This window comes from Paenibacillus dauci, assembly GCF_000971985.1.
GTDB lineage: Bacteria > Bacillota > Bacilli > Paenibacillales > Paenibacillaceae > Saccharibacillus > Saccharibacillus dauci.
Genome location: NZ_LAQQ01000001.1, coordinates 980,412 through 1,211,097, shown reverse-complemented (window position 1 = coordinate 1,211,097; position 230,686 = coordinate 980,412). Strand labels below are relative to the sequence as shown.

Below are 230,686 nucleotides of genomic sequence, written 5' to 3'. Positions count from 1 at the left end.
TGTGAGAAGCTGCGTGAGCTGATTCCACGCCAGATGTTCGAAATTCCGATTCAGGCTTCTGTTGGTACCAAAGTCGTTGCCCGTGAGACCGTCAAAGCGATGCGTAAAAACGTTCTCGCCAAGTGTTACGGCGGTGACATCTCCCGTAAGCGTAAATTGCTGGAGAAGCAAAAAGAAGGTAAAAAACGTATGAAACAGGTCGGTAACGTAGAAGTTCCTCAGGAAGCCTTTATGGCGGTACTGCGTATCGACGACTAGTCTGTCCTATAATCAATTTGTAGCGGTGAGACAAGGGAGGGCCTGGCAACAGGCTTTCCCTTTTGTCCATTGCACTGTTAAATTTGCAAAAGCTTCATCTAACCATGACCATATCCTGGCACTTACAGCCAGGTTCAAAATAGAATGACGGGGAGGAGAAGAGTCATGAATAAACCATTGAATAACGACGCGCCCCGTGCGATATACATGCACATTCCGTTCTGCACGAATAAGTGCTTTTACTGTGACTTTAATTCTTATGTTCTCAAAGACCAGCCGGTAATGGATTACCTGCGTGCTTTGGAACGTGAGATGGAATATACGGTGCAGCAGCATCCGCCGGGCACCATTGATACGATCTTTGTTGGAGGAGGTACGCCTACTGTCCTCAAAAATGACGAGATGGAATATTTCCTTAAGTCGATTCGCACGTATTTCCCGAATTGGTCGGATAATATTGAATTTACGATGGAAGCCAATCCGGGAACAACGGATGCAGACAAGCTGGCAATCATGAAAGAAGGCGGCGTCAACCGTGTCAGCTTCGGCGTACAGGCTTTTCAGAATGAACTTCTGACCGGGATTGGACGTATTCATAACACAGATGATGTGTACCGCAGTCTGGAGAATGCCCGCAAGGTGGGACTAAACAATCTGTCGATCGACCTGATGTTCGGATTGCCTAATCAGACGCTGGATATGCTGTCCTACAGCGTAGATCGTGCACTGGAGCTGGATCTGCCGCATTACTCTATTTACAGTCTCAAAGTAGAAGAGAATACGCTGTTCCATACCATGTTCCAGAAAAATCAGCTGCCGCTGCCGGATGAAGAGAGCGAGCTGAATATGTATCTACTGCTGATGGACAAAATGAAAAAAGCTGGTTATGAGCAGTATGAGATCAGCAATTTTGCCAAACCGGGTTATGGTAGCCGTCACAATATGACGTATTGGCGCAATGAAGACTATTATGGTCTGGGTGCAGGAGCACATGGCTATGTTGCCGGAGAGCGTCATATGAATATCAAAGGTGTCAATCCGTATAATGAAGCTGCCCAGCAGGGTCTGCCGCGTCTGGATCATGCCGAGATTGATCGCAACGAGGCCATGGAAGACTTTATGATGGTAGGACTGCGAATGCTGGAAGGCGTATCCAAGGAACGCTTTGCCCGTCAATTTGATGGTCAGCAGCTGGATGATGTATTCCAGGCACAGATTCGCAAGCTACTGAATGGTCAACTTCTGGAGCCTACTGATACCGGCTATCGCTTAAGTGAGAAAGGCCTGCTTTTTGGTAATGATGTGTTCGGCGAGTTTGTCGGCAGTCTCGTAGAAGAGACCGTATAATTTAAATATAGTTATTTATCGCCAAGCGCTGATTCCTTCTGGAGTCAGCGCTTTTTTGTATATTTTATAGTTACTTAGAATTGATTTTTTGATATGATCATATAGGAAGAAATTGTAAAAATAAAAGAGGTGAATTGTATGAGTTGGACTGATCCGCGTATTATTCCAAATGAGTACAATGATGAAGCCAAAGAAATTGATCATCAATTGATTGGACTTATTAAACAGCGGCGCAAATTGTCTGTAGGTAAACGCTTTTTTCCACCGGAGGAATATTTGGAACAATGGTCTGAAGAATTTTCCATGGATATTGATAAGGTACGTTTTATTCTGCAAAATCTTGAAGAGAATCGTTATTATTATTTGCCGGATGGCCCCGGCGCCTTGAAAAGTGTCATTCCAATGATGAAGAAAACGGTATCTGGTGAGTGCGAGTACACATTGACCCATATTATGCAGTATGAGCTTGGGAGCGTTATTAAAATAGATATTAAGTACCTTGGTGAAAATCCAGATGGGGTCATGTTAAAAATGAATCTAATGCTTGAGGTTATCAGTGAGCAAATCTATCAAGTAAATCACAATGGAAGCCATGGAGGGGGAGGTTATGGTTATATTGAATTTATGGTCGTTCCTGCGCTGCCGGATCAATTGGAAGGTATCGAGTTTTCACTGGTGCGTTCACTTGATCTTTTTGCCTATGAGCCCAGAGAAGTGATATTAAATCAGCAGGTTGATTTCTAGGCTATAAATGACAATCGAACGGAAAATACTTATTAGGCGATAAAAGAAGCTGCACATAGCTCTATTCATATACAGTTTCTTTATATATATTGCTTTAGTTGATTGAATAAAAATCTGAAGTTTAAATATGATGTATAAAATGCAGCGATTTGATTTAGAAAATGTATTTTACAAAATACAAGAAAACACGTCCGCAAAGTAATGAAACATCTGCTTACTTCATATAAATAAAGGATCAACGCTAATTATAGAATAGGATCTCCTGAAAAATAATTATTCTTTTTTGAATAAATCTATTGAATTTAAATTTGTATCATTGTATATTTATACGTATTCATTTGACATTTTATCCGTTGTATTCACATATATGAATCGCTTTTTCAAATCAACCCAGGCAGATTGCTGATCGCATTCTGACCGATCCGCATCGCGACACGAGGAGGAACGTATTATGCAGGCTGTAGTTACGTGCAGAGCAGCTGTACCCGAAGATGTAGAATCTCTCTATCAATTAATTTCAGGTTATGCTGAGCGGGGTATTATGCTTCCGCGTTCCCGTGAAGCGCTGCATCGGCAACTGCAGCATTTTGTAGTGGCAGAGATCAATAATGAACTGGTAGGCTGTGGCTCCCTGTGTCAGCTTGGGCAAGAACTGGTAGAGATTCGCTCGCTGGGCATTTCAGAGGGTCATAAAGGCCAGGGAATAGGCTCCCATCTGGTCGATAAGCTGATGGAACATGCAGCCGCACGTGGATTACGCAAAGTAATGGCGCTGACCTATGAAGTCTCCTTCTTTGTAAAGAATGGCTTTGAAGTAGTGGACACCAGTATTTTCCCGGAAAAAGTATGGGCAGACTGCAGACATTGTCCCAAACAGGATCGTTGTGACGAGATCGCTGTACTCAAAGTTCTGGATATCTGATAACGACATAAATATTCACCCGCTGCAGTCATTCTGTATGCGGGTATTACGATTTTACAAAACAACAACAGTAAAATAGCCAAACTGACTTGACAATAAATGAGGCAGTTTGGTATTTTTGTATTAGTCGTTAGCACTCAACATTAGTGAGTGCTAACGAGGTGGATATCTTTCTCTACAAGGAACCGGTATATCCCTTATGTTGTTTCTGTTCGGGGAATCCGATTTGTAGTTGGAACGGACCCTGAATCAGAAAAACAGCATCGGCGCATATGGCCCTGATCCTCGCGGAATGGATATCATACAAAAAGGAGGGAGCCTCATGTTAACCGAGCGTCAAAAAATGATTCTGAATGCAATTGTGGATGATTACATTCGTTCGGCGGAACCTGTCGGGTCCCGTAGCATATCCAAAAGAGGCGATGTGAATTACAGCCCCGCGACCATTCGCAATGAAATGGCCGATCTGGAGGAACTGGGATTCCTGGAACAGCCGCATACCTCAGCCGGACGTATTCCTTCCCAAAAGGGATATCGTTATTATGTGGATCATCTGTCCCCGGTTGAAGCGGTCAACACCGCCGAAGTCAAAGAACTGAAGCGTTTCTTTGCTGAAAAGCTGTCCGCAGCGGAACAGCTCATGCAGCATGCTGCAATGGTGCTGTCCAATGTGACCAACTATACTTCCATTTTACTGGGGCCTGAGGTATTCCATACCTCACTGCGTCATTTCCAGCTGCTGCCACTGGATCATGAGACAGCAATTGCTATTATGGTTACCAGTACAGGACAGGTCGAGAATCGCAAAATCCGGATTCCCGAGAACGTGTCCGCTTCCGAACTGGAACAGATGGTGAATCTGCTCAACAGCAGACTGGTAGGCGTGCCTTTATATAAATTAAAAACCCGCATTTTCACGGAAATCAGCGAAGAGATGCAGCGCCATCTGGAGCATTATGAAGAAATGATGTCCACGCTGAACTCGGCATTTGATCACGAACAGGAACAGAAGATTTTCCTGAGCGGTGCGACCAATATGCTGATTCAACCGGAATTCAGGGACATGGACAAAGTCAAAAGTATTCTGGATTTGCTGGAAGAGACGCCGACGCTTACCCGCCTGATGGCAGAAGCTTCTGCTCCCCATGGCATACAGGTACGTATTGGTGCAGAGAATGCGCACCAGGCTTTTGAAAATTGCAGTCTGATTACAGCCACCTATGAGCTGGATGGCGAATCATTGGGTACTATTGGTATACTGGGACCTACACGCATGGAATATGCAAGAGTGATGGGCATTCTGAATATGCTCTCACACGATGTGACCCGAATACTCAAACAATGGTATCGTTAATTGTTCTCTCTGATGACTAACATATATCGTTTGAATGTATCAGGAGCTGTAGTATGAATCATAATGAATGACGAGCTATTATAAGGAGGTGAACAATCTTGAATAAAGAGCAATCCTTTCAAGAAAACAACAACCCGGAAGATCAGGACATGATGAATGATATCCAGGCTGAAGACAACAATGTGGCTGAAGAAACTGTAGAAAATGCAGACTCCACTACAACGTTTACAGCTGAGGAGTTAGTATCCCGTGCTGAGCTGGAGCGTGTGCAGGCACATGCAGATGACCAGACACAGCGCCTTTTGCGCGCGCAGGCAGACTTTGATAACTTCCGTCGCCGTACACAAAAGGAAAAGGAAGAACTGGCGAAGTACGCTTCTGCCCAGCTCATTACTGAACTGATCCCGGTTATTGATAACTTTGAACGTGCGATGGCAACCAAGCCGGAAAATCCGGAACTGGAATCTTTCTCCAAAGGCGTAGACATGATCTTCCGCCAGCTGTCCGACGTACTCAAAAATACAGGTCTGACTCCAATGGAAGCGGTAGGACAACCGTTCAATCCAGAATTCCATCAGGCAGTCATGCAGGTAGAGTCCGACGAATACGAAGAAGGAATCGTCGTGGAAGAACTGCAAAAAGGCTATGTACTGAAGGATAAAGTTATCCGTCCAGCGATGGTCAAAGTCAGTGGCTAAACGCTTGGCATTCGTAAGTGTAAGCAAGCAGCTGGTATGCTAAACGCAAACAAGCGCTTGGTGCTATAAACGTATACAAGTGCCTGGCGTTATACACCGAAGCTTCTATACTTCGATAAAAGTAATTTTGCTTGAGTAAAATATCTAACATTCTTTCAAAAAACATAGACGTTACAAGGAGGAAATTAAGCATGAGCAGAGTAATTGGTATCGACCTTGGTACAACGAATTCATGTGTGGCAGTAATGGAAGGCGGCGAGGCAGTCGTTATTCCTAACCCGGAAGGCGCACGTACAACCCCTTCCGTAGTTGGTTTCAAAAAAGACGGCGAGCGTATCGTTGGTGAAACAGCAAAACGTCAATCCATCACGAACCCTGATCGTACAATCAGCTCCATCAAGCGTCATATGGGTACAGATCACAAAGAAACTATCGATGACAAAAACTACAGCTCCCAGGAAATCTCCGCGATGATCCTGCAAAAGCTGAAATCCGATGCAGAAGCTTACCTGGGTCAAACAGTAACTCAAGCAGTTATCACGGTTCCAGCTTACTTCAACGACAGTCAGCGCCAGGCAACCAAAGATGCTGGTAAAATCGCTGGTCTGGAAGTTCTGCGTATCGTCAACGAGCCGACAGCTGCAGCACTGGCATACGGTCTGGAGAAATCCGAAGACCAAACGATCCTGGTCTATGACCTGGGCGGCGGTACATTCGACGTTTCCATCCTGGAACTGGGCGATGGATTCTTCGAAGTTAAAGCAACCAGCGGTGACAACCACCTTGGTGGTGACGATTTTGACCAAGTCATCATCGACTATCTGGTAAGTGAATTCAAAAAAGATCAGGGCATTGACCTGAGCAAAGATAAAGCAGCTGTACAACGTCTCAAAGACGCAGCTGAAAAAGCGAAAAAAGAACTGTCCGGCGTACTGACAACTACAATCTCTCTGCCATTCATCACGGTTGCAGACGGCGTACCTCAGCACTTGGAAGTTAACCTGACTCGCGCGAAGTTCGAAGAGCTGTCCGCTACTCTGGTAGAGCGTACACTCGGTCCTACTCGTCAAGCGATCAAAGACTCCGGTCTGAGCGCTAGCGAAATTGACAAAATCGTACTGGTGGGTGGTTCCACACGTATTCCTGCTGTACAGGAAGCAATCAAAAAACTGACTGGTAAAGAGCCTCACAAAGGCGTTAACCCGGATGAAGTTGTTGCACTGGGCGCAGCTGTTCAAGCAGGCGTACTGACTGGTGACGTGAAAGACGTAGTCCTGCTGGACGTAACTCCACTGTCCCTCGGTATCGAGACTGCTGGTGGCGTATTTACCAAAATGATCGAGCGCAACACAACGATCCCAACAAGTAAATCCCAAGTGTTCTCCACGTATGCGGATAACCAGCCTAGCGTTGAAATTCACGTTCTGCAAGGTGAGCGCGAAATGGCAGCCGGCAACAAAACACTGGGACGCTTCATGCTGGGTGATATCCCTGCTGCACCACGCGGCGTACCACAAATCGAAGTTAGCTTCGATATCGATGCCAACGGTATCGTTAACGTATCTGCAACAGATAAAGGTACAGGCAAGAGCCAAAAAATCACAATCACTTCTTCCAGCGGTCTGAGCGATGAAGAAGTAGAGAAAATGATGAAAGATGCTGAGCTGCACGCTGAAGAAGACCGTAAACGCAAAGAACTCGTTGAAGTTAAAAACAGCGGCGACCAGCTGATCTACCAAGTAGAGAAAACCATCAAAGATCTTGGCGAAAAAGCGGATGCTGGTGAAGTCGAAAAAGCAAATGCTGCCAAAGACAAACTGAAATCCACGCTTGAAGGCGAAGATGTAGAAGCGATCAAAGCAGCTACAGAAGAGCTGAGCACTGTTGCACAGGCTCTGGCAGTTAAACTGTACGAGCAGGCTGCACAGGAAGAACAAACAGCTGGCGGCGCAGAAGGCGCTCCGAAAAACGACAATGTCGTTGATGCAGAGTATGAAGTTGTAGACGAAGACAAAAAAGACTAAGCGTCGTCTGAATAAATCAGTACGCTTTTGTCAATAAAATCGATGTTTGCATCACAAAATATCGTATACAAAGCGCTGCGTATTACAGGCGCGATCAGCTAGTGCTTAAAATGGGAAGGTCAAAGCCGGGGCATCCCGTGCTTTGACTTTCATTTTTTATGTGAACATGGTATAACACACAGAGTGCTATATTACGGATAAATAAGACCGGTGTCCCCGGCATACCAATAGCAAACCGATAAAGGAGTGGAGGTGGACCGATGGCGGATAAGCGCGATTATTATGAGGTACTGGGTATAGGCAAAGATGCTTCCGAGGATGAAATTAAAAAATCCTACCGGAAGCTGGCACGCCAGTATCACCCGGACGTCAACAAAGAGCCGGATGCGGAAAGCAAGTTTAAGGAAGTCAAGGAAGCCTATGATGTACTGAGCGATTCATCCAAACGTGCACAGTATGATCAATATGGACACATCGATCCCAATCAGGGTGGATTTGGCGGAGGAGGATTCTCTTCCGGCGGATTTGGCGATATCTTTGATATGTTCTTTGGTGGCAATGGTGGCAGACAGCGTAACCCGAATGCACCGCAGCGTGGTAATGATCTGCAGTACACGATGAACCTGGAGTTCAAGGAAGCCATCTTTGGCAAAGAGACTGATATTACCATCAACCGTACCGAGAATTGTGATGTATGTGATGGTTCCGGCGCCAAGCCGGGTACCGAGCCGAAGACCTGTTCCGTATGTCATGGTTCCGGTCAGGAAGAAGTGGTACAAAATACGCCGTTTGGCCGTATGGTAAACCGCCGCAGCTGTTCCAACTGTGGAGGTACAGGTACCATTATCGAAGAGAAATGTAATAATTGCAGCGGTAGCGGCCGTGTAAGAAAGCAGCGTAAAATCCATATCCGTATCCCGGCAGGGGTGGATGATGGTTCACAGATGAGAGTGAATGGCGAAGGAGAAGGCGGTGTACGTGGAGGTCCTCCGGGAGATCTGTATATCGTATTCCGCGTGAAATCGCATGATTTCTTCGAACGTGAAGATGATGATATCTACTGTGAGATTCCGCTTACCTTTACCCAGGCAGCGCTTGGAGACGAAGTGGAAGTACCGACGCTGACCGAGAAAGTCAAAATCAAAGTACCTGCAGGTACCCAGACCGGCACTTATTTCCGCCTCAAAGGCAAAGGTGTGCCACGTCTGCGCGGTACTGGACAGGGTGATCAGCATATCAAGGTGGTCGTGGTCACTCCAAGTAACCTGACCGACGATCAAAAAGATCTGCTGCGTCAGTTTGGTTCACTGAGCGGCGAGAACACGCATGAGAACGAGCAATCTTTCTTTGACCGTGTAAAAAGAGCATTCCGCGGCGATTAAGCCAGCGTCTGATCAATATAATCGATGAATGAAACAGGATAAAGCGTCCCGGTTCTATCAAGAACCGGGCTTTATTTTGCCCAAACGTAACCCTTTTGAATTATAATGTTAATCTGTAGTACAATGAAGCGTAATGTACGCTCGAAAACAGGAGGAACTTAAACTATGTTATGGCATGAACTGACTATACATACAACTGAACAAGCAGTGGAGATGATCTCCAACTTTCTGCATGAAGCAGGCGCAGGCGGTGTAACGATCGAGGAATCGGGTACACTGAACAAGCCGCGCGACACATCTTATGGACAGTGGTACGAAATGCCGCTTAATGATATTCCCGAAGGACTGGCTGTCGTCCAGGGATATTTTGCCGAAGCGACCGATATGGATGCTATTGCTGCCGAGATCGGTGAACGCACCAGTCAGCTCAAAGAGTTCGGCATTGATGCAGGCGTGGCGACCATTTCAGTGAAGACCGTGGATGAGGATGACTGGGCCAATGCCTGGAAGCAGTATTTTAAGCCGATTCGTGTATCGGAACGTCTGACCATCAAGCCTACCTGGGAAGACTACACCCCCGAGAGTCCGAAGGAACAGATTATCGAACTTGATCCGGGTATGGCATTTGGTACGGGCACACATCCGACGACTTCCCTCTGTCTGCGCACACTGGAGACCGTTATTCATGGCGGCGAAGAAGTGATTGATGTAGGTACAGGTTCCGGTATTCTGGCGATTGGTGCGATGAAGCTGGGAGCAAAAAGTGTGCTGGCACTGGATCTCGATCCTGTGGCTGTATCCAGTGCCGGAGAGAATACGCGCCTGAACGGGCTGGAGCAGGACATTACGGTCTATGAGAGTGATCTATTGTCCGTACTCAAAGCAGACCCGGACAGCCTGAATGTGAAGCTTAACGTCACGCTGCCGGTACAGGTAGTTGTAGCCAATATTCTGGCAGAGATTATTCTGCTCTTTATCGATGATGTCTATGAAGCACTCAAGCCGGGCGGTGTCTATATCGCTTCCGGTATTTATAAAAACAAAGAAGACGATGTACGTCAGGGACTGGAAGCTGCCGGTTTTGTAGTGGAAGGTGCGCATCGTGATGAAGACTGGATCGCATTTGTAGCGAGAAAGAGGTAAGGAATGGATTTTCTGAATAACGTCTTATTTGTACCCTTGAATATTTTGCCGTTTTACGTGCTGGCACTCGTAATCGGCTTTACGGTACATGAATTTTCACATGCCTATGTTGCCAACAAGTTTGGTGATCCTACAGCGCGGCTGTTGGGACGGGTAACACTGAATCCGGCTGCCCATATCGATCTGCTCGGTATGATTCTGCTGCTGATTGCAGGGTTTGGCTGGGCACGTCCAGTGCCGGTGAACCGGGAGAACTTCAGTCGTCCGCGTCTGATGGGGATTCTGGTATCTGCAGCAGGGCCGGTCAGCAATCTGCTGGTTGCGCTGCTGACGGCGATTATCTACTATGCACTGAATTACTTTGGGCTGATCGGTTCGTTTGCCAATAACCGGATTGATATTGCCATTTATACTTTTGTGGAATATATGATTCTGATGAACTGCTTCTTGTTTATCTTCAATCTGATCCCGCTGCCGCCACTGGATGGTTATCGCATCCTGTCCGATTGGCTGCCTCCGCGCATCAGTGTACGTCTGCAGCGCGTCGAGCAGTGGGCCATGCTGCTGTTCCTGCTGCTTGTCTTTATCCAGCCGCTGCGGGCCGTAACAATTCAACCTCTGTATCAGCTTGCCAATACGCTGGGTGGAAGCTTCTATACCCTGGGTAATCTATTATTTGGTGGTTGATACCAAATAACCAAACAATCTTGATTGTATGATAAATATGTACTTTATACCGCTGACTGGAGTTTATTCCGGTTAGCGGTATTTTTGCTTTTCATGAAATTCATGAAGATCAATATTCTTCTTATTGGGTACTAACAGGAAGAAGCGTGAAAATGCTTTGCAATCAAAAAGGATAAATATGAACAATTATTGAACTTTCACAAGGTGCCATGAACACTTCAAATGGGCAAGAAAACTAATAATCTCCTATAAAAAGGAAGAGAATTCCTTTCCAAAATGAAGATTAAGTGAAGTCACCCACATCGCTTGACATGACCCTGTGTATAGTATGATAATGATTCTCAGATTATACTTATTCTAATTACATTTTAGGATAACCAAAAAATATTGGAATCAGGAGGAATTTTATTATGTCTCTTATCGGTAAAAAAGTAGATGGTTTCAACGCAAAGGCTTTCCACAATGGTGAGTTCATCGATGTATCCGAACAAAACTTCCAGGGTAAATGGAGCGTTGTATGCTTCTATCCTGCTGACTTCACTTTCGTATGCCCAACTGAACTGGGTGATCTGCAAGATCAATACGCTACACTGAAAAACCTGGGCGTAGAAGTATACTCCGTATCTACAGATACTCATTTCACACATAAAGCATGGCATGATCATTCCGATGTAATTGGCAAAATCGAATACATTATGATCGGTGATCCTTCCCAGCGCATTTCCCGCATCTTCGACGTTCTGGACGAAGAAGAAGGTCTGGCACAACGCGGTACATTCATTATCGACCCAGAAGGCATTGTTCAAACCGTTGAAATCAATGCTGACGGTATCGGCCGCGATGCAAGCACACTGGTAGACAAAATCAAAGCAGCTCAATACGTTCGCAACAATCCGGGTGAAGTTTGCCCTGCAAAATGGAAAGAGGGCGCTGAAACCCTGAAACCAAGTCTGGATCTGGTTGGTAAAATCTAAGTTTAAACTGAAACGTTTAACAGTAAGGAGCATGAGCAAATGGTATTAGATGCAGAAATGAAAGTCCAATTGTCGCAGTATCTTCAGATGCTGGAAAGCGACATCGTGCTGAAAGTCAGCGCTGGCGATGATAAAACATCCCAGGAAACGCTGGCACTCCTTGACGAACTGGCTGCCATTTCGCCGCGCATCCAAGTGGAAACAGCTGTACTGGAACGTACGCCAAGCTTCAGTGTAAACCGTGTAGGCGAAGACACCGGTGTTATATTTGCCGGTGTTCCGCTTGGTCACGAGTTCACTTCACTGGTCATGGCTCTGCTTCAGGTAAGCGGCCGTGCGCCGAAAGTAGATGACAGTCTGATCGCTCAGGCGAAAGCAGTCAAAGGCCCATACACATTTGAATCGTATGTCAGCCTGACTTGCCATAATTGTCCGGATGTCGTTCAGGCACTGAACATTCTGAGTGTACTGAATCCGAACATCAAGCATACGATGATCGAAGGCGGCGCATTCAAGCATGAAGTAGACAGCAAGAATATCATGGCAGTGCCTACCGTATTCCTGAATGGCGAGCCGTTCGGCAGTGGACGCATGTCCCTGCAGGATATTCTGTCCAAACTGGGCGCAGGCCCGGATGCAGATGAACTGTCCGAGAAAGCTCCGTATGATGTGCTTGTAGTTGGTGGCGGTCCTTCCGGCTCCAGCGCAGCGATCTATGCAGCACGTAAAGGTATCCGTACCGGTCTTGTAGCCGACCGCTTTGGCGGTCAGGTGATGGATACAGTCGGTATCGAGAACTTTATCAGTGTGAAATACACTGAAGGTCCAAAACTCGCAGCCAGCCTGGAAGAACATGTGAAGGAATACGGCGTAGATATTATGCCTTCCCTGCGTGCCAAGCGTCTCGAGAAAAAAGACCTGGTTGAAGTAGAACTGGAAAACGGTGCGGTACTGAGAAGTAAAACCGTTATTCTGTCCACCGGCGCACGCTGGCGCAATATCGGCGTACCAGGTGAAGAAGAATTCAAAAACAAAGGCGTAGCGTACTGCCCTCACTGTGACGGTCCGCTGTTCGAAGGCAAGCATGTAGCTGTCATCGGCGGTGGTAACTCAGGTATCGAAGCAGCGATCGACCTCGCTGGTATCGTTAAGCACGTTACTGTTCTTGAATTTGCTTCGGAACTAAAAGCCGATTCGGTTCTGCAGGATCGTCTGTATAGCCTGCCGAATGTAACGGTTATCAAAAACGCGCAAACCAAAGAAATCACTGGTGACGATACGGTTAACGGTATTACCTATATCGATCGTGACACGATGGAAGAGCAGCATGTGAAACTGCAGGGCGTATTCGTTCAAATCGGTCTGGTGCCTAACACCGACTGGCTGAAAGATACACTCGAACTGACTCGCATGGGCGAAATCGTCGTAGACAAACACGGTGCAACCAGCCTGCCTGGCGTATTCGCTGCCGGCGACTGCACAGACAGTGCCTATAAGCAGATCATCATCTCCATGGGCTCCGGTGCTACCGCAGCACTGGGCGCATTTGATTACATGATCCGCAACTAATTGATGCAGACAACCGCTAATTTGGCAAAAGATAACCCGCTGTTATGCTCCTTGCTTTTATTAGTGGTTGGAAGTACAAATGCAATTTCAAAAACTCCCTTTTCCGTACCCGGATCATCCGGTGCAGGAAAGGGAGTTTTTTCGTGATTCGAATCTGCGCTACTTTGATCCCGGTGCCAAAGTGGCATGGCAAAAGGATTCCGGTATACAATTTGAACTGAAACCCTAGCCCTCACTGTCCAAAAGTTGTATGATAGGGATTCAGGTATTTCACTCCAATAGGGTGCTGTATGGCCTTGAGAAGTCCGGCTTGTCTATACAGACCGGGCTATTTGAATGTCATTCGGAGAACGTATATTGTATCTATTGAAGTGATGAAGCAGGCTGTATAAGAGAGCACAAATGTTATAGTGGATACCAATCGATGGTACACCAATCAGCTACACCATTATAGTACGAAAATGTCATACAGAAAGTGGATGAGCGATGCAGCGATATTTTGTACCGGCACAGCAGTTCAGTGAGCATGAAGTGACGATCACGGGTGATGATGCGCGGCATATTATAAGAGTAATGCGTTCACAAGAAGGCGATAAGCTGATTGCTTGTGATGGCAACCAATTGGATGTATTGGCCGAGATCAGTAGTATGGATGAAGGTGTCGTTACGGCACGCATTATGGAACGGTTGGAGCAGCTGTCCGAAGCAACCGTACAGGTTACGATTGCCCAGAGTCTGCCCAAAGGCGACAAAATGGAGACCGTGATCCAGAAATGCACGGAGCTTGGAGCTGCAGTGTTTGTTCCTTTTTTGTCAGAGCGTACAGTCGTACAATACGATTCACGCAAAGAAGAGAAGCGTATCCAGCGCTGGAGCAAAATTGCCAAGGAAGCTGCAGAGCAGAGCCATCGCAGCCGTATTCCGCAGATTGGTCAGCCACTTAGCTGGAAGCAGCTGCTGGCGACGTTTGCGCAGTATGACCTGATCTGCTTTTGTTATGAAAAGGAAAATGGCAGCCAGCTGCGCGATGTGGTTCAGCCATTTGCTGCCGGATTGCAGCAGAAGCCGGATACCGCAGCGCAAGTGCTGATTGTAGTGGGACCGGAAGGCGGATTTGCCGAACAGGAAGTGGAGGCTGCTGAGCAGCATGGTGCTGTACCTACTGGACTTGGCAGACGCATTCTTCGCACAGAGACAGCGGCGATGACAGCGCTGGCTTGCATTATGTATGAAACCGGAGAAATGGGAGGAATTTAACTTATGCCATCTGTAGCGTTTTACACGTTGGGCTGTAAAGTCAACTTTTATGATACTGAAGCCATATGGCAGCTGTTCAAAAATGAAGGCTATGACCAGGTCGATTTTGAAGAACAGACTGCGGATGTATATGTGATTAATACCTGTACCGTAACCAATACCGGAGACAAAAAAAGCCGTCAGATTATCCGTCGTGCAGTACGCCGCAACCCGGATGCCGTTATCGCAGTCACCGGCTGCTATGCACAGACGTCCCCGGCTGAGATTCTGGATATTGAAGGGGTCGATCTGGTGGTAGGTACCCAGGATCGCGACAAGCTGATGGATCATATTCGTACCCTGCAGAGCGAGCGTCAGCCGATCAATGCTGTGCGCAATATTATGAAGACACGCGAATTCGAAGAACTGGATGTGCCAGACTTTGCCAATCATACCCGTGCTTTCCTCAAAATCCAGGAAGGCTGCAACAACTTCTGCACATTCTGTATTATTCCATGGTCTCGCGGGTTATCCCGTAGCCGCGCAGCGAGCAGTGTAATTGCCCAGGCGCATCAACTGGTAGCAGCAGGTTATAAAGAAATTGTGCTGACCGGGATTCATACCGGCGGTTACGGAGATGATCTGGAAGATTATGATCTGGCTGATCTGCTCTGGGATCTGGACCGTGTCGAAGGACTGGAGCGTATCCGAATCAGTTCGATCGAAGCCAGCCAGATTGACGAGAAAGTGCTGGATGTACTGAATCGCTCCTCGAAAATGTGCCGTCATTTCCATATCCCGCTGCAAGCAGGCGATGATAACGTTCTGAAACGGATGCGTCGCAAATACACTGTAGCGGAATATGCGGAGAAAATCCGCCGCATTCGCCAGTCGATGCCGGATGTAGCCATTACAACCGATGTGATTGTAGGCTTCCCGGGTGAGACCGAAGAAATGTTCCAAAATGGCTATGAGATGATGAAGTCGATCGGATTCTCCGAGATGCACGTGTTCCCTTATTCCAAACGTACCGGCACACCGGCTGCACGAATGGAAGATCAGGTGGATGAAGAAATAAAGAATGACCGTGTACATCAGCTGATCGATCTTTCCGAGCAGATGCAGCTGTCCTATGCCGAGAAATTTGTAGGTCATGTACTCGATGTAATTCCTGAGAACAACGACAAAGGATTATACGGTGAAGGCATGATTGCCGGTTATAGCGACAACTATTTACAGATTGCTTTTGAAGGATCGGAAGATCTGGTAGGCAAGCTGTGCCGCGTAAAACTCACCGAGCCCGGTGTCAACACAAGCAAAGGCCAACTGGTTCGTGTATTGGAACAGACTCCAACTCCACTGGCCCAGTAGGAACTTTTATATCGTTTTATAACAGACAGGATACGACGAAAGGATTTCACTTTACCGTTCGGTTAAGGTGAAATCCTTTGTTTTGATCAAGCATGCATCTGTGTGCATACACACAACCGGCAGCCAATTAGCAAGTTGACGGGCTGTACGGACTTTATGAGGGAGTGACCACCATTGGCAAGCATTATTTTGCATCAGAAACGTAAAAAAAGACTCGAACAGGGACATCCATGGGTATTTGAAGGCGAGATTGCCGAGGTGGAAGGTCAGCCGGAACCCGGTCAGATCGTCAGCATTTTGAATCACCAGCGCAAATTTTTGGCTTCCGGTTATTACAACCCGGCATCCCGTATTACTGTACGCGTAGTATCCCATCAACCACTGGAAGGTCTGGATACTGCCTTTTTTGCAGAACGATTTGAATGGTGCCTCAAGCATCGGACACGCTTTTTGGGTGAAGAAAATGCATATCGACTCGTCTACGGAGAAGCGGATTTTCTGCCAGGATTGATTGTAGACCGATTCGGCGAGATTCTGGTTGTGCAGCTGTTGACACTTGGTATGGATCGTCGTCGTCAGCAGATTATCGATGCGCTGGTACAGGTGATGCAGCCTGCCGGTATCTACGAACGCAGTGATGTATCGGTACGCAAACTGGAAGGACTGGAAGAAGTAAAAGGTGTAATGTACGGAGAGTGCCCGCGTCATGTGACGGTATCCGAGAACGGACTGCTGATCAAGGTCGATATTGAAGAAGGTCAGAAAACCGGCTATTTCTTCGACCAGCGGGAGAACCGCGCTTCGATTGCACCACTGATGCTGGGCTGGGGCGAACGCAGCGGTATTCAGCTGACCGAGGTGGAACAGGATGGGGAGCAGGCAATGCTGCCTGTTAACCGCAAAGGTAAAGTCGTCGATTTCCCTTATTGGGACGGCGCTACGGTGCTGGAATGCTTTTCCCACACCGGCAGCTTCACACTGAATGCATGTAAATACGGAGCCAAAAAAGTAACCTGTCTCGATATTTCGGCTCATGCGATCGAGAGTGCACGTGAGAATGTACGCCTGAACGGATTCGAAGAACGGGTAGAATTTGTAGTTGATGATGCGTTTGACTATCTGCGTAGCAATGCCAAGGGACTGGAAGAACGCAATCAGCGTGCAGCTGCCGATTCGGGACAGGATACGTCCAAGCCGATGACAGCTGGTGGCGGACGGAGCTGGGATGTGGTCATTTTGGACCCGCCTGCTTTTGCCAAAACCAAAAGTGCGGTACCCGGCGCCGTTCGTGGGTATAAAGATATTAACCTGCATGGCATGAAGCTTGTTAACGAGGGTGGTTATCTGGTAACGGCGAGCTGTTCTTACCATATGCGTCCTGATCTGTTCCTGGAGACGATCCAGGATGCAGCCAAAGATGCCGGCAAGGTACTACGTCTGGTAGAATGGCGAGCAGCCGGCAAGGATCATCCACAGATTCTTGGCGTCAACGAAGGTCATTATCTGAAATTTGCGATCTTTGAAGTACGCAGCAAAAACTTTTAAATTATAATTGGATCAAGATCGGCAGTCTTCAACCAAGATGAATGATTGATCTCATAATCCCCTCTTCCGAGACACACTATATCGTGTATTGCAGGCAGAGGGGATTTACATATGAAGACTGCATATTGGTGAACAGGATTGAATTTCCCACCGAATTGTATTACTCTTAATAAGATAGATATAGGAACAAGTGTTCTTTTTTGTTGAGGTTTTCAACGAGTATACGTACAGGTTTGAATATAGATTTTATTTTGCAGGAATGAAGGTGATTTGATGCCACTCAAGTTTATGCTCGGTCGTTCCGGTAGCGGCAAGACGACCACAGTTATTCAGCGAATTATCGACCAGATTAAGGAGCAGCCGGATGGTCCACCTATTCTGCTACTGGTACCGGAGCAGGCGTCATTCCAGGCGCAGTATGCACTGATTCGTACACCGGAGCTGCGGGGAAATGTGCGGGCACATACGTATGGTTTCCGCCATTTTGCCGAGTGGATCCTTCGGGAGACCGGCGGATCGGCACGCACGCCTATTGGAGACGAAGGCAAAAAAATGCTCTTATACAAGCTGATTCATGCTTATCAGCCGGAACTCCGGTTATTTGGCGCATCCAGTGATCAGTTTGGATTTATCGGTAAACTAAGTGGATTATATACCGAGTTCAAGCATCATGCGCTGACTTCGGAAGAACTGGCACGCTATGTACAGCAGCCGGGAGCACAGCGCTCGCCGCTACTAAGTGACAAGCTTCATGATCTCCAGCGCATTTACCAGGAGTACGAGCAGGGATTGGCAGGACTATATGTGGATCGTGACGATACACTGACTGATCTGGCCGCGGCTATTCCGCAATCGGAAACTCTCAATAATGTAGAAGTATGGATCGATGGGTTCCATAGCTTCAGTCCACAGGAATATGCAGTAATCGCAGCCCTGCTGGAAAAAGCGGTATCGGTAACAATCACCCTTACACTGGATCGTACCTATGATCAGGAGCCACCCCAGGAGATGGAGCTATTCCATCCGACAGCGCTAACGTATCGCAAACTGTCCCAGCTGGCAGAAGCGCTGGACGGAGCTGCTCTGCCATCAATCGAGAATCTATCGGCATCTCCCGATAGTGTACCGGTTCGTTTTCGCGGCAGTTCCCAACTGGCCCATCTGGAATATGGATATCGTCACCGGAGAGTGTGGCGTCCTTCTGCTGCTGATGAGAGCACTCGGGAACAGGATATTGCGATTCACAGCGCACTGGATCGCCGTTCGGAAATAGAAGCGGCTCTGCGCGAGATGGTACGACTCGCCCGCGAAAAAGGTGCACGCTGGCGTGATATGGCATTATTCGTTCGTACACTGGACGATTATGAATCGATGATCGAGCCATTGATGCAGGATTATGATATTCCCTATTTTATTGATAAAAGACGTGGGATTCTGCATCATCCGTTGGCAGAATTCCTGCGTTCGGCGCTGGATATTGTGATGTATCACTGGCGATATGAAGATGTATTCCGCTGCATCAAAACAGGCATGCTGGTTCCGGATGACGGCCGCGTCAGTACGGAAGATCTCGACCGACTCGAAAATGCAGTACTGGCGACAGGTATTCATGGGTCACGCTGGACGGATGGACGCCCATGGCGGAATATTCCGGGCATTCATATGGAGAATGAAGAAGATCGAAGCGAAAGTCAGCGTGCGGCTGCCCAGCGTATCGAGCAGGCCCGGGAACTGGTCACCAGTCCGCTGATTACTTTTGAGAAGAAAATCAAAAAAGCACGTCATGCTACTGAAATGTGCATCGCCCTTTATCAATTGATCGAAGACTGCAATATTGCCGGACAATTGGAACAGATGAGCGGCAGTGCTGCCCTGGCAGGCGATCCGCTCCGGGCACGCGAACACGTGCAGATCTACGGCAGCATTATGGATCTACTGGAGCAGATGGTAGATATTATGGGTGAGGGTGAACTGGATCTGACCACATTTGCCGGTCTGCTGGAGACGGGATTGTCCGGTCTGCGTATGGGTATTATTCCGCCTGCGATGGATCAGGTGCTGATCGGTTCGATGGATCGTACCCGTCCAATGGATATACGATATGCATTTGTACTGGGTGTAAATGATGGGATTGTTCCTTCTGTATTTGTAGACGATGGCATTTTGAATGAGATGGAGCGGACAAGTATGTCCGATGATGGACTGGCTCTGGCGCCTGGGATTACGCGGCGTCAGCTGGACGAGCGTTTTCTGATTTATAATACGCTGACGATGGCCAGCGACAAACTGTGGATCAGTTACTCGCAGACCGATCACGAAGGCAGAGGACTGCTGCCATCGGAGGTCATTACCCAGGTACGCAGTCTGTTCCCTTTTCTGCAGCATCAACATAACCATCCGTCAGCAGAACAAGAGAGCGACCGGATTAGTCATCCGACAACCACGCTGCCGCTGTTGATCGGACAGCTGCGTGATTGGAGCAGGGGAAGCCATATGCAGCCGGCATGGTGGCATGCCTATAACTGGTATACAGCACAGGCACAATGGCAGCCCCAGCTGCATATGCTGCTTGATTCACTCTTTTATGAAAATAGTGGTCGTCAGCTGAATGAGGATACGAGCCGTCATCTATATGGAAGTGTACTGAGAACGAGCGTTTCGGGTATGGAGCAGTTCGTCTCCTGTCCGTTTGCCCATTTTGCTGCTCGTGGACTTAAGCTGCGTGAACGGCAGGAATACAGGCTCAAGGCACCGGATATCAGCAAGCTGTTCTATGCTTCTCTGACCGATTTGGCCAAAGATCTCAAAAGTCAGGGCCGTAAATGGGGAGATCTCAGCCCCGAAGAATGTATGCAGGCTGCTGAAGCTGCTGTGGACAAGCATGTGCCGCGGCTGCAGGGCGAAATCCTGTTCAGTTCCAAGCGATATGGCTATATTACACGCAAACTGCGTGAGATTGTCAGCAGGGCTTCCGTGATTATTGGAGAGCAGTCGCGTCGTGGAGACTTTGAACCATGGTATCTGGAACTGGTATTTGGTCCGAATGGGGATTGGCCGCCGCTGCGGTTCACGCTGGATAATGGCTGCACAATGGAAATTGTCGGCAAGATTGACCGTGTGGATATGGCAGAGAGCGATCAAGGACTGCTCGTGCGCATTATCGATTATAAGTCCAGTCAGACCGATCTGAAGCTGCATGAAGTTTATTATGGATTGGCACTGCAGATGCTGACCTATCTGGATGTACTGTTGACTCATGCAGAAGATATGCTGGGACAAAAAGCTTCGCCAGCCGGTGCGCTCTATTTCCATGTGCATAATCCGCTGCTGCAATCCGGCAATCGTCTGACGCTGCAGCAGTCCCAGCAGGAGCTGCTCAAGAAATTCAAAATGAAAGGTCTGCTGCTCGCTGACCGTGATGTCATTGGCCGAATGGATATGGAGCTGGACAAAGGATACTCGGCTATTTTACCGGTAGCTGTGAAGACCGATGGAGGATTCTATAGCAGCTCTGCTGTCGCTTCTCCGGATCAGTGGGATGAACTGCTGCGTAATGTCAGACAGACGGCCCGTGATATTGGAACAGGTATTACCGATGGACAGACCGATATTACACCGTACCGGATGGAACAGGAAAAAGCTTGCACATTTTGCGCTTACAAATCGGTCTGCCAGTTCGATGAATCGATCAAAGGCAATGCCTATAATATACTGAAAAAGCCAAACAAAAATGAAACGTGGGAGCTGCTGCAAAATCAGCAAAGCACGCAGAAAGGAGATCATTCCATTGACTAGTAGACCAACCGATTATCCCGAAATGCCAAGACCATTAGATAGTACATGGACCGAAGACCAGTGGAAAGCCATCTCCCTGCGTGGCGGTAATATGCTCGTCGCTGCTGCAGCCGGCTCCGGCAAAACAGCAGTGCTGGTCGAGCGGATTATCCGTCAGGTGACGGATACAGCACACCCACTCGATGTAGATCGGATGCTTGTAGCTACCTTTACCAAAGCGGCAGCGACAGAGATGCGTCAGCGGATTCGGGCTGCACTGGACAAAGAAGTGCTGCAGCGACCGGAAGATGAACGATTGCGTCGTCAATTGGCTCTGCTCGGTCAGGCTTCGATTACAACCCTGCATTCATTTTGTCTGGAAGTGATTCGTCGTTATTATTCACTGATTCCACTGGACCCGGGTTTTCGGATTGCCAGTGAGAATGAAAGCAGACTGCTGCGGCAGGAGATTCTGGAAGAGCTATTTGAAGAAAAGTACGGCGAAGAAGAAGAACGGGACTCCAAGCAGTTTCATCGTCTGATGAACTGGTTCGGCGGGGAACGAAGTGATGATGCAGCGATTGTACTGGTTGAACGGCTGTATCATTTTGCCCGCAGTCATCCATGGCCGGAACACTGGCTGCGTCAGACGGCTGCTCATTTTGAAGCTGCCGATGGAGCAGCGCTGCAGAATACTCCATGGGTGAGTTATATCATGCAGGATATCAGGGTCTCGCTGGAAGGTATGGAAGCACTACTGCAGCAAGGAATTGATACAGCGCGTCTGCCGGGTGGCCCGGCTGCCTATGCAGACAGTCTGAATGAAGATCTGGAATTGATTCATCAGCTGCAGGACGCTGTGATGCAGCAGCCATGGACAGAGCTGTATCTTACTTTCCAGAATGCCGGATTCGGCAAGCTCAAAGCAGTACGCAAGGAAGGTATTGATCCCAACCTGCAGGAGACCGTCAAGCAGCTACGGGAGAATGCCAAAAAGTCGCTGGCAGATCTGAAAACGTCCTTTTTTGGTCGTACACCGGATGAGTTCGCCCAGGAGCTGCGTGAAGCGGCTCCGCTAATGAGCGAGCTGGCTGAGTTGGTTATTCGCTTCAGTAATAAATACCAGCAGGAGAAACAACGCCGCGGTTGGGTCGACTTTTCCGATCTGGAGCATTATGCTCTGCAGATTTTGCGTGATCCGGCATCGGTGCCTGATCATGTACAGCCTTCTGCAGCCGCCCTGGAGTATCAGGAGCGATTCGATGAAGTCATGCTGGATGAATATCAGGATACCAACTCGGTTCAGGAACAGCTGATTCGTTTGATTTCCCGGCAGGAACAGGGCAACCGGTTTATGGTAGGCGATGTGAAGCAGAGTATTTACCGCTTTCGTTTGGCTGAGCCGGGATTGTTTATGGAAAAGTATCACACGTACACAGAAGACTGGCAGAGTGAGGGACGACGAATTGATTTGTCCCGCAACTTCCGCAGCCGTCAGCAGGTCGTAGATGCCGTTAATATGATTTTCCGTCAGGTGATGAATGAGAAAGTATCGGAGATTCGTTATGACGAGCGAGCTGAACTGGTGGCAGGTGCCAAGTATCCCCCTGGAGAAGAACAGGCATATGCACCGGAGTTCTGGCTGATCGATCGGACGGGTGCTGAACGAACAGCAGATGCTGAAGACACAGCAGAATTGTCTGTGGGATCTGCTGCCGACGAAGCGGAACTGGAGGCAGCGCGACTGGAAGCTCAGGCTATCGCAGCACGTGTGCGCGAGATGGTATCGCCAGATGGGCGTCCACTGATGATTTATGATAAAAGTGTAGACGGACTGCGTCCGGCTGAATATCGGGATATGGTTATATTACTGCGTTCAGTATCCATATGGGCACCTATGATCGTGGAAGAACTGCAGCTGCTTGGTATTCCTGCCTACAGTGATCTGGAGCAGGGTTATTTTGAAGCAGTGGAAGTGGATATTATGCTGTCCCTGCTGGAAATTATCGATAATCCGCAGCAGGATATTCCACTTGCTTCGGTACTGCGTTCTCCAATTGTTGGTTTGAATGAAGATGAACTGGCTGCGATCCGTCTATTTGGCAAAGACCTGTCTTATTACGAAGCGATGCTGCTGGCAGCCGAGCAGACAGCTGAACACCCAGGAAGCTGGAACAGCAAGCTTCTGCGCTTTATAGAGCAATTGTCCAATTGGCGTGCCCGGGCACGTGAAGAGGAACTGGGCGAATTGATTTGGCGGATTTACCGGGAGACCGGATATGTGGATTGGCTGGGCGGACTGCCAGGAGGCATCCAGCGGCAGAACAACCTGCGAATTCTATATGATCGTGCCCGGCAGTTTGAACGTTCCACCTCATCTCGAGGATTGTTCCGTTTCCTGCGCTTTATCCGCAGACTCAAAGATAATGGTGGCGATCTGGGATCGGCTGTATCAGGAACGCAGGAGAATGCGATTCGGGTTATGACAATTCACAAAAGTAAAGGGCTGGAATTCCCGGTCGTTTTCCTTGCTGGCATGTCCAAAATGTTCAACATGCAGGATCTGAATGCTTCTTTCCTGATGCATAAAGAACTTGGGTTTGGTCCCAAATTTGTAGATGAGGATACTCGGGTCAGTTATCCGATGCTGCCTAATCTGGCAATCCGCCGACAGGCGCTCAACGAACTGCTGGCAGAAGAGATGCGCGTACTCTATGTCGCATTGACACGTCCAAGGGACAAGCTGATCATGATCGGCACGGTACGTGGACTGGATAAGAAAATCTCAGCCTGGAGCCAGATCCAGAATTCGGATCAGCTGGAACTGCCGGATCACCTGCTGGCACGTGGACGCAGTTATCTGGATTGGCTGGGTCCAGCCATGATGCGTCACCGTTCGGCAGCCATATTCCGTGAACGAAATGAAGCAGCAGCAGGTCCTTATTCCGATTGTCTGGTAGCCGATCCATCTGATTGGCAGATTCGTATTATAGATAGCCGCGAGCTGCGTATCACGGATGAGAATGATGAACTGAGTTATGCAGGTCCACGCGAGAATGATCCCAAATGGCAGGCACTCCGGGAAAAAACCGAAGTAACACTATCACAAATCCATGACCATTTGGATACAGATACAGATACAGACACAGACACAGACACAGACACAGACACAGACACAGACACAGACACGGAGGATTGGCAAAGGGTCGTTTATGATCGTCTGTCATGGCAGTATCCTTATGAGAATGCTGTGCATACTCCGGCCAAAACTACGGTTAGTGAGCTAAAAAGACAGCTGGCAACCGAGGATGCTCCAGATGCCGATCTATGGGAAGGCATCTGGAATCTGCAGCCACTGCTGAATTCCTTTACCAAGCATAATGCAGAATCTGACCATACAGCTTTATCTACATCTTCATCTCAGCCGATGGAAGCGGCCAATAATGATACAGTAGAAGACATGACGGCCTACAAGCAGACATCGCCATCCATTCTTTATCATGACGGTACACTCAAGCTGCAGCGTCCCAAGTTTATGGAAAAACGCGGCTTGAGTGGAGCGGAACGGGGAACAGCTTATCATACGATGATGCAGCGTATTCCTCTGCATGCAGGTCCGGTTGATGCAGCGCTGGTAGATCAGGTTAGAGAGCAACTGGTGGAACTGCAGATTTTGACGCAGCCGGAAGCCAAGGCTGTAAAAACGGTGGATATTACTGCTTTCTTCGCAAGCGAACTTGGGCAGCGCCTTATCCGTTCGGAATGGGTCAGACGCGAGATGCCTTTTAGCTACGGTATTCCTGTAAATGAACAGAACGATATTATGCTTACCCAGGGGATCGTTGATTGTTTGTTCCGTGAAAATGGACGAACTATTCTCATCGATTACAAAACTGATCGCATCGCAGCTCATGAAGGTGGTCTGGCATCCCTGAAACAACGGTATCGTCTTCAGCTGGAATTATATGCACAGGCTGTTCAGGAATCGCTTGGACAGCAGGTGGATGAGTTGTGGCTTTACTTCTTTGACGGTGCAACAGCAGTTAGACTCCACGGGGACAAATAATAAGTCTACTATATATGCTTATTTTCCGTGTGCCGATCACTATTGTCTTGATCAGAATCAGTTATGAAAAGATAGGGACAGCAATATAAAGTCACTAGTATAAAATCAGTAAAAATAGAAAAGTATAATTAACTATGATCAAACGCCATTAAGCATCACTATTTGCAAAAAGCGGTGTATGCACAACTACATGCATAACCAAGTACGTAACTGTCAGGGCCGCCTGTTCAAGGGCAGCCCTGCAGTTATGATGATAGATATAGAGGAGGAGTCCCATGCGTATTTTACATACGGCGGACTGGCATTTTGGCAAAACCCTGGAAGGCCGCAGTCGGCTGGAAGAGCAGATTGCCTTTGTGGAAGAACTAACCCGGATTGCTGATGACCAGCAGGCAGATCTTATTCTGATGGCTGGTGATGTGTATGATTCGGTCAATCCACCGGCAGCTGCAGAGCAACTATTTTATGAAGCGGCAGCCAAATTAACTGCCAATGGCCGTCCAATGGTCATTATTGCAGGCAATCATGATCAGCCGGAACGAATCTCATCGGCGACGCCGCTCGTTCGTGGCCGGGGGATTCACTTATTAGGTGTCCCGGCATCAGAAGGAATACAGATTCACATTCCGCGTACATCCGAGACCGCTGTTATTGCGCCGCTCTCTTATCCATCCGAAGCCCGGTTGAATGAACTGCTCACAGACGACAATGAAGAGAATCTCATCCGGCGTGCTTACAGTGAACGAGTAGGTTTGCTGATGAAACAGCTGTCGGCAGGATTCCGCCCGGATACCGTTAATCTGGCGATGAGCCATGTGTATGTACTGGGTGGGGTAGAGACCGATTCGGAGCGTCCAATTCAGGTGGGTGGTGCCTATACGGTAGATCCGTCAGCACTGTATACTGGAGCACAATACACGGCCCTGGGTCATTTACATCGTGCTCAGGCAGTGAAAGGAGAAGGCATGATTCGCTATAGCGGTTCTCCGCTCGCTTACAGTTTCTCCGAGTCCGGACAGGCCAAATCTATTACCATGCTGGATATACAGCCTGGTGGGATTCCGCAAATGGAAGAGATTTTTCTGACGAGCGGCCGCCCGTTGGTACGCTGGAAAGCCAAAGGCGGTTTGACCGAAGTCTATCAGTGGCTCGAAGAAGGCAGAGATCCTAATGCTTTTATCGATCTGGAGATCTCCTTACAGGAAGCACTTGCGATGAGCGATATTCAGAATTTGCGCAAAGCCTGCGGAGGAATCGTGAATATTCGTCCGGTGTACCCGGAGACCGAGATGCAGGAGCAGTTCAGTGAACGCTCGCAGCTGCCCGTACATGAATTGTTCCGTAAATTTTATGAACGCCAGACCGGTGGAGCTGTTCCGGAAGATCGACTGGTTGAGCTGTTCCTGGAGCTGATTGATGCCGAAGATACGCTGGAACAATTGAATCAAGATCAGAATGAATAATATGAAGTGTATACAACAAATATACAAACGAAATACAAAAACGAATTCCTTATCACTTTTGTAGATGGATAAAACAGCCGAGATTCGGGCTGGATCGATCCATATCACCATTGAAATACAAGAAAGCAGATTATATGTACAGATAGAGGGGATGCAGTATGAAGCCGATTACCCTGAAATTATCAGGCCTGCAAAGCTATCGTGAACAACAGGAGATCGATTTTACCGTTCTGTGCGAGACCGGTCTGTTTGGTATATTCGGACCTACAGGCAGCGGTAAATCCACTGTGCTTGATGCGATTACACTGGCTCTGTATGGCAAAGTGGAACGTGCACAAAATGGAACGCAGGGTATTCTGAATCACTCCGAAGATGCCGTTTTTGTCTCCTTTTCATTCGAACTGCTGTCCGATCTGGGACCCCATACTTACCGGGTCGAACGCCGATTCAAGCGTACAGGTGACCATACGGTCAGCAATACAATGAGCCGGTTTATTGAATGCCTTCCTGATGGAGATCGTGTTATGGCGGACAAGCTAGGTGACGTAACCCGGTGCGTCGAAGAATATATTGGTCTCAAAATGGATGATTTCACCCGGGCTGTTGTACTGCCGCAGGGCAAGTTTGCCGAATTTCTTTCTTTAAAAGGCAGCGACCGGCGGCAGATGCTGCAGCGTTTGTTCCATCTTGAACGTTATGGCGACCGTCTGATGCAGAAGCTCAGTCAGCGGGTCAAGGAAACTGACAACCAGCTGGGCCGTCTGGCGGCTGAACAGGCTGGTCTTGGCGATGCCTCCGCCGAAGCGGTGAAGCTATCCAAAGAACGACTGCAGGCAGCTGTACAAGAGGCAGAGCAGGTACGCCTCCAATTACAGGAAATCACGGTACAGGCTGAACGACTGAGCCGCATACGTGAATTGATGAAGGAACAATCGATACTTCAGGTCAAATTAAATGATCTGGATCAACACGAAGCAGATATACAAGCACTGGAGCAGCAGATTCATGGAGCGGCTGCCGCGAATATACTATTGCCACTGCTGGATGCCTGGAAAACAGCACTTGCTCGCTTGCAACAGGAAGAAAGCCGTTCAGCGATGTTGCAAGACCAGCTGCAGCAAGCTGCTCAAGCTGCGGCACATGCTGCCGAACGTGAAAATGAAGCCAGACAGGCACTGTCCCAAAATGAGCCGCGTCTGGTGCTGCGAATCGAGCAGCTTCAGCAGGCACTAAAGCTTCAGCAAGAGTGCAGCAGACTGGAGAAGTCGCAGACGCTGCTGAATGCTCAATTGGAGCAGACACAGCAGCAGCTGGCTGAATTACGGCGTCAGTCAGAGCATGAACAGACTATGCTGGACAAAGCAGAAAAACGGCGCGAAGAGCTGTCGATTCAGCTCAAAGCCTGTGAGGTGCGCAACCAGGACCGTAAAGAGTTGCAGGACGCCCAGCAGCGGCTGTCTGCACTGGATGCAGCGCGTGTTCGTCTGCAGGACATCCAGCAGGAGCATGAGGGTTATCGTCAGGCAGATCAGCGTGCTGGTGAAGCATGGCGTGCACTGGAAAAGCAACAATTGCAGCGTAGCCACGAAGAAAATAGATTTTACCAGGCTGCTTCTCGGTTACTGCAGCAGCATCAGCAGAATGAACAGCAAATATCCAAATTTCAAAATGTTCTCCGGGATCACGAGCAGCAGTATCATCAGGCATCCCGTGCTGCTGAATCTCATCGTCTGGCGGCAGTATTGGCAGCGAGCCTGCAGGAAGGTGAACCTTGTGCAGTTTGTGGTTCGGTACATCATCCCGATCCAGCTGCATTGCTTGCAGAAGCCAGCGGTTCGGCCGATAGTCATGCAGAGCAGCTGAACCAGTTGGAGAAGCTTCAGCAGGAAGCACGTCAGCTAAATGACCATATTCGTTCCCGGCGCTTTGAACTGGACAATATATTGGGCGAATGGGAAGAAAATGTACCGTATTCACAGTCTGTGAACGTTCCTGAGCAAGCAGACAGTGAACTGGGAAGTATAACACATACCCCTTCGGAAGATCCGGAGACAATAACCGATTCTGCGGCGATGAATACATGGCTCGCTACTGCTCGTCAACAAAACGACATAATGGAGCGTGAGCTGAATACACTCAAACAGGAGATCAAATCCTGGCGTCAGCAGCAGCGCGAATGGTCCCAGCGAACAACAGCCCTGCAGACTGAGCAGCAAAGTGCAGCCCGGCTGCTGGAGCAGTCCGTTATTCGTCTAAATGCTGCGCAGCAGACGGTAAATAACCTTCTACAGGATTGGCAGTCCAATCTGGCTCATCTGACCGAAGAATCCGCTCGTGAAGGATTTGCCCGTATTGCAGCGCTGGACGAGCAGGCAGAGAAGATTCGGGAAGGTCTGGAAAAGAGTACCCCTTATATCGAGGAACGCCAAAAAGCGCTGCGCCACTATGAACAGCAGCAGAACCAGCTGGACAGACAGCATATTCAGGACAGCACCCGGTATGAAGGCGAACAAAAATTGCTGCAGGAGAAAAAGAATCGTCTGCAGGAATGGATTGGCAGTGATTCAGCCGATCAGCTAATCGGGCAGGTGGAATCAGAGCTGGCCCGTTACCGTCAGGAATCCGAGAACTGTGTCCGTCAGCTGCGTGAAGCAGAGCAGCGTCAGCAGCAGTCTGCGCAGGCATTGGCATTATCCGAACAATCTGCTGCTTCTGCGAGAGAGCAGGCTGATCAGACCGGACAACAGTGGCAGCAGGCACTGGATGCTTCTCCTTTTGCCAGTGCGGACGATGTGAATGCTGCACGGATGGAAGAACAGCAGCTGCAGCTCAGCCGTCAGCGGATAGATCTTCATCGTGAACAGCAGCGCGAGCTAACCCTTCATCTGCGTGAAGTAGAGACCAAGCTGGATGGACAGAGCATTACCGAGCAGCAGTGGGAAGAAATCCAGCAGCGCTGGACAGAGGCCCGTCAGGCGGATGAGACCGCTCTGGAGAACAGAGCCAAGGCTTCAAGAGACTTTGAAGATCTGGAGCATCGCCATGTGCGCTGGCTGGAGCTGGAGAATGAACGTACTACGCTTGCCGTGGAAGCCGGACATTTGTCCAAACTGCAGGCCAGTATGCGTGGCAATGCTTTTGTAGAATATATTGCCGAAGAGCAGCTAATGCAGGTTAGTCTCGCTGCTTCGGAACGTCTTCGTTTCCTGACCAAGCAGCGCTATTCGCTGGAAGTGGATTCCGGCGGTGGATTTGTTATTTGCGATAATGGCAATGGTGGAATACGGCGTCCGGTATCGACATTGTCCGGTGGAGAGACTTTCCTGACTTCATTGTCGCTTGCTCTGGCACTATCTGCCCAGATCCAGCTGCGGGGACGTTATCCATTACAATTCTTTTTCCTGGATGAAGGATTTGGTACACTGGACCCCGAACTTCTGGATACAGTGGTAACTTCTCTCGAGAAGCTGCATACGGACCGACTGTCTGTTGGTATTATCAGCCACGTGCCGGAACTGCGGATGAGGCTGCCGCGCAAGCTGATCATTGTGCCTGCAGAACAGGCAGGCAGTGGCTCCAAAGTCATGCTCGAGAAAATGTAAATTGCAAAGCAGCATGTATTCTAATTCATCAAAAATTCAAAGGAGCTATTTCTTATGACACAATCTGACTGCTTATTTTGCAAAATTGTAGAAGGTAGTATTCCGAGTAACAAAGTATATGAAGACGAACAACTGCTGGCGTTCCATGATATTGCTCCGGCAGCACCTGTTCATGTACTGATTATTCCCAAAAAGCATATCGATTCCATGAATGAAGTAACCGAAGAAGATCTTCCACTGATCGCGGATATCCATCGCACAGCGATTAAGCTGGCTTCCGAACTGGGAGTTGCCGAGAGTGGATACCGTCTGATCAACAATTGCGGTCCGGATAGTGGACAGGCCGTTCAGCATATTCATTATCATCTGCTTGCCGGTACCAAGCTGGGTGCATTGACAGGAATCTCTGATTCTCATGCTTAATGATCGATTTTGATAGAGGCAGAGTAAGAATGATTTCTATTCTGTATCCTGTGTGATTACAAGATTCACGAGTGTAATTTTCAATAATTATTCATAAAAGTGATTAATTTCCTATTTTTAGCTAAAATTGGGCTTAAAATAGTGTTTCCAATCCCCTAAAAACCGGGTATATAATATAACGTTAAAAAAATGACTGGAAAAAGCCCTGTTCAGGTTGACACTTCGTTCAACTTTCACCTATAATGAAAGTTGATAAGCCGTGTTATTTTTCCGGACGGTCTGGTCGGAGGGAGGGAAAACTGGTGTCTGAAACGAAAGTTCGCAAAAACGAAACAATTGATGCAGCACTTCGTCGCTTCAAACGCTCCATCGCTAAAGATGGCGTTCTGGCTGAGGTGAAAAAACGCAAACATTATGAGAAGCCGAGCGTAAAGCGTAAGAAAAAATCCGAGGCTGCGCGCAAAAGAAAGTTTTAGGAGGATTTATCCGTTATGAGTCTTAGCGAACGATTGAACGAGAATATGAAGCAGGCCATGAGGGACAAGGACAAGTTTAAATTGTCTACGATCCGCATGGTGCGTTCCACGATAAAAAATCTAGAAATAGATTTGAAACGTGATGTGAACGATGAAGAAGTGCTTGATATTCTTAGCCGTGAGATCAAACAGCGCAAAGATGCCCTCCAAGAATTTGAAAAAGCAGGTCGTGACGACCTGACAAGCAACCTTAGAGCTGAAATTGAGATCATTTCAGAGTATCTTCCCGCCCAGCTTTCTGAAGAAGAAATTAAAGTCATTGTACAGCAGACCATCCTGGAGACCGGTGCTTCTTCAAAAGCCGATATGGGAAAACTGATGAGCGCCTTGATGCCTAAGGTCAAAGGTCGCGCAGACGGAAAAGTTGTGAACCAAACAGTTCAACAACTTCTGCAATAAACAAATTCAAAAGCACCTTCTTTCTATAGAAAGAAGGTGCTTTTTTCTATCTTTTTCTTTAAACGGCTAGGGTTTATCTAGTTTTACCAGAAAATGTGACATTTTGATGAAACGTATTCATTGGTTTCACGTATAATAAAAAGAGTAGTTTTACCATTTCTAACTATATTTTCGTATCGTGAGTCTGAGACCGTAGTATCCGTAGCAAGGCAACCTTCCGTATAACGAATAAGGTCTACTTGAACAGAAAGGGGCTACAATGCATGACGAACAAAACAGACGGTCGGACATATCAGCGTCGTGTTCTGATATGGATATCCATGCTACTGTTAATAGTTACGATGGGTATTACGTCGGTGCATTCGGTATTTGCCGCAGCACCATCAGCAGCTTCAACCGGTGCGGTCTATGTTATACCCGTTGATCGCGAGATTGAAGGAGGGCTGCAGAAGTTTCTGGCACGTGGTTTCCAGGAAGCACAAGATAATAAAGCCTCCTGGATCGTGCTGCAGATGAGTACACCCGGAGGAGAGATTCAAGCTGCAGAAGGCATTGGGGAAATGATTCGCAATAGTCCGATTCCTACAGCCGTCGTCGTTCAGGACAGAGCAGCCTCGGCAGGAAGTTATATTGCTCTCAATGCAGACAAAATCTATATGCAGCCAGGCAGTACTATTGGTGCTGCAGCTGTAGTCGATAGCAGCGGTCAGCCTGTAAATGATGCCAAGCTGGTTGCATACTGGAAAGGTGAAATGCGTGCTGCAGCCCAGCTCCACTCCCGTAATCCTGATATTGCAGCCGGAATGACCGATGTCAATATATCCGTAGCTATGCCGGAAATTGGTCAAACCAAGGAAAAAGGGCAAATCATTTCTCTGACAGCACAGGAGGCTCAGAAGGTCGGGTATGCAGACGGAATCGTCTCTTCGGTAAACGAGGCTGTAGCGACACTTGGACATTCGCCAGCTGATATGGTTCTTGTAGAACCGTCAATTGGTGAGAATATCGCTCGTTTCCTTACACTGCCCCTTGTAGCAACTATTCTGTTGTTTGTCGGAATCGCAGGTATCGCGATGGAGATTCTGATTCCCGGCTTTGGAGTTCCTGGTATCATTGGAGTAATCGCTTTTGGTCTTTATTTCTTTGGCGGTTATGCCGCAGGCTTCTCGGGTTCAGAGACATGGCTTCTGTTTGGAGTGGGTCTGGTGCTGCTTGTCTTGGAGCTGTTTATACCAAGCTTTGGTATTCTGGGTATTCTGGGAGCAGGTAGTTTGGTGACTGGTGTCGTCAAAGCAGCCTATGATACGAGCAATGCATTATTATCGCTTGGAATCGCTTTTGCGGCTGCTGTCGTATTTGTATCCATTATGGCTTTTGTATTCAAGAAACGTGGTATCTGGAACCGATTTATTTTAAGTGAACAGCTTTCTTCGGATCAGAATTATATGTCTAATCTGCAAAGAGAATTGCTGCTTGGCATGGAAGGCGTCAGCCTTACTCCTCTCCGTCCATCCGGTACAGTGATTGTAGATGGACAGCATCTGGATGTGGTAACCCAGGGTGTCTATATTGATAAGGATTGTCCAGTACGCATTATTCGTATTGATGGCAGTCGGATCATTGTAGATGAGAAAGTCGCAGATACAGAAGGGCACGAGGGGATAGATCCACATCATGTTACCTGATCGTTTATGGCAAAGAAGAACGTAAGTTTTGCGTGCCAGCTGGCAGGCATCTTGAATGACAGTAGACTCTCTCCACCTTTTGCTGCTGGTCTGCTGCCGTTCTTACATATTTACCTGCTTGTTATAGAGCTGGATAGTTAGGGATACTGCATCTGTATAGGGATGGATATATTGCATTTTGATTAATATTTTGAATGGATGCCGTCCAGCTATTGGGATCGTTCATCCAACGATCTGTTTTAACCAAATTTTAAATGGAGTGTGATACAGCCAATGAGCCCAAGTATTTTGAGTTTTCTGTTAATCGCCGTTGTTGTCATTGTTGTACTCAGTGTATTTTTCAGTTTCTTCCCGGTAGCTCTGTGGATCTCCGCTGTTGCTTCCGGTGTACGCGTCAGTATTATTACGCTTGTAGCCATGCGTTTGCGCCGCGTTGTACCTTCACGTATCGTTAATCCGCAGATCAAGGCGCACAAAGCTGGTCTGGGACTGAATTTGAATCAACTGGAAAGTCATTATCTGGCTGGTGGTAATGTAGACCGCGTCGTGAACTCGCTTATCGCCGCTCAGCGTGCCAATATTCCGTTGGAATTTGAGCGTGCAGCAGCGATTGATCTGGCAGGCCGCGATGTGCTGCAGGCCGTACAGATGAGCGTTAATCCAAAAGTAATTGAGACACCTGTTGTAGCCGCTGTAGCCAAAGACGGTATCGAAGTTCGTGTTAAAGCCCGCGTAACGGTACGTGCGAATATCGATCGTCTGGTCGGTGGTGCCGGTGAAGAAACAATCATTGCACGTGTTGGTGAAGGTATCGTTACAACTGTAGGTTCGAGTACTTCCCACAAACAGGTGCTTGAGAATCCGGATTTGATCTCGCGTACCGTACTTCAAAAAGGACTGGATGCCGGTACGGCTTTTGAAATCCTGTCCATTGATATCGCGGATGTGGATGTAGGTAAGAATATCGGTGCTATGCTGCAAACCGAACAGGCGGAAGCTGACAAACGTATCGCTCAGGCCAAAGCAGAGGAACGACGTGCGATGGCAGTTGCACAGGAACAGGAAATGAAGGCTCGCGTGGTCGAGATGAGAGCACGTGTGGTCGAATCCGAATCCGATGTACCACTGGCTATGGCAGAAGCACTGCGTAAAGGCCAGATGGGTGTGATGGATTATATGAATCTGAAAAATATCGAAGCAGATACGCAGATGAGAGGCTCCCTTGGCAAGGTGAACGATCCGAATCAGGGTGGCAATGATCAGCACCCGAATAAATAAGGATGTGTTGAATCAATGATGGACTGGATTTTTAGCAACATCTATATCGTGGTGATTATCGGCTTTGCTATTTTTACAGCAATCAGCAGTCGTTCAGGCAAAGGCAAAGCATCAAGGCGTCCATCTTCCATGCCGACTTTTGGTGGCAGCCCCCTGACTGGAGATCGTTCGAATCGTGAAAGCGTGCCACCTCTGCTGAATGACAATGGCAATAGCGCAGAAGAAGCTCAGCGCCGTTATCACGAAGCGCAGCAGCGCTATAACACCTCTAATGACAGTTCGTATGAGCAAGATGAGAACTGGGGCGAAGAGGATCGTCGATATTCGAACGAATCGGAGCGGAGTCTTAGCAGGGAAGGTATGGGTACCGAAGGATTATCCAGTCGTCAGGCAGCATTGAATGAACGTCTGAACAGCCTGGAATCCAATCTGAATCAGCGCACGCATGGTATGACAGCCGGAGGAGCATCTTTGAGAGGCACTGATGTACAGACTGAAACGGCACAAGCTGGCGCCCAACAGGTTCAGGCCGAGCAGCTACGGCAGGGGGTAATCTGGGCAGAGATTTTGGGACCCCCACGTTCACGTCAATCCCAGGTCCGAGGCAGCCCAGCTAATCGCAATTCCTGAGAGATTCCGCTTTATGGCGAGAGTGTCTACAATGATGTTACTTTTTATGAACCGGTCTCCCAGAGGCCGGTTTGTTCTTTAACCCTGCTTCAAATAGAAAGATACGGGTGAATAATAAAACCATATGTCTCCAAAAAATTTTGCATGAGCACGCATACAATGGTAAAGTTTATGAGGAAGGCAGCATATACACCAATTCTATATATTGAGGAGATTGAGGCTATTTGTCAGAGCAAACGCAAAGCGTCAGAATACCCTTGCAAAATGCAGAAGAAGGCTTGTCATTGTTCGGTGCACAGGATAGTTTCCTGAAAATTATCGAACGCGAAATGGAAGCTAATATTGGCAGCAGAGAAGCCGATATTGTGATTCAAGGTCCTGTTCCGATTGTAGACAAGGTGCAGCAGTTATTTGAAGTACTGCTGGAACTGATCCGCAAAGGATATGTTCTTACCGAACGGGATATTTTATATGCTATTGAGCTTGCAAAGGATATGCGGGCAGATCAGCTGCTCGACTTATATAAAGGGGAAATTACCCAAACGTTCCGTGGCAAACCGATCCGTGTCAAAACAATCGGTCAAAAACATTATGTATCGACGATTCAGAAACGGGACATTGTGTTTGGAATTGGCCCTGCGGGAACCGGTAAAACCTACCTGGCGGTGGTACTTGCTGTAGCCGCCCTCAAGGAAGGCAAAGTGAAACGTATTGTGCTCACCCGTCCAGCTGTTGAAGCAGGCGAGAGTCTTGGTTTCCTGCCAGGTGATCTTCAGGAAAAAGTGGATCCTTACCTGCGTCCATTATATGATGCGCTTTATGATGTTATGGGACAGGAACAGACTGCCAAGGCACTGGAACGTGGCTTGATCGAAATTGCGCCGCTCGCTTATATGCGTGGACGTACGCTGGATGATTCATTTATTATTCTGGATGAAGCGCAGAACACGACGCCGGAACAGATGAAAATGTTCCTGACGCGTCTTGGTTTTGGTTCCAAAATGGTAATTACGGGAGACGTTACCCAGATTGACTTGCCTCGAGGCAAAAAGTCAGGTCTGGTAGAAGCCCGTCTTGTGCTGGACGGCATTAAAGAGATCGGATTTGTTACATTTGGCGAGCAGGATGTGGTGCGCCATTCACTGGTACAGAAAATTATCGTCGCCTATGACAGAGCATCGGAAAATCTGGAATAGCAGGCAGGCGGTCAGTGGGTACGCAGCAGCCGCACATTTTGAATATTCAGAAGTGAGAGGACTGTATGTATGATTTCCAAGGAACCGTCCCAACGCAATTCGTTCTACTCCAGACTGGCAGGATGGAAAAGCAGCAGGGGAACCCGCTATATTTTATTTGTAGTACTGCTTGTTCTTTTTTATGGAAGTCTGGCGCCCAATCTGGTACCGCAGCGTTTTGATATTCAGGTCGGTGCGGTCAGCGAAAAAGATATCGTGGCACCTATGCAGATTCCCAATAACAAAGCGACACTGCAGGCTCAGGAAACGGCAGCGGAAAAGGTCGAAGCGGTATACACCATTGTATCTATGCATAGAGATACCGTCATGTCACAAATGCTGGAACGTATTGAGTCGCTGAATCAGGACGATCAGATTTCCAGTTCGGACAAGGCACAAATATATAGCCAGGAGATTCCACAGCGTATTCGTAATTCGGTATCCAATTTTATCCGGAATCACCGCGAATCCGGTAACTATTCGGCGCAGCTAATGGATGAAATGCAGAAGACCATTTCCAATCAGACATACAGCATTCCCGAAGAGACCTTTCTGAAGATTCCGCGTCTGTCTACGGAAGAAGTTCAGCAGTTGAGTCAGGTAGCTACATCGATTGTCTCACGGCTCATGAGTGATCAGATTACAGATGCACAGGCTGCCAGAGCACGTGTAGCAGAGTTGGTCAGTACCAGCTCCCTTAATAGCCGTACGGCACGCGAAGTAGCGCAGGAACTAATTCGTGCTACGCTGACGGCTAACAAATTCTACGATGAAGAAGCGACCAAAGCTGCCAAAGTAGAAGCAAGGGAAAATACACCTGTTGTATATGTGAAGCAGGGAGATATCATTGTGCCTGCGGGGCAGGTTATTACCCAGGAAATGTACACGTTGCTGGATGAGAATAATCTGCTCAAAAACGAAGTGAATTACTGGCCTCAGCTGGGCCTGCTGCTATTTGCTTTTCTTCTGGTGCTGGGGATTTATGTATTCTTCCGTCAGAATGCCCAGAGAGGGATGCCCTACAATAACTCGCAGCTACTGATGCTGATCCTGATTTTTGCGATCAGTATTGTAAGTTTCCATCTGGTACGTATTTTGCAGACCGGTAACTTCCCGTACTTTGGCTATCTGGTTCCGGCAGCGCTTGGAGCCATGCTAATTACGGTGCTGCTGGATATTCATCTGGCTTATGTATGTTCGGTAATACTGAGTATACTGGTCAGCGTAATTTTGAATATGCGGCAAAATGAAATATTTGATTACCAATTTGGAATGTTTACATTGGTCGTCTCGCTCACAGCGATTCATTGTATACATCGTGCAAGCCAGCGTTCAACTATTCTCAAGGCAGGGATTATGACCTGTCTGTTTGGAGCATTGACGGTACTTGCACTTGTATTATTAAATGATGAGAGCTGGACACGTATGACCGTAATGTATGCACTCGGTTTTGCTTTTATCGGTGGGTTGCTGACGACAGTGCTGGTACTTGGCTTAATGCCATTTTTCGAGACCACATTTGGTATTCTGTCAGCACTCAAGCTGGTGGAACTATCCAATCCGAATCATCCACTACTGCGCAAGCTGTTGATTGAGACACCAGGCACCTATCATCATAGTGTAATGGTAGGTAATCTGTCTGAAGCAGCTGCCGAAGCCATTGGGGCGAATGGGCTGCTATGCCGTGTCGGTTCGTATTATCATGACATTGGTAAAACCAAGCGTCCTGGTTACTTTATCGAGAATCAGAACCATATGGAGAACCCTCATGACAGTATAGATCCGAAGCTCAGCAAGTCGATTATTATCGCACATGCCCGTGATGGCGTAGAGATGCAAAAGGAATACAAGCTGCCCAAGCCGATTCGAGATATCGCCGAGCAGCATCATGGCACCACCTTTTTGCATTTCTTTTATCACAAAGCTCTCAAGCTGGCGGAAGAGCATGGAGTGGAACCTGATTTTACAGAAGATGATTTCCGGTATCCGGGTCCCAAAGCACAGACCAAGGAAGCTGCTGTGGTAGGGATAGCGGATAGTGTGGAAGCAGCGGTGCGTTCTCTGAACAAGCCGACAGTAGAACAGGTAGAAACCATGATCGAGAAAATTATTAAAGGACGTCTGGATGATCACCAGTTCAATGAATGTGATCTTACAATGAAAGAGCTGGATGTTATCGCCCAGACGCTTAAGGAAGCCGTAATGGGGATTTTCCATTCCCGTATTGAATATCCGGAAGACATCAAGAAACCGGAGATAAAGGAGAAAAAGGTATGAGTTTGCAGCTCGCTTGGGAGAATGAACAAACTGAATATGAAATTAAAGGTGAGCTGATCTCGCTGCTGGAGCAGATTTTGCAAAAGGCAGGCGAGCAGGAAGCAGTCCAGGAAGGTGAGGTTGCTCTTACATTTGTCGATGATGAGACGATTCACCAGCTGAACAAGGAGTACCGGAATATCGATCGTCCGACCGATGTGCTTTCTTTTGCCATGCATGAATCCATGGATGATGAAATGGAGATCAACTATGGTACAGATTCTGCAGCAGATGGCGAACAGTTGCCGGGAGATATGCTCGGGGATATTATTATTTCGATTCCGCGTGCGATAGCACAGAGCGAGGATTACGGACATTCTGTTGAGCGTGAGATCGGATTTCTGTTTGTGCATGGATTTTTGCATTTGCTCGGCTATGACCATCAGGATGATGCGACTGAAGCGGAAATGATGGGCAAACAGGAAGCGGTATTAGAGCAGATCGGACTGACCCGCTAATGAAAAAGAGAACGTGGAGAGCTGTATTTTATTCTGCGATTGAAGGCGTGATCGCAACCTTCCGTACGGAGCGCAATTTCCGTGTGCATGTGCTGGCAACATTGGCTATTATTGCAGCTGGTTGGTTTTTTCATGTCGATGTTGGAGACTGGATGCTGTTGACGCTTGCCATTGCGATGGTGCTTGGCGCGGAACTGATGAATACCGCTGTTGAAGCTGCTGTTGATTTATGCTCTCCCGACTGGCACCCATTTGCCAAAAAGGCTAAAGATGCTGCGGCAGGTGCTGTGCTGGTCGCTTCTCTTGCTGCTGCTGTCATCGGTGCTGCTGTTTTTATCGGACCGGTACGGATCTGGTTGGGTTTTTGAATTAATGAGATGAACGGATTGGATTTCGTCCGGCACCTATAAAGAACCTTTTTCTGAAGCCCGTAGGGGTAGCAGGAAAGGGTTCTTTTAATCGTTACGTTATAAATTTTTTGGACGAATTGAATGACTATCTGCTGAATGCAGTTTCGCTATGGGCGAATAGGCATAAATCGTGTAAAATAGAGATATACGGCTGTAGGATCAGTTACAGATTTTGGAGTCTGAACGACAGCCATTTTCTAAGTAGACTCAAATACAGTCAATGTATACAGGGACCTCTTCAATCATGGGCAATACCATTTCTTCATACCGAAATGCTTATCTGATCATACTTGTCTGATTATGAACCAACATTATGGATGAGATGCGTGACCACAACAAGGCACGCTTATTTGATAAAGCAAGTTGCAGACTACAGAATAGTGAACATGAAGTTGAATTTTAGGGGGACCTTATGGAAGCATCACAATTACTACAAGAAGCCATTATCGCGCGTGCCAAAGCTTATGTACCTTACTCCCACTTTTCGGTAGGAGCAGCCCTGCTGGATGCGAGCGGCAAGGTACACCATGGCTGCAATATTGAGAATGCGGGATACTCTCCCAGCAATTGTGCAGAACGTACAGCGCTATTCAGTGCTATTGCACAAGGGCAGCGCCCGGGCACTTTCAAAATGCTTGCCGTTGTCGGAGAGACTGATGAGCCGATTGCTCCATGCGGTGTATGCCGTCAGGTAATGGTAGAGCTGTGCCATCCGGATATGCCTGTACTGCTTGGCAATATGAAAGGCGATACCCGAATGACCACGATTTCGGAACTGCTTCCACATGCATTTGGGCCATGGAATCTGGATCAATAATCATACAGATTTGCCATGCCTGAAACGGATTCATTATTTTTAACAACCCTGGCGGATATCATACCGCTGATGAACGGAGTGTAATATGTCAAAAAAACAATTTAAATCAGGATTCGTCGCTATTGTAGGCCGTCCGAATGTAGGGAAATCCACCCTCATGAATCAGGTAATCGGTCAGAAAATTGCGATTATGTCCGATAAGCCTCAGACGACACGCAACAAGATTCATGGTGTCTATACTACAGATGAGATGCAGATTGTATTCCTGGATACACCAGGTGTGCACAAACGTCAGTCCAAGCTGGGCGATTTTATGAATCAGACCGCGCTGAATACACTGAACGAAGTAGAAGCAGCATTGTTCCTCGTTGATGCGGCTGAAGGATTGGGCGGTGGTGACCGTTTCATTATTGAACATCTCAAAAAAGTAAAAACACCGGTTTTCCTTGTTATCAATAAAATTGATCAGGTTGCTCCGGAACAGCTGCTGCCGATCATCGACAAATATCGTTCGCTGCATGAGTTTGCCGAGATTGTACCGATCTCTGCGAAATTGGGTAATAATGTGAACACACTACTGGAACAACTGGGCAAATATCTGCCGCAGGGACCTCAGTACTATCCGGACGATCAAGTAACCGATCACCCCGAGCAGTTTGTCTGCGCCGAGCTGATCCGTGAGAAGATTCTCCAGATGACACGTGAAGAGATCCCGCACTCTATTGCGGTGACGATTGAAGATATGTATACCCAGGAAAACGGTCTGGTAAATATCTCGGCTGTCATTTATGTAGAACGTGATTCCCAGAAAGGAATCATTATCGGCAAGCAGGGAGCTCTGCTCAAGGAAGTGGGCAAGCGTGCCCGCATGGATATCCAGAATCTGCTGGGTTCCAAAACCTTCCTGGAACTATGGGTAAAAGTGAAAAAAGATTGGCGTAACCAGGATCGGGTCCTCAAGGATCTGGGTTTCCACCGGGACGCTTAAAAATGGGGAACAGAGCATTGATGCAATGCTCTGTTCCTTTTGTAACCTGCTATTTATCATAGCTGTCTATTTTAATATCATGGAGTATCATAGAGCGTTCCTATTTCTTTGAGGTACTCCAGCTCGGTTAAATATACCGTCTCATTTCATTACTCCAACCAGCGCTAGATATAAATGCTGGAATTTTATACAGATCAGGAGATGACGCATGCTATACAGAGTGCAAGGTATCGTCATCCGCAGCATGGATTACGGGGAAGGCAACAAAATCATGACTCTCTGTACGGAAGCACATGGTAAAGTTGCCGTATTCGTGCGTGGAGCCAAAAAAGCCAGAAGCCGTCACGGTGCGCTGGTACAACCTTTTACGTATGGAGAATTTTCCTTTATCCGTAGCGGTACGGGGATGGGAACGCTGAATCAGGGAGAAGTGATTGAATCCAATCACAAGCTGCGTGAAGATATTACACTGGCTGCTTATAGTGCTTATGCCTGCGAACTGGTGGATAAAGCCTTGCTGGATAATGAAACCGGTCATTTCTGGTTTGACCAGCTCAAATCGTACTTGTCTTTTCTCGGTGAAGGCCGCGATCCGGTTGTTCTGACTTCTCTGTTCGAGATGAAAGTACTTCAGGCAGCCGGATATGGACCACAGGTCGATGCCTGTATGTTCTCGGGAGAGACAGAGGGCAAGTTCTGGATCAGTGCAGGCCTGGGAGGCATTTTGTCGGAGAAAGAACGCCGTCAGGATCCGGCAGCTGCACTTGTATCGCCAGGTGTACTTAAGTTGCTGCGTCTGTTCAGCAGACTGGATATCCGCAGGCTTGGCAATATTGATGTCAAGGACGAGACACGTGCAGAGCTAAAAAAAGTCATGAATTCTTTTATGGAAGCTCAACTGGGTCTCAAGTTGAAATCACGCCGCTTTCTGGAGCAGCTTGAACGTTACGAGATATAAATACAATCCGAATCTGCAAGTATGCGCTAGAGAAAATAGATAGATACGATAAGGAACGCTATATCCATTTGTCTTGTATGTTATTCGTTCATTATTTTTGCTATCGTAGACTGCATTTCTGAAAGGAAAATCTTGCACATTCGGTGAGCTTGGCAATCCTGCTGCAAAACAGCGTTGACGAACTACGCTAATTCCGATATCATCTAACATAGAAATTGTGTCTTCTGAAGACACACATGATGCGTTGACCGGTATAGTAGATTACTGATTACCGTCACTAGCGAGTCAGGGATCGTGGAAGCCTGACGACGACCAGTAGTTGAATGGCAGCCGTGAGCATATGAGCTGAATATGGAAAAGTGGATGACATGCAAATGTCTTCAAATAGGGTGGAACCGCGGGAAATGAACCTCTCGTCCCTATGTCTGTAACCAGGCGTAGGAACGGGAGTTTTTTGCGTGCGTTGCAGATACCTATTTCAGCGAGATCGCATGACCGGTTGCTGACTGCAGAAGCGGGTACACATATACATTGTGAGCCTTTTCGGCAGTAGCAATCCCACTATGAACATAAAGGAGTAATGTCAATGAACTTCCAGCAAATGATTTTGACGCTGCAAAACTTCTGGGCCGAGCATAACTGTATGATTGTCCAGCCTTACGATACGGAAAAAGGCGCGGGTACCATGAACCCGATGACATTCCTACGCTCGATCGGTCCTGAGCCGTGGCGTGTCGCTTATGTAGAGCCTTCCCGTCGTCCTTCCGATGGTCGTTACGGAGAGAACCCGAACCGTCTGTATCAGCATCATCAGTTCCAGGTGATCATCAAGCCTTCACCGGACAACATCCAGGAAATCTATCTGGATAGCCTCAAAGCACTCGGTATTGAGCCGCTGGATCATGATATTCGCTTTGTTGAAGATAACTGGGAGAACCCGTCACTGGGCTGTGCAGGTCTGGGCTGGGAAGTATGGCTGGACGGTATGGAAATCACCCAATTCACTTATTTCCAGCAGGTAGGCGGTATTGAGACGAACCCGGTATCGGTGGAGATCACTTACGGTATGGAGCGTCTGGCTTCCTATATTCAGGAAAAAGAAAATGTATTTGATCTGGAATGGGTGAATGGTATGACCTATGGCGATGTATTCCATCAGCCGGAAGTCGAACATTCCACGTATACATTCGAGGTATCCGATGTACCTATGCTGCTTAACCTGTTCAGTACTTACGAACAGGAAGCCAAACGTGCGATGGATCGGCATCTCGTATTCCCGGCTTATGATTATGTACTGAAATGTTCACATACATTCAATTTGCTCGATGCGCGCGGGGCAATCAGCGTAACCGAGCGGACTGGTTATATTACCCGTGTACGGAATCTGGCGCGCCAGGTAGCCGCCACGTATCTGGAAAATCGTGAGAAGCTTGGCTTCCCGATGCTCAAGAAAGGAGAGATGTAATCATGGCGAAGGACTTATTGCTCGAAATTGGTCTGGAAGAAGTACCTGCCCGCTTCCTGCGTGCAGCGATGAATCAGCTGCGGGACAAAACCGTCAAATGGCTGGATGATTCGCGTCTGACTCATGGCGAAGCCAAAGCTTTCGCAACCCCGCGCCGTCTGGCAGTATGGGTGAAGGATGTTGCAGAGAAACAGGAAGATATCAATGAGGAAGTCAAAGGACCTTCTCGCAAGATTGCCCAGGACGAAAGTGGCAATTGGAGCAAGGCTGCACTTGGATTTGCCCGCAGTCAGGGAGTAACTCCCGAAGAATTTACATTCCGTGAAATCGGCGGAGTAGAATATATCCATGCACGCAAGAGCAGTATTGGTACAAGTACGGATGCGATTGTAGCCGAAGCGCTGCAAAACATTATTACATCCATGAACTTCCCGAAAAATATGCGTTGGGGTGCTCATGATTTCCGCTTTGTTCGCCCGATCCGCTGGATGGTGGCATTGTGGGGATATGATGTTATTGATTTTGAAATTACTGGCGTTCAGACTAGTCGTGTTACACGCGGACATCGTTTCCTCGGAACCGAGGCCGAGATTGCCGAGCCTACTCTGTATATGGAAGCTCTGCGCGAGCAGCATGTTATTGCTGACGTGGAAGAGCGTCAGGCTATGATCAGCGCTCAAATCGCTCATCTGGCCATGGAGCAGAAATGGAATATTGATGTGAAGGAAGATCTGCTGGAAGAGGTATTGTTCCTCGTAGAGACACCAACCGTGCTGTATGGTACGTTTGATCCGGCTTTCCTGAATATTCCGCAGGATGTACTGATTACTTCGATGCGTGAGCATCAACGTTATTTCCCGGTACTGGACAATGAAGGCCAACTGCTGCCTTATTTCGTAACCGTGCGTAATGGAGACAGCCGCTCTCTGGATGTAATCGCCAGAGGTAACGAGAAAGTACTGCGTGCCCGTCTGTCGGATGCGAAGTTCTTCTACGAAGAAGATCAGAAAATGAAGATCGAGGATGCGGTAGCCAAGCTTGATAATATCGTATTCCACGAAGAAATCGGAACACTGGGCGAGAAAGTACGCCGTATTCGTCAGATTGCCGATCAATTGGGTGCTGCGCTGCAGGTGCCTGCTGAGCAAGCTATTAATATTAGCCGCGCTGCCGATATCAGCAAATTCGATCTGGTTACTCAGATGGTATACGAATTCCCTGAGTTGCAGGGCGTTATGGGTGAAGATTATGCACGCAAAGCAGGCGAGAACGAAGAAGTGGCTCGTGCTGTCTTTGAACATTACCAGCCGCGCTTTGCAGGTGAAGCTGCTCCGGCATCACTGACCGGTTCACTGATCAGTATCGCGGACAAAATCGATACGATCGTAGCCTGCTTCTCGATCGGTATTATTCCGACCGGTTCACAGGATCCTTATGCTCTGCGTCGTCAGGCAGCAGGAATTGTCCAGATATTATTGGAACGCGGATTGGCACTGACGCTGGAACAAATTTTTGATATTACACTGAATATTCATGAAAATTTAAGGAATATGAAACGTACTTCCGATATAATACGTATAGAGTTAAATGAGTTCTTTGGACTGCGTGTGAAAAAACTGCTGTCCGAGACACTCCGTTATGACGTAGTGGATGCTGTGATTTCGGCAGGATTCAGTCATATTGGCTCTGTAGTATCACGCGGTAATGATCTGATGCAGGCTGTAACCGAGGTCCCTGACTTCAAGCTGATCATCGAATCGTTTGAACGTGTATCCAATCTGGCTGCCAAATCAGCTGGTACAGTTGTGAATCCGGCTTTGTTTACCGAAGCAGGAGAAACCGAACTGTTTGCGGCATGGGAATCGGTGAGTGCGCCTTACCATAGTCTGCTTGCGGACAATCGTACAGGCGAAGCATTAACCTTACTGGCTACACTTCGTCCAGCCATCACAAGCTTCTTTGACCATATTATGGTTATGGTAGACGACGTAGCTGTACGCGAGAATCGTCTGGCTCTGCTGGCGCTGATTGACCACGATATCAAACAGTATGCAGATTTCTCCAAACTGGTTAAATAATATATTATATACTAACAGATACACCTATACGGAACGACGATGAGAATTGATGTCGTTCCGTATTTTCGGCTTTGTAAACGAACGTATGATCCGTGAACGGGTCTGCTGTTTCATGGAATCTGGGAAAGGGGTTCTAGCATTGCAATCGGAACCGCTACACCGTATCCCGACTATTGTAGTTGATGGCGATGCCTGTCCGGTCAAAGCGGAGATTGCCGGAACAGCGCGCTCTTTTGGAGTGCCTGTGCTGATGGTGTCTTCCTTTGATCACCGGATTCAGGCGGAAGAAGGAGTACGGGTTGTTCAGGTAGACCGCAGCGATCAGAGTGCGGATCTGTATATTGTGAATCATGTTCATGCCGGCGATATTGTCATTACCCAGGATTACGGACTGGCTACAATCGCGCTGGCCAAGCAGTGCCGGATTCTGTCTTTTCGGGGCATGGAATTCCATGCGGATAATATTGAATTTTTGCTGGCTCGCCGACATGCACAGGCCAAAGCAAGACGTCAGGGTAAGTATGGTAAAGGGCCTAAACCGCTTACATCGGACGATAAGAAAAATTTTCAGGCCGAACTGGTAAAACTTTTAACAAATTTGCAGGAATTTCATTCGCAGTAGCGAATATTATTTATCGTGTGAAAAGAGATGAAGGTGGTAACGATGAACACCGGATATAGCGGTGGTATTCCTGATGAAGTCATTGAAGCGGTACTTCAGCATAATGACATTGTTGACACGGTAGGCAAGTATGTTCATCTGACCAAACAGGGCAAGTACATGAAGGGCCTCTGTCCGTTTCATTCGGAAAAGACTCCTTCGTTCACAGTCACACCGGAACGCCAGATTTTTTACTGTTATGGATGCGGCGCGGGCGGCAATGCCATCAAGTTCAGAATGGAAATTGATGGTCTGTCTTTCCCGGAAGCGGTCAGATTAATGGCAGAAGAATCACATGTCCCTTATCAGGATGGAAAAGGAGCGGCAGCCACTCCACAGAACAAGGAGCTGGAACGCTTGCTTCAGGCTCATGAATGGGCCGCCAAGCTGTTTCATTATCTTTTGAAAAATACGGAACACGGGAAATCTGCAATGGAGTACCTGCGTGCCCGCGGATTTGGTGACAAGCTGATAGATCAGTTTCAGATTGGCTATGCGCCAGATCGCTGGGATACGCTTGTGCAGTTTTTTGAAAAACGTTCGTTTGATCTGAAAGAGATGGAAAAAGGGGGACTACTGTCTCCCAGACAGAATGGTTCAGGGTATGTAGATCGCTTCCGCGGACGGGTCATGTTCCCGATTATGAACCGCAGCGGAAGAGTAATTGCATTTGCAGGACGGATACTCGGTGAAGGTCAGCCCAAATACCTGAATTCACCGGAGAGTCGACTGTTTAACAAAAGCCGTACATTGTACAATCTGAACCTGGCTAAAGGACCGATCCGCAAGCAGGGACAGATCGTATTAATGGAAGGCTTTGGAGATGTGATTGCAGCATGGGATGCGGGGGTACAACATACTGTAGCGACAATGGGCACAGCATTGACTGAAAATCATGCTTCACTGATACGTACGCTAACCGAAGAGGTCGTGGTTTGTTATGACGGCGATAACGCTGGACAGGCAGCTGCACTCAAAAGTATCCCCATTCTGGAAGGTGCAGGTCTGCACGTGAAAATCGCTGTTCTGCAAAACGGTCTGGACCCTGACGAGTATATTAAAACGTATGGTCAGGAACGTTTTGTGGATCAGATTATTCATGGCGCAGTGTCTACGACCAAATTCCGGCTGATTTACACCAAAAAGAATTACAACTTGCTGGAAGAAGACGGCAAGGCGGCTTATGCGCAGGAGGCAATTAATGTGATCGCGCATCTGGGTTCGCCGACAGAGCGGGAAGTGTATCTCAAGGAACTTTCCACCGAAGTAGGCGTATCTCTGGAGAGTCTGAAGCAGGACTGCAATCTGGCGCGTCAGACACTGAATCGCAAGCAGCCATCATCCGGTCAGCAGGGTAATCGAAATGGCAGTGGCGGGAATGCAAGAGGCTCGCGCAAGCAGCCAACTGCTCCTACCCTGCTGCCTGCCTATCATGTGGCAGAGCGGCGGTTGCTGTCGATTATGCTGCAGGATGGGGAGGCGGCTACTCATGTGGCGCAGGAGCTGGGAGAAGCTTTTAATATCCCGGAACATGCAGCTCTGGCTGCGTACATCTATTCGTACTATGCGCAGGGCAAAGCGCCTGATATCAGCCGGTTTATTGCATCATTGCATGATGATCGGCTGGAGAAGACCGCTACATCCATCTCCATGATGGATGCACCGCTTGATGAGACACTGCGGGGAATGGATGATTACATTCGTGAAATCAAAAAATTCCCCCAGCAAAAACAGATTGAGCAAAAAAGAGAAGACATGCTGCGTGCAGAGAAGTCAGGAGATTTCCTGCGTGCGGCTCAAATTGCAAGTGAGATTATCGCCCTGGAAAGACAATAAATGTTCTGAGCATTTATTTTCAGGGAGGAGGGAGTCGAAAGATGGCGAACGATCAGCATACTGAATTGGAAACCGAATTAACGCTCGAACAGGTAAAAGAGCAGCTTATTGAGGTAGGTAAAAAGAGATCCTCACTGAACTACAAGGATATCGTAGAGAGACTGGCCGCTTTTGACCAGGATGCAGAACAGATCGACGAGTTCTATGAACAACTCGGAGATATGGGTATCGAAGTAATCAATGAAGGTGACGAAGAAGTTACGAACGATTCCGAGAACGAGCGGGAAAATGGGGATAATGAGTTCAGCTTTGACGATGATCTGGCACTGCCGCCGGGTATCAAAATCAATGACCCGGTCCGTATGTACCTCAAAGAGATCGGCCGAGTACCATTGCTTTCTGCAGACAGTGAAGTTGAGCTGGCCAAGCGTATTGAGCAAGGTGATGAAGAAGCAAAACGCAGACTGGCTGAAGCCAACCTTCGTCTCGTGGTCAGTATTGCCAAACGGTACGTTGGACGCGGTATGCTGTTCCTGGATCTGATTCAGGAAGGTAACATGGGTCTGATCAAAGCTGTTGAGAAATTTGACCATACCAAAGGATATAAATTCAGTACCTATGCAACATGGTGGATTCGTCAGGCGATCACCCGCGCGATTGCGGACCAGGCTAGAACCATCCGTATTCCGGTGCATATGGTAGAAACCATCAACAAGCTGATCCGGGTATCCCGTCAGCTGCTGCAGGAATTGGGGCGCGAACCGACGCCGGAAGAGATTGCAGCCGAGATGGAACTGAGCGTAGAAAAAGTACGCGAAATCATGAAAATCGCACAGGAACCTGTATCTTTGGAGACACCAATTGGTGAAGAGGATGATTCTCACCTGGGTGACTTTATCGAGGATCAGGATGCACTGGCACCAGCTGATGCTGCAGCTTATGAGCTGCTCAAGGAACAGCTGGAAGATGTACTGGATACGCTGACCGAGCGTGAAGAAAATGTACTTCGTCTGCGCTTTGGCCTGGACGATGGACGTACGCGTACGCTGGAAGAAGTGGGTAAAGTGTTTGGTGTTACCCGTGAACGTATCCGTCAGATCGAAGCCAAGGCTCTGCGCAAACTGCGTCATCCAAGCCGCAGCAAACGTCTGAAGGACTTCCTGGAATAGAATATAAAATTGTATATCATGTAATAAAAAATGGAAGACTTAAAACGTGAAAAGGAGTCTACTCTACAATAGAGTAGACTCCTTTTTTTACAAAATAATAAAAGCTTAGCTGATTAGATCATATTAAAAAAATACAAATTGTTATTTTAAAAAAATAAGGATTAACGATTGTAACAGGATCAATAATATGATTGCTATATAAGCTATCAAATATAGACTATCAGACATAAAAAGAATATGATATGTTTGGAAATGAATATAATAATTACATAAAAAAGAGTTTTGACAATTTTTGTTTTAATAGGTCTCGAAACTACACTTTAATATAAGTATAGCTGTTATTATATCTCCAGTTTCATTTAGTGCTGATCTAATTATGTTAGTAAAAAACCAAAAGATATTCAATTTATCAAAAAGAGGAGACTCATATGAATAATTTAAAAAATATTTTGTTTACTTCAATAACGCTTCTTTCTTTGGGCACAGGAATTGTTTATGCTAGCAGTACACTGAATACAGTCGCAGCACAATCGGTTAATACCGATACACCAAGCGAAGCAGCATCGAAAGCGCTATCCGATTATAGTCAACAATGGAAAGATGAAACCAAAGGTCTTCCATTGGAAAGTTATACTATCCAAAATGTAGATGATTCCAATCCAAAACAAATCATATTTGATCTCAATGCACATTTTAAGAATACGGATACTGCTTTACCGTTAAAAGTAACAGTGAACTATAAAGCTGGAACATACGAGGTTGTTAAACCCGAACCCGTGGTTTACGACCTCATTAAAGGATCCAGCACATACGGACAAATTGTAGATTATCATCCAACGTACAAATAAATATAATTAATGCAGTCAACTCATAACATTTATTAAATAAAGTTGTGAGTTTTCTTTTATTTTACATACTTTATTTCACGTTTATTTAAGTTGAATCCACTTTATATTTTGCAAATTCTTTACATTTACTCCTCTTTCAACGATATATAATTATATGGTTTGTAATCCGGTGTGAGCTCTGACAAATAGTATGTCAGTTAACCCGAATGATAATAGAAGTGGGGGAGTATGGTGAATCAGGATAAAAGGGGAGTTATTCTTGATGAGATTGAATACTGGCGGGAGAATCGGTTGCTGCCAGCGCATTATTGCGATTTTCTGATGAATCTGTATGATGTAAATCAGGAGCGTAGTGACAAAAAGGTATTATCTATGCAGTCTTTCAAGCAGGGCAATATACGAACATGGATTTTTACGTTTCTGATGCTTTGTTTTATTTGTCTCGTCCTACTGTACTTTACAACGTTTCCCTTTTTGGTACAGCTGGTATGTGTGCCGGTGTTTACAGCGCTTTGTTATACAGGCGGAATCCGCTGGCGCAAGCGTAATCCGATCGCATCATCATTTCTGTTGGCAGTAGGGAGTATGTTGATGCTGGGGATGGGCATATTAATTATTCGCCAGCATGGATTGGACCCGTCGCTGTGGATTACTGTACTTGTCATTGGATGTGCGTTAATCTGGTGTATAATGGGATATGTGATTTCCAGTCCGGTGCTGCTGTATATCGGGTTTGGTGCGTTTGTACTGCTGTATGCAGGATTTTTTGCGCGTATGAATCCAGACGCTTCGTGGATCGTATTGCAGGGTCTGTGGCTTCCGCTCAGCCTGCTATTGGTATGGTTTAGCTGGCTGGTTCATCATCGTGGCAAAAAGCTGGCCGCCGTCTATTTTACAAGCGGAATTGCCATTTGGTTTATGCCGGAAGTAGATGAAGTACTGCTTCGCGGGCAGGTTCCGGATATTTTTGCAGTGCTGTGTGTGACCAAGATTGCACTGGCTTGCATTCTTTTATTTATACTTCGAAAAAAATGGATAGTGTGGGTGGCTGCATGAAATTATCAACAAGATTAACAAGAATTGCGGAGCAAATTCCAGCAGGGAGCCGGTTGGCGGATATTGGGTCCGACCATGCTCTTCTGCCGGTATTTGCCGTACGTGAAGGCCGTGTAATCAAAGCGATAGCTGGTGAAGTCAACCAGGGACCGCTGGATGCGGCTCAGCGTCAGGTGAACGAAGCAGGACTCGGTCAGGTGATTGAGCCGAGACTTGGTAATGGTCTGGCTGTACTGACTCCTGGAGAAGTGGATGTAATTACGATTGCCGGTATGGGCGGGGCACTAATCGTAACTATTTTGTCTGAAGGGCTGGACAAGCTCGAAGGCGTATCCCGCTTAATTCTGCAACCGAATGTAGGAGAAGAATTTGTACGTCGCTGGCTGCTCGAGCATGGCTGGTTCCTGTCTTCCGAACAGATCCTGGAAGAGGATGGCCGTACATATGAGATTCTGACTGCTGATCGTCTGGATGATGCGGCAGAGCGTAATGTACAGCTATATCAGGAACGTCTGCTAACGAATCCGGATGGGTTGCAGGTAGAACTGCATGATTTCAGTTTGCTGCAATTTGGCCCTTATTTGCTGAACGAAGCTTCTCCAGTATTCGTAGATAAATGGAAACAGGAAATCGACAAGCTGGAAAAGGTAGCTGCATCTGTTGGTCGTTCGGATACGGATGAAGCCAAGCTAAAAGTTGCGGCACTACAGCAGCAGATCAAGCTCGTGAAGGAGGTACTGTTATGCTTGCAAAAGGACAGACCGTAATCCAGTACATGGAGCAGTTTGCTCCCAAATCAATCGCTGTACCCGATGACCGGATTGGTCTTCAGCTGGGTACACTGCAAAAGGATATTACAGGCGTGTTGGTGGCCCTGGATGTAACAGAAGAAGTAATCGATGAAGCCATTGCGCTGAACGCCAATCTGATTATCGCGCATCATGCGATTATTTTCCGGCCTCTCAAAAGTCTGCAGACCAGTACGCCGATGGGCCGTCTGTATGAGAAGTTGATCAAGCATGATATTGCGGTCTATATCAGTCATACCAATCTGGATATTGCCGAGGGTGGAGTGAATGACTGGATGGCTGAAGCGCTGGGCCTTCGTCAGACGGTACCGATTGAGCAGACGTCGTCAGATGATTACTTGAAACTGGTTACTTTTGTACCTGCTTCGCATCTGGATGCGGTACGTAGTGCCGTATGGGCAGCGGGAGCCGGCCATATCGGCAATTACAGCCACTGCAGCTTTAATACCGAAGGTACAGGCACATTCCAGCCGGAAGAAGGAACGAACCCGTATATAGGTCAGCAGGGCAAGCTGGAGCATGCTGCCGAAGTCCGTTTTGAGACGATTATCCCGACCAGTCTGCGCAACAAAGCGGTTCAAGCGCTGATTAAATCCCATCCATATGAAGAAGTAGCCTATGATCTGTATCCATTGGCACTTCCAGGCAAAGCCTACGGTCTCGGACGCGTAGGTAAACTGGATGCGCCGGTGAGTCTGGGTGAATTTGTGGACACTGTCAAAAAAGGCCTTGATGTACCTACCGTACGCGTTGTAGGTGACTTGCAGCGTACGATCAAAAAAGCAGCCGTACTCGGCGGATCAGGCAGCCGGTATGTAAATGGAGCTCTTTTTAAAGGAGCGGATGTGATTGTGACCGGTGATATCGATTATCATACGGCTCACGATGCACTGCTTGCCGGAATTGCCATTATTGATCCAGGCCATAATACAGAGAAGATTATGAAGCCAGGTGTAGCAGGTGTGCTCAGTGCGCGTTTGCAGGCAGATAAATATACGACACCTGTACATGCCTCTGTGATCGATACCGAGGTATTCCGGTTCGTTTAAGTGAGACTTTATGGTATATGCTGTAAAGATAACAATTTAGGGTAAACAAATTTGTAGTTGCCTCTTGCCACCGTCAGCTTAAAATTATATAATATGCTGTGTTGCGTTCGCGGAAAGTTTAACAGACAATCGCCGGTAGCCGAAAGGCTGCGGGAGGAAAGTCCGGGCTCCGTAGGGCAGGGTGCTGGATAACATCCAGTCAGTGCAAACTGAAGGATAGTGCCACAGAAATGGACCGCCGATGGCTCGCAAGAGTACAGGCAAGGATGGAACCGAGGTGTAAGAGACCCCGAGGAACACTGGTGACTTTGTTCCTGGTAAACCCCATCTGGAGCAAGACCTAAAGAGATACAGCTTTTTTTCGGAAAAGCAGCCTTAGCCCGAGGTGTATCGAGGTTGGTCGCTGGAGCCAAATAGTAATGTTTGGCCTAGATAGATGATTGTCACCAAAAGTGGGAGGGTAGTTCCCGATCGAACCACAACTGGTACAGAACCCGGCTTATGAGAAACTTTCCCAACTAACGCCACGTTTACTCAACAAGTATGATAGCTATTTGGTCATGTATGGCGGATTTATTCGCATGTATGGAATACAGCATCATTACATTTGTACTGACCAATTCAATATCCGCTGTACAAAGGCGGTGTATCTTCCGATAATATTAGGAAGATACACCGCCTTTATGATGGAAAATAGGTAAAATCTGAAATGTTCAATGAAATCTATATCATGGACCTTCCATATACCTTGATTGTTAAGGTAAATGAAAGTAATCTATATGGTATTAAATCAATCATCTGCTGATACATTGATGAGATGATTTTCATGAACATACCTATTGGTTAAAGAAACCATAAGAGCCTGATAGGAAATGCTTAAAAATTGATGTTTGTAAACTGAAGTGGAACTAACACATGAAATGAGTTTTATGGTAGGATGTAAGTTAAATCAGGGTTAAATCATACAACGACCTAACCCAGTCTTAAAGGAACCAATTAAGGGGGAGCTACAGTCATGTCAGCTGCAAATGTCCATAAGTTGAGTGAAGGCACACGGGAAAAGTTGAAACCGGTCATCGAGAAACTGGAAGGGTTTTTGAATGAATATTCTCTAAAGGCATTGGCAGCCGAACAGGGAGAAGATACATTACCTTTTTACAAAGGGTTTCTGGCAGATCTGCGTCACCTGCTGGTATTCTCCGAAGTATCCTATGAGAAATTGGGCGTAGTTTTGCGTCGTGCTAACTTTGATGCAGAATTTGCTGAAAAAGCTCTTTATAACACGTATCATCAGTGCGTAAACAGCTTTTTCTATCCCAAAAATGAGTGCTATTCCGAAGATGGACGTTATGCCTACACAGGACAGGAAGCAATCCGTTTCCGTCAAACGCCTGTGAAGCCGGTCAGAGATATTATTCTGGATATTACCAGAACCTTTGAAGAACTGCGTGATGACCTGTCTTACTATGAAAGTGACTATTTGACACAGCGCCGCATGAATCAGCGCCACGCATAAACTGCTAGCTTATGTATTACGATGAAAATTTAACTGCTAAGGGTGCCTGAAGAGGCATCCTTATTTTTTTGTAATAATAGAATTAACGGTACTATTTTAAATCAAGTTTACATATCCAATATACATATCGATTGCTTGTTCACTATTATGATTAAAAGGAGCTTACATAGACATGGATGCAAGCAATATATCTACAGCAGGTACAGCTTATACGAGGCGCTATCCGGCTTTTGTATACTCCGTAATGGACGGGACGATAGCAGGCAGTATTTATATACAATCTTCAAATGGACAAACCTATAAATTAAATAACATTCCCCAACAGAATAATCATCTTCGAGCTATGCCTGCTGCATTTCATTTTATTGATAGGCCATTATGGGTGGAGACGTCTATAGGTCTTTATTATGCAGGAGGCGGGAATCCTTCAGAATCTTTTTATGCTATGGTCAGTGAACGCTGCCAGAGACGTATAGAGACCCTAGAAAGATTTACTTTATTTTCGGGTAGTACAATATGGAATGAAATGGTATCCCGGCTGCCTGGTGAACTTCGTCAGCTTACCAGACAGGCAATGGATTATTCTTGTGATCTCTTGTCTGAGGATCAACGAAAACGGTCTACGCTGTATGAACTGAAAAAAATAAATGAATCTGTTATTCAAAATAGCGCGGTTTTTGACGAAAAGTATTATAGGACCTATTGGGGTTCGTCTGTCAACTATCTGCAAAACGGAATAGGTTACGCGATTTGGCATGAAAATGAAGTTATTTGCGAATGTACGTCGATTTTTGCGAATACTTGGACAGCAGAACTGGATATCTATACAGCAGCAGCGTATCGGGGCAAAGGATTGGCGTTAATAGTAGCGAAGTCTTTTATCGATCACTGCATACACACCGGTCGTCAGCCGATATGGGAATGCAGTCTGGATAATGAAGCTTCCCGACAACTGGCATATCGACTGGGTTTTGTACCTTCATATACTTACAGCGTATGGGCGCGTTAGAGAATAATACCATACGGGAGATTGTTCCTATTTTCCACCTGGGTGATCAGAATCGTCATTCATTCTCATGCCTAACATGTGTAAAAGCAGTACACTGGGAATATAGAGAAATACTTAGACGGATAATCCACCATTCATTTACAAATAGACAGGAGCTACCAACCATATGCAAATTGATCCAAATACAGCAAAGCAAATGCTTGAACTGCGATATCTGAATGCATCAGGCGGAGGCAGCACAAACCCTGCTGCTGTAAATACAAATGATACCGATCAGCTGTTTCAGCTGATGCTGCAGCAAAATATTGGCACATCCAGTGAAGCGCAGAGTTCGGGTGCCAGTGTGCAAGATCTGGCGAGTCTGGTATCTACAGGGACACCTTCTTCGGTAACAGGCAGCACGTATGGAACAGGATCGGCCGACCCATGGTACAATTTTGACCAGCTACCGGAAGTAAGCCCGGAGAATGCAACAGCTACAGCCCGTGCAGGATTGACCGAAAGCAGCAGCACGGCATCACTATCCGCTGGGGGGGATGTATCGGCACTTCAAGGAATCGGTGGCGACGATAGCGGAAGCAAAACAACAGCGTACAATGACCTGATCAGTACAGCGAGCAGCAAATACGGTATTCCCGAATCACTGATCAAAGCAGTAATCGATGTAGAGTCTTCCTTTAATCCTCGTGCAGGTTCTTCTGCCGGAGCCAAAGGACTGATGCAGCTGATGGATGGTACAGCAGCCGGACTGGGTGTGAGTAATTCCTATGATCCTGCCCAGAATATTGATGGGGGCACCAAGTATCTCTCCTACCAGTTGAAGCATTACGATAATAATGTCAAAACAGCCCTGGCTGCCTATAATGCAGGTCCAGGACGACTGCAAAGACTTGGCATTTCCAATGACAATGAACTAATGGCCAAATTCGACCAACTGCCAAAAGAAACACAGCGCTATATCAGCAAAATTGAAAATGCCCAGAGCAAATATGCTCTTTAAGTTTCGATATTCCCTATAATAAAGCCAACTCTTCGGATAAGAATGTATGATATAATGACAGGCAGACGGTTTTAGCATCTGACTGTAACTTTCAGAAGAAATGGCAGCGACTATTATTTTTGAAAGAGATCAAAAAGCGGAGCGTTATCCGTATTTTGGTCTCTTTTAGTCTTGTCTGCTGCTCGTTTATATAGCAGGAAGCAGGAGGTAGGATACAATGAAATACTTTGATTACGCAGCTACGACACCTCCTTATCCCGAGGTCGTACGCGCGATGTCCGAGATCATGGACAAGCATTATGGCAATCCATCTTCGCTTCATCGTTATGGTGAAGAATCGGAGCGACTGATTCGCCGAGCGAGAGAAGTAACGGCAGGCTTACTGAATGTACAGCCAGCAGAGATTATATGGACATCGGGGGCAACCGAGAGCAACAATATGGCAATCAAGGGCGTCGCATTGCGCAAAGGACGTATGCAGGGACATTTTGTTACTACGATGATCGAACATCCTTCGGTTTACGAGACTTTTCGTCAGCTGGAACTGTTCGGGTTCGAAGTGAGTTATGTGAACCCGCAGCCGGATGGAGCAGTATCTCCTGAAGATATACTTGCCGCTATAAGACCTGATACCCTTTTGGTCAGCGTAATGCATGTTAATAACGAGACTGGAGCCGTACAGCCGATTGAACGTATTGCCCATTTGATCAAATCCCATTATCCAAGAGTGCTTATGCATGTCGATGGTGTGCAAGGTTTTGGCAAAATCCCTGTGTCGCTAAAAGAATGGGGAATTGACCTGTACAGTTTGTCTGCCCATAAGCTGAGAGGACCCAAAGGAACCGGCTTGCTCTACGTCAAACAAGGGCTGGAACTACTGCCGCTGCTGGCGGGCGGGGGACAGGAGCAGGGATACCGTTCCGGTACGGAAAATGCTGCCGGCATAGCGGGGATGACCAAGGCGATGCGCCTGATTATCGAACAGCAGCCCCGGCAGTATGAGCATTTGTGCACACTTCGGGATGCCGTGCAGCAGGCTATCCACGATATTCCCGGGCTTGTATGGACCGAGGTTGTATCGGCTGCACCGCATATTATTCATTTTACGTATCCCGGTATGAAGTCGGAAGTAGTACTGCATAGTCTGGAGCAGCAGGGTTGCCTGGTATCTACCCAGTCTGCCTGCTCCTCGCGCAAATCTGTACCCAGCCGTGTACTGGCAGCGATGGGTATGGACCGCACGCATGCCGGCAGCGGTATCCGGATCAGTCTGGGAGACGAGCATACATTGGAAGATGTGGAATACCTGATAGGAGCGCTTCGACAGACAGTACAGTCACTGCGTTCATTGGAGAGGAGATAAACCGGTTTGATGCATAATATTAGTCGCCTGATTCTCAGAATGGGCGAGATTACACTCAAAGGAAAAAACAGAGGTCGTTTTGAAAAAGTGATTGCCGAGCATGTACGCGAAATCCTGCGTCCATATCCACAGGCACGTGTGCACCGTGAATATGGACGAGTGTATGTAGAGACAGGGGGAGTATCGGCAGAACTGCTGATTGGTCTGCTGCGTAATGTATTTGGCATTGTGGATATTATCCCGGTCAAGCAGGCAAAGCCGGAATTGGATTCTATTATCGAAGCTGCACTGGAACTGATTCGTGAACACGATATACAGGCCGAGACAACTTTCAAAGTGACCGCGCGCCGGGTATGGAAACCATTTCCGCATTCTTCCCAGGAGATGAATCACCTGATTGGTTCCCCGGTGCTGCGTGCCAATCCACTACTCAAGGTAGATGTACGCAATCCGGATATTGAACTGCGAGCGGAAGTACGCGAGGATGCAGCCTATGTATACAGTCAGATCATTCCTGCTGTTGGCGGATTTCCAAGAGGCAGCAACGGTCGGGCGATGCTGATGCTATCGGGTGGTATTGATAGTCCGGTCGCAGGCTGGCAGTCCATGAAAAGGGGACTGGAAATTGAATGTGTCCATTTCCACAGCTATCCGTTTACCAGTGAACGGGCCAAGCAGAAAGTTATTGATCTGACCCGTGTACTCGCCGGATATGGCGGCAAAATCAAGCTGCATGTGGTACCGTTCACCGAGATCCAGACTGCTTTTACGACGACAGGACAGGATAATCTGATGATTACCCTGATGCGCAGAGCCATGCTTCGAATTACAGCCCGCTTGGCCGAGCAGCAAAAAGGATTGGCTATTATTACCGGAGAAAGTCTGGGACAGGTAGCGAGTCAGACACTGAACAGCATGAATGTGATCGAGCGGGCAACCGAACTGCCGATCCTGCGTCCTCTTGTGATGCAGAGCAAAGACGAGATCATTCAGGTATCCCAGCAGATTGGCACCTATGATTTATCTATTCTTCCTTATGAGGATTGCTGTACGTTATTTGTTCCCAAGTCGCCAGCGACCAATCCGAATCTGCGAATTGTAGAGAAGGTAGAGTCTTTCCTGGAACTAGATGAAATGATTCAGCGTGCGGTAGAACAAACCGAACTGTTGGTGATTGAAGCAGGTTCATCCACAGACTCATTTTTAGCCGAAGCAGTAGAAGAAGACTGGCTGTAATTTATCGCCTATTGCATATATAAAAGCATAACAAAACAGCTGCAACCCCATCCCGGCCCATAAGGCCGTGGAAAACGGATTTGCAGCTGTTTTTTTTGTATCTATTCATAAATGCTTATAAAGCATATAAAAATCGAATTCGTACCACAATTAGTTGGATATTTTGCACGGTATAGTGGAACGGTAGTTAAGAAGCTGTACGATTGGCAGTCTGACGATTTTTCAAATATCCAGCCAGTAGTACACCGATAATAATGAAAACAACGAATATCCATCTCCACAGCGGGTGAGCTTCAAATACACCATGCAGACGATTTTCTTCGGTAATCATATGGGAAGCGGTATATGCAAGTACTGCACTACCCACATAGATAATCCATGGAAAACGATTAGTCAGTTTGATGAAGATCGTACTGCCCCATACTACGATAGGCACGCTGATACACAGACCAATAATCACGAGACCGATGTGCTGGTTGGCAGCACCCGCGACGGCGATAACATTATCCAGTCCCATAGCTGCATCGGCTACGATAATGGTCCAGACTGCACTCCAGAGAGAAGTGCCTGCTTTGACATCTTTATGATCTTCATTATCGGTAAGCAGCTTGTAGGCAATTACAATCAGCAGCAGACCACCAACGACAAGCAGCCATGGAATCTGCAGCAGCCAGATAACGGCAATTGTTGCTACAATTCGAATGATAACCGCTCCAAACATACCGTAGAGAATAGCTTTTTTCTGTGTTTGCTGCGGCAGCTTACGTGCAGCCAGACCGATAACAATAGCATTATCGCCTGCCAGAATAAGGTCGATAAAGATGATGTTTAAGAGTGCCAGCCAAAAGCTGGCTTGAGTAATATCCAAAATGTCTCCACTCCTTTAAGTTTGCCCAGATTAGCCGATAATAATAATATACCAGCATGTGTCTGGTTACCATGACAGGTTCATCACATGAATCAAGGTGATTCTGCAGATTGGGTATATAGGGAATGCCTGATTCCGTAAATATTCGCAGATCGTCAGATCAAGATGGCATGTTGTATTAATAACCAGAATAACCGTAATACTAACCGCTGGATCTGTGGTATACCGTGGGCGAGGGACTCCTTTCGGGTAGTCTTTTTGCGGAAGATCGGATACACTAAATGTATGGAAAAACACTGGATCAGCTGCTGTACCGGAATAAAAACGGCTGGGAGGAAAGCGTAATATGACGAATCGTAATCAGGGAGTTATCGCAATATTTATTATACTGGCCGGACTGGTCATTTTGCTTGGCAAGCTGGGTGTATTTGCTTTTATTGGACATGTTTTCTGGCCGCTGCTTATTTTGTTGCCAGGTGTACTGCTGCAGTTGGTTTATTTTAGTCGCAGTGCTTCTTCGTATGTACTGATTCCGGCAGGTATACTGACCGTATACGGGATTTTGTTTTTCTTTTGCAATATCTGGGGCTGGTCATTAATGGCCTACTTGTGGCCGCTGCTGCTGCTTGGTATTGCTGTAGGACTGTATGAATATTATATGGTTTCGTCTTCTGCCATATCTCGTAATGTTGGTTTTGCTGCGGTTGTTCTGGGTGCATTATCTATCATTTTTCTCTTTTTCAGCCTGCTGGGAGCATCGGCTTTCTACCTGATCGCTTTGCTGCTGATTGGCGGCGGAATATGGATGCTGTTCAGCCGAACTAATTCCAAAAGAGGCTGGTAATAAGTATGATTAAGCTTGATTTATATGAGTTATGCCGTATAATGAATAATGAATCAGTTTACTAATGACGGTTTTTACAATTTTTTTATAATAAATAGTAGAGCGTCGGCTTCGTTGACCGACGCTCATTTTCTGGAGAGGATTTGGAGAATTTTATGCATTTGAGAGAGAATATCCGCAATATCGCCATTATTGCCCACGTTGACCATGGTAAAACAACACTGGTGGACAAACTGTTGCAACAATCCGGCATTTTCCGTGATCACGAGACTTTGCAGGACCGCGCAATGGATTCCAATGATTTGGAGCGCGAACGCGGTATTACGATTCTGGCTAAAAATACAGCTATTACCTATAAAGATTATCTTATTAATATCGTGGATACTCCGGGTCACGCCGATTTCGGTGGTGAAGTAGAACGTATTATGAAAATGGTTGATGGTGTACTGCTGGTTGTTGATGCTTATGAAGGTTGCATGCCGCAAACGAAATTCGTACTGCGCAAAGCACTGGAGCACAACCTGACACCTATCGTTGTCGTGAACAAAATCGACCGTCCGGCAGCTCGTCCTGCTGAAGTTATTGACGAAGTACTGGAACTGTTTATCGAGCTGGGTGCTAACGATGATCAGCTGGACTTCCCGGTTGTTTATGCTTCTGCATTGAACGGTACTTCCAGCATGGAAGATGATCCTGCCAAACAGGACGATAACATGCAAGCAATCTACGAAACTGTAGTAAGCAAAATCCCTGCTCCAACCGAAGATACAGAACAGCCGCTGCAGTTCCTCGTTACACTGATGGACTACAACGAATATCTGGGTCGTATCGCTGTTGGTCGCGTTAACCGTGGTATTATCCGTCAAGGTCAATCCGTAACGGTTATTACCCGCGAAGGACAGAAGAAAACAGCACGTGTCGAGAAGCTGTTTGGATTCCAGGGTCTGAAACGTGTCGAAGTTGAAGAAGCAGGTGCAGGTGACATCATCGCACTGGCTGGTATCAAGGATATCAACATCGGTGAGACAATTGCTGATCCACAGAATCCGGAAGCACTGCCAGTTCTGAAAATCGATGAGCCTACACTGCAAATGACGTTCCTCGTGAACAACAGTCCATTTGCAGGTCGTGAAGGTAAATGGGTAACATCGCGTCGTCTGCGTGACCGTCTGTTCAAAGAGCTGGAGACTGATGTGAGTCTGCGTGTAGACGAAACAGAAAGTCCAGATGCTTATGTCGTATCCGGACGTGGTGAGCTTCACCTGGGTATCCTGATTGAGAACATGCGTCGTGAAGGTTATGAGCTGCAGGTGTCCAAGCCTGAAGTTATCGTTCGTGAAATCGACGGTACTCGCATGGAGCCAATCGAGCGTCTGATGATCGATGTGCCTGAAGAAAGCATGGGCGCAGTTATGGAAAGTCTTGGAAGCCGCAAAGCTGAGATGGTTAACATGGTTAACAATGGCAGCGGACAGGTTCGTCTGGAATTCCTGATTCCTGCACGTGGTCTGATCGGATATCGTACGTACTTCCTGACACTGACTCGTGGTTACGGTATTATGAACCATGCGTTCGATAGCTACGGACCGCTGGTAGCAGGACAGGTTGGCGGACGTCACCAGGGCGTACTCGTATCCAGTGAGAATGGTTCTTCCACACTGTACGGTATTCTGTCTGTTGAAGATCGCGGTACACTGTTCGTTGAACCGGGTGCTGAAATCTATGAAGGTATGATCGTTGGTGAACATACTCGTGATAACGATATCGTCGTTAACATTTGTAAAGAAAAGCAGCTGACTAACGTTCGTTCTGCTACCAAAGATGACACCGTTAAAATGAAAACTCCGCGTCTGTTCTCTCTGGAGCAAGCTCTGGAATACCTGAACGATGATGAGTATTGTGAAATCACGCCGAAAGCCATTCGCCTTCGCAAAAAGATCTTGAACAAGAGTGAGCGCGAACGTGCTGAGAAACACCGCAAAGCAGCACAAAACAGCTAATTCCGGTCGTGAAGTTGCAATTATAATCTGAATTCTTCATTATAGTAGGTGGCTGAATCCTGAGTATGCTGGTGATCAGCATAGGATGGAGCAGCCACCTTCACTACATTATCTAATAACGATGGAACAGGTGTTGAGAGCAATGAGTACGACTACAGGAGGACTTCCGCCGCGTGCGGGGGGCAAGGCCAAATCGCAAAAAGCCGGCAATCCCAAGTCCAATAAAAAACAAAAGAAAAAAGTTAGCGGCTTTAAACGGTTTATGCAGATTCTGCTAATCGTGATTCTGCTGGCAATTGTAGGTGTTATGGCGTACGCTGGTATTCTTTATTATCAGCTGCAGGGAATGTTCGAAGGTAAAGGTGGTACAGGTCAGACTCCAGGTATTGTAGATACCAGAGTTCCTGAGAAATCTGCCAAAGAAAAGCCGATTACGATGGCTCTGCTCGGTACGGATTATCGCAAAGAGACCGGTACACGTCTTACCGACGTAGTTATGGTAGCTACGCTGAATCCGGAGACCAAGTCTGCCACAATCGTATCACTGCCGCGGGATACGTACTTCCAGCTGGATGGATATATTCCCAACAAGCTGAATGCGTATTATCCTAAATTCTATGCGGAAGATAAGAAAAAAGGCACGGATAACGCCATGCAGGAAATGCAGACCATGCTGGGGAAATATCTGGGAGTGGATGTCGATTATACGACAGTTATTAATTTCCAGGGCTTCAGTGATGTTGTAGATGCTGTAGGTGGTGTGGATGTCGATGCAGCCATGAATATGTGTTATATTGACCGTGCAGACGGAACCAATATCAATATCAAAAAAGGGCCGCAGCATCTGAATGGGGAACAAGCTCTTGGATATGTACGTTATCGTCATTCCAGCAGTTCTTGTAGCCCACGCACACAGGAATCCAGTGACTTTGATCGTAACAAACGTCAGAACGAAGTACTGAATTCTGTAGTGGATAAAGTTCAATCGTTCAGTGGTGTAGCGAAGCTGAGTTCAATTATCCAGTCGGTCGATGATAATATGGAGACGGATATTGAAGGCAGTCAGTTCACCAATCTGTTAACCACTTACTGGGATATTCCAAAAGCGAATATCAAGTATATGCCGGTTACAGGAGATTGGAAGAGCCCGTATGTATACATCAATGAAACCGAGCTGGCTAACGCCAAGCAGGCACTTCAGGATGAACTAAACGGAACAGCAACACATTCGGATCAATTTGACGGTACAGGTACTTCCACAGAAAGTACAGGTCAGTCAGCAACTGCAAAATAAAAGTGGAATATCATAAACTCCGTATGTATTGTTAATAGATCGGAAAGAAAAGAACAGGTTTCTGCTTAGGCAGAAACCTGTTCTTTTTTTGTTGTAAAATGTCTATTTATTCCTAGAAAATGAATTATTATAGTAACCAAAACACCTACTATCTCACATTTGAAAAGGGCAATATCTATGCTATAATATCCGTGCACCTTACTATTCGCTGAAGCAGGGATTGGAGGTTTTGGGATGCCGCAATGTATGTGTAATACACTATCATGTGATGGAATTATTTCACATGTGCCAAATCCAACTCTTATTCAGCTGTATGCCAAAGGTGCGGCTTGCTGTGATTTTTTCAAATTATATTATAATGATAGGACAAGTCTGGGTGCTGTATAACCCGGGCTTTTTTGTTTTATATCAAGTGGAGGGTGAGGCTTGGCGGTTCAGGAAGCGGGAAGCATAAGCTGGAGGCATCAGAGATCACAAACAATTCGTACCCAGGGGGGAATCTCCATGAAAAAGATTTTTGTATTGGATACCAATGTGCTTCTTCACGATCCGAATGCCATTTTCGCTTTTGAAGAAAATGATGTAATTATTCCCGCAGTGGTATTGGAAGAAATCGATTCAAAAAAACGCAATGCGGATGAAATCGGGCGAAATGCCCGAGGCGTCTCCCGTTCGCTGGATGCGCTTCGTGAAATAGGACATCTTCATGATGGCGTTCAGCTGGAAAATGGAGGTACACTGCGGGTTGAATTAAACCATCGCAGCTTTGCCAAAGTGCATGAGATGTTTGGCGAGATCACCAATGATAACCGTATTCTGGCTGTTGCTTTGAATTATGATTTGGAAGAACGCGAGAAAGCCGAACCTCGTCAGGTCATTCTGGTGAGTAAAGATGTACTTGTTCGTGTCAAAGCCGATGTACTCGGACTGCTGACAGAAGATTACTTATCCGATCGCGCAGCCGAACCCAATGAGATTTATACAGGCTATACGACACTTCAAGTTCATCCCGCGACTATCGATGATTTCTACAATAACCGTTATTTATCCGTGAATGCCTTGAACCTGAATTATACGCTGTACCCCAACGAATTTGTAATTCTAAAAGACGAAATGGGCAGCGGCAAGTCCGCACTGCTCAAAGTCAGTCATGATGGCAGCAAGCTGGAGCCACTTTTCCTGAGCAATGAGCCGATATGGGGAATAGCTGCACGTAATGCCCAGCAGCGGATGGCTCTGGAGTTGTTACTCAATGATGATATTCCACTGGTTACCATTACAGGAAAAGCCGGTACAGGCAAAACGTTGCTGGCACTCGCGGCCTCATTATCCAAAGTAGAAGATGAGCAAAAATACAAAAAGCTGCTGATTGCCCGTCCGGTTGTACCCATGGGGAAAGACATTGGTTATCTACCGGGAGAAAAAGATGAAAAGCTTCGCCCTTGGATGCAGCCTATCTACGATAACCTGGAGTTCTTGTTTGATACCAAAAAAGCGGGAGATATCGATAAGATTCTAATGGGACTGGGCAGCATTCAGGTAGAGGCACTTACCTATATCCGTGGACGGTCGATTCCAGGACAATTCATTATTATTGATGAAGCTCAGAATCTATCTCGTCATGAAGTGAAGACAATTGTATCCCGTGTCGGTGAAGGCAGCAAAATTGTACTGGTCGGCGATCCGGATCAGATCGATCATCCGTATCTCGATTCGATCAGTAATGGTCTGACTCATGTGGTAGAGCATTTTAAACAGGAAGGAATCAGCGGTCATATTACTCTGGAAAAAGGAGAGCGTTCCAAACTCGCTCAGTTGGCTGCGGATCTGCTGTAATATAAATGAACAAAAAGCGTCTTCTCCAATCAGGGAGAGGACGCTTTTTAATATGCTTATTCATTCTGGAGTAGTGAGCCTCCATACTTTTCTGTATAGAGGCGATTATTTTAACTCTTGTTGCTTGTTTACTTGAGTGACAACTCCAGCTGTACGGTCATCGATTGAGGGACAATCCCGACCGAAGTCGCTTTGAGATAAGGAATGATCTGTTCAGGATAGAATCCCAGGTCGAACTCATTCTCTAGCATTTGGCAGGTTGTATCCGGTAGACGAAATCCGTTGAATATCAGCTGATCTACCCGGAAACGCATTGTATTTTGCGGAGCATTTTCAATCTCATAATGACCAATGATCTCCAAGGCCAGTTGCCCCTCTTGTCCATGAACAACTAGTCGATCCTGTTCAAAATTGAATTGCAGGCTATCTGGCAACCCGGCAGTCTGATGCAGAAAATCATTCAACTGCTGCTGCTCGATAACAATCGTATACTGCCGACCATTTGTACGAATAGCTCCCGGCTGCGATTCAAGAAACGCGGGAAATTGCTGCATGGATTGAGCCAATGCCTGAAAATAATTCTTCACTTCATACAATCCAATATTCTCCCAGTAGGCATTCATTTCATTGATCAGTTGTCTCGCAGTATCCGGCTCCGAGCTGGAAGCAAGACCGCTGTGAATTCGGGTTTGCAGAGAAGATACATGTTGTCTCTGTTCGGTCAAACGACTGCCGATCGTACGTAACTCCGTGGAAGTACGCAGCAAATCGCTTCGTATAGACTGTATCTGCTCATATCTGGTTCGATAATCTGTCATAATTTGCTGGTCATGATCCAGAATCATTTTATAGTATTCGTAAAATGCAATGACTCCCGATATACTACCAGCCGCCCAGAAAGCATTGCGTAATTGCTCCCGCTCTCCGGTATAATAGGCAATCAGTATTTTATCGGATTGTACTTTGGCATCATTCAACTGCTGCTCACTGGTCAGAGCTTGCTGTTCCAGTTGTTGATACCGGGTACGGGCGGTATTTTCTTCCTGACGAATTCGTGTAATTTCATGATCAAGTTCAGTTACCGATAAACTGTCTTCCAACAGCTGACGAGTCTGCGGATCGAGTTGCTCTGCAGATTCTAGGGAAGGCGCCGCTGCATTAATGAATGAAAAAGGTACAAACATAGCTGCCAAAAGAGAGAAGCAAACGACGCATGCCGTGTAAACAGGTTTCATCTATCGTTTCCTCCCTGTATAATTAATGTTGTTACTGCAAATAAATTCATTATAAATAATGAAGAAGCTGTCTTTGGATTAGAAATATGAATGAGTAGGTCACGATCCAAAAGCTATATTCGGGTTATGCCTATGTAGATATATGGCTGTATGTTGCATAAATCATCTACAATATAGGAAAGCAGCATAGAGGATAGGGGTTATTCACAACTCATATATTCTTATTTTATCGCATACCATGTTCGGAGGGAATCACATGATTATTGATATTTTTGGAGCAGGATCTTTGGGGCTGCTCTTTTATAGTAAAATGGCCCAGATACAAAAAGATATTCAGCTAAATCTGTGGACACGTACAGAAGCACAAGCTTCACTAATCCGGCAAGAGGGCATTCACTATTATCCATCTGCAGATGCGGTAGCGGATTTATCAAGTTTGTCTATCCCGGCATCAGGGAATGTCTATCCTGTATCTCATATTTATCATACAGGAGACTGGCGATCGGCAGATGTCATTCTGGTTACGGTGAAACAAACCCATATGACTCCTGAATTGATAGAGCAGCTGGCAGAGCGGGTATCGGAACGGACCTGTATTATCTATTTACAAAATGGTATACGAACAGATCATATGGGGGATAACAAGTGGCAGGTTTATGCAGGCATTACTACAGAAGGCGCCAAGAAATCAGCTCCCAATAAGGTGATACATTCAGGGTATGGAGAGACCATACTTGGACAACTAACGCAACCTCACGGTACTGTAGACAGGGGGGATGAATCGGAGGTTGCAGCTAATGGGCATTCGGACGCTATCATTTTGTTATTAAATTTATGGACTAAAGCAGGACTTAGTGCCTCTTTGTCGAATAATATCGAGATGGCAATATACCGGAAGCTGATTATCAATGCTGTAATTAACCCACTCACCGCTTTGTGGCGCATACCTAATGGAGAGCTTTTAGCCAGTGCGGAGCGCATAACTGTGATGAGACAGCTTTATGAAGAAGCGATTCATGTATATGACAAAGCAGATATAGAATGGTCAGAATCACTTTGGAATGATATCTTACAGGTATGTCGATCAACTGCATCCAATACCTCCTCTATGCTGGCTGATGTACAGCAGGGTAGAAGAACCGAGATACGGTGGATTAATGGCAGTATTGCAGAGATTGCCCGGCGTCATCAGACAATAGCCCCTGGACATGAATGGGTATGTCATCTGATTGAGGCAATGACCATAAAGGAGGCAGATTAATGGGAGGATTTTTCGGGTGGCTGCTGAATGGAGCGATTTTTTTAAGTCTCGTTCCTTTTATCCCTTTCCTGGCTGTATATCTGATCAGCCGGTTTAAGAAAGAGCCGAAAAAGAAAGCGGCCGGAAATGCGATGGACGTGACGACTCCATTTCTTTATATTTCGGTAGCGGCGTTATTTAATATCATATTTAACAGTCAAATGGGATTTTACATATTTTTGCTGATACTGCTGCTGGCTATTGGAGTTATCGGAAGTGCGCAAAACCGTCTCAAAGGGAAAGTGGATTTTCAGCGTCTTTTCCGTGCAGTATGGCGTTTATCTTTTTTATTTTTGAGCTTAGGTTACATCGTGCTGCTTTTAATCGCTATTTTGCAATACTTGACACGGTAATCGTGTCGAAAATTGGAATATTTTTGCTTGATGTTAGGTATTCCTCCGTGAGATGAAGCCTAATATACACTGCAATGTGACGAATATGTTGAAAAAACCGAAAAAAAACGCTTTTTTTAAGATTAAAATATAGATTTTTTTGACCACTGGTTGTATAATCAATAAACATATACCACAACCACATTTTTTAGGGGGAAACTGCTAGATGAAAAAGAAAAGTTGGTTAGTACTTATGACCCTCGTACTAGCTTTTAGCACCTTGCTCGCAGCTTGCGGCAGCGGTTCTGAGAGTGGTACAGGTACAAGTGGACAAGCAGGAGAAGGCACTGCATCACAGGATTTACGCATCAACATGAGTGCAGAACCTCCTACTTTTGATCCGGCTCAAGCAAAAGACAGCCAGACAAATACGGCTCTGAAGCTGATGTACGAAGGTCTCACCCGTATGGGCGCAGATGGCAACCCGGCTCCAGGCGTTGCTGAAAAATGGGATGTTTCCGAAGATGGTCTGAAATATACTTTCCACCTTCGTGATAATGCAACTTGGAACAACGGTGAACCTGTAACAGCGGAAGATTTCGCTTATGCATGGGAACACGTTCTGAGCCCGGACACTGCTCCAGCATCTGAATATGCTTACCAGCTTTACTACCTGAAAAATGGCGAAGCGTTCAACACTGGTAAAATCAAAGATTTCTCCCAGGTTGGCGTGAAAGTTGTTGACGAGAAGACACTCGAGGTTACTCTTGAGAACCCTGCACCTTACTGGCTCGGTCTGACTTCTTTCTACACATACTATCCGGTTAACAAAAAGAACGTTGAAGCTAATGACAAATGGGCTGCAAAAGCAGACACCATGGTTACTAACGGACCGTTCACTTTGACAACTTGGACAACAGGCCAACAACTGGCTTGGACTAAAAACGACAAGTATTGGGACAAAGATAACATCAAACTGAATACAATTACGGCTTCCCTGGTTAACTCCGGTGCAACCGAGTATTCCAGTTATCAAAGTGGCCAGCTTGATTATGCTGGTGCACCAACTGGTGAGATTCCAACCGACCAGATCCCTGCTGCAAAACAACAATTCCCGGATCAATTCCAGGCAAAAGGTATTGCAAGCACATACTACTATGAATTCAATAACAAAGAAAAACCTTTCAATAATGCAAAAATCCGTAAAGCGTTTGCAATGTCTATCAATCGCCAAGCGATCGTTGACAATGTAACACTGGGTGGACAAATTCCAGCATTTGGTTTCGTACCTCCGGGTATCAAAGGCCAAACAGACGAATATCGTACTGAGCACAAAGACAGCTATTTCAAAGAAGATGCAGCACAAGCAAAAACATTGCTGGCAGAAGGTATGAAAGAGGAAGGTTACACAACTTTGCCTCCAATCACACTGATCTACAACTCCAGTGAAGCGCATCAAAAAATCGCTCTGGCGATTGCTGATATGTGGAAGAGCAACCTTGGTGTAGACGTGAAAACTGAAAACCAAGAGTGGAGTGTATTCCTGAATAACCGTCAAAGTGGTAACTTCCAAGTTGCTCGTGCCGGTTGGACAGCTGACTACAATGATCCAATGACATTCATGGATATGTGGGTAACTGGCGGCGGTAACAATAACGCTGGCTATGCAAATCCTGCATATGACAAACTGATTGCTGATGCAAAAGCTACTCAGGATGCTGCAAAACGCATGGATGATATGTCCAAAGCAGAGAAAATGCTGATTGAAGATGACATGACTGTTATGCCTATCTACTACTACACTAGCATTTCTCTTGTAAAACCTAATCTTAAAGGAATCGTTGTTGATTTCAGTGGAGCAATTGACTTCTCCAAAGCATATTTCGAATAATTCAATAATTAATTTGGCAGTTAGATGATTGCTGCGGGATATATGTGGAGCTTTTCCAACCATATATATCCCGCTTTTATGTGTGTTTGACGTTTTACCATATATTGCTTTTTCTAACTTTGAATATTGCAAGTTTTTACTTGTTTTTATTAAATAATATGAATTGCAAGTTTCTTTCTTACTTAAAGAATCAAAGAAATAGTATGGTTGAACAATGCGCATAAACATTACACAAAGGAGGGTTCCAGAAGAATGGTTAGGTATATTGCCGGCAAGTTTCTTTTTATGCTAGTGTCTCTATTTATTCTGGTATCACTGACATTTTTCCTGATGAAAGTTATTCCAGGTGATCCTTTCATGTCAGAAAGAGCAGTGCAGCCTCAGATCAAAGCACGTCTGATGGCTCAATATGGATTGGATCAACCCATTCCTGTGCAGTATGTACGTTATCTGGGCAATGTTGTTCAAGGGGATCTTGGTATTTCGATGAAATATCAAAACCAGGATGTAACCGGACGAATTGCTCAAACCTTTAAGCCTTCTTTGCAGATTGGTATTTTTGCTATTATCATTTCTATTATTGTCGGAATTGTGCTTGGTTTGATTGCGGCTTTGTACCATCGGAAGCTGATCGACCATGTAGCCATGACTTTGGCAATTATAGGGATCGCAGTACCGAGCTTTGTGCTTGCAACCTTGATTCAGTATTTATTTGCACTCAAGCTGGGTTGGTTTAACGTCATGGGCTTCAGCAAACCTAGTGACTTTGTGCTTCCGGTAGCGGCTCTGGCTGTACAACCGATAGCATTTATCGCTCGTCTGACACGATCCAGCATGCTGGAAGTTCTGAACTCCGAATACATCAAAACGGCTAAAGCCAAAGGCCTGAACGGCTTTACTATCATGACACGGCACGTGGTGCGTAATGGTATCTTGCCTGTTGTTACTTATGTTGGACCGATGACTGCAAACGTTATTACCGGTTCTGTCGTTATCGAGCAGATCTTTGGTATTGGCGGTATTGGTAAGGTATTCGTCGAAAGTATTACCAACCGTGATTACACAATGATTATGGGCGTTACCATTTTCTATGGTGTTATTTTGATGCTTGCACGTTTTATAACAGATATTTTGTATGTGCTGATTGATCCGCGCATCAAATTGTCTGGAAGAAAGGGGGCTTAACCGTTGGCAGCTACTGGAAACCCAAATCCGAATAAGGCAACTGCTGATACGGCGAGCGATCCGACTATTCAGCAGAAAAGTGTATCGTTGTGGCAGGATGCCATGTACCGTTTATCCCGTAACCCGGTTGCTATGATTAGCCTGGTTATACTTGTTATTATTATTTTAATGGCCATTATTGGTCCTTATATGTTGCCTTACAACTATTACAGTAATGATCTGATGAATACCAATAAAGCTCCTTCAGCTGAACACTGGTTTGGAACGGATAACTTGGGCCGTGACATGTGGGTTCGGACATGGATGGGAGCTCGCATTTCCCTGATCGTAGGTTTCTCTGCAGCGCTGATTGACCTTGTTATCGGTATTATTTATGGTGCTGTTATGGGTTACAAAGGTGGTCGCGTGGATGAAGTAATGAACAAAATTTCCGAAATTTTGTACTCCATTCCGTATCTGTTGATCGTAATCCTGCTGCTCGTTGTTATGGAGCCTGGATTGCCAACAATTATCTTTGCATTGGCTGTTACCGGCTGGGTAACCATGTCCTGGATTGTACGTGGTGAAATTATGCAGCTGAAAAACCGTGACTTTATTCTGGCAGCACGTTCCATGGGTGCAAGTGGCAGTCGTCAATTGTTCAAACACCTGTTGCCAAACGCATTGGGACCGATTATTGTAACGGTAACATTATCGGTACCAAGTGCGATCTTCTCGGAAGCTTTCCTGAGTTTCCTGGGCCTTGGTGTACAGGCTCCTGTATCTTCTCTGGGTTCCATGATCAATGATGCACTTCAGGGATGGAATCTGTATCCTTGGCGTATGTGGTTCCCTGCAGGTCTGATCTGTCTTACCATGCTGGCATTTAACCTGCTGGGTGATGGTCTGAGAGACGCACTGGATCCGAAACTGAGAAAATAAAATCTATAGGAGGTGGGCTAAGTGGAGAAAATCTTAACAGTCAAGAATTTGAGCGTGTCTTTCAGTACTCGTGCAGGCGAATTTAATGCCGTAAAAGATGTCAATTTTGAAATTGGCAAAGGAGAGACGCTGGGTATTGTTGGGGAATCCGGTAGTGGTAAGAGTGTAACAGCTCAAACGATTATGCGTCTGATTCCTTCTCCGCCTTCTAAGATTAAAAGTGGAGAAATCACTTTCCTGGGCGAGAGCCTGCTTCATAAAACCGATAAACAAATGGAAACAATCCGTGGTAAAGATATCGGTATGATCTTCCAGGATCCGATGACTTCCCTGAACCCGACCATCAAAGTCGGCAAACAGATTACGGAAGTATTGCGCAAGCACCAGAAAATGTCTTCTACAGAAGCCAAAGCATCGGCACTGGAAATGCTCAAACTGGTTGGTATCAAAAACCCGGAAGTTCGTTTTAACCATTATCCTCACCAGTTCTCGGGTGGTATGCGTCAGCGTGCGATGATCGCTATCGCTCTGGCATGTCGTCCATCCCTGCTGATTGCGGATGAGCCTACTACTGCACTGGATGTTACGATTCAGGCCCAGATTCTGGATCTGATGAAAGATATGCAGCAAAAATTGGGTACATCGATTATCCTGATCACGCATGATCTGGGTGTTGTAGCCGGCATGTGTGACCGTGTGGTAGTTATGAAAGAAGGCGATGTTGTAGAAACAGGTACAACATCCGAAATTTTCAAAAATCCACAGCATCCGTATACCAAGCGTCTGCTGAATGCATTGCCTCGTCTGGATGAGCCGAAAAAACCTAAGATGGTATCTGCTATTGCAGGTCTTGATCCTACTCGTCCATTGGTAGAAGTGTCGAATCTTCGTCAGCACTTCAACCTGGGCAAAGGTAACGTTCTCAAAGCCGTAAATGATATCAGCTTCAAAATCTATGAAGGCGAAACACTGGGAGTGGTTGGTGAGTCCGGTTGTGGTAAGTCGACAACAGGTCGTACTATGCTTCGTTTATATGAGCCAACAGGAGGAAGCGTTAAATTTAACGGAACGGATATTTTCAGCCTGTCTCCACGTAAAATGAAAGCGATGCGTAAAGATATGCAGATGATCTTCCAGGATCCCTATGCATCTTTGAACCCTCGTTTTAATGTTATGGATATTATCGGCGAATCGCTGGATATCCACGGTCTGGCGGGAAGCCGTGCAGAACGTAAAAGACGCGTAGAAGAACTGCTGGATATGGTTGGACTGAACGCAAGTCATGCTACCCGTTATCCACATGAATTCTCCGGTGGTCAAAGACAGAGAATCGGGATTGCCCGCGCTCTGGCAGTTAATCCAAAATTCATTATCTGTGATGAGCCGCTGTCCGCACTGGACGTATCGATTCAGGCACAGGTTGTTAAATTGCTGGAAGAACTGCAGCAGCGTCTGGGTCTGACTTATCTGTTTATTGCCCATGACCTGTCCATGGTTAAGCACATTAGTGACCGTGTAGCAGTTATGTATATGGGTAAAATTGTAGAACTGGCGGAAAGTGAAGAATTGTATGCGAATCCGCTGCATCCTTACACCAAAACACTGCTATCTGCGATTCCGATCCCTGACCCGGATGTTGAAGTGAACAAACGCAGAATTCTGCTTCCGGATGAGCAGCAGGTTCCTGTAGAGTCTGCTAATCCTGGCGCACCAAAAGATCCTTTCAATTTGGAAAATTCCGAGTTGATGGAAGTATCTCCTGGGCACTGGGTAGCTCAATCGCTGGCTTAAATCAGCTTCTGCACTATATAAAAACCGTCATAATATATGGCGGTTTTTTTCTTTATTTCAAAAAGTAAAAAAGTATGCTGATTTCTTTGACTAAACGGCTATACTTTCGTTACAATCATATAAGGTATAGAAGTTACAATAAGTAACAACGATGAGGAGGACCTTACCCCATGAATGTAGTCCCGGAGAGGCTACCTGCGAATCAGCCGCTGGCAGAGCGGTATATCAATGATTTTGCATCGGTAAGCAGCTTGTATAATATGAAGGTTACTGATCCGCAGACGTGGGCTCAGCGGGCAGCGTGGCTGGATCAGAGTAAGCACTCCCGGATGGATCGTGGAGCGTTAGTAGATTGTCTGGAGCCGTATAACCTTGTACACAATAATCATGAAGAAGTGCAAAAGTCACTGCAACTGCTACGGCAGGAAGAGACGCTAACGATGGTGGGCGGTCAGCAAAGTGGATTATTTACAGGTCCACTGCTGGTGATTTATAAAGTAGTTACTCTGATTCTTGGTGCTCGTGAAGCGGCAGCCAGGTTGAACCGTCCGGTTGTTCCGGTATTCTGGATTGCTGGAGAAGATCATGACTGGGATGAAGTAAACCATACGTACCTGCCGGATCGTGATGGACAGGCAGTTAAAATCCGTATGGATCATGAGCGTGGTGGCCATTCACCGGTTAGTCGTACCGCTATTGATCGCAGTCATACAGAAGGGGTTCTGAAGCAATTTGAGAGCCTGCTGCCGGACAGCGAGCACAAAAGCGAATGGATTCAGGAACTGCATCAGTGTATGGAGCAGTCAGATAATCTGAGTCATGCCTTTGCCAAGCAGCTGGGACGTTTATTCGGCCGCTTTGGTGTGGTACTGCTGGATTCGGATGATGCTCAGTTGCGTCGTCTTGAAGTACCCGTATTCCGTCAAATGATTCAGCAAAATGATGAGCTTACTCAGGCTTATCTGGCTGCAGCAGAGAAAGTTCGCACGTTTGGTTATGAAGAACAAGCGACAGTAGCAGAGGACAGTGCCAATCTTTTCTATATTCATAGTGATGAGATTTATACAAATGAACGAATTTTGCTGTTCAAGCGTGACGGTATGTTCACGGATCGTAAAGGTCTTGTGACGTTTACACCGGATGAACTTCTGGATATTTTGGAACAGCATCCGGAGCGATTCAGTAATAATGTACTGACCCGTCCGTTAATGCAGGAATCTCTATTCCCGGTACTGAGTACGATTCTGGGTACGGGGGAAATTGCGTACTGGGCACTTACCCATCAGGCATTTGAAGTACTTAATTTGCAGATGCCGCCGATTTTGCCGCGAATGTCATTTACCATGGTAGAAGAGAAAATCCAGATGCTGATGAAACAGTTTGGTCTTTCTTTTGATGATGTACGTCAGCGGTTTGATGAAGTTAGAGCACAATGGTTGTCCGAACAAGAAGATTATCATCTGGATGAGCGTTTTGCAGAACTTAGACGCCAGTTTGATCAGATGTATATGCCTTTTATTGAGTCTTTGGGCGAGGTTGATCCTTCATTGCCTCATATTGCCGCGACCAATCAGCACAAGATCGAAGCACAAATCGAATATCTGCATCGCAAGAGTAGCAATGCCGTAGCGAAGCAGCATGAAGTAGGTTTGCGCAGATTGGATCGTATTGCTCACTCTCTCTATCCATTTGGCAAGCCGCAGGAGCGGACAATCAACAGCTATTATTATTTTGGTCGTTATGGTGAGCAGTGGCTCGATCAGCTACTCGGTATTGAACCGGATCTGGATGGCGGACATCGATTAATTTATATGTAAGAGCAGAATGTATTAGAGTGGATTACTAGCTGTAAAAAGCGGTTTGTTTACTCTTATGAATCTTCATTATCCATATATCATTGAACAAGAAAAATGGAGCACTCTCACGGGAGGTGCTCTATTTTTATATGAGCAGCCATATTGAAAAAGCATATACTTGATCAGCAGAATGCAAAGCGAGCCGACAGGCTGCAGCAAATAAAGATTGCTTCTTGGATAGGTATGCCTTTAAATGGAACTATCAGTGGGTTATAATAATGAGCTGGAATTATCTATATGCAGAGGAGAAATGAATATGACATTACCATCCCTTCAAAACAGCATTGTTGCCGATATGGCGCTTGCTCCGGAAGGCCACCGTAAAATTGAGTGGGTATCTTCCCATATGCCGGTCTTGAACCGGATTCGTGAAGAATTTGAACGTGATCTGCCTTTCAAGGGACTGAAAGTAACGATATGTCTGCATCTGGAAGCCAAAACGGCTTACCTGGCCAAAGTGGTACAGGCAGGCGGAGCAGAAGTGACGATTACCGGCAGTAATCCATTGTCTACACAGGATGATGTATGTGCAGCGCTAGTCGAAGATGGAATCACTGTTTTTGCAAAGTATAATCCTGAACCTGCCGAGTACAAGAGTCTGGTCCTGCATGCTCTGGAGACTCGTCCCGATCTGATTATCGATGATGGCGGAGACCTGATTACCCTGATGCACGGCGAACGTCCGGATCTATTGGAAGGTATTCGTGGTGGTGCAGAAGAAACAACAACCGGCATTATCCGTCTCAAAGCCCTGCAAAAAGAAGGTACGCTGCAGCTGCCGATGGTCGCTGTTAATGACGCGTACTGCAAGCATCTGTTCGATAACCGTTATGGTACGGGTCAGTCGGTATTTGATGGTATTATCCGTACGACTAACTTGATGATCGCAGGCACAACTGTTGTTGTAGTCGGTTATGGCTGGTGTGGTAAAGGTGTAGCTATGCGTGCCAAAGGACTGGGTGCCAATGTTATCGTAACTGAAGTGGATGCGATCAAAGCGGTAGAAGCCCACATGGATGGATTCCACGTAATGCCAATGATCAAAGCGGCGCAGTTGGGCGATTTCTTCATCACTGTAACCGGCAACAAAGATGTGATTGTAGGCGAACATTACGATGTAATGAAAGATGGCGCTATTGTATGTAATGCAGGCCATTTTGATGTAGAAGCGAACAAGCCTGATCTGGCTGCACGCGCGGTATCGATTCGTACAGCCCGCAAAAATATCGAAGAATACAAAATGCAGGATGGACGCCGCATTTATCTGCTGGCTGAAGGACGCCTGGTAAATCTGGGAGCAGCAGACGGTCATCCGGCTGAAATTATGGATATGACATTTGCTCTGCAAGCAGTAGGGCTGCGTTACGTAAACGAGAACTACGAACAGCTGGGTGCTGGAGTTATCAATGTACCTTATGAACTGGATGAGCAGGTAGCACGCTACAGACTGGAAAGTCTCGGAATCGATATCGATGTACTGAGCGATGCGCAGAAATCCTATCTGGATAGCTGGTCCTAAATTTCTATACCGATTTGGATAGCTTATAATTAATGGAGATGGATAATATGTTTGTCTGCGATGACAGCAAATATATTATCCATTTCTATGTAAATTACAGGTTGAAAGGAAGGTTACGTATGACTCTTAACGATGAAGAATATTTATTGAAATCCAGACTAAAGAATTTTGGACAAAAAGAATTCTCTTTTCTAGAATGTAGTGTTGTGATGCCAAACTGTATAGAATCGTTATTAAACAACATAGGAACAATAGATAGTGAATTACGGGATAATCTTATTTATATGACTTTTGCAAGATGGATTACGAGTGGACAGCTCTCTGCTGAGATCATGCTGCATATCAAGAATACGATTATGGACACTACGCATATGTTCTACAGAATAGGCGAAAAGAATAATGATACTGTTTTTACTCGCTCTTTCTCTGTGCTATTCATTCCATTACTGTTGGAAAGAAATAAGCAGCAAGCATTTATGCAGCCTAACGAATTAACAGAGATCCAGGAAAAAATACTGCTTTATATCAAAGAAGAAAAAGATTTAAGAGGATTTGTAGAAAATAAAGGATGGGCTCATGCTTTGGCGCATACAGCCGATGCTATACATGCCATATCTGTTTGCAATCATCTTTCTGCTCAGCAGAGTATGCGGTTTTTGGATGCAATAAAAAATGCGATATGTACGAAGCAAGTGGTTTATACGAATCTGGAGGAAGAAAGATTAGTGACGGCAGTGGTAAGTCTGATTACTCAAAACAAGCTATCCGATAAAGAGATTGAAAACTGGATCGGTCGTTTTCTGATCTGGGACAAGACAGAAGTATGGAATGAAGAATATAAAATCATATTTAATATCAAAAGCTTCTTGGGCAGTCTTTATTTCCGTATACATAAGCGTAACGAATTCAGTTGCACAGCTAGAGTGATTGAAGACAGATTACATACCTTCATGCAAAGCTACATAAGCTGATGCCCTTTATCTTAAGCGGGACTATTCAATCCCTAAAAAATAAATGATGTAATAGAATCATCGTAAAAAATGTTCAAGCAATTTACTAAGCAAAAAGAACGATACTTCCGATATAAAAAAGTCGGGCTTTTTACGTGCTTTTTTGCAAAACAAGATGCTGATTTACATAAAGATTTAAAAAAAGATGAGTTTTTGCAAAAAAAATTGACATTTAAAGAAGGGTTTTGATTTTATACGGCGAATCTATTATGCTAGATAGGTGGAGGAAAGTGGTACATAGTGGGGAACAATGGGTAAAAGGAGTGAGCCGCCAATGTTCATGGGTGAGTATCAGCATAACATTGACGATAAAGGCCGGATTATTATTCCAGCTAAATTTCGCGAACTTCTGGGTCCATCTTTTGTTGTTACTCGTGGTCTGGACCATTGTCTTTTCGTTTATCCCATGGAGGAGTGGTCTCTCCTGGAACAAAAGCTTAAATCTTTACCGCTTATGAAAGCTGATGCCCGTGCTTTCACGCGTTTCTTTTTCTCGGGAGCGCTGGAAGGAGAATGGGACAAGCAGGGGCGTGTCAATCTGCCGATTAATTTGAAGCAGTACGCCAGGCTGGAGAAAGAATGTGTAATTATTGGTGTCTCCAACCGGGTAGAGATTTGGAGCCAATCCGTTTGGGAACAATATTATAACGAATCAGAACAATCATTTAACGAAATTGCTGAGAAGCTGGTTGATTTTGATCTTGATCTGTAATCGTCTAGGAGGTTTACATCTTGTTTCATCACATCACTGTATTAAAAGAAGAAGCGACAAGAGCCCTTCAGGTCAAACCTGATGGTATTTACGTCGATTGTACGCTCGGGGGAGCAGGACATAGTTCGGTTATTGCAGCTGAACTGGGAGCAGGAGGTCGACTGATTGCTTTTGATCAGGATGATACTGCACTAAATAATGCCAAAGCGGTATTGGCACCATATGAAGACAAAGTCACTCTGATCAAAAGTAACTTCCGTCATCTGGAGGAAAAGCTTTTGGAAGCTGGGGTGCCGGTCAAAGATGGAGTACCGCAGGTAGACGGCATTCTGTTCGATCTTGGCGTTTCTTCACCTCAGTTCGACGATGCTGACAGGGGATTCAGCTATAATCACGATGCTCCGCTGGATATGCGGATGGATCAATCCATCGAACTAACAGCATGGACTATTGTGAATACCTGGCCTGAAGAAGAAATCGCCCGCATACTATATCGATATGGCGAAGAAAAGTTTTCAAAACGGATTGCCAAAGTTATCGTGAAGCAGAGAAATGTAGCGCCGATCGAGACAACAGGGGAACTGGCAGAACTAGTCAAGGAAGGTATTCCCGCGGCAGCAAGAAGAACAGGCGGACATCCTGCAAAGCGTAGTTTTCAAGGGCTGCGAATTGCTGTGAATGATGAGCTGGGTGCTTTTGAAGAAGCACTTCATCAATCCGTGCGCTGTCTGGCACCGGGTGGACGTGTATCTGTTATTACTTTCCATTCTTTGGAAGATCGTTTATGCAAACAGATTTTTGCAGAGTATCTGGAAAAAGATGTAGCACCGCAGGGCTTCCCTATTTATGTAAGCAATGGCGGTGTGCTGAAGTTGGTGAATCGCAAGCCGGTTCTGCCAACTGATGAAGAAGTAACAAGCAACAAACGGGCAAGATCTGCCAAATTACGTGTTGCCGAAAAAGTGCAAAAAGAAAATCAAGAATAATACAGTAAGGAGACGGATACATGGCTTATACACGTGGGAACCTGGCAGTCAAGCAAAAACCGGCTGAGAAGGTCGTTCGGAAATATCGTGAAACGACAAAAGTGGTTGTACGCCGTTCTGCCCTGCCGATTCAGGAAAAAATGCTTTATCTCGCAACCGTTATTTTCTGCGTTGCTATTGCGAGTGTTATTATCTGGCGTTATGCGTATATTTATGAACTTAATAAAAATGCGCAGGATATGGCAACCGCAACCGCACAGCTGCAGAAGCAAACAACACAAAATGAGCTACGTCAACATCTTTTGGAGAATGATATCGTAGCGCGTGCAGCTGCACTGGGTTACATAGAGCCTACAGACACTGTACCTATTCAGGTGTCGCGGGAAAAAGGAACGGCTGCTACCTCGTCGGATGTCAAAGTGAACAACTAAAGCGGGGGATCAGGCAGTGGATAAAAGAATAAAACTTCGTGCTTTATTTATAGGGGGATGCATTACCCTCTTTTTTGCCGTACTCGTCATCCGTGTATTCTGGATTCAGGTTGTCCAAGGATCAGATTGGCATAAATATGCAGAGAAACAGTGGACCAGTCAAAGTACGATTTCTGCTGTTCGAGGCACAATTACGGATCGTAACGGCAATAAGTTGGCAATGGATGCGCCTGCCTACAATGTTGGACTTAACCCAAAGGTAATTGCGGAACTTGGGGTGAAGGATGAGATTGTAAGCCGTTTGCATGAAATTCTTGGTACGGATGAAAGTGAAATTGAGAAGCAGGCTACATCCATGACAACACCGACAGCCAAAAATCCAGTGAGCGAGCTGCGTACATGGCGTGAGCTGAATTCGGGTGGACGGCGTATCCCTCAGGATAAAGCAGATCAGGTGAATGCACTGATTGCTGAGCTGAAAGAAAAAACCGGTCGACGCTATGATGTTGGGGTACAGCTGGATGTAACGACCAAACGCTATTATCCCAAAAATGAACTTGCTTCTCATGTCCTTGGATATACCAACAATGATGGTGAAGCAGTAGCTGGTATTGAAGCTTATTATGATAAGCAGCTCAAAGGTGAAGATGGTTCTATTGTTTATCAACGTGATAATCAAAAGGATAAACTGCCAGATTCGCAGGATGTGTATAAGCCTGCAGTGAATGGCAGCAATCTGACGCTTACGATTGATGAGACGATTCAGTATTATACGGAGCAGGCAATGAAAGAAGCATTTAAGCAGCTTCAGCCGAAAAGTATTACGGTAATTGCTGCCGATCCGAACACAATGGATATTCTCGCAATGGCAAATATGCCGACTTTTGATCCTAATAAGTTTAATGAAGTGACAGAAGAAAACTATGACAGCTTCAAAAACCTGGGAATTAAAGCGGAGTATGAGCCAGGTTCTACTTTCAAAATCATTACTCTGGCAGGTGCAGTTGAAGAAGGATTATTTAATCCTGAAGCGACGTATCAATCAGGTACGATTCAAGTTGGCCGTACCACGCTTCATGATATCAACCGTGTAGGTTGGGGTCCTATTACTTATCTGACGGGGCTGAAGCGTTCCAGTAACGTAGCGTTTGTTAAACTGGGTTATGAGATGCTGGGAGCAGAGAGATTACGCAAGTATATTGATGCTTTTGGATTTGGCGTAAAAACAGGAGTTGATTTGCCAGGTGAACTGTCAGGTGCAATCACTTTTAATCCGAATATTAAAACAGAGGTTGCTACAGCAGCTTACGGGCATGGTCGTGTACAGGTTACTCCTTTACAGCAGCTGGTAGGCGTCTCGGCAGTAGCAAACGGCGGTAAAGTGCTAACTCCTCACGTAGTTAAATCAATTACCGACCCGAATACCGGTGTAACTACAGATGTACCTGTACATGAAGTGCGTCAGGCTATTGATGCCGCTACTTCGGAGAAAGTACGTGGTTATCTGGAACAGGTCGTATCTGACCAGGAAATTGGAACAGGGCGTCATGCTTATATTGATGGCTATCGTGTAGCTGGTAAAACAGGTACAGCGGTCAAGGTTATTAACGGGAAATATGATTATACCAAGCAGGTCGTTTCCTTTATCGGATTTGCACCGGCAGACAAACCCAAAATCGCCATGATCGTTGTTATCGACCAACCTGCCGATTCCAAGCTGGGTGGTGGTGCAGCGGCGGCTCCGGTATTCAAGAAAATCGTGAGTCAGGCACTCCCTTATATGGGCGTACCGAAAGCAACCGATGACAGCGATACGCAGAAGAAAACCAAAACAGCCACATCTGCACCAGCACCGGTTAGTTATAATGTACCTACACTTACCGGTAAAACGGTAGATGCTGCCAAAAAGAAACTGATTGCCAGTGGAATTACTTTTAAAGTAGTCGGTACAGGCAATAAAGTGGTCAAGCAGTATCCAGCTGTAGGGGCACTGATGGATGGGGGTCAAAGTGTATATCTTATGACCGAAGATCCGACCAAAATGGAAATTCCCGATCTCAAAGGTGAATCACTGCGCGATGCGCTGGAGATTCTGAACCTGATGAAAGTCGAGGTGACCACAGTAGGTCAAGGATATGTAGCCGAACAGGTAGAATCTTCGGCAAATGGTCGCCGAATCATTACACTGACACTCAAATCAGCGAGAGCGATTGTTACAGGTGTGGATGATGAGGAAGCGAACGCGCTGGGGACTAAGGAAGCAACACCAGCTGCCGGTGATGACCAAACATCAACCGAAGCAGAAAATACCGGTTCTACAGACAAGAAGACTGAAGAATCGACTTCGTCGTCAGAGACTTCGGCAGAAACAACTCCTGAATCGTTCGGTCCTCCTTCAACAGATGCAGGTACTAACAGTACTGGCGATTCTACTGAAGGAACAAAAAGCACGTCAGGAAGCACACTAAAAATTCCGGAGCCTACAGGTGCTCCAACGAACTAATGAGTTAATGCTAATTATGATAACCCGGCAGTCATCGGTAAGGGGAAGTCCTCCTTTTATTCATCCGAAGACTGCCGGGTATCGTTATTAATTTTGGAAAAGAGGAATCGCTATGTTGTTATCTGAAGCGGCCAGCCTGCTTATTACATCCCGGATTGAAGGTACTGCGGATGTTTCCATTACAGGCATGGAAATTGACTCACGCAAAGTAAAAGCAGGGGATTTGTTTATCTGTCTGCCAGGCTTCACGGTAGATGGTCATGATTTTGCAGAACAGGCAATAACCCAGGGAGCGGCTGCTCTTGTGGTAGAACGAATTTTGCCGCTGGATATTCCTCAGCTGGTCGTTAGCAGTTGTCGTCACGCGATGGCTGTACTGGGAGATGCGTTTTATGAATATCCTAGTCGTAAGCTGAATATGATTGGAATCACAGGTACCAATGGCAAAACCACAACTTCTTACCTGATTGAGCGTATTATGAATGATCATCGTATCAATACAGGCTTGATTGGAACAATTGAAATGCGTTATAACGGTAAAGCGGTACCGATGCCTCGTACTACACCAGAAGCGATGGAACTTCAGCGTCTGCTGCATGAGATGGTTCAAAATGATGTGCAGTGCTGCGTTATGGAAGTATCTTCTCACGCGCTGGAACAAGGACGGGTCAAAGGAACAGATTACCGGACAGCCATTTTTACGAATATTAGTCAGGATCATCTGGATTATCATGAGACAATGGAACAGTATGTGGCAGCCAAAGGGCTGTTTTTTGCACGTCTGGGGAACTCTTATGACACGGATCCGGCAGAGCGCAAATACGCTGTACTGAATGCTGACGATCCGGCCGTAGATTATTTCCGCGGTATAACAGCAGCAGATGTGATTACATATGGTGTGGATCAGCCTGCCGATGTGCAGGCTTCAAATATTCGGATTACCGCGAGAGGAACAACTTTCCATTTGCAAACGTTCCGCGGTAATACAGATATGACTCTCCAGATGGTAGGCAAGTTCAACGTATATAATGCACTTGCTGCCATTACAGCAGCACTGATCGAGAATGTGCCATTGGAACAAATTCGTGAGAGTCTTGGCCAGATGCCGGGTGTGGATGGACGCGTCGAAGCAGTAGACGCCGGACAGCCTTTTGCCGTGATTGTAGATTATGCACATACACCGGATGGACTGGAAAATGTACTTCGGACGATTAGCGAATTTGCGGAAGGCCGAATTCTGACGGTATTTGGCTGCGGTGGTGATCGGGATCGTACCAAACGCCCATTAATGGGACAGGTAGCCGCCAAATACAGTGATTATACGCTGGTTACATCGGATAATCCCCGAACAGAAGAACCGGTAAGCATTCTGGATGATATTGAAGCAGGTCTGCGTGAAAAGCAGGTGGCTGCTGATCGATACGAACTGATTGTGGATCGCCGCGCTGCTATTCAAAAAGCGGTTGAAATGGCACAGCCTGGCGATGTACTATTGATTGCGGGTAAAGGCCATGAGACGTACCAGATTGTAGGTACGGAAGTTCATGATTTTGATGATCGGCTGGTAGCCAAAGAAGCGATAAGGGGTCTTTCCAAGTGATAAATACAACTATTGATCAGATAGCGGCAATGTGCGGTGGGCAGCTGATTGGTGATTCATCGATACGCTGTCATGGCGTCGTCATTGATTCAAGACAGCTGCAGGATAACTGTCTGTTCATTCCGATTATTGGCGAGAGAGTCGATGGGCATGATTTGGTAGAACAAGTACTGGCAAATGGAGCTGCTGCCGCGTTATGGCAGGCTGATCATGGCACGCCTCCCCAGGGGAATATAATAATCGTCGAGAATACGCTGAATGCTCTTCAGCAGCTTGCCAGCGCGTATCTGGAGAGTACCGAAGCCAGAGTAATCGGTATTACCGGTTCGAATGGCAAGACGACGACCAAGGACATGATTTATGCGCTTATGACCGAAGCCTATCGTGTGCATAAGACCGAAGGCAATTTTAATAGTCACATCGGTCTGCCGCTAACGATACTGGCGATGCCGGCAGATACCCAGATTCTGATTCTGGAAATGGGAATGCGTGCACGGGGTGAGATCGAACTGTTATCCGATATTGCTCATCCGGATACGGCAGTCATTACCAACATCGGAGAATCCCATCTGGAGCAGCTGGGTAGTCGGGAAGAGATTGCGCGTGCCAAGCTGGAGATTGTTCATGGTCTTAAAGCATCCGGATTGCTCGTATATCATGGGGATGAACCGCTGTTACAGCAGGTGCTGTCGGAACCGGAATATGCGGATCAAGACATGCGCAAGATTACTTTTGGCATGGAGCAGCACAATGATCTGTATGCGACCGGAATGATGACACAGGGACAGTCCACTATCTTTACTACCAATGCACTTTCGGAAGAAGCCTGGAAGCTACCGGTACTGGGTGCCCATAATATGGTCAATGCCATGGCAGCGATTCTGGTCGCTCAGGCATATGAACTGAGTGAAGCACAGATTCGTCAGGGATTTGCCAAGCTACGCCTGACCGGAATGCGAATTGAAATGCTGCAGGGTCGCGATGGAATCACCCTGCTGAATGATGCTTACAATGCAAGTCCAAGCTCCATGAAGGCAGCGATTGATGTACTGGGTAATCTCAAAGGGTACAAACGCAAGATAGCTGTGCTTGGCGATATGCTGGAGCTTGGAGCCGAAGAGCTGGCATACCATGAACAAATCGGAGAATATGTGAATGAGCAGGCAGATCTGCTATTTACTTATGGAGAGCGTGGACAGGCGATTGCCCGCGGCGCAGCGAGACATTTGCCGCCGGAATGTATTCGTTCCTATACATCCAAACCGGAACTGATCGAAGATCTGCAAAAAACAGCACGAGAACAGGATGTTATTTTATTCAAAGCTTCCAGAGGCATGAGACTGGAAGAAGTTCTACAGGCGCTGATGCCTGATTCAATAAGCAACGCATAGGCGCTGGAGGAGTAGGAAAATGGATTTTCAAATATTGTTATTAGCGGCGGCTGCATCGTTTGTATTATCAATTATTGCTATGCCGATATTGATTCCGCTGTTACGCCGCATTAAATTTGGTCAGCATGTACGCAGTGATGGTCCACAGACTCATCTTAAAAAAGCTGGAACGCCGACAATGGGTGGTATTGTGATCATCCTGGCAGCTACTCTGGTATTTATCAAATTTTCGGTTATCGACACCAACTTCTGGGTGCTGCTGACGTCTACCGTAGGATTTGGACTGGTTGGGTTCCTCGATGACTATATCAAAATCGGTCTCAAACGTTCACTCGGTCTGACTGCCAAGCAAAAACTGATTATGCAGCTGATTTTCTCGGCGATTATCTGTTATCTGCTAATCCAAAAAGGACACAGTACAGCGCTTGGTATTCCGGGAACATCGTTCTCGTTTGACTGGGGTGGCTGGTTCTATTATCCATTTATCGTAATTATGCTGCTGGCGATTACCAACGCAGTCAACTTTACAGATGGTGTGGATGGACTGTTGTCAGGAGTAAGTGCAATTGCATTTGCCGCTTATGCGATTATCGCGATTCAGGCGACTGCACCGGCAGCTGCGGTATGTGCTGCAGCCATGATTGGTGCAGTTATCGGATTCCTCGTATTTAATGCTCATCCGGCCAAGGTATTTATGGGGGATATGGGCTCGCTCGGAATAGGAGGGGCAATCGGAGGGATTGCGATTGTCACCAAAAGTGAGCTGCTGTTCCTGATTATTGGTGGTGTATTCGTAGTTGAATTGCTCTCTGTAGTTATTCAGGTCGTTTCTTACAAAACGCGTAACGGCAAACGTGTATTCAAAATGGCTCCGATTCATCATCACTTTGAATTATCAGGCTGGTCGGAATGGCGTGTTGTAATTACGTTTTGGGCAGTCAGTCTCGTACTGGCCGCACTCGGAATCTATATTAGCAAGGGGTTGTAGTGATGAATGATCCTCAATCATATCGTGGATTACCGGTCGTAGTCATCGGTCTGGCGCGCAGCGGTGTAGAAGCAGCCAAGGCTCTGCATCGACTTGGCGCATTAGTGACAGTCAATGACTTGAAGCCAAGAGAACAATCTCCGGAAGCTGCCGAACTGGAAGAGCTGAATATCGAGGTGATCTGTGGAGGACATCCGGAAGGATTGATTCACAAGGATATCGCTCTGCTTGTCAAAAATCCTGGTATTCCTTACAGCGCGCCGCCGATCCAGCAAGCAATGGATCTGGGTATTGAAGTGATTACCGAGGTGGAGCTGGCTTACCGGATCTCGGATGTGCCGATGATCGGTATCACGGGCTCAAACGGCAAAACGACCACGACAACATGGGTAGGCCAAATGCTTGATGCCTGCGGTCTTCATCCGATTGTAGGCGGTAATATCGGTATTCCACTATGTCAGGCCGTTGTGGAAGCCGAAGAGAAAGATAATGCGATTATTGTAGCAGAACTGAGCAGTTTTCAGCTCAAAGGTACGCGTGATTTCAATCCAACCATTGCCGCTCTGCTCAATGTAGCCGAGACGCATCTGGATTATCACGGTACGATGGATGATTATGTCACGTCCAAACGCAAAATTTTTGAAAATCAGGGCGAAAAGGATACAGCGGTACTGAACTGGGATGATAGTTACTGCCGCAGCATGATTCCTTATATCAAGGCAGGTCGCATAATTCCATTCTCTGTCAACGAGGAGCTGGGAAATAATGCAGCTATGGCCGCAGCATTGTCTGCTCAGTCAGGCATGTCGGTAGGCGCAATGTATGTCTCTCCATCCTATGTGCCGGATATGGAGGATGATCTGGAGCGGACGATCATGTACTGGGATGAAGAGCAGGGAGCTGTACCGATTCTGCGTGTGGATGAACTGGGTATTCCAGGTCGTTACAATGTAGAAAATGCACTGGCAGCCTGCGCAATTTCGATCGCTGCCGGCTGTCAGCCCAAGCAGCTGGCAGATACTCTGCGCACTTTCCGTAGTGTAGAGCATCGTCTGGAATATGTAACCACGCATAACGAGGTGGCTTACTATAACAATTCCAAAGCTACCAATGCCAAAGCAACAATGATGGCATTATCCGCTTTTCAGGATCAAGGGATCATATTGATTGCCGGCGGATTGGATCGTGGGTCGGACTATATGGATCTGCTGCCTGTATTTCAGTCGCAGGTCAAGGCGCTGGTTGTACTGGGACAAACCCGTCACAAGTTGGCACGAGTAGCCGAAATGGCAGGGGTTGCTTCGATACGGATTATTGAGGAGACCGATCAGGCGGAACAAGCTGTGTATCAGGCAGTTCAGCAAGCTTCAGAACTTGCAGAAACCGGTGATATTGTATTATTGTCACCTGCCTGCGCCAGCTGGGATATGTTCTCTTCCTTTGAAATCAGGGGCAATGTATTCAAGCAGGCAGTCAACGAACTGTAGATTCCTTATATATACATCTATGGTAATTCTGCGTATAGCCATGTGAACTATTCTGCTATACAATATGTAACTCAGAGACTAAGATACGCAAATTTAAATGAAAGGAGGTGCGATAAATGCGAGTTATATTAACTGGCGGTGGAACCGGAGGCCATATATACCCTGCGCTGGCTATTGCCGAGCAATTCAAAGAGCAAGGTATCAAAGCGGAATTTCTGTATATTGGCGGCAAGCGCGGACTGGAGACACGAATCGTTCCAGAGACCAAAATGCGCTTTGAAACGATCGATATTACAGGTTTCCGCAGACGACTATTTTCACTGGAAAATATCAAGACAATCAATCGATTTATACAGGGTGTCAAAATTTCCAAAAAGCTGATTCGTGAATTCAAGCCGGATATTGTAATTGGTACCGGAGGTTATGTGTGTGGACCCGTAGTATATGCAGCTGCCAAGCTGGGGATTCCTACCATGGTACACGAGCAGAATGCGATTCCGGGACTGACGAATTTGTTCTTGAGCGGTTATGCCGATACCGTGGCAGTGAGCTTTGAAGAGGCGATCTCCAAGTTCAAACGGGCCAAACATGTACTGTTCACCGGAAATCCACGAGCGACTATGGTTCAGCATGCCGATCGTGAAAGAGGACTTGCTTCACTGGGACTTCCGGCAGATGCCAGAGTAGTGTTGATGGTAGGCGGCAGTCGTGGTGCACGGGCTCTTGTGGAAGCGATGGTGCAGGCAGCGCCTCTGTTAAAGTCCAAGCCGGATGTTCATTATGTGTTCGTTACTGGTGAAATCTACTATGACGAAATCTATGAACGCATTAACCAGGCGACCGATTCCATGCCGAATTATCTGCATGTACTGCCGTATATTCCGAATATGCCGGAAGTACTGGCAGCGACTTCTCTTGTGATTGGTCGTGCAGGTGCTTCCTCACTCGCGGAGATTACATCACTGGGGACACCTTCTTTATTGATTCCTTCACCGAATGTCACCAATAATCATCAGGAAGCCAATGCGCTGGCTCTTCGAAAAGCCGGAGCAGCAGAGATGATATTGGAGCGTGAGTTAAACGGAGCGACTCTGATTGCTCACATTGATAAAATTATGGATCATGAAGAAGAGCGACAAAGGATGTCCGAGGCTGCTTCTACTCTCGGTACTCCACAATCGGCCTTTTTGCTGGTTGAAGAGATCCAGCGTATTTGCAATGCTTCTGTGGTAACCCAATAAGGATGCTGGACCGTTACATAGCAGTCGTTCGTGTCAAAGCAGAAATAGTTTACCCCCTATCGGACGACTGGCACTGTGATAAACAGTTTTCGTGATATGCAGGCAATATCGGGAGACATTTTACGCTGGTTGGGGATTCCAAATGAGGCATGCTATAATGACGGAGAAGTTCAGGTACAATCTGGCTGCAATACAGATGGAATTGAAATAAGACTTATTGGAGAATTGCCATGCCAAAGCAAAAACTAGTTGTTCTTCCGAAAAAAGAATCTTCTGCAGAATCGCGTCCTGCTGCGGGCCGCAAATTATTCGGACGCAAAAATCGACTGATCATCATGCTAAGTATCTTTTTCCTGCTGGTACTTGGGATTGTGTTCTGGTTTTCACCGCTGGGCAAAATATCAGAGATTACTTTCAGGGGTAATGCGTTTACGTCCAAGGAAGATCTGCTGTCAGCAACCCGTCTGGCCAAAGGAAATGCTTTTTACGGTACATCTGAGGATACCCTCAAAGAAAGGCTGCTAAGCATCCCGGCAATTGAGAGTGCTACAGTGACCAAGCATTTTCCAGGCAAAATCGATGTTACGATCAAAGAGTATCCTGTGGTTGCCTATGAACTGGCAGGATCCGGACAATTGACAGCTATTTTGCAGAGCGGAGCTGCGGTACGTGCCGACACGCGCGGGGTAGCTGTAGAAAAGCCCGTCCTTACCCAATGGTCGGACTACGAAGCGCAAAAGGTTCAGCTGTGCAAAGTACTGGGTACGATACCGAGTGAGCTAACCTCGGATATCTCGGAGATTATTCCTTCACCGACGCCTTCATTCCCGGATCGAATCATGATGTATACCCGCTCGCGCTTTGAAGTGATTACAAGCATATCGCTGCTGGCGGATAAAGTGGAATACCTGAATCAGGTAATTGAGACACAACCGCCCGGTGTGATAACAATGCTGGAAGCAGATGCCTATACACCGTTCAATCCGGATGATATCAAAGATCAGACAGAAGAAGCGCCTGCACAGTAACGATTTTGACATCTTTTGTCGGCAAAATGTACTTTTTGACAATGTTCGGGCTGCAATACTTTCTGTGGCGTCAGAAAAATGCTAGAATAGGCTGTATAGATATTAAAGAATTGTAAACTTTAATACTGGCTTAACAATTTTCTGAAGTACCCGGTGAACTCTTTCTTTTTTCTCCAGACTTTTAACGTTTTTCGGAACCTCAAAAAGTTTGCAGAAAAAAGAGGGAAAGCATATGAAATGTGGAATACTAATGTAGAGAGCGTTTTATGGAAAATGATTTTCGGAAATTGAATTTCCAGCTTTTAGGCAGCAAGCCCGGAAGAACGGAAATGCACTATTTTAATTCAGGAATTTACAGGAGGTGCCAAGGGCTTGAGCAACAATGACATCATTGTTAGTTTGGACATCGGTACATCCAAAGTTCGTGCTATTATCGGGGAAATGAACAATGGAACCTTTAATATTATTGGAGTTGGATCTGCCGACTCGGAAGGAATTCGCAAGGGCGCGATCGTTGATATTGATCAAACCGTGCAGTCCATCCGAAATGCAGTTGATCATGCAGAGCGTATGGTCGGCATTCAAATATCTGAAGTGATTGTAGGTATTTCGGGCAACCATATTGGACTTCAAACGAGCCACGGAGTAGTAGCCGTATCCAATGAAGACCGCGAAATTGGTGAGGAAGATATCGAACGGGTGCTGAAAGCGGCAGAAGTGATTGCCCTTCCGCCGGAACGGGAGATTATCGATGTAGTCGCCAAGCAATACGTGGTGGACGGACTGGAAGGAATTCAGGACCCGCGCGGTATGATTGGCGTGAGACTGGAAGTAGAAGCTACCATTATTACAGGTGCCAAGACATCTATTCATAATCTTCTGCGTTGTGTAGAGAAAGCGGATCTGCACATTAAGGATCTGGTATTGATTTCGCTGGGAGCAGGGCAGCTGGCACTGTCCAAGGACGAAAAGACAATGGGAGCTGTTCTGGTCGATATTGGAGCAGGATCATCCACCATTGCAATTTTCGAAGAAGGTTCGCTCAAAGCAACCTCTACCTTGCCAATCGGCGGCGAATTCGTCACGAACGATATCGCTTATGGTCTGCGCACGCTGACAGAGAATGCAGAGAAGGTAAAATTGAAGTATGGCTGTGCACTCCATGAGGAAGCGGCTCCCGATGTAGTATTCAAAGTACAACGCATCGGCAGCAACGTGGACAAGGAGTTCACACAACAGGATCTTGCAGCGATTATCGAACCGCGTGTACAGGAAATTTTCGAATTGATTCGTCAGGAAGTTGTACGTCTCGGTTATCATGAGCTGCCGGGTGGTTATATACTCACAGGAGGCACTGTATCCATGCCGGGTGTTCTGGAGATTGCCCGTGAAGAATTGGCAGCCTCTGTCCGGATTGCAGTTCCTGATTATATCGGTGTACGTGACCCTGCCTATACGAGTGGAGTCGGTATCCTGTATAATGTAATTCGCAATATTCGCAGCGGTGGAAGTACAGCGGGCGCCAACAAAAAAGCACCGGCTCGTAACAAAGCTGCATCGACCCCGGAGAGCAATGCAAAACCGGGCTTGATTGAACGGCTCAAAAATATGTTCAGTGAATTCATTTAATAAGGAAGTTCATTCTAGCTTGGAACGAGCCATTCATGGACAATGAGGGGGAGATGGAAGAGTATGTTGGAATTTGATTTCGAAATGGAAAGCCTGGCCCAGATTAAGGTCATCGGTGTTGGCGGCGGCGGTAGCAATGCAGTCAATCGGATGATCGAAAATGGTGTTCAAGGCGTGGAATTTATAACAGTAAATACAGATGCACAGGCACTGCATCTGGCCAAATCCGAACATAAACTGCAAATCGGCGACAAGCTGACTCGCGGTCTGGGTGCAGGAGCAAATCCTGACGTAGGTAAAAAAGCAGCCGAAGAATCCCGTGATCTGATCAGCAACACGCTGAAAGGGGCAGATATGGTATTCGTCACTGCAGGTATGGGCGGCGGTACAGGAACAGGGGCAGCCCCTGTAATAGCTGAGATTGCCAGAGAATGCGGTGCCCTGACGGTTGGCGTAGTTACACGTCCGTTCACTTTTGAGGGTCGCAAACGTTTCTCCCAGGCAGAGCTTGGTATTGAAGCGCTCAAGGAAAAAGTAGACACACTGATCGTTATCCCGAATGACCGCCTGCTGGAGATCGTTGACAAAAAGACTCCGATGCTGGAAGCATTCCGCGAAGCGGATAATGTACTGCGTCAGGCTGTACAAGGTATTTCCGATTTGATCGCTGTACCGGGTCTGATCAACCTTGACTTTGCTGACGTTAAAACCATCATGACCGAGCGTGGCTCTGCTTTGATGGGTATTGGTGAAGCAACAGGCGAGAACCGTGCAGCAGAAGCAGCACGTAAAGCCATCATGAGCCCACTGCTGGAGACTTCAATCGAAGGCGCACGCGGCGTTATCATGAATATCACAGGCGGCAATAACCTGTCCCTGTACGAAGTCAATGAAGCAGCCGAAATTGTAATCAGTGCTTCCGATCCGGAAGTAAACATGATCTTCGGTGCGATCATTGACGAGAACCTCAAGGAAGAGATCAAGGTTACGGTTATTGCGACTGGTTTTGAACACAAACCGGCACAGCCAATGCAGCCGGCACGTCGTCCATCTGCATCCCAGCCACAAGGACAGCAACCAACTTCCAGTGAGGCACCTGCTGAAGAAAAAGCGCCTAGTCAGCGCCAATTCAGCAACAATCAACAACCAAGCGGAGATCAATTGGATATCCCGACTTTCCTGCGTAACCGTTCCCGTCATAAAAACGACTAGAACTGGTAATATTAACAGCAGGACACCGATCGTAATGGTAAATGTACCCGATACAAAGATGTACCTGTGTGTTACGGAAAGGACTTGTTTTCTACGGAAAACAGGTCTTTTTCATTTCAGCAGCTTTTATGTATTTTGTTGAATATTCGTACAGAAAAACATCTGTACAGGAATGCCGGAAATGAGGTACGCATATGGAACCGTTTATTCATACCATGGAAAACAACAGACCAGAGCTGTTTAAGCTGGACTATTCAGCATATAGCAGCGGATTGACTGCAGGATTTACCGGAAGAAAGGGTGGAGTCAGCAAGGCACCCTATGATTCTTTTAATCTGGCTTATCATGTAGAAGATCATGCCGGGGACGTACTGGAGAATCGTAAAATGCTCTGTGACGCTCTGGGATTTCATCAGGAGAACTGGGTATGTGGAGAACAGGTACACAGTAATCACATTGAAATCGTTACTGCTGAACATGCAGGCAAAGGCTGGGCAGATCGGGAAAGCGCATTTCAGAATACAGATGGGCTGGTCACCAACGTACCGGGGATATTACTCACTTCCTTTTATGCGGATTGTGTGCCATTATATTTTATAGACCCGGTAAATAAGGTCGTAGGACTGGCGCACGCCGGCTGGAAAGGCACAGTAGCCGATATTGCCGGAGAGATGATCCGAACGATGACAGGGCAGTATGGAAGTCGTACAGAAGATATTCGTACAGCCATTGGACCTTCTATTGGCAGCGATCATTATGAAGTGGATCACAAGGTTATGGATGCCGTAGATGTTTGGACAGCAAAGCTTGAGGGTAATGGTCAGCAGCTTACATACGCGAGACCGGGCAAGCCGGGCAAAACCTGGCTCGACCTCAAACAATTAAACCGTGAAATTATGATTTTTGCAGGAATACAGCCCCAGCATATCGAAATGAGTAGTTGGTGTACGTACGAGAACAATGATTTGTTCTTCTCCTATCGTGCAGATGGAGGACGTACAGGACGTATGGCTAGCTGGGTTGGCATAGAAATGGAGTGAACTACAGATTGGGACTACAGGAACGTATTGCTCATGTACAGGAGCGTATTCAGGCGGTCTGTGAGCGAAATAATCGTCATGCCGATGAGGTTCAGATTGTCGCTGTGACCAAGTATGTATCGCTGGCAAAAACAGCAGATGTACTGGATGCAGGACTGATGCATCTGGGAGAAAACCGTTGGCAGAACGCCCAGGCAAAATGGGAAGCACTGCATGATCGCGGTGTATGGCATTTTATCGGTCATTTACAGACCAACAAAGTCAAAGACGTTATTGGCAAATTTCAATATATTCATTCTCTGGATCGCCTGTCGCTCGCCAAAGAACTGGAAAAAAAGGCAGCCGAACTGGATATCCGTGTCAATGTATTCGTACAGGTCAATATTTCCGGAGAAGAGTCTAAGTATGGACTTGCAGCGGAAGAAGCTCCTGCTTTTTTGGAGTCTTTGCAGCAGATGCCACATCTGAATGTGGTGGGGCTGATGACAATGGCACCCGAAGTAGAGGATGCGGAACAGACACGTCCTGTATTCCGCGGACTTCGTGAACTAAGAGATCGCTTAAATGAACTGAAGCTGACGGAACAGCCGATACAGCATTTGTCGATGGGAATGTCGGGCGACTTTGAGATAGCAATTGAGGAGGGGGCGACTTTTGTACGCCTCGGCTCCATCCTGGTGGGTAAAGAGGAGGATTAACGATGGGTGTAATGAATCGCTTTATGAATTTTTTGGGACTTCAGGAAGAAGAGGAAATTGTAGAACGCGAGCAAATTATTGAGGAAGATGATGAGCCCCGTGAAACTTCTCCGTCCGATCTACGTAAGAACAGTAGAGCGAATAATGTCGTTAGTATTCATTCACAAAAAAATGTGAAAGTCATTTTGAATGAGCCGCGCAGTTATGATGAGGCGCAGGATATTGCAGATCATCTGCGTTCGCACCGTTCGGTTATTGTTAATCTGCAGCGTGTTCGTACGGATCAGGCGCTGCGTATTATTGATTTTATGAGCGGAACAGTCTATGCACTGGGCGGCAGCATTTCCAAGATCGGCGGTAACATTTTCCTGTGCACACCGGATACGGTAGAGATTGAGGGCACAATCGCGGAGATACTTGGTGAAGATTTTGATTATAACAAGATGAGGTGATAAGACTTTGGATACGCTTCTTACGGTATTATACTATCTGTACCAAATTTATACGTATATGCTTATTATTTATATCCTGCTGTCTTGGTTGCCAAGCGCACGCGAGAGTTCATTTGGACAGCTGCTGGCACGACTGGTGGAGCCTTATTTGGCACCGTTTCGCCGTTTCATTCCACCAATCGGCGGGGTACTGGATATTTCGCCAATCGTGGCGTTGTTCGTATTGAGATTAGCTTTTAGCGGCTTGCAGTATTTGTTGATCAGCCTGTTTTATTAAGCAGGAGACAAGTTCTGAATACCGTTTGTTCGTCTTGCAGCAGCTAGGCGAGGATATGTGTCTACAGTACAGGAGAGATCGCAAAATCACTCCACGAAAGGTAGTAACCACTCATGCATAGTAATATTCAACATCATTTTCATCCGGATGAGCGGGAGTTTGTAGAGCGGGCTGCGGAGTGGGTTCATAACGCAGCCCGTTATCATGAGCAGAAACTGACCGATTTTCTCGATCCGCGACAGGCCTATATTCTGTCTACGCTGATTGCCAGAGAACCGGATGTTCATCTGCGCCTGGAAGGCGGTTCACCGCATGCAGAACGCAAACGGGCATTGGTTGGTCCGGACTATCTGGATCTGGAATCGGAAGACATGCAGATAGAAGTGTTATCCATTACGCCGGAAGGTCAGAAGTTTACCGAACTGGAACATGGCGATTATATGGGTTCTATTCTGGGCCTCGGTATCAAGCGCGGCAAAGTAGGAGATATCCATGTGCTGGAGGATGGCTGCCATACTGTCGTGGCTTCCGAGATTGCTTCGTACCTGCATCTGCATCTGACTCAGGTGCACCGGCTGCATGTGATGACCGAACTGCTGCCAGCAAGTGCATTACGGGCAGCTGTGCCGGATATCCAGACAATGGAACTGACAGTGGCTTCCATGCGGCTGGATGGCATCGCCAGCGATGTCTACCGGCTGAGCCGTAGCAAGATTCTGGTGCCGATCAAAGCCGGGCGCTGCCGGGTGAACTGGAAGCCCGAAGAAGATCCTTCCCATCCTCTCAAAGAAGGGGATATGGTCTCTGTGCAGGGAATGGGCCGTTTCAAGGTACTTGAACTGGATGGCGTAACCAAAAAAGGAAGATACCGAGTCAAAATTGGCAAATTTGTGTGATAAACAGTAGGTCTTTCTTTTACGTTTTACCGCATCGGCGGATAACATCCTCATGCTGATTGCAGAGAGATAACATCACTATGCAGTTCATAGATGGATAAGCAGGCAGAAGGGTCAACAAAAAAACGGACCGTATCATCATATACCGGTCGGTTTTTTTGTACCCGGCTGTTATTTCCGGTGTGAATAAAACGTAAAGCGGGATTAAAAAGCAGGCGGTATCAGCCAATACCTGCTAACATGCAGTCTTTCGGCATAAGAGTATATTCAACTTTGCTGAAATACAGTATGATAACAGTAATGAGGCAATTTAAGCGGCCTGAATATTATAGGAGGTGTCTATTATGCCATTAACCCCGCTGGATATACATAATAAGGAATTCTCGCGTCGGCTGCGTGGTTATGACGAAGACGAAGTGAATGAGTTCCTGGATCAGGTGATCAAGGATTATGAGGGAATGATCCGCGATAATAAAGACCTGCAAAACCAGCTGCTGGCTGTACAGGAGCGTCTGGATCATTTCGCCAATCTGGAAGAGACACTCAGCAAAACAATCATCGTTGCCCAGGAAGCAGCAGATGAGGTGAAGAACAATGCCAAAAAAGAAGCTCAGTTGATCATCAAGGAATCCGAGAAAAATGCGGACCGGATTATCAATGAGTCTCTGTCCAAGGCACGCAAGGTCTCGATGGAAGTGGAAGAACTCAAAAAGCAGGCTTCCATTTACCGTACCCGTTTCCGTACATTGGTTGAAGCGCAGCTGGAACTGCTTAGCCAGGACGGTTGGGACGCACTGGAGAATCAGACCCGCGAACTGGAACGCACCAGCAGTGAGCGCCAGGAGCGTAATGAGCGTGAACGCGAACAGTGGAATCGTGAACGTGAGCGCTTGGAAGATCGCGAAGCGGAAGAATCCCGTTCCTCCGGCGATGTGTACTAATGATGCCAAAGATCAGGTTGACATTTTCAGCCTGAAGCGCTATAAATATTTTATACCTGTGTCTGGATTAGGTATTGGATACAGCCGACGGTTCTGAGTAATTATCAGACAATCGGAGACAGTGAAATAATCGATATAACTTATAAATTCAGTGATGGGGCCAGTACAGGCTGTCATTGTTCCCAGAGAGTTGGCGGAAGGTGCAAGCCAATGAACAATGCGCTATGGAAGATCTCCCCGGAGAAGCGCGGCTGAACCGTAATTGCAGTAAGCCAAGCCGGAGTGCCTGTCGTTAACAGGGCACCGCATAGTATAGTGCGGGTACAAGTGTCATTTTATCTGTGGAGATTCATTCTGCAGCAGAACGTGCATTTTTGCGGATTGTTCAGTTCATTCATGTGCTGATGTCGGCAAAAGGGTACAAGAAGCGAGCAGGTGATTTTCAGCCTCAAAAGCAGGCAGATCAAATGGAACAAGGGTGGTAACGCGAGCAGCCTCGTCCCTTTTTGGGACGGGGCTTTTTTATGTTCTGGAACAGACTGATTATAGTGAAGAAATATACACGAGATAAGCAGTCAAGTAGATAACCAGACCGAAGATCGCAGCAAAATGAGACAGACCGAAAGGATGAAATGGACATGCAAAAAGTGGATATCAAAGAAAAAGCACGGGCACGCGACCTGCGTATCCTGAACAAATGGAACAGCGAGCGTACTTTCCAGCGCTCCATCGAGAGTCGCGAGGGCAAACCGAACTTTGTATTTTATGAAGGACCGCCAACTGCAAACGGCAAGCCGCATATCGGGCATGTACTTGGCCGCGTTATTAAAGACTTTATCGGTCGTTATAACACGATGAAAGGATATCGTGTTGTACGTAAAGCGGGCTGGGATACCCACGGTCTGCCAGTAGAACTGGGCGTACAGAAAAAGCTGGGCATTTCCCACAAATGGGAAATCGAAGATTATGGCGTCGAGAAATTTATTAATGAATGTAAAGCCAGTGTGTTCGAATATGAACAGCAGTGGCGTGATCTGACCGAAGCCATCGGCTACTGGACCGATATGGACAATCCATACATTACACTCGATAACAACTACATCGAGAGCGTATGGAATAACCTGGCTACCATTCATGACAAAGGACTAATGTACCGCGGACACCGTGTAAGTCCTTACTGTCCTTCCTGTCAGACGACACTGAGTTCTCATGAAGTAGCGCAAGGGTACAAAGACGTCAAGGATCTCAGTGCAACTGCCAAGTTCAAGCTGGATGACAGCGGCGAATATGTGGTAGCCTGGACAACCACTCCATGGACATTGCCTTCCCACGTAGCACTGGCAGTTAATCCTGATATGGAATATGCACGTGTTAGCCAGAATGGCGAAGTATACATCATGGCGAAGAACCTTGTCGAAGAAGTAATGAAAGATAGCAAAGGCGATTATGAAGTACTGAGCACCATGCCAGGTTCTGATCTGGTAGGCAAAACGTACGATCCTCCGTTTAACTATATCAAAGCGGAAAAAGCGAATATCATCCTGGGTGCAGGATTTGTTACCGATGCCAGTGGTACAGGTATCGTTCATATGGCGCCGGCTCATGGTGAAGATGACTATCGTGTCTGCCGCGAGAACGGTATTACTTTCGTGAATATGGTCGACCTGGAAGGTAAATTCGTGGATGCGGTGACTGACTTTGCCGGACGTTTTGTCAAAGACTGCGATGTGGATATCATCCGCTACCTGTCCGAACACGAACGACTGTTCAGCAAAGAAAGATACGAGCACAGCTATCCATTCTGCTGGCGCTGTGATACACCGCTGCTGTATTATGCGATGGACAGCTGGTTTATCCAGACAACAGCGATCAAGGATCAGCTGATCGCCAACAACAACGAAGTGAACTGGTATCCAGGACACGTACGTGAAGGTCGTTTCGGGAAATTCCTGGAGGATCTGGTCGACTGGAATATCAGCCGTGACCGTTATTGGGGTACGCCGCTGAACGTATGGGTATGCGAGGAGACCGGTGAGCAGTTTGCACCGCACAGTATCGCCGAACTGCGTGAGCGTGCGATCGGTGATGTACCAGAGAACCTGGAACTGCATAAGCCATACGTGGATGATATCAAAGTTCGCAGCTCCTGTGGCAAGTACGAAATGAAACGTACACCGGAAGTCATCGATGTATGGTTCGACAGCGGATCTATGCCATTTGCCCAACAGCATTATCCTTTTGAAAATATGGAGACCTTCGAGCAGCAGTATCCGGCCGATATGATCTGTGAAGGTATCGACCAGACGCGCGGCTGGTTCTACAGTCTGCTGGCGGTATCGACTCTGATGACCGGCAAAGCGCCATACAAAGCTGTTATGGCAACCGGACACGTACTTGATGAGAACGGACAGAAAATGTCCAAGTCCAAAGGTAATGTTATCGATCCTTGGGAAGTCATTGAAGAGTATGGTACCGATGCATTCCGTTGGGCGCTGCTGTCCGATAGTGCACCATGGAACAGCAAACGCTTCTCCAAAGGCATCGTCGGCGAAGCCAAATCCAAAATGATCGATACACTCGTGAATACCCATGCGTTCCTGACGCTGTATGCGACGATCGATGGATTTGATCCGGCAGAGCATCCGTTCCAACCATCGGCACACAAGCTGGATCGCTGGATTGTATCCCGTCTGAATAGCCTGATCGTTCAGGTGGAAAAAGCACTTGCTGTAAATGATTACCTGAATTCTTCCAAAGCGATCGAAGGCTTTGTAGATGAGCTGAGCAACTGGTATATCCGTCGTTCCCGTGACCGTTTCTGGGGCAGCGGATTGACTGCAGACAAGCTGGATGCATACCGTACACTGACTGAAGTACTGCTGACCACTGCCAAGCTGGTGGCTCCATTTACACCAATGCTGGCTGAAGACATCTATCTCAACCTGAGCAGTGGTGAGAGCGTGCATATGGAAGACTATCCGGTTGTTAACGAATCCCTCGTTGATCTGGAGCTGGAGCGCGATATGGAGACCGCACGCCGTATTGTCGAGCTGGCACGTAACGTACGTAACGAGACCGGTATCAAAAACCGTCAGCCTCTGTCCGAGCTGATCGTGTCGCTGGACAAAGACTTTGATCTGGCTTCGTATGAAGAGATCATCAAAGACGAGATCAACGTCAAAGGTATCCGTACCGAACATGACGATGCAGGCTTTGTTGACTTCAGCTTCAAGCTGAACCTGAAAGTAGCTGGTAAAAAATACGGTAAAAATGTAGGCTTCCTGCAGAATTTCTTCAAGGAAATGTCTGTCGAAGAGACTCGTAAAGTAGTCGCAGCCGGTGTATTGAACATTACTTCTCCGGAAGGCGAAGAACTGCATGTCACCAGCGAAGAACTGCTGGTAGAGAAAAAAGCTAAATCCGGCTTTGCTTCTGCATCCGGTTATGGTCTGACCGTTGCACTGAACACGGATATCACACCTGAACTGGAGCAGGAAGGCTGGGTTCGTGAAGTCGTGCGTACTGTCCAGGATTACCGCAAAAAGCTCGACCTGCCGATCGAGAAATATGTTCATCTGACGCTGAATGTGAATGATGAACTGCGTGGGGCAATCGAAGCGTTTGACCATGTACTGCGTGAGAATGTACTCGTAACCGATGTAACATTTGGTGAAGTGGCAAACATGGAGCAAGTAGAGCTGGTTGGTCAAAAAGCAGGTATTCATATTTCCTGATAAATGATGATCATTAAAATGCAATAAACGTTATATAGTAATAGATTAGTATTGCAAGTAATAGGCACTATAACTAAAAATCCCTCCTCATAAAAAATGGGTGCGCTATTAGCGGATAGCATACCTATTGACCTTGAGGGGGGATTTTTATAACTATACATACAAATGCATACAGATCATATAATTGAATATGAAATAAATATAACTACTAAACATAAGTAAAAGAAACATAAAATTGAAGCCTGCTAGTGTGATTGTTAGAAACATACATAAAAGCCTAAAACATATTATACATAGAACCGATCTGCAGTCGATCAATAGACGCATCATTTCTCCCTATGCTACAATAGGAAAAGCTGTGTTCATGATGCAAACGGACAAAATGATAGTTAATATCCGCTGCCGCCGGCACAGGGATTGAACAAACAGGGTGGAGGATGAACGTGATCTATTATGTAATTGCGCTCGTGGCTATTATTATCGACCAGATCAGCAAGCACTTTGTGGCCACACGAATGGAGCTAAGAGAACAAATTCCGGTAATCGGTGACTTTTTCCTGATTACATCACATCGTAATCAGGGTGCTGCCTTTGGTATTTTGCAAAATCAGCGCTGGTTTTTTATCGTTATTACTATTGTTGTAGTGGTTGCAATTGTATGGTATATCCAAAAAGTGAAATCACGTCCGGATAAGCTGCTGCCTTTGGCATTGTCGCTTGTGCTTGGCGGAGCGGTCGGCAATTTTATAGATCGTGCACGTATGGGTGAAGTAGTTGATTTCTTTCAGTTTAACTTTGGAAGTTACACCTTCCCGATCTTTAATGTAGCGGATTCCTGTATTGTTGTCGGTGTGGCGCTTATTATTTTGGACGCACTGCTGGATATGATCCGTGAGAAGAAACAGCCTGTTAATCAGGAAGAGGAGAATGTATAAGTGAGCAAGCAGGATAAGCATAATCAGACCGATGGTCTGGAAACGGTAGAAGAAATGGATACGCTGGAAGTTACGGCAGAGCTGGACGAGATGCTGGAAGACGGCGAAGAAGCAGGTGCGGAACTGCTGGAATGGACAGTTGCTGCGGATGAAGCCAAAGCACGTATCGATAAATATATTACTGATCGTCTGCCGGAAGGCATTTCCCGGTCCCAGGTACAGCAGTGGATCAGTGGCGGTCACGTAACCGTGAATGAGCAGCCTGTCAAAGCCAATCACAAACTGGTAGAAGGCGAACAGGTTACTGTACGTGTACCGGATCTGTCGGCGGTAGAGATTGAGCCGGAAAATATTCCATTGAATATTGTATACGAAGATGCGGATGTAATTGTTGTGAACAAAGCACGCGGAATGGTTGTTCATCCGGCAGCAGGGCATTCTTCGGGTACGCTGGTGAATGCGCTAATGCATCATTGTACCGATCTGTCCGGTATTAACGGCGAGCTGCGTCCAGGCATTGTACACCGGATCGACAAGGACACTAGCGGACTGCTGATGGCTGCCAAAAATGACAAAGCCCATGCTTCCCTATCTGCCCAACTGAAGAATCATACCGTTACACGTAAATATATTGCGCTCGTACATGGCAATATCGAGCATGATCACGGAACTATTGATGCGCCAATTGGCCGTGCTTCACAGAACCGTAAAATGTTCACGGTAACCGATCGCAACGGCAAGCGCGCAGTGACCCATTTCGCGGTAACCGAGCGTTTTGGTGACTTCACGGTAGCCGAGCTGCGTCTGGAGACCGGACGTACGCACCAGATTCGTGTGCACATGAAGTTTATCGAGCATCCATTGGTGGGTGATCCGATGTATGGACGCGTTCGTGCCAAGGCTTCCTTTGTCAAAGGACAGGCACTGCATGCAGCGATCCTTGGATTCGAACATCCGACAACAGGGGAATATATGGAATTTGAAGCGCCTATTCCAGACGACATGGAACAGGAACTGCACGCACTACGTAATCGCTAAGCCGGTTATTCATCCAGTAAGATTGTATGGATCAAATACGAAATAACATATCAATTAAGTCTGTCTTTCCGATCAGGAAGACAGACTTTTTTATTTGTGTATGACATTAGATCACAATAATATCTGGCATAGTAAAAAATATAAATACCTATAAGCCGTTGAGATTAACCTTCAGAAAGCAAAGAGCATACGTACCTTACGCATGATGATAAATGTTAAGGTTGACATGACTTCACCTTTCTGTCATAATTCAATGCAGATGAATAAGCACCTTTAATTCAGTCCCGTGAGACTGGCAAGGTAACGTGAATGATGTTCACTGTAAGTACACCCTCTGATGGAGCGGTGATGTTGCAGTGCGTCTGAGTATGACAGTCATGACTGCGGTCGATGACTCGAGACTCCTTGCCGTTTTGGGGCAGGGAGTCTTTTTTATACCCTGTACTCATACGGTAAAAGGTTAGACTCGAGATCAGTATAGCAGTCGAATGTTAACCACGGGGCCTTAGGTGTACGAAGCATAAACCTGAGGAGGATATTAATCATGACAATGGATACACACATTATCATGGACGAGACGGCGATCCGCCGTGCTCTGACCCGTATAGCACACGAGATTCTGGAGAAAAATAAAGGGATTGAAGATTGTATTATTGTCGGTATTCGAACCCGCGGTGTCTATCTGGCGAGACGTATGGCAGAACGTATACAGGAAATTGAAGGTGCTACTGTTCCTTACGGCGAGCTGGATATTACAGGCTACCGGGATGACCGCAAGCAAGAGCAGGCAGAATTAACAGGTCGCACAATGCTGACTCCGGAAAATCTGAATATCAGCGGCAAAAAAGTGATATTGTTCGATGATGTACTCTACACCGGCAGAACCATTCGTGCAGCGATGGATGCACTGATGGACTGCGGCAGACCCGAGCAGATTCAGCTGGCTGTACTGGCTGATCGCGGACACCGGGAACTTCCGATCCGTCCTGACTATATCGGCAAAAACGTACCGACTTCCAAACTGGAAGAAATCGAAGTTCGCCTGAGCGAAGTAGACGGTAGCGATCAGGTCAATATTATGCAGAACCGGGAGGTGACTGTATGATCATGGCAGCACCTACACTAAATCAACGCAGTCTTCTCGGTCTCAAAGGCATGAGTGCTCATGAACTGACGTCGATCCTGGATCGGGCAGCCTACTGGGATGCCCACACAGAGAAGCAGGTATCTGTCCTGCAATCCAAATTCGTCGCAAATATGTTTTTCGAGAATAGCACGCGTACCCGCTTTTCTTTTGAAATGGCAGAGAAGCGTCTGGGTGCCGAAGTACTGAATTTTACGGCCGCTGCTTCCAGTGTGGAAAAGGGCGAGTCGATCTATGATACTGTACGTACACTGGAGAGCATGGGCATTGACGCAGGCATTATCCGCCTCAAGCCTGCCGGTGTACTGCAGGAGCTGGCTGCCAAAGTAGGTGTGCCGCTCATTAACGCCGGGGATGGTAACAACGAGCACCCGACACAGGCGCTGCTTGATCTGTATACGATGCGCAGTCATTTTGGCGAAGTAAAAGGTCTGCATGTAGCCATTGTTGGTGACATTCTGCACAGCCGCGTGGCCCGCTCCAATTACTGGGCACTGAACGCTCTGGGTGCCAAAGTGAGCTTCTGCGCACCGGATAACATGAAGGCAGATGATCTGCCGGATGCTCGCTATATCAGCATGGAAGAAGCTCTGCAGGCCGATGTAGTCATGATGCTGCGTGTACAGCTGGAACGTCATGCCACAGGAATGCTGAAGTCAGCCGAAGATTACCGGCTGCAATATGGACTAACCGAAGAACGTGCTGGCAAAATGAAAAAACATGCAATCATTATGCACCCGGCTCCGGTCAACCGTAATGTTGAAATCGATGACGCACTGGTCGAAAGTGCACAATCCAAAATCTTTACCCAAATGCAAAATGGCGTACCGGTTCGCATGTCTGTTATCGAACGCGCGCTGCGTAACTAAAGCCTGCAGTACGGTGGACTGAATCAATCAGGTATCCGCTCCTGCAGGAAATATGCTGGCAGGAGCGGATACCGAAAATAAACGAGCGATTCCATCTGACAGATCAGAGAGGGAGACCGCCAAATTTCGGAGGGTAATAATGACACTTTTCATAAAAAATGCAAATGTACTGAACGGACAAGGCCAATTGGAAAGCACTCATGTATGGGTAGAATCCGGCAAAATCAAAGCGATCTTCCCGGGTACAACTTCGATTGACAAGATTCTGGTTACTGCTGAAGACAAGCAAATTACACAGATTGATGCATCGGGTAAGCTGCTGACACCGGGATTGATCGATATGCATGTGCATCTGCGCGAACCCGGCTTTGAACATAAAGAAACAATAGCTACAGGAACACAAGCTGCGGCTAAAGGCGGATTCACGACAATCGCATGTATGCCAAATACTAAGCCGGTCACAGATAAGCCGGAAGTAGTGCAGCTTGTACTGGACAAAGCAGCACAGGCTAACGGAGTCAAAGTACTGCCGTATGCAGCGATTACGTATAATGAACTCGGCCGCGAACTGACCGATTTTGCAGCACTGAAGCAGGCAGGTGCGATTGGATTCACCGACGATGGTGTAGGTGTGCAAAATGCCCAGATGATGAAGGATGCAATGGCTCTGGCAGCTTCGATGGATATGCCGGTTATCGCTCACTGTGAAGATGATTCCCTGGTAGTCGGTGCAGCCGTAGCCGAAAGCGAATTTGCCCGTAAACACGGTCTCAAAGGGATCCCTAATGAATCGGAAGCCATTCACGTCGGCCGCGATATTCTGCTTGCGGAAGCAACCGGCGTTCATTATCATGTCTGCCATGTCAGTACCGAGCAATCGATCCGGCTGATTCGTATGGCTAAATCGATCGGTATCAACGTCACTGCAGAGGTGTGTCCGCATCATCTGATCCTCTCAAGCGAAGATATCCCGGGTCTGGATGCCAACTGGAAAATGAATCCGCCGCTGCGCTCGCCGCGTGACGTGGAAGCCTGCATCGCTGCTCTGGAAGACGGTACACTGGATATGATCGTTACCGACCATGCACCGCACAGTGCCGAGGAAAAAGCGAAAGGCATGGAGCTGGCACCATTTGGTATTACCGGATTCGAGACAGCGTTCCCGCTTCTCTATACCCAGTTTGTCAAAACCGGACGCTGGTCACTGGAAATGCTGGTACAACGCATGACAGCAGATCCTGCAAGAGTATTCCGTCTGGAAAGTGGACGTCTGGAAAAGAATGCACCGGCTGATTTGACACTGATTGATCTGGAAGAAGAGCGGGCAGTAGATCCGGCAGATTTTGCTTCCAAAGGAAAAAATACACCATTTACAGGATGGAAGCTGCAAGGATGGCCAACGATGACGATTGTAGACGGTCAAGTCGTATGGTCACAAGAAGTTATAACTCCTAGTGCATAAATATACTATAATGTGATATAATTATTCATAGAGCATACAGAACGGGTGATATGAACTGTATACCCGTTAATAATAACTTTCGAGAATGACAGAGGAGTGAATCGGAAATGCAGGCAAAATTGTTATTGGAAGACGGCACATTATTTACCGGCCGGAGCTTTGGAGCGGAAGGTGAAACGACAGGCGAGGTTGTATTCAACACAGGGATTACCGGTTATCAGGAGGTACTATCCGATCCTTCTTATTGCGGACAAATCGTTACCATGACCTATCCACTGATCGGGAATTACGGCATCAACCGTGATGACTTTGAATCTGTACGCCCGTTTATTAATGGATTCGTCGTCCGCCGGCATGAGCCTGTTCCCAGCAATTGGCGTGCCCAGTACACGATTGATGAACTGCTGCGGGAATATGGAATCATCGGCATCAGCGATATCGATACACGGATGCTGACCCGTCGTATTCGTCACCAGGGTACGATGCGCGGGATTCTGACGACAGCTGCTCTGTCTCCGGAAGAATTGATGGAGCGTCTGCAGGCGACCAGCTCGTCGATCGATCAGGTTAGCCAGACATCGACTCGCCATATCTACAGCAGTCCGGGTGCCAAGGAACGGATTGTACTAATCGACTATGGCGCGAAAAGCGGTATTATGCGCGAACTGACACAGCGTGGATGCGATGTGGTTGTTGTTCCTCAGGATACTACAGCAGAACAGATTCGCCGCCTGCATCCTGACGGTATCCAGCTGTCCAACGGCCCTGGGGATCCAAAAGATGTGATGGCAGCTGCCGGCGTTATTGCCGAACTGCTGGGCGAATATCCAATCTTCGGCATCTGTCTGGGTCATCAGTTATTCGCACTTGCTTGCGGCGCTGATACCGAGAAGCTGAAATTCGGACATCGCGGCGGTAACCATCCGGTCAAGGATCTGAGCACAGGCCGCTGCTACATCACTTCACAGAACCACGGTTATACCGTCAAGGAAGAGTCGATTCAGGGAACGGATCTGGAAGTGACTCATATCAATAATAATGACAAGACGATTGAAGGACTCAAGCACAGCAAATACCCGGCATTCTCGGTACAATATCACCCGGAAGCAGCACCAGGTCCATTTGACAACAGTTATCTGTTCGACCGGTTCCTGGAAATGATCCGTGAACATAAGCAGCAAAACCCCAAGAAAACACGTCAGGCTGAAATGATGGCCGCTGTGAAAGGAGCTCGCTAAGTATGCCGATAAATAAAGAACTCAAAAAGATCCTCGTTATAGGTTCCGGTCCAATCGTTATTGGCCAAGCCGCCGAATTTGACTATGCAGGCACACAGGCCTGTCAGGCACTCAAAGAAGAAGGCGTAGAGGTTGTACTGATTAACAGCAACCCGGCGACCATTATGACCGATACCAATATGGCGGATAAAGTATATATCGAGCCGATTACACTCGAATTCGTAACACAGATCATTCGTCAGGAGCGTCCGGATGGACTGCTGCCTACACTTGGCGGACAGACGGGTCTGAATATGGCAGTCGAACTGGCACGTGCCGGCGTCCTGGAAAGTGAAAATGTAAAACTGCTCGGTACCCAGTTGAATTCGATCGAAAAAGCGGAAGATCGTGATTTGTTCCGCGACCTGATGCGTGAACTGGATCAACCGGTTCCGGATAGCACAATCGTTACTACCCTGGAAGAATCGATCGTTTTTGCGAATGAGATTGGATATCCGATCATTGTGCGTCCAGCGTATACATTGGGCGGTACAGGCGGCGGTATCTGCATAGACGAAGAAGAACTGCGCGAGACCGTAGCAGCGGGTCTTCGCTACAGTCCGATCGGACAATGTCTGGTAGAGAAAAGCATCGCCGGTATGAAAGAAGTCGAGTACGAGGTTATGCGCGATGCGAACGACAACTGTATCGTAGTATGTAATATGGAGAACTTTGACCCGGTTGGTGTACATACCGGTGACAGTATCGTCGTTGCACCGAGCCAGACGCTCTCTGACCGTGAATATCAGATGCTGCGCTCTGCATCGCTGAAGATTATCCGTGCTCTGAATATCGAGGGTGGCTGTAACGTACAATTCGCTCTCGACCCGCAAAGCTATCAATATTACGTCATCGAAGTGAATCCGCGGGTTAGCCGTTCATCTGCGCTTGCTTCCAAAGCGACAGGTTATCCGATCGCCAAAATGGCAGCGAAAATTGCGCTTGGATATACACTGGATGAGATCATGAACCCGGTTACGGGTCAGACATATGCCTGCTTCGAGCCGACACTGGATTATATTGTAGCCAAAATTCCTCGCTGGCCGTTCGATAAGTTCACGGGTGCCAACCGCAAACTGGGTACCCAGATGAAAGCGACCGGCGAAGTAATGGCAATTGGCCGTACCTTTGAAGAAGCGATCCACAAAGCTGTGCGTTCACTGGAAATCGGTGTGCATCGCCTGCATCTGGCAGGTGCTGACGAGATCGAAGACAGCAAGCTGGATGAACGCCTGACCAAGGCTGATGATGAGCGTCTGTTCCTCGTCGCCGAAGCATTCCGCCGTGGTTACAGTCTGGATCAAATCCAGGAACTGACGAATATCGACTGGTGGTTCCTCGACAAAATCGAACGGATCGTCGCTTATGAATCTGTCATTACAATGGAAGACGAGCTGACTGACGAGACTCTGTATACAGCAAAACGCCTTGGTTTCACTGACCGTTCGATTGCTGAACTGCGCCGTCAGAACAAGCCGGAAGACAAGTTCAGCAATGAACATGAGATCCGTGCTTATCGCAAGCAAAATGGCATGATGCCTGTCTTCAAAATGGTAGATACCTGTGCTGCCGAGTTCGAAGCGACAACACCATATTACTACTCTACCTTTGAGACCGAAAATGAAGTTACCCAGGCAACCAAAGAGAAAATCGTCGTTCTTGGTTCCGGACCGATTCGTATCGGGCAGGGTATCGAATTCGATTACTCCACAGTGCATGCGGTATGGGCGATTCAGGAAGCCGGTTATGAAGCGGTAATTATCAACAACAATCCGGAGACCGTATCGACCGACTTTAATACATCGGATCGACTGTACTTTGAACCATTATTCTTCGAGGATGTTATGAATGTCATCGAACAAGAACAGCCGATAGGGGTTATCGTACAGTTCGGTGGCCAGACAGCGATTAACCTGGCTGCGCCTCTGCAGCAAGCCGGTGTCAAAATTCTGGGTACCAGCCTTGAAAGTATCGATGAAGCGGAGAATCGCAAAAAATTCGAAGCTCTGCTGTCCCGTCTGAATATTGCCCAGCCGCAAGGCAGCACCGTACTGTCTGTAGATGAAGCGGTTGAGACAGCACAGAAGCTCGGCTATCCGGTACTGGTGCGTCCATCTTACGTACTTGGCGGACGCGCGATGGAGATTGTCTACTCGGATGAGGAACTGCTGCGTTATATGGTAGAAGCAGTTAAGATCAACCCGGAACATCCGGTACTAATCGACCGCTATATGCTCGGCAAGGAAGTCGAAGTCGACGCGATCTGTGACGGCGATACAGTAGTCGTACCGGGAATCATGGAGCATGTGGAGCGTGCAGGTGTTCACTCCGGTGACTCGATCGCCGTCTATCCACCGCAGCATCTGTCCGCAGAGCTCAAGGAAAAAATCGTCAGCATCACGATTCGCATTGCCAAAGAACTGAAAACGGTCGGTCTGGTTAATATCCAGTTCGTTATTTTCAACAATGAAGTGTACGTGATCGAAGTTAACCCGCGTTCATCCCGTACTGTGCCGTTCCTGAGTAAAGTAACCAATATCCCGATGGCGAATGTAGCGACACAGGCAATTCTGGGCCGCAAGTTGGCAGATCTGGGTTATGAAGAAGGAATGTGGCCGGAGAGTGACCATGTATCGGTCAAAGTACCGGTATTCTCCTTTGCCAAGCTGCGCCGCGTAGAACCAACACTCGGACCGGAAATGAAATCTACCGGTGAAGTCATGGGTCGCGACCTGCTGTATGCCAAAGCACTATACAAAGGTCTGATCGGTGCCGGTATGAAAATACCATCCACCGGTGCACTGATTGCTACAGTAGCGGACAAGGACAAAGATGAAGCGGTTCGCCTGCTCAAAGGCTTCTACCGTCTTGGTTACAAAATTATCGCTACCGGCGGTACCGCGGATGCACTCAAAGCAGCCAATATTCCGGTAACGGTAGTTAACAAGCTGTCCGAAGGTACGCCAAACATCCTGGATCTGATCCGCAGCGGACAAGCCAACTTCGTTGTGAACACACTGACCAAAGGTAAAACGCCAGAACGTGACGGATTCCGTATCCGCCGTGAAGCGGTAGAGAACGGAGTCGTATGTATGACTTCTCTCGATACAGTCGAAGCACTGCTGACCATGCTGGATACTATCAACTTCTCTTCCTACGCGATGCCTTCCCTGAGCAAGGAAAAGCAGCAAGATAAGGAAAGTCTGGATATTCAGACAGTTGTCGGTCAACTGGAAGATCAAGAGACGATTCTCAGCTAATAAGATGATTAATCACATATGCGGCGGACCTTACTTGCGTCCGCCGTCATTTGTGTGCGCATATTGGTATCGATACACCAATTTGGATATAGTAAAAGAAGCAGGATAAAAGGGAGTGTAAGGATGAATCAAGCTCTACATACGGCAGCCCGGCGGTTGATCGTCGCACTGGATTATCCAAATGCAGACGAAGCAAGACAGCTGATTACCCGGCTGGAAGGCATCCCCTGTTATATCAAAGTAGGGATGCAGCTGTTTTATACGGCAGGTCCTGACTTTGTCCATAATCTGAAATCTCGAGGATACTCGGTCTTTCTGGATCTGAAAATGCATGATATTCCTAATACCGTCAAAGGCGGTGCCCACAGTATTACCCGTCTTGGCGTGGATATGTTCAATGTTCATGCGGCTGGAGGACGTCAGATGATGACAGCAGCCGTAGCGGGTATGGAACAGGCACTGAGCGAGGATTCTACCTTGCAGCGTCCTGTACTGATTGCAGTTACCCAGTTGACGAGTACATCACAAGAAGTAATGAACAGGGAGATTGGCATTGCCGGCAAAGTGGAAGATACTGTCGTACATTATGCACAAATGGCTCGCGAAAGTGGACTGGATGGCGTCGTTTCTTCACCGCTGGAAGGGCCGGCAATCAAGCAGATCTGCGGATCTTCCTTTGTCACAGTAACCCCTGGGGTTCGTCCTGCCGGCAGTGAGGTCGGTGACCAGACACGTATTATGACACCTGGACAGGCAATAGCAGCAGGTAATGATTATCTGGTTGTAGGTCGTCCGATTACCGGAGCAGCAGACCCGAGAGCAGCAGCTGAACAAATTATAGAGGAGATGAATCAACATGTTAACGATTGAAGAGATTCCAGCTCATATTGCCGCAGCCCTGCTGCAGATTGAAGCGGTCGCATTGCGTCCGCAGGAGCCTTTTACCTGGACATCCGGTATCAAGTCGCCCATCTATTGCGACAATCGGTTAACTATGTCCTATCCGTATATCCGCGATCAGATTGCTGATGGATTCGCCATGATTATTCGTGAACAGTATCCGGATACCGAAGTCATTGCCGGAACGGCGACAGCCGGTATTCCTCACGCTGCCTGGGTGGCTCAGAAGCTGGATCTGCCAATGGCTTATATTCGTGATAAAGCCAAAGGACACGGCAAGCAGAACCAGATCGAAGGACTGATCAAAGAAGGGCAGAAAGTAATCGTCATCGAAGATCTGATCTCGACCGGAGGCAGCTCAATCAAAGCAGCCGAAGCCGTCCGAGAGGTTGGCGCCGATTCACTGGCTGTGCTGGCTATTTTCAGCTATCAGTTGGACAAAGCGGTACAAGCTTTTGCAGATGCAAATCTTCCGCTGCAAACGTTGTCTAACTATACAGCTCTAATCGATCAAGCCGTGAAAATGGGTAAAATACAGCCGGACGATCTGGAACTGCTGCATTCCTGGAGAGAAGACCCGGCTGCATTTGGTAAATAACAGTATCGTGTATCTCTAAAACAAAAGCAGCCTATAAGATAATGCGGCAGAATGATGCTGTATGATAAAACAATATGCAATAGTAAGAACGCCAGCCGAGAGTGATATAGAGCGATATATCCCCTTGAGCTGGCGTATTATTTATGTATACATTTCAGTACAAGGGACAAGATGAATCGGCTACCTATGACAACGAATCAATAGCAGAAGAGAGCCCATGACTTGGAACTACAAGCTGTTGTGAAAAAATATTGACAGCGGTAAATGAGATGCGTTATATTAATTAAGTCGCTGTTTACTTGATGAACCAGAAGAGAACGCTCTTTTTGGTCATAGGGGCCTATAGCTCAGTTGGTTAGAGCTACCGGCTCATAACCGGTTGGTCGGGGGTTCGAGTCCCTCTGGGCCCATAATGAGAAAAAGGACAATCCACTGTCAGAATATGACATCAGGGATTGTCCTTTTTTTATGCAAATATAAATTTAACGTCTACCGCGTCTTCGTAACAATATAATGAGCAGGACAATAACAACGATAATCAACACGAATTTCATGGATCAGCCACCTCCTCAAATTCAGCGGCCTTTCCTCCAATTTCATTCACGAAGAATTAAAAAGTATGCAGGACGCATTAAATATAAATTTCTGTAGTATACGTTATTGAACCGAATACGATATCGATAGATAAAGGTCAGAAACTATACCGTCACAAGTACTGCTGACGATTATATAGATTATATACGGGAAGGTTTGTCTTTATCGGTCTCGTCATCTTTATCCGTAAAGTCTTCACGTACCTTGTTCACGGCCTCACCAACAGCTTCCTCCAGCAGATCCTGGGCGGAGCGATCGTTATTCGGATCGGGATCAGGGATAGAATCGACACCTGCACCGCGTTCTTTATGAGAGTCTTTATATTCATCTGGTTTGTTCATTATTATTCATCCTTTCTGTATCATCTATGGGTAGGAAAGAAACTAAAAAAAGAATCAGCATTTAGCCGTCTCGCATATTTTTAAGCAAGGACTAAAAAGAAATCTATGTTATCGAAATAAACCATTGCAGCATAGACTGAATCATTTTGTTGAGTGTACCACCCCTAAAAGCAATAATAGAAGGCTCGGAGAAATACAGGAAAATGTAAAGAAGGATGGGGGGATACAGAGACTTTAAAAGTATCTTGAAAAAATATGCTTTACAGAACGTTCAAATTGTTATATTATATGTTGGTGACTGAAACGCACAGGTTCATATCATGAGATGATATACTACATAGCAATTAATGATAAGTATTCATACACCTGAGTGATCCAGCACATGAATTGATAACTTGCCGGGGTGGCGGAATTGGCAGACGCACAGGACTTAAAATCCTGCGGTAGGTGACTACCGTACGGGTTCGACCCCCGTCCTCGGCATACTACAAAAAAAGCTCTTTCTTCTTAATAAGGAGAAAGAGCTTTTTTGTGTTATAAATTTTTTTTGTTCTATACAATACTTTTTCGTTAAACTACATTTGTGATTTGTGATTTGTGTGATTTGTGATTTGTGATTTGTGATTTGTGATTTGTGATTTGTGATTTGTGATTTGTGATTTGTGATTTGTGATTTATGATTTATGATTTATGATTTGTGACTGCCTAGCTCACCTGCTACCTGCATTTATATTAAATTTATAAAGATACTGAAATTATAAAAAAAACCACTCAGCAGCTAAAGTAATAAAAAGAAAGCCTTTTACAGATATAGAAGAGTACGCAATCTATCGTTAAGGAGTGTAAGGCATGCAAAATATCAACAATCATTCAAATCAGGGAAATGTTTCATCTGGAGGTAGTTCATCATCATCCAATAAACTCGCGCTCATCGCCACTATTCTGGCTGCTATTGCACTGCTCGGTTGTATCGCTCTGGTCGTGTGGAACATGAATCTGAAAAACCAGCTGTCTACGGTACAGAAGGACAACGAATCACTGCATACCAAGACGGAAACCCTAGCAGCCAAAGTAAAAAAATCGGATTCGGAGCAGGCCAAGCTGAAGAAAATCGCGCTGCTCAGCTATATGTCCCATAATCTTGAAGATGCTGTAGTTACGAATGATTTTGTAATTGATAAAATCTATTTTACGGCAAATAATAATGGTGATGTAGAAGCCATTACAATCGATTTGGAAAATCAGCCGATGATGGCACTGGTCTATGAAGGAGATGGCGTATACAGTATCTCCAATCAGGCAGTTAGTGCCAAAGCTTCCGAACTAATCAAAACGACCAAATCCTATTATGGAAACGATAAAGATGTCCCTGCCTGGACAGATGCTACCACAGTAAAATTGACGGTCAAAAATTATGATCTTGGTGAATATGCCAAAGGTACGTTCAAGTTAGCAAATGGAAAATAAAAGAAATAGATAAGAAGCAAATATAACAGCCAAAAAGTATCTCAAAACACTATCTAAAATAATCATCATTTTTAAAATTAAAATTTCAATACATGAAAAATTCATAATAGTAAACCCCAAAAAAAGACCGCGTCCCAACGAAGGGACTGCGGTCTTATTTATGCACAAATACCGTATCTTTGCGTGAATAGAAGGTTACATCCCCATCTTCGTTCTTCAACATTATGTAATCCTCGGTAATTCGCTCGATGATACCGTGCTCTACACTGAATCCAGGCTGCCAGGCATATACCTTGGCTTGGAACAGTGCAGCTGCAAAGAAATGGGCATTGGTCGTCAATTTGCGTTCCGTGCTTTCGTTCATGGGCGTTATGCACCTCCGTACACAGACAAAATAAAATCATCATAGCAAGGCAGGATAGAAGATGCCGATCCCGGACCGATAGGCGAATCGGAATAGCTTGTTTGTAAGCCTGCTGTCTAATATAGTACCAAACTGTTTCGCTGATCACAATGGCGCGACTACGAGGATCGTCCTCACTCAGAGAATAACTTTTATATTTTAGCGTAGATCGGAAGGAGTACGTCCACGAAGCTGACGAAATACCCGGTTAAATGTGCGTACATTACCGAATCCCGATTCAAGTGCAATATCAATCAGTTTGCGGTCTGACTGCAGGATCAGCTGCTCGGCATGGCGAATCCGCAGTTCATTGATATATGTATTATATCCTACGCCGGTAACTGTTTTGAAAAAACGGGAAAAATGAAAAACGCTCATTCCGGCATAATCGGCGCCATCCTGCAAAGTGCATGGTTCGGTGCAATGCTGTTCAAGATGCTCCAGCAGCTCCTGCATGACCTTGAGATGAGCGAGCGTACGAGAATGGTGTCTGCGAACACCAGGATCATCTGTAGACAGATAACGAAGCGCCAGACCGCTCAATTGATGCAGCAGACCGGTAATAATCAATTCATACTGTGGTGCATGCTCCTGTACTTCCGCATCGAGAGAACGGATAATTGGAGCCGCCTGCTGCAAAAAGGATTCATTCTGCGATGCTTCCGATCCGTTCCTGGTCACAAAGCTGGAGCGAAGCTGGCGTTCCTGCGGCCAGCCAGCCGGACTGCCTATCAGCCTTGGATTGAAGATAATCAGCAGAATTGTCGATTCCAGACCGGTGCTATCATAATAATGAATATCTCCACTGCCGCATAATGCGATTTCCCCTTGATGCAATACGCGAGTCTCCGAGTTAATTCCCATCCGCACAGATCCTTCATAGACATACATAAATTCAAGATCATGATGCCAATGTGCCAGAAAATTGATATTCCGGATCTGCATGGCCTGAAACGGAAATCCACTCTCATAGAAGTATAAGCGATTCTCGTGAAAAGCACGCATATTCTCACCTCAAATGGAATTGTAGATTGTTACGGAACAGAAGACTTTGTATTCGATCCTGATTTGGCAGAATTGATCGTATTTTCAGATGATAAAGGTTCGTACCAAATTAAATGAATAGTAGCAAAAATTGTCCATCAATACAACAAAAATGACGCGCAGAGCCTCAGCCTTTTCCTTACAATACATAGTATGTAAGCGTTACAAAAATAAGATCTGTACAGGATCACACATAGGAGAATCAGTAGATATGACAAAACAGGCATTGATCGTCAGAGGTGGCTGGGATGGACATCAGCCGGTCGAAGTATCCGAATTATTCGCAGAATGGCTGAGAGCTGAAGACTTTGAAGTAGAAATTGCCGATACATTGGACGCATTTCTGGACGAAGAGAGATTGAAGCAGCTTGATTTGATCGTACCAGTATGGACGATGGGCGAGATTAGCGACGAACAGCTGCAGCCCGTACTGCGCGCAGTTGCTTCCGGTGTAGGTCTGGCAGGCTGTCATGGCGGTATGTGCGATTCGTTCCGTAATAGTGTAGATTGGCAATTTATGACCGGATCGCAGTGGGTAGCCCATCCATTTAATGATGGAGTGGAGTATCAGGTACGTATGGTCAAATCAGCAGACAGCTCCTTAATAGAGGGTATTCCCGACTTTACTGTCAAATCGGAGCAGTACTATCTGCACGTCGATCCGACTGTACATGTACTCGCTACCACTACTTTTGTAATCAGCGATGGTCCTCACTCCGCCAATGGAGAAATTCGCATGCCGGTGGTCTATACGAAGCGCTGGGGTGAAGGCAAAGTGTATTATAACTCCCTTGGTCACCAGGCCAATATTTTTGATATTCCCGAAGCCAAAGAACTGATGAAGCGCGGATTATTATGGGCAGCACGCTAAATTGATAAAAGGAGGCTAATTATTTATGGAAAAAGTAAAAATCGGTCTTATCGGCTGCGGAACGATCAGCGATATTTATCTGCAGAATCTGACGCATACCTTTGTAAATACCGAAGTATATGCCTGTTCGGATCTGAATCAGGACAAAGCCAGAGAGGCCGCAGAGAAATACGGAATACCTCATACATGGACAGCAGACGAGATTATTGCCAGTGAAGAGATACAGATCGTTGTGAATTTAACGACACCACAGGATCATTTCCAGATTTGCCGTCAGGCACTGGAAGGCGGCAAGCATGTCTATGTAGAGAAGCCGCTTTCACTGTCGCCGGAACAAGGCAGTGAACTGGTGAAGCTGGCAGCGGAAAAAGGATTGCTGTTGGGCGGAGCACCAGATACCTTTCTTGGTGCCGGACTGCAGACCTGCCGCAAGCTGATCGATGACGGATTCATCGGTGAACCGTTGTCAGCAACAGCATTTATGGTAAACCATGGACATGAGAGCTGGCATCCTGCTCCGGAATTTTATTACAAAAAGGGCGGCGGTCCGATGTACGATATGGGTCCTTATTATCTGACAGCGCTCGTCTCCCTACTGGGGCCAGCAGAACTGGTCAGTGGTATGACCCGAACTTCTTTCAAGCAGCGGACGATTACGAGCGAGCCTCTGTTTGGCCAGATTATTGATGTGGATGTACCTACACATATTGCAGGAACCATCCAGTTCCGCAGTGGTGCAATCGCCAGTATGATTACCAGCTTTGATGTATGGAGCAGTACGCTTCCGCATATCGAGATTTATGGTACGCTGGGTACACTGCTTGTGCCTGATCCGAATACCTTTGGAGGACCTATTCGTCTGCGGCCTGCCCAGGGCGGCGAATTTATGGAGATTCCAGCAGTACACCAGTATGAAGAGAATAGTCGTGGCATCGGAATCTCGGATATGGCAGATTGTCTGATACATGGAGGTACACCACGTGCCAATGGACAGATTACCAATCATGTGCTGGAAATTATGCATGCTTTCCACAGCAGCGCGGATTCACGCCGATATGTAGAATTGACAACTACCTGCGAGCAGCCACAGCCTTTGCCTTATGGACTGGTAAAAGGGCATCTGCGTTAAGCCTTTTGATTGCGAGCAAAGTCCATAGGTATGGATACACTGAAAATAACATCAGAACATGGATTAATCTCTATGTGCATATTAGGTAGAGGTTATGCAGTGGATGATATTCACCATATGGATCTTTATTGCATACTTATTTATTTTCAAATGGCGTTTTATAATATTCTCACCACCCATGCCTAACAAAAAGCGACCGTCTCCCATAGAGGTGGTCGCTTTTTGTTATGTAATGGCTATATGCAGCAGCTGTGCAACTGTTCTTCTATTTTATAAATAGTACTTATTTTCTATCTGATCAGATCGCGTCATCCAAAAGGGGCATTTATTCGTTTCATTATATATAGCTTTCAATCCAGCCATAATCTATCGTCCAAAAAAAAGCTGAAACCATAATCGAATTGCATTATGATGAATTTGGGGTAATAACTGAGACAGGTATCAGCGGGCAGGCTGGATACAGAAATTATTGATCGGCAGGATGGCCGATACAGAAAGGATGTCGATGTATGTTTGGTAACGATTGGGATGATATTCTGGAAGAGGAAATGAAGCAGCCCTATTTCCAGGAACTGATGAACTGGCTGGATACGGAATATGAGGAGCATACGATTTATCCACCTAGAGATTTGCTATTTCAGGCGTTTCGTCTGACACCGTATGCAGAGGTCAAAGCGGTAATTCTTGGTCAGGACCCTTATCACGGAGCCGGTCAAGCCGAGGGACTCAGCTTTTCTGTGCAGCCGGGAGTCAAGGTGCCACCTTCACTGCGCAATATCTACATAGAGTTAAAGGAAGATGTTGGAGTCGAGACTCCCAATCATGGTTCGCTGGTGAGCTGGGGTCAGCATGGTGTACTGCTGCTCAACACAGCGCTCACTGTACGCGCTGGCCAGCCTGCTTCTCATCGGGGCAAGGGCTGGGAGCGATTTACTGATGCAGTAATCCGACTGTTGAACGAGCGTAAAGATCCAATGGTATTCCTACTGTGGGGCAATCATGCAGCAGAAAAGCAGGCGCTTATCAATACGGATCATCATTTGATAATCCGCTCAGCGCATCCGAGTCCGTTTGCTGCACGCAAAGGATTTTTTGGCAGTCGTCCTTTTTCACAAACCAATCAATTCCTGGAAAAGCATCAGCTCGAGCCAATCGACTGGACGATTCCGCAGTTATCCTGAGGAGGACAGCAGATGGAGGTGGAGATGATGAAGCACTGGGAAGGCAAAAAAGTCGTGATTACACGGGATGATGAATATCATTCCCGATTATATGGTACCATACAACACTGGGATATTGAGAAAAACCGATTGGTACTGCAGCCAGGTTCGATTCACATTTTGCTGAATGATATTCTGCATATTAAGGAGCTTAAAATGCTGCCACAGGATCTCAATTCAGCAGCATGGGAATTGAATTCGGTCGGTTATCTAATGAAGCAGCCCGTTCAATTTGATAATGCAATTTTGTTCAGCTCCAAAGTCATGATCTGGAAAGATGACCAGTTGATCGAGCCATTTGCCCGATTGGTGCGTCATAATAGGGAACGGGTCATACTGGATGACCATCGTACATTTACCAAAGCCGATCATCAATTTGTCGTACGATCACGCAGAGGATGCTAACCTGTTTGATTGGATAATAGAACATATCAATACAAGACTATCGTTCGCTATACAGGACGATAGTCTTATTTTGGAAATTAAATGGCTTTTTTTACAGCCAAACCTTCAATCTGGCGGTCCTTCCTCCGATATTAGTAAAGGAATGGATACAGACGATACTATACTAAGGGGAGAAATAAATGACACGTACTGCTAAACTGGGAAATTGGATGCTTGCACTGGTATTGGTCAGCACCATGCTCTTTCCAAGCGGAGTATTCGCAGCGGATACTGCTGCGGTATCACTAAAGTTTGATGATAATAATACGCTGACTTTGTCACTTGAAGATGATGGACAGGAATTGAATGTATACACTGTGGACGGTTCGGGAGACACTACAGATGTATCCGACAAAGCAACATGGTCTACCAGCAGTGCTGCTGTAGCTACAGTAAAAAATGGCGAAGTTACACCATTAAGTGTAGGTACAACAACGATTACTGCCAAATATGGCGACCTTGCTGCAACCAAGAAAGTGACAGTAACATCACCTTATACCGCGCTCACACTGTCTCCGACAGCTGGAACCAATGTAACCATTGGCGAACCTGTTGAATTTACAGCAACAGCTACCAAGCAAGACGGAAGTACAGTAGACGTAACGGATAGCGTTACATGGTCTACATATGATATTAAAGTAGCCAAAGTAGTCGAAGGAACCGTCACTGGCGTATCCCAGGGAACAACTTCTCTTACAGCCAAATATGCAGGCCTGGTAGCAACAAGCGATCTTTATGTTCGCTCTTCGTTCCAGGGACTGATGCTGACACCGGAAGATGATCAAGTTATGTTCATCGGTCAGCATCCCAAACAAATCGTGGCTGAAGTTGGAGATGCCAGCCGTGTGCCTACCAATGTAACGTCCAAGGTCACATGGACCTCTTCCAACCCACTGAATGCCACTGTTGAGAATGGCGTATTGACTCCATGGGTAGAAGGTACTTCTACAATCAAAGCTCAATATGAAGATTTCACCAAGACATTCAAAGTAACGGTCTACAAAACGATGACCAAAGTACAAGCCAATGTTGATTCAATTGATCTTATTACCGGCGGCTCGGCAGCACTGCCAAAAGTAACCGGTACAGCAGTAGATGGTACAACCAAAGATCTGTCCAAACTGGTTGATTGGACAATCGACAGCTCTATCGCATCGGTAACCAGCACCAAGCTGGAAGCGGAAGGCGAAGGTGATACTAATCTGGTCGGCAAAATCGGCGATATGACGGTAACCGTCCCGGTAAGTGTCAAGACCAAAGCACTGACGCTGACACCAAGTGTATCCAGTCTGAGTATTGTAGTTGGCTCTACAGTGAATCTTCCCAAAGTAGAAGCGGTAACAGCAGATGGCAACACTATTGATGTAACCGATGAAGTGGAATGGACACTTAGCTCTGATAAAGCATTGATCCAGGAAGGCAAAATCAAAGCCCTGGTTAAAGGCAGCACTTCCCTTAAAGGAACTTACCTGAACAAAAACGTGCGTGTAAGTGTAAAAATGGAGAGTAAAATCAATTCCATTACCGCTACACCGGCGATTATTGATCTGAACCTGAATAAAAGCAAATCCATTAACGTCAAAGGCGTATATGTGGATGGCAAAAAAGCAACTCTATCTACCAAAATGAACTGGGTATCTTCCAATCCGACTGTAGCAACTGTCAAAGGAGCAAGCGTAAAAGCAGTGGGTGTAGGTTCTGCGACACTTACAGGTTCCTATCAGGGTCTTACTGCAACGGTCAAAGTCAATGTAACATCAAAGCTGAAAAAGCTGACGATTTCCGAGAAATCCCTGAAGCTGACTACCGGTGATGCGAAGACCGTAACAGTGACAGCCGAGTATGACACTGGCGAAATCGTTGATGTTACCAAAGGCGCGATCTGGACAACCAGCAAAGTAACGGTAGCAACAGTAAAAGAAGGCAATATTACAGCAGTAGGCAAAGGCTCTTCTTCTATTAAAGCTGATTTTGGTGGCAAGCGCGCTTCTATGACTGTAGCTGTCAAAGATGTGGCAGCTGCCAAGTAAAACAGCCATTATAAATAAAAATAAGTATGAGTACGTCTGTAGACAATTAGCTTGAACATGAACCCCCTGCTTGTATAAAGCAGGGGGTTTTTGTTATCTGATTAAAAAACAACAAATCTATCCTTGCCAAAAAGCAATATACTCTATAAAATATAGGAACATACGTTCTTTTGGATGTGAAATATTGAATACTAGAGGAGTGGGAAATATGCTGGACGATCAGGAGAGGAAGCTGCTGCGTGTTCTGTACAACTTTTTTGCCCGTCATCGCCGGATGCCTGGCTGGCGTGAACTATCCGCCATAACTTATCGATCCATCGATGAACTGATACATACATTGACTGTACTGGAGAACAAGCGCTACATATATTGGGACAACAAAGAAGACCTGGAGACTCTTATTATGATCGACGGCTGGGAGCGTGAGACCAGACGACCACGAACACCGACACCACGATCAGAAGATGCTTCATATTGGACCCAATATTAGAAGAGGATAGAGAATTATATCGCGACATGGAATGAACCCGTATGCTAAGACCTATCGCGGCCTTGTACATATCATGATGCTGTTTGTACCTGCATCTTATTGTCATCCCAAGCAGATAATCCGGCTGTACAGGCTAGCGAGTTAGATATTGACAGTCTTGATGTGATTTGGTATATTACTTCTTGTGATTGTTATACGACCTGTTAGCTCAGCGGGAGAGCACTATCTTGACAGGGTAGGGGTCAGTGGTTCGATCCCACTACAGGTCATACCGAGAGAGTCCTTGAATATCAAGGGCTTTTTTTATTGCTGTTTTATATCCAGTTGCCAGATAGAATTGTGACGTGGAGTCTATTTGTTCCCGGAATAGCTTCTGACCATGACTTTCTCTCCATTAATATCCAACTCTCCATTAAATCGAAAGCCAAATTTCTCATATAAATAAAGCGCTCCCTGATTATCCTCAAACAGGCTAAGATAAATATCAGCAGGACCATATACATGATGAAGATGATCAATTAAGGCAGTCAGCATGATCCTACCAAGTCCTTGTCCCTGATGGTGTTCATCAATGAGAAAACGGTCCAGCCATACCCGTCCTGCATTTCCTTCACCCGGGAACCAGCCATACATAGCAAAGCCAACAAGTGTATGATCAGCATACAAGCCTGCCGGTTGGTAAAAGGAACACTCTTCTGCTTCTTCCAGACACTCGGCTGTATTTTCAATATAAGAAACTTGATTTGGAGCTACATGCAGTGCTAGAACAGCCTGAAGATTATCTGCTGTTACATTTAGAATTTCTATTTTCATACCAGTCACCTGAATTTCTGGAGATCACGGATGGTATCTCCTCATTTTGGTCATTATGTTTTAGAATAAAGTATACCGTAACCGGATAGTCAAGGAGGCAATATGAAGACAACTCCAAACGAAGTATACCTAACAACAGGTGAGTTTGCACGTTTGTGCAAAGTAAATAAACGAACACTTTTTCACTATGATGAGATTGATCTGCTTAAGCCTGTATACACTAATGAAAAAGGATATCGTTATTATTCTCATCGTCAGCTGGATGTCTTTCTAATTATTCATATTTTAAAAGAACTGAAGATGCCGCTCAAAGACATCCGTTATTATCTGGATCATCGCACTGCAGAACAATTGATTGAGATCGCAGATAAAGAAATGCTGCATATTGAGCAGGAAATTACCAAGCTGCGACAGATCCAGCGTGTGCTTCAGGAAACTGTGGATTTTACGGCGAAAGGACTCAGTGCCAAACACGGCGAAATTTGCATAGAAGAACAGCCTGAAGAGAAGCTAATTCGCAGTGAGATGTTAATAGATGATAATCAGCATAACAGTTATCTGGAATGGACGAATCGGTTTCGGGAATTCGATCATTTTACTCAATCGGTAGCGTCTTCATTTGTAGGTACAATGATGGACACGAGAGAGCTGTTATCCGGAGAACAACAGACCGCTTATTTTTTTGTGAAAACAGACTCTATTCATACGGATCTGCAGACATTCACCAAGCCGAAAGGCCGGTATGCTGTTGCTTTTCATCATGGTACTTACGATACGCTTGATACTACGTATACACGCCTGCAGGATTTTATAGAACAGCAGCATTTGCAGCCTGGTGAGTATGTGTACGAAGAGTATTTGATCGATGAAGTGGCTGTGACGAGTGAGGAGGATTATGTGACAAGAATAACCGTCGAAGTTATCAATCATGGATAGATATAGCAGCAAAGGAGATATAACGTATGAATGAAACAGCGTATGCTTACATTGATCGTACAGCCGAAGAGGTATTTCACGTACTGGATGATTATGAAGTAGCCTGTAAAGAAGCAAAAGGATCAGTCATCGAATATCGTGGTGAGCATGCTGGCGGTTATCCAGTCGTTAATCAACGGCAGCTGATCATATACGCCAGACGACGAATCGAAAAGGAGAACCAACCGATTCCGGCTTATATCCAGGCAGCTATTGATGCACTCCTCTGAATTTCTCTTCATGCAATTTTGCAGCTTCCGGTAGCGGGAGCTTTTTGCTTTGTGTATAATGGAATTTTGAAATAACCGCATTTTATATAAAGGAGATAACATCATATGGGTCAACGTTACCGAATTACCCGGGAAATGCAGCAGGAGAACGATGCAAAACAGCCGATTACTCTTGAAGAATGCAAAGCTTATTTTGAATTGCAGCCTGATATCGTATATACACCGGTCTTCACAGTCAAAGGTGAAACCACCATGTCGATCGAAGGGGACTTTTTCCTTTGGGAGATCGAAGGAGCAACAATTCCTTTCCGTCATTTTGATGGAGATCTGTATGTATCGGGCATGAATGAAGCTGTCATTCCCAAAATGATTGAAATTGCCAGTGCTCTGCGTGCAGATATTGCTGAAGATTAATACAGTATAAGAATCTAATGATATTAGTTTATAGCATACACGCTGCGATGAACCCTATCTTGACAGCGTAGAGCTCGTCAAGGCCGTTCCTATACAAAAACGAACAGCATAAAAGCATAGTAGACTGCTAATATCCGAGATTGAATAGATTTACCGATTTTCTGCAAAAAAGTCCAGGCGCTGAATAGCCTGGGCTTTTTGATTATGATTGCCTTATTCAAAGAAGCTAGTGAATTATTTCTGAAAACAAATAAAAAATATACAAATTGCTGTTTTAAAATGATAGCCAGGGGGTGATATTAGATAGACAACGAATTTACAATTTTGGAGGCATGAGAAACGTGGAAAACAGAAACGAACAGTATGGATTTGACATAGAGAACGAAATGGATTCCTTTATGATGCAGGTGAGCCAAATTGTTAAAAACCGTGATAACTCGGATCTGGCCGTACGAGGTAAAGTGACTCAGCTCCTCAGCCAGTATATGGAAGCCAACTAAAACAATCACTCAATATAGCATATACTCTCAAGAATCTTACTCTTGTACAGGTCATGCATATAACCTACAGCGTGCAGCTCCGGATATCCATCGATATCCTGCTGCACGTTTTTAATTTGATGGGTAATCTGATTTTTCTGTGTAATAGGAGCAGATACGGATCGCACTTAAAATTTATTGCTTTTTTTGTTATGATACATAGATTATGAATACACCTGCCGTACTATGCCTGCTTAACTGTATATAATTGCCGTTTGGCGACTGATGATACATAAAGGATTGCGCTATACAGTTCATACAGGGAAGGAAAACAATTATAATGAAGAGAAAACATCCGGCTGCGTCTACTTCCAAGTACTGGACAGTGCAGTCTTTGTCTGCCTGGGAGCAAGCCCAACAACATGGCTTTTTGGAAGGGCATATCGATCATATTTCTTATCCGGAAGCCTATCGCTGGATGATGAACCAAATGACAGAGCGTCTGCCTTTTTACGATGGTAGCTACCCCGTGTGGGTATGGAAAGAAAAACCGGATCTTCTGCAATTGAATCATTTTACCGGTCGGGAGCAGTGTGTCTGTCTTACCCTGTCTTTACATCCATTAAATGTACTGCTATCCGACTTTCAGGAATGGCATGCGGTATTAAATAATACATTTAATGCTGCAGACCAGGGAGAATGGGAGGAGTTCCAGGCTGGAAACTCTCTACTAAGCAAAGAACAGAGCTGGCTGCGCATATTCGATCTTAACCGCCAACTTGATGCCGACTGGCCCGGTACACAGGAGAGGCGCCTGCAGGGCGTCACTGGACGTGTACGTCTGCAGCAGGTTCTAAAAGTAGAGTATCTGGATGAACCGAGTCTGGCGAAAAAATACTATTATTGTTAACCAGATTATATAGTAACACGTAAGAATCGGATCATTACATAGATAGGGACTGTCATAGAACAGGAGCTGTATAGGTAGGATGCAGACAACAATTTAGCCTGCATCTTATCTGACGCTCGATCAAAGCGCCTATTGCTTCTGGTTGTTGTTTTACATACTTAAGTGTATCTGTATCTGTATCTGTATCTGTATCTGTATCTGTATCTGTATCTGTATCTGTATCTGTATCTGTATCTGTATCTGTATCTGTATCTGTATCTGTATCTGTATCTGTATCTGTATCTGTATCTGTATCTGTATCTGTATCTGTGTCATTCGTATCTTACCCGACTAATTATTAAGAAAGGTTGTCAAAGTATATTCATATTTATAGTATTCAATATACCATACAGGGGTATAGTATATAAAGAGATAGAATGAAGGAAATAGATTTCAAAAAGTAAATGATAAGAAGGGAGCAATCGATGATGAAAAAAGCTCTAATCTCTGCAGGAATCGGTACGCTGCTCATCCTCAATGGCTGCAGCAATACGCCCAATTCTGCAGCTACGGATCATCCTGTATCAACTACCTCATCAAGTGAGACAGCGGATCATGATTCTATGTCTATGGGAAACGAGGCATCTGGTGGAGCGATGCATCATTCCAGCTCAGCTGAAGTGCCGGCAGGTCTGCAAACTGCGCAGCATCCTCAATTTCCAGTAGGTACTACAGTTATAATGAATATGGATCATATGAAAGGCATGAAAGGTGCTGAGGCTACCATTACAGGTGCGTATGATACAACTGTCTATAGTGTGTCCTATACACCCGTCACAGGTGGAGAGCCGGTCAAAGACCATAAATGGGTGATTCATGAAGAAATTCAGAATGCTGGTCAATCTCCGCTCAAGCCAGGCAGCAAGATCATACTGAATGCTGATCATATGCCAGGCATGCAGGGCGCGCAGGCAACAATCGATTCTGCGCAACAGACAACAGTCTATATGGTTGACTATATGCCTACTACGGGCGGGGAACCTGTCAAAAATCATAAATGGGTCACAGGCGATGAATTGTCTGCCAAATAAACAGGATAGCCATTGAACTGATTCAATTGTATGAACAACGGCTATACAATAGAGGCAAGCATTCTGTGCTTTTTCTTATGAAGAAGCAGCTATTGTTTATTTCGGGGACTGTATATTAATATGAATATAGCGTCATGATTTACAAAGCAAGCCTTTTACGAGAGGCTTGCTTTATTTGGGCCGAATATTCGGAATAAACAGTACCCGGTGGATCGAACAGCAACCTATTACATTTACTCAGGAGGTCTCATGGCTCAGTTTACATATACAGGATTACTTAATCGGACGATGGAAATCTATGAACAGCATGGAAGTGCGGAGGCGTATCATTTTATAACGGAACATCAGGCAGATGGAATCGGCAATCCGGCACAGGTATACAATCTGCGCTATAGTCTGGCTGCTGCAGCAGATATGCATGACGAGGCACTGCAGCTGCTCCGCGAAGCTATAGAGCAGCATGAATATTGGTATTCTGCCGAGTATCTGTTAGAAGAGGAGACCTTGGAGCCTTTGCGGCATGATCCCGAATTTCAGCGGTTGATCGGAATCTGCCGGGCACGTGAAACGCAGGCGATGAGCGAAAGCAGTGCCAAGCTCAATATTGTGCTTCCTGATCAGGAGAAGCCGGCAGCTGCATTCCATACGATCTTTGTTCTGCACGGGGAACAGGAGAATATGGATATCGTGCAGCCTTACTGGAGTTCACTGCTTGATCGGGAATATAAGCTGGCTTTACTGCAGTCTTCCCAGATTCAGTTCACGGGAGCTTATGATTGGATAGATATCGATACAGGAATGGATGAGCTCAAGCAGTCCATGGAAGAACTGGCTCGTATCGATAATCCACAAATGGAGATCCGGGATTGCCTGCTGCCGGAGAATGCACTGCCTTCGGGTAAAAGACCTATTCTGGCGGGATTTTCCGCAGGGGCCAGAGTTGCCATGAATACAGCAGCTGAATATTCATCCGGTGTACGTGGTATGATCCTCGTGGCTCCCTGGATGCCTGATCGAGAAGAATGGGAACTGGGATTAAATGCCTGGAAAGAGCATGGCGTAAAAATGTATATTATTTGCGGCGAGAGTGATGAAGAGTGTATGCCTGGAGCACAGGAGCTGGTGGAAGCACTTGATTTCAAAGGTATTCCATATGTATTCAAAAATGTAACGGGTCTGGGCCATGATTATCCGGCTCATTTTAACCAAATGCTGCAGGAAGCTGTAGCATTTATAGAGGGATGATGCAGTCATCCCCCTTTTATTTTCAAATGGAATCGAAAAAGTTATAATTAGGTATAGATAACACGAATTATTAGACAAGACATATCGTGAATGGACAGAGGGAAGAGTGAACGGAGTGAAGATAGGAATTTTTGATTCCGGTGTTGGTGGTTTGACGGTAATGCATGAAGCACTAAAGCTGATGCCAAATGAAGATTATGTATTTTATGCGGACACCCGGCATGTACCTTACGGAGAAAAGTCCAAGGATGAAGTCCGACAGTATGTAATCGAAGCTGCAGATTATCTGGCTGCCCAGAATATCAAAGCACTCGTGATTGCATGCAATACAGCAACCAGTATCGCTGTAACGGATCTGCGGCAACGATACGATTTTCCGGTAATCGGTATTGAACCGGCAGTCAAACCTGCCGTACAGAACAGTATTATTAAGCATAAAAAAGTACTGGTGCTGGCGACAAGACTGACGTTGAATGAAGAGAAGTTCCATAATCTGGTCAAAAGTATTGATACTGAAGATATTGTGGAAAGTGTACCAATGCCTGGCCTGGTACAGCTGGCTGAGGAGCGCAAGTTTGGGGATGAGGATGTACTTCCTTATTTAGAACAGGCGCTGGGAGATCTGGATTTGCGACAGTACGGTACTGTAGTGCTGGGCTGTACGCATTTTCCTTATTTCCGCAGTAATCTATGCCGCTTTTTCCCCGAAGAGGTGGATATTATTGATGGAAGCAATGGTACGGCCAGACATCTGCAACATGTTCTGGAAGAACGTGGACAAATCGGAGATGGCACTGGACAGATGAATTTTGTCAAATCCGGTGTAACTGCAGAAAGCCCGGAAGAAATGATGGATTACCAGCATCTGATGGGCTTGTTATCCTGAGTAGACACAGTTACTGAACAAACGACTATTATGTTAATAGCAGCTACCTTTGAACAGAGGTGGCTGCTATTTTTTATCTGTTTAACAATATCGATTGATAATTTATTAAATCGGCTGGCCGTTTGATCGTATTGAGGGATTGCAGTAACCATAGATAGCAGCAGAATATAGAGGACAGATTAGAATAGATTACGATACGTGAGAAGCCGCTTGGACACGTGATTTTTTCGAGGTATACGAAGTGTATTTACGATACGATTGGGACGAATTCGAAGATTTTCTGGATGCTGCTGAAGTAGAAGTAGATGAACCCGTAGAAGTGGCAGACTTTGGAATAGTAGTGGAGGAAGACGAAGGAGAAGAACTGGTAGCAACGGCAGTTGCTGAAGCAGCCAACTGCTTGACGGAAATCGTCGGTCTGATCGCTTTGGAAGGTTGCCATGCCAGAATATTCTCTTCACGAAAAGTGCGCGGTTCTCCCGAACGCAGGCAATCTGCATATACCAGACCATTGCGAATTCGCTTGATCTCAATCCTCCGTTGGGTCAATTTGCCGGACTGATCCATATATACAATTTCGAGTAATTCTCCGATATGTTTGGCTAGCATAATCATCCCTCTTATCAGAACATTTGTTCTCTTATTTGTTCTTATTATATACGAACAAGTGTTCTTTTTCAATCTAATTTTCGATTAAATATTGGAAGAGGGAAATATGATTTTGATTCATTAATATATTTGATTCGGTTGCTGCTATTTTGATTATTTTTGCGATGTGTACCAATTTACTGCGAATTTTACCATACAATGATATTCGTTCGGCATATGATGATATGGGGTAAGTGAATAGAGAGTAACCAGAATAAATGTAAAGACAAGAAAGTTGCAGATCTCATCAGTTAATCCAATCCGACTATGCAGGAGGTACTTATGAACATACCACATTCGATCAAAGAACTGATTTCCAACCTGACGCTGGAAGAGAAAGCAAGCTTGTGTTCAGGTCTTGATTTCTGGCATACACAGCCGATAGAACGTCTGAATATTCCATCTGTTATGATGACCGATGGTCCTCACGGGCTGCGCAAGCAGGATGCAGAAGGGGATCATCTGGGGCTCAATGATAGTGTACCGGCAACATGTTTTCCAACAGCAGCAGGCATGGCGGCTTCATGGAACAGGGAGCTGATGCACCGGGTTGGGACAGCACTTGGGCAGGAATCGCAGGCAGAAGAGGTAGCGGTCATTCTGGGACCGGGCGTAAATATCAAGCGTTCTCCGCTATGTGGACGTAATTTTGAGTACTTTTCCGAAGATCCGTATTTGTCCTCGGAGCTTGCTGCAGGTCATATTCAGGGTGTACAGAGCCAGGGTGTAGGCACATCGCTTAAACATTTTGCCGCCAACAATCAGGAGACCCGGCGGATGTCGGTAGATACAATCGTGGATGAACGTACACTTCGTGAAATTTATCTGGCCAGCTTTGAGGGAGCTGTGAAACAGTCACAGCCATGGAGTGTAATGTGCTCTTACAATAAAATCAACGGTGTATATGCCGGGGAAAATCATGAATTGCTCACACGTATTTTGCGAGAGGAATGGGGATTCGAAGGATTCGTTGTATCCGACTGGGGAGCAGTGAATGAACGTGTAGCTGCACTGCAGGCAGGCATGGAGCTGGAAATGCCGACAAGTGCGGGGATCGGAGATGCCAAGATTGTAGCTGCTGTTCAGCAGGGAACGCTGGATGAATCTGTACTCGATACAGCGGTGGAGCGCCTGCTGAACTTTGTATTCAAGGCTGCGGCAGCGCAGAAGACAGAAGCTTCCTTTGATTCCCGTCAACATCATCAGCTGGCTCGTGAGGTTGCCCGTGAAAGTATGGTGCTGCTCAAAAATGAAGATCATCTGCTTCCACTTCGCAAAGAAGGGAAAATTGCGGTAATCGGTGAGTTCGCCGTCAAGCCGCGTTATCAGGGCAGTGGCAGCTCTCATATTAATCCGACTCATCTGGATCAGGCGCTGGATGAAATCCGTATACTTGCAGGGGATCAAGCCGAAGTTACGTATGCAGCTGGCTATGATCTGGACAGTGATGAAGTAAAAGAAGAACTTGTGCAGGAAGCGGTCCGGATCGCTTCCGAAGCCGATGTAGTCATTCTGTTCACCGGTCTGCCGGATCGTTATGAATCCGAGGGATATGATCGTGAACATCTGGATCTGCCAGATAATCACCAGCGTCTGATTACATCGCTCTCGGATGTACAGGACAACCTGGTTGTAGTTCTCAGTAACGGTTCACCGGTAACAATGCCGTGGCTTAATCAGGTGAAATCAGTATTGGAAGGTTATCTGGGTGGACAAGCTGGAGGCGGTGCAGCTGCCGATCTGTTGTTTGGGGAGGTGAGTCCCAGCGGCAAGCTGCCGGAGACATTCCCGGTGAAGCTGAGCGATAATCCGTCATTCCTGAACTTCCCGGGTGAAGGTGATCGTGTCGAGTACCGTGAAGGCTTATTCGTGGGCTATCGCTATTATGACCAAAAGCAGATTGAACCGCTGTTTCCTTTCGGGTATGGACTGAGTTATACGACTTTCGAATACAGCGATCTCACGGTAAATACGTCCAGCTGCACAGACGAAGATACCGTGAAGGTAGAAGTGACAGTTACGAATACTGGTCCGGTTCGGGGTCAAGAAATTGTACAGCTCTACGTGCATGATGCAGAGAGTACGGTTATTCGGCCGCAGCAGGAACTGAAAGGATTCGCCAAAGTCGATCTGCCGCCAGGAGAGAGCCGTAAGGTTACCTTCGAACTGGGTAAGCGCGCTTTTGCCTATTACAATGTGAATATTGGAGACTGGCATGTGGAGACAGGTACTTTTGCGATCCGTATCGGAGCTTCTTCTCGTGATATTCGTCTGGAAAGTACAATTGAAGTGAAATCAACAGTCAGCCTGCCGGTTACATTTCACCGTAATACGACGATCGGCGATGTAGCAGCCAATCCGGCAACCGCTGACATGGCCAAGCAGTTTGCCGAGCGCTCCGGATTAAATGAGATGATGGGAGACAGTCAGGATCTGCTGCTGGCAATGATTAAATACATGCCGCTGCGTGCGATGATCGGATTCGGACAGGGCAACTATACCGAAGAAATGCTTAGTCGTGATATCGCGGAACTTAACCGTCTTCATGCCGAGTATAACCACTAATAGTTTGGTTTGGCGGCTTCTTTCCGTTTTGGGGAAGAAGCCGTTTGGCTGTGTACCAACGATTCATACAGTAGTCAGCCTACTCAATAAAAGGTACAATAATGACGGAAATCAGAACAATGGATCGACCGCTTGTTGGTTTGACCGGGTGGAGGAGAAGACAGAGATGACAAGAGAAGTGATAGAGGTTCAGAACCAGCAGCAGCTGGATGCATGTTTTGCTATTCGGCGTAAAGTGTTTATTGAAGAACAGAATGTACCCGAACATATCGAAATAGACGATTATGATCGTCTGGACAGCAGTGCTTATCATGTTCTGTTACTGGACAAGGGACAGCCGGTAGCGACCGGACGAATCACGACCTACACGGACGGTTCTGCCAAAATGCAGCGTGTAGCCGTATTGCCGGATTATCGCAAAGGGGGTTACGGTTCATCCCTTATGAACGGAATGGAAGATTGTGCGCGCAGTCATGGATATATCCGGGCAATCCTGGATGCGCAGTGTCATGCTGAAGGATTCTATGATCGCCTTGGTTACCGTACGATTTCTGCCGAGCCTTTTGATGATGCGGGTATTCTCCATGTTCGTATGATCAAGGATCTGTAAACCAGCAGATTATTGTCTTTCTTGTACAACCGTGGTATCGGTAATCATACAATCAGAAATAGATATATGTAAAAAGCTACTTTCCCGGTTACGTCTATGGACCGGAGAAGCAGCTTTTTTGGTTAGTGTACTGCATATTGCTATCTAGCCTTACATAAATGAGCTGCTATTCCGGAAGGCGATAGATACGATGCTGCTCCAGAAATTCCATGCCTGCTGTTTTACCTTCGAAATCATCCTTATCATCATTATAATGCATCAGCTTGACTCGGGAACGCACCGCTTCGGGCAGTGACATGAGTTCATTCAGTGTAGCATGCACAATACCCGGTGGGTGCAGCTGGCAGTCGTGCAGAATCTGTCTGACGCCGCGATCATGTACGAGTTGTTCCAGCAGATCAGATTGGAACTTCATATCTGCACTGTAGAAAATCTCATTGTTGATCAGCACGGAGTAGCTATTTTTGCCATCAATATGGGGAGTCTGGATTAGCTCGATGGTCAGTCCTTCGGCAAGCTGCACCGATTGATCGGCTACGAGTGGTTTAACATCAAACACATCTTCCAGCTGCTCAACGCCTTCCTGGCTCATCCCGCCATACAGTGTATGCTCCCATAATGGACGAATCAGCGTACTGGCAATATACAGTACCGGTTTGCGGTTATGCACAAATTTGCCACGAAAGCCCAGCTCTTCGAGCCCACCTACATGATCACCATGAATATGCGTAATCAAAATGGCATCAATATCATTCAGATCTTTGCCCAGCTCATGCAGAGCAGCAGGAGCCGTGATTCCGCAGTCGATCATCAGTGTATAATCACCGGCATGTACGAGTGCATTGTTGTTGTAATATTTTTTGGCAAAGGCATTGCCAGTACCCAGCATCTGTAGTTCAATTGACATATATATCCTCCTGTCCCGGTATCAAGGTATGGATCTGAAGCCAGCTGTTCCATCTGTTGCTGACTCCTATGACTATATTCTCTTATCACTTTAACATGAGCAGTGTAAGGAATGGAAATGCTCCTATGGAGTATAGATTTCGCTGTACGATACCGCCATGCTAAAGATCAAAAGGTTACAATATTTTTACCGCAACTGAAACAGAGTTGAGGAGTATACATGTATGGAAGATGAGTATGTTACTGAATGTTTAGTATACATTTTAAAGGAGGGGCAACGTATGATGTGGAAAAGGGTAGCTGCCTTTACGCTAGCTTTCTTTTTGATGGGAAGCTCGGTTCTGTTTGCAGATTCCGCTTATCAGCAGGTGCGGGTCTGGATTAACGGAAATGAAGTGGATGGCGGTTCGTATGTAATCAATGGCAAAACCTATGTGCCTCTGCGTGAAATGGACGGATTGGTAGATTATGATAATGATGCCAAAACCGTAAAGTTGTATAAACCGAATGTACATATCTTTTTGTTCAAAGGGGATACTGCCTTCGGCAATGTTAGCAAAGGCAAACTCAAGTTTAACGTCTTCACCCAGGTCGATCATCTGGAGACTGATATTGCTGCAGTCAAGGTAGCGATTACCGATCCTTCCGGCAGCCAAAAGGATATTCAGAGTCAGGATATTACCCAGCAAAAAGATAACTTCTGGTTCCGTACGTATGACTTCACTTATAACTTTGCAACATCAGGCGAATACAAGGTTGGCTTCTATATGAAGAAGTCCAAATCAAGTGATTATGTACTGGTCTCCGAAAAGGTGATTACGGCGCTGAATCAGTAGTCCATATCACGAGATTGGGGTGTACATGGTTCAATTGACCTGTACGGTGTAAAGTGGTACGATACACAAGTGTTATTTTTAATATGGAGCTACTGTCCGGATTTGGCAGGTCCATCAAACGTAAAGATATCATCCAAATTTATACCGAAAGTGGGTTATCCTATGAGCGATAAACATGTACACGACGAGAACAGCAACCACGATCACGACCATGATCACGAGCATGATGAGTTTGTACTTAGTCTGACAGACGAAGAAGGCAACGATGTAGAAATGGTACTCGTTGAGACTTTTGATGTAGGCGAGAAACTGTATGCGCTGCTGCTGGAGCGTGGCAATCCGGAAGCGGATGGTTATATCATGCGTCTGGAAGAAGAAGACGATGGCATGGTACTGGAAAATATCGAAGATGAAGCAGAATGGAAAGCAGTTGAGCAGGCGTACGCCGAGCTGGTTGCAGAATCCGAAGAGTAATCTTCCATAGCGGACAGACTATTACAGCTGCCTGCTTATTGATATTCCATCAAAAAGAGTCTTGTTCCGATGAGGAACAGGGCTTTTTTTTGTTTGTCCCTATGCGAATAAAAAAGAAATGAATGCACCAAAAAAAGACGATCTGCACAAGCAGATCGTCTTTTCGCTATACAAGCAGTAGATACTTCGTGATATTTGCATGCCTTATGGATTGGAATTTTTAGAAAATAGCATCCGTTTCTACAATGACTTTGACATTGCGTACACTGCGATCTTCCGGACCTTTGACAGGAAGACCCACTTTGACATGATCAGTAATGTAGTCGATGTTCTCCTGGGAGATGACTTCTCCCGGCAGCAGAATCGGAATACCCGGCGGATAAACATAGATGAATTCGGCAATAATCCGTCCTGCGGATTCTTCGAAAGCAATCGTCTCGGTATCTCCATAAAACGCTTCGCGTGGCGTCAGGGACAGCTGCGGAATCTCGGGGATCTTGACCATCAATTCTTTGATCTCGCGGCCGCTGCCATAGAACTCGGCAGCCATATCGGTCAGGGCGCGAATCAGAATATCCACGCTGTCCTGTGTATCACCCGGAGTCACCAGACAGAGGATATTGTACATATCACTCAGCTCGATCTCCAGATTGTAATGATCGCGCAACCAGTTCTCTGCGTCGTAACCGGTAATGCCCAGATGACGGATATGAATCGTCAGCTTGGTCGGATCATAATTGAAAGTCGCTTCACCGCCGAGCAGCTCTTCGCCAAAGCAGTACAACCCTTCAATTTCATTGATTTTGCGGCGTGACTCTTGAGCCAGTCCGATCGTACGCTCTGCCATTTCATGTCCATTCAGTGCCAGATTTCGGCGGGATGTATCCAGCGAAGCCAGCAGAATATAGGAGGTCGAGGTTGTAGTCAACATACTGATGATCGTCTGAACCCGCTGCGGGTTCACATGACCATTTTTCACATTGACATTCAGGACGGAACTCTGGGTCATGGAGCCGCCCAGCTTGTGTACGCTGGTAGCAGCCATATCGGCACCGGCAGCCATAGCCGATACCGGAAGCTTTTCATTAAAATGAATCAGTACGCCATGCGCTTCATCGACCAGTACCGGAACGCCGCGGCTGTGAGCCAGATCGACGATCTCCTTGAGATCGGCACATACACCGAAATACGTCGGATTAATCACGAGTACCCCTTTGGCATCCGGATGGCGATCTAGCGCCCGGCGTACCGAAGAGGTAGTAATACCATGATCGATCCCCAGGTTCTCATCACGTACCGGGGAGACGAATACCGGCTTGGCTCCTGCAAAGATAATCGCTGACATAATCGATTTGTGTACATTGCGCGGAACAATCAGTTTATCGCCGGGCGAGCAGACGGTCATAATCATCGTCATGATCGCACCGCTGGTACCCTGTACGGAGAAATACGTGTAGTCTGCACCGAACGCATCGGCAGCCAGCTTTTGTGCCTGTTCGATCACACCCATTGGTTGATGAAGATCATCGAGTGGTGCGATATTGATCAGATCTATAGAAAGGGCGTTATCCCCAATAAACTCTCGGAATTCCTGATCACTGCCGAGTCCTTTTTTGTGTCCCGGAATGTGAAATTGCACGGGATTGCTTGCCGCATGCTGCTTAAGGGCAGTGAAAAGCGGAGTTTGCGTATGATCCATCGAAGCTGTCACAACCTTTCTAAAGGTGGAATATGGGTAAACATTTTAAAACCAAACAAAAATGAGTATAGCAAAATGAGGGGGGAATGCAATAGTTATCTTGGGAGAGAGTTGCAGACTGCTGATTATCTCATGCTACAATACATATGGCTATTCCCACAAAAATGAATTCTTTTTCCAGATTCGTTTCCATAAAATGACTGCTTTGTCGAACTGCTGTTGAGCTCAGCGGCAGATCGGCAAAGCAGTATATACAGTGTATACATTATGCGAGTCTGCTATAAGCTAGCCCGAGAGGAGCCCCTTATGCCCAGTACTGCCAATTATTCGTCGCCACGCCATTCGTCCAGGCGGAGACACCAATTTAACTTTAGCTGTCTATGGCTGCTCATTTTCCTTGTTGAATTTGTAAAAGGCGGACTGCTGGTTACACTGTTGCCGCTATATATGGGACATATGCTCGGATTGCCTGCTTTTACAATCGGACTGGCATTCGCTCTTCAATATGTAGGTGATAATGCACTGCGCAGTCCGGCGGGCTGGTTGGCTGAACGACTAGGGTTCCGGGTGACGATGACGCTGGGTATGGTGCTTGTGCTGCTGGCGGTGTGGATCATGGCGACGGTGCAGCATACCGGCTGGCTGATTGCTGCCTGTGCCATAATGGGGATTGGCAGTGCTCCACTATGGCCTTGTGTCATGTCCAAGATTACAGATCTCTCCAGCGACAAAGGCAATTATGGCACGCCGATGAGCATTATCGAGATTGCTTCGCTGGGTGGAGCCGGACTGGGGCCGGTAACGGTGAATTGGCTAAGCAGCGATAAGTCCTATGATTTGATTTTCCATATCCTGCTGATCGGCATGGTTGTAGTAATTGCTGTGGCTCTGTGTCTGCCTGGCAAAAAACGAAAGCCATCCCCTTTGGATACTGCCAAACTGCCCATAAAACAGCAAGGAATCTCTGGATTACAAGCGCAAGCCTCAGAGACAGACCAGATAAACGATCCGGCAGACACTGACAACCAATGGGGCAAAATTCGTTATTATATAAAGCTGCTTCGTTCGCTTCATATTCATCCGCTGTTATATCCGGCTCTATTTATGCAGTCTTTTGCCCTGGGTATACTGACACCAATTATTACGTTGTATGTAGTCAGAGAATTGGGGCTCACACCTGCATATTTCAATGCCCTGCTGATTGGTGGGGGAGCTGTTACCGTATTAGGACTGATTCCGGCCGGACGATTTATTGATCGACTGGGCAGCCGTATCTTTTTGCGCATTGGATTTCTGCTGGCGGCCACTGCGTTGGTTGGACTGGCTTCGACCCATATGCTGTTTTGGATCTGGGTGTTTGTATTGGGTGCAGGATTCAGCTACGCGATGATTTTGCCGGCCTGGAATGCACTGCTGGCAAATCTGGTGCCTGCTGAGGAAAAGGCAGCAGTATGGGGGCTGTTTCTCACGCTGCAGGGTTCCGGATTGGTCATCGGTCCGCTTGTCTCTGGCACATTATGGGATAAGATTAGTCCGCAAGCTCCCTTTTTTGTCAGTGCCACAGCGATGGTATGCTTGTTTGTTATTCATTGGGTAATGGTCAGACAGCGGCCGGATCTGAAATAAAACCATCAATAGTTATCATTCGCAGCGAATCAGTTAGCCAACGATCAGCTCGCTGCATAAATAACAAAAAAAGAATATAAACATTCAACAATGAATCGGTAATAAAAAAGCCCACTTTCCTGCAGCGTTGCCATGCTGGAAAGTGGGCTTTTGGTAATGAACTATTTGTGTTCATGGATAGTGTGAGGTTAGCATCATTTTAGATTCATTGCTTAGTCATGTGTAAGAATAAATATCCAAAGCACATCCACTCGATAACGTTTATGATGCTATTTCATGCGGGTTCAGGCAAAAGCCATTTTATACAGTGGCAGTAGCTGCTCAAAGGTCTGTTCCACCTTCTGAACGAATGCCTCACCGTTACTTAGCAGAGGATCGTCTTTGGCAATGCGCAGTCCGCAGACCACCTCGGACTTTTTGATATTTTGCAGTTTGGTACCGATTGCCATCAGCTGCTGCTCATCCATATCGGATTGCAGGGTGCCCTGTGGAGACATATGATCAGTGGACCAATAGAAATGATCCGGTACGGTTTTTTGGATTTCCTGCAACCGGGAGGCGATTGCTTTGCCAAAATCCACCTTGCGTGGACTCTCATAAATGATGGCAAATACAACAAATACATGACTGCCGAACATACCTACTTCAAAATGGGGCAGAGCCTTGTAGCCACGCTTGTTGGCTGCCCATGCTACCCAGGTATCCTTGGGAGGATTAACAGTACGGCGTGCATGCTTGGCGACATGCACATACATTTCTTCGCCGCTCAGAGCGGACAGATGCGGCTGGATCATCTCACCCAGCATGGTGAGCTTGGGACGGACCCGTTCAATCAGCGCTTCCATGCGTGGTTCCAGTCCATCGATGGAGAATACTTCAAAATCACGGGTATCAAACCCCGGAAAAACAGTCGAATTCATTTTCAAAAGCCTCTCTTTCTGACAGTTGCAACTTCTAGCCGAATTATAGCATAGGATTCACGATATATTTCATGAAGATTACATGTGTCTGAGTTGTTAACTGCTTAGATGATCCGGCAAACGGGTAAAAATAAACAAGTCAAACCAGCAATTATTCTCATATTCGATCTTTATCTTACTACAATTTATACCTGCACAACATCCAGAGTGGATCATTTATACATGAGTAGTTATACCAATAAATAATATAAGGAAAAGGAGGGACTACTATGAACAAGAGCTATGAAGTGGAATACTGCAATCTGGAACTTCGTTTTGAACGCCGGGATATTCAGAATCTGATACGGGATTTGATCAAAGAGGGCTATTCGCTGTACTGGCGCGAGACGGAGGACTCCTTTATCGTATCGATTCGGACGGATGATCATATGACCAAGCTTCGTTTCCAGCAGACTCAGGAAGGCTACAAGCTGATTGGTGATTATCGTATCCATGATGCACGTCTGGCTGAATGGATGGAAAAGCTGATCGGTGACACCAAAGGTCATGCGATTGTAAAACGGTTTCGGGATCAGCAGATTCTGGTAGAAAATATACTGTTTGGCGAAGTGATCCGTATGGTGGAGATTTCCGGATTCGAACAGCGTATTCTATATCAAAAAGAATCGACACCGACCCGTGAATCGCTCAATGCTCTGTACATGTCGACCGAAGGCGAGCAACGCATCGAATCGACCGAGCGCAAGATTGATGAATCGCTCGATCTGCTGAATGAAGCGATCAAAGCAGGCGATACCAAGCGTGTTGAAGAGTGCAAAAAAGTGTTGGAAAATCTTCGTTTTGAACTTGTACGCTTGGAAAAGTAAAGTTTAAGGCGTGATATGCATGGGGTTCATAAAAATAGTTTGAATTTTACGTAAAAAATTCAACATTTTTATGAACTTTCATGGGATCACGCCTTTAGACTTTCTTTATATCCATAAAACATGTAAAATGTTGAATTGACTCAACTGAGATTATACAGATTATTGAATAAAAAATACTGTAGTAAAGGATGGAGAACCAGAAATGTCTAAACAACAAATTGGTGTAGTTGGTCTTGCCGTTATGGGTAAGAACCTGGCTCTGAACATCGAAAGCAAAGGGTTCAGCGTATCTGTATTCAACCGCTCCCCGCAAAAAACGCATGATCTGATGGAAGAAGCCAAAGGCAAAAATATGGTTGGTACGTTCTCAATCGAGGAATTTGTCCAGTCTCTGGAAGTTCCACGCAAAATTCTGATCATGGTTCAGGCGGGTCCTGCTACAGACGCTACCATTGAACAGCTGGTTCCACATCTGGATCAAGGCGATATTATTATTGATGGCGGTAACGCCCATTTCCCTGATACACAGCGCCGCAGCAAAGAACTGGAAGACAAAGGTTTCCGCTTTATCGGAGCGGGCGTATCCGGCGGTGAAGAAGGCGCACTGAAAGGTCCTGCAATCATGCCGGGCGGACAGGAAAGTGCCTACAAGCTGGTTGAACCGATCCTGACTTCTATCTCTGCACATGTTAACGGCGATCCTTGCTGTACATATATCGGACCGGACGGTGCAGGCCACTATGTGAAAATGGTCCACAACGGTATCGAGTATGGCGACATGCAGCTGATCGGTGAAGCATATAACCTGCTTACTTCTGTACTTGGTGCAGACACCAAAGAACTGCATTCCATTTTCGATGAATGGAACAAAGGCGAGCTGGATAGCTACCTGATCGAAATTACAACAGATATCTTTACCAAATATGACGAAGAAACCGGCAAACCGATGGTAGATGTAATCCTCGATGCTGCCGGCCAAAAAGGTACAGGCAAATGGACGAGCCAAAGCGCACTGGATCTCGGCGTGCCATTGTCCATGATCACCGAATCCGTATTCGCACGCTTCCTGTCTGCAATCAAGGAAGAACGCGTAGCCGCAAGCAAAATCCTGAGCGGTCCAAAAACAGAAGCGTTCTCCGGTGACAAAGCCGAATTTATCGAAGCGATCCGTAAAGCACTTTACGCTTCCAAAATCGTATCCTACGCTCAAGGTTTCGCACAAATGCGTGCGGCTTCCGACGAGTATGGCTGGGATCTGAAATACGGTAACATCGCCATGATCTTCCGCGGCGGCTGTATCATTCGTTCCCGCTTCCTGCAAAACATCAAGGATGCATACGACAAAGACGGCGGCCTGAAAAACCTGCTGCTTGACGACTACTTCAAAAATATCGTTGAAAACTATCAAGACGCATGGCGTGAAGTGGTAGCTACAGCAGTGAAATACGGTATTCCGGTTCCTGGTTTCTCCAGCGCACTGGCTTACTTCGACAGCTACCGCACTGAGCGTCTGCCAGCGAACCTGCTGCAGGCACAACGTGACTACTTCGGCGCTCACACGTTCAAACGTGTAGACAAAGAAGGCACATTCCACTACGAGTGGATGAAAGAACAATAATGTATTGACCAACTATACATTTCTTGAAGATTTGCAAGTAAATGTATGCTCAATTACTATCAGCATTTAACGTAATTAGCTTAATAAACCCCCTCTTTCTATCAAATAGAAAAAGGGGGTTTATTAAATTACCACACTTACTTTTGCGAGGGACTTGATATTTGCAAATTGCACGGAACGAAGGGGAGGAGAAATGCCATAAGGTCGACATTGAAGAGGAGAGTTTTTATAACCATCTCTACCTGTTCGGTCAAAATTCCCTTCTTTACCAGAGGCCGCTAGAATTTTCTTCCTCGGAGTAACCTCCTGCGATCTGCAACGATCCCTTCCTCACACCCACCCTTCTAAAGGATTGTCTAAACTTTCCCGCGTATGTTATGATGTGTGGAATAAAACAGATGCTGAAAGAGGTGTGTATATTGCATCAGGAAAGTGAAATTCAGCATTCCAATATCATTCTCGTCGGTATGATGGGGACAGGCAAAACGACTGTAGGTACGCTCCTGGCTGAACAGCTATCTTATCCGCTCGTGGATATGGATACGATCATTGCCGAGAGAGAAGGAATATCGGTACAGGAGATTTTTCGTACCAAAGGTGAAGCCTATTTCCGTGATTTGGAGAGTCGGGTGCTGGAAGAGATGCTTCAATCGACCGGTCAGGTGATTTCTACCGGAGGCGGATGCGTACTGCGTGAGCTGAATCGTGCCATTATGCTGGATAAAGGACTGGTTGTAGCGCTGACAGCCGGTGTCGATCATATTGTGGGTCGTGTGGCAGGCGACAATAATCGTCCGCTGCTTGCCGGTGACACGAGAGAACGAGTACAGACCATTATGGAGGAACGCAAAGATGCGTATCACTTTGCTCACGTAACAGTGGATACATCGCTGTTAACCCCGGAGGAAGTCGTTTCTTGCGTTTTAGCACGTTACCGCGTCTAAGCTTTTTAGGTTTTAGGCAGAGAAGTAAATAGGGATATGTTATAGAGGATGATGGAGCAGCAAATCGAAGACTGACATAAAAAAAGGAAGGCTTATTCGCCTTCCATCCAGTCAATCATACCGCCCGACATGTTGAGGCAGTTATCATAGCCATTCTGGATTAGATACTCACGTACACGTTCACTGCGCGCACCGCTGCGGCAGATCAGAACGGTCTGAACATCTGGATCGATCTCTTCCATTCGTACCGGAATCTGATTCATGGGAATATGTCGTGCCCCTTCGATCATGCCATAAATGACTTCGTCATGCTCGCGTACATCGATCAGCTGCAGCTGTTCACCATCCGCTAACCGCTGACGCAGTTCGTCTGTTGTAATTTGTGTTTCGTTAGCCATAATATGTTTTACCCCTATTCGTTGAGTTTTGGAATAATTATCAAGAGCAGATAGTAATACTGCTTAAAAATTAAAATGATCTGTGTTCATCATACCGAGCATCATATGCACTGTCAATTTGACAGCTGTTCCGGCGTAATTTGAGTTCTATCATGCGATTATTATTTTGTCTAAATAAGGAGAATGAATCATGGATGTTATCGTTACCCCTACCCCCGTATTAAAAGGAGAGATTGGAGCTTTATCCTCCAAAAACTATACGACTCGTTACCTGCTGGTTGCCGCTCTGGCAGAAGGTACCAGTACAATCCATTTCCCGGCACACAGTGAAGACAGTGATGCCATGCGCCGCTGTATCCGCGATCTGGGAGCAATACTGGAAGAAGATGAAGAAAAGATTGTTATTACCGGTTTTGGCAGCAAGCCACGTGATGTAAAAGAACTGAATGTAGGCAACGCCGGTGCGGTACTACGCTTCCTGATGGCGATTGCAGCGCTGTGCCCGGAGGTTACCTTTGTCAATACATATCCGGATTCATTGGGTAAACGTCCACATGATGATCTGATTGAATCGCTCGGTCAGCTGGGGGTACAGGTAGAGCATCAGCAGGGACGTCTTCCGATTACCATTCGCGGTGGACAACCCAAAGGTGGCAAAATTACTGTCTCCGGTAGTGTCAGCTCTCAGTATCTGAGTGCGTTGTTGTTCCTGACTCCGCTGCTGGAAGAAGACAGCGAGATTACGGTGCTGCATGATCTGAAATCCAAAGTGGTCGTTGGACAAACGCTTGAAGTATTGTCCCAGGCAGGTATCGTTATCGAAGCGAGTGAAGATCTGATGCACTATCGTGTACCGGGCCGACAACAGTACAAGGCGCAAGAATATACCGTGCAGGGAGACTATCCTGGTTCGGCAGCCGTTCTGGCTGCTGCAGCCGTAACCCGGTCCGATGTAACGATTCACCGTCTGCCGGTAGAGAGCAAACAGGGAGAAAAAGCAGTCGTCGATGTGCTTCAGATGATGCAGGTACCTCTTACTCATGAAAACGGAATTGTACATGTACAGGGTAATGGTCATCTCAAAGCAGTAGAGTTTGATGGCGATGCTGCCACCGATGCTGTACTGGCCATGGTAGCTGCTGCTGTATTTGCCGAGGGCACTTCACGTTTCTATAATGTAGAGAATCTGCGCTACAAGGAATGTGACCGGATTACTGATTATTTGAATGAACTGCGCAAAGCCGGGGCTAATGTAGAAGAGAAGCAAGCGGAAATTATCGTACATGGCCGTCCGGAAGGCGTTGAAGGTGGCGTTACGATCGATGCGCATTATGATCATCGCGTTATCATGGCCCTGTCGATTGTTGGACTGCGTGCCAAAGCCCCGATCCGTATTCAGGATGCTCATCATGTAGCAAAGTCCTACCCGCAGTACTTTGATCATATCCAGGCGCTTGGTGCCAAGGTAGAATGGGTATAAAGTTGAATATCCCATGTAATAAAGGAGGCGGACAGGATGGCTTTTGAGAATCCTTCCAGAGAAGAAATTAAGAAATTACTTGAAGAGGTAGGAACGATCGCTGTAGTAGGGCTGTCGGACAAGCCTGATCGTACTTCATATATGGTAGCAGGCGCTATGCAAAGCCGCGGCTATCGCATTATCCCTGTTAATCCAATGGCAGCCGGTCAGCAGATTCTTGGCGAGACCTGTTATGCTAGTCTGCGCGATATTCCGGAACCAGTCGATATGGTCAATGTATTCCGCCGTAGTGAGTTCTGTGCTGAAGTGGCACAGGAAGCGGCAGACGTCCATGCCCGTACGCTGTGGCTGCAGCTGGGTGTATTCAGTGAGGAAGCGGCAGAGATTGCCCGTCAGCATGAGATGAATATCATTATGGACCGCTGTATCAAAGTCGAAGAAGCTATTTTGCGTCCGGTTCGGAGCTAGGAAGCATGAAGTCAGCTACAAATCTGAACGGTTTGGCTGAATGTGATGTTCAGGTACTTTCATGCTCAACCCGTAAAGGTCGCCGATGGTTGTCTAAATAATATGTTGTCTAAATAATATTCGGAATCCAGTTAATCGCATATCATTTTTAAAATGCACCCTTTAAAATGAACATGGGACTCCTTTTGAGGTGATCCAATGAACATTTGGGGTGCATTTTTGCTGTAATGATTGCGGGTATATATCGATAGCAAAATAGTATAAAATCAGCGTATATAAGGTTCTTTTAATGAAGTATTCCGATCCGCTGAAAACCGGCGTTACAAAATGCATAAACTGCTTTGACAAATGCATATCAACAGCGTACCATCAGGTATAGGAAGGGGGAAGGCGCGTTGAACTGGCTAGGTTCCCTGCAGCAGTTCGGAAGGGCAATTATGCTGCCAACGATGGTACTTCCAGCTGCAGCCATACTGCTCAGTGTTGGCGGACTACCGTGGGATACATGGGGTGCACCCGTGATCTCGGAAGTCGCTACTGTAGCAGGACAGAGTATCTTTCACTATTTACCTTTCATTTTTGCGATAGGCGTCGCGTTGGGACTTGCCAATCAGGAAGGCCCCGCCGGTCTGGCTGCATTTGCCGGTATGGCGTTATACGACTATGTCATTCGGCATTTTAGCAGTGAATTAATCCAGCCTTCCACATTAATCGGCATCATTATAGGTGTTATTGCCGGGGCGGCCTACAGGCGGTTCAAAAATGTGCGGCTTCCTGAAGCGATCCAGTTTTTTGGCGGATCGCGTTTTGTTCTTTTATTTATGGGATTATTCTCATCCTTGTTCGCCTGTCTGATGCTGTGGATGGCTCCATTGCTTCAGAATGTACTAAATGGGCTGACCTGGGTGTTATCTACAATGGGCGGTCTGGGATTGTTCTTGTATGGAGCATTATACCGTGTACTGTCGGCTTTTGGGCTGCATCATCTGCTCAATAATATTGTCTGGTTTCAGATTGGATCGTATGAAGCACATGGAGATATAGTGCAGGGTGATCTGCCGCGCTTTTTCAGTGGTGATCCGACGGCGGGCATCTATATGGCAGGATTGTATCCAGTTATGATGTTTGCATTGCCTGCGGCTGCGCTGGCTATTATTCATGAAGCAAGAGAAGATCTCAAACCCAAAGTCCGTAAAACGTTTATGCGGGCAGCGCTTGTCTGCTTTTTGACTGGTGTATCCGAGCAGATTGAGTTTGCGTTTCTGTTTGCTTCGCCGGGCTTGTTCATGATTCATATTTTCCTGTCCGGACTGGCGATGTGGATTACGTATGCGCTGGATATCCACCATGGATTCTCTTATTCTGCCGGTGTAATTGATTATGTGCTTAATTATCATTTGTCTACCAACGCCTGGTTGCTTATACCGATTGGTATCGCCTATGCGCTGGTCTATTATGCCATTTTCCGGTTTGCTATTCGAAGGTTCCGGATTCCGACACCCGGGCGCGAAGAAGCTTCGACACTGGGAGATTGGGTCGGGAATATTCCGTATCAGGCGCCGCTTATTTTGCAGGCACTGGGTGGCAAGGACAACGTTATACAGGTGGAAGCATGTATTACTCGTCTACGTCTCACGGTAGTGAATGATCGTCTACTGGATAACCGGGCGCTCAAGGAATTGGGCTCGGCCGGGCTGATCAAGCTTGGTGGAGGCAATGTACAGATTGTATTCGGTACATACTCCGAACTGATTCGCGAAGAAATTCGCAAACTCATGGATCACGATCTGTCTCATGTGAAATTCTGTGCTCCGGTACAGGGTCGTATGATTCCGCTCGCGGAAGTGCCGGATCAGATTTTTGCCGGCAAACTGGTTGGTGAGGGAGTTGCCTTTGTTCCCGAGAGCGGTGAACTGGTAGCACCTGTAGCGGGTACGATTATTCATATGTACCCAACTATGCATGCACTGGGTATACGAACAGTAGAAGGGGTGGAAATTCTGCTTCATATCGGAATTGATACATCCCAGCAAAAGGGATGTTTTGAAGCTTTTGTTGCTTCCGGAGATGTTATCGAACCCGGTCAGCTGTTAATCAAGTTTGATCTCGATACCTTGCAAAAAAACGCACCGTCTCTTGCGACACCTATGGTAATTACGAACCCTGACCGTGTACGATCCTGGAGCTATGCTCCATTCAAACAGGTGAAAAAAGGACAGGGTACAGTAATGTCGGTCGTACTGCATGATAAGAACGGTGGGGAGGAAAAAGCATGATTCAGGGAATTGCGGCTGCTGCTGGAGTAGCCATTGGAAAAGCATTTGTACTGCCTACCTGGGAATGGGATGTACCCGATCAGAAGCTGGATACTGTCGATTTGACCCAGGAGTTTGAACGTTTATACGAAGGAATCCGTACATCCAAGCACGAGATCGAGTCGATGAAAAATGAGTTCGAGGAAATTGCGGGTCCGGAAGAATCCAGCATTTTCGATGCACATATTGCTATTTTGGAAGATCCCGAGTTTATGAATGAGATCCGGGGACTGATCGAGCGTCAGTACAAGGCAGCTGAAGTTGCCGTACAGGAAGCCACGGACCATTTTGTGACGATGTTCGATCTGCTGGATGATGAATATATGAAGGAACGTGCAGCCGATATCAAGGATGTAGGCAATCGCCTGCTCAAGCATCTGCTGGGCGCACCGGAAGTGACACTTCCAACCGATACACAGCCCTATGTTCTGGTCGCCAAGGAACTGCCACCTTCGCAGTTGGTGCATTTGAATCCACAGCATGTACTGGGCATCGTAACGATGATGGGCGGCAAAACATCCCATTCAGCGATTATGGCTCGTGCACTCGGTATTCCACTCGTATCCGGTCTGGAGAATGAGCTGGAGTCTTTGATCCAGACAGGTGAAATGGTCGTGGTCGACGGTGACCAGGGCAGAGTATATGTGGAGCCCGATGCACAGATCATAGAATCCTATCAGCGTCTGCGTACCGAGCAGCAGCAGCGTAAGCGTCAACTGGCACTGCTCACGTCAGTAGAGCCGGTTACATCAGATGGCATGAAGATGCGTCTGTCTGCCAATATCAGCTCTATCAAGGAACTGGATATTGCACTGAATCATGGAGCCGAAGGTGTGGGACTATTCCGTACCGAATTTATGTATATGGACCGGAAATCATTGCCGGAAGAGCAGGAACAGTTTGAGATTTATCGACTGGTAGTGGAGAAGTCCAAAGGTCAGCCAGTTGTTATTCGTACACTGGACATTGGCGGCGACAAGGAACTTGATTATTTTGAGCTGCCCGAAGAAGAAAATCCATTCCTTGGTTACCGGGCTATTCGTATCTGTCTGGATCATCCGGAGATGTTCAGAACCCAGCTGCGTGCTATTTTGCGTGCAAGTGCCTACGGTAAAGTTAAAATCATGTATCCGATGATCTCTTCCCTGGAAGAATTGCGCCGGGCGAACGCGGCATTGAAGCAAGCCAAGCAGGAACTGGATCAACGTAAAGAACACTATGATCCCGATATCGAAGTAGGAATTATGATCGAAGTTCCGGCTGCTGTTGCTATTGCAGATCTATTGGCCGATGAATGCGACTTTTTCAGTATCGGCAGTAATGATCTGGTACAGTATGTGCTTGCGGTAGACCGGATGAACGAGCATATCGCGCATATGTATAATCCGTATCATCCTGCTGTGCTGCGTATGCTGCGAGCGACGGTGGAAGCAGCCCGTGCCAGTGGCATTCCGGTAAGTATCTGCGGAGAGATGGCAGGAGACGAACGTTCTCTGCCATTTTGGATGCATCTCGGTGTACAGCAGTTGAGTATGTCGCCGCAATCACTGCTACGCATCAAGCAATCCATTTTGCACACTTCATCAACCGAAGCAGCACAGCAAGCTGCGCGCTGGATGAAGCTCAAGACGGCTGCCGAGATCGAGCAGGAGATGAGCCGTTATAACACAGCACTGCACGAATTGATTGCTGCAGACGAACAGCTCGCCTGCTCGCCAATATCCTGAGAGAATCGTCATAATCCATAATAAAAATAACCGCTCCCACTAATATGGGGGGCGGTTATTATTGTTTAAATACGCTTATTCACCTGCAAGTGCATCGCAGAATGCTTTACCATAAGGAGGCAGATCAGGTGGACGACGTGCTGAGATAATATGTCCATCAACTACAACCGCTTCGTCTTTCCAGATAGCTCCGGCGTTTTCCATATCGTCACGGATGCCTGGAGTGGAAGTGACGGTTATGCCCTTCAAAATATGAGCAGAAATCAACACCCAGCCTGCATGACAGATCTGACCAATCGGCTTGCGTGCTTCGTTCATCTCGCGTACCAGTTCCAGCACTTTCGGATAACGACGCAATTTGTCCGGCGCCCATCCGCCAGGAACGAGTATGCCATCATAATCGGCACTATCGAGTTCGTCAAAGCTGTACTCCGCTTCGGCAGGTACACCATATTTGCCGATATACTTTTTGCCTTTTTCGGCGCCGGCAAGATGGACTTCAGCCCCTTCTTCGCGTACGCGATATACCGGAACCCATAATTCCAGATCCTCGAATTCCTCATCAACCAGAGCAATAACCTTTTTGCCTGCTAATCTCATTATAAACTTCCTTTCTTTACCAATCAGTATTGGAATAAAAATAGTAGCTTGATTCAGTCATATGGCCTGTGGCTATGGGCTATATTGTAACAAAATAACAAAAATCAATCAAAATTGAAGTGGTTTTGTTGTTTCATTAACCTCATGATAAGGATAATTAGATATAATTGCTGCTAATTGTATACTCTATGAAATATAAATGAGAATGTTCATGAAAGTAACTTTCAAGCGTAGAACCCGAAAAAAGCGGTAACAATGACAAAAAAATAGATTTTTCGGCCGTTTTTTGGTAAGATACTTATGATAGTTAATCATGAAAACGTTCTTACATTCTGGATAGCAAAAAAGGGGATGTGTGGATAATGGCAAATGTAAATCAACTGACAACGATCGATCAATTACAGGAAGCTCTCGACCACACTACAGAGAGACCACTTCTTGTCTTTAAACATAGTACCCGTTGTCCGATTAGTGCAGGCGCATATAGTGAATTTCAATCTTACCTCGGTGGCAGTCCCAGCGAAGAGGTGGATTACGGATTGATTTATGTGGTGGAGAATCGTGATGTTTCCAACGCGGCAGCAGAGAAGCTGGACCTTAAGCATGAGTCACCACAGGCTATATTGATCAAAAACGGAGAACCGGTATGGAATACATCGCATTCCCGTATTACTTCAGGCGCGTTACGTGAGGCACTATCCTAAGCATCATTTCATATGATTGCATACCATAGTGTTTTATCGTATCATGAACGTAATTGAAAAATTAAGAAAAATGTTGAAAATGTAACGAAAATTTATTGGTAATGGAGAGAAGGCACGTGACAGTAACTATTTACGATGTAGCACGCGAAGCTGGCGTATCCATGGCTACCGTATCCCGGGTAGTAAATAATAACCCTAACGTCAAACCACAGACCCGCAAAAAGGTCTATGAAGCGATTGAACGTCTGGGTTATCGCCCGAATGCCGTAGCACGTGGACTGGCAAGCAAGAAGACAACAACCGTAGGTGTTGTTATTCCCGATATTTCAAATTCAATCTTTGCTGAAATCGCTCGTGGTATCGAGGATATTGCAAATATGTACCATTATAATATTATCCTTTGTAATGCCGACAAGAAAAAGGAAAAAGAGATTCGCGTTGTGAATACCCTGCTGGAGAAACAGGTAGATGGTCTGTTATTCATGGGTGGAACCGTAACCGAAGATCATCTGCAAGCGTTTCAGACGGCTGCAGTACCTATCGTATTGTGCGCAACACGTGACGAAGAAGGCATTATTCCTTCTGTAGACATCGATCATGAGCAGGCTGCATTCGATGCAGTAAATACACTTATTCGTCATGGTCACCGTGAAATTGCGATGATTAGTGGTACGCTGCAGGATCCGGCGAATGGTTATTCCCGTTTCCAGGGTTACAAAAAGGCACTGGAAGCCGCTAATATCGAATACAAAGAAGATTGGGTACGTATCGGTAATTATCGTTACGAGTCCGGCGTGGAAGCGATGAAGTACTTTATCGGGCTCAAAAAACGTCCGACAGCTATTTTCGCGGCAACCGATGAAATGGCGATCGGTGCTATTCACAGCATTCAGGATGAAGGACTAAAAGTGCCGGATGACTTCTCTGTTATTTCTGTCGATAACATCCGTATGGCATCCATGGTACGTCCACAGCTAACGACTGTTGCACAGCCAATGTATGATTTGGGTGCAGTAGCTATGCGTCTGCTGACCAAGCTGATGAAAAAGGAAAACGTAGATAATCCTCGTGTGATTCTGCCTCACGAGACAATCTTGCGTCTATCCGTGAATCAGCGTTAATTTCAAATAATAGATATAATTAGAATGCAAAAAACCTCCTGTTCTCTATAGAATAGGAGGCTTTTTTGCGTGAACAAGGCTAAAGAAAGGAGCTGATTTGATCATCCATATGAAAGTCTGATATCTTGCTTTGCTAGACGTAGATAATATACAAAATATGTACAGATACAGATCTAGACTTAGATACAAAACTTAAGTTGTAATGTATCTATACCGCATCTGTACTGACATTACCAAAGAAGCGATATAGCAGAAATGTATTTGTAAAATGAGATATTCATCAACTCAACAATCATCAAAAAGCGCATGCTCCTGAAATCAGTAGATTTCGGAACATGCGCTTTGGATGGTGAAGAGACTTGGTTCAATGGTTTAGTGGAGTGACAAGTTTTGTAGCTGTGATTTAACCAAGGATTATAGGGCTGTCAGATTATAAGTTTATTCTTTGTATGCTACAGCGGAAGACGGCGCAGAGGACTGATCGCCATTTACAGCAACAACATAAAAGAATCCTTTGATCTTAGTACCTGTGTTGTACTGGTAAGCAGGATCTTTGACATCGCCGACCAGGCTGTAGGGACCGCCACTGGAGTGACTGAAATACACCTTGTAGCTGGTGGTTGTCTTGGATGATGCTTTCCAGGTCAGATTGGCAATACCCGAGCCTCCTGATTGAACACTGAGCGAAGAAGGTGTCTCCGGTGCACCGCCATCATCTGACGGTTTATCACTTTGTTCACCATCATTCTCATCGGCTGAACCATCACCAAGCTCACTGCCTTCCATTGGTTGATCATCCGGAACAACTTCTTCCTCTACAGGTACAGGACTGTAGCTCACGGCACCACTGGAAGCTGATTCATGACCGCCAACATCCACGGCAGTCACGTAGAAGGATGAAGCACCATCGCCCGGTACGCTGGAGCTAAAGTAATTGCTGCCCAGCTGAATCGATTTCTGATACTGATACGATCCACCGCCAGTAGAACGATAGAGACGATATCCGACTACATCCGCGGAACCACTGGAGTTAAAGGTAATGCTGGCACTACCACCACTGATCGAGATACGTACATTGCTTGGAGCAGCTGGTGCACTGCCATCGTCCCTGCGCGGGTCAACAGCTGTCGGTGCATCTGCACCTGCATCTTCCGGCAGATAATGACTGAGTGAATATCTGGCACCGGAGGACCTGGACAATGCTTTTTGCAGATCTTTGATCAGTTGTGAAATAGGCATTTCACGTTTGACAACTGTACGCTGATTGACCATATCATCTGGCGTACTGTCCTGCGGAATATAGTTTACACCGTTATAGGTAATATATTTGGCATAGGATACACCATCATCAAAGTCTTTGGGTACAAACTTGGCATTGAAAATATCGGTAACCAGCTTGCCGGATCGCCGTGTAGCGCTGGTCGGCAGCTTGCCGCTATAACCCGATACAGTCTGGGTTACAATGCCGTCCGGTTTGGTAAAGGAATCGGTCTTGAACAGCTCCGGATCACTGTCCGTCACTCTGTTCATAATCGTTGCCCAGAGTGTACGGGCACGCTTCTTGCCATCCTCGGACAGCGTATTAACAGGTTCACGATAACCGGCCCATACGCCAAGCGTTACATCCGGCGTAAAGCCCATAAACCATACATCTGCATAGTTCTGGGTAGATCCTGTTTTACCGGCGATCGGAATTTTGCCGTATTTGTTAAACAGGCTTTGCAGAGAACGACCGGTACCATCGGAACCCGAGATAACCGTACGCAGCATATCGGTCATCAGATACGCTGTCTGCTTGGAGTAGACACGTGTAGGCTCCGCTTTGTGCTGATAGACTACATTACCATATGGATCCACAATTTTACTGATCATATAGGAATCATTGAATACACCCTGGTTCGGAATAGAACCATATGCATTGGTAAGTTCTTCAACAGTGACCCCATATTTCAAACCACCCAGTACGCCGGTCTGAGCGGAATAATCATCTTGGGTAATCGTAGTGATACCGAGTTTTTTGGCAAATGTCCATGCTTTGGCAATGCCGACTTTCTGGTTAAATACTTTTAGGGCAGGCAGGTTCAGCGATTCATTCAGTGCTGTACGTGCAGTAACCAGACCCTGATAACGTCCATTGGCATTACCCGGAATATGATAACCTTTGCTGCCGTTTTCCATAATGAGCGGTGCATCATCCAGAATGCTCGCCGGCTGTACTACTCCGGAATCGAGTCCCGGCAGGTAGGCGGCAATAGGCTTCATCGTCGAGCCGGGCTGCCGTGTCATCTGGGTCGCATAGTTCATCTGTTCTTCCTGGAAGCTGCGACCTTCAATCATACCGAGAATTGCCCCGGTCTTGTGATTGATCATCATTGCTGCCGTTTGTTCTTTTCCTTTGCTGCTGCTATCAGGTGAGAAATTGCTGCTGTCCGCTGCAATCTCATGCATGGTGTTATAGACAGTTTTGTTGATCGTCGTATACACACGGTAGCCACCTGTAAGCAGTTTTTGCCGTGATTCTTCCAATAATTCATTATATTCCTGGGAAGAAATTTTGGCTTTATCCAGATCAGGATTATTCAGCTTCAGCAGAATCTGGGCACCCTGACGCTCGGTCTCCATCATCAGATAAGGATACGTAGAGTAGGCTTTGGATGTTGGTTTGGCCAGAGCTCCTTTGATATCAAAAGCAAGAGCTTCGCGATACTGCTGATTTGTAATTTTGCCCAGCTCATTCATACGTTTCAGTACCAGCTGCTGGCGCTCTACAGCACGTTTGAAGCCGGCCTCGTTGAAACTGCCGCCGCTGTTAAACGCAGAATAGGCAGTTGGAAGCTGGGGCAGACCTGCCATATAGGCAGCTTCTGCAATATTGACTTCATTCAGATCATTAATACCGAAAATTCCTTTGGCGGCTGCCTTGATACCAAAAATATTGTATCCACTGGAGCCTTTACCGAAAGGCATTTTATTCAGATACGCTGTTAAAATCTCATCTTTAGTCAGGAAACGCTCGATCCGCATGGATAACAGCATTTCTTTGATTTTGCGGTCGTTGGTCTTATCCGCACTCAGAAATACCCGTCTTGCTAACTGCTGGGTGAGCGTACTACCGCCAGTCTGAACCGATTCATTCAGCACTTTCTGTTTGACGGCGCGAAGTGTACCATTCATATCCACACCCATATGTTCATAAAACCGGTTGTCTTCTATGGATATAATAGCATTGATAACGGATTGCGGAATTTGATCAAAAGTAACAAGTCTCCGGTCTTCCTCTGTTCTGAGCTGACCAATTGGAGAAGCATCACTAAAATAGGCAAAGCCGGTTACTGCATTTTCATCAATCGACTTTACAATTTCTGCACGCGAACGTACGGGTTCATCTTTTACAATGGAAGAGACGTAGCCCAGCAAAATACCACCAGCGAACAGACAGAAGGTAAAGCCTGCGATCAAGATCCACTTGATGGTTGTCCAGATCCTGCGGCCCCGAGAACGGGTACCGGCGGAACGGTCAGGTTTTTTTGTTGGACGAATGTCCTTCTTTTCAGCCATGATTCTTCCCCCTTTTACCAGCCACTATTATAGCATAAAACATGAGTCTACAATCAGTTTCTTACGACCGATAAGCAGCAGATAGGCACAAAGTCGGAAGTCGAAGCGTTGACTTGGTTGTATGAGTGTGATATAAACGTAATATCTTTACAGCAAGTTTTCGACAATTGGATATGGCAAAGGCTGAGAAAGACACCCAGTAGAAGTGAAGATCATCCTGAATCAGAGAGCCGGTGGTTGGTGCGAACCGGAGAGGACTTCCTTTGAATTACAGGTCTGGAGCCGTCCGGTGAAAATGCAGACATAACCTTCGTCAGGATATGAAGCACATATAAGCCAGGACCGGAATGAATGTTCCGTTATAAATAATGAAGTGAGAATCCGGAGAAGACGTCTTTGGGATCGGCAGCTGTAATATAGCAGTTGATTGCTGGGCGATCGGATCAGATTCTAATTAGGGTGGTAACGCGAGACCTGCTCGTCCCTTTATAGGGGTGGACAGGTCTTTTTTGCGTTCATAAATAATCTCGCAAGCCTGTCTGTCCTATCAGGAACCGATTTATTCAGGATAAAAGAGTTAATTTAAAGGAGCGATTATGATGACAAAATGGGAAGAACTAACACCAGATCAGCAAGCTGAAGTAGAGCGTCAATTAAGCGTAATTCGGCGCGGAGTAACCGAGATTGTACCGGAGGATGAGCTGCGCCGCAAGATTATCAAATCGATTACAACCGGCAAACCATTGACCGTCAAGCTGGGTCTTGACCCTTCTGCACCAGATATTCATGTAGGCCATACGGTTGTACTGCAAAAGCTGCGCCAGTTCCAGGAGCTTGGTCATATGGTGCAGCTGATTATTGGTGATTTCACTGGCCGAATCGGTGATCCTACCGGTAAATCCGAAACCCGTAAACAGCTTACCGAAGAGCAGGTTAAGCATAATGCAGAGACTTACCAGCAGCAGATTAACAAAATCCTTGACCCTGCCCAGACCAAAGTATATTTCAACTCGGAATGGCTGAGCCCGATGAATTTTGCAGAAGTGGTGAACCTGGCTGCCAAAGTAACGGTAGCACGCATGATGGAACGGGATGACTTTACCAAACGTTTCCAGGGTGGATTGCCGATCAGCATTCATGAATTCTTCTACCCGCTGATGCAGGGGATGGACTCGGTTGCACTCGAAAGTGATATCGAGCTGGGGGGTACGGATCAGAAGTTCAACTTGCTGATGGGGCGTACCTTGCAAAAAGAGTATGGCAAAGAGCAGCAGGTAGCGATCATGCTGCCATTGATTGAAGGCTTGGACGGCGTCCAGAAGATGAGTAAAAGTCTGGGCAACTACATCGGTATTGATGAAGAGCCGAATGAGATCTACGGTAAAGCGATGAGTATCCCGGATGAGCTGATGGCGAAATACTACGAGCTGACTACAGACATTTCCAATGAAGATCTGGCTACACTGCGCAAAGGGTTGGAAGATGGCAGTGTACATCCTCGTGATGCCAAAATGAATCTGGCTCATACTTATGTTCGCATGTACCACAACCAGGAAGCAGCAGAAGCTGCGAAAAATCATTTTGTTACGGTATTCCAGCAGCGTGCACTGCCGGATGATATTCAGGAAGTGACTCTGGAACAAGGTATGCTCACAGACGGAAGTATCGGTCTGATCGACCTGATCAGCCATCTGGGCTTTGCTTCTTCGAAGAGTGAAGCAAGACGCAGCGTTCAGCAGGGTGCTGTCAAAATTAACGAACAGAAGATTGATGATGTGAATGCGATGATTACACCTGCAGACGGAGATATCGTACAGGTCGGCAAACGTAAATTTGCCAAACTGAAAACCAGCTAATAGTATAGAAGCATCTAATTTGGCCATCATTACCCAGGGCCAAATGGCATATAAGGCATACGCTTTTTTCACGGACCAACCGGTGAAAAGAGCGTGTGCTTTTTGTATATAGGATCAATAAAATCAATAGAAATCATCGCCATGCAAACGCATAAAGGAATATAAACTTCAATTTTTGTTCAAATACAATGGATGAGTATATTTTTTCTTGGGTAAGCAGCTTGTAGGATTAGACACATCCTTAACACAAATATTGAGTGAACAATATTTATATGAATATAGTTCTAAAGTTATAGAAGCAGTCAGCCGATATATATAGATTGTGGGGTTTATTTGAATACATAATAGAGGAGACAGGATTATCGTGGGACGTTTTCAATTTAAAAGTATCCAGGCGCGCACACTGGCAACATTATTGCCGATTGTGTTGATTGTACTGGTACTTATTAGTGTGCTTTCTTACCAATTTGCGAAGCAAAAGCTCAATGAAGAAATGAACAATACGGCGACCAGCAGTCTTAATGGAGTGACTGCCAGTATCAAGGAACAGATTACTAACAATTCGACGGTAGCTTCTTCACTGGCTGCTGCCGCCGGACAGACTCATGAAATAATGAATATGGACGATTATGCCCAGCTCACCGAACGCTGGACAATGCTGAGTGCCATGACCTACGGCAGCGGTATCTATTTTGCAGCAGATGCTTTTGATGATGGGGCCAAATACCACTCTGTCTATGCAGCACGCAAAGGAGACAATATTTCGTCTACTTTTGAATATGACGATCCGGCATATGATTATTTGAGTAAGCCATGGTACACAGGCACATTGGGTAATTTTGACCGGATCTATTACACCGAACCTTTTACCGATGAGAAAACAGGCACGACGATGATTACGGCGGGCAAAACGATTCGTAGTGCTACAGGTCAGGCTCTGGGAGTAGCAACATCCGATCTGAATATCAATAGTATCCGTGATTACATTAATAATATGGATATTGGAGCGGTTGGACATGCTTTACTGCTGGATCATAATGGAAATGTACTGGCCAGCAGCGAGACAGGGATTAAGGCAGGCGGTGCGTTTACCGGAGCAGAGAACGTTAATAAAGCAGCATTGGCTGCGGTGATGGCGCAAAATAAAGGGCAAGCTTCGATTCAGCTGGCAGGCCAGAGTTACACAATATATTTCCAGACGCTGGAAGGAACCGGATGGAAGACAGGGATTATTTTATCCCAAGCTGAAATCCAGCAGCCTGCACGCGAGATGCTGAATACTCTGCTCATTATCGGCGGCATTAGTCTAATTGTACTGGCAGGAGCTATACTGTGGAATAATCTGGGCATGATTCGGGAGATCCGAAAAATGATGAATCTGAGCCGTAAAATGGCAGCCGGTGATTACTCTGAACGTCTGGAAGTCAATCGTCGCGATGAGTTTGGACAAATGGCTGTAGAATTCAATCATATTCTGGAATCTACAGGTACAGTTATTCGGCGATTGGATGAACAGTCTTCCCTGATCCAGAACACTGCAGCACATATGGTCGAGGATTCCAGACAGACTGCAGCAGATGCGCGGCATAATGTGGATGAGCTGGTAGATATGGAGCAGGGTTCTCTGACACAGCTGCAAGCCACGGATGAAAGTACAACAGCCATGGAAGAAATGGCAGCAGGTGTACAGCGGATTGCTGAGTCGGTACAAGAAGTCGCCAGTGCTGCACAGCAAATGGAACAGAAGACCGGAGAAGGCAATCATCAGCTGCATAAAGTGGTCAAGCAAATGGATTCGGCCAAGCTGGTAATGGATGAAGCCGGTAAAATGGCTGGCTCGCTCAATGAACGGGCCCAGCAAATCAGCAGTATTATCGATATGATCCAGGGCATTAACAAGCAGACAACACTATTGGCTCTCAATGCTTCGATTGAAGCTGCACGTGCAGGAGAAGCAGGGCGCGGATTTGGGGTAGTCGCTTCCGAGATCAGTAATCTGGCAACCAGTGTAGGCGAGTCCACCAAAATGATTACCGCACAGATCGTAGCTATGCAGGAAGAAACGGCAGCTGTACTGATGGGAATGGAAAGTGGGGCTGTACGAGTAACTCGTGGACTCAGCTCGCTGGAAGATACCCGCCGAATGTTCGATTCGATCAAAGGGGATGTAGAGCAGATGTCTGCCGAGATCCAGGAAGTCTCTTCTGCTTCCGAAGAGATGTCTGCAGGTGCACAGCAGATTACAGCTTCACTCGAAAACCTGGCGGATATTGCCAAAAATACATCATCCAAAGCAGGTCAGGCTAACAAACGTTCTGTCGAGCAGCTATCTGCGCTTGATCGTCTCGAAGCTTCTGCACAGTCGCTTCATAGTATCTCGGATACCCTGAATGAGCTGATTGCACAATTTCAGACAGAACCTGCAGCTGAAATGACTCCGGAATCGGATGCCGATCCATCTGATGAGCACGAACTTATCCATGAACATGATCTTCAGGAACATAAAGAAGGTACAGATTCTCAGACAGAAACAGATCCAAAAGAGAGTGGAGAAAGTAACGAGACCAGACAGGCAGAACAATCTACCACCGATACATCCGGTCCCCGGTCTGCTTAATGTACTAAAGATAGCATTTCATTCATCCATCCATCATAGATGCAGGGAATAGAACAATGTTCTATTCCCTTTTTGTTATAGGGAGAATTGTATGGCTATGTATATTTAATGACCTTATGAGTTTGCTATATACAATTTATCCAAAAATGTCGATAAAAGGAGTTAGATAACCAACCTACCATGGAAAGGAAGAAGGATTTGGCCAGATACCGATTCAAAAGCATCCAGGCAAGAATGATGTGGACTGTGATGCCTATTATATTCGTTGTCCTTTTGCTGATCAGTACAATCTCCTATGAGTTTGCCAAGCAAAAGCTGAACGAACAGATTAATAACAGTGTTAGTCACTCTTTGACCAATGTAGCCGACAATATTACAAATCAGCTATCCAGTCATTCGCTGCTTGTATCTTCATTTGCAAGTACAGCAGGGCAGCTTCGTTCGGACATTAATATTGCCAAATATACAGAAATTATCGAAAAAGACGTTAAGCAAAGTAATATCACCTATGGAATGGGGATATTTTTTGCGGAAAATGCGTATGCGCCGGGTGTGAAATACCGCTCTGCCTATGCACATCATGATGGACAGCAAATTACTTCTACGTCTGAATATGATGATCCAGCCTACGATTATCTGAAGCAGGCTTGGTATACCGGTAGTGTAGCGGCCAAGCAAAATATGTATTATTCCGATCCTTATCTGGATACCAAACTCAATGTATCCATGATTACAGCAGGTCAGGCTATCTATAATGCCAATAATCAAATCATCGGTGTAGCTACGGGAGATCTGGATATGAGCAACATTCAGAATATCGTCAGCAAACTGAATGTGGGTATGGGCGGAGCCGCTGTTCTGATCGATCGCCAGGGGAATATTCTGGCAAGTGGCAGCACGACGATGAAAGCAGGAACTTCTATTTCTGATGCCGCTGGTAGTGCATTTGAACAGCAGATTCAGAGCAATGCTTCCGGCCAGATGAATCTTTCTCTTGGCGACGAAGATCAACAATTCCTGTTTGATACTATTGAACAGACAGGCTGGAAAATAGGTATTATGCTGCCTGAAGCACAGGTACAAAAACCGACCAATGATCTGCTGCTCCTACTCAGTATTATCAGCTTGATCGGGATTGTGATTATCCTTAGTACACTGTGGATGAATAACCGCAGCATGGTCAAAGAAGTCCGTAAAATTCGTCAGCTGAGTGATCAGATGGCACAGGGAGACTATTCGAACGAACTGACCAGTGATCGGCAGGATGAGTTCGGGCAAATGTCCGATGGGTTCCAGCGTGTATTACAATCGACATCTGCCGTGATCAGCCAACTGCGTCAAGAATCCAACACGGTACAGGAGACCGCTGGGCATCTGTCGGATGGAATGTCCCAGGCTGCTCGTGAAGCCCAGCAAAATGTGGAACAGATGGAGAAGGTAAAACATGGAGCGGAAGTCCAGATGGTTGCTGCATCGGAGAGTACTACAGCTATGGAAGAGATGGCTATCGGTATTCAGCGTGTTGCAGAATCGGTGCAGCAGGTATCCGAAGCTACCCAGGGGATTGATCACAAGACCCGTCAGGGTAATGCCAAGCTGGCTGAACTGAACCAGCAGATTCATACAGCCAAAAGTGCTTTGGATCAGGCAGGCGAGGTCGTAAACTCTCTGGATGAGCGGTCGATCCAGATCGGCGGTATTATTGATATTATCCAGGAGATTAGTGGACAGACCAAGCTGCTGGCACTTAATGCTTCGATTGAAGCTGCACGTGCAGGCGAGCATGGTAAAGGATTTGCTGTCGTGGCTTCCGAGATCAGTAAGCTGGCCGAAAATGTAAGTTCGTCTGCCGGACAAATTACTACTCAGGTAAGTGCTATGCAGACCGAGACACGTGCAGCGCTGCAAGGCATGCAGGAAGGCAGTATGCAGGTGAATGAAGGACTGCATGTTTTGGAGGAGATCGAAACAAGATTTATCGCCATCAGCCGTGATATTGAGCGTGTAGCGGATGAAGTACAGGAGGTATCGTCGGCTTCTGAACAAATGTCTGCCGGTTCGGAGGAAGTAAGCGCCTCGATTAGCCAGCTGGCTGATATCGCTAGAACCTCTTCGGCAGGTGCCACGAATGCATTGGAACGTTCTCGACTACAGCTCACTTCACTGGAAGAGCTTAATCAGTCTGCAGAATCACTGAATCAGGTATCCGATGGGCTGAACTCGGTTGTTTCCCAGTTCAAAGTACAGTAATATGAGGACGCTGTAGGTCACGCCTTTAGCTATGAGAAGGACTATGCATCAAGTAGCAATCAGGCAAAATGGATCTATCAAATACGATTTTCTTATTCGATACAATCGAAAAAAGCATAAAAAAAACCGCCGGAGATTCCGGCGGTTTTTCGTCGTTAAGATTAACGGTTGTACCACTCAACGATTTGTCTTTCATCGATGTCTTGAGTCAGTTCAGAACGCTCAGGCAGACGGATGAATTTACCTTCTACTGCGCCTTCGTTGAACTCAACGTAAGCTACCAGATGAGTGCGGTTTTCCAGAGCTTCTTTAACAGAAGTCAGGCCACGGCTTTTTTCACGAAGACCGATTACATCGCCTGGTTTTACAGAGTAAGAAGCGATATCTACTTTTTTACCGTTTACAGTCACGTGACCGTGAGCTACCAGCTGACGAGCACCTGGACGGCTGTTTGCGAAGCCGATACGGTAAACAAGGTTGTCCAGACGGCTTTCCAGCAGGAACATGAAGTTCTCACCAGCGATGCCTGGCAGTTTTTGTGCTCTTTCGAACAGTGTAGCGAATTGTTTTTCACCCAGACCGTACATGAAACGCAGTTTTTGTTTTTCTTGCAACTGCATACCGTAGTTGCTCATTTTTCTGCGTTGGTTAGGACCGTGTTGTCCCGGAGGGAAAGGGCGTTTCAATTCTTTACCAGTGCCGCTCAGGGAAATACCTACGCGACGGCTTAATTTAAATTTAGGACCAGTGTAACGTGCCATTTATAGCAAGCTCCTTCGTAATTAAAGTATAGTTTTTGATAAAAATACGGGGCTTTGGGTCTTTGATTCAAGTTGCCGCTTATGATTTGTCGTGAGGCAGGATAGAAAACCACACTACTGACAGGAATGTTCAGCCGCAGTCTTGTCAGCAACCATAAGCGTGAGGGTGAAACAACGTTACGCCCAAATCAGAATCTATCCATTCTTCATCAAGAATAAATTATATCTTGAATATAAACATAAAGTCAATCATTTTCACGCAATAATCAGCGAGAATTTTTCTGTGTTAAGTGTTTGGAATTATACGTGCAATCCAGAGGGTCTGCTTGTAAAATGAAAATGATTCATAGTCTAAATTTACCGGCTGAATACGCCGAATTCATGAGGAGGATTTTATGCCAGATCATCTATGGAATTCGTCAGCACAGAGCTGGCGCGCTGAAGCCGGGCATACCTCCTACCCTGTGGTGCCTGTCACTGATGACGCGTTCTGGCTGCAAAAGGCAGATATCGGCGAATCCGATTTTTTGCATATTGAAGCATTACTTGAAGAATCTCTCAAAGACTGGTATGAGCAGAATCGGACGATTGACAAAGTCTGTCGTTCTGCCTGGTTCCTGCTGAACCATAAGCGTAAATATATAGGAGGAGTCGGGCTGAAGCCCGGTCAGGAGCTGCTGATCCAGCAGTCTATTAAGGATTGGCAGCGCTCTGCGACAACGGAAGAGTTATCTGTAGAAATGGCAGGGGTAATGACTATGCCGCTGTACACACGTACAAACGATACTTTGTTTGTGCTGCTTGGCTGCATTTCTTTAGAGGATCATCCGGTATCGGTCAGTGATTTGGAGATGCTGGGGATGCATTACCGGTCACTATTTTACAAGCGGTTTGAATATACGTTTGTTGCGGATATGCTGAGTTCCCAGACGGTAATTGAACGGGAGGCACAGCGCCGAACTGTATTGTTTCATATTATCCAGCGAATGTATGACAAGTTCGAGGTAGATGCGATCATTACCGAGATGTTCGCTATTGTAGATCAGATGTATCCGCTTGTTCAATTCGAGTTGTTAGTGTCCCAGGGAGATCAGAATCTGAATCCACGCGTCAAGCCGTTAGTTATGCAGTCTTCGCTGGATGATATGTGTGTACGCACATTTTCGACAGGAGAATTATCGGTGGCTGTTCATCCGGGAACAGACGGCGATTCCGATAGAATGGAAGCGGCGATTCCGCTTATGGGCAAACAGGGCATTTATGGGGTCTTTCATATTATGTCGGATTACCCGCTGGAGGAAGAAGATCTGGAGCTGCTGGTGATTATCGCCGAAGCGGCAGGACGAACTTTTGAAAATGCAAGGCTGTATGAACAGTCCCAGCTGCTCAATGAGGATCTGCGGCTGATCAATAATATTACCCATCGGCTGAATCAGAGCCTGAAGCTGGAAGAAATATTTGAATTTGCTGTAGGCGAACTGCTGAAAGTATTCAAAGCCGAGCATGTGATTGTATTATATCTGAATCCAAAGTCAGATCGATTTGAAGTCGTTTCAGGTAATGTACCAGCTCTGGTAGGTGGATCGGTAGACAAAAATGAGGGCTATACCGGACTGATTTACCGTAATAGAGAGCCTATCATTATGTCCGATTACTGCAGTGTACCGGGAACGGAATCGATTTTCATGAGAGAGACGGGTTCCTGTTCGATGATTGCCTCACCACTGATGAGCAGCGGGGAAGTGATTGGTGCCATTTACCTGGGGCATCCGAAAAGTCATTATTTTTCCTATGACAATTTTAAATTGCTGCAGGTCATTACTACACATATCGGATTGTCGGTAGCCAACGCTGCTCTTCATTCTGAGGTTCAGCGCATGGCCAGTCGGGATGCACTGACAGGATTATATCAGCGCCGGTATCTGGATGATTCGATCAGTAATTATCAGAATGCCACTTATAGCGGATCACTGTTGATGGTAGACATTGATAAATTCAAAGTAGTAAATGACACGTATGGTCATCAGGTAGGCGATGAGATTCTCAAGCAGGTGAGCCGGATTATTCAGCGGCTGATTCGTGATGGAGATATTGCTGCCCGGTGGGGAGGCGAAGAGTTGGCTGTTTATTTCCCGCAGGTCGATAAGAGCCGTGCCTATCACATTGCGGAACAGATCAGAGAGAGAGTGAGCACAGAGACCGAGCCCAGAGTTACTGTGTCCGGCGGAGTCTCCGACTGGAACTGGAAAGACAAAGATGTCAGCGTAGAGTCATTGTTCTACCGTGCAGATATGGCACTGTATCAGGCCAAAAATAGCGGACGCAATCAGATTCGAATGGATGCCGAAATGCGATCCTGATTACATTTGGATACAAAAGCAGCACAACAGCGTACTCCTGTCCGGGGGCATTGTTGTGCTTTTTTGGTGACGACAAAAAACAGGTACGCATGGTACACTATTTTTTGAATAATTAACCGTTGTTCAAAAACATCACAAAAAGGGGACGAGACAATGCAGGATCCTAGAATAAAAGTACTCGCCAGAAATCTGGTACAGTATTCCATCGACGTACAGCCAGGTGAAAATGTACTGGTTGAAATGATTGGCACAGAGCGCGATCTGTTAAATGCAGTTATTCATGAAGTAGGTGCCAGAGGCGGTAATGTATTTGTACAGCTGACAGACCGCAAGGTACAGCGCGCCATGCTGATCAATGCAACAGAAGAGAGCCTGGCTGCATGGGCAGCACTGGATCTGGAACGCATGAAACAGATGCAGGGATACATCGGTATTCGTGCCGGCGACAATATCAATGATCTGGCTGATGTACCGGAAGAGAAGATCAAAATGTACAACCGTCTCTATCAGCATGTTGTACATAGTGAACAGCGCGTCAAGCATACCAAGTGGGTTGTGCTGCGCTATCCAAATGCAAGCATGGCTCAGCTGGCTGGTATGAGTACGGAAGCTTTTGAAGATTTCTACTTTGATGTATGTAACCTGGATTATGCCAAAATGGATAAAGCACAGGATGCGTTGCAGGCTCTTATGGAACGTACGGATAAAGTGCGTCTGGTCGGCAAAGATACCGATCTGGCCTTCTCCATCAAGGATATTGGTGCCAAAAAATGCTCCGGTCAGCGCAATATTCCGGACGGTGAAGTATTCAGTGCACCTGTACGTGACTCGGTCAATGGTACGATTACGTACAATACGCCGACCGTATATAATGGCATTAGCTTTGAGCGTGTCACATTCCGTTTTGAAAACGGCAAAATTGTAGAAGCATCGAGCAATAATACCGAGAAGCTGAATAATATTCTGGATTCTGATGAAGGTGCACGTTATATCGGTGAATTCGCAATTGGCTTCAATCCGCATATCCTGCATCCGATGAATGATATCCTGTTCGACGAGAAAATCGCCGGTAGCTTCCACTTCACTCCTGGACAAGCGTATGAAGAGACGGATAATGGCAATCGCTCATCGATTCACTGGGATCTGGTATTTATCCAGCGTCCCGAATATGGCGGCGGCGAAATTTACTTTGATGATGTGCTGATTCGCAAAGATGGTATTTTTGTACTGCCAGAGCTGGAATCACTGAATCCCGAGAACCTGAAATAAGGCATATTGGTGGCTATTACAGTCTGTTCGCAAAATACTGTTATTCATAGCTTGATCAAATAGGCAAAAAGAGGTTATATATGGATAGGGCGCCTTATGGGCGACTTCACGATATAACCTCTTTTTCTCTGAAAACGGTCCTAAGAAAGAAGTTGCATAAGAAAGCGTATTCATTTATGATGTAAGGGAAAACGAGGTTTAGTGAAATTCAAAGCAAAATAGGAGGGTTTCTCATGGCAACCAGTAACACGAATAACGCAGCAGTAGTAGAGATTGCACAAACTGCCGGTCAGTACACTTCTTCAATCGTACTGCAGTATGAGACCAAGTTTATCGATGTCAAAAGTATCCTGGGACTGTTCACTACGCTGGTAGCCAACCACAACTACGAGCTTCACGTACACGGACCAGACGAAGAAGCAGCCAAGGCTGCGGTTATCGCTGCTTTTGAAAAGCATGGTCTGAGCGTCAAAGTTGCAGATAATTAAACCATTCAGAAATGCTGCCATCCTCGTGATGGCAGCATTTTTGTTGTTATATTGTATATGTACTACATTTTTACTGCCTGCACAGCATTAACATGCAGAAAATAGAAGGATTAATTAGCAGCAAGGATAGATATTTTAAATATAAGATATTTCCGCCCGATTTACAGGGAGGTTCTTGTATTGCCCTTCAATTTCGTCTAATATTAAGAATAGTAATGGCCGAGAGTTCTTGAACATGGGGGGGAAGAACATGACTTCATCTGATTTGCAAGAGCAGTTGAATATAAAAGCATTAAATCTTCTTCAGGAAGATGCACATAAAATTGAAAAGTTGATTGAAATCCAGATGGAGAATTTGGATACCCGTTACTGTCCTCTCTATGAGGAAGTGCTGGATACCCAGGTATACGGCTTTTCCAAAGAAGTGGATTTTGCTGTACGTGCTGGTCTGGTGTCGGATCCTGTAGGCAAGCAGCTCATCAGTAACTTGGAGCGCAACTTGTCCGTATTGTATGAAGCAATGAACAATAAGACACAGTCTGCAGAGTAGCAGACTTGAATGACATAGAAATGCCTGTACCTTGTAATTGAGGTACAGGCATTTTTTGCTGCAGAGCAAAGCACATTTGCCAAACCGGAAGATCGAATGCCAATGGGGCGGTTGATTAGCAAAAGACCCTGTCCATAAACTGCACAAAGCAGCGGACAGGGTCGATAGGAGCATTCATTTATGAACAGAAGCGATATCTATAACATAAATGGGGCTCTATTGTGTTGTCTAAACGAGGTAGAAGGAAACGCCGAGAATAATATAAACAACCAGCAGTAGCGTACCTTCATACCAGTTGGTTGAACCATCCTGTATGATGGACTTGGCGATAAAGACAGACACCATAATAGCTACCAATTCCAGTGTCGTGAAGACGATATCCATAGTGTTGCCAAGGAAAAAGCTGACAAAGATTAATACGGGAGCTACGAATAGAGCAATTTGCAGGCTGCTGCCGACTGCGATTTCGACAGAAGCACCGATTTTGTTTTTCATGGCAAGCATAATCGCTGCACTGTGCTCGGCAGCATTACCGATAATTGCGACTACAAAGGCACCCACGAACAATTCGCTGAATCCAAAGTCTTTGGTAAAAGTCTCAAGTGTACCGACCAGCCATTCACTGACAAAGGCCGTCATCACTGTAGCGATTACCAGATAGAGAATAGCTCTGCCTTTGCTCCAATCCGGTGATTCGTGCTCATTATCGCCTTCATTGGTGACATCCGCCAGATAAGTCTTGTGCGTGAACATCGAGAAGACCAACCAGGCGATATAAGCCAGAATAAGCAGTCCGGCGACGATCAGACTGAGCGTATCCACTTCGGTACTCGTAATGGAGTGAGTATTCAGGAATAGTGCTGGCACGAACAGTGCAATCACCGCAACGATCATTAGTGAGCCGTTCATCCCTGCGAGAGAAACGTTGAAGTTCTGTACTTTGAACTTGACCCCGCCGGCGAAAATACTCAGGCCGAGTACCAGCAGCAGGTTCCCGATAATGGAACCGGTCAGACTGGCTTTGACCATATCATACAGCCCTTCACGCAGCAGCATGATTGCGATGATCAGTTCTGCCGCATTACCGAAGGTTGCATTCAGGAATCCGCCCAGCCGCTGTCCGGCATAATGTGCTACATTTTCTGTCGCACGTCCGAGGAATCCTGCCACCAGTATGACAGCGATAGCCGATACGACAAACTGGAGGATCGGATTCAGATGGGCATAATGAGCGATTGCACTGAATACGAAGAAAATAATAAGCAGAATAGTAGAAAGATTCTTTTTCATTGCGCCACCTCACTTTTGAATAAATATATGTTTGATATTCTACATATGGTTGATGCTTCCGCTACAGAATCAATGACAGGATGAAGAGTACGGCAGCAGTCTGCGAGTGTACCGTACAGAGTGATCTTCCTATTCATTAACCAATCATCCGCCGTATATGACCGGATCCTGTTATATTCGCACAGGTCAGGACATGGGAATCGCATCATACTAACTATGTAAATTCTTTAACAATATACCCAAATCTAATGAAAATGTAAACGACACAGCATAAACGTTTCATAAGCAGAAATAGCGGGTATAAATATTGTTTTTGAATATCTGCGCAATATGCAATAAAATAGAGAAGTAAACATTATGGTTAGTTGCATCCAGGCTGCAATATGCCAACAGGGGTGCAAGCTTTGGAGGAGGATGGACATGACCGAATCATTACAATTGGAGATGGGCACAATCAAGATTGCCGATGACGTCGTAGCAAAAGTGGCGGGCATGGCCGCACTGGAGACACCGGGGATTGCTGCTATGTCCGGCGGATTATCCGAAGGATTCGCCAAACGTCTAAGTGGTAAAAATGTACAAAAAGGGGTAACTGTCGAAGTCGGACAACGCGAGGCAGCCATTGATCTGCGTATCATTGTACTGTACGAGACACCGATTCACGAAGTATGCCGTATGCTCCAGCAAAATGTGCGTGAAGCAGTAGAGACCTTGACCGGTCTCAAAGTTGTTGAAGTGAATGTCAAAGTAGAAGGTGTAGCCTTCAAGGATGACATGATCGACTTCGAGCCACCAGTTCGTTCCAGATCCTAATCAGCCCATACAACAGCATACCAGAACTGCACATACAAAAACGGCGGGGAATTCCCCGCCGTTTTTTATATTACGATTTGATTGGATAGCTTATTTCATTCGCATGGAGACGGATTGACGACGTGTATATCCGTTGCCAGTCTCCTGCTTTTCCGCCAGAGCACGATTGGTCTCTCTGGATATACTGAGCATAATGCCCATACTCAGCATCATAATGACGAGTGAAGTACCCCCATAACTGATAAAGGGAAGTGGAACCCCGGTTAGAGGAATCGTCTTGGTGACCCCGCCGATATTGATAAAGGCCTGGATCGCAAACAAGCCCATAATACCTACGCCCGCCAGTGTACCAAAAATATCCGGACACCGGAGCGCAATAATAATGCCTCGCCAGATAAAGTAGGCATAGACGAGCAGGAACAGTACCGTTCCAATCAAGCCGAATTCTTCGGCGATAATAGCGAAAATAAAGTCATTATACGGATTGGGTAGATAGTGGAGTTTCTGAATACTTTTACCGAACCCTGCCCCTGTAACGCCGCCTTCGCCAATGGCTATAAGCGACTGAAGCATATTATAAGTGCCACCTGTCGGATCGGCAAATGGGTTAAGATAGGCTTCAATCCGATCAGCCCTGTAGTTTCCGCTGGCAGGCTCATCTTTAGTGAACAGTGAACTGATACCAAACACAATGGCCGCCCCAAGTACAAGTAGCATGACAGAAGCCATAATATGCTTCATACTGGCGCCACCCACGTAAATAATCAGTCCCGCAGTTGCTACCAGAATCATACAGGAACCAAGGTCAGGCTGCAGCATGATCAGGCCGGCAACGAGCCCGACGATCAGCATGACCGGAATGTATCCGGTGCGCAGATCTCGCAGTCGATCGCCTTTTTTGGCAATCAGGGCCGAGAGGTACAGGATGACCGCGAGCTTGGCAAACTCCGCCGGCTGCAATGAAGCACCACCTGGCAGACGAATCCAGCTTCGCGCACCATTCAGATGCACACCGACCACAAGCACGGCCAGTAGCAGAACCAGCGTGATCAGGAAAAAGGGGGCAAACCACTTTTTGTATTTACTGTAATGGGCCTTCATCGCGAAGAACATGGCGATTGTACCGATGATCGCATACATAATATGTCGCTTTGTAAAATACAGCGCATCATTGTTATAGCTGGCACTGGTTAACGCCAGACTGGAGCTGGCACTGAACACCATTAGAATACCAAAGCCGATCAGGACAAAGGTAAGGACGAGTAGCTGAAAATCCGGTGCGCCTTTTTTGATGGTTTTGGGAGTCGCTTGGGCAGGCCTTGGCATGTTGCGTACATTGGAACTTTTGGTACGATAACGATCCGCAATACTCTGGTTGGAAGATCTCGATGTAGTTTGTCTTATTTTATTCATTCATGTATCCCCGGTAATGGAACGGATATGTACAAATGTGCAGCACGGTTGTCTATGTTCAGACAAATTTTCATCATGCACAAATCCTCCTTTGAAATGAAAATACTCAATTATGTTAAGTTTATCTTTCATGATAGTACGTTTTAAAAGCGGGTGCAAGCTTTTGCTCGCTTTTGGATAACTATGTACAAAGGCATTTTACAAACAACTGTTTTTGCTTCAAAATAATGCCTAACAGTTTATTTAACCTTGATTAAGCAGCTGAAACATAAAGTAGAGTGAAAAAAACGAATTTACCTATAGAGCGAAGGGATGGAGTGCAGATGGGAGATTACAACTGGCAAGCATTATATCCGGATATGGTACAGTGGCGGCGTCATCTCCACCAGCACCCCGAGCTGTCTTATCAGGAGCATCAGACGATGGCGTTTGTGGCAGAGCGCTTACGCTCTTTTGGGGTAGAGACACAGGATGGTGTGGGAGATACAGGAGTGATTGGAATCATCAAGGGCAGCCTGCCCGGCAAAACGGTAGCATTGCGAGCAGATATGGATGCTTTGCCTATACAGGACGAAAAGGATTGCGAATACGCCTCACAGGTGCCTGGAGTGATGCATGCTTGCGGTCACGACGGACATACCTCCGGTCTGCTGGCAGTTGCGCGATACTTTAGTGAGAACAGGGAAAAGCTTCGTGGTGAAGTGCGTCTTATTTTCCAGCCGGGAGAAGAGGTTTGTCCGGGCGGAGCACTCAAGATGATCGAAGCAGGTGCGCTCAATGGGGTGGATGCGATCTATGGTGTCCATCTGTGGACTCCCTTTGCAGCAGGAACACTGGCTAGCGCACCGGGACCGGTAATGGCATCCACGGATGAGTTCTTTATTAACATTACGGGAAAAGGTGGACACGGCGGTATCCCGCATGTGACGGTGGATAGTCTGCTGATCGGCGCGCAGCTGGTCGTGCAGCTGCAATCGATTATCAGCCGCAATGTGAACCCGCTGAATCCGGCTGTGCTGACCGTAGGCACGTTTCAGAGTGGTACAGCACAGAATATTATTGCAGAGAACTGCCGTATTACCGGAACTGTGCGTACCTTTGATGAAGAGACACGCACGCTGATCCGAAAGCGTATTGAAGAAGTCAGTCAACAATTATGTGCGCTTAACGGGGCTGAAGTAGACATCGAATATATGATGGGTTATCCGACGCTCGTGAACCATGCTGGCGAGACGGAACGGTTTTTCAGGGTAGCCAAAGAGATGTTTGGCCAAGAGCAGGTGTTCCAGACACCGCCGATGATGCCTGCCGAAGATTTTGCTTATTATGTGCAAAAGGTTCCCGGCTGCTTTATTTTTGTAGGGGCAGGTAATCAGGAGCTCGGAGCCGTTTACCCGCACCATCATGCCAGATTTGATATTGATGAGTCTGCCATGCTGAGCGCAGCCCGCATTCTGGCAGCGATGGCGGAAGATTTTCTGAATCAACCCGAAACAGAATAGTGCTAACTTGCTTATGGCAGAATCCGTAACATGCTGTCTATTGTTTTTGGAAAAAGACTTCTAATCTGCCAATTCCTTATGCTATGATGGAAGAGACAGCACGTGTAATTCACACGTACCATAGCTGTCCATTATATACAGGAATGGGATGAACTTCATGAGCGTAACCGAGACCAGAACGGTTGATATGGCCGAAGTCTTGACATGCGCCTATGATTTGGGCGATATGATCAACAATTCTATCGAAGTCGCGAATTATCTATATTGGAAAGAACGGATGCAGATTCATCCGGAAGTACAACGCTTGGTCATCAAGCTGGATAGCAAGAAGGAGCTTTTCGAGGAAACCCAGCGTTTTGGTCATTTCCACCCCAACTATCACGCTGCGATGCAAGAAGTCGAGGCTGTACAGGAGGAAATGCAGCGCATTGAGGAAGTTCGCAGATTTACAGAAGCTGAGAGCAACCTGGATCGCATGCTGTATGAGATGTCTGAGATGATCGCACATTCGGTCTCCGAGACAATCAAGGTTCCAAGTAATGATCCTTTACCAAAAGGAGGCGGATGCGGCAGTGGAGGCTCATGTGGATGCGGCGGATAACAATCCGCGTCAAGAACAGGAACAGGCCGTTTTTCCAGAACGAATCGGATATATTATCTGGGTGAGTGATGTAAAAGCAGCACGTAATCTTGAAAAATACGGATGTGTACATTATATTTCACGCCGTATGCAGTACGTCGTTATGTATATGAATTCCGAGAAAACGGATGATATACTCAAAAATATGCGGAGACTTCCGTATGTACGGAAGATCGAGCGTTCGTATCGTAATGAAATCAAGACAGAATACAGCAAAAATGTACCGGATCAGACACAGTTCTACGGTATTTAAATTTTACAGTTTATAAATAATGGGATTGCAGGTAGCACTCATTGTCAGAGTGCTGCAGCAGGCCCGGATGAAATATAGCAGCGACCTTTGGGTCGCTTTTTTTATTCTTTTCTGGAAAGCGGTTTCATAAAAGGGTGGAAATTGGTATAAAATAGTAAAATATATGATATAATTTTTAACTTTTTGACTTTATGGGTTAAAAGAGAGTAAGGAACTGTCGATATACTTTGTAGTGGGACTCAAGAACTGTAGTAATAGTACAGTAGTTTAATTAATATGATAAAAATGACACCGTAACGTAGTCTGGGCCGTAAAACAATATATCAATTGGTAGCTTTCTCGCCCTATTGTAGGTCTTTATAATTATTAAATGATAATCAATAGGCAATAATACTTAGGCGGAAAGACCTGCGAAGATGGGGAGTGAATAATTATAATGAGAGACAAAGTAATGGAGCGCTGGAGTACTTATGAACCATTCCATGTTGCACTGGGTGAGAAGAAAGTGGCAGATGTAGTTATTACCAATCATGCTATCAGTCGTTTTAATGATCGAATCGCCAAAGCAGATACCCCTACAGAAGATATCGCTTCCTTTATGTGGGATAGCCTAAAGCAGGACCGCATCATTTCCTATTATCGCAAAGAAGAAGATGTATATCTGATTGATGAAGACGTAGTCGTTGTTGCTGAATTCGCTGAACTGCCCGGTGAGTTTGATCTTGCAGGTAATCCGCTTCACAAAATGATCGTAGTTACCTTCCTCGGAAAAATGTCCGAAACGATCGAGCTCCGTGATCTGAAATCTTATTATTCATGGTTGAGACACTCTCGCCGCATGACATTGATCAAAAATAGCCGTAAACGTAAATAATACGTGAATAGAGTAGATTCATGAACGGGCCTAGCTTGCATTCGTAATGGATGAGCAGTCTGCCTTATCATCATACGAACCCTCGGGAGCCTGCATATGCAGGCTCTTTTGTTATGTGCTTTTTTTGGGGTACAATAAAGTACGACCAAGGAGGGAAACGGCATTGGCTTTTAACTTTCATCAGTTACATATCTTTTATACTGTTGCCGAGCGGGGCAGTTTCTCTGCAGCAGCCCAGGCGCTTCATATGACCCAGCCTGCAGTGACCATGCAGGTACAATCGCTGGAGGAACATTTTGGTACCAAATTACTGATTCGTACGACCAAACGGATCGAGCTATCGGAAGCAGGACATGCGCTTATGCCTTTTGCGCGTCGGGGGATTGAGCTGATGCGTGAAACAGATGCAGCCATGTCACGGTTTACCGATAATATGGCTGGACGTCTCATGCTGGGTGCAAGCAATACGATTGGCGAATACGTACTCCCCCGGCTGCTTGTTCCACTGGGGCAGCGTTATCCGGATATGAAAATCATGCTTAAGGTGATGAATACAACACAGATTCTAGAAGAAATTAGCCGCAATCAACTGGATTTTGGTCTGATTGAGGCATGGGTAGAGCATCCCGATATGACGATCAAGCCGGTAATGCAGGATGAATTGAAACTGATTGTACCTTCGGGGCATCCCTTGGACGAACTGCCAAGAATCACATTGGAAGACGTGCTGAAGTATTCCTTTGTGCTGCGAGAGAAGGGATCGGGTACAAGACAAGTGATGGAAGAAGAATTTATCCGGCATCATATGGATCTGGAACGTATCGATACCATTATGGAACTGGGCAGCACGGGAGCAGTCAAGTCAGCGGTAGAAGCCGGACTCGGAATTACGATCCTGTCGCCGTCTTCGGTCAAGCATGAAGTTGCACTCGGCCTGCTCAAAGTGCTGGATATCGAAGGTGTTTCTTTTCAGAGGCAGTTCTATTCGATCCATCTCAAATCTACACTGCTCAGTATTCCATCGATTTCTTTTTTACAATTTTTGCAGGAATATTCATTAACTTAAAATGTGTTGGCTGATTTGAATATGGTTTGGATATCAGCTGATTGTATTCGTTTTTCTGCCAAAAATCGAATAGATATGTTAACAATGAGCGTGATTTTTAAAAATAGTCAGGAGTGAGACCATTTGAATCCTAAAGACTCTATGTATACAGGATATGCAGATATGCATACCCATACCCAGGCTTCGGACGGAATGAATACACCAACCGAAAATGTACAGCTGGCTGCAGCAGCCGGACTGAGTGCTCTTGCTATTACGGATCATGATACGGTAGCTGGAGTAGCAGAAGCACTGGCAGCAGGTGAACAGTATGGAGTGACCATCATACCGGGAGTAGAGGTCAGCACTATGGAAGAAGACAAGGATATTCATATTCTCGGCTATTACATGAATATCGAAGATCCTGTTTTTCTGGAGAGACTCGCTGGACTTCGCCAGATCAGGGATACGCGTAACGAGATGATTCTGGCAAAGCTGCGTGAGCTTGGTGTCGAGATTACAATGGAAGATGTATTGAAGCAGCTTGGGCGCGAATTAATGCCGGACGAGAGTATTGGACGACCGCATATGGCAGATACACTTGTAGCCAAAGGGTATGCCGAAGATATGCGTGATGCTTTCAAAAAATATCTGGCTCAGGATGCCGCAGCTTATGTATCCCCGCCGCGTATTCGTCCACACGAAGCGGCGCAGTGGATTATAGAGGCGGGTGGTGTACCTGTTATGGCACATCCAGGTATCTATGGAGACGACGATCTGGTCGCCCGTATACTCGATCAGAGTGAACTGGCAGGACTGGAAGTGTATCATTCCGATCATTCACCTGAAGATGAACAACGCTATCTGCAGTTTGCAAGTCAAAGAAGACTGATTATCACTGGCGGATCCGATTATCATGGCGCGCGGCAGGGCAAAGTATTTCATGGTCCAATCGGTGGTAAAAGGGTGCCGATAAGTGTACTCACTCAACTGCTTGAACGGACTTCAGGTTGAGTCTAAAGTGTAAATGTAAAAAGTAATGAATTAGAAGTATATTCTGTCCTCTCCCGCTCTGAAAATATACTTCACAAAGGAGCAGCATATGCGCATATTAATTACGGGTTCTTCCGGCAAAATAGGTACGGTACTTACCACGTATCTCGTAAGCAAATATGATTTGCTGCTGGCAGATCTTCACTTTGATCGACTGGCTTCGGAGATTCGGCAGCAAACCGAGCAGCAGATTATTAATCTAGCGGATCCCGAGGCCTGTCTGCAATTAACATCCGGTATAGACCTTGTGATCCATCTGGCAGGCAATCCTTCACCAGACGCAGACTTTTATGAAGATTTGCTAGATAACAATATCAAAGGCAGCTATAATCTGTTCCATGCTTGTCAGCAAAATGGAGTAAAACGTATCGTATTCGCAAGCAGTGCACAGACGATGGAAGCATATCCTGTCGATGTCCAGACCACCACTGCCATGCAGATGCGTCCCAAAAATATGTACGGAGTCAGCAAAGCATTTCTGGAATCGCTTGCCAGCTATTATGCCTATGAACATGGTCTGGAGAGTATAGGCCTACGAATCGGTGCATTTGATGATTTCCATCCGGGAGAGCCGATGACTACACGTGATATGAGTGCGTATCTGAGTCCACGGGATCTATGTCATTTGGTGGAAAAGGGATTGACTGCTCCGCTGAAGGAGCCTTTTCTGCTTGTTAATGCTATTTCAAATAATCGCTTTAAACGGCTGAATATCGAAGATGCAATTCGTGAATTGGGATATGAGCCGCAGGATGACGCTTTTGCCTTGCAGCAGATTTTCAAAGATGAGGAATAATGATCGCAGGTCTGTAAGGCAAGAAGGGTACATCTATACGACAAGTGTAAGCAGATGCTACGCAAAAAAAGCGCTCCGGTACGTCGAAATAGACGTTCGGAACGCTTTTTTGCGCAGTAGAGAACCATACTACCGTACAGAACAGCCACAAGTACCTAAATAAGCTGCTGGGCTACTCACTATTACATTTTGATCGTGCTGCTCAGACGCTTGATCATATCTTCTTCCGGCGTAATGAACAGGGTAGTCTGATGATCGTAAATGACAAAGCCCGGTTTGGAGCCGCTCGGTTTGTGTACATGACGGATCTGGGTATAATCGACCGGCACACTGCTTGATTCTTTGGCCTGGCTAAAGTAAGCAGCGAGCTGTGCAGCTTCAGCCAGGGTTGCATCGCCAAATTCACTGCTGCGAATAACAACATGGGAGCCCGGAATATCCTTGGTGTGCAGCCAGGTATCATTATTGTTTGCCATTTTATTGGTAATATATTCGTTTTGCAGATTATTTTTGCCGACATACATCTCGATACCTTCACTGGAAGTATAGATGTGCAGAGTAGGACGGTTATCTTTCTTTTTCTTTTTGTTCTTTTTGTTACGATTGCGGACGTATCCCTGTTCGGCCAGCTCCTCGCGAATCTCGTCGATATCCTGGAGTGCCGCACTTTGCAGTTGCTGCAGCAGAGAATCGAGATAAGCAATTTCCTCATGCGTACGGGTTAGCTGTTCTTCAATCACTGCCAGGCTATTTTTGTATTTATTGTACTTTTTAAAATAACGCTGGGCATTATCGGAAGGAGACAATTGCGGATCAAGCTGAACTTTGATCGGGCGCTGCTCTTCATCATAGAAATTGATAAGTTCAATCTCTTTGTCTCCTTTGGTAATCTGATGCAGTGAAGCGAACAGCAGCTCGCCCTGAATACGATATTTCTCGGCATCATCGGCTTCCAGCTGATCCTTGCGCAGATTATCTAGCTTTTTGATATTTTTGCTTCGTTCATTTTGCAAAAAACGCAGCAGATCACTGGTTTTCTGCTTAACGGTATCGCGCTCGGCCTTGCTGCCATAATAAGCTTCGATACATTCGCTCATGGAAGAGTAATGCTTCTCTTCCTCTTGAATCTGTATCAATGGTACAGCCGAGAAGATAAGCTTGCTTTTGGCATTTAATCCGCTCACCGGATCATACTGCCCTTGACGAATCGGTTCCATGAAGGACTCGAAAGAAGTCCACAGTGCATCTGCATCTACTTTGTCGGGCGATTGTGATTGTTGTTGATCAGAATTAGAGTCCGTTGATAAATTCTGTGTATCCGCAGATTCCTGCACTGGAGTAGCCTGAAGCGCACGCTGTACCACTTCACTGGCAATCAATGGACTGATCCCTGTAAAAGTATCCAGAATAAAACGGGCAGACGTATCCGCATAATCGGCATAGCTGCTCAAGAACTGCTCCCGACCTGTCTCCAGCGGATTCAGCTTGTTCTGCTGTGGGGGTTCCTGATAACTGAAGCCCGGCATAATAATCCGGTAACTACTGATCGCCGGAGTAACATGATGAATACCGTCTATAATCGTATTTGCTATCGGATCAACCAGAATCAGATTACTGTGTCGTCCCATCAGTTCCACGATAATCCGCTTAACCGATACATCGCCTAATTCATCCCTCTGACGAATCTGGAAATGAATTATACGCTCCATACCTACCTGCTCAATCGCTTCGATAATCCCGCTCTCGCAGTGCTTGCGCAACAGCATGCAGAACATTGGAGCTTCCTGCGGATTCATAAATGATTGTTCGGTAAACTGCACCCGCGGATACGTCGGATTCGCACTCAGCAATAACTTGCGATTCTCCCGCTGCGCACGAATTTGAAAAACAATATCACTATCTGTAGGCTGATAAATCTTATTAATACGCGCCCCCACCAGAACCTGCAGGTCCTGCACAATCGCGCGAGTTACAATACCATCAAGTGCCATGTCATTTTCTCCTTATTCTAGCGTTTAACTTGTTAAACGCGATGTTCAATAAAAAAGCAATTTTTGCAAAGCAAAATATTGTACAGATTAGCGTTTAACTTGTTAAACGCGATGTTCAATGAAAAGTGATTTTTGCAAAGCAAAATATCTTTCAGTTCAACGTTTAACTTGTTAAACGCGATGTTCAATGAAAAGTGATTTTTGCAAAGCAAAATATTGCACGAACTCCATCCTATTCCACCTATTCTATCATGCCACAAAGCATTCGCAATTTATAGTCGTATCATGTATGCTTACCCAGTAGGAAGTGATTAAACAGCATATTCAGGGGAGAGAGCAGCGATGGAATTTACCAAAATGAACGGACTTGGCAATGATTTTATCGTGGTGTATGGCGAGCCATCTCTGCCTGCTAACGCGGCGGAACTGGCGATTCAGCACTGCAATCGGTACTTTGGGATCGGTGCAGATGGGCTGGTCTTTATTTTGCCTTCCGCCCGAGCAGATTATATGATGCGGATTATTAATGCAGATGGATCGGAAGCAGAGCAGTGTGGCAATGCAATCCGTTGCGTAGCCAAATATGTGTTTGACCGTGGTCTTGCAGCAGGCACAGAGATTCAGATCGAGACGATCGGTGCCGGCGTTCAGGCAGTTACGGTGCAAGAAGAGAATGGCAAAGCAGTTACGGTACGTGTGGATATGGGTGAGCCTGCCCTCGAAGCAGGTCGGATCCCGGTTGCTCTGGAAGGCAATCCGGTCCTGAACCAGCCGGTAGAAGTAGAAGGGCGGCAGTTTCATTTTACAGCTGTATCAATGGGGAACCCACATTGTGTAATCTATGTGGAGGATGCAGTGAATTTTGATCTGCATCAATGGGGACCGCTGCTGGAGACTCATCCGCTATTTCCACGCAAGGTCAATGTAGAGTTTACCACGGTACAGAGCCGTGACCGGATCGATATGAGAGTCTGGGAACGGGGAGCGGGACCGACACTTGCCTGTGGTACGGGAGCTTGTGCGACACTAGTGGCTTCAGTGCTGAATGGTTATTCCGACCGCAATGCCCATGTCTCGCTCAAGGGCGGAGACCTGTATATTGAGTGGGATGAGAGCAGTAATCACGTCTATATGACGGGCCCGGCAGCAACGGTATATACCGGACAGACGCTGGATTAAGCTCCGGTTATACCTTTTAGCTATATCAGCCATTTCTGCCTCGATTTGCTTGGGATTTATGATACATTTAAGCATAAATCGATACAGCGAGGTGTAGCAGATGAAGCCGGATTTGCGATCAAGATGGACAGAAGGTGTTATTGTAGGCGACGGAGCAATGGGAACCTATTTATATCAGCTGGGATTCCCGGTAGGCATCTCCTATGAGGAGCTGAACCTGCTGAGTCCGCATATTATTGAAGATGTGCATCGACAGTATGTCACTGCAGGAGCAGAAATGCTGGAGACGAATACCTTTTCCGCCAATCATGAAAAGCTGGCCAAATATGGGCTTGAACATAAAGTAGAAGAAATTAACCGTGCCGGTGTACGTATTGCCAGGCAGGCAGCCGGGGATCAGGCTTATGTGGTTGGATCGGTCGGTGCGATCCGGGAAGGCAAACGTTCGAATACGCCGCTTCTGCAGCTTCGCAAATATTTCAGACAGCAGCTGAATGCGATATTGGAAGAAGGGGTCGATGGCATTCTGCTGGAGACATTCTTCGAGCTGGAGGAGCTGGCTGTTGCGCTGAAGCAAGTGCGCAAACTGACCGATATTCCGGTTATCTGCCAATTAACGGTGGAGGATGCAGTGCGTACACTGGATGGGTACAGTCTGCCGGATGCTTTTGCCATTCTGACAGAAGCTGGAGCAGACATGGTAGGGCTGAACTGCCGCGTCGGTCCAAATGGAACGATGCGGGCATTGGAATATGTACGTGGCAAAGTATCACTGCCGCTATCAGTGTATCCGGATGCCGGTGTAGCCAGCTATGTGGATGGTGAGTACCGCTACAAGGCGAAGCCTTCGTATTTTGGACAGAGTTCGGTTCGCTTGGCAGAGCTGGGTGCCAGAGTAATCGGCGGCTGCTGTGGAACGACGCCAAAGCATATTGCTGCGATTGCTCGTGCACTGGCTGATTATGTGCCGGCACCACTCGACTTTTCGAATGTTCGCGTTCCTTCACCACAGGTTAGTATTACAATGGAGAAGGATATTCTAGGCGGCTGGGGCTCCGATCGGGAGGATGTACCGCCTACACTGGTTGAATTGGTCCAAGAACGACCGACGGTTATCGTGGAACTTGATCCGCCGCGTGATCTGGATATTACAGGCTTTATGGCTGGAGCCGAAGCGCTCAAAAAGGCTGGGGCCGATGCTGTAACCATGGCGGATAATTCACTTGCTGTTACGCGGATGAGCAATATGGCGCTGGCTCATCTGGTTCAGCGGGAGACCGGACTTCGTCCGCTCGTGCATGTAACATGCCGGGATCGCAATATGATCGGTAATCAGTCACATATGATGGGGCTGAATGCACTGGGCGTGGATCATATCCTCGCGGTCACAGGCGATCCATCCAAGTTCGGTGATCTGCCTGGCGCAAGCTCGGTCTACGATATGACTTCATTTGACATGATCCGTATGATCAAGCAGTTGAATGAGGGAATAGCTTTCTCGGGCAAAGTACTCAAGCATCGTGCACGTTTTGTAGTCGGGGCTGCTTTTAACCCGAATGTGAAGCATCTGGACAAAGCGGTACAGCGTCTGGAGAAGAAAATCGCTGCAGGTGCCGACTATATCATGACCCAGCCAGTCTATGATGAACAGCTGATTCGTGATATGTATGAAGCAACCAAACACCTGAGCGTTCCTATTTTTATCGGTATTATGCCGCTGGCCAGTGGACGCAATGCGGAATACCTGCATAATGAGGTACCTGGGATTCAGCTGCCTGATCATATTCGCGGCCGTATGGCAGGGCTCGAAGGACCGGATGCCAGACAAACGGGTGTCGCTATCGCCCGTGAGCTGGTGGATGTGGCCCTGGAGTATTTTAATGGAATTTATATCATGACTCCATTTATGTTGTACGATATGAGTGCACAGCTTACTGAATATGTATGGGCAAAAGCAAAGCAGCGTCCAAACCCCTTGTTTCATGGTAAATAATCAATTACAATAGAATAACGGATGTGATGCCGATGTCATTCAGTATGACCGGATACGGTCAGTCCGCCGTGCAATATGGCGGCTACAAAATCCAGATTGAAGTCAAATCCGTCAATCATCGCTACTGCGAAGTGATGCTCCGGCTGCCCCGTGAATGGGCTGGCCTGGAGGATACGCTGCGCAAGCTGGTACAGAGCCAGCTGAAGCGGGGACGGATTGATGTGTTTGTAAATAAGGAGCAGGATGGCGGCGAACAGGCAGCATTGAAGCTGGATCAGGCAGCAGTCCGATCCTATATTCAGGCAGCCCGTGAGCTTCAGCAGTTTGAGGAGCTGGAAGGCCGGCTGGATATTAATCAGCTGCTGGCGCTGCCCGGGGTCATGACCGTTCAGGAGAATGGGAACGATGATGATCCGGAGCAGTGGAGAGAGCTGCTGGAGCAAGGTCTAGGCGAAGCGCTGACAGGCCTGCTTGAGATGCGTGCCAGAGAAGGGCGTCATCTGGCAGAAGATCTGCGCGGACGACTCGATCATCTGGAGCAGCTCTATACCGAGATGCGGCGTCTGGCTCCTACAGTCGTAGAAGAACATCGTGTCCGGCTGCGGCAACGTTTATCCGAACTGCAGGACGGAAGTTTTCACTGGGATGAATCCCGTGTGGGAATGGAAATCGCCATTTTTGCGGATCGTTCCAATATTGACGAAGAATTAACACGTCTGGCGAGTCATTTTGAACAGTTCAGAAATCTGCTGCATACCGATGATCCGATTGGACGTAAAATGGATTTTTTGCTTCAGGAAATGAACCGGGAAGTGAACACGATTGGTTCCAAAGCTAATCATCTGGCTCTAGTTAACCATGTCGTCGAGATGAAAGCGGAGCTGGAAAAAATCCGTGAACAAGCCGCCAATTTGGAATAAAGACCAACAAGCGACCTTATTTCGGCGCGATTGAGTCAAATGTATAGGGGGAAAAACCTGAAGATGGCAATCAAACTTATCAATATTGGCTTTGGTAATATTGTATCAGCGAACCGGATTATCTCCATCGTAAGTCCGGAATCCGCGCCAATCAAACGTATTATTCAGGAAGCGCGTGATCGTCATATGCTGATCGATGCCACCTACGGAAGACGTACCCGTGCGGTTATCATCACAGACAGCGATCATGTTATCCTGTCGGCTGTACAGCCGGAGACTGTAGCACATCGTCTGTCTCTCAAAGACGACGATAACGACGAATAAACAAAAACAGGCTGTCGGCCTCCTTGCTTCGGTAATGACCGTCGGCAGCCCTACATTGGAGTGTACCATGTCTAAGGGATTATTATTTGTATTATCCGGTCCGTCCGGTGTGGGTAAAGGAACTGTAAGCGCAGAACTGCGTATCCGCAAGCCTGAGCTGATCTATTCGGTATCGGCGACGACTCGTCAGCCGCGAACTGGCGAAGTCGATGGAGTGAACTATTTCTTCAAGACACATGATGAGTTCAAAAAGATGATTGATAACGATATGCTGCTGGAATATGCGGAATATGTGGGTAATCATTATGGAACGCCGCGTGATTTTGTGGATAGAACGCTTGAGGCAGGTAATGATATTTTCCTGGAAATTGAAGTACAGGGCGCATTGAAAGTGATGGAGAAGTTTCCAGAAGGCGTATTTATTTTCCTGACCCCTCCATCATTTGAAGAACTGCAGAACCGTCTGCAAAATCGGGGAACCGAGACGCTGGACACCATCAACAACCGTATGACTGTTGCTGCAGATGAACTCGAAATGATGAAGCATTACGATTATGCAGTAGTCAATGATGAGATTGATCTGGCGTGCAAGCGTATCGAGAGCATTATTATTGCCGAGCATTGCAAGATCCGCAAATAAGAGGCTGAAGCCTGAGCTTCCGGCCCGATGAAGAGGTGCTTAATTCATGTTATATCCTTCTATTGATGAAATGATGAACAAAGTAGACAGCAAGTATTCCCTCGTTGTAGCAGCTTCTCGCCGTGCAAGACAACTGCGCGACGGCAGCAAAAGTGAACTTCATGATCCACGTTCCCACAAGTATGTAGGTGTGGCATTGGAAGAAATCTACAATGACAACATCAAAATCGAGCGCAGAACCGAAGCCGAGCTGGAGCAAAGCGATCGCGAAAACAAATAAATCTCACTGCAGCGGCGTTGGCAGTATGGCGCCTGTTACAGAGATATAGTATCAACAGTCGGCCAATATACCGACTGACAAGGATAACAACCGTGAGGTTGTTATTTTTTGTGTTCATATGTATACACAGATAACCGGAAGAAGGTCTTTCTTCCGGTTACTTTTTTTGCGGAAAAGAGGTATAATTAAGGGATTGAACATGATTTCGTCCAAGGGCTGAATGTTCGATCTTTTTTTGCACAAATGGTTTTATACACAGTCTATAATCCACTATCATATTATATATTTTAACGATATCAGTTACAGGGAAATGAAAGAAACGGACTCTTGTATGACTTTCTTTATTTCCAATTATTCTATAGGAAAGCAGGGGGAACAGATGCTACGAGGTAAAAAGATCGTACTCGGTATTACCGGCGGTATTGCAGCCTACAAAGCGGCTGCGCTGTGTAGTGGTCTGGTAAAGCAGGGAGCTGATGTGCATGTCATCATGACGGAATCGGCATCCAAGTTTATTACAGAGCTGACGCTGCAGACACTTTCCCGTAATCCGGTTCATATTGATACATTTGACGAGCGCAATCCGGAAGTCGTTACTCATATCCATCTGGCGGATCTGGCAGATCTGGTACTGATCGCGCCGGCGACAGCTAATACGATTTCCAAAATGACGCTCGGTCTGGCAGACGATATGCTTTCTTCCATGCTATTAGCGACTACTGCACCGGTTATGGTCGCGCCCGCAATGAATGTGCATATGTACCAGCATCCCGCGATCATCCAGAACATGAATACACTCGTGAATCGTGGTGTACTGATGATTGAGCCGGGGGAAGGCATGCTCGCTTGTGGCTATGTAGGCAAAGGGCGTCTGGAAGAACCGGAGACTATTATTCGTGTAGTGAACGATTTCTTTGCTGCCCAGCAGCAGCGCGAAGAGATGCGACATCTGCTGGCCGGACGCAAAGTAACGGTAACCGCAGGAGGTACCATAGAACGTATTGATCCTGTCCGTTATATCACCAATGATTCTTCAGGCAAAATGGGGATAGCAGTTGCTCGCGCCGCCCATGCGATGGGAGCTGAAGTACGTCTGATCGCTGGTTCCATACAGGTGCCGCTTCCCGAAGGAATCGATACAGTACAGGTGCAATCAGCACAGGATATGTATGAAGCAGTACTCGGAGAATGGAATCATACGGACATCATGGTTCAGACCGCTGCTGTTGCCGATTATCGTCCCAAGACCGTTCATTCTACCAAAATAAAGAAAAAAGATGAAGATTTGGTACTTGAACTGGAAAAAACTATCGATATTCTGGAAAGTCTCGGTCAGCGCAAACAACAACAGTTCCTGATCGGTTTTGCCGCAGAAACCAATAATGTTGCCGAATATGCAATGGACAAAGTAAAGCGCAAAAACTGCGATCTGCTGGTAGCCAACGATGTCACCAAAGCTGGAGCAGGCTTTGGTACCGATACAAATAAAGTACAGATCTATGATGCCCGAGGACTGGTAGAAGATCTGCCGCTGATGAGCAAATATGATGTGGCATTTCAATTATTGCAGATTGCTGTAAGCCGGCTGAACGGGGTGTCTGCTTCATGAGCAGGATTGCCCAGGTCATTGTCGATGTACCTAGCCGGGGCACAGATCGACCCTTTGACTATCTGATTCCCGAATCCATGAAAGGATGGCTGGAAATCGGCAGTCGGGTGGGGGTTCCTTTTGGTCCGCGGACACTGCAAGGATTTGTAGTGGGGCTGAGTATGGAATCAGACACTCCTCCGGTCAAGCTCAAGCCGATCAAGGAACTGCTCGATCTGACGCCTCCGTTGTCCGAGGATTTGGTTGAATTATCGGAATGGATGAGTGCTCGGTATGCATGCCACCGGATTACGGCACTTCAAGTGATGCTGCCTGCAGCGCTCAAAGGCAAGGCGGAACGCTATATCCGTGTAACCGACCGTTCGGAATGGGGAGAACGCGGATCTGATTTGCAGCGTGATCCGGACGAGCCGGTCTTGTTTGAAAGTATGGATGAGCTTACGGATACGGAAGCGCAGATTGTAGCCCATATCCAGAAGCAGCAGGAAGTGCGGATGGAGCATCTGACCCGCAAATTTGTCAGTCATGCCGATGTGATCAAGCAGTTGCTGCAGCGAGGTGTCTTATCCGAGAGCCGCAGTATTCGTGACAAAGTGCAGAAAAAAACAATCCGAACCGTGGCACTGCATTTGCCAGAGGATGAGATTCGTACCATTATTGAAGAATTCCCGGCCAAAGCACGGCGCCAAAAAGAAGTACTTACTTTTATTGCAGATACCGGCGGCGAGATTCCGCTCAAGGATATTATGAGTGTACTCGGTGTAACGGCAGGAACCGTCAAATCACTCGCGGATAAAGGTTATATTGTAATTCGTGATATGGAAGTGTTCCGCGATCCTTACAAAAATCATAGTTTCGCTCCGAGTCAGCCGTTTGTACTGACCGATGAACAACAGATGGTCTACAATGCGATCGTACAGCGTCTGGATACACGTACCGAAGGCGAATTTCTCGTTCATGGGATTACAGGAAGCGGCAAGACCGAAGTGTATTTACAATCGATTCAGCGCGTTATCGAGCAGAATCGGCAGGCTATTATGCTGGTGCCGGAGATTGCACTGACTCCCCAGATGGTAGAACGTTTCAAAAGCCGTTTTGGTGATCATGTAGCCGTTATGCACAGCCGTCTATCCAGTGGAGAACGTTATGACGAATGGCGCAAAATCCGCGAGGGCCAGGCACTTGTAGCGATTGGCGCGCGATCGGCCATTTTTGCTCCTTTTGCTAACCTGGGTCTGATTATTATGGACGAGGAGCATGAGACCTCGTACAAGCAGGAAGAGAGTCCCAAGTATCATGCACGTGACGTAGCAGTACGTCGCGCTCATCAGCATGGAGCAGTGGTCATTCTCGGCTCGGCGACGCCGTCACTGGAAAGTTACCATGCAGCCCGTTCCCAGAGCAGCGACGAATTCAATCCGGCACTGCTGGAAATTCACGGACGTGCACTTGGAAGTGATTTGCCGGAAGTTCATATCGTCGATATGCGAGAAGAACTCAAGGAAGGCAATCGCTCCATGTTCAGCCGTCCGCTGCATCAAGCGATCGAAGACCGTTTGGAGAAAAAGCAGCAGATTGTGCTGCTGCTGAACCGGCGGGGTCACTCGACCTTTGTGATGTGCCGTACCTGCGGCTATGTAGCGGAATGTCCGAACTGCGATATTTCACTGACATTCCATCAGCGTTCCAACAATCTGCGCTGTCATTACTGTGGACATGCGCAGCCGGCGCCCGAGATCTGTCCAGAGTGTGGCAGTGAGCACATACGCTACTTTGGTACAGGCACCCAGCGGGTTGAGGAAGAACTTGCCAAGCTGTTTCCGGGCATACGCGTTGTACGCATGGATGTGGATACGACGACGCAAAAAGGTTCGCACGAGAAGCTGCTGAACCAGTTTCGCGATAAACAGGCCGATCTGCTGCTGGGTACACAGATGGTCGCCAAAGGACTGGATTTCCCGGATGTGACGCTGGTTGGTGTTATCGCTGCGGATTCCGCACTGCATTTACCGGATTTCCGTGCAGCCGAGAAAACGTTCCAGCTACTGACCCAGGTAGCAGGCCGGGCAGGACGACACCATTTGCCAGGTGAAGTTATCGTACAGACGTACAATCCGGATCATTATTCGGTTGTACATGCCAGTCGTCATGATTATGCTTCTTTTGTACGCGAGGAACTCAAGCATCGTCAGGTGCTCAGCTATCCGCCATACTGCCGGTTGGCACTGATTACCTTTTCCCATGAAAAGCTTCCGCTGCTCGTACGAATCGCCGAGAATTATGTGCAGATGGTCAAGGATCAGTCGCATAAGCTTGGCTGGCTCGGTAGTCTGGAGCGTTTCTCGACAGAAGCACTCGATGTACTGGGACCCGTCGCTTCCCCAATTCCAAGACTGAAAAATAGATACAGATTCCAATGTATGATAAAATGGCGTGGAGATATGGACGTGGCCCGGCTGGCAGAGCAATTATCTGAACAGCTCCAGGACAGCGTACGTGATAAAGATCTTCAGATCAGCATCGACGTAGACCCGCAGGTATTGATGTAATCATCCGTGAAATAATGATCCAGGATATACATTTCCAGTATCATAATGGATCGCGGCCAAGGGCTATAACGGATATGGGATAGCTAGAGCAGAAGGGCAGCAGCTGTTGAAGTGCTGCCCTGTACTTTGCGCACAAACAGAAATATCTGTCAGACAGAGAATGACAGTATGCACTGCATCTATGTGCAATTGAAATCTGTAATGCACAGCAATAAACACTTGTAATGTAGAACAAATAAAGGATGGGATACCCGATGGCTATTCGTATTATTGTAAAAGAACCTGATGAAGTATTGCATAAAAAAGCAAAAGAAGTTACCAAAATCACCCCTAATGTACAAAAGCTGCTGACCGATATGGCAGACACAATGTATGATGCAGATGGCGTAGGTCTGGCTGCACCACAGGTCGGTATACTAAAACGCGCTATCGTCGTGGACGTAGGCGATGAACACGGTCTGATCGAATTGATCAATCCGGAGATTGTAGCCAGTAGCGGAGAACAGCTCGGTTCGGAAGGCTGTCTAAGCATCCCGGCACTGAACGGTGAAGTTCGCCGTGCGATGGAAGTGACCGTCAAAGGCCTGGATCGTAACGGGAAAGAAATAACTATTACCGGAAGCGAACTGCTTGCACGTGCGCTTCAGCATGAGATTGATCATTTGAACGGTGTACTATTTACCGATATTGCCGAGCGTGTCTATGACCGCAGACTGGATGAGGAAGGAGAATAAGCTTTGACTGTTAAAATTGCATTTATGGGAACACCTGATTTTGCCGTGGCCAGCTTGAATGTACTACTGGAAGAAGGAATGAATGTGGTCTGTGTAGTCACGCAGCCGGATCGTCCACAGGGACGCAAAAAAGTATTGACGCCTACTCCAGTCAAAGCAGCAGCTATGGAGCATGGACTGCCTGTATTGCAGCCACAGCGTATGCGCAGTCCTGAAGCGGTAGCCGAGCTGGCTGCCTATGAACCGGACCTGATCGTAACAGCTGCCTATGGACAGATTTTGCCAAAAGCGGTACTTGATCTGCCTCGTCTGGGTTGTGTAAATATTCATGGCTCGCTGCTGCCAAAATACCGTGGTGGAGCACCTATTCAGCGCTCTATCATTAATGGCGAGACCGTAACCGGTATTACACTGATGTATATGGCAGAAGGACTCGATACCGGAGATATGATTTCCCGTCTGGAAGTTCCAATTACAGATGAAGATACCTCAGGTACATTATTTGCCAAAATGAGTGAGGCTGGAGCCGTACTGCTGCGTCAGGAGCTGCCGCGTCTACTGCAAGGACCGGTTGAGGCGGAGCCGCAGGATGATGAGCAGGCGACGTACGCGCCCAATCTGACACGTGATGACGAGAAGATCGACTGGTCGAAAGACAGCCGGTCCATTTATAACCATATTCGTGGACTGGTACCTTTTGCCGGTGGATTCACCCTCTGGAATGATGAAGTATTCAAAGTATGGAAAACCCTTCAGCCTGATCTAGCGGCTGCATTACCTGCGGGAGCGACTAATGCTGCACCGGGTACTGTCGTAGATATGGGAACTGAAGGTATTACCGTCCGTACGGGGGATGGCGTTATTACACTAACCGAAGTACAGCCAGCCGGTAAAAAAGCACTGCGTGCGGCAGACTATGTACGCGGTACATCCCTGACCAAAGGTACGGTGTTCCAGTGAGCGACGACAAGAAGAAAAGAAGCAACGGACAAGAGCGTTCCGCTGGCAGTCAATCAGCTCGTCCAAAGCATAATGTTCAGCATCAACGCAGCGGCGGTGGAGCGAGTCGCAAGCTGTCCGCCCGCGATGTGGCGCTGAATGTACTGACCGACGTAGAGGTGGAAGGTTCCTATAGTAACCTTAAGCTGAATCAGGCATTGATCCAGGCAGATCTGGAACGTTCGGATGCAGGTCTTGCTACAGAACTCGTTTACGGTACGGTAGCTCATCTCAATACAATTGATTATTTTCTTGACCAGCTGGTTGCCAAAGGCACCCAAAAGCTGCAGCCATGGGTACGCAACCTGCTGCGTATGAGCTTTTACCAGATTTATTACCTGGATCGCATTCCGTCTCACGCAGCGGTGAACGAAGCCGTCAATATTGCCAAACGTCGTGGACATCAGGGTGTATCCGGCATGGTAAATGGCGTGCTGCGTAATGTGCTTCGTCAGCTGGATGAATTATCGATTCCGGAAGGTCTGCCAACCGCACAACGTATATCGCTGCAGTACTCTCATCCCCAGTGGATGGTGAAACGCTGGATCAAGCAGTATGGCGCAGAGACGACCGAGCAGATCTGTATGTCCAACAATGAACCGCCTGCGGTCAGCGTACGGGTCAATACGTTCCGGATTTCCCGGGATGAAATGATGCGGACGATGAATGAAGCCGGTTATTATGCTCAGCCTTCGGCAGTAGCACCGGATGGTATTCTGGTAGGTGGCAGTGGCAATATGGCACTGACAGATTGGTATCGCGAAGGTCTGATCTCCATTCAGGATGAAAGTTCCATGCTGGTCGCGGAAGCGGTACAGCCGCAGCCGGGTATGAAAGTGCTGGACTGCTGTGCAGCTCCGGGCGGCAAGACAGCTCATATGGCTGAGAAAATGAATGATCAGGGACAAATTATTGCCAATGATATTCATGATCACAAGCGCAAGCTGATCGATGATCAGGCACAGCGCCTGCATCTGAATATGATCGAGACAGCGATCGGGGATGCACTCACACTGACCGACCGTTATCCGGCAGCTTCCTTTGACCGGATTCTGCTGGATGCACCGTGCTCGGGGCTTGGCGTTATCCGTCGCAAACCGGATCTGAAATGGAATAAATCTCCGCAGGATATCCAGGAGATTTCCGAGCTTCAGCAGCAGCTGATCCGCCAGGTATCTACCCTGCTCAAGCCGGGTGGTATTCTGGTCTATAGCACCTGTACAATCGAGTACAGTGAGAATGAATATGTAGTACGCAGTTTCCTGGAAGAGAATCCTTCATTTGAAGCAGCAGACACACCACTGGCACCTTTACAGGAAGCAGCTGCCAAACAGCGCGGCTCGTCAGGCAAAAAAAGTAACGAATCCAGTATCGGTCTGCAAATATTGCCGCAGGATTATCATTCGGACGGATTTTATATTGCGGCTTTACGCAGAATGAGTTAGTATAGGGTCTTAGCACAACTACGGATACACAATAACGGCCTACAGCGGGTACGTCAGGCAATGCTTTCGCTTTAAAATAGCAGAAGCTGGCGGGCACCTCTTTAGGCTTTCTTTTTTTTGTGCTAAAATAGTAAAGATGCAAACCCGATGTAACCTGTATTGTAAATGTACAAAAATAAGAGATGAAGAATAGGTGTGATAAATTCAATGAAACCCTTTATATATGATTATTCACTGGAAGATCTCCAGGCATGGGTGCAAGAAAATAGCGAGCCTGCTTTCCGGGCAGGACAAATTTTTGACTGGCTGTATGTGAAGCGTGTATCTTCTTTTGAGGAAATGACGAACCTTTCCAAAGGACTGCGCGCCAAGCTGAACGACCAGTTTTCTTTTGTGACACTGAGCGAAATCACCAAGCTGCAATCCAAGGATGGCACGGTGAAATTCCTGTTTGGTCTGCATGATGATCATGCGATTGAGACAGTTATCATGCGTCACAACTATGGTAACAGTATCTGTGTAACAACACAGGTAGGCTGCCGCATCGGTTGCACATTCTGTGCGTCGACACTGGGCGGTCTGAAGCGTAACCTGACAGCAGGCGAGATTGTAGCTCAGGTCGTTCAGGCACAGAAAATCCTGGATGAGACCAATGAGCGTGTCAGCAGTATCGTAATCATGGGTTCGGGTGAGCCGTTCGAGAACTACGAAGCAACCATGAAATTCCTGCGTATCATGATTCACGAAAAAGGTCTGAATATCGGCCAGCGTCATATCACTGTATCTACAAGTGGTATCGTACCGAATATCTATAAATTTGCAGACGAAGAAACCCAGATCAATCTGGCGATCTCCATTCATGCACCAAATGACAAGCTGCGTTCCAAGCTGATGCCGGTTAACCGTCGCTTCCCGTTTGATGATGTAATGAAATCCCTGCATTATTATATGGAAAAAACAGGACGTCGTATTACATTTGAATATGCACTGATCGGCGGCGTGAATGACCGTCCGGAGCATGCCGAAGAATTGGCAAATGTTCTTAAGGATATGATGTGTCACGTCAACCTGATCCCTGTCAATTATGTACCTGAACGTAACTATGTGCGTACACCACGCAAAGATATTTTTGAATTCCAGCGTATTCTGGCGGATAAAGGCGTTAATGTAACGATCCGTCGTGAACAGGGTCATGATATCGCTGCGGCCTGCGGACAGTTGCGGGCGAAGCACATGGAATCGACAGCGAGGTGATCAGAGTTGATTAGAGCAGCGCAGCTGAGTGATAAGGGACGCGTTCGACAGGTGAATGAGGATTCGGTGTGGATCGGTAGTATACAGGAAGAATATATACTTGGTATTGTGGCAGACGGAATGGGCGGCCATCGGGCAGGCGATACAGCCAGCCAGCTGGCCGTCCAGACTGTAGTAAGCGATCTGCAGGGGCTGGAGGCCGGATTATCGGCCGAAGCCTGCCGTGCAGCGCTTCATGACGCGATTTTGCATGCCAATGACATTGTTTTTCATATGGCAAAGACGAACAGCGATTACTACAACATGGGAACGACGATCGTAGCGGCACTTCTGCGAGGCAATCAAGGCATTATCGGACATATTGGAGACAGCCGTGCCTATCTGGTCGGAGAGGACGAACTGCGTTTGTTAACGCAGGATCATAGCCTCGTCAATGAGCTGCTCAAGACCGGACAGATCAGTCAGGAAGAAGCTGCTGCCCATCCGCGCCGTAATGTACTGACACGTGCGCTGGGAACAGATTCCGAAGTGAGTGTAGAGCTGGATGATATTCAATTATCCTCGGGAGAAGTGCTGCTGCTCTGCAGCGATGGATTGACCAATATGGTTACCGGTGATCAGATCGAGACCGTTGCACTGGCAGGTATTCCACTGGAAGACCGTGCCAAGCATCTGGTTGCTCTTGCACTGGAAGCCGGTGGCGAAGATAATATCACGGTTGCCTTGTTCGAGGTCAATGACTCTGCACCCAGGTCGGATACAAAGGGGTGGACATCGTGATAGGACGTATTCTGGGCGGTCGTTATGAAGTATTGGAAGAAATCGGCGGCGGTGGCATGGCACTCGTTTATCGTGCCAAAGATGTACTGCTAAACCGTCATGTAGCGATCAAGGTACTGCGTCAGCAATTTGTATATGATGAAGAATTTATTCGCAGATTTCGCCGTGAAGCTCAATCAGCGGCATCGTTGTCCCATCCGAATGTTGTCAGTATTTATGATGTAGGACAAGAAGATGATATTCATTACATCGTTATGGAATATGTAAATGGCCAGAATCTGAACGAAATTATCAAAGAACGTGCTCCTTTGCCTGTTGAGGAAGCGGTACGAGTTGCAACGCAAATCTGTGATGCACTGGAACATGCGCATCATAATCAGATTATTCACCGCGATATCAAGCCGCATAATATATTGATCGGTCGTAATGGACGAGTAAAAGTAACGGACTTTGGTATTGCCCGTGCAGTTACATCGACGACCATTACCCAGACAGGCTCTGTTATCGGTTCTGTACATTATTTTTCTCCCGAACATGCCAAAGGGGTAACAACTGGAGAAAAATCCGATCTTTATTCGCTCGGGATTGTGCTTTATCAGATGCTGACCGGCAGATTGCCTTTCCAGGGGGAGAGCCCTATCAGTGTTGCGCTGAAGCATCTGCAGGATGAGTTCGAAGATCCAAGACTCATTAACCCGCTGATTCCGCAGAGCGTAGAGAATATTATACTTAAATCAATGCGTAAAAATCCGGCGGAACGATATCATTCTGCCCATGATATGCTAACGGATCTGGATACCTGTTTGCTGCCGGAGCGCAGCACAGAATCCAGAGTCTACTTTGCGAGTAATGATGATGACGAGCAGACCAAGGTCGTATCGGCGATTCGCCCTAATTCAATCCCGGTCGGTCTGCCGGATGATGAGGTGCGAAGCATGGAGAGAGACCGAGGCAAAAGTAAAGCTACAGCAGCTTCCAAACAGAACAACCGTAAAAAAACGATAATCATTGTCTCTTCGGTACTGGCTGTATTGCTGATCATGTTCTTAATTGTATTCTATGTAAATCAGACGCTGAACAAGGATGAAGTTACGGTACCGAGTGTTACGAATATGACGGAAACACAGGCAAGAGTGGAATTGGCTAAATACGGTCTGGATATTGCAGAAGATGTACATCGGGAATATCAGGAGGGCATTGCCCCAGGTACGGTGTATGAGCAGGATCCACAGCCAAATACGACAGTCAAGCAGAACACGAAGATCAAACTCAGTGTCGCTATGGCCAAAGAACTTAAAAAAATGCCTGATTTTACAAATTCGACCTATGATGATGCCCGCAAAGAATTGATCGAAATGGGCTTCAAGGATGATCAGATTGCCAGACAGGACCAAAATAACGACAGTGTAGAAGCAGGCAAGGTATTTGACCAGAAACCTGGAGCGAACGAAGATGTAGATCCGGAATCCCAACCGGTTACATTAATCGTAAGCAAAGGCGTATCTACTACCTCGGTACCGTCTGTAGCAGGGATCAGCCAGTCGGATGCCCAATCCAAAATTTCCTCTGCCGGTCTGAAAGTAGGCAATGTACAGCAGGAAGCAAGCTATACAGTCGATAAAGGTAAAGTAACTCGCCAGAATCCACAGTCCGGTGGTTCGGTGACCAAAGGAAGTGCAGTGGATATATGGGTAAGCACCGGCTATCCGCCGGAAGCGTTGAACTACACATATACCGTATCTGTACCGCCAGCTACAGCAGGCAAGACCAGCAAGATTAATATTGTCTATACAGATGCCCGTGGTGCCGATCGCGACTGGGGAACCAAAACGATTGATTCCCGTAAATCGCTGCAGGTCAATATGGTGCTGGATCCTAACCAAAATGGTGTCGTTAAGGTCTACCGTGATGGTCAGTTCCTGGATACTTTTGCAATTGGGTACAATGAAGCTAAGCAGGGAACACTGTCCGAAGGTGTAGTAGAGCCTGAAAATACCGGAGAAGTGACACCGCCACCGGAGACAACAACTCCTCCAGCCGAAGAGACCACTCCTCCAGAAGATGAAGGGACAGTTGATCCTGTTCCTGGTGAAGGAAACGGAAATGGAAATGGTCTCGGTAATGGTAATGGACAAGGGAATGGTCAGGGTAACGGCAATGGAAATACCGATGATACGGGCAGTGATACCAGTACGCCCTAATCGTAGATCATGACTCAACATGCAAGATCAATGAGAGGACGGATTACATGCCAGAAGGCTTAATCGTCAAAGCACTAAGCGGATATTATTATGTAAAACCCGAGCAGACAGATGAAGCGATCCCTGCGGATCAACCGGATACGATACAGTGCCGCGGCCGCGGAATCTTCAAAAAAAGAGGGGAATCCCCACTGGTTGGCGATCAGGTTATCTTTTCATTCACTGAGAATGGTGAAGGTATGGTAGATGAAATACTGCCACGGAGGACGGAATTGATCCGTCCTCCTGTGGCTAATATTCGTCAGGCTGTACTGCTTTTTTCCGTAAAAGAACCCGATCTGAGCCTGATTCTGCTGGACAAATTCCTGGTACATATCGAGCATGCGGGTCTGGAACCATTGATCTGTTTTACCAAAATGGATTTGCTGCGTGAAGAAGATACAGCGATGCGTCAGGCTGTAGAGCAGGCCAGACAGCTATATGAAGATATTGGCTATCAGGTTATTCTTACCAGTGCCGAGCAGGATCTGGGTACCGATCAGATTCGTCAAGAGCTGAATAACAAGATCAGCATGTTTGCCGGACAGTCAGGTGTGGGTAAATCTTCTTTGCTGAACAAAGTCATTCCCGGCAGCGATCTGAACACCAGTGAAATCAGTATGCGTCTCGGTCGTGGTAAGCATACGACCCGTCATGTGGAACTGATCGAACTGGAAGGTGGCGGCTATGTAGCAGATACGCCGGGCTTCAGTCAATTGAACTTTACACAACTGGGCGTTGAGGATCTGGGCTCATGTTTCCGTGAATTCAATCGCTATTCGAGTGACTGCAAGTTCCGTGGATGTACCCATCTACACGAGCCGGGCTGCAAAGTTCTGGATGCTCTGGAGAATGGAGAAATTGCCAATAGCAGATACAAGCACTATGAGCAATTTTATCAGGAAATGAAAGACGAGAAACGGAGGTATTAATCATGCATAAAGTGAAAATAGCACCTTCTATTCTGTCAGCTGATTTTGGTAAACTGCTGGCAGAAGTAGCTGATGTAGAGCGCGGTGGAGCCGATTGGGTGCATATTGATGTGATGGATGGTCATTTCGTTCCGAATATTACATTTGGAGCACCGGTGATGCAGTCGATCTCGGCACATACCGGTCTGTTCAAAGATGTTCATCTGATGATCGAAAATCCGGAACGTTATATCGAAGATTTCGTGAAAGCAGGTGCACAGATGATCACCGTTCATGCAGAAGCATGTATCCACCTGCACCGTGTGATTCATCTTATCAAGGAACATGGTATCAAAGCAGGAGTGGCGATTAATCCGGCTACACCGGCAGCGGCGATCCGTGAAGTACTGGAAGATGTAGATCTGGTTCTCGTTATGACAGTGAACCCAGGGTTTGGCGGACAGGCTTTCATTCCGCGTACCGTGAACAAAATTCGTGAGATTCGCGAGTGGGCCAATGCTATGGGTCATACTGCTTTGCATATCGAAGTAGACGGTGGTATTACTGCCTCTACAGCCAAGCAGGTTGTAGAAGCAGGTGCAGACGTACTCGTAGCAGGCAGCGCAGTATTCAATACGCCTGATCGTGCCAAAGCTATTCAGAGTATTCGCGATAGTCTGCACTAAAAAGATCTTCAATCTTGCTGTTCAGGATATGAAGGATTTGAAGAGTAGAGGTCTTATTTTAGCCAACATTCGTGAATTCATTATGATCCTATAAAGATGCATAAGTATAACAAAACGCGCTAATCCTTTAAATGGATTGGCGCGTTTTGTTTGAGATTATATATTTGTTGTTTTATCGATTTGATGATCAATCTATCCGTTATCGAAAATCAAATAGAACTATCGGAAGATAGCAAAAAAGCATCTCTACTCAATAGAGATGCTTTCTTCATGAACATATCATTATACGCGGGTAACTTTACCGGATTTCAAAGCGCGAGTACTTACGTATACGCGTTTTGGTTTACCGTCTACGAGGATGCGAACTTTTTGAACGTTCACGCCCCAAGTACGGCGGTTACGGTTGTTAGCGTGGGATACGTTGTTACCGCTGCCAGCTGTTTTACCAGTTACATAACATTTACGAGCCATAGTTACACCTCCTATTTCCGAAAAAGTGCATGAAAACAACACTCATAACATATTATCACAATCAAGAAAGCGACGTCAACACTTCTAAATACTTTATTTATTTCTGTAAAGGGTTATAGTACAATATAAGGTAGTTCAATATGTATTTTTTTTGCATGATTGGCAGGTATCATTCTGCCGACTGACAGGGTGGATTATCCATGCTGCAGAGGTCCGCATGCAGCTGAACAACCTCCACTACACAAAGCTTTGCCCGTTATTGGTACTTGGTACAAGTACGTGGTTCTAAATTATTTGAAACGGGCAGAGAACAGAAAGCGTATAAGTAACCCATATATGCTTTTTTACAATACAAATAAGATCATAGGTACACCTGAAAACGAAAACTCAACAATGCGTTCTGTTCAAATATCATCCCGGACAGAGCTGGTATGGATACATGAGGAAGGGGAATTATCATTGAGTAAGCGTTCTTTAAATGGAACTGATTTTACCGCTATGGTATTGGCGGGAGCGGAGCGTCTGCATCAGCATGCAGAGCACGTCAATTCCCTGAATGTATTTCCTGTGCCGGATGGCGATACAGGAACTAATATGAATCTGACTATGACTGCAGGAGTAAACGAGTTAAAACGCGGCACTTCTCCATTGATCGGTCAGACAGCTACCGTGCTGTCCAAAGGACTGCTTATGGGAGCGCGAGGCAATTCCGGCGTTATTTTATCCCAGTTATTCCGTGGCTTCAGCCGTGCAGCTGCATCGCGTGATGAGCTGAATGCCGCACAATTTGCGGCTGCGCTGCAAAACGGTGTAGAGACAGCCTACAAGGCTGTAGTCAAACCAGTGGAAGGAACGATTCTGACTGTTGCCAAGGAAGCAGCCAAGCACGCTACCTATTATGCGCGTCGAACTACCGATATTACAGAACTGATGGGCGAAGTACTTCGCCGTGCCCAGGAGACGCTGGCACAGACGCAGGAAATGCTGCCTGTACTGAAACAGGTAGGTGTAGTCGATTCCGGCGGACAGGGGCTTGTATATATTTATGAAGGGTTCTATGCCTATCTGCAGAATGGAACCACAGCTACAAGTACGGAGCAGACTTTTGCAGCCGTTCATACAGGCCAGGCTATGCAACCGGGGATGACAGGTACATCCAATCCAGCATCCGCTTCTGCAGTAGCCCAGAACCCTGCATTTGATACACCGATGCCGGCTCAGGCACGCCTGGAAACCGAAGATATCGAATTCCTTTATGATATGGAGTTTTTCATTAATCGTCAGCTGGGACCTAATCGTAATGTTCGTTTTGAAGAAGAGAAGTTCCGTCAAGCGCTGGCTGTAAATGGTGACTCTATTATCGTGATTGCCGATGATGAGGTCATCAAAGTACACGTCCATTCCAAAGCGCCGGGAGAAGTGTTGAATCTGGCGCTGCAGTATGGAGAGATTACGCAAATCCATATTCTGAATATGCGTGAACAACATCGTGATCTGCTGTCTGCCGGACTGGATATTGCGCCTCCGCCGGATCTGTTTGCCGAGATTCCACAAGAACCGCTCGATCCGCAGACAGCCGCTGTTCCTCCTGCCGAAGAAGTAGCCGCTTACGGGCTGATTGCAGTATCGTCAGGCGACGGCATTTCGGAGATTTTCCGTAGCCTTGGTGTAGATGCGATCCTGGCAGGTGGCCAGACAATGAATCCAAGTACTGAAGACTTCGTCAAAGCGGTAGAGAATCTTTCTGCACGTCATATCTTTATTTTGCCGAATAACTCGAATATCGTACTGGCTGCACAGCAGGCACGTGATCTGCTGGAAGGAAGCCGCCAGATTACGGTTATTCCAAGTAAAAGTATTCCACAGGGTATTGCCTCCGCTTTTGCTTTCCAGGAAGACGAGAGTGTGGATATGAACGAGAGTAATATGACCGAAGCACTCGATCATGTGAAATCGGGTCAAGTGACTGTAGCGGTACGTGATACTACCATGGAGAATATCGATATTAAGGAAGGCTATTATATCGGAATTAATAATTCCAAGATTGTGGCTACTGCGCCATCCCTGCTGCAGACTTGTCAGGAACTGCTGTCTTCCATGATTGAGGATGGTCAGGAAGTGGTAACCGTGCTGGTGGGTAATGAAGCGAATGATGCCGATACAACGGCTCTGGCGAGCTGGATCAGCGAGACTTATCCGGATGCCGAAGTGGAGATTCATGAAGGCGATCAGCCGGTATATCATTATCTATTCTCCGTGGAATCCTGAATATAAAAAGTAGGATGCAAGGAATACTGTGAAATTCCTCATGTAGCTGCATCAGGCATTTCACAGCAGTTGTGTTATTTTGGAGAGAAGGAGGGATAAGCTATGACACATACCATTATTGTGACAGAGAGCACGGCAGATATTCCTGCAGAGCTGATTGCAAAGTATGATATACGCATTATCCCGTTACGGTTGTTTTTTGGAGAGCAGTCTTATGCGGATGGAGTCGATATAACCTCCGCTGAATTTTATAGTAAATTGTCTGCTTCAGTACAGCTGCCTACGACATCCCAGCCTTCACCGGCGGATTATACGGCGATGTACGAGAAGCTCACAGCCGAGCATCCAGGCAGTCCAATCATATCGATTCATCTGTCATCAGGCCTTAGTGGGACGTATCAGTCGGCGACGATTGGACGTTCGATGCTGGACGATCATAGCCATATTACCGTGATTGATTCCAAATCGGCTTCTTATGGGTATGGACTGGCTGTTGTGCATGCAGCAAGACTGGCCGAGCAGGGTAAAAGTGTTGCAGAGATTGAAGCCGGTGTAGCGCATATACTTAGCAGACGTGAGCTTTACTTTATGGTGGATGATCTGGAATATCTGCGCAAAGGCGGCCGGATCGGCAGAGCCTCGGCGGTGCTGGGGACGCTGCTCAACGTCAAGCCGATTCTCTCTATCGACGAGAATGGCGTGATCTATCCGGTCGAAAAGGTACGTGGACAGAAAAAAGCTATGACGCGTATTGTCGAGATGATGCGTCAAAATCTGAATGTACGTAAAATCAATCTGGCTCTTGGACATACGGCGAATCGGGAATCGTGTGAACCCTTGCTGCAGATGATCAGAGAGCATTATGAGATTGGCGAACTGGTCTTTTCTGAAGTAGGGCCTGTTATTGGTACACATGCAGGACCGGGCACAATCGCCATGTTCGCATGGCCGGATGAGGAATAGATGAGGGATGATGATGAATATCAATCTGGATCAGATTGGCGTTCGGCAGGTCAGTGGCGTGAGTGCTTCCAAAGAAGGGGAGCTTCACGCCTTTGGCATCTCTACCGTACTTGATCTGCTGGAATATTTTCCATTCCGGTATGAAGATTATCGCCTTCGTGCGCTTCAGGAGGTCAAGGACGGCGACAAAATCACGGTCGAAGGCAAGATTGTCGGCCTGCCGATATTACAGCGCTATGGCAAAAAATCACGTTTGACCTGTAAAGTTATGGTGGATGACTGGATGGTAACAGCGACCTGGTTCAATCGCCACTTTCTCAAAGACCAGCTTACTTCCGGCAGGGTCATTATTCTGACCGGCAAATGGGATCAACGCCGATCGACCATGACCATTACGGATTCGGAATTTCCGGACAAAGGAACCCAGCGCAGCGGCAGTCTGCAGCCGGTCTATTCGATCGGTGGCAAGATTACGCAGACCTGGATTCGTAAAATGATCGGTCAGGCGCTGGATCAATATGGAGAAATGATTCCCGAAGTGCTGCCTCAAGAGCTGATCCGGCAGTATAAGCTGATGCCGCGCAAACAGGCGATTCGTCAGCTGCATCAGCCTGTCGATGCAGGCGAGGGCAAGCAGGCACGTAGACGGATGGTATATGAGGAGTTATTTTTGTTCCAGCTCAAGCTGCAGGCTTATCGCAGCATGAACCGCAAGCGGTCGACAGGTATTGTGCATACGACCGATAATGCGACGATACGCGAGTTTGTACGCAGTCTTCCCTTTGAATTGACCGATGCACAGAAGCAGGTAGAGCTTGAAATTCTCAAAGATATGCGTTCTCCCCATAGTATGAATCGACTGCTGCAAGGGGATGTGGGTTCAGGCAAAACGGTTATTGCAGCGATTGCTTTGTTTGCTACGGTTCGTTCGGGTCATCAAGGCGCACTCATGGTTCCGACCGAGATCCTGGCAGAGCAGCATGTACGCTCGCTGAAGCGCATGTTTGAGCCATTTGGTATTACCGTAGAAATGCTGACCAGCAGTGTGAGTGGTCGCAAGCGCAAGGATCTGATCGCTTCCCTGCAAATGGGAATGACCGATATTATTGTCGGTACCCATGCGTTGATTCAGGAAGATGTCTTTTTCCGCAGTCTGGGACTGGTAGTTACAGATGAGCAGCATCGCTTCGGTGTCAATCAGCGCAGTGTACTGCGGCGTAAAGGATTTGATCCGGATGTGCTAACGATGACGGCTACGCCGATTCCGCGGACACTGGCGATTACCGCTTTTGGCGATATGGATGTATCCACTATTTCCGAGCGTCCCAAAGGACGCAAACCGATCTCCACTTACTGGGTCAAGCATAATATGATGGATCGGGTGATGGGTTTTATTTCCAAAGAAATCGATCAGGGACGCCAGGCTTATCTGATCTGTCCACTGATTGAAGAATCCGATAAGCTGGATGTGCAAAATGCAATTGATCTATTTGTACAGATGGATCAGGCTTTTCCGGGTTATCAGGTGGGGCTGCTGCATGGACGGATGAATGCCGCCGAAAAGGAAGAGAGCATGCGCGCCTTTTACAGCAATGAGATGCAGCTGCTCGTCTCTACAACCGTCGTTGAAGTCGGTGTCGACGTGCCAAACGCGACGCTGATGATTATCATGGATGCAGACCGGTTTGGACTGTCCCAGCTGCATCAGCTGCGTGGGCGTGTAGGTCGGGGAGAACATGAATCTTTCTGTATTCTGATAGCCGATCCCAAGTCCGAGATTGGTCAGGAACGGATGCGGGCGATGACCGAGACGGATGACGGATTTGAAGTATCGCGGCGAGATCTGGAGCTGCGCGGACCTGGAGAATTTTTCGGAACGAAGCAGAGCGGTCTGCCGGAGTTCAAGATTGCGGATATGGTCAGCGACTTTGAAGTTCTGGAAATTGCTCGCAACGATGCAGCCAGGTTGGTAAGCAATGAGTTTTTCTGGACTTCTCCGGAATATGAACCGCTGCGGGAGTTTTTGAACAGACAGCAGGTATTCCAGGGCGAACTGATCGACTGATTGTATGAAAAGTATCCATTGTGTCTAAACAATAGATAGTGTCTAAAACGAAGCTTATATCCCAATTAATATCATCATGTACTGAAATAATGAAAAGGTTGTATTCTCTAATCCATTAACAGCTATAACAGCTGAATGGCAAAAAGAATACAACCTTTTATTATATGATACAACTTATATAAACCGAGTAAAAGTATAGATCCCCAAAACGGTTATGGGATACATCAGGATAGAATGTATAAGGAAATCAAATCCTGAACAGGATTGTGTCCTAACTGATTTTCTTCATACTGGTCACTTATAGAAAGCTTATCAAGCAAAGCAGTTATCGGTTAACATGTCCAAGCCATTATTAAATATGCCAATCCTAATACATATCGACCAATCGTTCAATCTGCTGTCTGGCCAACTGTAAATTGTCTTCGTACTGCCGCTGTGTAATTTGCCCAGAAGCCTGCGCTTCCTTAAGGGTCATACTTATGTGTTCGAGAAGCTGTTCGCTGAATTGTGCGGCAGTGAAGCCCTGATGCTCTGCAATATGCTGAATGCTGTCCCCATCTTGTAAATACTGTCTTAACTCCAGAGAAGTGAGTCCAAGCAGACTGGCTGCTCCATCAATAATATAGGATAGGATAAGTTCAGAATCCAGATCTGTATATGAACTTTCACTATTATGCTGCTGGCTATCCATTAGCCGATCTTTATATAATTGGCCTGATGCTGATGCTGATGCTGATGCTGATGCTGATGCTGATGCTGATGCTGATGCTGATGCTGATGCTGTATATGAATCAGAATAGGAATGATTGTGTACCAATGATAGTCTGCTGTAATCCGGCATAAAGTCATAAGATAGTAATGTCCGGTTAGGACCTGTCTTGAGTCCGGATGCAGCAGATAGCGATGTGTGGCATACTGTGCTGCCTATGGAAATGGCCAGTGCCATTGAACTAGTGGTAAGGATATGTTTCATCTCCATGATGCTTCCTGCCTCTCTGCTGTTAAGAATACTTCTACATTGTACCCTTACTGCATGAACAATCGGTTAAGACAAACTTAAATTTGGATGAAATTGACGCAAAATGCATGCTTTTTGCAAACCTGTCACACACCAGCTGGAGACATCGTTTATACTATAGATTATGATTTTTAATGACGAAGCTGGAGGCATGGGCATTGAGCGGACATTATACAGGTATTATCTTATTACAATTATTCGAACGGGCAGCCTTGCTGCTGATCTGTTTATTTTTACTCAGCAAGCTGCCGCATTTCCGGCAGATTTTCCAAAAGGAAGTGCTGGATACCAAGGATCGTATTATTTTATCAGTTATTTTTAGTGGTTTTGCAATTTTGGGAACCTACACGGGTATCAATGTGGAAGGTTCTCTTGTTAACGTGCGGATTATAGCGGTCGTCTCGGGCGGTATTCTGTTTGGTTGGCCGGTAGGATTGATTACAGGCGTCGTCTCGGGACTTCACCGGTATCTAATTGATATTGACGGCGTGACCTCGGTTCCTTGTCTAATCACCAGTATCATCGCCGGTATTCTGTCTGGATACATTCACAGCCGGATCAGCCGCAAGCGCCGCTGGATCGTCGGGATTATCGCCGGGATGGCCTGTGAGGCGCTGACGATGCTGCTTATTCTGCTGATGAATCCGGTAGAAATCGGGCGCGAGATCGTATCCATTATTGCTCTGCCGATGATTCTGGGCGAAGTGAGTGTAGGGTTGATTGTTTTATTTGTACAGGGTGTAGAAGGAGAGCGGGAGAATATCGCTGCCAGACAGGCGAAGCTTGCGCTTGATATTGCCAATAAGACCCTGCCCTATTTTCGATCGATCAACAGCGATTCTCTGCGCAAAATATGCACGATTATTCGTGGAGATATACAGGCGGATGCGGTTGCGATTACCGATACACGCTTTATCCTGGCTTATGTAGGGATCGGGGAAGAGCGGTATAATATTGGCAACGAAATTATCACGGATGCGACCAAGCAGGCAATTTCCAGTGGGGAAATTGTCATTATCAATGATGATACCGAGGGGAAGGTACCAAATATTCAATCTCTGATTATTATTCCGCTCAAGGAAAAAGGTATTGTAACCGGCGCACTCAAGATCTATTACAGCAAAGCCTACAAAATCACCTATTCCCTGCAGACACTGGCTGTTGGTCTATCTCAGATCATTTCCACCCTGATGGAAGTGTCACGGATTGAGCAGATGAAGGAAATGGCAAATAAAGCCGAAATCAAAGCGCTGCAGACGAGTATCAATCCTCATTTTCTGTTTAATGCACTGAACGCTATTGCTTCCTCGATCCGCATCGATCCGGATAATGCGCGGGAGATGATTATTAATCTGTCCGGTTATCTGCGTCATAGTCTGGAATGGAGCGATCAGCTGATCGATATCAACAAGGAGCTCGGTCAGGTTGTCAATTATGTGGAGATTGAAAAGGCGCGATTTGGCAGCAAGTTGACAGTCATTTATGATATTGACGAAGAAGTGGAAGTGAAGATTCCCAGTCTGATTATTCAGCCGCTGGTGGAGAATGCAATTGTACATGGAATTCTCAAGGGAAGAGGATCAGGCACCGTTACCCTGTCAGTCAAAGACCGTGGAGAACAGGTAGAGATTATCGTGGAAGATACCGGTACCGGTATAGAAGATGAAATTATCCAGAAAGTATATACCAGTCAGATGCCGGAAAATCGAATCGGTCTATCCAATGTGCATCAGCGGGTAAAGCTGATCTATGGAGAGGGACTGCATATCCAGCGGCTCGACAAAGGTACCCGCATCCAATTCAAGATCAAAAAGGAGCGTTTATGAAAGCAATCGTAGTGGAAGACGAATTCCTGGCTCGCCAGGAGCTGGAATACTATATCAAAACCTACAGTAGTATCGAGATTGCAGGCAGCTTTGACGATGGTCTGGATGTGCTGAAATATGTACAAAATCATGAGGTCGATGCCATATTCCTCGATATTAATATTCCGTCTCTTGATGGCGTACTGCTCGCCCATAATATCAGCAAATTTTCGCGCAAACCGTATATTATTTTTATTACCGCGTACAAGGAACATGCGGCCGAAGCATTTGAGATCGAAGCATTCGACTATATTCTAAAACCCTATAGCGAATCACGGATTACGTCCATGCTACGCAAGCTGGAAAATACGTATGAGCGCGATCAGCAGCGCACAGACGGTATCTCCAGTCCGAATGCACAACGCCCTTCTGCAGGCTCCCAGCAGCCGGACAATACAAGTTTAACAGCTCATCCTGTAGGCAGCAGCCAGGCTTTTGTACATCATCAGGTCGATCATTCGGCAGCTCATACTGCTCATGCCCTACAGGGCAAAATCAGCCTCTGGAAAAATGATAAGATCCAGGTAATCCCTGTCGATGATGTGTATTATGCATCAGCGAGCGAGAAGGTAACCCATGTTTATACCCGGCGGGATGAATACACGGTCAACGCCAGTATCAGTGAGTTCCAGACTACATTACCGGAGGAGTATTTTTTTCGGTGTCACCGTTCATATATCGTTAATATCAGCAAAATCCGTGAAATTGTTCCATGGTTTAACAACACTTATTTACTACGCTTACATGATATGGAATACGAAGTTCCGGTCAGTCGCAGCAAGGCCAAAGAGTTCCGGCAGATCATGAATATATAAAGGCATTTCATTCCGTAAATACCGCATTTCATTCCGTATTCGTTATCGGCTCATTATTGTAGGGGTATACTTGGGTGTAGAGAATTCTCGATAAACGGACTGCTTCATTAATAGACCAGGCAGCCTGCACAGGTTGAGTACCTTACATCCTGTATACACACTATACTTCGCGGTAATTACGGAAAGGAACATCCACTATGAGCCAAATGGTAACGCACACTCAAGCTTCGATGTCACAAACCAATTCTTCCGGCAAGCCCGCCAATCGCTGGCTAATCGCGCTTGGAACCATTATCGTACAAATGGGACTTGGAACCATTTATACATGGAGCCTGTTCAATCAGCCGCTCGTTGACAAATTTGGCTGGGAACTCAGCTCGGTCGCTATTACATTCTCGATTACGAGCTTTGCTTTGGCATTTGCCACGTTGTTCTCGGGCAAATTACAGGAAAAATGGGGAATCCGCCGCCTGATTGGAACATCAGGTATTGTACTCGGTCTGGGTCTGATGCTCAGCTCACAGGTATCTTCCTTGTCACTGCTGTATTTGCTGGCTGGGGTAGTTGTCGGCTTTGCGGATGGTACTGCCTATATGACTTCACTCTCGAATCTGATCAAATGGTTCCCTGAACGCAAAGGACTGATCTCGGGTATCTCGGTCGGTGCTTATGGTACAGGCAGTCTGATTTTCAAATATATTAATGGCTCGTTAATCGGTTCAGCCGGTGTGTCTATGGCATTTCTATACTGGGGTATTATTGTACTGCTCATGATTGTGATCGGTTCTCGCCTGATTCGTGAAGCAGTAGTAATCGACACCGTTCCAGTTGCTAGCACAGAACAAGTGAAAAATAGTACAAAAAAATATCAAACCAGATCTACATCTACACCAATGGTTGTCAGTCATAATTATTCAGTCAAAGAAATGCTGAAAACCAAAGAAGCCTACTTATTATTTATTATGTTCTTTACCGCTTGTATGAGTGGACTGTACCTGATCGGTATTGTCAAAGATATTGGCGTACAGCTGGCAGGACTGGATTTGGCTACAGCAGCCAATGCCGTTGCCATGATCGCAATCTTCAATACAGTCGGTCGTATTATTCTGGGTGCGCTGTCGGATAAGGTGGGCCGGATCAAGGTTATCTGTGGTACCTTTATCGTGACAGCAGCTGCAGTGGCCGTACTGAGCTTTGTACCACTGACGTATGGCGTCTTCTTTGCTTCTGTTGCAGCTATTGCCTTTTGTTTCGGCGGTAATATTACGGTATTCCCTACAATCGTCAGTGATTTCTTCGGCCTGAAAAATCACGGCAAAAACTATGGTGTGATTTATCAGGGCTTTGGGATTGGCGCGCTATCGGGTTCCTTTGTGGCAGCCTGGATGGGCGGGTTTAAACCAACCTTTATCGTGATCGGTATTATGTGTATTATTTCCTTCCTGATTGCCGTATTGATCAAACCTCCGGTTGCACCGCAAACCACACAGGAAGAAGCTTCCAAAGAAGCGAAATGGGCTACCAAACCCCATACTGCAGGATAATGGTATTTCTTTACCATTTTGCTTAACGTCAGCTGGATACGATATGTATAAGTATTCAATAGTATCAATGATCAGATCAAATAACCTGCGATTCCGAACGCTGACATTACCTCGGAACCGCAGGTTGTTTGGTTTAATTGTATAAATATAAAAGAAATCAACATAAATAATATGGAAATTAACTTACAAAATTTAGAAAAATGATTCTTAAAGCACGGAATATAGTAATATTGAATATAACCATCTCTATCCCAACCCCCAAAGGAGGAGTGAGACGTATGTCGCAGATTCGATTGTGTACCCGGCCACAGGTTATTTATATGAATCTATTGGAAGCGTTATCCAGAGAGAGTCGCCTATCCATGTTGAAAGCACAGCATGAGTCAGTAGAACGAAGAGATCTGACTGCAGAAGCGGGATATTATACATTTGTAATGGATGATCATTCGACACTGGTGTATGTGATTATTGATCAGTCCACCAGTATTCCGTATTTGCTGTTATCGGGTCCTTCTGCTGAAGAGGCTGCGCGTCTGCTATACGAGACAGGAATGGTAGGTTCGGCAGACGAAGTTATTCAGTGGTGTCTTCAGGCAGATACGACAGAAGACAAAATGGATGCCATCTGTCGATTGGGGATTGCTTCCTATTTTCTGCCACGTCACGATATTGTCGAGATTTTTACACGGTATATGCAGGATACGGATGTGCGAGTCAGACAATCCGCCGTATTTGCAACCAGTTTTGTCGGCTGGCAGGACTTCGAACCCATGCTGCTGCGTACAGCCGAGAGAGACCCTGACGAGCGGGTATCGATGATCGCAGAGAGTGCAATTCGCATTATGCGAGAGAGCGATTGGAAAGCAGAGAAAACGACAAGATAGACAGTCCCTATATTGGTTATGCTAAATATCTGATTGAGATTGCAAGTAAGAACGTATTTATGCTGTATTTGTAGGTACGGTGAAATAGAATTATAATCAAAAGCGGTAAAAGCATTATGGTGCTTTTACCGCTTTTGATTATGATTGCAGTCAGAAAAAGATAAACAAGCGCAAAAAAACACCAAAAAAAGCGGAAATTTGCTGAAATCGGGCAAATTTCTTTATTCAGAGAATCACATTCTTCTAAATTCATGCTAAAATGTCTATAATGATGGCCATACATAACATAAGCAAACTTTTTATCAGTATAGAAAGTTTTGCATGGATATGGCATTTTATTTATTTCTCGCCAGCAGGTACACATTTATCAGTAAAAACACACCATGCTGGAGAAAGTTGCGAAGAGGTGGACGATGAACAAGAAAATGACCAATCCAGCCCTTACCCGCAATCAGAAGCTTGCAAATACATATCTGATTCGCCGCACATTATCTGTCAGCGAATTATCTGTTGTCTATGTGGCAAGACATATGGAGAAGGGCACCCTGCATGTAATCAAGGAATTCTTCCCTGGAGCATTGGTAGAGCGCAGCCGTGATCGCCGGTCGGTACAATGTTCCCAGCCAGGGCTGAAATCTAAATATAACGAAATGCTGTCTACTTTCCGTCAGGAAGGCAGTATTCTTCGTGAACTGAACCATCCCGGTATTGTAAAATATGAGGACGAATTCGAGGAGAATAATACAGCTTATCTGGTCATGGAATACTGTCGCGGAATTACGCTTGACCGGTATATTCGCCAATCTGCACCGCAGGCTGATCCTGCTTTTATGCAGTCCAGGCTGCTGCCGGTTATCGAGGCATTGGAGCATATACATCAGCTGGGGTATATTCACAGAGATGTAAAGCCCAGCAATATTATGCTCGTAGAGGATGGGCAGACCAAGCTGCTGGATTTTGGATCCGCAGTACGCTATCAGAATAAAACGCACAGCATCCTTACAACCGCAGGTTATTCACCAATCGAATTTTATTCCGGTCGTTCCAGTCAGGGACCAGTCTCGGACATTTACAGTCTGGCAGCCACATTTTATTTTTGCTGTCAGGGCCGGGCTCCGGTCGATGTACCCAAGCGTCTGTTTAATGACACATTGGAAAAGCTCGGTAGCGAACAGGTCTCTTCTCCGATTCTCTCCCGGGTTATTCACTGGGGACTGGCGGTATCGGCGGACAAGCGTTGTGCTTCACTAAAATGGTTCAAAATTGCTGTTCAAGCAGAACGCTTCTGGAAACGGAATCTGGTATTAACCCGGAGCAAAAAGGGATCTTCTATGACTACTGACGTAAAAGAGTCAATGACTCATCCAGATACGATGTCCACACTTCCATTTTCCGATGCAGAAGAGAGCATGAAAGAAAGCACTCATTTATCAAAATAAATGTTTTTGCCATCATCTAACAAGAGTATAGACTGAAAACCACACGTTTAATGTGTGGTTTTTTTGTTAAAAGAATGTAAAAATTTCTTGCAAATCATTTTACAAACTAGAAGAATATGACAGATAAAAGCGAAAAAAAATTTTAAATTACACAAACATGGACTATTTTTGGAATCATATTTGCGCAATTCAAAAATAGTACTAAAGTTTCGGTGAAATTTATAAAGTTAATATAAAAAGTAAATGATTAACAGGCGATACTTAATAATGTAATATTGACTTTTTGATATCGCCCAGTAACGTAAAGGGAAATTCAAATTCCTTACAGGAAGAACAGAGAATTGAAAAGGCGAACATGCTTTCCTATATCGGGACTAAAGACCTGTAGCTTCTCAAAATACTATAATTTTCATTAAAAGTAAAAAAGTAATAGAAATTAATTTATATTGTTATTTTTTCGACAGTAATTTTCTGCTGAAAGGAAGAATTCGATAATTTCGACAATATCTCTTATGTACATATAGTCGTATTTTCCTATAATCAAGTCTGAATTCAAAAAATTGACAACATATACTATTCATATTGTATGATACTTCCTGTAACTCGGAAGTCATGGAACCAAAGTGGGAATTGCAAACACCATTTTAATCGTATTCGTATTTTCCTCAGCTGTTTCCGGCTCCGGGTGTGAACGTTGTATACATAGCGTGAAGGCCAGAATGGAGGAAATTGCGTTGGATATTATTAATCAAACGAACCGTACAATGCTTTTTGAAGAAATTAACCCAGAAAAGCACGACCTAATCACCCTGGTTGGTGATGTCAAAGGTATCGATAGCCTTAGTGACGATAAAATCAAAGAAATCAGCCAGCATCTACTGGTGCGCAGCTTTGATGATTTTTTGAACAAATTTACACCGACCGTCTATTCTTTCTTTAATGCAGCCAATCAAAAAGTGGTCTATACCCTCAAAAAGCCGGACGGTATTGCAGATGACTGCATTTCCGAAATCCGGATCGACCAAAACAATGATTTCCTGAAAATGCTGTTCACTCTGATCGACACGAAGCGCAGCCAGGGAATCACCAATGTTGACTTCAAATTCGAGAATCTGCTGGATATGATCTCTCCTAAAAAGGTAATGGATGATATTCGTCAGGTACGTAAAGAAATTCATTATATGTATGGACAGTATGACCAGCTGGACGAAGCGGATCCGAAAAAACTGGAAATGGGCGACAAGCTCAATCAGATGTTCGAGGAAGCCAGCCAGAACTACAATAATGTTATGGCGATGCTGCCATTGGCTATTGAAGATATCAAGACCCGCCTGCTGCTGGGAAGTGCCCAGGATGATCAAGCGGCTGAAGAATTCCGTATTGGTATGCTGACTATTGGCGAAGGCGGCGAACTGCAGATCGTAGAAGCGCCCAAATCCGACACAACCGAGCTGATGCTGCTGGATGATAATGGTACAACCGAGCTGATCTCTGTCTTTGAAGAAGACTATGAGAGCGTAAGCGAGAATCCATCCATGTATGTCAAAGATCTCGTTGTTCGTACCTTCTGTCCGCTTCCGGCTATTAACACAGAAGTAAATACAGAGTTGGAAGTACAGAACTATAATACGTATCTGGAATTCTACAAAAATGCCAAAGACGAGTTTGTAAAAGCAGTCAAACCTCTGGTAGAGAAACTGCTTGGTGTGAAGATGTTCTTCGACCAGTATGCAACCAAAAACCGCGGTATGGCGCCGACCCTGCTCGTGACAAATACCAAGCTGGATATGCTGGTGAAAAGTACGAATGCACCACGTCTCGAAACTTATCTGAACACGGTCAACTCCAAAAATGACTTTACCGACACCATCTGGTTCGGTATCGTACCCTCCATTGAACTCGAAGCAGCAGGCAACGTACGCGTTAGCCGTGCCCGTTTCAAAGGAACGGAGAAATCGACCAAGCAGGAAGGCAATACACTGGAATCGCTGTCCCTATTGCTGCAGATTGTCAAAAACTACAAAGTGCAGCTGTTCTTCAACTTTGAATCCAGTGAAGAGACGACATTTAACCATGTGGCTACTTCGGGTATCGACAAGTTCATGGAGAAATGTACTCCGCTGCTGCGCCAGGATTACAGTGAATTCGCGATTCCTTGCGTACCGAACTTTACGATTATTCCAAAAGACAAATCCGGCATTGTAATTGACAGCCGTATGATGCAGACCGAAGCGGGTGTGCAGTTGTCCAAGGAAAAAGAAGATATCCTCAAGCTGTGGATCGAAGGCGTCTATGTAGGAGCTGCGTATGTGGCTGCCGGTCTGGTATCCGCTTATCAATGCCCTGAATATCTCAAAGAAATGTTCAAGGATGTACAGCGCGATGCTCCGGGCGTACGCTTTGATATTGAATCCGGCGATAACAGCCTGCGCTTTGTTACAACAATGGCCAAAGAAATCACCGGCTTTACCAATAGTATCAAGGACTCCATTAACCGCCGTAACTTCGGTTTCGTCTTCTCTTCGGAGAATGCACAGCTGCAGGGCAAAGATATTCGCAGAATCACCGTATACAAAGCAAGAAGCCTGGCAATGTCCGAAGACGGATTCGATTCCATCTACAAGACGCTGGTTAGTACGTATGTGGAGCGTATTCTGCGCTTCCAGACGAGCGATTTCAAATACGAGAACATCGTCAAATTCTTCAGCAACAACCCAAGCAGTCAGAAGAGCCGCTGGCTCGGTGCCAAAGGCGCAGTCAATTCCATCGTTCAAGATGGCGACGATCTGAACTATGTCATCGACGAGAAAAATAATCTTTGCAATATCGATCTGGTATTTAACGGCAATGTGAAAAACCTGGAAGTTACCATCACCAAGGCAACCAGCGCTGCCAGAGCCTGATCATCATGATTTGCAGCAGGACACGGCAGGGATTCCGCAATGTGAAGACGGGTATAACCGTCTGGCATCCCTGCCCGCCTGGTGCCTGATCAGCATTATGCTGTACCAGCATCGGGTAACAAGCCGGAACCGTTATACATAGAGTCATCGGCAGTATGCTTACTTTAGGACTTATTACAGAACTTCATAGCAAGCGTAATTGTGCCGGTACTCAGGTATAATGCTCAGGTTGTATGTTGGGAGTGCCTTAACAGGCTCACTCTTTTACATAAATTAAAAAAAGCATTTATATCAAGGAGGAACACAAATGGGTTTCACACTCAAAGTAGAAGGCGTAGAAACAATTGAACTGGGGATGGATAACATCCAAACGGTGATCTATGACACAGATACACCGGACGATTCCAACGCTCGTTCCACAGACGTTGGTTCCACACTGAGAATCACAGGTAAAATCATCACAGCTACCGATGGTGACAATGCAGACGACACCATGAAACTGGCACTGTGGTCCCTGGTACCTGCTGAGAAAGCAGATTGCTACCGCAAAGTAACACTGGAAGTTATCGCTGCTGATCAAGTGATCCGCAAAATCTACTTCCCTAACGCTTTTGTTGTAGATTACACAGAGCACTTCGGCGATGTAGAAGGCGTAGGTCAATTCTCGATCTACATCAAACAAAAGAAAGACAAAACCGAACTCGCGAAAATCGAGGGCGGATACGCAGTTTAATCCACCAAGTTGGAGCCGTGCAGCTGCGCGGCTCCATAACTTACTTTTGAGTATCTTTTTTTATTAAGGAGGCAGGAACGCTTGATCAATTATTATGAGGTGCTGGGCGTATCCAGGACTGCTACGGCAGCCGAGATCAAACAGACATACCGCAAGCTTGCCAAGCAGTATCATCCGGATACCAATCAGGGCAGTGCCGAAGCCGAACAGAAGTTCAAAGAAGTACAAAAAGCGTATGAGACGCTAAGTAATGACGATACCCGTCAGCAGTATGATCAGAAGCTGGCAGGAGCATCGACAGGGCGTACCGCTCCAAATGGACAGACAGCAGGAAACCGTACTTCCAACCGAACAACAGCATCGGCAGGCAGCAAAGATTTTGATCCGCGTGATGTACAGACCCAGTTTGAACGCTTTTTCGGTTTTAATCCTAAAAACAATAATGTATCTATCAAAAAAGATGACAACAAAAAGAAAAATCCGCTGGATACTTCAGCAATCTTTGAACAATATTTTGGCCCCGGAAAAAAATGATCGTGAAGTGATGGAGGTTGTACATAAGTGAAATCGGAAAGAACCGCAGGTTTATGGTGTATCGATATCGGCATTGCGCTGATCTCGCTGTCTACACTGGTGTATATTTTTGTAATTCCATCGATTTTGCTAAAAATTGTAGCCATTTTGGCTATGGTCGTTGCTTTTGGCTGGTATGCCTATCACCATTTTTTCAAAAATCAAACCGATGTACCCGTTTATCAGGAAGTACGGGAGATTATTCTTATCGATGAATTCGGCGAGCGGATCAAAGGCTGGGATATTGTCGGAGAGACCAGCATGCTGATCGGCAAGAATACCCGCCACAACAAAGTGGATATTGATCTGTCCGGCAGCGACTATGCTTCACTCATCAGTTCGCAACATGCCGTACTTAATTGTGTCAATGGCGAATGGTATGTAGAAGATGCAGATTCCAGCAATGGTACCGGTATTCGTTCTGCAGCCCAGAATAAGTCCAATAAAATCGAAATCGGACGTCCCTATCAGATTGGACCGGGAGACGTTTTATATATTGCCAACACCAGACTACTCGTAAATTAAGATTGGGAGATGAGCATAAATGAGTTTGACCAGATGCCCGAATGGACACATGTTCAGTACAAGAAGACACGGAAGCACTTGCCCTTATTGCAATACGGTTGTAGCTGCTGAAGCGGCTTATCCGAATCAGCGTCCTGCTGTACGTGTTCAGGATGAAGAAGACAAGACCATGCCTTATCTCGGAGAGACAGTTGGCATTCATCCGGTAACCGGATGGCTGGTATGCATCGAAGGCCCGCAACTGGGTCAGGATTATCGTATTATGGCGGAGAAAAACTTTATCGGTCGTGCGGAAGAAATGCATATTCGCATCATTGGTGATAACACCATTTCCAGACGCAATCATGCGGTTATCGTCTATGATCCGAAAAAGCGCAATTTCTATCTGCTACCGGGTGATGCTTCAGGACTGGCTTATCATAACAATGAAGCGGTCTATTCACCGGTGGAGCTGAATGCTTATGATGTGATCCAGCTGGGACATAGCAAATTTATCTTTATCCCGCTGTGCGGTGCCCACTTCGAATGGGAAAACAACGCTATGATTGCAGAATAGGAGAACGAAATCGTATGAGTGGAACACCTTATATTATCGTGCTCTGTGCCTGTATCATTCTGACCGGATTAATTCTCTGGCGTCGTCATTTGACTGCCGGTATGCAGGAAGATCCTATTCTGGTAGGCGAGACAACTAGAGAAACGTCCCAGGTGCTGATCGGTAACGGTCAGACTATTGGAACACGCGCTGAACAAGATGACTATTTTGCCAGCAAGGCGACTGCTGCCGGTACACTTGCGGTTTTGGCTGATGGGATCAGCGGACTGGCAAATGGACGGATGGCGAGTACGCTGGCAGTTACGACTTTCCTACGAGAATATGATGAAGTACAGAATTACCAGCAGATTCCGGACTATATGGAAGAAGCAGCTTATGCCAGCAATCGAGAGATTGTACAGCAGCTCAAGGGCAATCATGGAGGAACTACACTGGCTGCTGTCGTGATGAATGGACATCATCTGTACTGGGGAGCGGTAGGCGACAGTATTATCAGCGTATTCCGCAATAACAGTTTTATCCCGGTCAACTCCATGCATACACTGGGGGCGGTACTTAATCAAAAAGTACTGGCTGGTGAAATGACGCGGGAACAGGCAGACAGCAGTCCGCAGCGCAAGCAGCTCGTTAACTACCTGGGCTACGAAGCTTTTGACAGTATGGAGATAGGGGACTATCCATTCGTACTGCGCCCGGGAGACAAGGTGCTGCTGTGCAGCGACGGTATTCATGACGCACTGACGGAAGTGGAATTGGAAGCGATTCTGACAAGTACAGACGATCCGCAGGATGCTGCCGATCAGATCATTGATCATATTGAGCAAAAAAATCTGAAGCATCAGGATAATGCGACTGTCATCATTATGCAGCAGGGCTAACGGGGGTACCGATGAGAAGGGAAAATAGCGACGTAAAGACGGCTTTTGTGTCGGAAGCAGGCTCTTTGCTCGATAATCGTGATTATTTTGCATATACCGAACTGGATGATATGGCCTGTTATGTACTTGCGGATGGGCTGGATGAAGATCAGCAGCAGCGCAGCGCCGAGCTGGCTGCCAAGATCATCCTTGAGAACTTTATGGAAAAGCCGACGATGTCCAAATGGCGCATACGCAGATGGTTGAAAGAAGCACATGAGACACTCAAGTTCGAGAGTCGCCGGATGCGCCTCAAGGCCAGTCTGCTTGTTGTCGTTACTGACTATACCAAGTATGTATGTGCCTCCAGCGGGAATACCCGTCTGCATCATCTGCGCAACGGTCGTTTGCTACTCAAAAGCAATGACCAGAGTCTGGCCCAGATTATGGCGGATCGGGGCAAGCTGGCGCCGGATCGTGTATATCATCACGAAGAGAGCAGCAATCTGATGCAGTATCTTGGCATGCCGGAAGGATTTGGCATGTCCTTTGTCCGCAAAACGCGTATGGTCGATGGCGATGTGCTGCTGCTGAGCAGTGCCGGACTGTGGAAAGGTCTTGATTTGACCGAGATTCTGGATTCCTTGTCCGAAGCCAAAGGACCGGTGGAATTCACGGATACGCTGGAAGAGGTACTGCTTAGCAAGCAGTCTTATTACTATGACAACTATACGGCAGCAGCCGTTTATATGAACAAGGTGTATCAGGATGATCCCAAAAAGAAATGGCGGATTATCCGTCGTATTCTGATTGCTGCACTGATATTTTTTGTACTCGGTGGAGGTGTGCTCTGGGCAACCTACCGCAATATCGAGAAAAAAGCGGAAGCCGCAGCCAACCTGGTTGAGTATCAGCAGACCGGTGACCAGTATACCCAGCAGGGAGACTACAGCAAAGCGCTCAAATCGTACAGTGAAGCCCGCAATGCTGCGATCAAGATCAAGGATCGTCTGCATAAAGTGACACTGACCGATAAAATGAAAATCGCCCAGGCACTGGTCGATGGCGATGGCCATCTCAAAAATCAGGAGTATGACAAAGCGATTATCAGCTATCAGAGCGCCCAGAAACAGGCGGAGAATTATCCGATTTTCAGTGAAGCGGATATTCAGAAAAAGCTGGATCAGACCAAATCGTTTGCTGCTGTGAATGAAACGGTCAAAGATGCGGATCTCAAATTCCAGTCCGGTGAATACAGCGCAGCCAAGAAGCTGTATGAACAAGCGAGCAAGGAAGCTACTCAGGCCTCCTACACAGATGCCCAAAAGGATGTAGCGACCAAGCTCAATGATACACAGGCCAAGCTGGATGATATTCAGCAGCAGACCCAGGAGCTGCGCGCCGAGAAGCAAGAGAAACGTGGAGACAAAGCACTGGACGCTGGTAACTATGATCTGGCTGTAGATGCTTATGGAGATGCGCAGGGCATTTACCAGGATATTGACAAGCTGGAAAAAGTACTGGCGATGGAGCGCAAAATCAGCAAAGTGGAAGCCGAACAGGACAAGCTGGCTGAAGAAGCCAAAAGTGCTGCTGATGCGGCATCCGCGGCATCAGCTCAGGCAGCGGCCGCAGCAGCCATGAATAGCAGTATGCCTGCAGCTGCGTCAGGTACGGGGATGAATCCCGCAGGCACAGCAGCCAACACCAATAGCCCCGATACAGTAGCTTCCGGCACAAGTGGTACAGCTGCCGGTACGGGTGCAGGAACACAATATGGACTGACAGACAGCCGAATTGCCAGATAATATCGTTTTCCTCATTGAATTTAGAACAGACAGCAGCGAAAGGAGAGGGTGATCCATGAAAGAAATGCTGGAGTCCCTCATGCAGGATCGGATTCATAAGCTGAGCCAGCTCGAAGACCGCAAACTGATGCGTCAGCTGGTTAATGAATTCCTTGTTAATATGGTTGATTATCAGGATCAGATGCTGGACAAACTGGAGCAGCGTGTACTGGAAGAAAGCAAAACGCTCAGCAGCCTGTACGATATTCATACTACGATCTATCGGCAAGAAGACTGGGATGTATCGCATGAATTTCTGCATCCGGTACTGCCGGAAGATGTACAGCCGCAGGTACTGAGTCTGCCGGAGCTGCTGATGGTTCAGCAGGGAGTAGAACAGCCATCCGGCAATCGGCTGATCCGCCTTTTTCTGGAAATGGACAGTGCGCAAGTACTGGCACTCACCCGCAGTGAACGCATTTTCCGGGCGCGGGTAACGACAGATGTTGGTGTGTATCATGTAGGGGTTCAGCTCAGACCAAGCACCGATTACCAGCGTGAGATCGAACGGCTGTATCATAATTTCCAGGTAAATGGATTGGCATGGCGAACGGTTCATCATCCGTATATTTATAAATTTGTAGATGTCATGTTACATAGCTGGGAACAGAAGCCGCAACCGGAAGAATCTATTGTATCCATTACTGTAGATATGGAAGAGTACGAATCGTATCAGCGCCCCGGCTGGATTCCGGTATGGAACGTGCAGCGATTGAAGATCAAGAACAGTGGCTTTCCGATTCCGGCGCTGGACCGGATACATTACGAGCATATTATTGTACTGCATAAATATGGCTCTGAACACGGATACCTGGCAGATGGAGAAGCGTCGGATATCCGCTATATCAAACGCAGTCCAGGAGAAATGGTCATCGTCTCGCCGGGAGATCGTTCGGGATTCTGGGATATTATCAAAATCAACCGCCCGGTCGAGCAGCGCTGGTCATCTTCTTCGTATCCGCTGGTGAGCAATGGTCATCTGGATCAATTTGTTCATCATCATGCTGCAGGACAGATGCTGCCGGTGCGTACTATGGGAGAACTAACCCGAATGGTTCGTGCACAGCAGGCTTCAGCAGGAGTCGAACTGCAAAATGTACAGGTTCGCCAGCATGCAGATACTGGCGATGCTGATTCTACAGAAGCGATCGAATTGAACCCATTTCTCGGGGATAATATTCGTCTGGATGCACATCGTCCGATACTGGAACTTCATTTCCGCCGGTTACCTGAACACCGTCTTCCTGCTTTTTTGCATGGTGATCAGCTGGCTTATCTTACGGCTGAACTTCAGCGCCAGCTGCCGGAATACCGCTGCAAAGGAGTCTGGCTGTGAACTATATCTGGGATTTGATGATCAAAGCACAGGATAATGGCATAGAGCCGCAGCAGATTCATTTCCGGCCGGCTCGCAATTATTCGCCATACATGGAACTCAGTCTGTATGATCTGAATGCAACTACGGTCGATACGTATGTGGAACTGAATCCGTACTATCGCTTTGAACAATTGTTTGGCAGCTGGTTCCATCCGGATCTGGAAGAGGATGAGGAGTTCCGACATGCCTTGTTCGATATTATCGTTCATTTCCTGGCGCAGATGGATATGTACCAGGGCATGACCCGAAGAGAGTATCATATTCGTTTTATTTTGCGTGATATCGAAGAAGGTGTATTTGGAGAGGCCGCTGTTCATCAGCTGGCACTGCTCAGCCGCGAAGAACGGGAACAGCTGGGAGAGCAGCTGCTGCGTCTGTACGAGACCGGAGAGCCACTTGCGCTGTTACGCCGTACACTCCGTGACTGGTTTCCGCGTTCCCTGATCTATGTCAACCGTGAGGAAAAGGAAGAATTGATGATCTATATCGGCAAGCAGGATACACCGCCGAATAGAGCCAAAGTAGAACTGCTGCTGACGCTGTTCCTGCCTGTGCATTTCGAAGTAAGACTGTATTGGACACATCACTTTGGTCTGATCGGCACAGGAGAGACGATGATTATGGACCGGATCGCAATGTACTGATTGAGGGAAAGGAATGACCGCAATGAATAAACCATACTCCTACCGGCTGCACAATCATCCGCTGGAACCCCAGAGCAGTAAGGGTCAGGCTCGTTTTACCAGAGAAGAACTGGAAGAGATGACCACCTTTGAACTGCGCAATATTTGTTATAAAGAGCGTCTGGTTGAAGGGATCGCAGGTACACTGGACCGCGAAGAACTGATTCGCACGATTCTCAAGTTCCGTGGCATGCAGAATACACTGCGTATCGAGCAGTTCCGCAAAGGTGGATTCGAGCGGATTCAGTCGGTACTGGGACGCTATCTGAATGCACAGAAGCCGGATCATGGCAGCATCAGAGTGCCTGCCCGTATCGTACTGTACCAGGGGATTCGCCTAGGCAGACTCGATGGATACAAAATCGAGTCCGGTACAGTGATCGGCGAGAATGTATTGCTCGTGAACGGCAATGGAGAGCTGTGCGGTATTCTGAACGTGAAGATGATTGAAGATCAACCTGGCAAATATCTGCTCAGTGCACCAAGTCACTGGGAACACCGAATGACATCGAACCAGAATTACAGTCTTTACTTTACCCGCCGTCAGGACTCGGATTATCTATATCACGCGTATTACAGTGATCGTCCGCTGATTCCTTCCAATCTGCATTATTACCGTGTGCCGGTAGCAGAACTGGAGATTCGTATGCCGGAGCCAACCGATACGGTGCTGGCAATCGACTTTGGTACATCGAATACAACAGCAGGTGCGTATCTGGGTAGTGGCTACGGTTCGATGATCCAGCGGGAAGATTCTCCGGTGCGCAGTACGGATCGCTTGCTTGGAGAAAGTAATGCTTATCGCACTCAGGATGCTGTCAATTATGTAGTTTTCCCGAATGTGACCGACAAGCAGGAGCAGTGGCTGGAACTGCTGCCGACGCTGGCAGCTGCAGCCGATTGCGCGGATCCGGATAATGTCCGTCTCGTATACGGCTATGATGCGCTGGCTTATATTCAGCGCAATGGTCATAACAGCAGAGCTACCGTGTTCCGCGGGATGAAGCGCTGGGTGAATGATTATGAGCGGGTGGAAGAACTGATGGATGCGGCAGGCAATACCGCCTATCTGTCCCGCAGCGAGATTCTCAAAGGTTATATTTCCTATGTAGTTGAGACCGCCGAACAGCAGTTCAAATGCCGATTCGAGCATCTGCATATTTCCAGTCCGGTCAAGCTCAAAACCCAGTTCCTCGACATGTTCAACCAGATCCTGCCGGATTATCGGATCGAGATGAACGATGCGCTGGATGAAGGCATGGCGGTACTGTACAACACCATCGCCGACCAGATCGACAAAGGAACCTATATTGACGGCGAAGAGTATCAGGCGCTTGTAATCGACTGTGGTGGAGGAACAACCGATCTCAGTTCCTGCCGATTCAGCATTCATGAAGGTCGTATCTCCTACGGTCTGGATATCCATACCAGCTATGAGAACGGCGATACCAACTTTGGCGGTAACAATATCACCTACCGGATTATGCAGTGGATGAAGATTGTATTTGCCGAATGGTACAGCGGTCAGCAGCGCCGGATCGATATGGATGCCCTGATCGATATTCCGGGTGCAGAGCTGTTCCGCTATGTGGATGAGTACGGTATCAAGGCTGTGTATGAAGGTATGGAAGCACGCTATCTGGAAGCGGAGAAGATTATTCCGACAAAATATCGGGATTATGAGCATCACAGCCGGGATGAATATCAGCGTGTACGTGGTAATTTTTACTTCCTGTGGGCGATGGCCGATCAGATGAAGCAGGAGTTCTTCCGCAAGACCGGTATTCTGCGCAGCCGCTTCCAGGATGATAACGAGACCATTCTGGACAGTGACATCAAAATTACCAAAGTAGACCGCTGGTTCTTGTCTGTCAGTGAGCCGGATGGACGATTGCGTAATGAGTACCGTCCACCGGATGTTGTATTTAATATCCGCGAGATCAATCAGCTGATCAAAGCGGATATCTACGAGATTGTCCGCAAGTTCCTGGATGAGTTCTATCAGGATGGACGGCTGCAGGATTACTCGATTATCAAATTGACCGGACAGTCTTGCCGAATCGATGTGTTCCGTGAAGCACTCAAAGAATTCGTTCCCGGTCGCAGTATTGAGTTCCGTCAAAAGGCCAAAGAAAACAGCCAGGTGCCGGATCTCAAGCTTGCCTGCCTGCGCGGAGCGATCCGTTACTTGAATGCCAAGAAAATCGGCATGATCAAGCCGGTACTAACCAATGAAATCCCGGCAATTCCGTATTCGGTCAGCGCCTATACGCATACCCGTCAGGAGAAAATGCTGATCCGCAGTCTGGAACGCAACCATACGTACGGTCATGTATCCAGACCGCAGCATACGTCCGAGATTGAGTTCTTCGTCTGGGCCGATGACGGCAGTCTGCGCCACCGGTACATTTACAAAGGCTGGGCACCGAGCTTCCGCCAGGTCGTATATGAAGAAATTGCCGATATGTACGGCGACCATATCATCCAGGACGAGACGGATTCGATCAGCAACGGCGAGACCAAGTTTTTCGTATTCGCCGGCGATCAGCGCTGGGGATTCAATGTGGTACCGGTACTGCGTGACAATGAACAGCTGTATGTGGCGAATCGTCAGTTCTTTGCTTTTGAAAATGATCTGTCGGAGCTTGATTTCTTTGACGGCACCAAATAAATCGTATTGATATTCGGTTCAGATAATCAGCCCGGATCATGAGCTATGGTTCTACGTAGTATGGTCTGATCGAGAGTAAGACCAAGATTGAATAGAAGCCTGCAGAGCGGAAGATTCTCCGCTCGCTGCGCTTCTTCAGAGTGATTCTGTTACTCCATATGTGTTCTCCATATCGTTGAATTAATCATAAGCAGCATTTGTTCCGGATCGCATATAATTAACAGTTCTTTTCGACGGATCTGCCCATATCCTTCAGCCGGAAAGGCCGGTTCAGTGCCCGGGATCAGATTCTGTCTGTTCCTGCCTATAAGAATCTATACACCTACAAGAAAGTAAATGAGCAACATGGCAGTTGAATAGCAGTCCCCAAGATAAGTAGTACTACCGGAACACGATCCAATCAGAATACAGCCAGGACAGAGAGCAGAAGCAACAGAGTCACTCTGAAGCAGCGGAGTTAAGCAACCTATTATATTATCGATGTTTACAACAGAAAGAAGGGAGGAACCGGTATGTTCCAATATAGTTATCCCCGGTTCGAGAAAGGACGCGTACTCAAGACAGAGATGCTTGCCAGTGTACGGGATTATCCCCGTAGTCTGGTCGACGTGCGCTATCACGAGTACAGCGATGGCATTATTACAGGTGCACAAGTGACAGTGAACGAGCGTGAGCTGACGATTGCTCCAGGGCTTATCAAGCATCAGGGCCGGTTGTATGTGCTGGAGCAGCAGCAACATATTGAATACGATGCAACCGGTGTAGAGACTATACTGAAGGTGCGTTTTTACGAGAATGGATCAGACCGGGATTTTGAACGGTATACCGGAGAGATTGTACTGGAAGAGGAGATTGACAGTAACAGCGAAATCGAGCTGGGCCGATTCAAGCTGAAGCACGGGGCTGTATTGCGATCGGAATATGTAGACTTTGCCGATCTGGTAACGGAGTATAATACGTTCCACACAATTCATATTCAGTACAGCGGCATTGGAGAAGCTACAGTATCGCCTTTTGTATTCCGCTGGTTTGCCCGCGAACTGTTTGCCCAGGGAGCCAGTCACCCGAATCCACTGGATCTGTCATTCGGACTGATGTGCCTGAACGAGGAACGTATCCAGCGTGCCGCAGTGCTGAGTTATCTCTCTGCCCGGTTCGGTCACCCTTACCGCGAGATGGACAATATCAAGATTCACCATTCCCTGGAACGCGTACTCGCCGAGAACGGCGGCCGCCGCGGCAAGTCTGGTATGCAGCGCTCCGGTCCGCAGCGGATGCTGGTAGATTAGGATAGCAGTTAGATTATTGAGAGTAATTTCAGAGTTATAGTATAGAGGGAATTGGCGCAGCGGTAGGGTCATATACAGATGACCTACCATATGCGCCGATTTGTTATAAATAGAGGTTGAGAAAGGGGAATACCCATGCAGCATGTGATTACATATGATCAGATTGAGATCATGCCCTATAAGCTTGTTCGACTTCACGATTTTAAAGTAGTAAAGACGGTGAATGATCATGCCCGGATGACCTTTACCGGTATTATCGATGAACATCGCCGGGAATTATATGTCAAAGCTTCAGATGAAGATACTCAGATTAAAGTATTTGTTACCGATGGCAGTGGTCACCGCCACCCTATTTTCCGTGGCATCGCCATGGAGGTAGAGGAGCACGTAGTCAATGGCGTGCATTACCTGACCGTTGAAGCTGTCTCGCATACTTATGAACTGGATATCAAGCGTCACAAGCGTTCTTTCCAGAATCCAGGGATGACGTATAACGAACTGATCCACAAAATCATCGCACCCTATGGCAAAGCAGAGGGCCAAGATATGGTCACCGACAGGCAAGCAATCGGTACCTTCATCATGCAGTATGACGAGACCGACTGGGAATTCCTCAAGCGTCTGGCTTCCCATTTCTATTCTCCGCTTATTCCAGCTGTCGGTTATGGGGTACCCAAATTTTACTTTGGACTCCCGATGGGACTGGACAAAGGCGAGATCGATTCGATCAATTACAAAGTGAACAAACGTGTCGCCGACTATCAGCGCGCTGCCGAGAATCATGTTCCAGGCGTACAGGATCAGGATTTTATCCAGTATGAAGTAGAGTCGGTCAAAGTATTGGAACCCGGCTACGAAGTGACTTTCCGTGGGCAAAAGCTGCTGGTAAGCGAGGCCGTTACAGAGATGAAAGAAAGCGTTCTGACCCATACGTACAAGCTGTCCCCGCGCAGCGGCATCCGCCCGATTAAAAATTACAACCGTACAATCATCGGCGCTTCCATCTACGGCAAGGTCGTCTGCATCCACCGGGACAAGGTACAAATCAAGTTCAAAATGGACGAACAGCTGGATCAGAGTACCGATTTCTGGTTCCCGTATTCAACGATCTATGCATCCGCAGATAATACCGGATGGTACTGTATGCCGGAAGAAAATGATGATATCCGCATTTATTTCCCATCGTATCGGGAAGAGGAATGTTATGCGATGAGTTCGGTGAAAAGGGATGCTCCAGCAACAGCAGCAGCACCTGCACCAGCGGTATCTGGTTCGCATGCATCCGGTGGTGAAGGATCTTCCATCCCAGCAGCGTCTAGTTCGCATGTAATCGGCAGTAGAGAACCATCATCTTCGACAGCATCTGCATCTAATGTTACGAGTCAAAAAACGATTGAAGCGCAAATGGATCCTCGTCTGGCGCAGGATCGCATGTCTGATCCAGCAGTCAAGACGATGAGGACGAAAAGTGGCAAAGAAATTATGCTTGCCCCGCACGAAATTGTCATTTCCAGTGGTAGCAGTCTGTATATCAAGATTAGTGATTCTGAAGGGATTATTATTAACAGTCCCTCCAACGTCAATATAACAGCAGGTGCAGAGATGACACTGTCTTCCAAAGATATGAAATTGAATGCAGGAACTATTGAATTGATGGGCAATGGCAACAGCATCCGATTGGATGATAAAACTACCTTTATGGCTACTGAAGTCAAAATGAATTAAGACGGAGTGGTGGCACATTGAATAAACAAGAAGCACTTCAACACTTCAAAGAACATGTTGTGCAGGAAAGATTAGAACAACGATTGGATGAAGTTCAACAGATATTTAATCAGCGGCAGGCAGAACTTATAGCCGACTTAATCGCCAACTTTCAACATTTTTGTCAGCAGGTATCAGATATGCAGAACGAAGGAAAGAAAGCAGATATTGCATTTATCAACTTCTCCATGCTGCGTACATCGATCTTATCCGAATCGTATGTATATCTAATCGAAGCCTATTCAAATGAGTGGTACGAAGACCTGCATAAATGTCATTTCATCTATGATGTTTCCTGGTTGTATTCCTGCTTCACTCTATTAATGAATGATCTAAAGCAAGAGTACAAAAAGTACATGGGTGTCCTAAATGAAGCGGATGCAGAAATAGCGGCACTAGAGACTATTCCCTATTTTCATCAATTTATTGTTGCCTTATTACGTTTTGCTATACCTGATCTTATAGATATTCCATCGTATCAATCGATCGGCAAATCCGCAAAAATTACTATACGAGTCGGTGAATATAAAGATATAAGTGAACAGATATACGCGATTGATGATCAAGCAGCTGTGATGGAGTCATCTATACTTCAGAATCAGGATGGATTCGCTTATGGAGATGCCCATAATGCGAATTTACATGGGCTGAATATGGAGCGCCAAGATATGAGATATAGCGATTTTACAGGCGCCCGGTTGGAAGCGGCTCGATTTAAGGAATGTTTCTTGTTTGGAACACGCTGGTATCGCGCTGTACTAGCAGGATGTGATTTTGGAGGTTCGGTGATTAGTGATGGAGATTTCCGTTATGCCGATTTGCAAAATGCAGTTTTTTGCCAGGCTAGTGCTCAACATTTGAATCATAAAGGGAAACGTCTACCAGGAGTTATGGGCCTTCATTTTGAATATGCTAATCTGGATCATGCTGATCTAACAGGCATTCACTTTTTTGAACAGGCTTATTTTACAGGTGCTTCGATGAACCGGACACGCATGAATCTACATGATCAAGACAAATTCATCTTCAGCGATGAACAGCAAAAAGCAATCCAGTGGGTGGAGGGTGAACAAATTAATGAGACTGCCGCAATACTACTTACTGCAGAATGATGAACGTATAGAGCGCAGAATCAAGCCACTCTCCCCGCTGACGAGTGGAAAAGATTTTGCTGCAATTCCTCCGGTACAAGTATGGAATATAGCTGCACCCAAAGAGGCAGAATATACGGATTATCTGACGATAGGCAGTACAATATTATTTTCAGATCCGCTCAAACATATTTTAAGTAAATACAATCTGAAATCTTCTTTCAAACTGATCTATCTAATGAGTCAGGATACAGGAGAGCCACATTCCTATTGGATATGTAAAATGCCTCGCATACACGGGTTATCAGCAGAAGCTGAATTTTACCCGCACAATCAATTATTAAAGCGTCTGGTGCTGGATGCTACCCAAGTGGAAGGACATCATTTCTTTCAAGTGGAAGGAATTCGTGAGCCTTATATCTTCCTGAGTATGGATGCTGCAGAGAGTCTGCTTCGTCGGCATTTGACAGGATATATATTACAACCGGTAGATATTCAGTAGGAGGGTGAGCGAATGCAGGAATATTGGGATGAACTATTTCTGGATATCCATAATCAGAGAATAATAAATGATGAGATGAACTCCAGAGAAACGGATGACTCCTGGATGAACTGGAGCGTTGAAGAATGTATACATGGGCTAGAATCGGGTCATCTAACTGGCAAGGATGAGCAGGAGTGGCGAGTAACAGAAAACAGTTTGTATGAAGGGCGACTAATCCTTCATTTACCTGAATCTTTTACGGAAAACCATCAGATGAGAATAGATCAGTCATCAGAGTCTATTCCGAGTTATATGTTTCAGGATAAGCAGCAGCAGACTGTCATTGGCGTGAAGCCGATTATAGAGAAGATAAACGATGACCAGGTGAATAGAATTCTTGATCGGATGCTTGAACAGACTAAACAAGCCCAGCCTAATATGGAGATCATGACAAGAGATATATTGTATATGGATGCTGCAGATACAAATATTCCTTATTA

Annotated in this window: 189 protein-coding genes, 3 tRNA genes, 1 other RNA gene, 1 pseudogene and 1 other annotated feature (2 of these 195 only partly in view); of the genes and pseudogenes, 175 read left to right on the top strand and 19 right to left on the bottom strand. The window is 46.5% G+C overall.

Going from position 1 to position 230,686, the window contains the following annotated elements:
* The 48 genes from lepA to thiI all read left to right on the top strand — a co-directional run.
* Nucleotides 1-258: the end of a translation elongation factor 4 gene (gene lepA / locus WH46_RS12620; protein WP_017811860.1), read on the top strand. 1,557 nt of this gene lie to the left of the window's left edge; only the last 258 of its 1,815 coding nucleotides appear in the window; the start codon falls outside the window, past its left edge; it ends in the stop codon at nucleotides 256-258.
* Between the two features lie 165 nt (nucleotides 259-423).
* Entirely contained in the window at nucleotides 424-1,605 is a 1,182-nt protein-coding gene (gene hemW / locus WH46_RS12615; protein WP_156172256.1) for a radical SAM family heme chaperone HemW, read from the top strand.
* Between the two features lie 138 nt (nucleotides 1,606-1,743).
* Complete coding sequence (locus tag WH46_RS12610; RefSeq protein WP_046226893.1) at nucleotides 1,744-2,349, top strand: hypothetical protein; 606 nt, start codon at nucleotides 1,744-1,746, stop codon at nucleotides 2,347-2,349.
* Between the two features lie 451 nt (nucleotides 2,350-2,800).
* Complete coding sequence (locus WH46_RS12605; RefSeq protein WP_046226892.1) at nucleotides 2,801-3,271, top strand: N-acetyltransferase; 471 nt, start codon at nucleotides 2,801-2,803, stop codon at nucleotides 3,269-3,271.
* 322 nt (nucleotides 3,272-3,593) lie between these two features.
* Nucleotides 3,594-4,625: a heat-inducible transcriptional repressor HrcA gene (gene hrcA, locus WH46_RS12600; RefSeq protein ID WP_017811856.1), complete on the top strand. Its 1,032-nt coding sequence runs from the start codon at nucleotides 3,594-3,596 to the stop codon at nucleotides 4,623-4,625.
* A 98-nt stretch (nucleotides 4,626-4,723) separates the two neighbouring features.
* Entirely contained in the window at nucleotides 4,724-5,323 is a 600-nt protein-coding gene (grpE, locus tag WH46_RS12595) for a nucleotide exchange factor GrpE (protein WP_082208395.1), read from the top strand.
* 191 nt (nucleotides 5,324-5,514) lie between these two features.
* On the top strand, nucleotides 5,515-7,347 hold the full coding sequence (dnaK, locus tag WH46_RS12590) for a molecular chaperone DnaK (protein ID WP_046226891.1): 1,833 nt from the start codon (nucleotides 5,515-5,517) through the stop codon (nucleotides 7,345-7,347).
* 260 nt (nucleotides 7,348-7,607) lie between these two features.
* Nucleotides 7,608-8,729 carry a molecular chaperone DnaJ gene (gene dnaJ, locus WH46_RS12585; protein ID WP_017811853.1) on the top strand — a complete coding sequence of 374 codons (1,122 nt, stop codon included), beginning with the start codon at nucleotides 7,608-7,610 and terminating at the stop codon, nucleotides 8,727-8,729.
* Between the two features lie 165 nt (nucleotides 8,730-8,894).
* Nucleotides 8,895-9,872 (top strand): 50S ribosomal protein L11 methyltransferase, encoded by a 978-nt coding sequence (prmA, locus tag WH46_RS12580; protein ID WP_046226890.1) that lies wholly within the window; start codon nucleotides 8,895-8,897, stop codon nucleotides 9,870-9,872.
* 3 nt (nucleotides 9,873-9,875) lie between these two features.
* Nucleotides 9,876-10,559 carry a site-2 protease family protein gene (locus WH46_RS12575; protein WP_046226889.1) on the top strand — a complete coding sequence of 228 codons (684 nt, stop codon included), beginning with the start codon at nucleotides 9,876-9,878 and terminating at the stop codon, nucleotides 10,557-10,559.
* A 410-nt stretch (nucleotides 10,560-10,969) separates the two neighbouring features.
* On the top strand, nucleotides 10,970-11,533 hold the full coding sequence (gene ahpC, locus WH46_RS12570; protein ID WP_046226888.1) for an alkyl hydroperoxide reductase subunit C: 564 nt from the start codon (nucleotides 10,970-10,972) through the stop codon (nucleotides 11,531-11,533).
* A gap of 39 nt (nucleotides 11,534-11,572) precedes the next feature.
* Nucleotides 11,573-13,102, top strand: coding sequence for an alkyl hydroperoxide reductase subunit F (gene ahpF / locus WH46_RS12565; RefSeq protein ID WP_046226887.1), 1,530 nt, complete (start codon nucleotides 11,573-11,575; stop codon nucleotides 13,100-13,102).
* 79 nt (nucleotides 13,103-13,181) lie between these two features.
* A complete protein-coding gene (locus WH46_RS24070) occupies nucleotides 13,182-13,331 on the top strand; it encodes a hypothetical protein (RefSeq protein ID WP_156172255.1) in 150 nt (49 codons plus the stop codon).
* Nucleotides 13,332-13,588: 257 nt separating this feature from the next.
* On the top strand, nucleotides 13,589-14,359 hold the full coding sequence (locus WH46_RS12560) for a 16S rRNA (uracil(1498)-N(3))-methyltransferase (protein WP_046226886.1): 771 nt from the start codon (nucleotides 13,589-13,591) through the stop codon (nucleotides 14,357-14,359).
* Between the two features lie 3 nt (nucleotides 14,360-14,362).
* A complete protein-coding gene (gene mtaB, locus WH46_RS12555; RefSeq protein WP_046226885.1) occupies nucleotides 14,363-15,709 on the top strand; it encodes a tRNA (N(6)-L-threonylcarbamoyladenosine(37)-C(2))-methylthiotransferase MtaB in 1,347 nt (448 codons plus the stop codon).
* Between the two features lie 174 nt (nucleotides 15,710-15,883).
* The gene (locus WH46_RS12550) at nucleotides 15,884-17,254 is read left to right on the top strand and encodes a class I SAM-dependent rRNA methyltransferase (RefSeq protein WP_046226884.1); all 1,371 of its coding nucleotides are present in this window, start codon (nucleotides 15,884-15,886) and stop codon (nucleotides 17,252-17,254) included.
* A 273-nt stretch (nucleotides 17,255-17,527) separates the two neighbouring features.
* Nucleotides 17,528-21,049, top strand: a complete 3,522-nt coding sequence (gene addB, locus WH46_RS12545; protein WP_046226883.1) for a helicase-exonuclease AddAB subunit AddB — start codon at nucleotides 17,528-17,530, stop codon at nucleotides 21,047-21,049.
* A 22-nt stretch (nucleotides 21,050-21,071) separates the two neighbouring features.
* Entirely contained in the window at nucleotides 21,072-25,094 is a 4,023-nt protein-coding gene (gene addA, locus WH46_RS12540; protein WP_046227254.1) for a helicase-exonuclease AddAB subunit AddA, read from the top strand.
* Nucleotides 25,095-25,369: 275 nt separating this feature from the next.
* A complete protein-coding gene (locus WH46_RS12535; protein ID WP_046226882.1) occupies nucleotides 25,370-26,557 on the top strand; it encodes an exonuclease SbcCD subunit D in 1,188 nt (395 codons plus the stop codon).
* Nucleotides 26,558-26,715: 158 nt separating this feature from the next.
* Entirely contained in the window at nucleotides 26,716-30,159 is a 3,444-nt protein-coding gene (locus WH46_RS12530) for an AAA family ATPase (RefSeq protein WP_046226881.1), read from the top strand.
* 54 nt (nucleotides 30,160-30,213) lie between these two features.
* On the top strand, nucleotides 30,214-30,582 hold the full coding sequence (locus WH46_RS12525) for a histidine triad nucleotide-binding protein (RefSeq protein ID WP_017811841.1): 369 nt from the start codon (nucleotides 30,214-30,216) through the stop codon (nucleotides 30,580-30,582).
* Between the two features lie 302 nt (nucleotides 30,583-30,884).
* Complete coding sequence (gene rpsU / locus WH46_RS12520) at nucleotides 30,885-31,058, top strand: 30S ribosomal protein S21 (RefSeq protein ID WP_005547957.1); 174 nt, start codon at nucleotides 30,885-30,887, stop codon at nucleotides 31,056-31,058.
* A 15-nt stretch (nucleotides 31,059-31,073) separates the two neighbouring features.
* Nucleotides 31,074-31,517: a GatB/YqeY domain-containing protein gene (locus tag WH46_RS12515; protein ID WP_017811840.1), complete on the top strand. Its 444-nt coding sequence runs from the start codon at nucleotides 31,074-31,076 to the stop codon at nucleotides 31,515-31,517.
* A gap of 263 nt (nucleotides 31,518-31,780) precedes the next feature.
* Nucleotides 31,781-33,202: an NfeD family protein gene (locus tag WH46_RS12510; protein ID WP_046226880.1), complete on the top strand. Its 1,422-nt coding sequence runs from the start codon at nucleotides 31,781-31,783 to the stop codon at nucleotides 33,200-33,202.
* 273 nt (nucleotides 33,203-33,475) lie between these two features.
* The gene (gene floA, locus WH46_RS12505; RefSeq protein ID WP_017811838.1) at nucleotides 33,476-34,480 is read left to right on the top strand and encodes a flotillin-like protein FloA; all 1,005 of its coding nucleotides are present in this window, start codon (nucleotides 33,476-33,478) and stop codon (nucleotides 34,478-34,480) included.
* A gap of 15 nt (nucleotides 34,481-34,495) precedes the next feature.
* Nucleotides 34,496-35,110 (top strand): hypothetical protein, encoded by a 615-nt coding sequence (locus WH46_RS12500; RefSeq protein ID WP_046226879.1) that lies wholly within the window; start codon nucleotides 34,496-34,498, stop codon nucleotides 35,108-35,110.
* Between the two features lie 224 nt (nucleotides 35,111-35,334).
* Complete coding sequence (locus WH46_RS12495; RefSeq protein WP_026136033.1) at nucleotides 35,335-36,306, top strand: PhoH family protein; 972 nt, start codon at nucleotides 35,335-35,337, stop codon at nucleotides 36,304-36,306.
* Between the two features lie 69 nt (nucleotides 36,307-36,375).
* Entirely contained in the window at nucleotides 36,376-38,622 is a 2,247-nt protein-coding gene (locus WH46_RS12490) for an HD family phosphohydrolase (protein WP_046226878.1), read from the top strand.
* Nucleotides 38,619-39,119, top strand: coding sequence for an rRNA maturation RNase YbeY (gene ybeY / locus WH46_RS12485; RefSeq protein ID WP_046226877.1), 501 nt, complete (start codon nucleotides 38,619-38,621; stop codon nucleotides 39,117-39,119). The genes WH46_RS12490 and ybeY overlap by 4 nt, the downstream gene beginning before the upstream one ends.
* Nucleotides 39,119-39,487: a diacylglycerol kinase family protein gene (locus WH46_RS12480; protein WP_017811833.1), complete on the top strand. Its 369-nt coding sequence runs from the start codon at nucleotides 39,119-39,121 to the stop codon at nucleotides 39,485-39,487. The genes ybeY and WH46_RS12480 overlap by 1 nt, the downstream gene beginning before the upstream one ends.
* Before the next feature lie 454 nt (nucleotides 39,488-39,941).
* A complete protein-coding gene (cdd, locus tag WH46_RS12475) occupies nucleotides 39,942-40,346 on the top strand; it encodes a cytidine deaminase (RefSeq protein WP_017811832.1) in 405 nt (134 codons plus the stop codon).
* Nucleotides 40,347-40,431: 85 nt separating this feature from the next.
* Nucleotides 40,432-41,334: a GTPase Era gene (gene era, locus WH46_RS12470; protein ID WP_017811831.1), complete on the top strand. Its 903-nt coding sequence runs from the start codon at nucleotides 40,432-40,434 to the stop codon at nucleotides 41,332-41,334.
* A 208-nt stretch (nucleotides 41,335-41,542) separates the two neighbouring features.
* Complete coding sequence (recO, locus tag WH46_RS12465; RefSeq protein ID WP_017811830.1) at nucleotides 41,543-42,292, top strand: DNA repair protein RecO; 750 nt, start codon at nucleotides 41,543-41,545, stop codon at nucleotides 42,290-42,292.
* A 586-nt stretch (nucleotides 42,293-42,878) separates the two neighbouring features.
* Nucleotides 42,879-43,757 carry a glycine--tRNA ligase subunit alpha gene (gene glyQ / locus WH46_RS12460; RefSeq protein WP_017811829.1) on the top strand — a complete coding sequence of 293 codons (879 nt, stop codon included), beginning with the start codon at nucleotides 42,879-42,881 and terminating at the stop codon, nucleotides 43,755-43,757.
* Nucleotides 43,758-43,759: 2 nt separating this feature from the next.
* Complete coding sequence (gene glyS, locus WH46_RS12455; RefSeq protein WP_046226876.1) at nucleotides 43,760-45,835, top strand: glycine--tRNA ligase subunit beta; 2,076 nt, start codon at nucleotides 43,760-43,762, stop codon at nucleotides 45,833-45,835.
* Between the two features lie 139 nt (nucleotides 45,836-45,974).
* Nucleotides 45,975-46,457, top strand: a complete 483-nt coding sequence (locus WH46_RS12450; RefSeq protein WP_017811827.1) for a YaiI/YqxD family protein — start codon at nucleotides 45,975-45,977, stop codon at nucleotides 46,455-46,457.
* Nucleotides 46,458-46,499: 42 nt separating this feature from the next.
* Nucleotides 46,500-48,332 (top strand): DNA primase, encoded by a 1,833-nt coding sequence (dnaG, locus tag WH46_RS12445; RefSeq protein ID WP_017811826.1) that lies wholly within the window; start codon nucleotides 46,500-46,502, stop codon nucleotides 48,330-48,332.
* A 41-nt stretch (nucleotides 48,333-48,373) separates the two neighbouring features.
* Entirely contained in the window at nucleotides 48,374-49,501 is a 1,128-nt protein-coding gene (gene rpoD / locus WH46_RS12440) for an RNA polymerase sigma factor RpoD (RefSeq protein WP_017811825.1), read from the top strand.
* 428 nt (nucleotides 49,502-49,929) lie between these two features.
* Nucleotides 49,930-50,349, top strand: coding sequence for a hypothetical protein (locus WH46_RS12435; RefSeq protein WP_046226875.1), 420 nt, complete (start codon nucleotides 49,930-49,932; stop codon nucleotides 50,347-50,349).
* Between the two features lie 228 nt (nucleotides 50,350-50,577).
* Entirely contained in the window at nucleotides 50,578-51,405 is an 828-nt protein-coding gene (locus WH46_RS12430; protein ID WP_017811824.1) for a hypothetical protein, read from the top strand.
* Nucleotides 51,402-52,172, top strand: a complete 771-nt coding sequence (locus WH46_RS12425; RefSeq protein WP_046226874.1) for a tRNA (adenine(22)-N(1))-methyltransferase — start codon at nucleotides 51,402-51,404, stop codon at nucleotides 52,170-52,172. Before WH46_RS12430 ends, WH46_RS12425 begins: the two co-directional genes overlap by 4 nt.
* Nucleotides 52,148-53,263 (top strand): Nif3-like dinuclear metal center hexameric protein, encoded by a 1,116-nt coding sequence (locus tag WH46_RS12420; RefSeq protein WP_046226873.1) that lies wholly within the window; start codon nucleotides 52,148-52,150, stop codon nucleotides 53,261-53,263. Before WH46_RS12425 ends, WH46_RS12420 begins: the two co-directional genes overlap by 25 nt.
* A 113-nt stretch (nucleotides 53,264-53,376) precedes the next feature.
* Nucleotides 53,377-53,780, top strand: an RNA gene (gene rnpB / locus WH46_RS23450) — RNase P RNA component class A.
* 498 nt (nucleotides 53,781-54,278) lie between these two features.
* A complete protein-coding gene (locus WH46_RS12415; protein WP_017811821.1) occupies nucleotides 54,279-54,779 on the top strand; it encodes a YpuI family protein in 501 nt (166 codons plus the stop codon).
* Nucleotides 54,780-54,951: 172 nt separating this feature from the next.
* Nucleotides 54,952-55,788, top strand: a complete 837-nt coding sequence (locus WH46_RS12410) for a GNAT family N-acetyltransferase (protein WP_046226872.1) — start codon at nucleotides 54,952-54,954, stop codon at nucleotides 55,786-55,788.
* A gap of 166 nt (nucleotides 55,789-55,954) precedes the next feature.
* A complete protein-coding gene (locus tag WH46_RS12405; protein ID WP_046226871.1) occupies nucleotides 55,955-56,788 on the top strand; it encodes a lytic transglycosylase domain-containing protein in 834 nt (277 codons plus the stop codon).
* 217 nt (nucleotides 56,789-57,005) lie between these two features.
* Nucleotides 57,006-58,151 (top strand): cysteine desulfurase family protein, encoded by a 1,146-nt coding sequence (locus tag WH46_RS12400; protein WP_046226870.1) that lies wholly within the window; start codon nucleotides 57,006-57,008, stop codon nucleotides 58,149-58,151.
* 9 nt (nucleotides 58,152-58,160) lie between these two features.
* Nucleotides 58,161-59,387 carry a tRNA uracil 4-sulfurtransferase ThiI gene (gene thiI, locus WH46_RS12395; RefSeq protein ID WP_046226869.1) on the top strand — a complete coding sequence of 409 codons (1,227 nt, stop codon included), beginning with the start codon at nucleotides 58,161-58,163 and terminating at the stop codon, nucleotides 59,385-59,387.
* 187 nt (nucleotides 59,388-59,574) lie between these two features.
* Here the strand turns inward: thiI and WH46_RS12390 are convergent, their stop codons facing one another.
* Entirely contained in the window at nucleotides 59,575-60,255 is a 681-nt protein-coding gene (locus WH46_RS12390) for a TerC family protein (protein WP_017811816.1), read from the bottom strand.
* Nucleotides 60,256-60,601: 346 nt separating this feature from the next.
* On the opposite strand from WH46_RS12390, the gene WH46_RS12385 reads away from it, so the two are divergent.
* The 4 genes from WH46_RS12385 to WH46_RS12370 all read left to right on the top strand — a co-directional run bounded on the left by WH46_RS12385 (nucleotide 60,602) and on the right by WH46_RS12370 (nucleotide 66,229).
* Nucleotides 60,602-61,099, top strand: coding sequence for a hypothetical protein (locus tag WH46_RS12385; RefSeq protein ID WP_017811815.1), 498 nt, complete (start codon nucleotides 60,602-60,604; stop codon nucleotides 61,097-61,099).
* Nucleotides 61,100-61,254: 155 nt separating this feature from the next.
* Nucleotides 61,255-63,099: a translational GTPase TypA gene (gene typA / locus WH46_RS12380; RefSeq protein WP_017811814.1), complete on the top strand. Its 1,845-nt coding sequence runs from the start codon at nucleotides 61,255-61,257 to the stop codon at nucleotides 63,097-63,099.
* A gap of 142 nt (nucleotides 63,100-63,241) precedes the next feature.
* On the top strand, nucleotides 63,242-64,393 hold the full coding sequence (locus tag WH46_RS12375; RefSeq protein WP_046226868.1) for an LCP family protein: 1,152 nt from the start codon (nucleotides 63,242-63,244) through the stop codon (nucleotides 64,391-64,393).
* A gap of 504 nt (nucleotides 64,394-64,897) precedes the next feature.
* Nucleotides 64,898-66,229 carry a PhoH family protein gene (locus tag WH46_RS12370; RefSeq protein ID WP_046226867.1) on the top strand — a complete coding sequence of 444 codons (1,332 nt, stop codon included), beginning with the start codon at nucleotides 64,898-64,900 and terminating at the stop codon, nucleotides 66,227-66,229.
* Between the two features lie 128 nt (nucleotides 66,230-66,357).
* Here the strand turns inward: WH46_RS12370 and WH46_RS12365 are convergent, their stop codons facing one another.
* Nucleotides 66,358-67,464, bottom strand: a complete 1,107-nt coding sequence (locus WH46_RS12365; RefSeq protein ID WP_046226866.1) for a hypothetical protein — start codon at nucleotides 67,462-67,464, stop codon at nucleotides 66,358-66,360.
* A 256-nt stretch (nucleotides 67,465-67,720) separates the two neighbouring features.
* On the opposite strand from WH46_RS12365, the gene WH46_RS12360 reads away from it, so the two are divergent.
* The 38 genes and pseudogenes from WH46_RS12360 to WH46_RS12175 all read left to right on the top strand — a co-directional run bounded on the left by WH46_RS12360 (nucleotide 67,721) and on the right by WH46_RS12175 (nucleotide 114,408).
* Entirely contained in the window at nucleotides 67,721-68,725 is a 1,005-nt protein-coding gene (locus WH46_RS12360) for a ketopantoate reductase family protein (RefSeq protein ID WP_046226865.1), read from the top strand.
* Nucleotides 68,725-69,117, top strand: a complete 393-nt coding sequence (locus WH46_RS12355; protein ID WP_046226864.1) for a DUF3397 domain-containing protein — start codon at nucleotides 68,725-68,727, stop codon at nucleotides 69,115-69,117. Before WH46_RS12360 ends, WH46_RS12355 begins: the two co-directional genes overlap by 1 nt.
* Nucleotides 69,118-69,322: 205 nt before the next feature.
* Complete coding sequence (locus WH46_RS12350; RefSeq protein ID WP_017811808.1) at nucleotides 69,323-70,987, top strand: peptide ABC transporter substrate-binding protein; 1,665 nt, start codon at nucleotides 69,323-69,325, stop codon at nucleotides 70,985-70,987.
* Between the two features lie 252 nt (nucleotides 70,988-71,239).
* Nucleotides 71,240-72,172, top strand: a complete 933-nt coding sequence (locus WH46_RS12345; protein WP_017811807.1) for an ABC transporter permease — start codon at nucleotides 71,240-71,242, stop codon at nucleotides 72,170-72,172.
* Nucleotides 72,173-72,175: 3 nt separating this feature from the next.
* Nucleotides 72,176-73,093, top strand: a complete 918-nt coding sequence (locus WH46_RS12340) for an ABC transporter permease (RefSeq protein ID WP_017811806.1) — start codon at nucleotides 72,176-72,178, stop codon at nucleotides 73,091-73,093.
* A gap of 21 nt (nucleotides 73,094-73,114) precedes the next feature.
* Nucleotides 73,115-74,884, top strand: coding sequence for an ABC transporter ATP-binding protein (locus WH46_RS12335; protein WP_046226863.1), 1,770 nt, complete (start codon nucleotides 73,115-73,117; stop codon nucleotides 74,882-74,884).
* A gap of 170 nt (nucleotides 74,885-75,054) precedes the next feature.
* Nucleotides 75,055-76,701: a bacillithiol biosynthesis cysteine-adding enzyme BshC gene (gene bshC / locus WH46_RS12330; protein WP_046226862.1), complete on the top strand. Its 1,647-nt coding sequence runs from the start codon at nucleotides 75,055-75,057 to the stop codon at nucleotides 76,699-76,701.
* 295 nt (nucleotides 76,702-76,996) lie between these two features.
* Nucleotides 76,997-78,259 carry an adenosylhomocysteinase gene (locus tag WH46_RS12325; RefSeq protein WP_017811803.1) on the top strand — a complete coding sequence of 421 codons (1,263 nt, stop codon included), beginning with the start codon at nucleotides 76,997-76,999 and terminating at the stop codon, nucleotides 78,257-78,259.
* 119 nt (nucleotides 78,260-78,378) lie between these two features.
* Nucleotides 78,379-79,230 carry a DUF2785 domain-containing protein gene (locus tag WH46_RS12320; protein ID WP_197088274.1) on the top strand — a complete coding sequence of 284 codons (852 nt, stop codon included), beginning with the start codon at nucleotides 78,379-78,381 and terminating at the stop codon, nucleotides 79,228-79,230.
* A gap of 313 nt (nucleotides 79,231-79,543) precedes the next feature.
* Nucleotides 79,544-79,981, top strand: a complete 438-nt coding sequence (mraZ, locus tag WH46_RS12315) for a division/cell wall cluster transcriptional repressor MraZ (RefSeq protein WP_017811800.1) — start codon at nucleotides 79,544-79,546, stop codon at nucleotides 79,979-79,981.
* A 20-nt stretch (nucleotides 79,982-80,001) separates the two neighbouring features.
* Entirely contained in the window at nucleotides 80,002-80,967 is a 966-nt protein-coding gene (rsmH, locus tag WH46_RS12310) for a 16S rRNA (cytosine(1402)-N(4))-methyltransferase RsmH (protein WP_046226861.1), read from the top strand.
* Nucleotides 80,968-80,987: 20 nt separating this feature from the next.
* Nucleotides 80,988-81,398: a hypothetical protein gene (locus tag WH46_RS12305; protein ID WP_017811798.1), complete on the top strand. Its 411-nt coding sequence runs from the start codon at nucleotides 80,988-80,990 to the stop codon at nucleotides 81,396-81,398.
* Nucleotides 81,399-81,414: 16 nt separating this feature from the next.
* Nucleotides 81,415-83,901: a penicillin-binding transpeptidase domain-containing protein gene (locus WH46_RS12300; protein ID WP_046226860.1), complete on the top strand. Its 2,487-nt coding sequence runs from the start codon at nucleotides 81,415-81,417 to the stop codon at nucleotides 83,899-83,901.
* 112 nt (nucleotides 83,902-84,013) lie between these two features.
* Complete coding sequence (locus WH46_RS12295; RefSeq protein WP_046226859.1) at nucleotides 84,014-85,501, top strand: UDP-N-acetylmuramoyl-L-alanyl-D-glutamate--2,6-diaminopimelate ligase; 1,488 nt, start codon at nucleotides 84,014-84,016, stop codon at nucleotides 85,499-85,501.
* Nucleotides 85,501-86,892, top strand: a complete 1,392-nt coding sequence (locus tag WH46_RS12290; protein ID WP_156172281.1) for a UDP-N-acetylmuramoyl-tripeptide--D-alanyl-D-alanine ligase — start codon at nucleotides 85,501-85,503, stop codon at nucleotides 86,890-86,892. The genes WH46_RS12295 and WH46_RS12290 overlap by 1 nt, the downstream gene beginning before the upstream one ends.
* 19 nt (nucleotides 86,893-86,911) lie before the next feature.
* A complete protein-coding gene (gene mraY / locus WH46_RS12285; protein ID WP_046226858.1) occupies nucleotides 86,912-87,880 on the top strand; it encodes a phospho-N-acetylmuramoyl-pentapeptide-transferase in 969 nt (322 codons plus the stop codon).
* A gap of 2 nt (nucleotides 87,881-87,882) precedes the next feature.
* Nucleotides 87,883-89,367: a UDP-N-acetylmuramoyl-L-alanine--D-glutamate ligase gene (gene murD / locus WH46_RS12280; protein ID WP_046226857.1), complete on the top strand. Its 1,485-nt coding sequence runs from the start codon at nucleotides 87,883-87,885 to the stop codon at nucleotides 89,365-89,367.
* Between the two features lie 116 nt (nucleotides 89,368-89,483).
* Nucleotides 89,484-90,608: an undecaprenyldiphospho-muramoylpentapeptide beta-N-acetylglucosaminyltransferase gene (murG, locus tag WH46_RS12275; RefSeq protein ID WP_017811792.1), complete on the top strand. Its 1,125-nt coding sequence runs from the start codon at nucleotides 89,484-89,486 to the stop codon at nucleotides 90,606-90,608.
* 230 nt (nucleotides 90,609-90,838) lie between these two features.
* A complete protein-coding gene (locus tag WH46_RS12270; RefSeq protein WP_046226856.1) occupies nucleotides 90,839-91,636 on the top strand; it encodes a cell division protein FtsQ/DivIB in 798 nt (265 codons plus the stop codon).
* A gap of 372 nt (nucleotides 91,637-92,008) precedes the next feature.
* Nucleotides 92,009-93,265, top strand: coding sequence for a cell division protein FtsA (ftsA, locus tag WH46_RS12265; protein ID WP_017811790.1), 1,257 nt, complete (start codon nucleotides 92,009-92,011; stop codon nucleotides 93,263-93,265).
* Nucleotides 93,266-93,328: 63 nt separating this feature from the next.
* Nucleotides 93,329-94,477 carry a cell division protein FtsZ gene (ftsZ, locus tag WH46_RS12260; RefSeq protein WP_017811789.1) on the top strand — a complete coding sequence of 383 codons (1,149 nt, stop codon included), beginning with the start codon at nucleotides 93,329-93,331 and terminating at the stop codon, nucleotides 94,475-94,477.
* Between the two features lie 194 nt (nucleotides 94,478-94,671).
* Entirely contained in the window at nucleotides 94,672-95,517 is an 846-nt protein-coding gene (gene pgeF, locus WH46_RS12255) for a peptidoglycan editing factor PgeF (protein ID WP_046226855.1), read from the top strand.
* An 8-nt stretch (nucleotides 95,518-95,525) separates the two neighbouring features.
* A complete protein-coding gene (locus WH46_RS12250; protein WP_046226854.1) occupies nucleotides 95,526-96,215 on the top strand; it encodes a YggS family pyridoxal phosphate-dependent enzyme in 690 nt (229 codons plus the stop codon).
* Between the two features lie 2 nt (nucleotides 96,216-96,217).
* Complete coding sequence (locus WH46_RS12245) at nucleotides 96,218-96,667, top strand: cell division protein SepF (protein ID WP_017811786.1); 450 nt, start codon at nucleotides 96,218-96,220, stop codon at nucleotides 96,665-96,667.
* A gap of 7 nt (nucleotides 96,668-96,674) precedes the next feature.
* Nucleotides 96,675-96,944: a YggT family protein gene (locus WH46_RS12240; protein ID WP_017811785.1), complete on the top strand. Its 270-nt coding sequence runs from the start codon at nucleotides 96,675-96,677 to the stop codon at nucleotides 96,942-96,944.
* A 113-nt stretch (nucleotides 96,945-97,057) separates the two neighbouring features.
* On the top strand, nucleotides 97,058-97,840 hold the full coding sequence (locus WH46_RS12235) for a YlmH family RNA-binding protein (protein WP_046226853.1): 783 nt from the start codon (nucleotides 97,058-97,060) through the stop codon (nucleotides 97,838-97,840).
* 344 nt (nucleotides 97,841-98,184) lie between these two features.
* A pseudogene (locus tag WH46_RS12230) lies at nucleotides 98,185-98,685 on the top strand (DivIVA domain-containing protein); the annotation flags it as partial.
* Nucleotides 98,686-98,923: 238 nt separating this feature from the next.
* Nucleotides 98,924-99,288: a binding site (T-box leader), on the top strand.
* 131 nt (nucleotides 99,289-99,419) lie between these two features.
* Nucleotides 99,420-102,515, top strand: coding sequence for an isoleucine--tRNA ligase (ileS, locus tag WH46_RS12225; protein ID WP_046226852.1), 3,096 nt, complete (start codon nucleotides 99,420-99,422; stop codon nucleotides 102,513-102,515).
* Nucleotides 102,516-102,958: 443 nt separating this feature from the next.
* The gene (lspA, locus tag WH46_RS12220) at nucleotides 102,959-103,450 is read left to right on the top strand and encodes a signal peptidase II (RefSeq protein ID WP_017811780.1); all 492 of its coding nucleotides are present in this window, start codon (nucleotides 102,959-102,961) and stop codon (nucleotides 103,448-103,450) included.
* Between the two features lie 81 nt (nucleotides 103,451-103,531).
* Nucleotides 103,532-104,488, top strand: a complete 957-nt coding sequence (locus WH46_RS12215; RefSeq protein WP_407944413.1) for an RluA family pseudouridine synthase — start codon at nucleotides 103,532-103,534, stop codon at nucleotides 104,486-104,488.
* 544 nt (nucleotides 104,489-105,032) lie between these two features.
* Nucleotides 105,033-105,593 (top strand): bifunctional pyr operon transcriptional regulator/uracil phosphoribosyltransferase PyrR, encoded by a 561-nt coding sequence (gene pyrR, locus WH46_RS12210; RefSeq protein WP_017811778.1) that lies wholly within the window; start codon nucleotides 105,033-105,035, stop codon nucleotides 105,591-105,593.
* Nucleotides 105,590-106,501, top strand: coding sequence for an aspartate carbamoyltransferase catalytic subunit (locus WH46_RS12205; protein WP_046226851.1), 912 nt, complete (start codon nucleotides 105,590-105,592; stop codon nucleotides 106,499-106,501). The genes pyrR and WH46_RS12205 overlap by 4 nt, the downstream gene beginning before the upstream one ends.
* A gap of 139 nt (nucleotides 106,502-106,640) precedes the next feature.
* Nucleotides 106,641-107,963 (top strand): dihydroorotase, encoded by a 1,323-nt coding sequence (locus tag WH46_RS12200; RefSeq protein ID WP_046226850.1) that lies wholly within the window; start codon nucleotides 106,641-106,643, stop codon nucleotides 107,961-107,963.
* Nucleotides 107,964-108,070: 107 nt separating this feature from the next.
* Nucleotides 108,071-109,201, top strand: coding sequence for a carbamoyl phosphate synthase small subunit (locus tag WH46_RS12195; protein ID WP_017811775.1), 1,131 nt, complete (start codon nucleotides 108,071-108,073; stop codon nucleotides 109,199-109,201).
* A gap of 2 nt (nucleotides 109,202-109,203) precedes the next feature.
* A complete protein-coding gene (gene carB / locus WH46_RS12190; RefSeq protein ID WP_046226849.1) occupies nucleotides 109,204-112,500 on the top strand; it encodes a carbamoyl-phosphate synthase large subunit in 3,297 nt (1,098 codons plus the stop codon).
* Nucleotides 112,501-112,623: 123 nt separating this feature from the next.
* Nucleotides 112,624-113,370: an orotidine-5'-phosphate decarboxylase gene (pyrF, locus tag WH46_RS12185; RefSeq protein ID WP_046226848.1), complete on the top strand. Its 747-nt coding sequence runs from the start codon at nucleotides 112,624-112,626 to the stop codon at nucleotides 113,368-113,370.
* Nucleotides 113,357-113,998 carry an orotate phosphoribosyltransferase gene (gene pyrE, locus WH46_RS12180; protein ID WP_046226847.1) on the top strand — a complete coding sequence of 214 codons (642 nt, stop codon included), beginning with the start codon at nucleotides 113,357-113,359 and terminating at the stop codon, nucleotides 113,996-113,998. Before pyrF ends, pyrE begins: the two co-directional genes overlap by 14 nt.
* A 336-nt stretch (nucleotides 113,999-114,334) precedes the next feature.
* Nucleotides 114,335-114,408, top strand: a tRNA-Ile gene (locus WH46_RS12175).
* Between the two features lie 324 nt (nucleotides 114,409-114,732).
* Here the strand turns inward: WH46_RS12175 and WH46_RS12170 are convergent.
* Nucleotides 114,733-114,933: a hypothetical protein gene (locus WH46_RS12170; RefSeq protein ID WP_046226846.1), complete on the bottom strand. Its 201-nt coding sequence runs from the start codon at nucleotides 114,931-114,933 to the stop codon at nucleotides 114,733-114,735.
* Nucleotides 114,934-115,330: 397 nt separating this feature from the next.
* Here WH46_RS12170 and WH46_RS12165 point away from each other — a divergent pair.
* Together WH46_RS12165 and WH46_RS12160 are read left to right on the top strand one after the other, a co-directional pair.
* Nucleotides 115,331-115,416, top strand: a tRNA-Leu gene (locus WH46_RS12165).
* 366 nt (nucleotides 115,417-115,782) lie between these two features.
* Nucleotides 115,783-116,400 (top strand): hypothetical protein, encoded by a 618-nt coding sequence (locus tag WH46_RS12160; protein ID WP_046226845.1) that lies wholly within the window; start codon nucleotides 115,783-115,785, stop codon nucleotides 116,398-116,400.
* 154 nt (nucleotides 116,401-116,554) lie between these two features.
* On the opposite strand, the gene WH46_RS12155 is transcribed toward WH46_RS12160, so the two are convergent.
* Both WH46_RS12155 and WH46_RS12150 read right to left on the bottom strand, forming a co-directional pair.
* Complete coding sequence (locus tag WH46_RS12155; protein WP_017811769.1) at nucleotides 116,555-116,764, bottom strand: hypothetical protein; 210 nt, start codon at nucleotides 116,762-116,764, stop codon at nucleotides 116,555-116,557.
* Nucleotides 116,765-116,962: 198 nt separating this feature from the next.
* On the bottom strand, nucleotides 116,963-117,808 hold the full coding sequence (locus WH46_RS12150) for an AraC family transcriptional regulator (protein WP_046226844.1): 846 nt from the start codon (nucleotides 117,806-117,808) through the stop codon (nucleotides 116,963-116,965).
* Nucleotides 117,809-118,058: 250 nt separating this feature from the next.
* On the opposite strand from WH46_RS12150, the gene WH46_RS12145 reads away from it, so the two are divergent.
* The 7 genes from WH46_RS12145 (at nucleotide 118,059) to WH46_RS12115 (ending at nucleotide 124,300) form a co-directional block, all read left to right on the top strand.
* On the top strand, nucleotides 118,059-118,718 hold the full coding sequence (locus WH46_RS12145) for a ThuA domain-containing protein (RefSeq protein WP_046226843.1): 660 nt from the start codon (nucleotides 118,059-118,061) through the stop codon (nucleotides 118,716-118,718).
* A 25-nt stretch (nucleotides 118,719-118,743) separates the two neighbouring features.
* Nucleotides 118,744-119,847: a Gfo/Idh/MocA family protein gene (locus WH46_RS12140; RefSeq protein ID WP_046226842.1), complete on the top strand. Its 1,104-nt coding sequence runs from the start codon at nucleotides 118,744-118,746 to the stop codon at nucleotides 119,845-119,847.
* Between the two features lie 509 nt (nucleotides 119,848-120,356).
* A complete protein-coding gene (locus WH46_RS12135) occupies nucleotides 120,357-121,028 on the top strand; it encodes a uracil-DNA glycosylase (RefSeq protein ID WP_046226841.1) in 672 nt (223 codons plus the stop codon).
* 12 nt (nucleotides 121,029-121,040) lie between these two features.
* Nucleotides 121,041-121,472: a hypothetical protein gene (locus WH46_RS12130; RefSeq protein WP_017815778.1), complete on the top strand. Its 432-nt coding sequence runs from the start codon at nucleotides 121,041-121,043 to the stop codon at nucleotides 121,470-121,472.
* Between the two features lie 179 nt (nucleotides 121,473-121,651).
* Entirely contained in the window at nucleotides 121,652-123,541 is a 1,890-nt protein-coding gene (locus WH46_RS12125) for an Ig-like domain-containing protein (protein WP_020380568.1), read from the top strand.
* A gap of 208 nt (nucleotides 123,542-123,749) precedes the next feature.
* Nucleotides 123,750-124,031 (top strand): hypothetical protein, encoded by a 282-nt coding sequence (locus WH46_RS12120; protein WP_017814631.1) that lies wholly within the window; start codon nucleotides 123,750-123,752, stop codon nucleotides 124,029-124,031.
* A gap of 197 nt (nucleotides 124,032-124,228) precedes the next feature.
* Nucleotides 124,229-124,300: transfer RNA gene (locus WH46_RS12115), tRNA-Val, on the top strand.
* An 82-nt stretch (nucleotides 124,301-124,382) separates the two neighbouring features.
* Here WH46_RS12115 and WH46_RS12110 read toward each other — a convergent pair.
* Nucleotides 124,383-124,844, bottom strand: a complete 462-nt coding sequence (locus WH46_RS12110; protein ID WP_046226840.1) for a GNAT family N-acetyltransferase — start codon at nucleotides 124,842-124,844, stop codon at nucleotides 124,383-124,385.
* A gap of 102 nt (nucleotides 124,845-124,946) precedes the next feature.
* Here WH46_RS12110 and WH46_RS12105 point away from each other — a divergent pair, with 102 nt between their 5' ends.
* From WH46_RS12105 to murI, 8 genes are all read left to right on the top strand, one after another.
* On the top strand, nucleotides 124,947-125,780 hold the full coding sequence (locus WH46_RS12105; RefSeq protein ID WP_046226839.1) for a MerR family transcriptional regulator: 834 nt from the start codon (nucleotides 124,947-124,949) through the stop codon (nucleotides 125,778-125,780).
* A gap of 26 nt (nucleotides 125,781-125,806) precedes the next feature.
* Nucleotides 125,807-126,049: a hypothetical protein gene (locus tag WH46_RS12100; RefSeq protein WP_046226838.1), complete on the top strand. Its 243-nt coding sequence runs from the start codon at nucleotides 125,807-125,809 to the stop codon at nucleotides 126,047-126,049.
* Nucleotides 126,050-126,154: 105 nt separating this feature from the next.
* The gene (locus WH46_RS12095) at nucleotides 126,155-126,463 is read left to right on the top strand and encodes a hypothetical protein (protein WP_046226837.1); all 309 of its coding nucleotides are present in this window, start codon (nucleotides 126,155-126,157) and stop codon (nucleotides 126,461-126,463) included.
* Nucleotides 126,464-126,804: 341 nt separating this feature from the next.
* Nucleotides 126,805-126,963 (top strand): hypothetical protein, encoded by a 159-nt coding sequence (locus tag WH46_RS24065; RefSeq protein ID WP_017814636.1) that lies wholly within the window; start codon nucleotides 126,805-126,807, stop codon nucleotides 126,961-126,963.
* 319 nt (nucleotides 126,964-127,282) lie between these two features.
* On the top strand, nucleotides 127,283-127,852 hold the full coding sequence (locus WH46_RS12090) for a DUF3841 domain-containing protein (RefSeq protein ID WP_046226836.1): 570 nt from the start codon (nucleotides 127,283-127,285) through the stop codon (nucleotides 127,850-127,852).
* Between the two features lie 467 nt (nucleotides 127,853-128,319).
* Nucleotides 128,320-128,922 (top strand): YdhK family protein, encoded by a 603-nt coding sequence (locus WH46_RS12080; RefSeq protein ID WP_046226834.1) that lies wholly within the window; start codon nucleotides 128,320-128,322, stop codon nucleotides 128,920-128,922.
* A 249-nt stretch (nucleotides 128,923-129,171) separates the two neighbouring features.
* Entirely contained in the window at nucleotides 129,172-130,167 is a 996-nt protein-coding gene (locus WH46_RS12075) for an alpha/beta hydrolase (RefSeq protein ID WP_046226833.1), read from the top strand.
* Nucleotides 130,168-130,282: 115 nt separating this feature from the next.
* Nucleotides 130,283-131,053, top strand: a complete 771-nt coding sequence (gene murI, locus WH46_RS12070) for a glutamate racemase (RefSeq protein ID WP_046226832.1) — start codon at nucleotides 130,283-130,285, stop codon at nucleotides 131,051-131,053.
* Between the two features lie 189 nt (nucleotides 131,054-131,242).
* Here the strand turns inward: murI and WH46_RS12065 are convergent, their stop codons facing one another.
* A complete protein-coding gene (locus tag WH46_RS12065) occupies nucleotides 131,243-131,662 on the bottom strand; it encodes a hypothetical protein (RefSeq protein WP_017814641.1) in 420 nt (139 codons plus the stop codon).
* Nucleotides 131,663-131,989: 327 nt separating this feature from the next.
* Between WH46_RS12065 and WH46_RS12060 the strand changes: the two genes are divergently transcribed.
* Nucleotides 131,990-134,266: a glycoside hydrolase family 3 C-terminal domain-containing protein gene (locus tag WH46_RS12060; RefSeq protein WP_156172279.1), complete on the top strand. Its 2,277-nt coding sequence runs from the start codon at nucleotides 131,990-131,992 to the stop codon at nucleotides 134,264-134,266.
* Nucleotides 134,267-134,432: 166 nt separating this feature from the next.
* Complete coding sequence (locus WH46_RS12055; protein ID WP_046226830.1) at nucleotides 134,433-134,876, top strand: GNAT family N-acetyltransferase; 444 nt, start codon at nucleotides 134,433-134,435, stop codon at nucleotides 134,874-134,876.
* A gap of 166 nt (nucleotides 134,877-135,042) precedes the next feature.
* On the opposite strand, the gene WH46_RS12050 is transcribed toward WH46_RS12055, so the two are convergent.
* Complete coding sequence (locus WH46_RS12050; RefSeq protein WP_046226829.1) at nucleotides 135,043-135,783, bottom strand: MBL fold metallo-hydrolase; 741 nt, start codon at nucleotides 135,781-135,783, stop codon at nucleotides 135,043-135,045.
* A 280-nt stretch (nucleotides 135,784-136,063) separates the two neighbouring features.
* Here WH46_RS12050 and WH46_RS12045 point away from each other — a divergent pair, with 280 nt between their 5' ends.
* Both WH46_RS12045 and WH46_RS12040 read left to right on the top strand, forming a co-directional pair.
* Nucleotides 136,064-136,618: a hypothetical protein gene (locus tag WH46_RS12045; RefSeq protein WP_017814645.1), complete on the top strand. Its 555-nt coding sequence runs from the start codon at nucleotides 136,064-136,066 to the stop codon at nucleotides 136,616-136,618.
* Nucleotides 136,619-136,780: 162 nt separating this feature from the next.
* On the top strand, nucleotides 136,781-137,092 hold the full coding sequence (locus WH46_RS12040; RefSeq protein ID WP_017814646.1) for a DUF1292 domain-containing protein: 312 nt from the start codon (nucleotides 136,781-136,783) through the stop codon (nucleotides 137,090-137,092).
* A gap of 220 nt (nucleotides 137,093-137,312) precedes the next feature.
* Here the strand turns inward: WH46_RS12040 and WH46_RS12035 are convergent, their stop codons facing one another.
* Complete coding sequence (locus tag WH46_RS12035; RefSeq protein ID WP_017814647.1) at nucleotides 137,313-138,791, bottom strand: aminotransferase class I/II-fold pyridoxal phosphate-dependent enzyme; 1,479 nt, start codon at nucleotides 138,789-138,791, stop codon at nucleotides 137,313-137,315.
* Nucleotides 138,792-139,097: 306 nt separating this feature from the next.
* Between WH46_RS12035 and WH46_RS12030 the strand changes: the two genes are divergently transcribed.
* Nucleotides 139,098-140,417, top strand: a complete 1,320-nt coding sequence (locus WH46_RS12030) for an MFS transporter (protein ID WP_046226828.1) — start codon at nucleotides 139,098-139,100, stop codon at nucleotides 140,415-140,417.
* Nucleotides 140,418-140,701: 284 nt separating this feature from the next.
* Here the strand turns inward: WH46_RS12030 and WH46_RS12025 are convergent, their stop codons facing one another.
* On the bottom strand, nucleotides 140,702-141,337 hold the full coding sequence (locus tag WH46_RS12025) for a YktB family protein (RefSeq protein WP_017814650.1): 636 nt from the start codon (nucleotides 141,335-141,337) through the stop codon (nucleotides 140,702-140,704).
* Nucleotides 141,338-141,606: 269 nt separating this feature from the next.
* Here WH46_RS12025 and WH46_RS12020 point away from each other — a divergent pair, with 269 nt between their 5' ends.
* The 3 genes from WH46_RS12020 (at nucleotide 141,607) to WH46_RS12010 (ending at nucleotide 144,765) form a co-directional block, all read left to right on the top strand.
* Nucleotides 141,607-142,203, top strand: coding sequence for a hypothetical protein (locus tag WH46_RS12020; RefSeq protein ID WP_017814651.1), 597 nt, complete (start codon nucleotides 141,607-141,609; stop codon nucleotides 142,201-142,203).
* Nucleotides 142,204-142,405: 202 nt separating this feature from the next.
* Nucleotides 142,406-143,821, top strand: coding sequence for an NADP-dependent phosphogluconate dehydrogenase (gene gndA / locus WH46_RS12015; RefSeq protein WP_017814652.1), 1,416 nt, complete (start codon nucleotides 142,406-142,408; stop codon nucleotides 143,819-143,821).
* 419 nt (nucleotides 143,822-144,240) lie between these two features.
* Nucleotides 144,241-144,765 (top strand): shikimate kinase, encoded by a 525-nt coding sequence (locus WH46_RS12010; protein WP_082208391.1) that lies wholly within the window; start codon nucleotides 144,241-144,243, stop codon nucleotides 144,763-144,765.
* A 92-nt stretch (nucleotides 144,766-144,857) separates the two neighbouring features.
* Here WH46_RS12010 and WH46_RS12005 read toward each other — a convergent pair whose 3' ends face one another.
* Nucleotides 144,858-145,163 carry a rhodanese-like domain-containing protein gene (locus tag WH46_RS12005; RefSeq protein ID WP_046226826.1) on the bottom strand — a complete coding sequence of 102 codons (306 nt, stop codon included), beginning with the start codon at nucleotides 145,161-145,163 and terminating at the stop codon, nucleotides 144,858-144,860.
* Nucleotides 145,164-145,353: 190 nt separating this feature from the next.
* Between WH46_RS12005 and aroA the strand changes: the two genes are divergently transcribed.
* The 4 genes from aroA (at nucleotide 145,354) to ptsP (ending at nucleotide 151,153) form a co-directional block, all read left to right on the top strand.
* The gene (aroA, locus tag WH46_RS12000) at nucleotides 145,354-146,643 is read left to right on the top strand and encodes a 3-phosphoshikimate 1-carboxyvinyltransferase (RefSeq protein WP_017814655.1); all 1,290 of its coding nucleotides are present in this window, start codon (nucleotides 145,354-145,356) and stop codon (nucleotides 146,641-146,643) included.
* Between the two features lie 36 nt (nucleotides 146,644-146,679).
* The gene (locus tag WH46_RS11995) at nucleotides 146,680-147,111 is read left to right on the top strand and encodes a CoA-binding protein (RefSeq protein ID WP_017814656.1); all 432 of its coding nucleotides are present in this window, start codon (nucleotides 146,680-146,682) and stop codon (nucleotides 147,109-147,111) included.
* 395 nt (nucleotides 147,112-147,506) lie between these two features.
* Nucleotides 147,507-149,387, top strand: coding sequence for a glucose PTS transporter subunit IIA (locus tag WH46_RS11990; RefSeq protein ID WP_046226825.1), 1,881 nt, complete (start codon nucleotides 147,507-147,509; stop codon nucleotides 149,385-149,387).
* Nucleotides 149,384-151,153 (top strand): phosphoenolpyruvate--protein phosphotransferase, encoded by a 1,770-nt coding sequence (gene ptsP / locus WH46_RS11985; protein WP_046226824.1) that lies wholly within the window; start codon nucleotides 149,384-149,386, stop codon nucleotides 151,151-151,153. Before WH46_RS11990 ends, ptsP begins: the two co-directional genes overlap by 4 nt.
* A gap of 75 nt (nucleotides 151,154-151,228) precedes the next feature.
* On the opposite strand, the gene WH46_RS11980 is transcribed toward ptsP, so the two are convergent.
* Nucleotides 151,229-151,756, bottom strand: a complete 528-nt coding sequence (locus tag WH46_RS11980; protein ID WP_046226823.1) for a type 1 glutamine amidotransferase domain-containing protein — start codon at nucleotides 151,754-151,756, stop codon at nucleotides 151,229-151,231.
* A gap of 359 nt (nucleotides 151,757-152,115) precedes the next feature.
* Here WH46_RS11980 and ytxJ point away from each other — a divergent pair, with 359 nt between their 5' ends.
* A complete protein-coding gene (gene ytxJ, locus WH46_RS11975) occupies nucleotides 152,116-152,457 on the top strand; it encodes a bacillithiol system redox-active protein YtxJ (RefSeq protein ID WP_046226822.1) in 342 nt (113 codons plus the stop codon).
* 116 nt (nucleotides 152,458-152,573) lie between these two features.
* The gene (gene ccpA / locus WH46_RS11970) at nucleotides 152,574-153,578 is read left to right on the top strand and encodes a catabolite control protein A (protein WP_017814661.1); all 1,005 of its coding nucleotides are present in this window, start codon (nucleotides 152,574-152,576) and stop codon (nucleotides 153,576-153,578) included.
* Nucleotides 153,579-154,016: 438 nt separating this feature from the next.
* Here ccpA and WH46_RS11965 read toward each other — a convergent pair whose 3' ends face one another.
* Nucleotides 154,017-157,136, bottom strand: a complete 3,120-nt coding sequence (locus WH46_RS11965; protein WP_046226821.1) for a transglycosylase domain-containing protein — start codon at nucleotides 157,134-157,136, stop codon at nucleotides 154,017-154,019.
* Nucleotides 157,137-157,735: 599 nt separating this feature from the next.
* Here WH46_RS11965 and tyrS point away from each other — a divergent pair.
* The 3 genes from tyrS to WH46_RS11950 all read left to right on the top strand — a co-directional run bounded on the left by tyrS (nucleotide 157,736) and on the right by WH46_RS11950 (nucleotide 163,859).
* Nucleotides 157,736-158,992 carry a tyrosine--tRNA ligase gene (tyrS, locus tag WH46_RS11960; RefSeq protein ID WP_046226820.1) on the top strand — a complete coding sequence of 419 codons (1,257 nt, stop codon included), beginning with the start codon at nucleotides 157,736-157,738 and terminating at the stop codon, nucleotides 158,990-158,992.
* A 364-nt stretch (nucleotides 158,993-159,356) separates the two neighbouring features.
* On the top strand, nucleotides 159,357-161,609 hold the full coding sequence (locus tag WH46_RS11955) for a methyl-accepting chemotaxis protein (RefSeq protein WP_052714211.1): 2,253 nt from the start codon (nucleotides 159,357-159,359) through the stop codon (nucleotides 161,607-161,609).
* A gap of 198 nt (nucleotides 161,610-161,807) precedes the next feature.
* The gene (locus WH46_RS11950; protein WP_082208390.1) at nucleotides 161,808-163,859 is read left to right on the top strand and encodes a methyl-accepting chemotaxis protein; all 2,052 of its coding nucleotides are present in this window, start codon (nucleotides 161,808-161,810) and stop codon (nucleotides 163,857-163,859) included.
* 161 nt (nucleotides 163,860-164,020) lie between these two features.
* Here the strand turns inward: WH46_RS11950 and rpsD are convergent, their stop codons facing one another.
* On the bottom strand, nucleotides 164,021-164,620 hold the full coding sequence (gene rpsD, locus WH46_RS11945) for a 30S ribosomal protein S4 (RefSeq protein WP_017814666.1): 600 nt from the start codon (nucleotides 164,618-164,620) through the stop codon (nucleotides 164,021-164,023).
* A gap of 395 nt (nucleotides 164,621-165,015) precedes the next feature.
* On the opposite strand from rpsD, the gene WH46_RS11940 reads away from it, so the two are divergent.
* The 4 genes from WH46_RS11940 to WH46_RS11925 all read left to right on the top strand — a co-directional run bounded on the left by WH46_RS11940 (nucleotide 165,016) and on the right by WH46_RS11925 (nucleotide 169,287).
* Complete coding sequence (locus tag WH46_RS11940; RefSeq protein WP_046226818.1) at nucleotides 165,016-166,980, top strand: sensor domain-containing diguanylate cyclase; 1,965 nt, start codon at nucleotides 165,016-165,018, stop codon at nucleotides 166,978-166,980.
* Between the two features lie 153 nt (nucleotides 166,981-167,133).
* Nucleotides 167,134-168,249: an aminopeptidase gene (locus tag WH46_RS11935; RefSeq protein ID WP_046226817.1), complete on the top strand. Its 1,116-nt coding sequence runs from the start codon at nucleotides 167,134-167,136 to the stop codon at nucleotides 168,247-168,249.
* Nucleotides 168,250-168,482: 233 nt separating this feature from the next.
* Nucleotides 168,483-168,737 (top strand): HPr family phosphocarrier protein, encoded by a 255-nt coding sequence (locus WH46_RS11930; RefSeq protein WP_017814670.1) that lies wholly within the window; start codon nucleotides 168,483-168,485, stop codon nucleotides 168,735-168,737.
* A 250-nt stretch (nucleotides 168,738-168,987) separates the two neighbouring features.
* Entirely contained in the window at nucleotides 168,988-169,287 is a 300-nt protein-coding gene (locus tag WH46_RS11925) for an Fpa/YlaN family protein (protein ID WP_017814671.1), read from the top strand.
* 228 nt (nucleotides 169,288-169,515) lie between these two features.
* Here WH46_RS11925 and cax read toward each other — a convergent pair whose 3' ends face one another.
* The gene (gene cax / locus WH46_RS11920; RefSeq protein WP_046226816.1) at nucleotides 169,516-170,577 is read right to left on the bottom strand and encodes a calcium/proton exchanger; all 1,062 of its coding nucleotides are present in this window, start codon (nucleotides 170,575-170,577) and stop codon (nucleotides 169,516-169,518) included.
* Between the two features lie 420 nt (nucleotides 170,578-170,997).
* Between cax and WH46_RS11915 the strand changes: the two genes are divergently transcribed.
* Nucleotides 170,998-171,390 (top strand): Asp23/Gls24 family envelope stress response protein, encoded by a 393-nt coding sequence (locus WH46_RS11915; protein ID WP_017814673.1) that lies wholly within the window; start codon nucleotides 170,998-171,000, stop codon nucleotides 171,388-171,390.
* Between the two features lie 90 nt (nucleotides 171,391-171,480).
* Here WH46_RS11915 and ftsW read toward each other — a convergent pair whose 3' ends face one another.
* Nucleotides 171,481-172,716, bottom strand: a complete 1,236-nt coding sequence (gene ftsW, locus WH46_RS11910) for a putative lipid II flippase FtsW (protein WP_046227246.1) — start codon at nucleotides 172,714-172,716, stop codon at nucleotides 171,481-171,483.
* A 410-nt stretch (nucleotides 172,717-173,126) separates the two neighbouring features.
* Here ftsW and WH46_RS11905 point away from each other — a divergent pair, with 410 nt between their 5' ends.
* The 7 genes from WH46_RS11905 (at nucleotide 173,127) to WH46_RS11875 (ending at nucleotide 178,966) form a co-directional block, all read left to right on the top strand.
* On the top strand, nucleotides 173,127-174,305 hold the full coding sequence (locus tag WH46_RS11905) for a M20 metallopeptidase family protein (RefSeq protein ID WP_046226815.1): 1,179 nt from the start codon (nucleotides 173,127-173,129) through the stop codon (nucleotides 174,303-174,305).
* Nucleotides 174,306-174,462: 157 nt separating this feature from the next.
* A complete protein-coding gene (locus tag WH46_RS11900) occupies nucleotides 174,463-174,906 on the top strand; it encodes a YlbF/YmcA family competence regulator (protein WP_017814676.1) in 444 nt (147 codons plus the stop codon).
* Entirely contained in the window at nucleotides 174,878-175,198 is a 321-nt protein-coding gene (locus tag WH46_RS11895; RefSeq protein ID WP_017814677.1) for a YlbG family protein, read from the top strand. Before WH46_RS11900 ends, WH46_RS11895 begins: the two co-directional genes overlap by 29 nt.
* Before the next feature lie 436 nt (nucleotides 175,199-175,634).
* On the top strand, nucleotides 175,635-176,072 hold the full coding sequence (locus WH46_RS11890; protein ID WP_017814678.1) for a hypothetical protein: 438 nt from the start codon (nucleotides 175,635-175,637) through the stop codon (nucleotides 176,070-176,072).
* Between the two features lie 163 nt (nucleotides 176,073-176,235).
* Nucleotides 176,236-177,138: a selenium metabolism-associated LysR family transcriptional regulator gene (locus tag WH46_RS11885; protein ID WP_046226814.1), complete on the top strand. Its 903-nt coding sequence runs from the start codon at nucleotides 176,236-176,238 to the stop codon at nucleotides 177,136-177,138.
* 141 nt (nucleotides 177,139-177,279) lie between these two features.
* Nucleotides 177,280-178,131 (top strand): PHP domain-containing protein, encoded by an 852-nt coding sequence (locus WH46_RS11880; protein WP_046227245.1) that lies wholly within the window; start codon nucleotides 177,280-177,282, stop codon nucleotides 178,129-178,131.
* Between the two features lie 88 nt (nucleotides 178,132-178,219).
* Nucleotides 178,220-178,966: an NAD-dependent epimerase/dehydratase family protein gene (locus tag WH46_RS11875; protein ID WP_046226813.1), complete on the top strand. Its 747-nt coding sequence runs from the start codon at nucleotides 178,220-178,222 to the stop codon at nucleotides 178,964-178,966.
* 182 nt (nucleotides 178,967-179,148) lie between these two features.
* On the opposite strand, the gene WH46_RS11870 is transcribed toward WH46_RS11875, so the two are convergent.
* Nucleotides 179,149-180,957 carry an Rqc2 family fibronectin-binding protein gene (locus tag WH46_RS11870; protein ID WP_046226812.1) on the bottom strand — a complete coding sequence of 603 codons (1,809 nt, stop codon included), beginning with the start codon at nucleotides 180,955-180,957 and terminating at the stop codon, nucleotides 179,149-179,151.
* A 342-nt stretch (nucleotides 180,958-181,299) separates the two neighbouring features.
* Here WH46_RS11870 and dapF point away from each other — a divergent pair, with 342 nt between their 5' ends.
* From dapF to rpe, 16 genes are all read left to right on the top strand, one after another.
* Nucleotides 181,300-182,136: a diaminopimelate epimerase gene (dapF, locus tag WH46_RS11865; protein ID WP_046226811.1), complete on the top strand. Its 837-nt coding sequence runs from the start codon at nucleotides 181,300-181,302 to the stop codon at nucleotides 182,134-182,136.
* A 100-nt stretch (nucleotides 182,137-182,236) separates the two neighbouring features.
* Entirely contained in the window at nucleotides 182,237-184,129 is a 1,893-nt protein-coding gene (locus WH46_RS11860) for a bifunctional homocysteine S-methyltransferase/methylenetetrahydrofolate reductase (RefSeq protein WP_046226810.1), read from the top strand.
* A 32-nt stretch (nucleotides 184,130-184,161) separates the two neighbouring features.
* The gene (locus WH46_RS11855) at nucleotides 184,162-185,049 is read left to right on the top strand and encodes a YicC/YloC family endoribonuclease (RefSeq protein WP_046226809.1); all 888 of its coding nucleotides are present in this window, start codon (nucleotides 184,162-184,164) and stop codon (nucleotides 185,047-185,049) included.
* A gap of 63 nt (nucleotides 185,050-185,112) precedes the next feature.
* A complete protein-coding gene (gene remA / locus WH46_RS11850) occupies nucleotides 185,113-185,373 on the top strand; it encodes an extracellular matrix/biofilm regulator RemA (protein WP_017814687.1) in 261 nt (86 codons plus the stop codon).
* A gap of 67 nt (nucleotides 185,374-185,440) precedes the next feature.
* Complete coding sequence (gene gmk, locus WH46_RS11845) at nucleotides 185,441-186,013, top strand: guanylate kinase (RefSeq protein ID WP_046226808.1); 573 nt, start codon at nucleotides 185,441-185,443, stop codon at nucleotides 186,011-186,013.
* A 46-nt stretch (nucleotides 186,014-186,059) separates the two neighbouring features.
* The gene (rpoZ, locus tag WH46_RS11840; RefSeq protein WP_017814689.1) at nucleotides 186,060-186,293 is read left to right on the top strand and encodes a DNA-directed RNA polymerase subunit omega; all 234 of its coding nucleotides are present in this window, start codon (nucleotides 186,060-186,062) and stop codon (nucleotides 186,291-186,293) included.
* A 379-nt stretch (nucleotides 186,294-186,672) separates the two neighbouring features.
* Entirely contained in the window at nucleotides 186,673-187,902 is a 1,230-nt protein-coding gene (coaBC, locus tag WH46_RS11835; RefSeq protein ID WP_046226807.1) for a bifunctional phosphopantothenoylcysteine decarboxylase/phosphopantothenate--cysteine ligase CoaBC, read from the top strand.
* Nucleotides 187,899-190,451: a primosomal protein N' gene (gene priA / locus WH46_RS11830; protein ID WP_046226806.1), complete on the top strand. Its 2,553-nt coding sequence runs from the start codon at nucleotides 187,899-187,901 to the stop codon at nucleotides 190,449-190,451. The genes coaBC and priA overlap by 4 nt, the downstream gene beginning before the upstream one ends.
* A gap of 254 nt (nucleotides 190,452-190,705) precedes the next feature.
* Nucleotides 190,706-191,185, top strand: coding sequence for a peptide deformylase (def, locus tag WH46_RS11825; RefSeq protein WP_046226805.1), 480 nt, complete (start codon nucleotides 190,706-190,708; stop codon nucleotides 191,183-191,185).
* Between the two features lie 24 nt (nucleotides 191,186-191,209).
* Nucleotides 191,210-192,145 carry a methionyl-tRNA formyltransferase gene (gene fmt / locus WH46_RS11820; protein WP_046227244.1) on the top strand — a complete coding sequence of 312 codons (936 nt, stop codon included), beginning with the start codon at nucleotides 191,210-191,212 and terminating at the stop codon, nucleotides 192,143-192,145.
* A gap of 134 nt (nucleotides 192,146-192,279) precedes the next feature.
* On the top strand, nucleotides 192,280-193,629 hold the full coding sequence (gene rsmB / locus WH46_RS11815; protein WP_046227243.1) for a 16S rRNA (cytosine(967)-C(5))-methyltransferase RsmB: 1,350 nt from the start codon (nucleotides 192,280-192,282) through the stop codon (nucleotides 193,627-193,629).
* A 207-nt stretch (nucleotides 193,630-193,836) separates the two neighbouring features.
* Entirely contained in the window at nucleotides 193,837-194,883 is a 1,047-nt protein-coding gene (gene rlmN, locus WH46_RS11810) for a dual-specificity RNA methyltransferase RlmN (protein ID WP_017814695.1), read from the top strand.
* 6 nt (nucleotides 194,884-194,889) lie between these two features.
* Nucleotides 194,890-195,663 carry a Stp1/IreP family PP2C-type Ser/Thr phosphatase gene (locus WH46_RS11805; protein ID WP_046226804.1) on the top strand — a complete coding sequence of 258 codons (774 nt, stop codon included), beginning with the start codon at nucleotides 194,890-194,892 and terminating at the stop codon, nucleotides 195,661-195,663.
* Nucleotides 195,660-197,864, top strand: coding sequence for a Stk1 family PASTA domain-containing Ser/Thr kinase (gene pknB / locus WH46_RS11800; protein ID WP_046226803.1), 2,205 nt, complete (start codon nucleotides 195,660-195,662; stop codon nucleotides 197,862-197,864). Before WH46_RS11805 ends, pknB begins: the two co-directional genes overlap by 4 nt.
* Nucleotides 197,865-197,911: 47 nt before the next feature.
* Nucleotides 197,912-198,835, top strand: a complete 924-nt coding sequence (gene rsgA, locus WH46_RS11795) for a ribosome small subunit-dependent GTPase A (RefSeq protein ID WP_017814698.1) — start codon at nucleotides 197,912-197,914, stop codon at nucleotides 198,833-198,835.
* Between the two features lie 2 nt (nucleotides 198,836-198,837).
* Entirely contained in the window at nucleotides 198,838-199,500 is a 663-nt protein-coding gene (rpe, locus tag WH46_RS11790; protein ID WP_046226802.1) for a ribulose-phosphate 3-epimerase, read from the top strand.
* Nucleotides 199,501-199,782: 282 nt separating this feature from the next.
* Here rpe and rpmB read toward each other — a convergent pair whose 3' ends face one another.
* Nucleotides 199,783-199,971: a 50S ribosomal protein L28 gene (rpmB, locus tag WH46_RS11785; protein WP_017814700.1), complete on the bottom strand. Its 189-nt coding sequence runs from the start codon at nucleotides 199,969-199,971 to the stop codon at nucleotides 199,783-199,785.
* A 459-nt stretch (nucleotides 199,972-200,430) separates the two neighbouring features.
* On the opposite strand from rpmB, the gene WH46_RS11780 reads away from it, so the two are divergent.
* The 3 genes from WH46_RS11780 to recG all read left to right on the top strand — a co-directional run bounded on the left by WH46_RS11780 (nucleotide 200,431) and on the right by recG (nucleotide 205,267).
* Nucleotides 200,431-202,239 (top strand): DAK2 domain-containing protein, encoded by a 1,809-nt coding sequence (locus WH46_RS11780; protein ID WP_046226801.1) that lies wholly within the window; start codon nucleotides 200,431-200,433, stop codon nucleotides 202,237-202,239.
* A 102-nt stretch (nucleotides 202,240-202,341) separates the two neighbouring features.
* Complete coding sequence (locus WH46_RS11775) at nucleotides 202,342-203,202, top strand: DegV family protein (protein ID WP_046226800.1); 861 nt, start codon at nucleotides 202,342-202,344, stop codon at nucleotides 203,200-203,202.
* Between the two features lie 13 nt (nucleotides 203,203-203,215).
* Nucleotides 203,216-205,267, top strand: a complete 2,052-nt coding sequence (gene recG / locus WH46_RS11770; RefSeq protein WP_046227242.1) for an ATP-dependent DNA helicase RecG — start codon at nucleotides 203,216-203,218, stop codon at nucleotides 205,265-205,267.
* A 367-nt stretch (nucleotides 205,268-205,634) separates the two neighbouring features.
* Here recG and WH46_RS24060 read toward each other — a convergent pair whose 3' ends face one another.
* Nucleotides 205,635-206,240, bottom strand: coding sequence for a KH domain-containing protein (locus tag WH46_RS24060; protein WP_156172254.1), 606 nt, complete (start codon nucleotides 206,238-206,240; stop codon nucleotides 205,635-205,637).
* A gap of 179 nt (nucleotides 206,241-206,419) precedes the next feature.
* Between WH46_RS24060 and WH46_RS11755 the strand changes: the two genes are divergently transcribed.
* The 20 genes from WH46_RS11755 to WH46_RS11660 form a co-directional block, all read left to right on the top strand.
* The gene (locus WH46_RS11755) at nucleotides 206,420-208,111 is read left to right on the top strand and encodes a sensor histidine kinase (RefSeq protein ID WP_197088271.1); all 1,692 of its coding nucleotides are present in this window, start codon (nucleotides 206,420-206,422) and stop codon (nucleotides 208,109-208,111) included.
* Nucleotides 208,108-208,965 (top strand): LytR/AlgR family response regulator transcription factor, encoded by an 858-nt coding sequence (locus WH46_RS11750; protein ID WP_046226797.1) that lies wholly within the window; start codon nucleotides 208,108-208,110, stop codon nucleotides 208,963-208,965. The genes WH46_RS11755 and WH46_RS11750 overlap by 4 nt, the downstream gene beginning before the upstream one ends.
* Nucleotides 208,966-209,171: 206 nt before the next feature.
* On the top strand, nucleotides 209,172-210,509 hold the full coding sequence (locus tag WH46_RS11745; RefSeq protein WP_231584353.1) for an L-lactate MFS transporter: 1,338 nt from the start codon (nucleotides 209,172-209,174) through the stop codon (nucleotides 210,507-210,509).
* Between the two features lie 278 nt (nucleotides 210,510-210,787).
* Nucleotides 210,788-211,393 (top strand): HEAT repeat domain-containing protein, encoded by a 606-nt coding sequence (locus tag WH46_RS11740; RefSeq protein ID WP_046226796.1) that lies wholly within the window; start codon nucleotides 210,788-210,790, stop codon nucleotides 211,391-211,393.
* A 413-nt stretch (nucleotides 211,394-211,806) separates the two neighbouring features.
* Nucleotides 211,807-212,832 carry a serine/threonine protein kinase gene (locus WH46_RS11735; RefSeq protein WP_046226795.1) on the top strand — a complete coding sequence of 342 codons (1,026 nt, stop codon included), beginning with the start codon at nucleotides 211,807-211,809 and terminating at the stop codon, nucleotides 212,830-212,832.
* 734 nt (nucleotides 212,833-213,566) lie between these two features.
* A complete protein-coding gene (locus WH46_RS11730) occupies nucleotides 213,567-215,735 on the top strand; it encodes a hypothetical protein (protein ID WP_046226794.1) in 2,169 nt (722 codons plus the stop codon).
* 307 nt (nucleotides 215,736-216,042) lie between these two features.
* Entirely contained in the window at nucleotides 216,043-216,468 is a 426-nt protein-coding gene (locus tag WH46_RS11725) for a hypothetical protein (protein WP_046226793.1), read from the top strand.
* A gap of 81 nt (nucleotides 216,469-216,549) precedes the next feature.
* Nucleotides 216,550-217,002 carry a DnaJ domain-containing protein gene (locus WH46_RS24505; protein WP_017814713.1) on the top strand — a complete coding sequence of 151 codons (453 nt, stop codon included), beginning with the start codon at nucleotides 216,550-216,552 and terminating at the stop codon, nucleotides 217,000-217,002.
* 27 nt (nucleotides 217,003-217,029) lie between these two features.
* Nucleotides 217,030-217,566, top strand: a complete 537-nt coding sequence (locus WH46_RS11715; RefSeq protein WP_017814714.1) for an FHA domain-containing protein — start codon at nucleotides 217,030-217,032, stop codon at nucleotides 217,564-217,566.
* A gap of 19 nt (nucleotides 217,567-217,585) precedes the next feature.
* Nucleotides 217,586-218,122 (top strand): FHA domain-containing protein, encoded by a 537-nt coding sequence (locus WH46_RS11710; RefSeq protein WP_017814715.1) that lies wholly within the window; start codon nucleotides 217,586-217,588, stop codon nucleotides 218,120-218,122.
* A 14-nt stretch (nucleotides 218,123-218,136) separates the two neighbouring features.
* Nucleotides 218,137-219,000, top strand: coding sequence for a PP2C family protein-serine/threonine phosphatase (locus WH46_RS11705; RefSeq protein WP_046226792.1), 864 nt, complete (start codon nucleotides 218,137-218,139; stop codon nucleotides 218,998-219,000).
* 11 nt (nucleotides 219,001-219,011) lie between these two features.
* Complete coding sequence (locus WH46_RS11700) at nucleotides 219,012-220,787, top strand: PP2C family protein-serine/threonine phosphatase (protein ID WP_046226791.1); 1,776 nt, start codon at nucleotides 219,012-219,014, stop codon at nucleotides 220,785-220,787.
* Between the two features lie 55 nt (nucleotides 220,788-220,842).
* Nucleotides 220,843-222,162, top strand: coding sequence for a hypothetical protein (locus WH46_RS11695; RefSeq protein WP_052714210.1), 1,320 nt, complete (start codon nucleotides 220,843-220,845; stop codon nucleotides 222,160-222,162).
* Nucleotides 222,159-222,848 carry a hypothetical protein gene (locus WH46_RS11690; RefSeq protein ID WP_017814719.1) on the top strand — a complete coding sequence of 230 codons (690 nt, stop codon included), beginning with the start codon at nucleotides 222,159-222,161 and terminating at the stop codon, nucleotides 222,846-222,848. Before WH46_RS11695 ends, WH46_RS11690 begins: the two co-directional genes overlap by 4 nt.
* A 22-nt stretch (nucleotides 222,849-222,870) precedes the next feature.
* Nucleotides 222,871-225,558, top strand: a complete 2,688-nt coding sequence (locus tag WH46_RS11685) for an acetate and sugar kinases/Hsc70/actin family protein (protein WP_017814720.1) — start codon at nucleotides 222,871-222,873, stop codon at nucleotides 225,556-225,558.
* Between the two features lie 512 nt (nucleotides 225,559-226,070).
* Nucleotides 226,071-226,847, top strand: a complete 777-nt coding sequence (locus WH46_RS11680; protein ID WP_046226790.1) for a hypothetical protein — start codon at nucleotides 226,071-226,073, stop codon at nucleotides 226,845-226,847.
* Between the two features lie 135 nt (nucleotides 226,848-226,982).
* Nucleotides 226,983-228,572, top strand: a complete 1,590-nt coding sequence (locus tag WH46_RS11675) for a contractile injection system protein, VgrG/Pvc8 family (RefSeq protein WP_046226789.1) — start codon at nucleotides 226,983-226,985, stop codon at nucleotides 228,570-228,572.
* A gap of 17 nt (nucleotides 228,573-228,589) precedes the next feature.
* On the top strand, nucleotides 228,590-229,723 hold the full coding sequence (locus tag WH46_RS11670; RefSeq protein WP_046226788.1) for a pentapeptide repeat-containing protein: 1,134 nt from the start codon (nucleotides 228,590-228,592) through the stop codon (nucleotides 229,721-229,723).
* Nucleotides 229,689-230,204 carry a hypothetical protein gene (locus WH46_RS11665; protein ID WP_046226787.1) on the top strand — a complete coding sequence of 172 codons (516 nt, stop codon included), beginning with the start codon at nucleotides 229,689-229,691 and terminating at the stop codon, nucleotides 230,202-230,204. Before WH46_RS11670 ends, WH46_RS11665 begins: the two co-directional genes overlap by 35 nt.
* A gap of 12 nt (nucleotides 230,205-230,216) precedes the next feature.
* A protein-coding gene (locus tag WH46_RS11660; RefSeq protein ID WP_046226786.1) for a hypothetical protein crosses the window boundary here: on the top strand, nucleotides 230,217-230,686 show its 5' portion. It continues 169 nt past the right edge of the window; the window shows 470 of its 639 coding nt (coding positions 1-470); it begins with the start codon at nucleotides 230,217-230,219; the stop codon falls past the right edge of the window.

Coding starts and splice junctions, on each gene's coding strand:
- rpoZ (WP_017814689.1), top strand. CDS start 186,060: ATGTTATATCCTTCTATTGATGAAATGATGAACAAAGTAGACAGCAAG.
- WH46_RS12110 (WP_046226840.1), bottom strand. CDS start 124,844: ATGAAAATAGAAATTCTAAATGTAACAGCAGATAATCTTCAGGCTGTT.
- WH46_RS11740 (WP_046226796.1), top strand. CDS start 210,788: ATGTCGCAGATTCGATTGTGTACCCGGCCACAGGTTATTTATATGAAT.
- WH46_RS11750 (WP_046226797.1), top strand. CDS start 208,108: ATGAAAGCAATCGTAGTGGAAGACGAATTCCTGGCTCGCCAGGAGCTG.
- WH46_RS12375 (WP_046226868.1), top strand. CDS start 63,242: ATGAGTACGACTACAGGAGGACTTCCGCCGCGTGCGGGGGGCAAGGCC.
- rpe (WP_046226802.1), top strand. CDS start 198,838: ATGCATAAAGTGAAAATAGCACCTTCTATTCTGTCAGCTGATTTTGGT.
- WH46_RS12490 (WP_046226878.1), top strand. CDS start 36,376: ATGATTTCCAAGGAACCGTCCCAACGCAATTCGTTCTACTCCAGACTG.
- murG (WP_017811792.1), top strand. CDS start 89,484: ATGCGAGTTATATTAACTGGCGGTGGAACCGGAGGCCATATATACCCT.
- WH46_RS11685 (WP_017814720.1), top strand. CDS start 222,871: ATGAATAAACCATACTCCTACCGGCTGCACAATCATCCGCTGGAACCC.
- recG (WP_046227242.1), top strand. CDS start 203,216: ATGAATATCAATCTGGATCAGATTGGCGTTCGGCAGGTCAGTGGCGTG.
- gndA (WP_017814652.1), top strand. CDS start 142,406: ATGTCTAAACAACAAATTGGTGTAGTTGGTCTTGCCGTTATGGGTAAG.
- WH46_RS11675 (WP_046226789.1), top strand. CDS start 226,983: ATGCAGCATGTGATTACATATGATCAGATTGAGATCATGCCCTATAAG.
- WH46_RS12400 (WP_046226870.1), top strand. CDS start 57,006: ATGAAATACTTTGATTACGCAGCTACGACACCTCCTTATCCCGAGGTC.
- mtaB (WP_046226885.1), top strand. CDS start 14,363: ATGCCATCTGTAGCGTTTTACACGTTGGGCTGTAAAGTCAACTTTTAT.
- WH46_RS12430 (WP_017811824.1), top strand. CDS start 50,578: ATGGTGAATCAGGATAAAAGGGGAGTTATTCTTGATGAGATTGAATAC.
- def (WP_046226805.1), top strand. CDS start 190,706: ATGGCTATTCGTATTATTGTAAAAGAACCTGATGAAGTATTGCATAAA.
- tyrS (WP_046226820.1), top strand. CDS start 157,736: ATGACAAAATGGGAAGAACTAACACCAGATCAGCAAGCTGAAGTAGAG.
- WH46_RS12035 (WP_017814647.1), bottom strand. CDS start 138,791: ATGGATCATACGCAAACTCCGCTTTTCACTGCCCTTAAGCAGCATGCG.
- ftsZ (WP_017811789.1), top strand. CDS start 93,329: ATGTTGGAATTTGATTTCGAAATGGAAAGCCTGGCCCAGATTAAGGTC.
- WH46_RS11925 (WP_017814671.1), top strand. CDS start 168,988: ATGACTTCATCTGATTTGCAAGAGCAGTTGAATATAAAAGCATTAAAT.
- rpsD (WP_017814666.1), bottom strand. CDS start 164,620: ATGGCACGTTACACTGGTCCTAAATTTAAATTAAGCCGTCGCGTAGGT.
- WH46_RS11995 (WP_017814656.1), top strand. CDS start 146,680: ATGGCTTTTGAGAATCCTTCCAGAGAAGAAATTAAGAAATTACTTGAA.
- WH46_RS12415 (WP_017811821.1), top strand. CDS start 54,279: ATGTCAGCTGCAAATGTCCATAAGTTGAGTGAAGGCACACGGGAAAAG.
- WH46_RS24070 (WP_156172255.1), top strand. CDS start 13,182: ATGCAATTTCAAAAACTCCCTTTTCCGTACCCGGATCATCCGGTGCAG.
- aroA (WP_017814655.1), top strand. CDS start 145,354: ATGGATGTTATCGTTACCCCTACCCCCGTATTAAAAGGAGAGATTGGA.
- WH46_RS11710 (WP_017814715.1), top strand. CDS start 217,586: ATGAGTTTGACCAGATGCCCGAATGGACACATGTTCAGTACAAGAAGA.
- recO (WP_017811830.1), top strand. CDS start 41,543: ATGCTATACAGAGTGCAAGGTATCGTCATCCGCAGCATGGATTACGGG.
- WH46_RS12065 (WP_017814641.1), bottom strand. CDS start 131,662: ATGCTAGCCAAACATATCGGAGAATTACTCGAAATTGTATATATGGAT.
- WH46_RS11965 (WP_046226821.1), bottom strand. CDS start 157,136: ATGGCTGAAAAGAAGGACATTCGTCCAACAAAAAAACCTGACCGTTCC.
- pgeF (WP_046226855.1), top strand. CDS start 94,672: ATGGAACCGTTTATTCATACCATGGAAAACAACAGACCAGAGCTGTTT.
- murD (WP_046226857.1), top strand. CDS start 87,883: ATGAATGATCCTCAATCATATCGTGGATTACCGGTCGTAGTCATCGGT.
- WH46_RS12020 (WP_017814651.1), top strand. CDS start 141,607: ATGAACAAGAGCTATGAAGTGGAATACTGCAATCTGGAACTTCGTTTT.
- thiI (WP_046226869.1), top strand. CDS start 58,161: ATGCATAATATTAGTCGCCTGATTCTCAGAATGGGCGAGATTACACTC.
- WH46_RS12245 (WP_017811786.1), top strand. CDS start 96,218: ATGGGTGTAATGAATCGCTTTATGAATTTTTTGGGACTTCAGGAAGAA.
- WH46_RS11665 (WP_046226787.1), top strand. CDS start 229,689: ATGAGACTGCCGCAATACTACTTACTGCAGAATGATGAACGTATAGAG.
- WH46_RS12100 (WP_046226838.1), top strand. CDS start 125,807: ATGAATGAAACAGCGTATGCTTACATTGATCGTACAGCCGAAGAGGTA.
- WH46_RS11855 (WP_046226809.1), top strand. CDS start 184,162: ATGTCATTCAGTATGACCGGATACGGTCAGTCCGCCGTGCAATATGGC.
- WH46_RS12295 (WP_046226859.1), top strand. CDS start 84,014: ATGTTGTTATCTGAAGCGGCCAGCCTGCTTATTACATCCCGGATTGAA.
- dapF (WP_046226811.1), top strand. CDS start 181,300: ATGGAATTTACCAAAATGAACGGACTTGGCAATGATTTTATCGTGGTG.
- WH46_RS12480 (WP_017811833.1), top strand. CDS start 39,119: ATGAAAAAGAGAACGTGGAGAGCTGTATTTTATTCTGCGATTGAAGGC.
- ptsP (WP_046226824.1), top strand. CDS start 149,384: ATGATTCAGGGAATTGCGGCTGCTGCTGGAGTAGCCATTGGAAAAGCA.
- remA (WP_017814687.1), top strand. CDS start 185,113: ATGGCAATCAAACTTATCAATATTGGCTTTGGTAATATTGTATCAGCG.
- WH46_RS12005 (WP_046226826.1), bottom strand. CDS start 145,163: ATGGCTAACGAAACACAAATTACAACAGACGAACTGCGTCAGCGGTTA.
- WH46_RS12510 (WP_046226880.1), top strand. CDS start 31,781: ATGACGAACAAAACAGACGGTCGGACATATCAGCGTCGTGTTCTGATA.
- hemW (WP_156172256.1), top strand. CDS start 424: ATGAATAAACCATTGAATAACGACGCGCCCCGTGCGATATACATGCAC.
- WH46_RS11695 (WP_052714210.1), top strand. CDS start 220,843: ATGAAAGAAATGCTGGAGTCCCTCATGCAGGATCGGATTCATAAGCTG.
- glyQ (WP_017811829.1), top strand. CDS start 42,879: ATGAACTTCCAGCAAATGATTTTGACGCTGCAAAACTTCTGGGCCGAG.
- WH46_RS12120 (WP_017814631.1), top strand. CDS start 123,750: ATGCTGGACGATCAGGAGAGGAAGCTGCTGCGTGTTCTGTACAACTTT.
- WH46_RS12090 (WP_046226836.1), top strand. CDS start 127,283: ATGAAGAGAAAACATCCGGCTGCGTCTACTTCCAAGTACTGGACAGTG.
- WH46_RS11725 (WP_046226793.1), top strand. CDS start 216,043: ATGGGTTTCACACTCAAAGTAGAAGGCGTAGAAACAATTGAACTGGGG.
- WH46_RS12160 (WP_046226845.1), top strand. CDS start 115,783: ATGCAAAATATCAACAATCATTCAAATCAGGGAAATGTTTCATCTGGA.
- WH46_RS11905 (WP_046226815.1), top strand. CDS start 173,127: ATGGGAGATTACAACTGGCAAGCATTATATCCGGATATGGTACAGTGG.
- WH46_RS24060 (WP_156172254.1), bottom strand. CDS start 206,240: ATGAAACATATCCTTACCACTAGTTCAATGGCACTGGCCATTTCCATA.
- WH46_RS12205 (WP_046226851.1), top strand. CDS start 105,590: ATGATCATGGCAGCACCTACACTAAATCAACGCAGTCTTCTCGGTCTC.
- rlmN (WP_017814695.1), top strand. CDS start 193,837: ATGAAACCCTTTATATATGATTATTCACTGGAAGATCTCCAGGCATGG.
- WH46_RS12385 (WP_017811815.1), top strand. CDS start 60,602: ATGACGAATCGTAATCAGGGAGTTATCGCAATATTTATTATACTGGCC.
- mraZ (WP_017811800.1), top strand. CDS start 79,544: ATGTTCATGGGTGAGTATCAGCATAACATTGACGATAAAGGCCGGATT.
- WH46_RS11935 (WP_046226817.1), top strand. CDS start 167,134: ATGCAGGATCCTAGAATAAAAGTACTCGCCAGAAATCTGGTACAGTAT.
- WH46_RS11875 (WP_046226813.1), top strand. CDS start 178,220: ATGCGCATATTAATTACGGGTTCTTCCGGCAAAATAGGTACGGTACTT.
- hrcA (WP_017811856.1), top strand. CDS start 3,594: ATGTTAACCGAGCGTCAAAAAATGATTCTGAATGCAATTGTGGATGAT.
- cax (WP_046226816.1), bottom strand. CDS start 170,577: ATGAAAAAGAATCTTTCTACTATTCTGCTTATTATTTTCTTCGTATTC.
- WH46_RS11880 (WP_046227245.1), top strand. CDS start 177,280: ATGTATACAGGATATGCAGATATGCATACCCATACCCAGGCTTCGGAC.
- floA (WP_017811838.1), top strand. CDS start 33,476: ATGAGCCCAAGTATTTTGAGTTTTCTGTTAATCGCCGTTGTTGTCATT.
- WH46_RS12345 (WP_017811807.1), top strand. CDS start 71,240: ATGGTTAGGTATATTGCCGGCAAGTTTCTTTTTATGCTAGTGTCTCTA.
- coaBC (WP_046226807.1), top strand. CDS start 186,673: ATGCTACGAGGTAAAAAGATCGTACTCGGTATTACCGGCGGTATTGCA.
- WH46_RS12610 (WP_046226893.1), top strand. CDS start 1,744: ATGAGTTGGACTGATCCGCGTATTATTCCAAATGAGTACAATGATGAA.
- WH46_RS12095 (WP_046226837.1), top strand. CDS start 126,155: ATGGGTCAACGTTACCGAATTACCCGGGAAATGCAGCAGGAGAACGAT.
- WH46_RS11930 (WP_017814670.1), top strand. CDS start 168,483: ATGGCAACCAGTAACACGAATAACGCAGCAGTAGTAGAGATTGCACAA.
- dnaG (WP_017811826.1), top strand. CDS start 46,500: ATGAACACCGGATATAGCGGTGGTATTCCTGATGAAGTCATTGAAGCG.
- WH46_RS12125 (WP_020380568.1), top strand. CDS start 121,652: ATGACACGTACTGCTAAACTGGGAAATTGGATGCTTGCACTGGTATTG.
- dnaJ (WP_017811853.1), top strand. CDS start 7,608: ATGGCGGATAAGCGCGATTATTATGAGGTACTGGGTATAGGCAAAGAT.
- WH46_RS12025 (WP_017814650.1), bottom strand. CDS start 141,337: ATGAATTCGACTGTTTTTCCGGGGTTTGATACCCGTGATTTTGAAGTA.
- WH46_RS12235 (WP_046226853.1), top strand. CDS start 97,058: ATGCATAGTAATATTCAACATCATTTTCATCCGGATGAGCGGGAGTTT.
- rsgA (WP_017814698.1), top strand. CDS start 197,912: ATGCCAGAAGGCTTAATCGTCAAAGCACTAAGCGGATATTATTATGTA.
- WH46_RS11705 (WP_046226792.1), top strand. CDS start 218,137: ATGAGTGGAACACCTTATATTATCGTGCTCTGTGCCTGTATCATTCTG.
- WH46_RS12425 (WP_046226874.1), top strand. CDS start 51,402: ATGAAATTATCAACAAGATTAACAAGAATTGCGGAGCAAATTCCAGCA.
- WH46_RS12155 (WP_017811769.1), bottom strand. CDS start 116,764: ATGAACGAAAGCACGGAACGCAAATTGACGACCAATGCCCATTTCTTT.
- pyrR (WP_017811778.1), top strand. CDS start 105,033: ATGACAATGGATACACACATTATCATGGACGAGACGGCGATCCGCCGT.
- WH46_RS11870 (WP_046226812.1), bottom strand. CDS start 180,957: ATGGCACTTGATGGTATTGTAACTCGCGCGATTGTGCAGGACCTGCAG.
- WH46_RS12305 (WP_017811798.1), top strand. CDS start 80,988: ATGGCTTATACACGTGGGAACCTGGCAGTCAAGCAAAAACCGGCTGAG.
- priA (WP_046226806.1), top strand. CDS start 187,899: ATGAGCAGGATTGCCCAGGTCATTGTCGATGTACCTAGCCGGGGCACA.
- ileS (WP_046226852.1), top strand. CDS start 99,420: ATGCAAAAAGTGGATATCAAAGAAAAAGCACGGGCACGCGACCTGCGT.
- WH46_RS12150 (WP_046226844.1), bottom strand. CDS start 117,808: ATGCGTGCTTTTCACGAGAATCGCTTATACTTCTATGAGAGTGGATTT.
- cdd (WP_017811832.1), top strand. CDS start 39,942: ATGGAAGCATCACAATTACTACAAGAAGCCATTATCGCGCGTGCCAAA.
- WH46_RS11735 (WP_046226795.1), top strand. CDS start 211,807: ATGAACAAGAAAATGACCAATCCAGCCCTTACCCGCAATCAGAAGCTT.
- WH46_RS12055 (WP_046226830.1), top strand. CDS start 134,433: ATGACAAGAGAAGTGATAGAGGTTCAGAACCAGCAGCAGCTGGATGCA.
- WH46_RS12410 (WP_046226872.1), top strand. CDS start 54,952: ATGGATGCAAGCAATATATCTACAGCAGGTACAGCTTATACGAGGCGC.
- WH46_RS11900 (WP_017814676.1), top strand. CDS start 174,463: ATGAGCGTAACCGAGACCAGAACGGTTGATATGGCCGAAGTCTTGACA.
- WH46_RS12045 (WP_017814645.1), top strand. CDS start 136,064: ATGATGTGGAAAAGGGTAGCTGCCTTTACGCTAGCTTTCTTTTTGATG.
- ybeY (WP_046226877.1), top strand. CDS start 38,619: ATGAGTTTGCAGCTCGCTTGGGAGAATGAACAAACTGAATATGAAATT.
- WH46_RS12325 (WP_017811803.1), top strand. CDS start 76,997: ATGACATTACCATCCCTTCAAAACAGCATTGTTGCCGATATGGCGCTT.
- addA (WP_046227254.1), top strand. CDS start 21,072: ATGCCAAGACCATTAGATAGTACATGGACCGAAGACCAGTGGAAAGCC.
- WH46_RS12130 (WP_017815778.1), top strand. CDS start 121,041: ATGGAGGTGGAGATGATGAAGCACTGGGAAGGCAAAAAAGTCGTGATT.
- ftsW (WP_046227246.1), bottom strand. CDS start 172,716: ATGCCAAGGCCTGCCCAAGCGACTCCCAAAACCATCAAAAAAGGCGCA.
- WH46_RS12575 (WP_046226889.1), top strand. CDS start 9,876: ATGGATTTTCTGAATAACGTCTTATTTGTACCCTTGAATATTTTGCCG.
- WH46_RS11755 (WP_197088271.1), top strand. CDS start 206,420: ATGACGAAGCTGGAGGCATGGGCATTGAGCGGACATTATACAGGTATT.
- WH46_RS12405 (WP_046226871.1), top strand. CDS start 55,955: ATGCAAATTGATCCAAATACAGCAAAGCAAATGCTTGAACTGCGATAT.
- WH46_RS11860 (WP_046226810.1), top strand. CDS start 182,237: ATGAAGCCGGATTTGCGATCAAGATGGACAGAAGGTGTTATTGTAGGC.
- WH46_RS12105 (WP_046226839.1), top strand. CDS start 124,947: ATGAAGACAACTCCAAACGAAGTATACCTAACAACAGGTGAGTTTGCA.
- WH46_RS12605 (WP_046226892.1), top strand. CDS start 2,801: ATGCAGGCTGTAGTTACGTGCAGAGCAGCTGTACCCGAAGATGTAGAA.
- glyS (WP_046226876.1), top strand. CDS start 43,760: ATGGCGAAGGACTTATTGCTCGAAATTGGTCTGGAAGAAGTACCTGCC.
- WH46_RS11890 (WP_017814678.1), top strand. CDS start 175,635: ATGAGAGACAAAGTAATGGAGCGCTGGAGTACTTATGAACCATTCCAT.
- WH46_RS12500 (WP_046226879.1), top strand. CDS start 34,496: ATGATGGACTGGATTTTTAGCAACATCTATATCGTGGTGATTATCGGC.
- WH46_RS12370 (WP_046226867.1), top strand. CDS start 64,898: ATGAAAAAGATTTTTGTATTGGATACCAATGTGCTTCTTCACGATCCG.
- WH46_RS12140 (WP_046226842.1), top strand. CDS start 118,744: ATGGAAAAAGTAAAAATCGGTCTTATCGGCTGCGGAACGATCAGCGAT.
- WH46_RS12030 (WP_046226828.1), top strand. CDS start 139,098: ATGCCCAGTACTGCCAATTATTCGTCGCCACGCCATTCGTCCAGGCGG.
- WH46_RS12530 (WP_046226881.1), top strand. CDS start 26,716: ATGAAGCCGATTACCCTGAAATTATCAGGCCTGCAAAGCTATCGTGAA.
- WH46_RS12135 (WP_046226841.1), top strand. CDS start 120,357: ATGTTTGGTAACGATTGGGATGATATTCTGGAAGAGGAAATGAAGCAG.
- WH46_RS12270 (WP_046226856.1), top strand. CDS start 90,839: ATGCCAAAGCAAAAACTAGTTGTTCTTCCGAAAAAAGAATCTTCTGCA.
- WH46_RS12355 (WP_046226864.1), top strand. CDS start 68,725: ATGGGAGGATTTTTCGGGTGGCTGCTGAATGGAGCGATTTTTTTAAGT.
- WH46_RS12080 (WP_046226834.1), top strand. CDS start 128,320: ATGAAAAAAGCTCTAATCTCTGCAGGAATCGGTACGCTGCTCATCCTC.
- WH46_RS12320 (WP_197088274.1), top strand. CDS start 78,379: ATGACTCTTAACGATGAAGAATATTTATTGAAATCCAGACTAAAGAAT.
- WH46_RS12420 (WP_046226873.1), top strand. CDS start 52,148: ATGCTTGCAAAAGGACAGACCGTAATCCAGTACATGGAGCAGTTTGCT.
- addB (WP_046226883.1), top strand. CDS start 17,528: ATGCCACTCAAGTTTATGCTCGGTCGTTCCGGTAGCGGCAAGACGACC.
- mraY (WP_046226858.1), top strand. CDS start 86,912: ATGGATTTTCAAATATTGTTATTAGCGGCGGCTGCATCGTTTGTATTA.
- WH46_RS12360 (WP_046226865.1), top strand. CDS start 67,721: ATGATTATTGATATTTTTGGAGCAGGATCTTTGGGGCTGCTCTTTTAT.
- pyrF (WP_046226848.1), top strand. CDS start 112,624: ATGAATCAAGCTCTACATACGGCAGCCCGGCGGTTGATCGTCGCACTG.
- prmA (WP_046226890.1), top strand. CDS start 8,895: ATGTTATGGCATGAACTGACTATACATACAACTGAACAAGCAGTGGAG.
- WH46_RS11700 (WP_046226791.1), top strand. CDS start 219,012: ATGAGAAGGGAAAATAGCGACGTAAAGACGGCTTTTGTGTCGGAAGCA.
- WH46_RS12365 (WP_046226866.1), bottom strand. CDS start 67,464: ATGAAACCTGTTTACACGGCATGCGTCGTTTGCTTCTCTCTTTTGGCA.
- gmk (WP_046226808.1), top strand. CDS start 185,441: ATGTCTAAGGGATTATTATTTGTATTATCCGGTCCGTCCGGTGTGGGT.
- WH46_RS12200 (WP_046226850.1), top strand. CDS start 106,641: ATGACACTTTTCATAAAAAATGCAAATGTACTGAACGGACAAGGCCAA.
- WH46_RS12515 (WP_017811840.1), top strand. CDS start 31,074: ATGAGTCTTAGCGAACGATTGAACGAGAATATGAAGCAGGCCATGAGG.
- carB (WP_046226849.1), top strand. CDS start 109,204: ATGCCGATAAATAAAGAACTCAAAAAGATCCTCGTTATAGGTTCCGGT.
- WH46_RS11915 (WP_017814673.1), top strand. CDS start 170,998: ATGACCGAATCATTACAATTGGAGATGGGCACAATCAAGATTGCCGAT.
- WH46_RS12040 (WP_017814646.1), top strand. CDS start 136,781: ATGAGCGATAAACATGTACACGACGAGAACAGCAACCACGATCACGAC.
- WH46_RS12535 (WP_046226882.1), top strand. CDS start 25,370: ATGCGTATTTTACATACGGCGGACTGGCATTTTGGCAAAACCCTGGAA.
- dnaK (WP_046226891.1), top strand. CDS start 5,515: ATGAGCAGAGTAATTGGTATCGACCTTGGTACAACGAATTCATGTGTG.
- pyrE (WP_046226847.1), top strand. CDS start 113,357: ATGTTAACGATTGAAGAGATTCCAGCTCATATTGCCGCAGCCCTGCTG.
- ahpF (WP_046226887.1), top strand. CDS start 11,573: ATGGTATTAGATGCAGAAATGAAAGTCCAATTGTCGCAGTATCTTCAG.
- ytxJ (WP_046226822.1), top strand. CDS start 152,116: ATGGCAAATGTAAATCAACTGACAACGATCGATCAATTACAGGAAGCT.
- era (WP_017811831.1), top strand. CDS start 40,432: ATGTCAAAAAAACAATTTAAATCAGGATTCGTCGCTATTGTAGGCCGT.
- bshC (WP_046226862.1), top strand. CDS start 75,055: ATGAATGTAGTCCCGGAGAGGCTACCTGCGAATCAGCCGCTGGCAGAG.
- WH46_RS11940 (WP_046226818.1), top strand. CDS start 165,016: ATGCCAGATCATCTATGGAATTCGTCAGCACAGAGCTGGCGCGCTGAA.
- WH46_RS12050 (WP_046226829.1), bottom strand. CDS start 135,783: ATGTCAATTGAACTACAGATGCTGGGTACTGGCAATGCCTTTGCCAAA.
- WH46_RS11680 (WP_046226790.1), top strand. CDS start 226,071: ATGTTCCAATATAGTTATCCCCGGTTCGAGAAAGGACGCGTACTCAAG.
- fmt (WP_046227244.1), top strand. CDS start 191,210: ATGGGAACACCTGATTTTGCCGTGGCCAGCTTGAATGTACTACTGGAA.
- ahpC (WP_046226888.1), top strand. CDS start 10,970: ATGTCTCTTATCGGTAAAAAAGTAGATGGTTTCAACGCAAAGGCTTTC.
- WH46_RS12075 (WP_046226833.1), top strand. CDS start 129,172: ATGGCTCAGTTTACATATACAGGATTACTTAATCGGACGATGGAAATC.
- WH46_RS12435 (WP_046226875.1), top strand. CDS start 49,930: ATGAATAATTTAAAAAATATTTTGTTTACTTCAATAACGCTTCTTTCT.
- typA (WP_017811814.1), top strand. CDS start 61,255: ATGCATTTGAGAGAGAATATCCGCAATATCGCCATTATTGCCCACGTT.
- rpoD (WP_017811825.1), top strand. CDS start 48,374: ATGGCGAACGATCAGCATACTGAATTGGAAACCGAATTAACGCTCGAA.
- WH46_RS11775 (WP_046226800.1), top strand. CDS start 202,342: ATGACACATACCATTATTGTGACAGAGAGCACGGCAGATATTCCTGCA.
- WH46_RS12350 (WP_017811808.1), top strand. CDS start 69,323: ATGAAAAAGAAAAGTTGGTTAGTACTTATGACCCTCGTACTAGCTTTT.
- WH46_RS12145 (WP_046226843.1), top strand. CDS start 118,059: ATGACAAAACAGGCATTGATCGTCAGAGGTGGCTGGGATGGACATCAG.
- WH46_RS11745 (WP_231584353.1), top strand. CDS start 209,172: ATGGTAACGCACACTCAAGCTTCGATGTCACAAACCAATTCTTCCGGC.
- WH46_RS12560 (WP_046226886.1), top strand. CDS start 13,589: ATGCAGCGATATTTTGTACCGGCACAGCAGTTCAGTGAGCATGAAGTG.
- rpmB (WP_017814700.1), bottom strand. CDS start 199,971: ATGGCTCGTAAATGTTATGTAACTGGTAAAACAGCTGGCAGCGGTAAC.
- WH46_RS12195 (WP_017811775.1), top strand. CDS start 108,071: ATGCAGGCAAAATTGTTATTGGAAGACGGCACATTATTTACCGGCCGG.
- WH46_RS12170 (WP_046226846.1), bottom strand. CDS start 114,933: ATGAACAAACCAGATGAATATAAAGACTCTCATAAAGAACGCGGTGCA.
- WH46_RS12525 (WP_017811841.1), top strand. CDS start 30,214: ATGACACAATCTGACTGCTTATTTTGCAAAATTGTAGAAGGTAGTATT.